Here is a 230,686-nt window from a genome sequence, read left to right on the forward strand (position 1 = left end):
GCAAGGGCCTCGGCGGTCGCCCGCTGCCAGAGCTTGCGGGGGAACTGTTCGTTCGTGTTGCAGAGTTTAAACCCTTGCGAGTGTTGAAATTCGAATGCCACTTCCCCGAGTCTCGTTGCGTGCCTCCCTGGTCGGGATCGCTGTGGTCACCTTCGGCCTGTTCGGGATCCTCGTCCTGTTGCCGATCCTCTGGCTTCTGGGCATGGGGGATGGGACCTACCATGGCCCGAACACCGACATTCTGGAACCGGGCCGGGCCGTGGTGCTGGCCGCCGAGTTTCGAGCGGCACCCTCGCGTCGGGTGATCAAGCCGACCGGCCGCACCGATTTCAAGGAAGTCATGTTTGATTGGCCCGGCACCACGCCGGAAGGCGAACTCGCCATCGCGAAAGGGACGCGGGGGGTCGTCGAGGTCGATCCGGCGTGGGACGATGATTCCTGCTCTCCCGATCGGCCCATTGCTGTCGAGATCGCTGAGGGCGAGCATCGCGGGAGCGTTGTCGCGCTTCCCCGTCGTCTCCTTCGCGGGAGATAAGCCTTGCCTCACCGCCGGATGGAGCCGCATGGGCCAGCCGACCCCTCGCCCGGGGTCCGCTGGCGCGGAACCCGGGGCACCCGGCGATCGAGGCCCTTCCTCAAGGCCTCGGGATTGAATGGGAGGGTGGCGAAGGTCGCGTCGGTCGATTCCGAGTCATCGACACAGGTCACACTCTTGAATGTGCGAAGGTTGATGCCGATGATGATGGCCAGGGTTGTGGGGCTCCTCGGTGCGGTGCCTGGGGAGTCTGTTGGCCACGTCAAGGTGATGCCCGAGGCGGCCCCACGGCTGACATGGATTCCTAAGGCGGCGGAGGGGCCGACTGTGGACGCGAAGAAGTACTTCCGGCTTACGCCTGCGGATCTTCTTGAGCATCCGATCTGGGTGCTCGCGATGGACGTCGCGACATTCAGCGACACCGAGGAGGACGATCTGGACGACGATACGGGCTTGGTCGTCCCGCTGCCGAGCGCCCCGGGCCTCGTTGAGCAACTGTTCGAGAATTGCATTTGCTACGCTCGAGCACGCTTCGTCGCCGCCAACGGCCGATCGTTCGTCGGCATGATGAAATGCTGGGGTGGTGAGGGGGTCCAGGGGACCCATCCCACTCTCGTGACAGACGGGGGCCAAGTCGATTTCTATTGGGGAATCGCCAAACCCTCTGCGGAGCAGATCGGGGCCGTGTATGAACGCCTGGGGGCATCGCCTGGGGATCTCTTCCCAATGACTTATCAGCCGGACGTCCCACTCCCCGACGGCCCATCCGGCGGCGATCTTGAAGGCTTCTATTACAGAGAATTGCGAGGTGAGGACGACGAGGTCAAGTTCGTTCGTTGAGTGGCGACAAAAGCCTCTGCATGTCGGGGCGGAACCGGGCTGATCGCTGGGTGGCCCGGACCACGCCCGGCGTGGTCTGGGTCGCGAAGAGACACGAGGTGTTCAGGGGAAGCCGGGCCTGAATGAGAGGCGAGGGTGCGTCTTCGGCCTCGTGCGGCTTCGCGGATGGGCTCGCTTGCTCGTCAACCGGGATGGCGAAGCCGCAAGAGGCTTGGGGGCGTCTCTCCGTGGCCTCTCGTCGCTCGGCGACCTCGGTTTGCGTTGGTCTGGGGACGAAGTCGATCGGGGATGAGGTTCGACATCCTGCCAGGAGGTTTTGGAGGCGTGCGAATCGCGTTGGGGAGTCGGCCCTGCGAAGGGGGCGATCGGGCTTGAGTGGTTCGCGGATCCGGGGTAAAGAGGGCGTCTTCACATTTCCTTCGCACGTCTGGGCCAGGCACCAACGGATTTGCATCGTCAGCGGAGCGGATGTCGATCGTTCGACGGACGGGGCCCGGACGGAGTCTTATGACGGATTTCCGAAGCAGGCGGAGACGACGCATCGCCGGGGTGATCGCCGCTGCGCTGCTGGCCTGGCCCGAGGGGGGGATCGGCCAGGAGCCGACGGTTGAGGAGCGTCTGCGCCGCCTGGAGGAGATGAATACGAGCCTGATGGAGCAGAATCGGCTGCTGCTGGAACGGCTCGATACGCTCTCGACGAAGTACGACGAGGTGATGCGGGTGGTCGGCCCGAGCCTGGATCCTGCCGTCGAGCCGGCGCAGGAGCCAGGGTTGCCGCCGATCCCTGGGCCGAGTCCGATCGGCCCGATGGGGGAGCCGGCGACCCCCGTCTCGCCGGAGGAGGCCCCCGAGGCAGGGGGGACGCCGGCCCTGCCGATGCCCGCGCCGGCCGGGGTCGGCGGCGGGGCGTTTCGCGCCTATCAGACCGAGATCCTTGGCCCTCGGGGGGAGCCGGCCACCCAGACCGACACCCGGGACGCGCCGATCGAGCCGCCCGAGGAGGGGGGGAAGTTCCCGCTGGAGGCGTTTTACGACGAGGGGTTCGTCCTCGGTTCGGACGACGAGAAGGTCCCTTATCTGCTGAAGACGAACATCCGGATGCAGTTTCGGCACACGGGATTCCGCCGGTCGCGGCTGTTCTGGATCGACTCGGCCGGGATTGTGCGGCCGATCCGGAATCGCCAGGACTTTGAGATCGAGCGGGGTCGGCTGTCGTTCGAGGGGTTCTTCTATGATCCGGACTTGCAGTATTACCTGAACCTCGATTTTGACACCGATGACCAGCACGTGGCGATCGCGCACGACTTCTGGATCAACTACCGGTTCAACCGAGCGCTGGATGTTTATATTGGCAAGGCGTTCGTGCCGGGGAGCCGGTCGTGGCTGGAGGGCTCGACGCGGACCCAGTTCGCTGATCGATCGATGGCCACGACCTTCTTCCGCCCTGATCGAAGCGTGGGGATCTGGGCGCTCGGCGAGCCGGTGGAGAAGGTCTTCTACCGGGTGATGCTCGCCAACGGGTTCAACACGACCGACCTGACGTTCGAGGAGATCAATGAGCAGCCGGCGTACTCCGGGTCGCTGTGGTCGGAGGTCATCGGCGACTTCGGCCGGGGCTTCTCGGACCTGGAATGGCACGAGCGGCTCGCCCTCCGGCTGGGCAACAGCCTGACGTACGCGCCCGGGTCGCAGGCCGGGATTCTGTTCGAGCCGGTCAGCGAGCAGAACTTCGTCCGCCTGTCGGACGGCACCCCCCTGTTCGAGCCCGGGGCGCTCGCGCCGGGGGTGACGGTCAACGATTTCGACATCACCCTGTACGCCATCGACGCGGCCCTGAAGTACCGTGGCCTGAGCATCAACGCCGAGTACTACCTCCGCTGGCTCGACGACATCCAGGGCAATGGCCCGCTGCCGATCACCCGGCTGTTCGATTACGGCTACTACGTGCAGGGGGGCTACTTCGTCGTTCGGGAGCGGGTGGAGCTGATCGCGCGGCACTCGCAGGTCAACGGGCGGTTCGGCAACGGAGCGGAATACGCGCTCGGCCTCAACTGGTTCATCAACCGCACGCACTACGCGAAATTTACGTTCGACGCGACCTGGCTGGATGCGATCCCCGCCCAGAACAGCGGGCCGAACTACCGGGCGGGTGATTCGGGGATCATGTTCCGCTCTCAGTTGCAACTGGCGTTCTGATCGGGCGATTGGCGCCGGCGCCTTGCCGAGCGATGCGGCTCGAGGACGCCGGCTTCATCCGTGGTTGCAGCCGGCCCATTTCGCGGGCCGCTGAATCGCTGGGTGGCCTGGACAGCGTCCGCGTGGTCCGAGTCGCGAAGCGACATGAGGTCTTCAGGGGAAGCCTGGCTTGAATGAGGGGCGAGGGTGCGATATTGGCCTCATGCGGCGTCGCCACCCAGACCGCGGCACGGATCACGACGTTGAGCGTCGGCTTCGGTAGAAAATGTATCCATAAATCGCTGTGTTGATGAGGATGACGCCGAGGCCCAGCATGACCTGGACGGTCGGGGTTAATGCGCCGGGATAGATAAGGGGGAGAAGGTAGTGCTCGATGAAACCGCCCTCGTAGCCGGCCTCGCCGCTCAGGCGTCGCAGGGATTTCTCCAGGGGAGTGAGCGGGCAGCGCCAGTCCATGAACTCGATGAGCGCTCCCCAGGTGGCGACCGGGAGGTGGATCCAGGCGACCTTGGGCCAGCGCAGGACGAGCAGGCCGCCGAAGATCACAAGAAGAATGAAGGCAAGGTGCAGGACGAGGACGGCGTCGGCAAGGATGCGGAAGATCATGATCCGGCCCTCGATCCGGGAGAAGACGGCTCAAGGATGGGCGACTTGCTTTCGGTGTGGGATGCGGATCCTGACCGGGGGAACCGGAGGGCGCGCCGAGGGGAGGGGCCCAATCATGGGAAGCGTCAGCCTTCGATGGCCTGGTCGGAGGGGACGAGGGGAAGGCGGTCGGAGAGGGCGGAGAGGGAGAGGGCGTGGATCATCTCGTCGACGGTGGTGCAGCAGTCGGGGAGGATGCGGACGTGGTACTTCTCGGCGGCCCGGGAGAGGGCGGTGTGGGTGACGCAGTTGTGGGTCATCATGCCGCAGACGAGCAGCTCGGTGATGCCGAGCTGCTGGAGGGTGTCGTCGAGGGTGGTGTCGCGGAAGCTGTCGGCCGATTGCTTGACGACGATCGGGGCGTCGGGGGCGGCGGCCTGGATGCGGGGGTGGAGGGCGGCTCCTTCGGTCCCCTCGCCGAAGAAGGGGGCCGAGGCGGCCGGGGTGACGACGTGCTGGACGAGGATGACCGGCATGCCGACGGATTTCGCCTTGGCAATGGCGTGCTCGATCGATTGGAGCGTCGCTTCCGGCTTCCAGAGGGGGAACTTGCCGCCGGAGAAGTAGTCGTTCTGGACGTCGATGACGAGTAATGCGGTCTTCATGGTGCGTACCCTTGACGGTCCTGACGGCGCCGGGTCACCCATGACAGTCCGGCCCGCCAGGACATCGACCCAGGGTATCACACGACGCAGCGTTCCGGACATGGCCATGCCCCCAATCACACGCCCCGACAAGACGGACCGCCACCGCGTGGTTGTCAGGCCTAAGAAATGGATTCGTGCATGCTTCGATTGAATGATTTATGTTGATTTGAAGCGACATTGCTTGCCGGGGCGGTGTGAGTGCCTACGACAGTGGGAACCCGGTGATCGAGGTGCTGCGAAGGCGGACGCCCGATGCACTTGGGTTCACCATTCATTACGTGCTGGTATTTTACGATCCAGAATGCTTGCATCAGGAGGTTGAGGTTTCCATGCTCGCCCGATTCGTTGCTGCGCCAGTGGTTCTTGCTGCCCTGTGTGTTCTTCCGATGGGGACCCTTGGCCCGCAGGCCGCGGCTCAGGGGCCGCCCCGGGCCTCGGAACCGACGATTGTGGACATCGCTCTGGCGGTGAACGAGGAGACGGGGGAATTCTCGACACTCATCGCCGCCCTGGTCGAGGCCGATCTGGTCGAGGTGCTGGATGGGCGTCGGCAGTTCACGGTTTTCGCTCCCACCGACGAGGCCTTTGCAACGCTGGGGCTGAATGCCGGGAACATCGGCACGCTGCCGGTTGAGGCGCTCACGAACATCTTGCTGTACCACGTGTCGCCCGGCGAACGCTTTGCCGAGGACGTGATTTCCTCGACGCGCATTCGGACGGTGAGCAAGGGCTTCACCTTCCCGAGCGTGACCGCGGATGGCGTGTTCATCAATCAGAGCAAGATTCTTGCGGTGGATATTGATGCGAGCAACGGCGTGATCCACATCATCGATACGGTCTTACTCCCCTGAGTTTCGATCACCCCAGGTTGCTGAGCGGACCGGGTCGCCCGACGATTGCGCGATCTGCCGAGAGGCTCCCGTTACATCTGGTCAACGGGGGCCTTATCGGTCTTGAGGCGAACTTACGGGTTGGTGGGCAAAGGTTGTGGCGCTGGAGTACGGGGACGGTCCATCTCGTCTTGCCAGGCGTTGAGTCGCGCGGAGAGGTGGGAGACGCGGGACGGATCGGTAGCCGAGAGGTTGTGCGATTCGGACGGGTCGGCGGCGAGGTGGAACAGGAGGGGGCGGCCGTCGACAGTCAGGAGTTTCCAGGGGCCGAGGCGGACGGCGGTTGCGGCTCCGTTGCGCCAGAACAACGGGCGCTCCGGCAGCGGTTCGCGGCGGAGGAGGAGCGGGGCGAGCGAGAGGCCGTCGAGTGGGGGGGCGTCCGCGATCGGGTCGGGCTGGGCGAGGTCGAGGACGGTGGGGAGGAGGTCCATCGTCATCACGGTTTCGGAGGTGACACCGGGGGCAATCCGCCCGGGCCACCAGGCGAGGGCCGGGACACGGTGGCCGCCTTCGAACAACTCGCCTTTCTGACCGCGCAAAGGGCCGTTGTCGGAGATCTCGCCGTGGAAGCGGTCGCCGTAGTGGCGGTAGCCGCCGTTGTCGGAAGTGAAGATCACCAGGGTGGAACGGTCGAGATCGAGTTGTTTCAATGTGTCGATGAGCTGGCCGACGCTCTGATCGATCGCCTCGACCATCTCCCGGACCACCGGCCCGACGGCGCCGGGAGGGTGAGGGCCGAGCTTGCTGAGGGTGTTGTAATCGTGCCCTTGCTGACGGTGCGCGGGCTCGTTGGGGCCTTGCCAGGGGAAGTGGATGGCCAGGTGGGAGACGAGCAGGAAAAAGGGTTGATTCCGGTGCCGTTCGATGAAATCGATGCTGTCTCGCGTGATGAGATCAACACTATAACCCGGTTCGAAGGCCAGGGTTTCGCCGACCCACCAGTCGGGGTCGCCCGATCGGCTGATGTGCGAGTGATGATCCCCGTCTCCGGTCAGCAGGCCGCGGAACTCGTCGAAGCCTTGCCGGGTGGGGAGGAACGGTGCCTGGTAGCCGAGGTGCCACTTGCCGAACAGGCCCGAGGCGTAGCCGGCGGGTTTCAGGGCCTCGGCGATGGTGATTTCGTCGAGCGGCAAGCCGATGGCGTGGTCGCGTTCGGCGTCGAGCGCCCCTTCGAAGGCGCGGCCGAACCGGTTCTGGTAGCGTCCGGTGAGCAAGGCGGCCCGGGTTGCCGAACACATCGGGCCATTGGAATGAAAGTCGGTGAAGCGAAGCCCTTCGGCGGCGAGGCGGTCGATGTGCGGTGTCTGGTTGGTTTGGTTGCCGAAACAGCCGATGTCGGCATAGCCGAGGTCGTCGATGAGGATGAGCAGGATGTTAGGAGGGCGGTGGGCGTCGGCAGCCTCCTGGGCCGAGGCGAAGGTGCCTTGCAAGAAAACGGCAGAGTAGAACGCGATTGGAATTGCAGAAAAATTCGAAATCATGATTCTTCGAATTGTGATTGAGTCGGCTTCGCCTCTTCTTCCGGGCTCGCGTCGAGAGTATCGAGCACACGAGGACCTGGAAGGGGGAAGGTGTGTCCTCGAAGGCTCGCCGTACAGCGTCGTTACGCGGACTCCACCGCAGCATAGACCTTGCCGTGCCTGGCGAGCCAGGCGAGGTCGCCGCGTTCGGCGTGTTCATGAATGTCGCGGAGGAGTCGGACGGTTTCAGGCTCGTAGCAAGGTTCACTGGGGTCGTCGGCAGGAATGACCATTTGCACATCAACGGCAAAGACGTACTTGTCTGTCTGAATGAAACGGGTCCGTATGATTCGTTCTCCCGGAATCTTCATCTCGGGCCTCGGTCGAAGAAGTGAACACTGACGAGCTTGGCAATTCCACTCGGGCGGAGGAGTGACCAAACGGCCTAGAACTCGGTGCCATCCGGCAATGCCTCGCGGACCTCGACGGTCGGGTGAGGTGTCGCGTTGGGGTGTTCGACGATCAACGAGCCGTCATCAAGGCCGGAGACGGCTTGCCACTCCAGGATACCTCGTTCTTCCAGACGTTCGGAAGCGTGGTTTCCCACGAGGTAACGGTCTTCCGCAACGAGGCGTCGAATGATTTCGAAGAGTTCCCCCTTCAATGATACCTCTCCGCGTTCTGAAGAACTCTGCTTTGCCCACCTGGGGTCAAATCAGTTCCCGGATGGGCTCGCCGTGGGGGAGGAGGGGGATGGGGCGGCCGGTGAAGTCGGGGAATTCGAGGTGGGGGGGGATGCCGAGGTGGTGGTAGATCGTGGCGAGGAGATCCTGGGGGGAGAGGGGGCGTTCGGTGGGGTATTCTCCGCGGGAGTTGGTGGAGCCGATGACCTGGCCGGTGGTCAGGCCGCCGCCGCTGACGAGGGCGGCCATGGCGTCGGGCCAGTGGTCGCGGCCGATGAGGCCGTCGGCCTGGGCGAGTCGGGGGGTGCGGCCGAACTCGCCGCAGGCGACGATGAGAATTTTGCGGTCGAGGCTGCGGGCGTAAACGTCTTCGATCAGAGCGGAGAGGGCCTGGTCCATGAAGGGGGAGCGGTAGCGGGTGGCGTCGCCGAGATCCCAGCGGGTTTGGACGTTGATGTGATCATCCCACGAGAAGTAGCGGTCGGAGAGGGTGGGGGCCAGCGCGTCGATGGTGATGACGGTGGAGCCGGCCTCGGCCAGGCGGCGGGCGAGCAGGCAGGCCTGGCCCCAGAGGTGGCGGCCGTAGCGGTCGCGGAGGCGGGGGTCTTCACGGGAGAGGTCGAAGGCGGAGGCCACACCAGGATTGGTGAGCATCTGGAGCGCGGCCTCGCGGAAGGGGTCGGCGTCGGCGTCGGGGCGGGCATCGAGGCCGCGGCGGAAGCCGTCGAACTGGGAGAGGAGGCCGCGGCGGTCGTCGAGGCGCTGGCCGTTAATCCCGCCGACGAGGGCGAGGGCAGGGGGGCGGAAGTCGGGGGCCGAGGGGTCGCCGGTGGCGAAGGCGGAGTGGGTGACGCCGAGGTAGGTCGGCCGGGTCATGAACGGCTGGCGGGGAATGCCGACGTAGCGCGGGAGGCCATCGGGGCGAAGGCCGCGGACATGGCTGGCGACCATGCCGAAGTCGGGGTGCTCGGACTTCGAGGTGGAGGTGGGGTCGGGGGGGCTGGGCGTCTTGCCGGTCAACAGCTCGATCGAGCCGTCGTTATGGGCCGACATGGTGTGGTGGAGCGACCGGACGATCGAGACCTTGTCGCCGAGCTTCGCCTGGAGCGGGAAGACCTCGCAGAAGTCCATGCCGGGGACATTGGTGGCGATGGGGTTGAAGGGGCCACGGTACTCGGCGGGGGCGTCGGGCTTTGGGTCCCAGGTTTCGAACTGGCTGGGGCCGCCCCACATCCAGAAGAGGATGACGGAGGTGTCGGGGTCAGAAGGGAGGCCGTTCGCATTGGCCCGGGCGGCGAGTAGGTCGGAGAGGCCCAGGCCGCCCAGGGCGAGCGAGCCGAGACGGAGGAACTCGCGGCGTCGGAGCGGTCCAAGACAGGCCGGGGCGGGCATCGCGATCCTCCGTTCGTTGCGCAAGGATGTTTGACAACGGTTGGAGGATCATACCGCCGAGGGGTCTGGCGGGGCAATGACCGGGTGGGGCGGTTGGGTCGGGAGCGGGGCGGAGCGTGGGGGGACGAGGATCAGGCCGCCTCGGCTTCCTCGGCTGCTTCCTGGGCCAATCGCTCGTCTTCTTCGAGGCATTCCCAGCGATAAACGGTTCGAGTGCGGAAGTAGTTGAAGTGGCCCGAAGGTTCCAGGTCGCCGGTGCGTTCGAACTCGCGGTAGCAGCGGGCCATGCGGAAACAGTCGACGAACCAGCCGGGAGACATGCCTTCCAGGTTGCAGCCCTGGCGCACCTCGCCGTCGAGCGTGTTGGGGCCTTCCATCGAGGCGATCAACTGGCCGGACGCGTCGGTGACGGTGACGAGGAGTTGGTCGGATCGGGTCGCCCGGCAGGAGACGGTCCAGCCTCCCATCTCCTGGACGAGGAAGCTCACCTGGACGTTCGACCAACGCTTCGGCCAGTAATCGCGGATCAGTTTGAAGGCTTCGAGGAGCGTTCCGAGCATCGAGTTGGCCTCCGTGCCATTCGAAGCAATCGTGGCGAGCGTGATCGCCACAGGGCGCGATCAGATCCGTGCGGTTATCGGTTGCTTGCCCCTGAGATCGATAGCGTTTCTCCGAATGTTTGGCATCCGACAGGGGTCGGCACGATCCCGGCTACCCCTGGCAGGACGAAGGCACCCGACTCCCGCTTCCATTCCAAAATGGTGGGTTTTTCCCGGGCGGCCCCGGTTGCTCGTCAACCGGGGTCGCGGAGCGATGAGCGGTCTCAGTGAGGCGTCCCGGAGCCTCTTGCGGCGACGCCGCCCCGGTTGGCGAGCAACCGGGGCCATCCAGTGCAAAGGGGCGACCCAGCATTGAAGGGTGGAAGCGGTACGACAGCAGAGGCCAATGTCTCTGACGCTACAACTCAGCGGGAGGCCCCGAGCAGGCGGGCGATGGCGTCGAGGAGGACGATCTCGACGGTGGGGGCGACCTTCGAGGCGCGGGGGCTGGCCTCGTAGCCCCCTTGGTAGTAGGCGGAGGCGGTGCCAATGTAGCCGGGGGCGTAGTCGCCGTAGGCGGCCATGCAGACGAACAGGTCGGGACGCATGGCCTGGGCGGCGAGCTGGTACTCGACGAACAGCTCGCCGGGCAGGTGGAGCAGGCGAGCCGGGCCGAGGGTGAGGCAGGAGACGGGAATCGGGTCGTCGCCGGTCGTACAGCGGCGGAGCCAGACCAGGCCAAGCGCGGCGGAGATGCGGGCTTCGGAATCGGGATCAGCCAGGCTGGCGGTCAGCGTTTCCTCGTCGAGATGAGGCGCTGCGGGAAGGACGACGGGGACGACCTCCCAGCCGATCGAGGAGGCGGAGACGGCCGATCGGCGGTCGGTTTCGGCGGCGGTGTCGAAGGCGCGGCGCATGGCGTCGGCAACGCGGTTGGCGAGGACCTGGCGGTTTTCAGGAGCGCCGTCGTTGAACTTGCCCGCGCCGATGTTGCCGCCGGCGCCGTCGAAGTGGATGTGAGGGACGCCGGTATCGGCCTCGCGGGCCTGGCGGGCGAGGCCGGGGAAGTCGCAACTGGCCAGGCCGGTCCGGTAGTAGCTCTGGGGGTGGCAGGCGTAGTAGGAGAGGCAGGCGATCGGCTCGTCGCCGTCGAAGAAGGTCAGGAGCTTGAGGTTCGGGTCGATGATCCCTTCGGGCTCGGCGCGGAGGGCCTCATCGCGGCACGCGGTGTAGCGGGTGGCCCGGACGGTGCCATCGGGGCCGAGAATGCGGCGGTTCGAGGCGACCCCTTCGACCAGGGCGTCGGCCGAGCCGATGTGGGTGACGGTTCGGGCGTCGGCCTTGGCCTGGCGGGCGGCGTCGGCGGCTCGGGCGATCACGTCGCGGGCGAAGTCGAGGTCGAAGAAGGATTCGGAGGGGTCGACGCCGTGCTCGATCAAGAGTTCGGCCGCCGAGAAGTCGCAGCGGGGGGCGTCGTGCTGGTGCAGGGCGTGGACGGCGACGCGGTCGGGCGAGGTGCCGACGGCCCCGGCGATCGCCTCCTTGAAAGCGGTTTGGCCGCCGTTGCCGATGCCGATCCAGTCAATCGCCAGCAGGACGATCGGATCCCCCTCGCCGAGCAGGACGACCCCCTTGCAGTGGAGCGGGTCCTGCACGCCGTCGGTCGGGTCGTAGGCCATCGGCACCCCGATGGGGGGAGAGGCGTCGATGTCGAACGTGCCCAGGCGGAGCGGTTCATCGGCAACCGCAGTGAGGCCGGAGGCGCCAAGCAGCAGTATCAGGGCGAGGAGGGGGCGGATCATTGAGAAGGGCTCCGGGGCTCGGGGGGGGGGAAGAACCCATTGCCGTTGCTCACAAGCACCGAACGCAGGCAAAGGCCATCGAGCCCTCTTGCTCTGGCGTCGGCACGGGATGAGAGAAGGCGATGGGTTGCGAAGCGGTTAATCGGTGGTGGGGGTCGGTGAGGGGAGCGAGCCGGCGGAAGGGCTCGACCGGGATTCGACGATCGCGTGTGTGGTCACGATCGGTTCGCTGGCGATCGCGGTTCGAGAGCCGTTGAGCGGGCTCGAAGACGGCCGGGCCGACCGGGTGGAGACGGTTGATCCCTCGTCTTCTTCGTCCTCATCATCAGAGTCGAACCGGGACGACGACAGGCCGATCGTTCCAAACCAATGGGCCTGGGCTGCGAGCGATCCGAAGAGCGCGATGAGGGCCAGCGCGGTGATGCCCAGCCGGGCCAGCAAGTAGCCCTCGCTCCGTAACGGGCCGTAGGCAATGATGACGATCCGGGGTTCCGGTCCTCGAAGGAACGACAGCGGAACCGAGCTGAGCACCGAGGCCCCGCGCAACAGGCCGGCGTGATAGACCCGGATCGTATCGGTCGGCTTGTAGTCGGCCACCTGCTGATCCTGAACCACGCGTCCTCGTTTGATCTCGTGTCCCTCGGACAGGGGGAACAGATCCAGAAGGACGGTGGTGAGCCCCTCGGACGCGTACAGCGCGCCGACCAGGGCCGACTCGACCACGACGAAGACAACGAAGGGCAAGAGCAGCGCGCCGATCATGGCCCCTCGGCGTTTCCAGGCGGTACTCAGGGCCTGTTCGATTCCGAGCCTGCCCTCCGCGTCGCGGACCACCAGGGCAAAGGCCGTGAGCGGTAAGAGCAGGGCGAAACTCAGCAAGATCACCAGCGGCCAGGGAGTGGGGAAGATGGGGGGGGAGTACTCCATCTGACGGCTACCGTCGAACAGCCAGATCGGGGTGACGAACGCGCCGACGAGCAGGACGGCCAGAGTCAGCTTAGCCAGGCCGCCCCGCCAGCTCGACGGACGAGCTTCGGCACTGTACGTCTCTTGCTCCAGTCGGCCGACCTCCTCAATCCGGCGGAGGTAGACGATCGCCGCCCAGACCAGCAAGGCCAGGCCCAGCCAGCCGCCAACGACGGGAATGGCCATCATGGCCACCACGGCCAGGGCAAGGAGAATGACACCGGCCGCCGTCTCGGCCCATGCTTCCTTCAGCGCGCCTCGCAAGCGGGCGATCGGCTGCGGACCATCGGGCGATCGGAAGCGAGGGACCTTCACCTCGGTCTTGCAGTCCCAGCACCGGACGGTCGTTCGCTCGGAACTCCGCTGGGCCCGGAGCGTGCGGCCACAGGGACATTTGACGAATACGAACATGGTGAATGGCGCTCCGGGAGGCGGTCGTCGGCTCGGCTCGTGAAGATCGGGCGCACGTTCCAGGGACGTCGAGGTCTTGACATTGAATATCGGCCCCCGGCGCTCAATTCGCAAGAGCCGATCGACGGAAGTTCTGCCATGTTGAAATGATCTGTTCCAGGTGGTCAGCAAATCGCCAGTCGGACCACGGCTGAAGCGCTTCCCGGCTTCGAAGGCAATTTGGCTCGGCGCGCGCCGAAGGCCCAGACCCCGAGTCAGCTCGGAGCCGGGCCTTCGACGGAACCGCCTCTGGCGGAAGGAGCGCAGGCCGATCAGTTATCGGCCTTTTCTTCCAGCAGATCACCCTGTTCCTGGATCACCTCGCCGGCGGCCTGAACGTCCTCGGCCTGTTCTTCGGCGATGTCTTCCGACTGCTCGGGGGTGACCACGCCGTCGGCCATGGCGCCGCCAATGGCCTCGCCGGTTTCCTGACGCTCTTCGGCGAAATCTTCCTGGGCCTCCTGAAGCTGGTCTTCGGGAGAGCAGCCGACGGTGAACAGACCCAGGCCAAGCAGAGCGACGAGAGAAGCAAGCATCTTCATCGAATCACGTCTCCAAAACGATGGTGGTGCGAATCTTCGACCCACCCTGAGAATTGCTCAAACGATTTGGCAAGGCCGGGCGGTCGTGCCGGACTCTTGGTGCAAGTTGCGCGCCAAGAATCGTCGCGTTCGTCATGGCACACCCGGTTCCGCTGCCGATCGAGGTGGCTCAGGATCGGGCCTGGTGATCGCGAGGGACGAGACCGATAACGGCCCGAGGGGCTCGGGCGTCGGGGCGGGGGGTGGCGGTGACCGGAATCACGTCGCCGCTGTCGTCGATGATCAGGAGCGGAACGGCCTTGGGGCCGAACCGATCGGTGAAGGTGGCCGTCGGCTCGTTCTCGCCGAGGTCGAGCCGCTCGACGGTCGCGCCGGCGTGAAACAGGGATTCGAGGTGTCGGAAGGTCATGCCGGCACCAAAGAGGACGCGCCCATGCAACTCCAGCGCGACCGATCGGCCGGCCTCGTGCACGTCGGCCGCCTCGATCTGAGCGGTCAGGGGGACAGCGAGGTCGGGCTCGGGGTCGGCATCGTGATTCTTCGGCGACCGGGCCGCGCCGTGGGGTTCGGGAGTGAGCTGGAAGACGTTTTGGCGGCCGAAGAGGCTGGTAAAGTGCAAGGCGGCCAGGCTGTTGACTTCCTCGTTGGGAGTCAGGGCGAGCAATCGGCCGATGCGGCCGGCGTCGATCCGCTCGCGGACAAACGGCGAGAGGATGCTGGCGTTCAGGGTCGGGATGCCTTCGTGATCGGCCGAGTTGAGGCGGTCGGTTCGGGTATCGACGAGCAAGACGGGAAGATCCTCGGCCCGGAGGGCGCGCGCGATGGCCAGCCCGAGCGGGTTCGCCCCGGCGATCAGATACCCGACCCGACCGCCGGTCAGCCCGAGCCGACGCGCCAATGGCACCGAGGCCAGGCCGTAGACGACCACCGTGCCGATGATGACCGTGAAGACGGCCGGAACGAGACGATCGGCCCCTTCAATGCCGCTTTCGCCCAGTCGCAGCGCAAAGACTGACGCCACGGCTGCGGCGACGATTCCCCGAGGGGCCATGCCCATCAAAAAGAGCCGATCGGCCCAGCCGAGGCCGGTACCCACCGTCGAGGCCAGGACCGAGAGTGGCCGGGCCACGACGATCAGGACGATCGTGAACAGCACGCTTTTCAGCCCGACCGCCGCGATCTGGTCGGACGACAACCGCGCGGCCAGAACCACGAACAGGACCGAGACGAGCAGGACGGTGAGGCTTTCCTTGAACTCGGCGATGTGCCGGATCGACACCGACCGCTGATTGGCCAGGACCACGCCCAGGACGGTGACGGTCAAGAGGCCCGACTCCTCTCGGATCATGTCGGAAAGGGTGAACGTGGCCACGACGACCATCAAGGCCACGGGATTGTGCAGGTAGTCGGGCACCCAGTAGCGCCCGAGAACCCAGGTGAGGGCCCTCGCTCCGATCAGCCCGAGCAGCAGGCCGACGAGGGCCGTGATCACCCCTCCCCAGATCAGGACCGAAAGGCCCGATCCTGGGCCTTCGGCCGTGCCGATCACCTCAAAAACAAGCACGGCCAGCACCGCGCCGATCGGGTCGATGACGATCCCTTCCCACATCAGAATCGGCCCCGAACCGCCCGACGGCCGGACATGACGGAGTAACGGGCCGATGACCGTCGGCCCGGTCACGACGAGGATTGCCCCGAGCAAGATGGCCAGGGGCCAGGGGACGCCGATCAGATACCGCCCGGCCACGGAGGCCACCAGCCAGGTGATTCCCGCTCCGAGCGTGACCAGATTGCGGATCACCGCGCCCGAGGCTCGCAGGTCGGCCAGCTTGAGCGTTAACCCCCCTTCGAAGAGGATCACCGCGACCGAAAGCGAAACGATGGGCGTGAGCGCGTCGCCCAGCAAGGCGGCAGGATCGATCAGGCGGCCGAGTTCGAGCCATTCGGCTGCGGGGCCGGCCAGCAGACCGGCGAGCAAGAGCAAGAGAATGGCCGGCAGATTGAGGCGCCAGGCCACCCACTGCGCCCCGATTCCCAGAACGACAATCGCCGCAAGCTGCAGCAAGACATCTTCGTGCATCCCGGTCGATCCTCTCGGCCGCGTCTCAGAGGGAATGGCGGAACGGAGGATCGTAGCGAGCGGCGTGCCGGATCGGAAGCCGAATTCAAGGGAGCCACGGAGGAAGGCGAGACGGATCGCGCGAATCAAAACACCGGGTGCCAGTGCCCACAACGCCGTGGGCATGGCACCAGGAAAGGAATCCAGGAGTGAGGGTTTGCTCAGGCGATCACGTCGTGGATGACCGATCCGTAGACGTCGGTCAGGCGGAAGTCGCGGCCCGAGTAGCGGTAGGTGAGCCGCTCGTGGTCGACCCCCAGCAGGTGCAGGGCGGTGGCGTGGAGGTCGTGAACATGCATGCGGCCTTCGACGGCGTGCATGCCGAATTCGTCGGTCGCGCCGTGGGTGTAACCGCCCTTCACGCCGCCACCGGCCAGGAACATGGAGAAGCCCGTGTGGTGGTGGTCGCGGCCGGGGTCCCCCTTCTTGGCCGGTTCGGAATAGGGGGTGCGGCCGAACTCGCCGCCCCAGATGACCAGGGTGTCATCGAGCAGGCCGCGGGCCTTCAGGTCGCCGAGCAGGGCGGCGGTGGCGCGGTCGGCGTCGGCACAGAGGCGGCGGTGCCCCCGATCGTTGGCCGAGTGGGTATCCCAGGGCTGCTTGTTCTGGCCATCGACGTAGTAGACCTGCACCACGCGGACGTCGCGCTCGACCAGGCGGCGGGCCAGCAGGCACGACTGGCCGAAGGTGGTGCGGCCGTAGGTCTCGCGGAGGCGATCGGGTTCTCGGGAGAGGTCGAACGCCTCGCCCGCCTCGGTCTGCATCTGGAAGGCGAGTTCGAGGGAGGAGATTTGAGCATCGAGGGCCGATTCGTGGGGGCGGCTGGCGCGGTGCAGATCGTTCATCTGCTGGATGAGGTCGAGTTGCTTGCGCTGCTCGGCCCGGTCGAGCTTCGAGTGCTTCAGGTGGGCGATCATTTTATGCACATCGAGGTCGGACGTATTGACTGACATGCCTTGATGTTCGCCCGGCAGGAAGGCGCTCGACCAGAGCTGCGGCCCGACGACCGGTAAACCGGGGCAGAGGACCACGAAGGGGGGCAGGTTGGTGTTCTCGGACCCGAGGCCATAGGAGAGCCAGGAGCCGAGGCTGGGCCGGGTTGGCTGCTGGTGGCCGGAGTGCATGAGCAACAGGCCCGGCTCGTGGTTCGGCGTGTCGGTGTGCATGCCGCGCAGGACGCAGAGGTCGTCGGCGAAGTGAGAGAGATGCGGGAACAACTCGCTCATCACCACGCCGCTCTCGCCGTGGGGGCGGAAGCGGAAGGGGGAGGGCATGAAGGTCCCCCCCTTGTTGTTCCGCTCCAGCTTGAACTTGTCGGCCGAGGGGGCCTCGCCCGCATACTTCGCCAGGGCGGGCTTGGGGTCGAACGTATCGACGTGCGACGGGGCACCATTCATGAACAGGAAAATGACCCGCTTGGCCTTCGCAGGGTGGTGCAGACCGCCGAGCCCGGTGGCGGTCGCTCCCTGAGCGGCCGAGGGGGCAAGCAGGCCGGCGGTTTCCATCGCACCGGCCAGGCCGAGCAGGCCGAACCCGGCCCCGGTGCGTCCGAGCATCTGGCGACGGGTCAAGGGCCGGCGGGGGCCGCGGGGGTCGAGGCTCATGGCGAGGCTCCTTTCCGAGTCGGGGCAGGGGGCTGGGGTGGGAACGAATCAGTCGATCAGGAGAAATTCATTCGACGCGAGCAACGCCTGAGCATAGACCGCCCAGCGCTCGGAGTCGTCGCAGGAGTCGGAGCCGAGGAAGGAGAGGGCCAGTTGCGTTTCGGCCTTGCTGGGAGGGCGGGCGTAAAGCAGGCGGTACGCCAGGTCGATCCGGGCGTCCGGGTCGTCGCCGGCCTCGCTCGCCAGGCGATCGGCCAGGCGATCGGCGTGGTGGGTGACGAACGGGCTGTTGAGGACAAAGAGCTTCTGAAGCGGAGTGGTGGTGCGGGCTCGGCCGTCGCTGTGGGCGTTCGGATCGGGGAAGTCGAACCGGGCGAGCATCGGGTGCAGCTCCAGGCGGCTGATCTTGCTGTAGAGGGTTCGGCGGCCGACTTCGGGATCGCTCGGGTCGATCGACGGGCCGCCGACGGTGCGGTCGAGAGTGCCGGAGGCGGCCAGAATCGAATCGCGCCAGCTCTCGACCACCAGGCGCTTGCGGCTGGCACGGGCGTAGAGGGTGTTCTCAGGATCGATCGCGCGGTGGGCGTCGGTAATGGTGCTTGACTGGCGATAGGTGCTGGAGGTGGCCAGCTCGCGGACGAGGGTCTTGAGCGACCAACCCCACTCGGTGACGAACCGAGCGGCCAGGTCGTCGAGCAGTTCGGGATGCGAGGCCTTTTCACCCAGGATGCCGAAGTTGCTCGGCGTGCCCACGATCGACTGGCCGAACAGTTGCCCCCAGACGCGGTTGACGAAGACGCGGGCCGTCAGGGGATTGCTCGGATCGATGATCGCCTCGGCCAGGTCGAGCCGACCGCTGGAGGAGTCGTCTCCCAGGGGGATGGGCTCGCCCTCGGAGAGGACCGAGAGGAAGTGGCGGCGGGCCACCGGCCCTTTTTGCTCGACGTTGCCGCGGATGAAAACGTTCAAGTCCTTCGGGTCGGAGTCCTTGATGATGTGCATGGCCTCTTCGGGAGCCTTGGCGCCGCCATCCTTTCCCAGCTCGCACTCGTCGGTGAGCGGCTGGTTGAACATGACGGTGCTGGCGAAGACCCCGGCCAGGGCGTAGTAGTCTTCGGTCGAAATCGGATCATACTTGTGATCGTGGCAGCGGGCGCAGGCGACCGTCAGGCCGAGCAGACCTCGGGAGACGACATCGACCCGGTCCTCCCACTCCTCGGCCATGACCTCAGGGGAGTTGCGGCGGTAGTACTTCGGGCCGAGGCCGATGAAGCCGAGCGCGGCCAGTTCGTCGGTGTTGGCCGGTTCGATCAGGTCGGCGGCGAGCTGGCGACGGATGAAGGTGTCGTAAGGCATGTCGTCGTTGAGCGCACCGATCAACCAGTCGCGATAGAGGTAGGCGTTGGGATAGGTCAGCGAGGTGTCGTTGCCGACGATATGGGCCTGGTCCTCGGCATAGCGGGCCAGATCGAGCCAGACGCGCGCCCAGCGCTCGCCGAAGTGAGGGGAAGCGAGCAGACGATCGACGTACTGGTCGACGGCGTCGGGCGAAGGGTCAGCCACGAACGCCTCGACCTCGGCCGGGTCGGGAGGTAGGCCGACCAGGTCGATCGAGAGGCGGCGAGCGAGGGTCCGGCGGTCGGCCTCGGGGTTTGGCGCCAGGCCGGCATCATCAAGGCGAGCAAGAATGAAGGCATCAATCGAAGATTGGACCCAGGCGGGGTCGGAAACCTCGGGCGGTTCGGAGCGCTTCGGGGCCTGATAGGTCCAGGAGGAGCGGGCGGCGTCCCAGTCGATTCCTTCGGCCGAAGGTTCGGAGGGGGCGGGGGTGTCGTCGTCGCGGGGGTCGGGGGCTCCCATCTCGACCCACTGTTCGAAGGCGGTGATCACCTCGGGGGCGAGTTTGTTGGAGGGGGGCATCTGGACATACGAGTCGTAGCGAATGGCCTCGATGAGCAGGCTCAGTTCCGGGTCACCCGGCTCGACGGCCGGACCGCCATCGCCTCCCTGAAGCATGGCGGCGCGGGTGTCGAGCCGCAGCCCTCCCTTGGCGGCGTCGTGCTCGGCCGAGTGGCAACTGTAGCACTGCTCGATCAGGACCGGTCGAATCTTTGCCTCGAACAAAGCGAGTCCTTCAGCCTCGTCGGCCGAAGCGCGGACCTGCGGAGCCATTCCCAGCACGATGGCCAGGGCGGCGGCCGTGGTGATTCCTCGACCGCTCCCGCGATCAACCGACTTGGGGGCAAGGCTCATCGGGGCAACCTTTCGCTGCTCAGGACGATCGAAGCCCGGGGGCGTTCCCTTCGGCGCAATGGCTCAAGTTTATCGAATGTTCAACAGAGAGTCGAGTGGATCAAGGGGCAGTTCCTTGAATCAAAGGCGCAGGTAAATCTTCTGACGGTCCAGAAAGCGGACGAAGACGAGGGTGATGGCAAAGAAAATCACCAGGCCGACCATCGTCCACCAGAGGGGGGAATCCCTGGGAACAAAGGCATAAACGGTTCGTTCCACGATACCGTGGATGATGTAAGCGGCCAGGGGGTTCATGCCGAGCAGGCGGAACAGTTCGAGCGAGGCGCCGAAGCGATCGCAAGCGATCACGAACAGGCCGTACAGCGCGAGGGCGAAGCCGGTGCTGAACCAGATGAAGGGGATGGTGACGATGCGCTTGTCCATCATCCAGTAGTTCTTGGCCGGGACTTCGGGCTCGACCAGAGGGGCGGTGGCGAGCAAGTTGGCCGGGGAGCGGTCGGCGAGGCGGTCGAGGGGGGGGATAACGGGGGAGTTGGCAATGTCGATCGGCTCGCCGTTTTCCCGAGTGCGGCGGTCGTCGGCGGTGTACAGCGTGCTGAAGCAAGAGAGGGCGTAGGCGACGATCATGATGAGCGTGCCCCAGGCAATCATCCGAGCGGCGGCCGACCCTCGGGAGCGTCCGGCGGCGTTGATGATGTCGAAGGCGAGGGTGCCGGCGAGCATGGGGACCGACCAGTGCAGGAGGCCGAAGAAGCCGCCATCCCAGGCGCGGCGGCCGGACGTGCCCCAGAGGTCATCCATCCAGTTCGGCTGGCCGGAGACAAAGTCATAATTGAAGGAGTACGACATGAGGAAGTGGGCGGCCGAGAATCCGATCATCGTGCCGAATCGGGTCCAGGCCGACCGGGCGACAACAGGCAGGATGAGGAGCTGGCAGACGCCGATGATCGCCAGAACTTCCCAGGCGTCGGCCTTGAGCAGCTCGGCCAGCGCGCGGAGAACCCCCTGGCCGGTCATCTCGTCCCACGATTTGAAGCTGAAGCCGACGCCATAAACGACCAGCGAGATCAAGACCAGGCCGAGGCTCCTCCAGAGAATTCGGCGGTACGCGAGCGACGGCCCGACCTGATCGAGGCGGCGCAGGAGGCTGAGCCGATACGAGAAGCCGCAGGCGAACAGGAAGCTCGGCATGATCGAATCGGCATAGCTGAAGTACGTGTTATTGTGCTTCAGGACCGAGTGGATGACGGCGAACGCGCCGAGGAAGTTCACCACAAACATGCCCGCGACCGTGTAGCCGCGGAACTGGTCCATCGAGGCAATTCGGCCGGTCCCTGCCATCGAACTCATCAGCGATCGTCTCCGCGTCGAGGCCCGCATGACCAGGCCGATAAGGGTGATCGGGAACAAGGTAAAACGGTGAGCATTTAAGGGTTTGCCTGCTCGAGCGAAGGAAACCCGGGGAGCGGATCGGGCGTGGGATCACCTTCGCGGAGAAGGTATCCGGTGTCGGCGTCGAGGGAGTCGAATCGCTCGACGCGACCAGAGGGCCAGCGGATTTCGACCGAATCGATCGTCTCGGCATCGCCGAGGCCGAAGTGGAGGCGGCCGTCGCTGGCCGACTGGTAGCTGCCGCCGCCGAACCGGGTGGCCACCTGACGACGATCGCCGGCCTCGACCGTGACGATCGCGCCGACGGCGTCGCGGTTGGATTCGGTTCCTTCGAGCCGCAGGACGAGAAAATGCCCGGCCCCTTCGGTCTGGTTGTGGAGGAAGAGGAGGGGCGCGTTCTGAGCCTGAAGGATGGCGTCGGGCAGGCCATCGTTGTCGAGGTCGCCCACGGCCAGGCCGCGACCGAGGTAAAGGCGGTCGAAGGGAGGGCCGGGAGCGGGGCCGGGGTCGATCAGGCGGCCGTTGGGACTGCCGAGCAAGAGTTGCGGGGGCATGGTCCAGGGGTACGACGGGCGGCCGTCGTGGACGTGTCCGTTGGCGCTCAAGAGATCAAGCCGGCCGTCGAGGTTGGCGTCGAGCAAGGTCAGGCCGAAGCCGAGCAGGTGGCGGCTGGGGGCCTTCAGGTTGATCTCGCTTGTTTGATCGGCGAAGAAGCCGCCGCCGAGGTTCCGGAAGAAGGAGGTCGATTCTTCATAGTAGTTGGTGACGAGCAGATCGAGCCGGGTATCGCCGTCGAGGTCGCCGACGGCCGTTCCCATTCCGGCCTGGTAGTTGCCGTGGGCGTTGGCGGCGATGCCGGCGACCGCGCCCACCTCCTCGAACCGAAAGTCACCACGGTTCATGAACAGGAAATCGGCCGTCATGTCGTTGGCGACGAACAGATCGACCCGGCCGTCGTCATTCACGTCGCTGGCGACGACACCCAGCCCTCGGCCGGGGGTGACGGCGAAGCCGGCCTCCTGCGTGACCTCGACGAAGCGTCCGTCGTCGTTGCGGAAGACGCGGTCGGGCAGGGCGGGGAAGTCGATCGGATTGCAGGCATATTTGGTGGGGTCGTCGGGGTCGAGACAGGTGGTGTCGCCGTGCTCATTCCAACGGAGGTAGTGGCAGACGTAGAGGTCGAGGTCTCCATCGCCGTCGAGGTCGGCGAAGGCGGCCGAGGTCGGCCAGTCGCGATCGCCTCCGAGCCCGCTTGATGCCGTGATGTCCTCAAAGGTGCCGTCGCCTCGGTTGCGGTAGAGGGCATACGAGCGCCATCGGGTGACGAACAGGTCGGGATGCCCGTCGTGGTCGATGTCGCCAACGGTGACGCCGTGACCGTATCCGCCGGGCATGGCGGCAATTCCGGAGGATTGGGACACGTCTTCAAACGTGCCATTCCCCCGGTTGCGGTAGAGGCGGTCGGCGTTGGGAGTGTCGGGAGGGGGAGGAAACGGGCCGGCCTGCACGGCGTAAAGGTCGAGCCAGCCATCGCCGTCGAAGTCGAGCAGAGCAACACCCCCCGCGCCGGTCTCGGGAAGGACGAGGCGGCCGGGGATCTGGCCGTTGTCGTGCTGAAAGTCGAGCCCGGCCGAGGCGGTGGCATCTTCGAATCGAGGGATCAGCACGTCGGGGGGTTGGGAGGTCGATCGCGGTTCGTCCGAGGTGTTCGAGGCGACGCCGGGAAGCAGTTCGGCGAGTGTTCGAGGGTCGCGAGCGTTCGACGATGCCACCGCCGCGACCTCGGCCGGACGGCCCTCGGCGAGCGATCGCCAGGCGTCGGCGTCGAAGCGACGGCCGAGGGCTGCGGCCGTTTCCGAGAGGGCAGGGGCCTGGCTCAAGGGGTCGTCGCCGAGGAGCAAGGCGACATAGGCTTTACGATGCGCTTCGAGCCGAGAACGCTCGGCGCGGTAACGGCTCGAATCGTCGGGGCGTCCTTCCTCGGCGGCAAGGGCGGCGAGGCGGTCGAGGACCTCGGTTTGGCCGGGAGTCATCTGGTCGAGCTGTTCGAGGCTCGACCGTTCGAGTGCTCGGTCGCCGTTGCGGCGGGCGAACCAGGCGCGGAGCCGAAGGACCTCGGCCTCGGAGTTGGGGGCGTAGGGCAGGTGGGTGAGGGCCTCGGCGGCGTCGGCGGGCCGGTCGGCGGCGAGGGCCCAGTCGAGCCGAGCTTGCCAGACGACCGGGTCGTTTGGTCGGCGATCGAGGCAGCGGTCGAGCCAGTCTTTGGCCTCGTCGAACCAACCGGATCGGGTGGCCAGGTGGGCCAGACCCAGCCAGACGCGGTCGTCGTCGGGTGCGAGGCGGTGGGCTTCGGTCAGGTCTCGGCGAACGGTCTCGACGGGGAAGGGGTCGACGTCGAGCCAGTAGAGGACCTTCAGCGCCTCGATCGGTTCGGGGTGCTCGTCGAACCCTTCGAGGAAGATCCGGCGGGCCTCGTCGAATCGACCCTGGGGGCGAAGCAAGAGGACGAGGGACCAGCGAGCCGTCGGGCGGTGAGCCCCGGCAATGGCGATCGAGCCGAGCAGCCGCTCCTCGGCCTCGGCAAGCCGGCCGCGCTGTTGCTCGATCTCGGCCCACTGGACGAGGGCCGGGCCAAGGTCGGGAGCGTCGGCAGGGATGCGCTGCCAGGCCTCCTCGGCGCGGGAGGGGTTGCCAAGCTGCTGTTCACAAAGGCCGAGCAGGTAGAGGGTTTCGCCGTGGGTGGGGCGGTGGTCGGCGAGTTCGGCAAGCTGACGGCGAGCGGTGGCAAGTCGGCCGTCGAGCAGGGCCTCGCGGGCCTCGCCGAGCGATTGCTCGAAGCGCCGGTTTTGCGCGTCGCGGACGAACCAGACGCTCACACCGAAGCCGACGGCCAGCACGAGAGCGGCCAGCCAGGCCCATCGCGGTCGCATGGTCTTAGGTCTCGGTGGCCAGGCAGAGAGTTGGGCGGTATGGGACTCGAGCGCACGACAATCGCCAGCCGGGCCCCGGGAAGGGCGCGGCTGGCGATGTGGCACGGAGTCCTCGTCACGACCGTGGATCAGAACTGGTCGGCGCTGAGGACTTCACCACCATTGATCGTGTGCAGCGCCTGCCAGACGCCGAGCGGGGGCAGCGGTCCGCCGGCCGCGTCGGTGTAGGGCGCGGTTCGGCCATTGTAGCGGACGTTCAGCGGGTTCCAGGAGTTGACGGTGTCCTTGATGAAGCGGACCGAGCCGTCGCAGAAGGCCGAGTTGACCCCGCCGGGGTGGAAGCTGTTGGCCGTGGCGATGAAGTTGGCGCCCACGCCCTGCTCGGGATAGTACTGAGGCAGGGTCAGGGCGGCGTCGACGCTCTTGAAGAAGTTCGGCGGGAAGATCGCGCCGTAGGTCGTGTCGCCGATCAGCCCGGAGGTCCACCAGTTCGGCCCGAACTGGTCGCCGGTCCCCTGGGCGATCCGGCCGTACGACTTGTCGCTGATCATGATGGTGTTGCTGGTGCCGTCACGAATGGCGGCGATGCCGAAGACCTTGCCACTCGGTTCGGTCGAGGCGCGGCCGGGGGGACGGCCGGCGTGCAGGAACAGACCGTTGTTCGAGCCATAGAGGCCCGGGTTACTGCCGAGACGGGGGGCGTGGTAGTAGGTGACACCGCTCTGGGCGGCGTAGCTGCTGTAGGTCATCGGGATCGGGCTGTCGTCCCAACCGTCACCGGGGTTTCCGGGGTAACGGAGACCAACAACTTCGGCGTCGCTGGGGCACCACAGCGTGTTCACGGCGATGCCGTTGGTGGTGCTGTTCGCGGCGTAGTAAATCATGATGCTGGTGTTCAGCGAGTTGAAGACGTTGCCCTGTTCATAGAACTGGGTCATCGCCACGAACGGCCCGAAGTTCTGGCGGACCCAGTTCTGGCTGGTGCCGAGCTGATACGAGTCCCCCATCGGGAAGCTGTTGTTGACGTCGTGATAGTTCTGCATCGCCAGGGCGAGCTGTTTCAGGTTGTTGGTGCACTGCGCGCGGCGAGCGGCCTCTCGGGCACTCTGAACGGCAGGCAGAAGCAAAGCGATGAGCACGCCGATGATGGCGATGACGACGAGCAATTCGATCAAGGTAAAGCCACGACGATTCGCGGCCGAATGCGTTCGGACCATTGGGGCAAGATCTCCGGACATGTGAGGTGAGGAAAACGGAGTTGGGTGGTCGGCCTCGATCGAGGCAAGAAAACGGATCGGGATGTGGGGACTGGACGATCAGTCCATCTGTCGACGCTCTCGGGGGCTCAGGTCGTCTCCGGTATCGGGCGGGTCGACGACGGGTGCCAGAGTGGTCTCAGGTTTCTCGAATTCCTGGGAGAATTCGCCATTCCCACCGCCCGTGCCGCCGCACCCGGCGAGCAAGAGGGGGAGGATGGTGAGGATGGAATGGAGGAGCGATCGAGTGCGAAGCATGGGTGAGGGTGGCTCCGAGAGTCAGCAAGGGAGAATCGTCCCGATCCGATTCGCGGCGTCGCGAGATTCGGCGGGCGTAGCTGGGAAATCGGTTCTCTCGAATCGAGAGATCTGACCCGACGATGTTCGAGATGTCCGGTGTTCCCAACGCTACCTGGGAAGAGCCGACAAGGTTTCAAGCGACAACCGGTCCCGAAATGGGCGAAATTAGATCAATGCGAAGGTGTTGAAAAAGTGTTCAATTCCCGCCAGCTTGGTTTCGAGCATGACGGCACTAATGAAGTAAAGCCCGGACGACGGCAGGTCAAGAGCATTCCGAGCGGAACGACTCGGATTCACTCGGCCTTCATGCGAAGTTGACTCAGATCAGGAGGTGGTCACGGGAACTCAGGGGCTTCGGACGCGTCGGAAACCGAGGCGCGGGGGGCCGCTCCTTCCTGGAGTTCGTAGAGGCAATTCACGCCCAGCGACGAAACGACTTGCGTCTGACCGGAGGGCCAGTGGATCTCGATCCGATCGATCGATTCCGAGGATCCGAGGCCGAACCAGAGCCTCGAATCGTTGGAGGAAAGGTAACTGGTGCCCGAGTTGAGCCATCGGGTTTGACTGCGGCCATCGGCCGTGACCACGACCCGGGTTCCGACCGGGGTCCGGCCCGACTCGACCCCGACGAGCTGGAGCCCGAGCCAGTGGCCCCCGTTGGTGACATTTCGCAACATGGCTGCCGGAGCACCACGGTGGACCACGACGAGATCGACGCGGCCGTCGCTGTCGAGGTCGCCCGCGGCTAGCCCGCGACCGACGACCGGGCGGCCGAGATAGGGAAACGTCTCGGTGGGGAGCCGGGTGAACCGGCCGCCGGATTGGCCCAGGTACAGTTGCGGCAGTTGCGGCATCGGGCTGTTGACCCAGGGTTGGTCGTCGACGTGGCCGTTGGCGACGAACAGGTCGAGGTGACCGTCGTTGTCGGCGTCGAGCGCCGCGGCTCCGAAGCCGGTGACGGCAAGGCTAGGAGTCGCCAGGCCGGCGGTCAGGCTTGCGTCGGCGAACTGCCCGGCACCAAGGTTGGTGTGCAGGGTGTTTGCCTCGTTCAAGAAGTTTGTGTGAAAGATGTCGATCAGGCCATCGCCGTTCAGATCGTCGGCGACGACCCCCATGCTGGCGGTGGCATGCCCGGAGCCGTCGAGCGCCAGTCCTGACGGCGCTCCGAATTCCTCAAAGCGCAGCCCGCCGAGATTGCGAAAGAAGAAGTCCGGTGAGGCGTCGTTGGCCACGTAGAGGTCGAGCCGGCCGTCGCCGTCGAGGTCGGCGATGGCCAGGCCAAGGCCGCGCCCGGCGGGGGCCTCGATCCCGGCCTCGGCGGAGATGTCGGTGAAGGTGCCGTCACCGTTGTTGCGGAACAGAAGGTCCTGCTGGGCCTCGTACATGCCCGGAGAACAGTGAATCGGCTTGCCGGAGTGATCGCGGCAGGGCCGGGGATTGGCGGAATCGTCCTCGACGTAGGTGACGACGTAAAGGTCCAGGTCGCCGTCCGCGTCGAGGTCGCCAAACCCTGCGGCGGTTGTCCAGCGATCCGAGCCGACTCCGGCCGCTTCGGTCACGTCCTCGAACGTTCCGTCTCCCTGGTTTCGATAGAGAACCGTGCGATCGAGACCGGTGACGAACAGGTCGTCATGACCGTCGTTGTCATAATCGGCCACCGCGCATCCCATGCCGTAGCCGAAGCCGCCGACGCCGGCCGCCTCGGAGACGTCCTCAAATCGCCAATCCCCGAGGTTCCGGTAGAGCCGATTGGGCTGCGGCGGGTCGTCGCGATCATAGGGCATCGGGCAGCCGTTGACGAAATAGAGGTCGAGCCGGCCGTCGCCGTCATAATCAATCAGGCCCACGCCGCCGCCCATCGTGTCGGCCAGATACATTTCGTCGCGGGGGCCATGATCGTATTGAAACGCGATGCCGGCCGAGGAGGCAACGTCCTTGAACTGGATCGGCGAGGAGAGGACGGGGGTTGCTTGGGGAGTGATCGCCGAGCGTTCGGCCGAAGCGACGGCCGAGGCCGTACGGCGGGGATGGGAGCGAGCGACCGGAGAGGGGGCGGATCGATCGGCGATCGCTGCCAGGGAGGATCGCGCGGGAGACGTGGAGTCGAGTGTGAGGGCCAGTTCGTACCAATGACGCGCTTCGGGAATCAAGGAGGCATCCCGACACTGATCGCCGAGGCTGGTATAGAACGACGCACTTGCCTCGAAGCCATGACTGCGCAGGTCGGTGAAGGTTCGCCGCAGATCGGCCCAGCGTTGCCGCAAGGTGTCGGCGCGGAGAGCGGTTTCTTCGGCCGAGGGATCGCCGACGGCGGCGAGGCTCTGGGAAAGCCGGTGGTGGGCCTCGGCCGACTCAGGATTCAGCGCCACGGCGTTCCGAAAACTCTCGACCGCAGCCTCGGGGCTCTCGGTTTCCTGGAGCCGTCCGAGAAAGAGCCACCAGCGGGCGGCGTCGGCCGGGGGATCGGGAATCGAGCCGAGGTCCTCGGGAAGCCTGACCGGCAAACCGAGCTGGGCGCGGCACTCGGCCAGGGAGAAGCGGCCGAGCGGGTCGTCAACCAGGGCCTCGGCGGCGGCTTCCAGATGCGGGAGAGCCTCGGTCAGCTCACCTTGCCAGAGCAGGGCAAGGCCGTGAGCGCGACGGAGAAACGGGTCGTCGGGGGATTGGCGGAGGAACTGTTCGATTTCCGGCCCGATGCCCCGGACGTCGATTTCGGCCTTGGTGGCTTCGAGGACCAGGTCGATCAGGACGCCGGGCTCGCCGGTGGCCTCGAAAATCTCCCAGAGGGCTTCGCGGGCCTCGGCGGTGCGAAGCTGGAGGCTGAGCAGGTAGATCAGGCGGCCTCGGGGGGAGACGGCGTTCGGGTCGGCCTCGGCGGCCTGGCGGAAGGCGAGTTCGGCGCGGGGGGCATCGGAGGCGGCCAGGGCCATCTCGCCGAGGAAGGTGCGGGCCTCGGCGAAGGCAGGGTCGTCTTGCCCGACGGCGGCGAGGGTGCGCGCGGCCTCGCCTTCTCGGTTCGAGGAGACGAGGAGCTGAGCGAGCATCAGGCGTGCCCGGCCGTCGTCGTCTCGGCGGTCGATCCAGTCTCGGAGCAAGGCTTCGACCCGGGGCCATTGCTGGGCTCGGGTGGCGTCGAGGATGGCGTCCCACGAGGGTTCGGCGGTGTTGGGGCGGTTTGAGGAGCTGTCGGGGCGGTTGCCTCCGAATCGCCCGTCAAGCAGGTCCGGCCCCCAGGTTCGGACTGAGCACCAGGCCAGGCCGCCGACGATCAAAAGGAAGGCCGGGCCGCTGATCCACCAATGTCCTCGCATCGTCTTGCTGCTCCGTCGCCGATCCGAATGCGTGTTGGGTGGTCGGGCGGGGCGTGCCCCCTCGACCCGAGCGAGTCTCCTTCTACAATAGTCAACCAGGAATCCAGCCGGCGACCCGGCGGAATCTCGGAACGCGAGGAGACCGGGCCGATCATGCTCCGCACCCAAGCCTTGTTTGACGCCAATACCGGCACCTGGCAGCAGCGGCTTGATCTCGTCGTGACCATGATGCGAGAGATGAGCCAGCAGAGCGACCCGGAGGCGATGGTTCGCTCGTATGGCCAGTGGCTCAACCAGATTCTCCCGACCGATGCCCGGCTGAGCCTGAGCCGGCGGGGGCTGGAGTTCCCCAGGTTCCGCATCACCCGCTATTCCGGCTGGACCGACTCGATCAACCCGTGGCAGCAGCGGGACCGGCTTCCCGAGCTGCGCGGCGGGCTGCTGGCCGAGTTGATCTACGGCGAGGAACCGAAGACGATCGGAGATCTGCAGGTGGATCCCGCCGACCCCGCGGCACCGTATCTTCAGGGGATGCGGTCGTTAATGGCCCTGCCGAACTTCGACCAGGGGGAAGCGCTGAACTGGGTGATTGCGCTGCGGGCCGAGCCCGATTCCTTCGACCCGGAAAATCTTCCCGAACGAGTCTGGATGAGCAACCTGTTCGGTCGGGCGACGGCGAACCTGGTGCTCCGGCAAGAGTTGGAACGGGCCTACAAGGTCGTCGATCGCGAGCTGAAACGGGTGGCCGAGATCCAGCGGTCCCTCTTGCCGAAGGTCTTGCCGACGATCCCGAGGATGAGCGTCGCGGCGCACTACCAGACCTCGCAATGGGCCGGCGGCGATTATTACGACTTCTTCGAGCTGCCCGGCGGCAAGTGGGGCCTGTTGGTGGCCGACGTGAGCGGGCACGGCACCCCGGCGGCGGTGATGATGGCCATTACCCACGCCGTCGCTCACGGACACCCGGGAAACCCCGAGCCGCCGTCGCTCTTGCTCGAACACGTGAATGACCGCCTCTGCCATCTTTACACGGCCGATGGATCGGCGTTCGTGACCGCCTTTTACGGCATCTTCGACCCGGATCGCCGCACGTTGACCTACGTGAATGCCGGGCATAATCCGCCTCGGATCAAGCGGTGCGCGGATGGGTCGATCGGTGCGCTGGATGCCGTCGGCGGGCTGCCACTCGGGATTTTTCCCGGCGTGAAATATGAGCAAGGAGAGGCACAGCTCGTCCCCGGCGATCAACTGGTGCTGTACACCGACGGGATCACCGACGCGACGAACCAGGACGGTCAGCCGTTCGGGCTCGATCGGCTCGACTCAGCCCTGATCACCTGCCGACAGGATGCCGACGCCCTGATTGCCTCGGTCCTCCGCGCCCTCGATCGCTTCACTGGGGGGCATCCCGCCTTCGACGATCAGACGATGCTGGTGGCGAAGGTGCTCTGAGGCGGTCGGCGGGAAGGCGGCCGGTCAAGAGTCGAGACTATATTCCCTCTCAAAGACGTCCTGCCAGGAGAGGGTTGAGATGGCGGATGAGCATTCCATCTCGGCCTCGGCCTCACGGATGGCACGGCGGAAGCAAAATTCCCAGAGCGATTCGATCACATCTCGGGAGAGGCTTGGAGTTTCTGCCTGGATCTCGATGATCTCATCGCGAGCGCTGGCAATGGTGGCGACCCAGCTCCGAGAGCGTCGCTCGGGCTGGGTTTGCCACTTGATGATGTGGGCCATCAGGCAAATGAGCTGGCTGCGGAGCGCACGCTTCTCGGAGCGGGACAAGGCGTCGATCAGCTCCTGAATGCCAGCCTCGGCCATGGCGAGATCACCGCATTGCATCGCGTGTTGAACGGCGACGGCGGTCAGGTAATGGGAGGATGCCGCAAGGTCGCGCCAGTCGATGGAGGGCTCGCTGCTCGAGGCCATCCGTCCGCATCCTCCCCGGATCGGGGCATTCGCTGAGAATCGCTCAGATCAGACCGTTCCCAAAGCAGATCACGATCAGACGCGGGAAGCCTGACGGGCCTTGCGGAGGCGCTTGAGCTGCTCGCGGCGACGGCGCTCGCTGGGCTTTTCGTAGTAGGCCTTGCGTCGCATTTCTTTCCGAAGGCCGCTGCGCTCGCAGAGTTTCCGGAAGCGGCGGACCGCATCCTGGATCGATTCGCCGGCACGCACCCGTAACTTCACCACGGTCGAGACCTCCGCATCGTGGGTTCCCGGAACGGTTTCGGGCGATTGGCCCGGATCAACGACATCGCCGATCGCGGTCAGCCCCGCTCGCCCGATGGGCGGGGACAAGGTCGGCGCCTCGCGATTCTTCGGAGGCAACCGGCAAACGATCAGTGTACCACGTTGGACGGGGACGTGCCAAGGGGGCGGATGGACAATACGAAAGGCCAAGGGATCATGGGGAGGGGATCGCGCGCAGAGACGCAGAGAAGAGGGGGAGAGGAGAGAAGAGAGAGAAGTCTCTGGGCAACGTGCGCCCACTGTGGGTCTCGGCGGCTCAGCGCGAGGTCCGCTCCAACTGTCTCCGGAGGTGTCCCCGGGAACAATCGAGCTGGGTCAGGAAGAGGTCTGGCACCTCAAAACTCAACAAAAAAACAGCCGGGCCGGGCCGAGTCCCCGAAGGGATGAAGGCACCGGCCCGGCTGGGCGTTACGGGACACAATCGCGGGGCGTCGAGCTCCGCGTCGGTGATCGGGTGAAGCTCAGGCGAGCAGGTCGTCGACCCTGGGTAAGAGCCTCGAGAAGTTCAGGCCGTTCGGGCAGGCACGGCGGGCGGCCTCAAGGTCGGCCCCTCGCCAGGAGCGCTGGGTGTCGGAAAGCTCGGCGTAGAGGCGGCGGGCTTCCGACTTGTAGCCGTGATGCTCAAGGTAGGTGAGGTAGCGGGTCAGGTCGCCGAGCGGGGCCTCGGTGCCGGCGGCCCGGCTGCAACGGCCGTCGCAGTCGGCACAGAGGGTCATGCCGTGGCCTCGGCAGGCGTCGCGAAGCTGGTGAATCTGGGAAAGCTTCAACGGGCCGGTCTTGCCGAAGTCGAGCGCGGCGGCGACGTTCTCGCGGATCTGGTCGGTGTTGCGCATCGAGACGCAGGTGGTGGTGATGCGTTCGTCGGACCAGATCGCCTGGAGCAACCCCTGGTAGGGGCTGAACCCCTTTTCCTGGAGCATCGGGACGCGCTTCTGGGCCTCGGCCAGGGGGTCTTCGTCTTCTTTATAGGCGCCGAAGGTGCCGGCAACCTGCTTCATGGAGATCAGGCCGATCCCCTTTTCGTAGCAGGCATCGAGCGCCTTGTTCAGCGGGTCGTCCTTGTCGAGCCAGGGGGTGAACTGGAGCATGATGGCGTCGACAAAGCCGCCCTCGGCGGCGTTCATGATCTGCTGGGCTCGGGTCGCGTCGTGGGTGGAGAAGCCGACGTACTTGACCTTGCCGGACTTGCGGAGCGCCTCGGCGGCCTCCTTGAATTCCTTGCTCTTGGGCCAGTCAACCTTGTTCGAACCCAGGCCGTGGACGAAGTAGAGGTCGATGTAGTCGGTCTTCAGGTCGGCCAGGCGTTCGTCAACGGTGCGAAGCAGGTCTTTGGGATCGTTCACGCCGTCCTTGGTCACAAGAAAGATGTTCTTGCGGACCTCGGGCATCTGCTGAAGCCACCGGCCGATTCCGGGTTCCGAACCGTACGACTTGGCGGTATCGACCACCCGGATGCCGCTGGAATAGGCCAGGCGGAGCAGGCGATCGAGGCCGGGAGAGCGCCAGGTGCCCGCGTTAAGGATCGTCAGCTCCTCGCCGGTCTTGCCAAGCGTGCGCTTCGGCAATTCGTCGGCGGTGCGAGGGGTCACGGCGGCGGCAGCGGGGGCCGAAGCCGATCCGGCCACGGCGATCGCCGCGGCGGAAACCGCGCCGGTCTGCAAAAAGGAGCGACGGTCGAGCGAGCTGGAGCGATGTGGTTCGGATGCCGACATGGCGGGGGGGACTCCTTTGGAAGTGAGCTCAAAAGGCGGATCGGGTCCGGATGTGTCGTTTCGCGGTGTGTGTTCAAACTCCGTTTGAAACTACGTCCGTCCGGTCCGGGTGTCGAGCAAAATCTGGTGAAAGGAGAACCGATCCCGTCGGTGAGTCATCAAGCAGCACGGTCATGGATCGGGAATTCGAGGATGCTGTGACGGCGATCCCAGGGGGATTGATCCGCCGGCCGCCCCCGGCCCGCGCGATTGGCAATGGGCGCGGGCGGGGCAAAGAGCGGCCGGAATCAGGCGTCGGTCGCGGCGCCGGCACCGATGGGAACGTCGATCTCGCGGTACTGGCGGTGTCCGCTGAGCAACTCTTCGCGGTAGACCGAGACGTCGCCGGGGGCTTCGATGCCGAGGCGAACCTGATTGCGGTCGATCTTGACCACGGTGACCACGATTCCGCCGTCGATGACGATCTTTTCGTTCAGCTTGCGGCTCAGGACCAGCATGGGAATCCTCCGTGTCGTGCGTTGCGTGAGCCGTCGGGTGAAACACCGAGGCTTCTGCCTTGAAGGGCGACGTGGGGGTCGATTCCATCGTTCGACTCTCGCCCCGTCGCACGCTAGAAAGTGTAACGCAGCGGCCATGCCAGAGCCGACAAAAAGAAATGGGTGTTTCGCCGCAAATGTCTTTCTGAAATGGATTTAAATTTTTTCTCAAGTTTTGCGCGGTTGGCGTAGCTGGGGTGCTTTTGTACAGATTTCTTTCCCGCTCGTTCCCAAACGTTCCCTTTTGTGCTCAATATTCCCAAAACCGGCAATCAAGATGAGAAGCGTTGGGCGCACCTGAGGAGAAACGGGAAGTTTCGAGCGACCCGAGGGTGGTCGACCGGAGGCCATCGGGATCAGGGTCAGTGTCTTTTGCGGCTGAGTGGGAGGGAGCCGACTACGAAGGGAGAAGGCGAGGCGCCATTCCGCCGGGAGGGCGGATCGGGCACAATGGCGCTCTCGACGGCTCTGGGGACCGGGGCCGGTGCGTTGGGCAGACATTTTTCTGGGATCGGATGGACGAGTCGACCCGTCGGCAATGGCAGCGGTGGAAGAAACCGGCAATCCGGGGGGTGAAGTTCATCCTCGGAGCGCTGATCGTCTGGATGGTCGCGCGGTCCCTGGTCGGGGCCTGGGATGATCTCCGCTCGTATGGAGAGACCCTGGAGCCGAGCGTTCCCTGGCTGATCGCCGCGGCAGGGATCTATGTGCTGGGGCTCTCCTGTTTCGGGAACTTCTTTACGCGGATCATGGCCCGGAGCGAAACGCCGGTGCGGCTCGCTCCGGCGCAGCGTGCGTATTTGATCGGGCACCTGGGAAAATATGTGCCTGGCAAGGCGCTGGTGGTGGTGCTTCGGGTTGGCCTGCTGGTGCCTTACGGGGCCAGGGCGGCGACGGCGGCCTTTGCGACGCTGTACGAAACGCTGGTGATGATGGCGAGTGGGGGCATTCTGGCCGGTTGGATCTTCGTCCTCTGGCCGGGACCGCCGATTGAAGTGCCGATGGGCGGGGGCCGATCGCTTCCGGTCCCTCTGGCGGCGCTCTCGATGGGAATCGGCATTCCATTGCTCATTTTGGCCGAGGCGCGCATCTTCCCAAAACTGGCGATGACCGCCAGCATGCCGTTTCCAGGGGTCAATCGAGACGCCTTGCCCCGGTTTTCGGTCGGGTTGCTGGCCGAGGGCATCGGCTGGTCGTTGCTCGGCTGGACCTTGCTGGGGCTGAGTCTGGTGGCGACGATCCAGGGGATCGAGCCGGGCAGCTTGCCGGTGACGGGCTGGCCGATGGCCATTGCGGCGGTGGCGCTGGCGACCGTGGCCGGGTTTTTGGTGGCAATCTTTCCGGGAGGCCTGGTGATCCGGGAAGCTGTGCTGACCGCCAGCCTCGGGCCGGTGCTCGGGGCCGAGCCGGCGATTGTCGCGGCTCTGGTGCTGCGATTGGTCTGGGTCGTGGCCGAACTGGCTTGCTCGGGAGCCTTGATGGTTCTCCGGCCGCGTCGTCCGGTGGCGGGAGTGGTTCCTCCGGTTCCCGATTCGGTGGCGGGCTCGTCGCCCGCGTCTCGTCTCTCCGGATCGTGAGTCTGATCGAGATCGAGTCTTCGCATGATCAGTTTCGTCATCCCGGTTTATAACGAACGCGAGAGCCTGGCGACCCTGCTCGACGAGCTGGCCGGGATGGCCGCGTCGGAGAACCTCGGTCCGGTCGAATTCCTGTTCATCGACGACGGCAGCCGAGACGGTTCGTGGCGGGTGATTCAGGACCTGACCACGCGTGATCCTCGGGTCCGGGCGATCCGCTTCCGACGCAACTTCGGCAAGGCCGCGGCCCTGACGGCCGGGTTCAGCCGGGCCAAAGGGGAAATCGTCTTCACGCTCGATGCCGACCTGCAAGACGATCCGGCCGAGGTCCCCCGATTTCTCGAACTATTGAACCGGGGCGAAGGGCTGGACGTCATCAGCGGCTGGAAGCGCACGAGGCACGACCCCTGGCACAAGGTCTTCCCCAGCCGGGTCTTCAACCGGATGGTCAGCCGCCTGACCGGCACCCATCTGCACGACCACAACTGCGGCTTCAAGTGCTACCGAAGCGAGGTCTTGCGCGAGGTCTTCATCTACGGAGAACTGCACCGGTTTGTCCCGGTGCTGGCGAGTGCTCGCGGGTTTCGGGTTGGCGAGATCGAGGTGAACCACCGATCCCGCCAGTTCGGCCAGTCGAAGTATGGCTTCTCGCGGTTCTTCAAAGGGTTCCTCGACCTGATGACCGTCCGCTTCCTGACCGGCTACGGGCAGCGTCCGCAGCATGTGCTGGGCGTGCTCGGCCTGATCCTGCTGGCCATCGGGGCGCTGGGCATGGGATACCTGGCGGTCTACTGGATCGTCGACCACTGGATTCTCAACCAGGACCACCCGATCGGCAGCCGACCGCTCTTGACCTACTCGACGGCCCTGCTGGTCGTCGGCACGCAACTGGTGTCGCTTGGCATTTTGGCCGAGCTGGTCACCTCGTACAACCTTCGGGCCGAAGACACCTATAGCGTGGCCGAGGAAATCGATTCCGACGCTGACTCCGAGGCCAGTGCCTCCCTCGCGAACGACAGCCCCTCTCCGTCGTCTGCGTGACGCATCGCAGACCCGACCCACCTTCCTTGCTCTCCCGCCGATCGAGAGGACCGCGATCCGATGGCGTACTCCGAGCTGCCCGACACCGTTTACATGGAGCCCGACGACCCGAAGATGAGGCCCCCGAGAAGCCCGACCCGTCGGGCAGTGGGGCAGATCCTCATTGTCGTTTCAGTCGCCTTGATGCTCGGCGCCACGCTCAAGCAGAAGGCGATGATCAGCGCCAACGACATCTCACGATGGTGTACCGTCTGGTCGCTCCTGGAACGCGGCACCTATGCGATTGACGAGTGCCCGTGGCAGCTCGGCACGCAAGACAAGGTCCTGATCCCCGAGCCGTTCCCCCCGGAAGGGGAAGAACCGGTCAAGCGGTTCTATTCGAGCAAGCCGCCGCTCTTGCCGACGCTCATTGCCGGCATGCTCTACCCGGCCCGGGCGATCACCGGCGTCCCGCTTGATGCGAAGATTGAGCAGGAACGGTCGCTCCGGATGGAAGTGCAGAGCCTCTCCGACGATCCGCCGAGCGATCCGAACCGGATTCTCGAAGTCGACGAGGAACGCGGCTACCGGGTCATCGACATCACTCCTGAGGAGCCGGTCGAGTGGCCCGTGCAGGTGCTCTACTTCAATCCGGTCGTCGTGGCGCTGAATGTCGTGCCGATGCTGGTGATGCTGATCCTCTACGCTCGTCTGCTCGACCGTTACGCCAGCAACGACTGGGCCTGGTTCCTCGCGATGGCGGCGGCGGGGTTGGGAACCAATCTCGTCATCTTCTCGACAACGCTCAATAACCACACGATCGCGGCCTGGAGCGCCTTCTTCGCGCTCTATGCGTTCCTGCGGATCTGGGACGACGGGCGGACCCACTGGGGATACTTCGTCGTGGCCGGGTTCTTCGGGGCCTTCGCCGCGTGCAACGAGTTGCCGGCGGCGTTGTTTGGGGTCTTGCTGTTCCTGTTGATGGTGGTCAAGGCGCCGGGGAAGACGTTCACGGCCTTCGTACCGGCGGCTCTGGTGCCGATTCTCGCCTTTCTGGGGACGATCTACCTTGCGACCGGTGAATGGACCCCCGTCTATGCGAAGTTCTCGGAGGAAGGCCCCGATTCCCCCTATCGCTACCCCGGCAGCTACTGGCTGACCCCCTTGGCCATGGACTGGTTCGACCAGAACCCCGAGCCCTGGTGGGTGTACCTCCTGCACCTGACGATCGGCCACCACGGGATCTTCTCGCTGACGCCGGTCGTCCTGTTCTCCTTCTGGGCGATGTTCCGCAGCATGTTCGGGATCGATGCTCGGCTACGGACCTTCTCGTGGCTGACCCTGGTGCTGACGGCGGCGATCCTGGCCTTCTATGTGTGGCAGACGCACAACTACGGCGGCTCGACCCAGGGGGCGCGCTGGCTCTTCTGGCTCTTCCCGTTCTGGCTGATCTTGCTGCCGCTGGGGCTGGAAGGGGGGCAACATCGTCCCTGGGTTCGCTGGCTGACCCTGGCGGCGCTCGGGTTCGCCGTCTTCAACACGGGATACGGCCTGCAACAGCCGTGGAGCCACCCCTGGATCGTCGACGCGATGGAGCACCTGAATCTCTACGAGCTGAAGCGATAACGCCAAACGGCCGATTCTGCCTCGCCGCCTCCCCGTTACCGTGGACGTCCCTCGCGTAACGGGTTGAAGGCGGGGCGCGGTCTTCAGTTCGGTCTGGGCCAAGATTCGGTCAAGGGTGCGGGGGGTGTTCCCACCGGAAGACCCGCGTCTTGACCGCTTCGGTCGTCGCCACATACCCGAGCACGATGCTGATGACGACTCCCAGTTGCAGGGCCGAGAGCGGCACGAACCCGAAGAGTGTGCTCGGCTCCCCGAGGAACGGAATCGTGAAGGTGGCGGCAGCGACCGTAAGCGTTGACCAGAATAATAAGCGACTGGGAATGCTTCGGAACGCGGGCTTGCGCGTTCGCAGGACGAGGACAACCGCCAGCTCGGTTAACAATGAAATCATGAACCAGGAGGTCTGGAAGGTCGCCTTGTTCGCTGAGAAGACGAGCAGCAAAACGGCAAAGGTCAGCAGATCGAAGACCGAGCTGATCAGCCCGAACACGATCATGAACCGCTGAATCTCGCGGAGACTCCAGCGCTGCGGTTGAGAGACCCGGTCGGGGTCGACATTGTCGCTTGAGATGGCAACCGAAGGGATATCGGAGAGGAAGTTGTTGAGCAGGATCTGCTTGGCGGCCAGCGGCAGGAAGGGCAGGATCGGCGTCGCCAATGCCATGCTCACCATGTTCCCGAAATTCGCGCTGGTGGTGATCGAGATGTACTTGAGCGTGTTGGCGAAGGTCCGCCTGCCGTCCTGCACGCCCGATCGCAGCACGTCCAGATCGCGGCTCAGCAGGATGATATCGGCGCTCTCTCGGGCGACGTCCACGGCCCCTTCGACCGAGATCCCGACATCGGCCGCATGCAGGGCCGGCGCATCGTTGATACCGTCCCCCAGATAACCGACCGAGTGGCCGGTTCGCTGGAGCGCGCGGACGATCCGTTCCTTCTGCTGCGGATCCAGTTCAACGAACAGATCGGTTTGGGGCGCGAGGTGCCACAATGCCTCGTCCTTGAGCTTCGCGAGCTGGGCGCCGGTGATCATCGACTTCGGGTCGAGTCCGACGGCCTCCGCCAGGTGCGCCGTCACATAGCGATTGTCTCCGCTGATCACCTTGGTGCGGATGCCGAGGGCGTTGAGGTCGTGGATCGTGCGTTGCGCATCGGCCTTGGGAGGGTCGTGGAAGACGAGGAAGCCCCGGAAGGTCATGCCGTGTTCGTCGTCGCGGTTGTAGTCGTGCTTGGCCTCGATCCTGCGCGTGGCCACGGCCAGGACACGGAAGCCTTCGGCCCCCTTGGCCCGGAACGTCTCGGCCAGTTCCGCCCTGCTCGTGTCGTCGAGCGGGACCTCAAGGCCCTCGCGGTCGAGCGTCGAGCAGATGTCGAGCACGTTGGCAAAGGCCCCCTTCGTGATGATGAGATGCTGGGCCGCGGGCTCGTCCTCCGCCAGCACGATGGTGAGCCGCCGACGCACGAAGTCGTAGGGGATCTCATCCACCTTGGTGAGGCCCCGGGTCGAGCACCCGGCGCGCTCGCCCGCGGCGACAATCGCCGCATCGAGGGGGTTCCCAATGCCGGTTTCGAAGGCGGCGTTGAGGAAGGCGAGCCGTCGAACCTCACTCGAAGGCCGGTTTGCGGCGTCGAGGGTGTTGCTCAGGAGGATGGTGCCTTCGGTCAGCGTGCCGGTCTTGTCCGTGCAAAGAACGTCCATGCTCCCCAGGTTTTCAATCGCGTCGAGGTGGCGAACGATGACGCCGCGGTTGCTCATCGCTCGCGCACCGGCAGAGAGGGTCACGCTGATAATTGCTGGGAGCAACTCGGGAGACAGGCCGATCGCCAGTGCCACGGCGAACAGGAGCGACTCGATCAGCGGCCGGTCGAGGAGCAGATTGACCGTCAGCACGAACAGGACGATGACGATCATCACCCGGATGAGCAACTCGCCGAAGCGTCGCACGCCTCTCGCGAAATCGGTCTCGGGCGGACGAGCCCTCAACCGGGCCGCGATCGTTCCGAACTCGGTTCGACGGCCCGTCTTGACGGCGAGGACCTTCGCCGTGCCGCTCTGCACCGAAGCTCCGAGGAAGACCGCGTTGGTCCGCTCCGTGATGGGAACATCCGGGCGAACTATCCCCGGTCGCTTCTCGACCGGGAACGACTCTCCCGTCATGTTCGCTTCGCTGACGAGAAAGTCGGTCGCCTCGATGATGAGGCCGTCGGCCGGGATCAGATCGCCTGCCGATAGCAGCACAAGATCACCGGGTACGAGCGCGCTGACCGGTATGTCCTGCTCCACCCCGTCCCGAACCGTGCGGCACCTCAGGGCGAGGCGGCGTTTCAGCTCCTCGACCGCCGTCGATGCCCGATACTCCTGAAAGAAACTGAGAAGCGAACTCCCGAGGACGATCGCCAGAATAATCGCGGCGTCCACCCATTGCTGGAGCATCAGGGAGATTGCGATTGCGAACGCGAGGATCAGGACAAGCGGGCTTTCGAACTGGTGCGCCAGCAACCGAATCGTGCTCGACCGGGACGAGTCTTCGACACTGTTGGGGCCGATCCGAGCAAGCTGGGTCGTGGCCTGATCGGTTGTCAGACCGTCCAGCCCCGCGCCGAGGGTCGCCGCAAGCGCGGAGGCGTCCTGACTCCAGTAGGGGGGGGCACCACCTGCCTCTCTCATGCTCGAGTCTCTGCTCCAGTCGCAGCGGCCATGAAAACGCTCAGGCGCTCGCTCATCCCCAGATCGCTCAGGACGACGGTCCCGAAAGTCCCATTTCCGGCGACGGAAGTCGGATGGGCACGTTCCGAGGCGACAAGGGGTTGCGACCCGGTTAGATGCCCGCCAGTACCTTGGCCCGGCCGACGCGCTGAATCCCGAGCACAAAGGCGGCGGTGCGGAGGCTGACCCCCTGGCGTCGGGCGAGATCGAAAACGGCGGCGAAGCTCTCGACGTGGCGGCGGTCTTGCTCGGCGCGGATCTGGTCGATCGACCAGCGGAAGTGCTGGAGGTTTTGCACCCACTCAAAGTAGCTGACGATCACCCCGCCGGCGTTGGCGACGATGTCGGGCACGACCGGAATCTCGCGGCGGTGAAAGACCTCATCGGCCTCGGGCCAGGTGGGGCTGTTGGCAGCCTCGATGATGGCTCGGGCCTGGACCTCCTCGGCCAGCTCGGCATCGAAGACGCCCCCGAGCGCGGCGGGAATGAGCACATCGACCTCCATCCCCAGTAAATGCTCGTTGGTGCACGAGTCTCCACCGGAGAAGCCGACGACCTTGCGGTGGGCGGCCACATGCTGCTGAAGGCTTGGAATGTCGAGCCCCTCGGGGTTGCAGACACCGCCGTAAGCGTCGGAGACGGCGACGATCTTCGCCCCCATGTCGTACAGCTCGCGTGACGTGAAACTGCCGACGTTGCCGAACCCCTGAACGGCCACGGTCGTTCCCTCGACCGGCCGGTTCCAGGTGTGTTGCAGGAACTCTCGGGCGATGATTGCCACGCCGTGGCCTGTGGCGCTTTCGCGGCCGAGCGAGCCGTGCAGCTCAACCGGCTTGCCCGTGACCACCGCCGGCTGATGGCCGTGATACTTGCCGTACTCGTTCATGATCCAGGCCATCACCTGCGCGTCGGTGCCGACGTCGGGCGCGGGGATGTCCTTGTCCGGCCCGATGAAGTCGTGAATCTGCTGGACGAACCGCCGGGTGATCCGCTCCAACTCGGCGCGGGAGAGCTTCGTCACGTCGCAGTTGACGCCCCCCTTGCCGCCGCCGTAGGGCAAGTCAACGACGGCCGTCTTCCAGGTCATCAGGCTGGCGAGCGATCGGGCCTCGTCTTCATCGACAGTCGGGTGATAGCGCAGGCCCCCTTTGAACGGCCCCCGGGCGTTGTCGTGCTGGACCCGGTAACCGATGAAGTTCCCGATCTGGCCCGAGTCCATTTCGATGGCCACCTCAACCCGAAGCTCACGCTCGGGAGTGGCCAGCAAGACCTTCATGTTCTCGGACAGGCCGAGAATCGACGCCGCGTGCTCAAAATAATGATTCGTGGCCTCGAAGAAGGCATGCATCGGCCAGGCCACCTGCTCGCAAGGGAAAAAACTCAAACCACCAACCACGGGGCAGTTTGCCGCGTTGAATCGTAACTTGACTCCCCAAACCTCGCAAGGAACGTGCCCTCAAGGCTTCTCCGTCCCTCCTCGCCACCCTCTGGCCGATCCCTTGCCTGGCGTTGTATAACATAGGTTGACGAGATCGTTAGCCCACAAACTATCCCGCCGACGCCTACTTCAAAGAGACGGAACCTGAGGCCCGACCGATCCCCCCGCAAGGATTGGCCCGGTGCCTGGTGCCTCCCTCCTTATCGTGTTCTCCTTGATCTCGTGGTGGTGCGTGCTTCGCTACGACTTCGAACAAAGCCTGATTTACTCGGTCTGTTCCACGTCGTTGGCGATGGAGCGGGCCCTGAACGAAGAACTGGCGCCGCACGGCATCACCTATCGCCAGTGGCAGGTGCTCGGCTGGCTGGTGCTCGAAGGGCCGCTTGCGCAAGGCGAACTGGCCGAGCGCATGCGGATCGAGCCGCCGACGCTGGTCGGAATCATCGATCGAATGGAGCGGGACGGCTGGCTCGAACGCTCCCCCTGCCGGGAAGACCGCCGTCGGAAGCTCTTGCGGCTGACCGATCGGGTCGAGCCGGTCTGGGAGCGGATCGCCCTGGCAGCGCGTCGGGTCCGGTCCCGAGCCGCCGAGGGCTTCTCCGATGAGGAGCTGCATCAGCTCTTCGCCGGCCTCGAACGCATCCGAGGGAACCTGACCCGGCCGACTCCGCCTGCCGAAGACCTCTCGCCCGCCCTTGCCGACCACGCCCCCGAATCCCCCGCCGTCGTCCCACCGACGACCACGCCCGCCCTTGCCGAGGACCCTCGCCCATGATTGCCCGAGGCCAGAACCGACTAAATCTTCGCGTTCCGCAGGCCGCAGCCGCGATGTTCATGGCCCTGACGGCCGGAGCCGTGTCGTCGGCCCAGCAAACCGGGCCGACCCCGGTGGCGGTTTCGACCGTCGTCAGCCGGTCGGTGGCCGATGGACGCAGCTTTGTCGGTTCGGTCGTGCCGGTTCGTGAGAGTACCGTCGGCAGCACGGTTGAGGAGCGGGTCGCCGAGTTCCTCGTCGATGAGGGGGAACGGGTCGAGGCCGGCCAGCCCCTGGCGAAGCTGAGAACTCGAACCCTTGAGATCGAGCTTGACGGTTCTCGGGCCGAGCTGGAGGCCATGCGGCAAGAACTGGCCGAACTGGAGAACGGCACCCGACCAGAGGAACTGGAACGAGGCCGAGCCGAGCTGGCCCGAGCCGCCGCCCTTCGCGATTTCGCCCAGGCTGCCCGACGACGCATCGAGGGGCTAATTCGGAATCGACAGGCCAGCGCCCAGGAACTCGACGAGGTCGTCTCCAACGCCGAGGCCGCCGAGCAAGCCTACAACTCGGCTCAGGCCGCGCTCGATCTGCTGATCGCCGGCCCCCGGGTCGAACAGGTGGCTCGGGCTCGGGCCAAGGTTGCGGCGCAGGAAGAAGTGATCAATCGGCTCGAAGACCGCCTGGCCGAACATACCATCGTCGCCCCCTTCACCGGCTACGTCGTGACCGAGCATACCGAGGTCGGCCAGTGGCTCGGCCGGGGAGACCCGGTGGTGGATCTCGTTGAACTGGACCGCGTGGACGTGGAAGCGAGCGTGGTCGAGGACGACATCCGCTACATCTCCGTCGGCACGTCGGCGCGCGTCGAGGTTTCATCTCTGCCCGACAAGGCCTTCACCGGAGCCGTCGCCCTGGTGGTGCCTCAGGCCGATTTGCGGTCGAGAAGCTTCCCGGTCAAGGTTCGCCTGACGAATGAAGACGTCCACGGCACTCCGATTCTCAAGGCCGGGATGATTGCCCGCGTGACCCTTCCCGTCGGCCCCGAGCATCCGGCCCTCCTGGTGCCGAAAGACGCCCTGGTCCTCGGCGGCCCCAGTCCCCGCGTTTTCGTCTTCGAGCCTGCCTCCGATGGCAACGACCCGGCGCTGGGCACGGTTCAGCCCGTTCCCGTGACCCTTGGGGTGGCCGCCGGGGCGCTCGTCGAAGTGACTGGCCCGTTGCAGGCCGATCAACGCGTGGTGGTGCAAGGCAATGAACGCCTCCGGCCCGGCCAGGAGGTTCGCGTTCTTCGGACGATCGAGGTTGAAGCCGACGCACCATCCGAACCCCCTCCTGCCGACGCGACCCCCGACGATGTCGCCGCCGTCAGCAGCGGCGGCTGACATCCCGATGACCCCTGGGATGAGGCAGCGGACCAGGATCTCAGGCCAGAATCAATCATTCGGTCGTTTTCCCTCCGAATCGCCTCGCTGCCGGATGGACACCGTTCCCGCCCCGTTTTTCTCCGCATCACGCCGACCCCCAAGCCCGCTCGATCGACCGAACTGGAGGAGCAACGTCGACCCATGAAACCCAACGAGCTGATCGAGCAGGGCGGGGCCGATCTGGTCGCCGCCTGCGTCAAGAACAAGGTGAAGGTGACGGTTGGCGTCTTGCTTGTCGCCCTCTTCGGCGGCATCGCCCTGGTCACGATGCCGACGCAGTTGACGCCCGAGGTCCAGGTTCCGACGATCAGCGTCGAAACCCGATGGCCCGGCGCGAGTCCTCAGGAAATTGAGCGGCAGATTGTCCAGGAGCAGGAAGATCAGCTCAAGAGCGTCGAGGGCGTGACGAAGATGTCCTCGGAGTCGTCCACCTCGCTGGGGACGATTACCCTGGAATTCCCGGTCGGCACGAACATGGCCGAGGCCTTGCTGAAGGTCAACACCCGCCTGCAACAGGTGCCGACGTACCCGATCGACGCCGACGAGCCGGTGGTGAGTACCGCCAGCCTCTCCGACCGGCCGATCGCCTGGTTCATTCTGGGCCAGGTGCCCCCCAGCAATGAAGAAATCCTCGCCTTTTCCGAGGAACACCCGGAACTGGCCGAGGCGCTCGCTCCGGCCCTGAAGACGGCTCACATCGGCCTGAAGCTCCGGCGCTTGCGGTTCGCGGCCGAAGAACATCCCGAGATCAAGGAACTCCTGCCGGAGGAGATCGACGTCCCGACCCTCCGCCGGTTCGCCGAAGACGTGATCGAGGCCCGGTTCGAACGGGTGCCGGGCGTTTCGAACTCCAACGTCAACGGTGGGCGAACCATCGAGATGCAGGTGGTGGTCGATCCCGAGCGGCTCGCCGCGCGCGAACTGACGATCGTGGACGTACGCGACGCCCTGCGGCGGCAGAATGTCGATACCTCCGGCGGCGACTTCTGGGAAGGCAAACGACGCTACGTCGTCCGGACCCTCGGGCAGTTCCGGAGCCCGGAGCAGGTCGAGGCGGTCATCATCGCCCGACGGGATGACCGGCCCGTTTACGTCCGAGACGTGGCCGACGTCCAGATCGGCTATCGCAAGCCCGAGGGCATGGTCCGGCGCTACGGCACCTCGGTGATCGCCATCAACGCCCAGCGTGAGACGGGTGCCAACGTACTCGACGTCATGGCGGGCCTTCGCGAAGCGACGGAAGAGCTGAACGAAGGCCCGCTCCGATCGCGTGGCCTCGAACTGATGCAGGTTTACGACGAAACTGAATACATTTATTCAGCGATTGGATTAGTTCAGTCGAATATCGTCGTCGGCGGTTTGTTGACGGTGGCCGTTCTGCTTGTGTTCCTGCGCAGTGGGCGCTCGACCCTCGTGATCGGTCTGGCAATTCCGACCTCGATCATCGGCACTTTTCTGATCCTCAATCTTCTGGGCCGCTCGCTCAACGTCATCAGTCTTGCCGGTCTGGCGTTCGCTGTCGGCATGCTGGTCGATAACGCGGTGGTGGTGCTTGAGAATATTTATCAGCACTACCAGCGAGGGGATCGGGTCTTCGTGGCTGCGGTTCGAGGGACTCGGGAGGTCTGGGGGGCGGTCTTGTCATCGACCCTGACCACGCTGGCTGTCTTCTTGCCGGTGGTCTTCGTGCAGGAAGAAGCTGGCCAGTTGTTCCGCGATATTGCCCTGGCCATTAGCGCGGCGGTCGGCCTGTCGTTGATCGTCTCGATCACGGTCATTCCCACGGCCGCGGCGGCGATCATGCGCGATCGGCCCCGCTCGAGCCTGGCGGCGAAGGTCGCGGGAACGCACCAGAACGGCGGCCCCGGCAGCAACGGTCATCCCCGACCGGCGGCTCGGCCCCAGCTCGCCGATCGGATCAAGCAGGTGGTGACCTGGCCCCTTCGCCGGCTCGTGATCGCCCCGCTCGACGCCTTTGGCAGGGCGTTCGTGGCGACGGTGGTCGGCCTGAACCTCTGGCTCCAGCGCGGGGTGATCCGACGGCTCGCCACGGTGGGGATCCTTGTGGGCGGCGCGATCATCCTGAGCTGGGTCCTGATGCCGAGGGTCGAATACCTCCCTTCGGGCAACCGGAACCTCGTCGCCGGGATCTTGCTCCCTCCGCCGGGTTACAACCTTGACCAACTGGTCGAGATGGGCGAGGAGATCCAGGAGTCGCTCCGGCCCTATTGGGATGTCGAGCCGGGCAGCCCCGAGGCCGAGGCGCTGGACTATCCCGTCATCAGCGACTTCTTCTTCGTCGCCCGAGGGCGACAGATTTTCATGGGCGTTCGCTCGGCCGATCCGCTCCGGGCCGGCGAGCTGGTCCCCTTGCTCCGAGGGGTGTCCAAGGATATCCCCGGCATCGTCCTCGTGGCCAAGCAGTCGAGCCTGTTCGAGCAAGGCCTGACCGCCGGGCGAACCATCGACATCGAAATTGTCGGGCCGGAACTGGAGAAGCTCGTTGCCCTCGGTGGTCGAGTGATTGGCCAGGTCAACCAGTTGATCCCGAATGTCCAGGCCCGGCCGGTTCCCAGCCTCGATCTGTCGAGCCCCGAGGTTCACATCATTCCCAAGTGGGAACAGGCCGCCGACCTGGGGGTCAATGCCGCCGACCTCGGCTACACCGTCGATGCCCTCGTTGATGGTGCCTATGCCACCGATTACTACGAGGAAGGCGACAAGATCGACCTGACGCTGATCGGCAAGGAACAGTTCGCGGCGCGAACCCAGGACCTGCGATCACTGGCCATTGCCACGCCGACCGGGCAGCTCGTTCCGCTGACGGCCGTGGCCGACATCAACCTGAACTCCGGCCCCGAGCAGGTGAACCGCCGCGAACGTCAGCGGGCCATCACCATCGAGGTCACTCCCCCGGCCGAGATGGCCCTGGAAGAGGCCATGTTGCTGATCCAGTCGGAGATCGTGAAGCCTCTGGAAGACTCTGGAGAGCTCGACGGCCTGACCCGGATCAACCTGTCCGGCACGGCCGACAAGCTGCAGCAGACCTGGAAATCCTTGCAGTTCAATATCTTCCTGGCGCTGGTTATCACCTATCTTCTGATGGCGGCCCTTTTCGAGTCGTGGCTCTATCCCCTGGTGATCATCCTCAGTGTTCCGCTCGGTGCGGTCGGTGGTTTGGCGGGCTTGAGCCTGCTTAATCTGTTCATTCTGCAACCGCTCGACGTGTTGACGATGCTTGGGTTCGTCATCCTCATCGGCACGGTGGTCAATAACCCGATCCTGATTGTCCACCAGGCGCTCAATCTGATCCGGGAGGAGGGGATGCCCTACTCCGAGGCGATCGCCGAGAGCGTGCGGGGCCGCATCCGGCCAATCTTCATGACCACGACGACCACGGTCCTCGGCCTGATGCCCCTGGTCCTCTTTCCGGGAGCGGGCAGCGAATTGTACCGAGGGCTCGGCAGCGTCGTGCTTGGCGGCCTGATCGCCTCGACGATGTTCACCATCATCCTCGTGCCGACGCTGTTCAGCCTGGCCTTGCAGACCCGAGACGCCCTGGCTCGTCTGTTCGGCTATCGCACGGTCGCCGAGGCCGAACGGATCGACCAGATCGAAGCCGAACCGCAACCGCACGAGAAGCCGCAGCCGGTGTCCGTCGGCTGATTGCAAGGTGATGGCCTGGAAGTCGAGGAATTCCCCACCCCACTCCCCGCACGTCGAGGGGGGCGGTGGGGGTTATCGAATGACAAGGTCATCCGGACATCGACACAGGAAACACGATCGCTTGGGAATCTGCCGGGGAGGGACGACCTTGACCTGGTGGTCCAGGCCGATCCGGTCGATGAGCCAGGAGTGGTCGTACGTCGCTTGATCGAACGGGCTGCGCGTCATGACCTCCCGGGCGATGAACCGGCTCGCAGGCTTGCCAATCCGAATCAAGGGGTAGTGCTCCCGGCCGAACACGGAATCGCACGCGGCGACGGCGTGGATGCAGTCGCTGATCAACAGGTTTGCCGGCGTGCTGATCGCCCGATACTGGGCCTCGCCGCTTTCGAGAATTTGCTTGACACGGAGCGAGCGCTCATAGACGTTCCGATTGATGAGAAACGGCCCCCAGGCGGTGATCCGCTGGTTTGACCCTCGAACTGTGGCGATGGTTTCGTACAGATCGAGGTTGATTCCGGGCTCGGGTCTTGGGTTCCAGACCTTCACATCAAGTGTGGCGGGGAGCCAACTGATGGTGTGATGTTGAATTTGCCAGCCGGCCGGGTCTGGTCCTTCCCCCTCGGCGCGGACGAAGGTCGCCCAGGTGTGCGTATACCGCAGCAGCTTGGGGCGAGACTGAGAGCCGAAGATCAGCACATAAAACTGTTCGTCGGCGTCGGCCTGGCTGGCCCCTCCGCAGAGCAGGAGAGCCAGAAGTACGCACGAACCCCGCACTCCGTTGCGCAATCGCATCGTTCCGGGCCTCCGTGCCGGTCGTTCCGCATCCTCTCGAATCCAGTAACTTATTCGGCCTGGGGGGATACGTACGCGCTGCCAAACAGCAAGCGGCTTCACGATCGCGGGCGGGAGAATCGATCGTGCGGGTTGTGATGCCGCGATGAGGCAACAGGCCGGTCACTTAGCGAGGAGGATACCCGGATCGAGTTTGACGCGAGGCCCAGCCGAGTTGCAGCGGCACCTCGCCCCCCCGCTCGGCCCGACTGCGGAAGGCCAGGCCGAAGAAGATGCCTGCCGCCGCCCCTCCCACATGCGCCGCATAGGCCACGCCGCCGCCCTGGCCTGAGGTCGAGAGGTCGCCGATGCCCAGGGCCAGTTGCATCACAATCCAGAGGCCGATGACCAGCGAGGCCGGCATCGTGGTGATGACCCGTCCCAGCAGGACTCGCACGCGATTCTGCGGAAACCAGACGAGGTACATCCCCATCACTCCCGAGATCGCCCCCGAGGCTCCGAGGCTCGGGATCATCGAATCCGGCCCGATCGCCACGTGCGAGAGGCTCGCCACCAGGCCGCACGCCAGATAGACCAGCACATACCGAACGTGGCCGAGCGATTCCTCGACGTTGTCGCCGAAGATCCAGAGATACAGCATGTTGCCGCCCAGGTGGGCCAGCCCGCCGTGCATGAAGATCGACGAGAACAGGGTCAGCCAGACCGGAAACGGCACCGCCCCTTGCGGCAAGACCTCCTCGCGCTCGACGATCCGGACGTTGCCGAAGGCGTCGGGCACCTCAACCTCGACGGCCAGCGTGACCGGCTCGGTCAGATCGACATTCCGGGTGATCTCGTACGGTGTGGCCGCGTAAGAAATGGTGAACTGCTCCGGCAGGCTCGCCTGGAGCACGAACACGAGGATGTTCGCGGCGATCAACGCATAATTGACCCAGGGAGTGATCCGGGTCGGGTGCATGTCACCCAGCGGCATGACCATCGGGCCGGTCCTTCTCGCACGATGTGCAGCAAAGGGGCGGCCTCGACCATCGACGCCAGCCACCGCGCCGATTGTGACGACCACGGGCACCGCGCACAAGTCGGCGGGGTGCCCGTGGAATTGCCGAGGGTCGGCTCTTCGAATCAGATCAGATCAGCTCGTGAATCGGCTCGGGGTCGTCGAGTACCGACACCGGGCGGTCGAGCTGATCGAGGACCTGCAAGTGGGGGTCGATTCCGAGAACGTGATAGATCGTCGCGTGCAGGTTCGACGGCGTAATCGGGCGATCGTGCGGGAACTGGCCGAGCCGGTCGGTCGAGCCGACGAGCTGCCCGCCCTTCACGCCGCCGCCGCCGAGCAGGCAAAACATGGCGTTGCCCCAGTGGTCTCGGCCCGGGGTGCCCATGCTGCCGGGAGGCCCGCCGTTGCCGCCGTCGTTCATCTTCGGCGTCCGGCTGAACTCTCCACAGAGCATGACCAGGGTCGAGTCGAGCAAGCCGCGCTGGTGTAGGTCGTCAAAGAGCGACGAGACGAGCGAGTCGACCATCGGCAGGTAGCGGTTCATCCCCGCTTCGAGATCCCAGTGGTGGTCCCAGCCGCCCAGGTGAACGGTGACGAATGTCACACCGGACTCGACCAGCCGCCGGGCGAGCAGGGTGCTCTGCCCCCAAGAGTGGCGGCCGTAGCGGTCGCGGAGCCTCGGGTCTTCCTTGCTGATGTCGAACGCCTCGCGAGCGGCCGGGCCGGTCACGAAGTCAAACGCCTGCTCGGTGAACTGATCAACCGAGGTATCGACCGGCAGGGCATCGCGCTGCCGCAGGGCGTCGTCGAGCCGCTGCCGCAGGGCGCGACGATCTTCGAGGCGATCAATGCTCATCCCGGCCTTCAAGGTCAGGTCGCCGACGGTGTAGTTCGCCGCGTTCGGGTCGCCGCCCGGCTGGTATGGGTCGTACTGCATGCCGAGCAGGTTGCCCCCGAAGTACCCCGGATTCAGGCCGACACTGCTGGCAATGGGAACCGACGCATACGCAGGCATCCCCGGCTTGCGGGGGCCGACCTCCCGCGCCACGATCGAGCCGAGCGACGGGAACTTCGGCGTCGTGTTCGCCCCCGAGACGCCCATCTCCTTGGTCGTCAGGATGCGATGCGCCCCGGCAAAGTGGTCGCCGGTGTCGTGATGGAGCGACCGAACGATTGAGAACTTATCGGTGTGCTGGGCCTGCATCGGGAACAGCTCGGTGACCTCGAACCCGGGAACGACCGTTGGGATCGGCTTCCAGATCCCCCGGTACTGCTCGGGGGCCTCCGGCTTCATGTCGTACATGTCCATGTGACCCGGCCCGCCGTCAAGCCAGATCAAGATGACCGAGGTGTCCTTCTTCAGCAGCCCTCGCTGGGCCGAAGCCTCTCTCGCCGCCAGTAAGCCCGGCAACCCGACACTGGCCATCCCGGCCACGCCCAGTTGCAGGAAGCTCCGCCGGCTCACGCGATCGCAGTACGATCCCGCCGATCCGAGGTCGATGCGCACGGTGCCGCCCTCCTTGAACCGCTCCGAGACGACTTCGACCGCCGGGGCACCTTCGACCCAGCCTTGGCGATCACTCCCGGATTCCGCGGTCCTCGAACCTTGTGTTCCGATCTCACCGGCGAGACGCGTTGCCTCGGTTCCTCCCGGCTTCGACCCTTATCTTGATCGCACCTCTCGAAAAAATTCAACACTCATCCGACCCTTCTTCAAAAAAACGACATGAGGCGAGTCGGACACGAACCATCACGCGACGGCGAGCGATCGGCGCCGCCTTGACCCTTCGACCGAGGCCGGTCAAGGTATTGCCTCAGCAAAGCGTTTGCCCGATCGAGGATGGCGAGCGTGTTTTCGCCGCGGTTGGAAGACGATTCGGGAGCGCCGTGATGCGAACCAGCAACTGCAACCGTCGGGCAAACCTTCAAGGGCCAGGGCTGCCGATGGCCCTGCTGATCGCGGTCTGGCTCGGCTCGCCATCCCAGGCGGACGACGAGAAGCATGCGGCCACCGCGCCGAGCGTTCTCGAACATGTCGTCGTTTACCGAGAGCCGGGACGCTTCGCCGGCTGGCCGGCCAATCACGGCATCTGGTCGTGGGGCGATGAGGTGCTCGTCGGCTTCAGTCGGGGATACTACAAAGACCTGGGCGATCGCCACCACATCGACCGCGAGAAGCCCGAGGACTACCTGCTCGCCCGGAGCCTCGACGGCGGCAAAACCTGGGCGGTCGAGGTTCCCCAGCCTCCCGGAGCGCTCGTCGGCACTTCCGGGATGAGGCACGGCGTCATGCCTCCCGGCGTGCCCGACGAAACATTGATCGACCTGGCTGAGCCGATCGACTTCACCCACCCCGACTTTGCCATGACGCTCCGCATGGCCGACGCCAACGGCGGCGTCTCGCGATGGTATTACTCCTACGATCGCGGCCGAACGTGGCGAGGGCCGCATCCGTTACCCCTGTTCGGTCAGCCGGGGGTGATGGCCCGTACCGATTACGTCGTCAACGGCCCCCGCGATTGCCACATCTTCGCCACCGCCTCGAAGCAGTCGAACGGCCGAGAGGGCCGCCCCTTTTGTGCCCGGACACGAGACGGCGGCCTGACCTGGGAATTCCTTTCCTTCATCGGTCCCGAGCCCGATGACGGCTACGCCATCATGCCCGGCACCGTTCGCGTCGGCCCGACCGACCTGGTGACAACCATCCGCCGGCGCGATTCGGAGCGAAGCTGGATCGACGCCTACGCCTCACACGACGACGGCCGCTCATGGACCTTCCTCGGCGAGCCCGAACCCAGTCTCGGTGCCGGGAACCCGCCGAGCCTCGTCCGATTGCCCGACGGCCGACTCGCCCTCATCACCGCCCATCGTGCCGAGCCGTACAGCATCCGAGCCCGTCTGAGCCAGGACAACGGCCGGACCTGGTCCGACCTCATCACCCTCCGCGACGACGGGGGCGGCACCGACATCGGCTATGTCCGCTCGGTCGTCCGCCCCGACGGCACGATCCTCTCGGTCTACTACTATCACGACCGAACCGGCCCCGACCGCTACCTCGCCGGCACGATCTGGGACCCGGGAAAACCGTGAGCCTCGTCTTCGATCAACGAAAGAGCCGGTCGTCGAGGAGGCATCGGCCAAGGGTGTCATAGGTCCTGACGATCGCCGAACGGTCGGGCTCGGGACCGACGGCTTCGAGGATGCGCCGGGCGAGCGGGCCGCGATCGAGGAGCAGTTCCAGCGGCTCCTCTGCTTCGGAGATCAAGCCCGTCGTGGTTCGGAGCGAAGCGAAGAGCCGTCGCCAGAGCCCTCCGGCGTCGATCGCCACGTCGAGTCCAAAGCAATCACGATACGCGGGATCGTCAATCCGGGCTCGCTCGCCGTTGCGGAGACAATCAAGGAAGATCGGTTCCAGCACCTCGACGGGAATTGATCGTTGCGTCTCGGTTGAGGACCAGCGTTCCTCGACCAGTCCCCGCACCGCTTCGACCACAAGCGACGCGATGGCCAGGTCGGCCCTTGGGCATTCCTGCACGTCGAGCAGGCGAATCTCGATTGCCGAGCGGTCGAACCGGGCGATCGCGCCTCGGGCGTTGAGCCACTCGTGGCGGAGGATGCCTTCGGGATCGAGCGGGGCAATGGCGGCGTACATCGGTTCGAAGATCAGGCGATTGTACTCGGCCCGCGAGAAGGCCGGCTCGGGAATCACACGGCAGGTCACTTCGGGAACCCGTCGGCAATTGTGCCGGTAGAATTCCAGACGCGTGTCGAGCAGGCCGCTGATGCGCCCTTCGACGATCGGCGAGCTGGCGGCCAGGGCCGGGAGGATCGGCAGGATCAGGCGGATCGCCGCGTGAAGCCGGGCGAACTCCTCATCGCCACAGAACGGCAAATTGATGTGCATGCTCTGCAAATTCGACCAGCCGTGCCCCCGGCAGTCAAAGATGCGGTCGAACGTCCGATAGATCGGGCCGAAGTCGTGCGGCCAGAGTTTCGCCTCGGTGTTCGGGTCCATCAAGGGGTGCATTGCCGTGGGCAAGAGGCAGGCACCCATCGGCGCGAGGATCGCATCCATGCGGCCGAGATGCTCCTGGAATTGCCCGGCGAGGCCCGACAGCGACGCCACCGGCTCGGTCGTCTTCAGCTCGACGACGTGCGCGGCCAGTTCGTTCGACCAGGAGATCGGGCCGAGGTCCACCTCCGATTCGGGTTCGCCCGAGGGGCTGACACTGGCCAGCAGACGATCGGCGATCGGCCGGACGGCGAGCGTTTCCCGATCGACAATCATGTATTCCAGTTCGATCCCGAATCGCTCGAACAGATGAAAGCTCATGGTCGGGAATTCCCCCCGCCGTAGCCGGCCTTGCGGCGCTCGATTCGGCGAAGGAAGACATCGGCCAGACGACGATACAGGTCGTCGCGGAGGACCGCGTCCTCGACTCCCGCCTCAATGTTCGGGTTGTCGTTGACCTCGATGACCGTGAACTGATCGCCCGATTGCTTCACGTCCACGCCGTAAAGTCCGTCGCCGATCAGCTCGGCGGCTCGGGTTGCCAGGCGAACGGCCTTGCGTGGGGCCAGTTCCACCGGCACGGTTTCAAACTTGCCGTAGGAACTCTTGCCCGAGGCATCGCGCTTGATAATCTGCCAATGCTTTCGCGCCATGAAATACTTGCACGCGAATAAGGGTTGGCCATCGAGAATGCCAATGCGCCAGTCGAACGTCGTGGGCAGATACTCCTGCGCGACCACAAGATCGGATTCTTTCCAGAACCTTGCCAGCTCGTCGCGCAGGGCTTCAGGCGTTTCGACCTTGATGACCCCTCGCGAGAACGAGCTGTCCGGCTGTTTCAGGACGCAGGGGAGGCCGATTTGTTCGAGCACCTCGTCCACGTTCTCCTCGTGGGCGACCAGCGTTTTCGGGGCCGGGATGTTGTGGTGCTTGAGCAGTTCGGCGAGATAGACTTTGTTCGAGCAGCGGACGATCGACTCGGGATCGTCGATCACCACCAGTCCTTCGCCGGCGGCGCGTCGGGCGAAGCGGTAGGTGTGGTGGTTCGGCGCGGTCGTCTCACGGATGAACAGGGCGTCGAACTCGGCGATCCTGCCGTAATCTTCGGGGCCGATGACCTCAACGGCCAGGCCCACCGCCTCGGCCGCTCGGGTCAATCGCTGCAGCGCCTTCTCATCGGAGGGGGGCTCGGCCTCTTTCGGATTCCGGAGAATCGCCAGGTCGTAGCGCGAGGCCGCCCGGCGGCGGATCGACCCCCTTCGGCCGGCGAAAAACTCGCGGGCCGCCTCGGCGACGAACGGCCAGTGCGGCTCGGGAACCTCCCGAGCCCCGATCGCCGCCACGCTCCGAAGCTGCCAGCGGTCGTCGATCTTCTTGAACTGGGCCCGCAGCATGGGGGCTCGAAAGGAATCGAACAGGTGGCGGCTCAGTGTGTCGTACCGCTTGGCCAGGTTGCGGCCGAAGTAGACGCTCAGGGTGAACGCGTCAGACTGCAACGGATGCAAGTCTTTTTGAATGCGGTCGTCAAGATCTTCCCCCAGCAACCGAACCATCGCGGGGGATTTCATATCCTGAATCGTTGTGATCGAGGGCAAGGGCCGATGCCCCCGCGCCTCGGCCAGGAGCGAGACATAATACCCGGCACTTTGATAGCGATACGATTTGCACAGATTAAACAGCCTGGCGTTACGGAGCCCGGCGAATCGATCGCCGGTCAGGTACGACCAGGCATCGACGACCTCGACCTCGGGCAGCTCGGAGGGCCAGTCCGTGGTGTTGTCGGTTACGATGAGCGTCGGCACGAGGCGGGTCCTTCCACTCGCGGAAATCAGGGCCGATCAGCGGCCGGCGCGCCGGGGCCGGACGATGAGCAGGTTGGCGTCGTATGTCACGATCCCGAGCATAATGGCCGAGAGCACCCGGTCCATCCCTTGCACGTAATAATGGTCGGCTGCCAGCGGGTTGGGCCAGAGCGGGTCGGCCAGCATGACGTCTCGCGTCTTATGGTCATATCCGCAAAGAACGACGAAGTGCCCGGCCGGTTCGCCTCGGATGTCGTCGTGGTCCGACTTCGGGCCGAACTCGCGGGGCATCCGGTACAGGTACGTCGCCGAGAGGCCGGTGAGGATCGGCACCTGGCGTTCCAGATAGTGCCGGATCAAGGCCCCGTTCAGGTCGCGCATCCGGATGCGTCCGCCAAGGCGAAGGAACTCCAGATAGGCCCCGGTGGCAATCCGCAGCTTTGCGTTCTCCTTGATCGCCGCCTGGGCCTTCAGTTTCTCGGCCAGGTGGGGAGCTTCGGGTGTGAACCAGGTGGGGTCGAAGGTGCGCAGGTCGTAGGTGTAGAGCGTCGCCTCATAACCCCGCTTCAGCGCATGATTGCCGAGCAGGACAGCCAGAGTCCCCCCGCCTTCGAGCTGCGGAATTTCCCGGATGACCTGCTCCAGGGGAATCTCGTCGCCGAAGTAGCTGTAGACGGCATCAAGGCACGTCGGCCCGCACGTTACGTCGTCGGGCTGCGGCTGGATCTCAAACGTCAGGCGCGTTTCCACCGCTCGAAGTCCTCGACCGGCAATCGGTCAGGGCGGCTCGCTCGGCCAACATCCGGGCGACTGGCGACCCTGGTCCTTCTCCCTTTCGATTGTACGGTGCCGACGCCAAAAAGAAGCGCGCTGAGTCCCGACGATTCGAGCCTCTCGGTCATTTCCTCCCTCCGGCGGCCGATCGGGGGAAGAAAACCGTGTCGAGGCAGGCGATCAGACGTCGACCGGCACTCGCAGCCGGGGTGCCATCGAGCGCCGGGCGTCGTTCGACGGCAGCACTTGGAAGGCTCCAACGGATCAAGGCCGATCCGTGCCAGGCCTTGATCCTGATGGTTCCGGCCGGGTCAGTCGGTCGCCGGCTTTCCCGGATCGGACAACGCCCTGGCTGCGCCGAGGGCCACCATCACCCCGGTCAGGGCGTGGGCGACGATTCGAGCACGCGGGTCCTCAGCGATTGGCCACGTGGTCCTGGCGTCCTGAACGAGCAGCGGGCTACCCAGTTCGTAGAGCAGCGCGGCCAGCAGGCCGCCGACCGCCCCTCCCAGGATGGTCCGACCCAGCTCGTCGGGATCCCCCTGACCAATGCCGAAGGCCAGGCCCCCGACACCTCCCAGCACTCCCCAGAGGATGGACCGGGTACTCAGCCGCGCGAGCAGTTGCGGAGCATGCGGGTCGATGTTGTTCACAACCAGGGTAAACAGGCCGAACGCTCCCAGTCCGCAAAGAACGGCTCCCACGATCCCGCCGATCCCCGCCCCGAGCCCCGCCGTCGGAATCGAGCCGCCACTGGAGGCACCGGCCAGGCCGAGCAACAGCCCGAGCAACGCTCCCTGCACGGCGTAGGTCAGGGTCGCGTCGAGCACCAAACCGCGCCGTTCCTCGACCGTTCTCCGCTCGCCGTCGTCCGGATCAAGCGAGGGGTCCGCCGCGGCCCCGGGCTTCTCGACCGGAGCGAAGAGGCCAACCAAGGCCTCGCCCGCGGTCCCGCTCAGACTGGCGGCGACAATGCCGGCCACCAGGGCGGCGAGGGTCGGCGGTACGCCCCGGCGTTTCGGTGCTGAAACAGGATTAGAGGCGAAATCGGAACCGAACTCGGCGTGGTCCATCGTGGTCGTCTCCGCGGTGCCGATCGTTCGTAAGCCGGCATCCGCATGGGTCGTGTCGTGTCGCGTCGCATCGCATCACAACTGAACTTCGAGGAACGCCGAGGCCCGACGCGATCCGATCCGGGGCAGCCCCCTCGAAACACGACTCGACACACGCTCCCCGCCTTGGCATGGCATTGGGCCGTGATCGGTTGCCAACGCTCCGATGCAACCGGGAATCCGCCGGCACCACCTTTTCCGGTGGCCGATCCGACCCGATTGGTGGCAGGCTCGCCCTCATTTCTCGGCCCAAACCACGGCATGATACCAAAACGCTCGAAACCATTCTTCATCCGAGCGGAGAGGGCCGGGGTCCACGTCACTCGCACCATGAGCCGCGACCTCCGCGACGGAGGGGCACTCCACGGAACTCATCCAGTCCCGTGAACAGTCTTTTGAGCAATAGTTCGTGATGCCATGCGTTTTATGGGCTGGGATTCTGGCGGTGATGCCTTGCTGGCCCCGAAGTCGGGATTCATGATCGAATGGAGCGCGGCCTCATGACGCGACACGCGGGGCGTCGATCACCTGTGATCGGCCCCCGGAAGGCGCTCGCCGTTCCGTTCCGTTTGGTGCGATTCCAAGGGACCTTCTTGTGGCAGAAGCGCGGAGCAACACCGATCGTCGGGCCGGCAACGTTCGGTGTTGCTCCGCGGCCTCTGCTGGGGGCTGCCGATCGTCGTGATTCTCGGCCTCGCCGGCGCCTGGTGGGCCTCGGCCCGTCGCGGCACGATCGAGCTGGACCGGGCGAATCGCGAGCTGGCCACCGGTCAATTTGAAGCGGCCCGAACTCTCGCACGCCGACGCCCGCGCCGGGCTTGATCGATCCCGAGCCCTTCCTGAGCCTGCGAACCCCGAGCCCGGCCGATCCTTGGCCAATCTGATCCTCGAAGACTCATCTGCTGATGCACCCCTCTCGGTCGCCTCATCCCTCGCGGTCAAGCCGAAGAGCGCGAGGTCCTTGACACCGAACCGGCGACGGATGTTCTCCATCTCGGATGTCAACCGATCGAGGACCGCTTGCCGGGTCATGCCGCCTGCTCCGCCCGATGGCGGGGTATTTGGGGCTCACGATGATCCTGGCATTCAATCAGAGTTGTCCTCGCCTTGCACTCCCTCGGGTTTCTCTCCGCCCCGGATTGCTCGGAGTTCGTCGAGGATGGCGTCGAGCTTCCGTTCGAGGGATTCGATGCGTTGATCCGGGGTCGGCCCTGCGGTCGGCCGCTGCTCGAAAGGATTGCGTTGATCCGGCGTCAGTTCAAAAGGACTGCGTTGATCCGGGGTCGGGATGAATGGATCAGAGCTACGGGCCTCGCCTTCTCGGGCGCGGTCCAGTTCGAAGGGAGAAGACTCAGGGCCGATGATCCGCTCCTCGACGATCTCGACTTCGGTCGGTTCGGGACCGATGATCCGCTCCTCGACCACCTCGGGCGGGTTCTTGAGGGCTGTGACGAGGCGGCGAATCTGTTCGAGCCGCGTGCGGACCTCGTCATGCACTTCCGCCGTATGGCGGATGACCATCTTGCTAGTTGAGGGAAGCGGGATGAGCACTCCATCGGGAAGCGTGTCCCCGGGGGGGACCTCCTCACCCGGAAAACGCGTGATGGTCCATGAGTCGGGCGCAACCGAAGAGGTCAGGAGTTCAATGAGTGGTTCGAAGTCGGCAGAACGTGTGATTTGTGTAAGACGTGGACCGGGTCCCTCCTGGTGGTATCCACGCACCAGATGGTTGAAGGCAATGAGGTCGGGCACCGAATAGGTTCTTGTGACCATCCTCCCCTCATCCGCAATCCCTCCCGTCACCGTGGCGGGCGAGGGCTCCGGCTTCGACTGCGCCGAAATCGACGCCCCCGCCGCGAAGACCCCCGCCGACATCAGCCCGACCACCAATACGCGATGAATCATGCTCGACTCCTTCACCAGTGTCACCGCCGCGGCGATCGCCCCGGCCGGGACCGTCCCGACCAGGCCGATCGCTCCCCCGTGCGTCGCGGACACCGCGTTCTGGACCGTCGCATGGAGCAACGACCCTCGAATCGCTTCCGAGCCGGATCGCATGAGTAACCCAGGGCCGATCAGCACGCCCGACGACGGGGCCAGCCCTCGCCGGTCGAGCCGCGATCGGAGCCGTTCCCGGCCCCTCGCCAATCGGCTCCGGATCGTCCCCACCGGCCAGCCGAGCCGATCGGCCGCCTGGTCGTGGGTGAGCCCTTCGACCAGGCAGAGCACGATCGCCAGGCGTTGCGCCTCGGGCAACCGGGCGATCTCCTCGTGCAAGGCGGCCCCAAGGTCATCGGGAACGCCCGGCTCGAAAGAGGAGGGCATCAAGGCGGCGGCCTTCGCGTCGATCCGACGGCGTCGGGCCTGATCGTTCCTCATCCGAGTGGCGACCCGGACCGTCACCGCGTGCAGCCACGGGCCGATCGAATCCCGGACCCAGAGCGACCGCGCCCGCTTCGCCAGGGTGACGAACACGGTTTGAAACGCATCGTCGGCCAGGTCGCGATCACTCACGATCGACCGCGCCACCCGCTGCACCATTGGCCCATGCCGCTCGACCAGGATTTCGAACGCCCGTTCCGCCCTCGTTCCCTCGCGGGTGACGAACCGCTCCAGCAACTGCCCGTCCGACATCCCCAGCCCCGAACCACCCCCGAACAGGGTGCCAAGATGCCGGAGACTCGCCTCGTTCATCGCTCTGGGCACGGCTCGTGATCCTTCCTTTGACTCGGAGTGTCCACGAGGTAATGCCGGGCCACGCACCGATCAATCCGATTTTTTTTCCGGATTGATCCAGGAGCCAATCAATAGCAGAACCAATCCCTCACCACTTGTCGATCGGCCCCTTTGGCGTCGGCACGCGGGGCTCGAATTGCGAGGGCAGGGGGGTGCTCGGCCCGGCGGCGCGGATCTGGGAGACGACCGTGTCGAACACGGCGACGCTCGGCAGGTTGACGAGCTGCAGATACAGCTCCTTCGGCGGTCGGATCGCGTAGCTGTACCACTTCAACACCTTGCGGAACTGGAGGCAGGCCAGGTGCTCACCTCGCGTCTCAACCAGGCGGTGGAAGTGGCGGACCATCACATCAAGACGATCCTCGAACCCCGGCTCCGGCCCGGCGGTGCCGTGCTCGGCCCAGTGCAACAACTGACGGAACAGGAACGGATTCGAGAGCGACCCCCTGCCGATCGAGATGGCCGCACAGCCGGTCTCGCGGAACATCGCCTCGGCATCCACCAGGGTGCGAATATCACCATTTCCGATGATCGGCATGCGATCGACCGCCTCGACCACCCGGGCAATCCCCTCGCGATCGACCGACCCGCTGAACCCCTGCGCCCTCGTTCTTCCATGCACGATCACCGCCGCCACGCCGATCGACTCGAACAGCCTCGCCAGCTCCGGCGCGGTCGGGTTCTGCTGGTCCCACCCCAGCCGCATCTTCACCGTCACCGGCACCGGCGAATGCTCGACCACCGCACCGACCAGCCGCTTCGCCCCCTCGCTGTCGCACATCAAGGCCGAGCCGCCGCCGCACTTCACCACCTTGCGCACGGGGCAACCCATGTTGATGTCGATGATCGACGGCCCGAGGTCGCTCACGATCTTCGTCGCCTCGATCATCTCCCACGCCGTCGCCCCATAAATCTGGATCGACGCCGGCTGGTCCTCCCCGCAGGTCGCGGCCAGGTCGAACGCCTTGGCTCGCTTCTCGATTAGCGACCGTGCGTTCACCAGGTCGGTCGTCGCCAGGCCCAGGCCCCCCAGCTCGCGGACGGTCAGGCGATACGCCAAGGCCGTGTACCCGGCCAGCGGTGAGAGAAAAAAGCGGGTTGGGACCGTCACCGAGCCGATCGTCAGCGCCTCCTTCGCCCGCGCAGGGGGGGCCGGGAGCGGTCGGGAATGATCAGGTCGGGCACTCGGAGCAATCGCGGACACGATGGCGGGCCTCCTCCATCGAGATCGAGCGGCTGGGGGTCAGATTGGCGCAAGATTCGTTATTCTAGTCGAATCGAGCCCGATGTGTCAGACCCGGTTCGTGCATCGCAGGCCGATTGCAGCATCGTAGAGGTGGCCTTTAGGGTAGTACCGCTTCCATTCGAAAAGGATGCGTTGCCCTTGCCCTGGGTGGCCCCGGTTGCTCGCCAACCGGGGCGGCGCAGCCGCGAGAGAGGCTTCGGGAGGCCGCACCGAGACCTCGTGTCGCTCCGCGACCCCGGTTGCTCGCCAACCGGGGCCACCCGGGAAACACCCACTTGTTGCAGGTGGAAGATCGAGTCAGGTGCGTCGAATCCTCGAAGACGCACCGGTCGATGCGAGGGAACTTACAATCGTCCTGCTGCGAATCAAACGCTCGCACGTATTTCTTTTTTTGGATCCTTTCATGACCCCCCTCGACGCCGAAGCCTTCCTCATCACGTCCGACGACGGCCGCACCCTGCTTGCCGAGGTTGAGGCGACCCCTCGTCCCGGCCCCTCCGCACTGGCCCGATGGCGCAAGACGGTCCCGGCCGAGATCGTCTCGGCCGCCCTCCGCCTGGCCGAGGCCCGCCGCAAAGGGCGAGCCAAGTTCGATCGCGCCGACCGCATGTGGCTCGACCCCGTCGGCGTCGAACAGGCGACCGCCGAGCCCGTCGCCCGCCACAAGGCCGAGCGGTTCCGCGGCACTCCCCTCGTCGTCGATCTCTGCTGCGGGATCGGCGGCGATGCCATCGCCCTGGCTTCCGTGACCGATCGGGTGATCGGTGTCGATCGTGATGAGGGCATGGCCCGCCGCGCGGCCTGGAATGCCACCGTCTACGAGGTCGACGACCGCCTCTCCACCGTCGTCGCCGATGCCATGCAGTTCCCGATTCCCGACGGTGCCCGCCTTCATGTCGATCCCGACCGCCGCGTCGAAGGCTCCCGACGCGCCGCCCAGATGCTCAGCGATTACCACCCCGGCCCCCACGCCCTCCTTGACCTGACCGAACGCGCCCGGGGCGGTGCCATCAAGCTCGGCCCGGCCAGCGATTTCGACGCCCACTTTTATGGCGATCGTTACGAGGTCGAACTCATCAGCCTCGGCGGCGAGGCCCGCGAGGCGACCGCCTGGTTCGGCGACCTCGTCACCTGCCGACGCCGCGCCACCCGGCTCCCCGAAGGATGCACCTGGACCGACCGCGACGGCCCTCCCGGCGGTTTCGCCCCCGCCCGCTCGCTCGACGCATGGGCCTTCGACCCCGATCCCGCCCTCCTGCGCTCCGGCCTCGTTGAGTCGTTCGCCGAGGCCCACAACCTCGGCCGCATCAACGACGCCACCGACTTCCTCACCGGCCCCGATCGTGTCGATTCCCCGTTTCTCGCGGCCTTTGAGGTCCTCGACGAGTTCCCGATTGACGTCAAGGTCCTCCGTCGCGCCCTGCTCGAACGCAACGTCGGCACCCTCGAAATCAAGGTCCGCGGCCTGGAGATTCGACCCGAAACCCTCCGCGCCCAGCTTCGCCCCAAGGGGACCGAATTGGCCACGATCCTGCTCGTCGGAGGGGGCCGCGACGCCCCCTCCCGCGCGGTCCTTGCCCGACGAGCGCCGGCGATCGCCCGACCCGAGTGACGACTCGCCGCCGGTTACTCTGCCGGTGTGTTGCCGCCAGGAAAGTCGGGCTTGGTTGCTCGAAGAATTGCCAGAATCTCGCGGCGCAGCTCAGGCGTCAGGTGGTCGAACTCCGCATCCCGTTCCCGACCCGAGAGGATCGTGTCGAGCCGGTCGTACACGGTCTGTTTGGCGATCGTCGGCAGGGCGTCGAACGCCTCGGAGTAAATCAGGTAACTCAGTGGGTAACGAAACAGGCGGGTCTTCAGGTCGAAGTCACGCAGCGATCGTCCCTGGTCGTCCTTCGGGCCGAGACCGGCGAAGTGTTCGGTAAAGCCGGAGGTGCCGCCGATCGGTTCCGACAGCGGGGCCTCGTCCACAAACAGGAGGTAACGCACCAGGTCCTCGGCCGCCGACTCCACCCGGCGGACCGAACTGGGCGATCGGTGGTCGCTCGACCGGCCAAGCGCCTTGTTCATCGTCTGGTCGTAATGCGCGGCCATGCGCGTCTGGTAGCTGAGCGCGGTGATATGGTTCTGCGTCTGGGTCTGATGCTCCATCACCATTAACGCAACGACATCACTTGTTTCCGCCAGATAAGGCGAGGTGTTGAAACGGTCGGACAGCTCGGTCAGATTCGTCGCGTCGCGGCGGTCAAGCTCTTCCGGACGGTCCCGATCACGGACAAAGGCGTTCCCCATGTGCTCCTGATCGCCGAGGGTTCCGGTCACGTACCAGCCTCCCCAGCGCTCGGCGATCGGGCTGGTGTGGTCAGTCAGGAACGTCCCGGCGTTGTAAACCGGCTGGCCGTCGGGGCTCGGAAAAACCGATCGCACGAGATGCCCCGGCACTCCCTGGGTTCGAGGGGTCGCGTGGCAACTAAGGCAATCGTGCGTCCTCCGCTCGAATTCCGGCTGGCGCGTGCGGACCTGATCAAGCTGATAAAAAACCGCCCCTTGCTCCGGATCGACCGCCGTGATCTCCAGGATGTCACTTCCCGGAATCCAACCAATGTACACGTCATCGGAAAAGTAAATCGCTCGGGGTGTTCTCGGCGAGATCCGGCTCTGCTGAAAGCTCGTCTTGCTGAACACCAGGGTTTGCGAGGTCGGCGAAACCCCTAGCGCCTCCAGCACCGCCGGCAAGTACCCCCGCCTCGCATCGTACGACAACCGTGCCTCCCCCTCCTCCAGTTTCGCCTGCAACCGGGCAATCGGATCGTCCACCTTGGCCGTCAGATAATCAATCGGTGCCCGCTCGAAACCCATGTCCTGCGCCTCGGCCGTCCCCATCAGCAGGACCACGACCAAACCCCACGCACGCGACACCCACCCCGAAGTCATCCCATTGCCCGTTCCCATCGTCAGACCTCCACCGATCAATTCTTCCCAGTTCCACGACCTTCACTCTGATCGAGCATACCCAATCTGAAATGGGACTTCAATATCCGATTTTGTCGGAATTGCGTCTTGTGCTTGTCGCGGAGGGGTGGGGGTGGTCAAACTGGTCCCTTGGCCCGGTCGGAGCGTCCGGCACGCGAGGCGTCCGGCGGCCGGGGAGTGAAAGACCGTCTCGGGTGAACGAAAAACCGCCTGGAGACGGGACAACGGAGACGACCCGATGCCGCCGCGATCTCGAGTGTTGTTGCGATGGGTTCCGATGGTCTGCCTGCTGCTGACCGTCCCGGCGGGAGCCGCGGAAACCCTGCGCTGGAAGTTCGCCGAAGGGGACACGCACCATTACGAACTGAACCAGACGACCGTCACCACGGCGATGGTCCAGAATCAGGAAGTGAAGACAACGATTAACCAGACGGTGGACATGGCCTGGGAGGTGGACTCGGTCAATTCCGACGGGTCGGCGCGGGTGGCGCAGACGATTGAGCGGGTACGGGTGTCGCTCGATTCTCAGTTCGCCAGTTTCGAATACGACTCGCAAGACGAGGCGGCCGGCGAAGGTCCGGCGGCGATGCTCAAGCCGGTGATCGACGCCCTGGTCGGCTCTCGGGTCGTCCTGGTGATGACTCCTCGCGGCGAGGTCAACGACGTTGAAGTGCCCGACGAGATGATCGAGCGGCTCCGCAATGCCGGACCCGGTGCCCAGGCGCTGCAAAATCTCGCCTCGGCCGAGGGCATGAAGGGCCTGATTGGCCAGTCCACCTTGATCCTGCCCGAGGAGGGGGTCGAGCCCGGCACGACCTGGACCCGAGCGGTCGAGCTGCCCACCCCTCAGGGCACTCTCGCCCTGACCAATACCTACACCCTGGAGGCCGAGGATGATTCGGCCGCGACGATCGCCCTGTCCATGAACATCGATGAGTTCAAGGTGGCCCCCGATGCTCCCTTCGAAATGAAGGTCGAGGAGCAGAGTGGCACCGGCGCGTACACCTTCGACACCGCCGCCGGCCGTCTCAGCTCATCCGAGATCAAGCAAGGGCTTCGGGCGGTCATCAGCGTTCAGGACCAGGAGATCACCTCGATCACCGACTCCACCGCCACCTTCACCCGTACCGGCGACTGATCCGACCCAGCCGGCCTGGAAGATGACTTTCCGGGGTGGCTGGGCTCCGCACGGCAGCGGACCCCAGTCGCTCCGGAAAAGGTTCCCCGCCCAACGCTCCCCGAACGCGTCGAACCGGCTACAATCGTCGGCATGAACCCCTCCGACGCCGTCCTTCAGCTCACTCGATCCGGCCTGTATTGCCCTGCCGGCGACTTCTTCATCGACCCGTGGTCGCCCGTCGATCGAGCCGTGATCACCCATGCGCACGCCGATCATGCGCGCTGGGGATCGCAACGCTACCTCTCCTCTCGCGAAGGGGCCGGGGTGCTTCGCGTTCGGGTCGGCGATGAGCCGATCATCGACTCATTGGACTACGGGCAATCGACCGAGCTGAACGGCGTGCGCGTCTCACTCCACCCGGCGGGGCACATTCTCGGATCGAGCCAGGTGAGGGTCGAGCACAAGGGGCAGGTCTGGGTCGTCTCCGGCGACTACAAGGTCGGCCCCGATACGACGTGCTCGACGTTCGATCCTGTGCGCTGTCATGTCTTCATCACCGAATCAACGTTCGGGTTGCCCATCTACCGCTGGCCCGAACAGGCCGAGGTCTTTGAATCCATCAACGCCTGGTGGCGCAAAAACGCCGATGAGGGGAAAATCTCCCTGCTTTATGCCTATGCACTGGGGAAAGCCCAGCGGCTGCTCTCGGGCCTTGATCCCTCCATCGGCCCCATTTTCTGCCACGGCGCTGTCGAGAAGCTGAACGCCGCCTACCGGGCGGGGGATGTCCCTCTGCCGCCCACCCAGTACGCCGGCACCGCAACCAACCGTTCTGCCTGGGCTCGGGGGATCGTCGTCGCGCCCCCCTCGGCGCACGGGACTCCCTGGTCACGCAAGTTCAGCCCCTCGTCCTCGGCTTTCGCCTCCGGCTGGATGACCATCCGGGGGACGAGACGCCGACGCGCCGTCGATCGCGGCTTCGTCCTCTCCGACCACGCCGACTGGCCCGGCCTGCTCAGCGCCATCGACGCCACTGGCGCCGACACCGTCTGGGCCACTCACGGCTATTCCGCCGTCCTCGTCCGCTGGCTCCGTGAGCACGGCAAAGACGCCGAGATCGTCGCCACGCGGTTCGTCGGGGAAGGGGACATTGATGGGGATGATGAGGAAGGACCGGGTCGAGAATCGGTCGAACGCTCGTGAAAGCAACTCATCAAGACGGGCCAGGTGATCCGGACAGCGGTCGGTTCTCCTCGGATCGAGAATGAATCGATCTCGTGAGGGTGATCAGTCCGACCGCCGAGGCGAGGACGACCCCGATCACTCCGTGGCCGACTCGGAGAAATTGCTCGCGGTGTTTCGTGCGGTACACCGTCTCACACGCAGCGCAGGAGCAGTATTCAAAGCGAAGCGTTTGCGAGGCCAGGAAGGCGTCGTCATACGTTGCGTCGTGAAGTCTCGTCAACCATCGGCTCGTCAGGAGGTCGGGGGTGAGCGAGGCGTGGGGGCCTTCGAGTCCGGCACCGAGGCCCAGGCCAAGGTAGCCCCAGCCGGAAATCGCGGCCGCCGTCATGAACCGGCGTGCACTCTTGCGAAGCACAAACGCCCCGAGGATGGCCGCCGCGTAGAGCCCGAGCAGGAGCGTGAAGATCGGATCGAGCCAGCCCCCGGCCCCGGGACGCAACAACGCGACGACAATCCCGGTGAGCAGCACGAGCATCAGGAGCCTGGAGATGATGGAAGAACGCATCGTCATCGTCTCCGGGCGCCGCGCGAGGTCGGGTCGCTAGATATCAATATCCCGCGCCGAGTACGCTTCTTCCATGATGAACTTGAACCGGGCCTCCGGCTCCTTGCCCATCAGGTCGGAGACGGTGTGATCGGTGTACGGCCGGTCTTCATCAGGAATGGAGACGCGGAGCAAGCGGCGGCGGGCCGGGTCGAGGGTGGTCTCAAACAGAAGCTTGGCGGGCATCTCGCCCAGCCCCTTGAAGCGGGTGATCGTGGGCTTGGCGTTCTTCGGCAGCTTCTTCAGGATCGCGTCGCGCTCGCGGTCGTCGGCGGCCCAGTAGTTCTCCTTGCCGTAGGTCACCTTGTAGAGCGGAGGGCAGGCGAGATAAACCCGCCCGGAATCCATTAATCCCGGCAGGTGCCGATAAAAGAACGTGAGCAACAAGGTGGCGATGTGGTGGCCGTCGCTGTCGGCATCGGTCAGGAGGATGACCTTGCCGTATCGCAGGCGAGCGGGGTCGAAGTGCTCGTCGATCCCACAGCCGAGCGCACTGACGAGGTCACCCAGCTCCTTGTTTTCCAGCAGTTTTCCCTTCGTCGCCTGCTCGGCGTTCAGGACCTTGCCGCGCAGCGGGAGAATGGCCTGGATGTGCCGGTCGCGCCCCTGCTTGGCCGAACCGCCGGCCGAGTCCCCCTCGACGATGAACAACTCGGAACGCTCGGGATCGGTGCTGTCACAATCGTGCAGCTTGCCCGGCAGGTTCAACCGATTGCTGATCGCCGTCTTCCGCCGCACCTGACTGGCGGCGGCCCGGCTCGCCTCGCGGGCCTTGGCCGACTGGATCACGCGATGGACAATCGCATCGGCGACGCTTTTATTCTTGATCAAAAAGTCTTCGAGCCGCGGACGGACCATCGAATCGACGAGTGCCCGGACTTCTGGGTTGTTCAAGCGTCCCTTGGTTTGCCCCTGAAACTGCGGCTCGCGGACACAGACCGAGAGGACTGCCGTCAGTCCCTCCCGAATATCCTCGGCCTTGATCTCCGGCCCTTTCTTCGCCAGTTCATGATCCTTGATGAACTTCTGCACGGCCGCCCGCACCGCTTCCCGAAGCCCCGACTCGTGCGTGCCGCCGTCTCGGGTCGGAATTGTGTTCACAAACGAGCGGATGTCTTCGTCCGTTGCCTCGGTCCAGGCCAGAGCGACTTCAAGCCGCAGGTCGTCTTCCTCTCGCTCCAGCACGAAGGGAGAGGCGGCCACCCGCACATCTTCGCGGCTTGTGTTTACGGCGTCGAGGAAGTCGGTCACGCCGCCGTCGTGGCGATACTCAACCGAGGTGCCGGCCCGCTCATCCACGAACTGGATCGACAGCCCCTTGTTCAAATACGTTTTGACTTCCAGGCGCTCGGCGATCAGGTTCGGGTCATAGATCGCATCGACGAAGATCTCCGGATCGGGCGTGAAGCTGACCGTCGTGCCCGACCCCCGAGCCGGTTCCCCCTTTTCGACGTTCCCCAGCGACTTGCCCCGCGTGTAGCGCTGGGTCCAGACGTGCCCATCGCGCTTGACCTGCACCTCCAGGCGTTCGCTCAATGCGTTGACCACGCTCGCCCCCACGCCGTGCAAGCCGCCGGCCACCTTGTAGGCGTCGTTGTCGAACTTGCCACCGGCGTGCAGGGTGGTGAAGATCACCTCCAGCGCACTTTTTCCGGTCTTCGCATGAACATCAATCGGAATGCCGCGCCCATTGTCCGACACCGAACAGGTCTTCCCGTTCTTCGACAGGGTGACGACGATCCGCGTGGCGTGGCCGTTCATCACCTCGTCGATCGCGTTATCGACGATCTCCCAGAGCAGGTGATGCAGCCCCGCCTTGTCCACCCCGCCGATGTACATGCCCGGCCGCCTCCGGACGGCTTCGAGCCCCTCCAGGACGGTGATCGATTCGGCATTATAGGTTCCAACGGCCATCGGCTTCGATCCTTCTCGGGTCGGGTCAGCGGTCGATTTCGGGGTCGAGGGGGTGGAACATCGCAGCCCGACGTTCCTGCAGGGTCGGTTCTCCCAACCATCGCCGCGGGTTGCCGCACATCCAGCACGAACAGGAGGCGAGGTGGTCGTGATCCTTCCGGGCGAAACGATCGCGATCCTTGGTGTCCATGTCCATGAACATCGAGGAGCGTCGAGCCCAAGCGATCATCCGCGTTCGGTGATGCCTTCGGACGGCTCGCTTTGGTGGCACCGTCCCTGGTTCTGTCGGGTTCGAATCCTCGCTCATCGGTCAACGGCTCCGATTGGCTTCACGAACGCTCCTGATCCACCTGATCCATCGGCGGCACGGGGGTCGCTTCGGGCAAGACGACCTCGGCGATCGACCCCCGCTGCATGATCGCGTACCCCTTACCGCCTCGACTGGTGACGGGATACTTCGACGCCCGCAGCGATTGCACCGCCCCTCGGCTGGTGCGGACCTCCAGGCCGTCTCCCTTCGCCCCGGCCAGGGTGAAGCCAAGCACGCGGTCCTTGGCATCAAGCCGAATCGCACTCACCCCCTTGGCCACCCCGGAAACCACGTTTGCCTCATCGACCGGGAAGACCAAAATGCGGGCCGATCGTGTGACCAGGCACACCTTTTCCGATCCGTCCGACGCCTCGACCCCGATCACCGCATCATCAGGATAGCTCGCGTCGAGCCGGACAATTCCGCGCCCCTTCTTGGTCGACACGGGAGCCACATAACTGAGCGAGAACCGCAACGTCTTCCCCCCGGCCGTCACCGCCACGCCATACGGCGGCGGGGAGGACTTGCCGTCGCCGTTGGTCGAGCCGTGGCCGTCGCCGTTGCTGCTGCCGGGCTGCAAGTCGGCGTCGAGATACCCCTGGCGGGCCTTGCCGTTCTTCGACGTTGGGGCCTTGGGCGAGGGCAGGCACCTCGGGTCGTGACACACGACGCCGACGATCGCCTCCTGGTCCTCGAAGGCGAATTGCCGCTGGATGGGCTCGCCGTGGCCGGTGGTCATGGCGATGTCGTTGACGCGGAGCGTGTAGGCCACCCCTCGGGTTGTGAAGAGCGTGAGCGTTTGTCGGGCCCGGCAACGGAAGACCCAGCCTACGCGGTCCTCATCCCTCACCCGGATGCTCGCCACGTCGGTAAACGACTTCTGCCGCTTCACCCAGCCGTCTCGGGTGACGATCACCCAGGCGTCCTCGTCGACGATGTAGTCTTCCTCGCGGAATTCGACCGTCTCGACCGGCCCTTCGATCATCGTCCGGCGCGGGTCGCCGTATTTCTTGGCAATCGCCTTCAATTCCTCCCGGATCAATCCCCAGCGGGCCGACTCGTCGGCCAGCAACGCTTGCAGCTCGGCGGCCCGGGCGCGCCGCTCCTCCAGCTCGTCAAGAATGTCCTGAATTTCCAGCTTGCCCAGACGGTAAAGCTTCGTCTCCAGCACGGCGTCGGCCTGAAGCTCCGAGAGGTCGAACCGCTCGATCAACTTCGGCGCGGCGTCTGCCTTGCCGTCGCTCGCCCGGATGATGGCGATCGCCTCATCCAGGTTGTTGAAGACGATCGCAAAGCCTTCCAGGATGTGAATGCGTCGCAAGACCGCGTCCAGCTCGTGCTGGAGCCGACGGGTCACCACCTGCATCCGGAAGTCGAGGAAGTGGACCAGGATCGACTTCAAATCGAGCCGGGCCGGCACCGCCACCTCGGCCTCGGCGGCCGGCTGCAGGCAGGTCAGGTTGACGTTGAAGTTGTTCTGCAGCGGCGTGTTCTTGAACAGGTACGCGAGGGCCGCGTCGGCGTTCGCCCCGGGCTTCAGGTCGAGGACGATCCGGATGTCATCCGTGCTCAGGTCCTTCACGTTCGTCAGTTGCGGCACCTGGCCCCGGCCGATCAGGTCGCCGATCCGCAGGACGAGCGGGTCCTTCTCGACCCCGTACGGAATCGACGTGATGACGATCCGGTTCGGGTTCTTTGGATCGGTTTCGTACGTCCCGCGCAGCTTGATCGTTCCCTGACCGGTGGCGTAGATCTGCCGGATCTCGTCGCCGCTGTTCAAGATCACGCCGCCGGTCGGGAAGTCCGGCCCCTGGATATGCTTGAGCAGCTTCTCGACCGGCACGTCGCGATTATTGTCGAGCAGGGCGACAAGCGCGTTGCAGACTTCCTTCAGGTTGTGCGGCGGGATGTTCGTCGCCATGCCCACGGCAATGCCCGACGCCCCGTTGACCAGTAGGTTCGGGATCTGCGCGGGCAGGACGATCGGCTCATCGGCCGTCGAGGCGTAATTCGGCCGGAAATCGACCGTCCCGTCGCGCAGCTCGCTGAGCAGTTCGGTGGCAATCGGCATCAAACGGCATTCGGTGTACCGCATCGCGGCCGGCGGGTCGCCGTCGATCGAGCCGAAGTTGCCGTAGCCTTCAATCAAGGGATACCGCAGGCTGAACGACTGCGCCATCCGCACCTGGGCGTCGTAGATCGACTGGTCGCCGTGCGGGTGATAGCTTTTCATCACCTCGCCCACGACCGCCGCGCTCTTGACGTACCGGCTGTCGCTCGACACCCGCAGATCGGCCCACATCGCGTACAAAATGCGCCGCTGGACCGGCTTCAGGCCGTCGCGCACGTCGGGCAAGGCCCTCGATGTGATCACGCTCAGGGCGTAATTCAGGTACCGTTCCCTGGTCGCCTCGGCCAGGGGAACCACCTCGATCACCTCGTTGCGCCCGGCTCCGTCGCCCTGGGCTCCTCGATTCAATTGCCGTTTTCGGGCCATATCCGCCTCGTGCTCAGACGATCGGGCACGCCCGGCCCGCTCAGTCCCTCCGTCAATGCCGTACTCTACGATAATACGATCGGCCGACCAGTGCAATCGGCTTGAGTGTACAAAATCATCGTAATGCTCGGCGCGCTCCCCTGAACACGAGCCCGACGAGCAGCACCGCCATCGGGGAGCGCGTCGCCATCGACCTCCCCGACGACGCGTTCGGGAGGTTCACCCCTCCCTGCGACACGGCCGTTCCACTCCCGCGTCCGCCGGTGGCTTGATCCGATCGGAATGGCCTTTTCTTAACGTGCAACCTGTTGTGACGGAACGGGTTATCGCCCGTGGCGAAGCCAGGCTCGCAACGCCAGCCCGAGGGATCGGGGGTCCGCAGGGAGGGGCGTCTGCCCCGATCGTGCGATCCAATCGCTCCACGCCGGACGGGCCCGCGTCGGGCGCTGGGACGCTTGCAGCAGGGCCGATCGCATGGTCGGCGAGGCGTCTGCCGGGGTCGCCCGACGCGCGAGCCAGGCCGCCAGGGCCGGGCTCGGTCGCGGCGGGGAGGGGGCGTTCGCCCGCAGGGTCGGCAGGGTCCTCTGGAAACGCGGCAGCGGGACCATCCGGCCCGAGCGGTTCGCCCCGGCGAGGATCTCCCGCCCGAACGCGACGACATGATCCCCCCCGCCTTGCCCGTCGCCGTCGCCGTCGAGTAGGTTGCCGGTCGTGTCCCGGACTCCCGCCGGACCTCCGTCGACGACCAGCACATGCCGGGCATGCAGGGGCAGGAGGGTCATCGTCTGCAGGGTGACGGTCCGGTTCGCCGGGTCGTAGCGGGCGTCTCGGATCGGGATGACGCGATCATCGGCCGTCTGCGCCTGGCCGTCGCGTCCGGGGTGAATCAGGCGATAGGCCGATCGATTCTCAGCGCTAGCCGCGTCGAGCGCCTGGTCGAAGCTCAGCACCAGGAGGGTCGGCTGAGCGTGGAACCCATAACGCTGTAGGTTGACCACCGTTGCTGTCGGCGTACCGTCTCCGTCGACGCGGACCATCAGCCCGCCCTCCGGGCCGATCTCGACCGAGGCCGCCTGGCCGGGCGCAAGCCCTTCGACGCTCACCTCGCGGAACGCGCCCTGGATCCCTTCGCTGACCAGGAAAGTGAAGCTCTCCCCGTCCTGGGGCACATAACCGTCGAGGAAGACAAGCCGCAACGTCCCGTCGATCACGGCGTTGCCGGTCACGACGAGCTGGTCGTACTGCGTCCCGGCCCCCGGCCCAGCAACCTCGATTTCCAGCGTCCCCTCGGGCCCCTGAGTGTAGTTCCCCTGGATCGTGAGCACGCCGGGGGAGTTGCCGGGCGAGACGGTGCCGGCGAAGTTGTTGACGCCGCTTCCTTCGACGGTTGGGTCGGGGCCGATCAGCGTGCCGTCTCCCTTCAGATTCCCCTGGCTGGTGATCCTCAGGCGGCCCAGGGTAAGTTCCTGCCCCTGGCCGACGATCACGGCGCCGCCTCGGAAGTCGAGTACGCCGTTGTCGCTGACATCCAGGAGTGACAGGCCAGGCTGGAAATTGGGGGGCTGCACCGCGAGGATCCCGCCGTTCCGCAGCACGATCCGCCCGGTCCCCTCCCCTTCGAGGCCGAAAAAGTTCAGCTTGCCCACGTACACGGTCGGCGCGACGACCTGAGTATTCTGCTCGCTCGGCCCGATCCGGTCGATCACCAGAAGGGGCGTCGCCGGCTCCCCCTCGCGGCCGGTCACGTTCACGGTCTCCGAGAAAACCGAGCCTCCGCGCTGGACCCGCAACTCGCCGCCGTCCTGCACCTCGATGAACGAGAACTCGTCGGGGTCGTCCATCTCGATTTCGGAGGAAACGAAGGTGGACCCGATCTGGCGGCCACCTTGCACGATCACCCGGCCCATGTTGGCCCCCTCGGTCAGGTCGCCGATGATGAGCCTGAACGCCCCGTCGAGGCTCCCGCCGTTCTCGATCAGGATCTCGCCATTGCCCTCCTCGCCCACCTGGATCTCATGAGGCCCCGAGAAGAGGCCGCCGCCATTGACGTGGATCCGGCCGCCGAAGCTGCCCCGGGCGGCAGGTGCCCCGACCTTGAGGATCTCCTTCAAGATGTCCGCGTCGTCATCCAGAGCGCTCGCGTCGGCGTCACCCAGCCGGAGGATCGAAAGTTCCTCGATCGTGATAGTCGTCCCCACCACCCCGCCGACGCTCAGCTCCTCCTCGACCTCCCACTCGCCGCCCGACCGAAGCACCGCCGTGGCGACCTGGCCGCCCTCGGCGCCGACTTGACTCCTCAGGGAGCTGACATGGCCGAAATCCTCGACCAGCAGGCTCGCCGGGCCCCCGCCCGCGCCGAAGTTCAGGCGGCCCTCGCCGAGGCCGAAGGGTCCAAGGTCGTTGACCTCCAGCGTGGAGCGCAGTTCGTCGTCGAAGATCGCCGGATCAGGGTCATAAAGGCCGCGAACGACGATCGCCCCCGTGCCTGCGCCGACCCCCACGCCCAGCAGCTCGGTCAGGACCACGCTCCCACCGTCCTCGATCCGCAGCTCGCCCCGCGCCGCGGGGTTGTTGCTCACCCCGATCCCGCCGATGCCGCCCCCGACCCACGTCAGCGTCGAGGGGGTGCGGGTCGCGACATCGACGCCGCGGACGATGACGACCCCGCGCGAGCCCTCCTCGCCGATCGCGAACCGGGTGCTCAGGAAGTCGTTCGCGTCGAGGTCGGGGAAATGGGATGCATCGATCTCGACCCGCGCCCCGTCCTCGATGGTCAGCGTACCGTCGCTGGTCCGCCCGACAGTGAGGAAAGCCAGCTCGACCACGGTCTCGGGCCCCTTGACGTTCATCGTGCCGGGGGCGCCGTTGGTGGCATTGCCGATCAGGATCTGCTTGGCGTTGACGAAGGCCTTTTCCTCGACGTTCAACTCGGCCTCCCCCCCGCCGCCGACGACGAGCAGGCCATCGACCTGGAAGATCGACGTCTCGCCCGTGAGGGTCGCCTCCGACGCCGCGCCGAGGCCGATCGTGGCGAAGTTGCTCGACACCGAGCCGTCCTGCAGCACGAACCAGCCGTTGTCGACCACGACGCCGGGCTTTGTCTCGTCGGTCGACTGGGCGCGCAGCAACGACTCGACGAACGTCACGATTCCCGTTGGCACGGGTGACGACGGCTCGCCGCCGAGGACGACCCGCTCCACCAGCCGATCGCCGACCTGGACGGTGTACGCGGCGGGGACCTGGAAATAGGCCACATCGAGGATGCCCGGCACCGCGTTGCGGTCCCAGTTGGCCGGCTCGTCGAAGCTCCCCCCGGCGTCGTTGGTCCAGTGGAAGGCCCTCGGGTCGTCGACAGTGATCGTGATCGTCTCCGAGTCGGTCAGGCCCTCGTTGTCGGTCACGACGACCGTGACGGGGAATGTCCCCGCGACGCTCGGCGACCACTGGAACAGCCCGGTGTTCGGGTCGATCGCCATGCCGGCGACGGCGTCGGTGCCCAGGCTGTAGGTGAGGGTCGATCCCGGCGCGCCGGTCGCCGTAGCGAAGAATTCGAGCGTCTCGTCCACGTCGACGGCTTGCCCACCGATCGGGTCGAGTTCCGGAGCCTGTGTCGGGTTGATCGTGAGCGTTACCCGGGACGTGGCAGATTGCGGGAGCGAGAATCGCACATCGGTTTGCACTTGCAGGGTGAGCTGGTAGATTCCGGGCTCGTCGAGGACCAACGTCTCGTCCCGGTCGGGAACCCTGGCAATACTCGAAGCTGTGAAGAAGACGGGAGGCAAGCCGTCGAGGCCGTCGGGAGGATAGGGGCCGCCGAAGGTGATGATGCCCCGGTTGTAGGACGAACCGAGCGGGGCATCGATGTCGGTCACAATCCGCACCTCGACGCTCTCGGAAACGTCGAGCACAACCCCAAAGGAGCCGTTCGCCACCGACTCGACGATCCCGGGAGCATCCAGGCCCGCGCCGGAAACTCCGAGCGTGAGGTCGAGCTCCGCGAGGCCCCCACCGGGGTCGAAGGTCGTGGTGCCCATCAACATCCCCCTGGCGTCGCCGGTGGGAAAGATGGTCCGGTCAACGTCGAAGGCGTGGTCGACCTCGATCGGAAAGGACTGATCGGTCAGCGAGATCTGGTCGCGATCGACCGTCCGAATTCCTTCCCGCGCCCGGAATTCGAGATCATCGAACGTCCCCCCCACCGTGACCAGGCTGACGGCCAGCAGTTCCCGGGCTTCCAGGAATTCCAGCGTGCCCGCGATCGGCTTCCGTCGTGGCCGGTCCTGCCGTCTGCGCTGAGCGAGGGGAGCCCATGTGCCCGGGAATTGACGAATGCTGGTCATGGTCGCTCCTTTGAGAATGTCGCCCTCCTGGCACGAAGCGAGCGGTCTTGAGAGGTGTGCCGTCATGAACAACCGCGAGGTGGCCCGAGGCGCGGGATGGAGTGGAGCCTCCCGAACGACCTCTGAGGTCCACGACCGGCGTACGGGCTCTCGGCCGAAGACGCGACGCCGTGGCGGACGATGGACAGGTGAACGAAGACCTCGTTCTCGGCCGCCGGATTCAGAAACCGGAGGTTCCCCGTCTCGCGTGAGCAAATCCTCGATGCAAGCGGGCCACCCGGTCTCATCTCCGGGCCGTTCCGATTCCTCGGCCGACTCACCCCAGACCGACTCCTCTCAATGCGAAGCCTTCTTCACGCGGACGCAGGCCCGCTCAGTCCGGAGTGGGTTCCACACATTCAGTTCATGAGCATGCCATCGTTTTCGGACGCTTGCCAATCAAAAAACCAGATTTCCTCGAAAGAAATTGCTGGATGAACACATCATGGACGGACCTTGAGCAAAGCATGATCCTGCCTTACCGAGCGGTCGTGCCAGAGCGCCGGGCGGCCTCCGTGGATCGCTCATTCCGAAAAACCTCGGTAAATCGGCCCGATCAGACGATTCCAAGCCAGTTCGCCAGCATTTGAACGTGTCAGAGAAGGCGTTTTCCGGATTCCGCGATGCCCGCGTCAACCACTCTTGGGCCGTCCGGCCCCTTGATGAACGGATGAAACACAAGAGTCCTGAACGCGATGCCCTGACCATTGACTACAATGACTCCGCCCAGGCTGGCCTCGGCCCTTCGACGATCACGGACGGGATCCCTCCATGAAAGCCTTCGCCGACCTCTACTCGGCGCTCGACGAGACGACCAAAACCACCGCCAAGGTCGAGGCCCTCGTCGCCTATTTCGCCCAGGCCGACCCGCGCGATGCGGCCTGGGCCGTCTCGTTCCTCATCGGCCGCAAGCCTCGCCAGGCGGTTCCGGCAAAGAAGATGCGCGAATGGGCGGCGATCGAGGCGGGCATTCCCGACTGGCTGCTCGGCGAGTGCTACGACGCCGTCGGCGATGCCGCCGAGACGATCGCCCTCTTGCTCCCGCCTCCCGATCGCTCCAGCGACCGACCCCTGGCCGACTGGGTCGAATCGGTCCTGCTGCCGCTCCGAAACCACGACGAGGAGACCCAGCGGCAGATTCTCCTCGACACCTGGCGAGCAATGGACCATTCCCAGCGATTCGTCTGGAACAAGCTCATCAGCGGAGCCTTTCGGGTCGGCGTCTCCGCGCAACTGGTCACGAGAGCCCTGGCGAAGCTCGGCAAACTTGAACCGGGGACCGTCGCCCACCGCCTGATGGGCGACTGGACCCCCTCGGCCGACTTCTTCCAATCCCTCCTCGATCCCGACTCCTCCGACACCGACCTCAGCCGCCCGTACCCCTTTTGCCTCGCCCACCCGATCGACGACTCAGGGCAGGGGGGGCCGGCCGGTCTCGGTGACCCTGCCGCCTGGCAAGCCGAGTGGAAGTGGGACGGCATTCGCTGCCAGCTCATCCAGCGATCGGGCGAGACGTTCCTCTGGACCCGGGGCGAGGAGCTCGTGACCGACCGCTACCCCGAGCTGGCCGGCCTGGGGCCGATGCTCCCCGACGGCTCGGTCATCGACGGCGAGATCCTCGTCTACCGCGACGGCGCCGTGCAGCCCTTCGCCCAGCTCCAGCGGCGGATCGGCCGCAAGACGGTCGGCAAGACGCTGTTGAAGGACGTTCCGGTTGCCCTCTTTGCCTTCGACCTGCTTGAAGACGCCGGCGAGGATCTCCGAGCGCTGCCCCTCCGCAACCGCCGCGCCCGGCTCGCCGAAATCGTCGCCGCGACGAACATCCCGACCCGCCTGATCCTCTCTCCCACCGTTCCCGGAGCCTCCTGGGCCGAGCTGGCCGAGGTCCGCGCCGGCAGTCGCGATCGCCTGGCCGAGGGGCTCATGCTCAAGCGGCTCGACTCGATTTACCACGTCGGCCGCGTTCGGGGCGACTGGTGGAAGTGGAAGATCGCGCCGATGACCGTCGATGCCGTGCTCACGTCCGCCCGTCGCGGGTCGGGCAAGCGGGCGAGCCTCTACACCGATTACACTTTCAGCCTCTGGGATGACTCCGACCGCCTCGTGCCGATTGCCCAGGCGTACTCCGGCCTGACCGACGAGGAGATCCGCCGCGTCGATGCCTGGATTCGCCGCCACATGGTCGAGTCGTTCGGCCCGGTCCGCACCGTGACGCCCGAGCTGGTCTTTGAACTCGCCTTCGAAGGCATCCAGCGATCGACGCGGCACAAGTCCGGCATCGCCGTCCGCTTCCCCCGCATCCTCCGCTGGCGCACCGACAAGCGCGCCACCGACGCCGATCGCCTGGAAACCCTCCGCGCCCGGCTTTCCGGTCCCGATGGCCCGTCCCAGCCTTGACTTGATCGCCCCTCGGCCGGAGCTATGATGCCCTTACAGTTCCAGGGCGATCTCCGAACCCGATCCCGTCCCATTGGGTTCGAGACCTCCATCAGAGGAGCGGGCCGGTTCCGAAGGCCCGCAAGTTGCATCGCGATTGCCCCTTCAGTGGCCTTTCGATCGGCTGGGTGACCGGCCCAACGTCCTGTCGAGGCGAACCCGACGGCCCGGAGCGTTGTCGATCTCCCGGCCTCGGCCGCGTTTGGCGTCATTCCGGCACCAAGAACCGTGCTTGCTCTCCGCGAGAGGGAATCTCCCATGCCCCCGCGCAAGAAACCATCATCGGGAAGCCGTCGAGGTGGCCGGCGTCCGTCGGATGGACTGGTCGATCCCCGAGACGTCTTCGCTCCCGGCTCCGGCCGATCCGGACCACGAAACAGCCGAAAGGCGATGCAGCTTTGCTCACAGGTTCAGCGAACCGTCGAGCAGGTCATCCTCGGCGACCTTGATGACGAGGTCCTCCGCAACCTCTGCGTCCTGGCCGTCGAGCCGGCCCCCGACGAATCCCGATTGCTCGTCACCGTCGGCCCGTTCGCCTCGAACGTCGAGATCAACCCGATTCAGGTCATGGAGCACCTCGGCGCCGCCTCGGCCCACATCCGAACGGAGGTCGCCGCCGCCATCACCCGACGCAAGGTGCCGACCCTCGTCTATCAGGTCGCCCAGCCCCCCGGCCCGGCCGACGCCCCACCCCCCGGTTAACGCTCCCGACCGTCCGACCACGACGACGATCTCGGGTGATGGCGGTCGTTCGCGTGATCGGGGCGGTCCAGCGAGAGTTCCTTTGCGTCAATGCCGGGCATCCTCGGCCGATCGCCCGACGAGGTCGTTCGGCATGGCGGTGCGTTCGTGGGCCGGGGTGGCCATCGACTCGCGCCGGAACCTCGCATGGAGCGATTCCCAGTCGATCACCAGTTGCCCGCCTCCGCTCTGGTGCTGGCTCGCCCACGAGGCCAGCAGGTCGAGGCACGCGTGGTCGATGTACGACAGGTTTGTCATGTCGATGTGCAGCTCGGCATTGCGGGGAACCCGTTCCAACTCGGCGGCCAGTTTCGGCAGCCGGATGAACGTCGCGGCCCCATCCAGTGCCAGCACGGCCTTCTTGCCCCCTTCGGAGATGTCGAGCGTCGTGTTCAGCGACGAGAACGTGTACAAGAGCTTCACGCCAGACAGCACGATCCCGACGATCACCCCCGTCAGCAGGTCCTCCAGCACGATCGTCAAGACCGTTGCCGCATAGATGGCCACTTCGCTGATCCCGTACTGTCGAAGGCTTCGAATCGCCCCCAGGTCAACCAGCCGGTAGCCGATGTAGACAAGCATCGCCGCCAGGCTGGCCGTCGGAATCAGCCGAAGCAACCCCGCCAGGCCGACCACAAATACCAGCAACCAGAACCCGTGCAGAATCGCCGACAGCCGTGTCTTGCCCCCGGCCTGAATGTTGGCCGAGCTTCGGACGATCACTCCCGTCATCGGCAACGCCCCGAACAGGCCGCACAGCATGTTGCCCACCCCCTGTGCCGTCAGCTCGCGGTCGTAACGGGTCCGAGGTCCCTGATGCATCTGATCGACCGCCGTGGCGCACAGCAACGTCTCGGCACTGGCAATCGCGGCAATCACCAGCCCGGTCGAAAGCAGGGCCGACCAGGGGGCATCGCTCAGAATGCTCCAGGTCGGCAGCGTCACGCCGTCGAGCAGATTCGTCGGCACTTCCACATACAGCACCGGAAGCTTCAGGATCGTCGTCAACGCCGTCACCACGATGATCGCCAGCAGCGTGGCCGGAACCACCTTCCAGCGCTTCGGTGCGAGCCCGTCCCAGACGACGATGATCAGGATTGTCAACAGGCCGACCCCCGCCGCCAGGTTGTGGCTCTTGAGGCTGACGAGCAGGTCTTCGATCGCGTCCACCGCGGCGTTCTGACTGGCCAGGGCGTCGTACTCGTTCCCCAGACGCAGATCGTCGGCCGCCGCGTTCGCCCGATCGGCGGCCTTGGCCGCGGCCCGCTCGACAGCGTCCATCTGGTCGCGGTCGCCGTCCAGTGTTTCCAGACGATGCAAGACCGGAGGCAGCGCTTCCAGTTCCTCGACGATCGTTTCCTGATCGCCGAGCAGCTCGCGCAGGGCGGCAATCTCGGCGGCATGTCGTTCGGGCGATTCCGCCTTCCACTGGTCAATCGTCGCGTGGTCGGGAAGGCGTTCCGCGGTCAGCTCCCAAAGGCGTTCTTGCCGCCGGTGCAGCTCGCCGATCTGCCGCAATTGCTCGGTCTTGAACGCCCGTTCCTCCTCCGAACCCAGGTTGGGCCAGGCCATCCCTTTCTCAATCGCCTCGGGAATGGTCAACAGGTTCGCAATGCCGCTGCTCTTGGGCGAGTCATCCACCATCACGTGAAACTGGCTGGCGAAGATCAGGATGCCGATTCCGGCCAGCATCCCCTTGATCACCGCCGGCGACACTGCCCGGAACCACTGGCCGAAGCGCAGCATCCCGGCCACCAACTGCGCCGCCCCGGCAATCAACACCAGCAGGCCGAGCATCTCCAGGCCATGCTGCTGAATTGCTTCGTAAACGATCACCGTGAGCCCGGCCGCCGGCCCGCTCACCTGCAACGGCGACCCGGCCAGGACGCCCACCACCAGCCCCCCCACAATCCCCGTAATCAGGCCCGACGCCACCGGAGCCCCCGACGCAATCGCAATCCCCATGCACAGCGGCAACGCCACCAGGAACACCACGACCGAGGCCAGAAGATCGCTCCCCAGCGTATCCCAGCGCTTCGGGGTCGAAGGTGATGGCGAAGATGAAGATTGGCTCATCTGTTGTTATGCTCGATTTGGCGTGATGAACGGGACAACCAGACGTTTTCATGCACGCACATTTCTTCTCTGGCTACCGAGCCCAGCCTGCGCTGGGCGAAGCCAAGGGAAGCAAGGTCACGTTCGATGATGCCCCTGGGTCTGGAAAGGTTAAGGGTTGATCCTCGCAAGAACCTTCGATGCAAACAAGGCATACTTTGAGGCTCCCTCCACGTCCCCCCACCCCGACCACAAGCGCCATCCCCAGCCGCGCCGATTGAAATTTCCCTTCGAAAAATGGGCTGGCCCGTGTGAGAAATTCGTATTATCTCTCCTTTGGATACGTTTCGATCACCCGCGATCCGCCTCGCTGAAGCTCGACTTCCCTCGGCTCCCCAGGCTCGGCATCGCCTGTCGGGGCAAGCCCCGCCCTGCAACACCTCCCGACGCTCGACGAGACCTTCCAGTCTCAAATGATGCGTCGCCCGGTTGCCCTGGGTGTCCCCGGTGGCTCGCTGTGCAATGCAGGGACACCCAGGAACAACCCACCATTGTTGAGTGGAAGGTCTACGACCCACCACCGGCGCCGCTCCGCTCGGCCCCGGCCCATCGACTTTCTCGCTTCGTCTCCTTTACAATAATTCCGTTGAGATCGGAGCGCCTTGATTCCAGTCGTTCGCCCCCCCGGCTCGCCTCATCTCGCCTCACGCTTCGTTCTGAGCGGCGATTGTGCCGCATCTCGGCCCGACCGGAGGATTGACCCATGCGTCGGCTCCTTGTTTTGCCGTTCTGTCTGCTGATGGTCGGTTCCGCCTCGGCACAGAGCTTCGCCCCGGCGCAGTCGCGGGCAGCCGAGCCTCCCCCGCAACAGGCCCGCGTCGCTCCCCTCGGAACGCAACTCGGCGGTCCGATGGAACTCAACACCAATCTGCTCAACAGCGGCATGCCCGTTCCCGCACCTCTCGGAGCGATGGCCGACGCTGCCGAACTTCCCGGCCTGATCTCGGCGCGCGTTCCGACTGCCGGCGCGCTGGTCACGGTCCCTCCTGCCGCCGTCGCCTCCGGCGTCCGGCTCTACACCTACACCAATCCCCAGGGCGGTCTGGAATCGGTCGCCTACGACCCCTCGACCGGCGCGACCATCGTCTACGACCAGACCATCTCTTACAGCCTCCAGAACCAGCGGCTCCGGGCCGGGCAGGGGGCCACCCCTCGCGTCGGCTCCAGCGCCGCGGACGGCATCGTCAATAACCCGAGCTTCAGCCTCCAGCCCGGCCGAGCGGACCCTCAGAGCGGCATTCCTCTGCTGAACCAGGCGTTCCCCTCGTACAACTCCCGAACCAACCTCGGCCTCGGTGCCTCGCCAAGCTACGGCACCCCTTCGCCCTTCTCCGGCAGCCCCATGAACACCCTGGGACTCGGCTCCGGCTCGACTCCCTCTCCCTTTGCCGGGACTCCCATGGGCACCTTTGGTGCCGGCAGCGGCGGCGCGATCTCCTCGCCCTTCTCCGGGACACCGATGGGAACCCTCGGCGGCACCTCCTTCGGCGGCTCCACCGGCGGCGGCAACTCCCTCGGTGGCGGCACGTCGCTCGGCGGCGGTGGTGCGCTCGGTGGCGGTACCTCACTCGGAGGTGGTGGTTCGCTCGGCGGCAACCCGTGAGTTCCGGTCAGCCATTGACGATACCGTGTCCCCCAGGCCACCACCGCGAGGTCTGTCGACGCGGGCGATTCACGGACGCGCGCACCTCCTATCGACCGCTTCCACCCTCAAATGATGCATTGCCCTTGCCTGGGTGCCCTTGCCTGGGTGGCCCCGGTTGGCGAGCCACCGGGGCCACCCAGGAAAAACCCACCATTATAGAGTGGAAGGCCTACTCCTGTCGGCTGTCGGCTGTCGGCTGTCGGTGGCCAAATCGCTTGCCTTCGAAGCCAAAGACGCAAGGATCCAAAAACCACGGCTCCCATGTTCTCGTCGAATGGATCGTGGAGGCGCAGGCTCCGTCCGCTCGATCCTGTCGCGATCGCACGAGGCCTCACTCGTTTCGATCGCAAAACCAAGGGAGCCTGCCCCGAACCTTGAGCGCGTCCCCCTGCGTCCTGATCTCAAAGACCTTGCCCCACCACGATCAACGCTCGCTGTCCGAGGCACCACCCGATCGACTCCCGCCCGAGCCGCCGGGCACGCAAACTGCACACCCTTTCTTTCCCAGGCCGGTGAGATTATCTGACTGGCCTGAAGCAAAAAACCCCCGAGAGTCCCGCAACCACGATTTGGAACCCGTTCCGGCCAAACTTCCGGGGCGGATCGATCTTGCGAGACCGGACAATTTGACCGATTTTCCGGAACTTTAGCAAAATCACTGGATCACCCAAACTCTAGAAGTTATATACTGGAGCAGACCTCGGCTCCGGGTCGTGGTGGTTTGGCTCCGGGTCGAAGGTAATCGAGTCAGGTTTAGAACAACCCGAGGAGCGCGCAGCAAATGTCCTTCCGAATGATTCTGGGTGCCGCCGCGGCGGCCGCCCTTGTTGCTTCGTCGGCCAACGCCCAGTCGAAGCAGATGCCAACCCCGCAGGCCCCCGGCAAGGCGGCCCCGGCCGCTCAGGCTCCGGTGGCTCCCTCCAAGGTCGCCCCCGCTCCGGCTCCTCAGGCTCCTGCCAAGGCTGCTCCGGCCCCGGCCCCTCAGGCTCCTGCCAAGGCTGCCCCGGCCCCGGCTCCTCAGGCTCCGGCCAAGGCTGCCCCGGCTCCGGCTCCTCAGGCTCCTGCGAAGGCTGCCCCGGCTCCTGCCCCGCAGGCTCCTGCGAAGGCTGCCCCGGCCCCGGCTCCTCAGGCTCCTGCCAAGGCTGCTCCGGCCCCGGCCCCTCAGGCTCCTGCCAAGGCTGCCCCGGCCCCGGCTCCTCAGGCTCCTGCCAAGGCTGCCCCGGCCCCGGCTCCTCAGGCTCCGGCCAAGGCTGCCCCGGCTCCGGCTCCTCAGGCTCCTGCCAAGGTTGCCCCGGCCCCGGCTCCTGCCCCCCAGGCTCCGGCCAAGGCGACCGGCCAGTACTGAGTTCCTCGCCGGAACATCCCGGCGACCATCCGCTCCATCGTCTCGATGCGCCCAGTTCCGGGAGATTCGTTCTCCGGGGCCTGGGCGTTTCTCGTTGCGCCGCGTCCATCGGGTGACGGGTCGAGTCGATCGTCTGTATCATGGCGAGCCGTCGGGCCGATCAACCCGCGCGTGCCGTCGAAATCACCAGATGGTCATCAATGAATGAGGGAGCAACGGATGATGCGATGGTTCTTGCCGGTGCTCGGTTTGCTCGTCCTGCCCGCGCCGATTCAGGCCGCTCCGCCAGACCCTTCTCGGCCGCACATCGTCCTGATTCTGCTCGATGATCTCGGCTTCGGCGATCTCGGCTGCAACAATCCCGACGCGAAAACCGTCACCCCCCGCATCGACTCCTTTGCCTCCGAAGGGCTTCGCTTCACCGATGCCCACGCCCCCGGCTCCGTCTGCGTTCCCTCGCGCTATGGCCTGCTCACCGGCCGAGACCCCTGGCGCGCCTCGCTCGACTGGCAACGCGAGGCGATCATCGACGCCGACCGACTGACCCTCCCGTCCCTGCTCCAAGACGCCGGTTACACGACCGCCATGGTCGGCAAGTGGCACCAGGGGTTCGACGGCGGCATCGACTTCGCGTACGACCAGCCCTTGACCGGCGGGCCCGTCGATCGCGGCTTCGACACGTTTTTCGGCATGCACGCCTCGCTCGACATCCCCCCGTACTTTTACATCAACGGCTCCTCCGTCGTCGCGGCCCCGACCCTCACCATCGACGACCACTTCAGCCCCGCCCCCTGGTCCCGCATTCAGGGGGCCTTCTGGCGAGCCGGTCCCATCGCCCCCGGCTTCGTCATGGAGCAGGTCCTCCCCCGCTTCACCGACGAGGCGATCGCCTCGCTCGACCGCTTCGCCACCGACCACCCCGATGACCCGAGCTTCCTCTATCTCGCCCTGACCGCTCCTCACACCCCCTGGCTCCCCGACGATCGCTTCCTCGACCTTGGCGAGGCCGAACTCTACGGAGCCTTCGTGGCTCACGTCGATCTCGAGGTCGGCCGCGTCCTCGATGCCCTCGACCGCCTCGGCCGCCGCGACGAGACCCTCGTCATCCTCGCCAGCGACAACGGCCCGGTCTGGGACCCGAAGGACATCGACCGCACCGGCCACCGCGCCACCGGCCCCTTCCGCGGCATGAAGGGGGATGCCTGGGAAGGCGGCCACCGCGTCCCCTTTCTCGTGCGATGGCCCGGCCAGACTCCTGAAGGGACCATCACCGACGCCCTGCTCAGCTTCACCGACCTGCTCGCCACCTTCGCCGCCATCGTCGGGCGCGACCTGCCCGACGACGCCGGAGAAGACAGCTTCAACCTCCTCCCCATCTGGCGCGGCCAGCCCCTCGACCGCCCCATCCGCGAGACGCTCGTCACCCAATCCTCCTCCGGCGTCCTCGCCGTCCGCCGCGGCCCCTGGAAGCTCATCCCTACGCTCGGCAGCGCCGGCTTCTCCCTCCCCCGCCGCCTCGACCCCGCGCCCGACGGCCCCACCGGCCAGCTCTACCACCTCGCCACCGACCCCTCCGAGCAGCACAACCGCTTCGCCGATCACCCCGAGATCGTCGCCGAGCTCACCTCCTTGCTCGACCACCTCCGCGCTTCCGGCCGCTCCCGGCCCCGCTCCGCCGAGTGACCCCCCATCCTCCCGCGTTTCCTCCCTCGCGACCCGTTGCCCGTCCGGCCGCTGCCGGGCGGGACGGATCGCCTCGGATCGATCAGGAACCGGCCGGAACCACGTCCCTCCGACGCCGGGCCACGATCGCCCGGCCCGCCGCCAGCCCGATCAGGCCGACGCCCAGGGCGACCAGGCTCGGCGGCTCCGGGATCACCCCCGCCCGGATCGCCGCCGTGAACGTCGCCGAATCGGCAAAGGAGGAGAAGCTCAAGGTCCCGAGGGTCGTCCCGAAGACCCGGTTCGAGTTGCCGAACGGCGAGCCGGCACTCGCAATCGGGCCGATCGCCGATTGTAGGTCGTAATCGATCAATTCCGGGGCAAAGAGGCCGAGTAAACCAACAAGCTGGGTCGAGCTGCCGAAGGAGATCGCTCCCGACCCGCCGAGATTCGGCAATTGCGTATCGGATTGCACGAACATGACCTCGGTGAATTGAGCGGTGCCGATTCCCCCGATCGAGACGAAGGCCGGATCGGCGGAGACAAGGTATCGACCTTGGCTGGACGGTCCTCCCACGTCGGCCGTCTCGACCGTTGCGAACAGGGTCAGCTCGGCGTCGGTGAATGTCTCACTGCCGATGCGTCCTGAGGCGATGGTTGAGAAGGTGAAGGTGATCGGTTCGGCCCTCGCCTCCAGGGGGTGCCAGCCAGCCGACCCTGCCAGCACGGCCAGCGCGACGACAATCGGAAATCGGTGCAAGATACGATGGTGCATCATCTCGAAAACTCCTTATAAACAGAGTACAGACACAACGAACCTCATCGCCCATCACTTCCCGACGGAACAGCCCGCCGGCGCTGGGGATGGATCACAACAATGGGGGAAGCAGAATGGATGCTCAGCAAGGCACACGGGCGGCCTCTCACGCCGGCCCCCGCACCGAACTTATCGCCAGTTGAGAATGGCATGATACCGGTACGGATCGCTCGTCGGTGTCAGCGAGACAATCCCGTTCTTGCGCGAGATCCCCGCCGCCGGGAATCGGACCACTGAATACCGGTTCTGCAGGTTCGTGTTCAAACCCCGGTAGAACTGCACCCCCACCATCAGCGAGCCGTCGGGCGACCACACCGGCTGGCTCACATAGTTCGACGACTTCCCCTTCGTGGCGATCGCCCGGATCATCCCGGACACCGGATGAACGGCATAGGTCCCCACGGCCTGTTCGTTCCCGACGAAGTTCCCGTTGAAAAACGCGATCTCCGACCCGTTCGGCGCCCACCTCGGGTACGTCGCGCTGAGGCCCGTGACCAGGCGATCGACGAGCACGCGGTCGATACCGGTCGCAACCTCATAAGTCCGCAAGGCCCGCTGCGAGGAACCATCGGGGTAGGACTGACTGCCGATATACGCGACCGTCCCGCCGTCGGGGCTCCAGGAGTGCTGATAGGTAGAGAGAGAGGACACGTTGAACCGCTCGGGGATGACGGGCTCGAAGTCGGCGAGGGTCACCGAGTCCTCAAGCCGCTCGAAGGGGGAAGAAAGCACGACCAGCTCGGTAGACGAGATCCTCGTCGTGCTCTCCTCGAACGTTGGGCCGTCAAAATACATCCGGCTGACGATCAAGGAGGCGAACGAATCGTCCGGGCTCGTCGGCAGCGTCATCCTGCCGAGGCTCACGAGGACCCCCGGCTCCGCCTCATACGGCTGCGCCGAGAGCCGCCTCCAGACCACGCCCCCCTGGCCGTCGGGCGCGAAGGCGAACAGGTGAGAGAGGAACTCGTCCCCCACCTGAGCCTTGAGGTTCGTCAGGAACCATTGCACGCGGGGCGAGGCCGGGTCGAACGGGTCGAGCGGGTAGGTCCCGACGCTCGGCCCGGCGATCTCACCGATCTCCGAGTAGGGCGCAGACGCCGTGAATCCGCCCGGCACGAGGCTCACCCGGTTCGAGCCGTCGGGGTTCATCGACCAGAGTTCCTTCACCTGATACGGCTGGTCCACCACCCAGGTGATGCGGGCCTGCCCCCACGCCGGGGCCGCCGTCGCGATCAGGCCGATCAGAGCCATCGGCAGCGCCAGGGCGCGTCGCCGCGTTGTCCATCGAGTCATCAATCGTCCTCCGTTTCTGGTTCAAGAGGGGGGTCGAGAAGCAGTCTCGGCGTTCTGGCCGCCGACTCCGCCCGCTTCGCAACAACGCGCGAGCGGTCGGCCACGAACGCCAGGCCATAGAGAACGGTCAGGGTGAGGAAGATGACGGTGAAGAAGGTGTGATAAGCAACGCTCAGTGCCTGGTCGTCCCAGGTGTACGCTCCGCCGGCATCGATCCTGAAGAAACCGATCTGGAAGCCGACGAAAAACAGGAATAGACTCAGCCCCAGACCGATTCCGAGCGGGATCACCCGTCGGTAGCCCCAGAGCGTGGCCCAGCCGACCACCGCCGTCGGGCCGTAGGCGAGGCCGATCCACTTCAGCAGGAACCATGCAAAGCCCTCGGGCCGGGGGGCCGGGATCTTGCCCAGGGCCAGCAAGAGCAGGCCGGACGCGGCGTAGAGCGTCAGCATCAGGCCGATCCCCAGCGCGTACCGGCCGGCGTCGCGGACGCGGTCGGGCCGCCGGGCCCACAGGGAAAAGCGGTGGCCAAGACTCGCAGGCCGCGCGACGATCGGCTCGCCCCGGAGCCAGCGGTCGAGGTCGTCGGCCAGTTCGGCGGCCGACTCGTACCGGTCGCGCGGGTCCTTCTCCAGGCACTTCAGGCAGACGGTCCGCAAGTCCCGGTCGACCGGCCCGTCGGGGCTGCTCGGAGGATCGGGCGGGCGATTGCGAACCTGTTCGAGCGTTTCCAGCGGCGTCGCGCCACGAAAGGGCGGCCGGCCGGTGAGCAGGGCATACAGCACCGCCCCCAGGCCATAGATGTCGGTGGCGATCGTCACGTCGCCCCGGTCCGACGCCGCCTGCTCGGGGGCCATGTACGGGGGAGAGCCGATCAGGTCGCCGGTCCTCGTCAACGACTGCTCGGCGTCGAGGTCGCGGGCCAGGCCGAAGTCGGCGACCATCGGCTCCCCCTCGGCGTCGAGCAGGATGTTCGAGGGCTTCAAATCCCGATGCAGGATGCCCCGCCGGTGAGCGTGGTGCACGGCTCGCGCCACCTTCGCCACCGCCCGAGCCGCGGCCTGAGGGTTGCCCCGGAACCGTTCGAAATGATCGTCGAGCCCGCCGCCGGGGCAGTACTTCATCGAGAAGTATGGCAGCCCGCGCTCCTCTCCCACCTCATAGACCGGCACGATGTTCGGGTGATCGAGCCGAGAGACCGCCTCGGCCTCGGCCCGGAACCGCCGCAGCTCGGCGTCCGCGGCGAACTCTCCGGCCAGGATCATTTTGATCGCCACCGGCCGGCTCACCTGCGCCTGCGAAGCCTCGTAGACGACCCCCATCCCCCCCCGGCCCAGCTCCCGCAGTAGCCGGAACCGCCCGAACTGTTCCCCCTCCTCCAGCCGGATCGCCGGACGGTCGCGGCCTAGGGTGCCACTGACCACCGAACAGCCCAGGTCGGCCAGCAGCACCAGCGCCGGCAGCAGCCTGCGGAGCGTCTCGGCATGCTCGGGGTGGGCGGCCAGCACGGCCGCCTCGTCGATCCGCCCCCCTTGTTCCAGTTGCCGGGTCAATGCGTCGATCAGCCGGCCGACCTCCGGGTCGGGCGTCCGGTCCGAGACGCTGGGAGGGTCGTCGTCTCCATCTTCCGAAAGGGTCAGTCGAAGGGGGGTATTCATGCGGGTCACTCCAGGACACCGGGAGCAAGCCGGTGCCTCAGGTGCTCGATGGCCCGGACGTGCCGCGTCCGGACCGCCTCGGGGCTGATGCCAAGCAGCGCGGCGATCTCGACCGTGTCGAGGCCCTCCAGGTGTCGCAGCACCAGGACCTCGCGATCCGTCGGCGAGAGCCGGTCGATCGCCTCGCGGACCAACCGCCGCACCTCGTTGCGCGAGGCCCGACGGCTCGGGCTGGAGCCGGCTGCCACGAGCCGATCCGCCAAAGCCAGGACCGAGCCCTCGGGCAGCCCCGGGCCGGCCTCCTCCTCGCGACGGACGCTCCGCGCCTCGGCGCTGATGTGCCGCCGATGCACCGCGATCAGGCGATCCCAGGCGATCTGACGGAGCCACGGATACAACGGCAAGGGCCGCAGCCGGGCGTAGTCGGCCAGGCCCGCCGCGGCCTCGGCCAGCGTCTCCTGCACGATGTCCGACGGATCGACCCGCGCGGCCACCCGGCGATCGAGCCGCACCGCCACCATCCGCCACAGCCGGTCGCGGTGCAACTCCAGCAACCGACTTCGCGCCTCCTCGTCCCCCGAGGCCGCCCGGCCCAGGAGCCGATCGGCTTCGGTCCCGTCTCCCATGGCATTCGTCTCATCCCTCACACCCGGACCCTCCTCTCCCCCAGACTCCGCCGGGCCGGTCCCCCGCGTGACGACCTTTTCTTCCAAAAATGTGTCAGATCAATCTCCATCCCGCTTGTGCAACCATCCGCCTCGGTGGCACATTCCCCGCCTCGCCTGGCAGAGACGGTCTGGGGGGACCCCTGACGCGGCTCGAGCGTCGCGAGCGTTCATGCCCCCGATTGAGTGACTGGACCTCGCCCAAATCCCGATCCTATTGGATGAGGCGACTTACGCTCTGTCCGCGTCCCCAAGCCCTCCAGGATCAGGAACGCAGGAATCGGACTGCGCCGGGCCCCTCCATCCTCCACCCGCGTGATCGGATTTCCGTCCTCGACCTGCCGCAGACCGATCTCAATGGCCCACGACCATTCACCCTTGAAATTCCCGAAACGAATTGCCTGACGATGACGCAACTTCATCCACAGAAAGCACGAACAGGCAATCCGCCTCGGCACACCCGGGCGCACCGGGCCGCGCACTCCCGGCGCACCGGCTCGTCCGACAGGCCATTCTCGATCATCCGGGGTGGGCTGACGTCAGCGGCGGCCTCGGTACGATCGCTGATCCCTGGAAATCCCGAAACGAACGCACTCTTGATGACGCAACTCCTTGTTTCGCAAGCACAAACGTGCGATTTCTTCCGGCGCACCGGGGCGCACCAAGCTGCCCACTCGCGGCGCACCGAGTGCGCGGACGAGCCCCGGCGGTTGGATCATCCACGGCGGCCCGGCCCGCGTCGAGGGGCCTGGTTCCACTCGATGCCGATTTCCCGAAACGAATCGGCCCGAAATGACGTAACCTTCTCTGGAGAAGGCACAAATCGCTTTCTCTCGCTGGCGTACCGGGGCGCACCGGTCCGCGCATCCGAGGCGCACCGGGCCGCACGAGACGCCCTCGCTCGCGAGACTCGGGCCCGCCCGGCCGACTCCGGAGGCAACGAGTTCGCCCGTCGCCGATCCCCGCGCCCCGGGCCGATCCTCCCGGATTCTGGTTGTCCCCGACGTCTCATCCGATATGATGAGATGACTGACCAGAGACTCGAACCCGCACCCCTCCCGACGCCACGAACGCCCATGATCGCTTGGATGGCTCTGGCCCTGATCGCTGTCGCTCCTCCCGTCGCCCCCGACGAGGCGACCGAGGCGCGGAACGAGACCTTCACCGGAACCGTTCTCCGTCTGACCGACGCCATCGAGCCGCTCGGCGTGACCTCGCCGCAGGGGCCGATTGCCGATCAGGTGGTCCTTCGAGGTGAGGACGGCTCCATCCTGCCCTTGCTCTACAACGTCGGCAGCCGCGCCTTCTTCGAGGACGACCGGCTCCGCGATCGGCCGGCCGAGCTGGTCGTCCGCCGGATCGAGGGCCTCCCGTACCTTCAGGTCCTTTCGGCCAAGATCGCCGACGACTCGGGCGTATTGCGAACGCCCGAGTATTACTGTGACATTTGCACCATCAGCGTCCGCTTCGATCAGCCTTGCCCCTGCTGTCAGGCGCCGATGGAGCTTCGCTTCAAGCCCGAAGACTGAACCGAGCTGCACTGCCGCTCGGTTGGTCCGGTCCGGCCCGAGCCTTGCCCCGCGGCGATGGTCGCCGCAACCGGATTCCGAGTGAGGATCACGTCCCGATTCGTTTTGGAGTTCCTCCCCACCGTTGGCGACAATCGCCAAGGATCGTCCGATGATGAGCGGTGGTAGCCTGGTCTTGATCGCGGCGGCGAGCGTGGCGGTGTTCACCACCCTGGCCTCGTGGCTGTTCCTCGTCCTGATGACCCGCCAGAGCCGTCGTCGGCACCTGCCCGACCACACCCCGCCGGTCTCGATCTACAAGCCGCTGAAGGGGCTCGACGAGGGGCTCGAAGAGAACCTCCGCAGCTTCTTTCAGCTTGATTACCCGACCTATCAACTCCTCTTCTGCGTGGCCGATCCCGAAGACCCGGCCATCGAGGTCGTCCGCCGCCTGCTGGCCGAGTACCCCGACCACGACGCCGAGCTGATCATCGGCTGCTCCGTCTTCGGCCTCAATCCGAAGGTCGAGAGCCTGGCCATGATGGACCGGGTCCGCCGCCACGATGTCATCCTCATCAGCGATTCGAACGTCCGCGTCCGACCCGAGTACCTCCGCGAAACCGCCTGCTATCTGGCCGAGCCCGGCGTCGGCCTGGTCACGAACCTGTTCACCGGCGTCGGCGAGCGCTCCTTCGGCGCCGCCCTGGAGAACCTTCAGCTCAACGGCTTCGTCGCCGGCAATGTCGCCTGGGGCAACGGCATGGGCATGACCTGTGTCGTTGGCAAGTCGATGCTCATTCCCGCCCACGTCCTTGCGGCGATCGGCGGTTTCGCCGGGGTCCGCAACCTCCTGGCCGAAGACCAGGCCATCGGCATGCGGGTCCGACGGGCCGGCTACACGATCCGCCTGAGCCACCACGTCATCGAGAACGTCAACCGCTCCCGGAGCCTCCGCTGGTTCCTGAACCGCCACTCCCGATGGTTCAAGATCCGCCGCCAGATGGCCGGACCGCTGTTCGTGATCGAGCCCCTGGGCAACCTCTCGACCGTTGCCCTGGCCTGGGCCTTCTCCGACGTCTCCGGCATCGCCTGGGGCGGCCTGCTCGCATTGATCAGCCTCGGGATCGTTCGAGACGCCGCGCAGTCGAAGCTCCTCCGCGGCCATACCCCGAGCCTCAAGACTCTGGCCCTGAGCCCGATCAAAGACCTGTTCCTGATGCCGATCTGGTTCGATGCCCTGATCAACCCTCGGGTCATCTGGCGTGGCAACCGTCTGATCGTCGGCCGCTACACCCGGCTCCGCCTGGCCCGCGTCCCCCGACACGTCCACGTCCGCGTTCGGAACATCCGCCGGCTCCGCGCCCGCGGCTGACCCGCACGCCCCCGACCTTCCCGGGCGTCCCCCCCCGATTCCCCTTTGTCCCCCCACCAAAGGAGACACCCCCGACCATGAGTGGCCCGATCGTTCGCAAGTACGGCTTCCCGAACTTCGACAAGATCTTCGGCGCCAAGCCGATCCTCCACGGGGTCGACGACGATCCCAAACCGGAAGCCTCCTCGGAGCAGCCCCCGGCCGACTCCGCCGCCAAGACCGACACCCCCGCCGAGCCGCCGACCGAAGAACGCCGAGCCTCCTCCTGAGCCGCTTCCTTGATTGCCCGTGCAATCCGGTCAACCGGCTCAACTCGGCCGTGCTTGCCTGCCGAAAACGGAATGAGGCAACGGGTCCCTTGATCGTTCAACGTCCGGACCCGAGCCTCATTTCCCTTCCGCCTCGGAAGGCTTGATCGGCAGGAGGCACGGATGAACCGGGAGACCGGCTCGGACTTGACCTGGGACGAGGTTCGCACGCCCCTGCTGGCGATGGCGAAGCCCGACAACCGGACAAACCTCGCCTGCATCGCCCGCGAGTACGCCCTGCTTGTCCTCGCCCTGACCTCCGGATCCGTCGCCTTCTCGGCCTGGTCCGATGGGCGGTTGCCCACGATCGCCTTCCTTCCCATCGCCTCGGCCGTGACTGTCGTCGTCGCCATCGGCCAGCACCGACTCTCGGGCCTGGCACACGAGGCCAGCCACTTCGTCCTCTTTCGCAACCGATTGGCCAACGAACTGGTTTCCGATCTGTTCCTGCTCTTTCCCCTCGTTGCCCTCACCCAGCGCTACCGGGCCGCCCACTGGGGCCACCACCTGTACGTCAACGATCCCGACCGCGATACCGACCTCATCCGTCTGAACCACCCCGAGCCGCACCGCTTCCCCATCGCTCCTTCGGCCTTCTGGAAACGCTACGTGCTGCGGGCCCTCTGGCCCCCCGCGATCCTGCGCTACCTGTTCGGAAGGGCCAGGGCTGCGAACCTCGCCGCCCCGGAAGGATCAGCAGTTCCCTCGGCCGTCTACCGTGCAAGCGTGGCAAGGCGACTCCGCGGTGCATACTGGTTGCTTGTTTTCTCAGGTGTTCATCTTTCTGGAAATTGGCCGACGTTCTTCCTGTTCTGGGTGGTTCCATTGTTGACCGTTTATCCGATGGTGATGCAGCTCCGCGAGATCGCTCACCATGCCAACGCCCCCGACGCCGGAGATCTGACGAACTCCCGTATTTTTCAGGTCCATCCGCTCTTGCGCTTCTGCGTGTTCCCTTACGGACAGGATTTTCACCTGACGCATCATCTGTTCATGAGTGTCCCTCACTTCCAGATTGCGGAGGCCCATGCGTTGCTTCGTCGCTGGCCGCCGTACCGGGATCGGGTCGTGGTGTGCCAGGGGTACTTCTTCCGGCGGAGGGGGACCGAGGGACCATCGCTGCTGGAACTGCTCGCGCAACCGGCTCCGCACCTCACCGGCCCGGCTCAGAACGGGCGATGGCAGCCGACGGAACCCTCCCCGTCCCAGACGACCGCGGAGCCCTGGAGCGAAGCCGCCTGAATCCCAATCAATGCCTGGGGAGGCTGAGGCCATGACCACGATCCGGGCCGCCGTCGTGCAGGCCGCGCCGGTGAGCTTCGACCGCGATCGCTCGATCGATCGAGTCCGTACTCTGGCGGTCGAGGCGGCTGCGAGTGGCGCCTCCCTGATCGTCTTCCCCGAGGCGTTCGTGCCGGGTTACCCCCGAGGGCTCGACTTCGGCGCCCGGATCGGCTGGCGGACCTCCGAGGGCCGCGAGTGGTTCCGCCGCTACTGGGAGGCTTCGGTCGAGATTCCCAGCCCCGCCGCCACGGCCATCGGCGAGGCAGCCCGGCTCGCCTCGGCTCATCTGGTCGTCGGGGTCGTTGAACGCGAGGGCGGCACCCTTTACTGCACCGTCCTGTTTTTCGGGCCGGATGGCCGGCTGCTGGGGAAGCACCGCAAGCTGATGCCGACCGGCTCTGAGCGGCTCGTCTGGGGCTTTGGTGACGGCTCGACCCTGCCGGTCATCGACACCCCCCTCGGCCGTCTGGGCGCGGCGATCTGCTGGGAAAATTACATGCCACTTTTGCGCATGCATCTCTATGCGCAAGGGGTCCAGCTTTACATCGCCCCCACGGCCGACGGCCGCGACACCTGGCTACCGACCATGCAGCATGTCGCCCTCGAAGGGCGATGCTTCGTCCTTTCGTGCAACCAGTTCGCCCGCCGGATCGACTATCCGCAGGACTACCCGATCGAGGGGTTCGAGGAGCCCGAGGCGGTCGTTTCCCGAGGCGGTTCCTGCATTCTTGATCCCCTGGGCCAGGTGCTGGCCGGGCCGGATTTCGATGGTCCCTGCATCCTCGCGGCCGACCTCGATCTGACCCTCATCCCCCGCGCCAGGTACGATTTCGACGTGGTGGGGCACTACGCTCGCCCCGATGTCTTCCGCCTGCTCGTCGATACGAGGCCCAAGCCCCCCGTGGCCCCGGCCGAGCTGGGTGAGTTCACTCCCTCCCCTCCGCTCGACGCCGATCCGGACGATGCGACGGGATGACTGATCGAAGCCTACCTCCCTTTTCACCCTCCAGGACCCATCGTAAACTGGAGTCATCGGGCCTGCTTCCACGACCCAAGGACCGCCACCATGCCCGGCATCTTTCCCGGCGTCGACCCGTATATTGAAGCTCAGGGCCAATGGCCTGATTTTCATGCAAGCTTCATTACGTACTGTCGCGATGCGTTGTTTGACCGGCTTCCGAACAACTATGAGGCCGTGATCGAGGAACAATTTCGGCTTTACGAGTCTGATGACGAACCGCCGTTGCTTGCCAAGCCCGATGTCGCGTTGCTTCGGACAGGAAAACCCCGCGGGGAGGAAGGCGGGGTCGCCGTGGCGGAGCTGATCGAGCCCGTCACGGTGCCGATCGCATCGGTGGAGCGCGAGGATTACCGGCACACCTGGATTGAGATCAGAACCCTTCCGGAACGGTCCCTGGTGGCGGTGGTCGAGTTGCTCTCGCCAACGAATAAGTACGGTCAGGGACGGAATGATTACCTGCGCAAGCGAAGGTCGTATCTTGCTCAGCCTGTTCATCTGATCGAACTGGATTTCCTGCTCGCCGGGCACCGGATGCCGATGGCGGCACCGATGCCGCCGGGCGATTGCTTCGCGGTGGTCGCTCGCTCGGAGCGGAGGCCCGATGCCGAAGTCTATGCCTGGTCGATCCGACGGGCATTGCCGCCAATCCCGATTCCCCTGCGAGCCCCCGATCCCGATGTTCGGCTCGATCTGGCCCCGGTGTACGCCACTGCGTACGATCGGGGACGTTATGCTCGTCGCCTCGACTACACCGCAGCGATTTCGCTTCCCGTGTCCGAACCCGACCGGCAATGGGCAGCCGAACTGACCCGAACCGCCACACAATGATGGGTTTGTTATGAAAATCGTTTTCAATCAAGTTGTAATTGCAATTTCATGCTTTGCGTTGATGGGTTCACCCTCGCCCGCCGTCGATGAGCGGCCGTTTGCGGTCGAGGTCGTGGATGCCGAGACGGGCAGGGGGGTGCCGCTGGTTGAGTTGAAGACGGTCCATCAGATGCGGTTCTTGACTGATAGCGCCGGGATCGCGGTGATCGATGCACCGGAACTGATCGGAATCGAGACGTATTTTTTTGTGTCGAGTCACGGGTATGAATATCCGAGTGACGGCTTCGGCTATCGAGGGGTGCGATTGCAGGTCGAGCCGGGGGCGGTGGCTCGGGTCGAATTGCCGAGGGTGAACATCGCCGAGCGGCTCTACCGGGTGACCGGGGGCGGCATCTACGGCGAGAGCATCCGGATCGGCCGGAAGCCACCGATTGAGGAACCGCTGGTCAACGGGCTGGTCTTCGGACAGGACAGCGTGTTTACCATTCCCTACCGGGGGCGGCTCTGGTGGTTCTGGGGCGATACGAGTCGACCCGGCTACCCCCTTGGGAATTTTCATATGTCGGGTGCGACCACCGACCTGCCGGGAGGCGGGGGAATTGATCCGAATGTTGGGATTAACCTGAAGTATTTTGTCGATGAAAACGGCTTTTCGAGGCCCATGGCGCGGATGCCGGGCGACGGGCCGACCTGGCTTTCCGGTTTCGCCGTGCTGCCCGATGAGGACGGCCGGGAACGGCTCTACGCCGGTTATGCCAAGATCAAACCTCCGCTAACGACCTATGAGCGCGGGATCTGCCGGTTCGACGACGAGACCGAACAGTTTGAACGGGTCGCCGTGTTCTCCGACCCCGAGGGGCTGGCTCCCAATGGCCACGCCGTTCCGATCGACGATCAAACCGGCACCACCTTCCTCCACTTTGCGACCCCCTATCCCCTGGTGCGGGTCGAGGCCCGCCCCGAAGCCATGACCGACGCTTCACGTTATGAAGCGTTCACCTGCCTGGAAGAACGCAACCCGCCTCGCGTGGAACGCGATGAGCAGGGGCGGCCCGTGTATCGCTGGCGGGCCGGCGCGGCCGTGCTGGGACCGAAGGAGCAGGCGGAGTTGATCGAGGCGGGAAGGATGGCCGAAGGTGAGGGGTTGCTCAACCTTCGAGACATCGAGACGGGAGATCCCGTCTTTGCCCATGCGGGGACCGTCTCCCCGAATGCTCATCGAGGTCGTTGGGTGATGATCACCACCCAGCTCTTTGGGCGATCGGTGCTGGGAGAGGTCTGGTATGCCGAGGCCGACTCACCGATCGGCCCCTGGGCGTACGCCCGACGCATTGTGACGCACGACCAGTACAGTTTTTACAACCCCTTGCATCATCGAGCCTTCGACGAGGATGGGGGACGGGTTCTCTTCTTCGAAGGAACGTATACGGAACTGTTTTCCGGAGCGGGGGTAACCACGCCGCGATATGACTACAACCAGATCATGTATCGACTCGATCTGGACGACCCTCGGTTGAATCTTCCCGTCGCCTGGTATCGGGTTCGAGACGCCGAGGGCAGGGAGCGATTCCGGCCGATTGGATCTCTCGGCGAGCGGCCAGGTGAGGGTAGGGTGGCCTTCTTCGCCCTCGACCGTCCGGGGGACGGGACGGTCCCCGTTGTCGAGGTGGACGGCGAGAACGGGATCACCTTGGAAGTCGATGGAGAAGCCGAAGAAACGTTATGCTTTCATGCCTTGCCTGCCGACGCGACCGACCCACCCCCCGGAACGGTCCCGCTGGTTGCGGTGCGGGACGATCAGGGCCGCATCGACGTTCGTGTCGGCGATGAGCCGTTGCCTGACGGTTGGGAACGCCTGGGCGAGCCGATCTGCCGTGTCTGGCTGCGTCCGGGGCCGGAACGGCAACCGCTTTACCCATAACAAAATACCCCTCGGCAGGGGCGAGAACCGACCTGCCGAGGGGCCAAGACATTGAGCCTGGGGAACGTCTTCGCCGCGTTAGTTCTCCGTTGCCAGGAAGGCCGGGGGAAGGAGGTCGCGCACGGCGTCGATGATGATCCCCTCGACACCTGGGGCGAAGCGGGTCGGCTGGCCGTAGAAAATCATCGAGCCGTCAACCTCGTAGCCCCCTTCGTCGAGAAGGCGGTCGGAAGCGATGTAGCACGGGGCATCATTGCTGTACGCGTTGATCCAGAGGCGCTCGGGGTCGGCCACGCGGCGGAGATGCAGGGCATAATCCACCACGACCTCACCGGCGAGGAAGACCATCGCCAGCTCGTCGCCGAAGGCCCAGACCTGCACCGGATAGCCTTCGAGAGCCTCGGGAAGCGATTCGCCCTTGTCGAGCCGCGCGAGCATGGTCCGGGCGTGGAGCCCTTGCTGGTTGGTCTGACCAGCGCGGGCTTGCCAGTCCTCGCGCGAGGGCAGGGGGGCGAAGGGCAGATTCACACGACTCAGTTGAGCATGTGAGACTCCACCGAGAGGAGTCATCTGCGCGTTCAGGACCTTGGAAACGGCCTGGGCAATCGCTTCGCCGTGTGCTCGGGCCTGAGCCCGTTCGCCTCGGGGTTCGGGGTTGGCGTCGGCTCCGCAGCCGATGGCGATCAGAGCGATCGCGCCGGGAAGGTCGCGCTCGATGGCTTCCTGAGCGTCGCCGGCCCAGTCGCCGCAAATCTGGTTGAACTCGCCGGTCAGGGTGGTGCAGTGGCAGGCGTACGAGGCGAGGACGGCGCGGGTCGAGCCGTCGAGGTCGGTCACGCGGATGACGGGCAGCGAATGGTCGGTCGGGCCGTCGGGGTTCACGCCGAAGCCGACCCATTGGCCATCGCGCAGCACGCGGCGATTGGCGGCGAAGTCGGCCGATCCGACTCCCCAGGCGAGTTTGCCCGGCCGGCGATCGGCCAGGGCTTCGAGGGCGACGTTGGTCAGGTGGTCGGTCAGCGTCTCGGTGTACTGGTCGATATGGGCCTGCTCGGTCCGGTTCGGGAATTCGGGAAAGAGAAACGGCGCGACGTTGGTCAGGGCCGGAGCGGTGTGCGTGTGCGAGGCGGAGATGGCCAGGCGATCACGGGCGAGCCCCGAGCGATCAGCCAGGCGCCGCGCGACCTCCGTGGTCATGCGGTCGGGGATGCCGAGATTATCGACCGTGATCAGGACGGCCGGGCCGTCGCCGTCGTCGCCGCCGATGGCCAGCGCCTTGGCCCAGAGGCGTTGATCGACCCCTTCGGATTCGGTCGAGCGGTTGCCGTAGCCGGTCAGGCGAACCGGGCCTTCGGGAGTCACGTCAACCCGGGCGACACCGACCGGGATTTCAGGAGCATCGTCAGGGGAAACTGCGGGGAGCGAGAGTGCCAGAGCCGCAATCAGGGGGGAGAGGATCATGGGCGGGTTCCTCGGTTCCGTCATCAGGGTTGGGACAATGCGCAGGTCTGCACGATACCCGGAACGAGGGAGGGAAGGCTACGAGGTGGGCGCGGAAATCGGTCGGTTGGTCGGTCGGGATCGCTCCGGCTCGGCCGCCGCATTGAAAAGAATGCGTCAATAAAATCGAAAATTCATCAGTTGAATTTCCGGTCAGTCGTCTTGCTCCCTCTCCCCCGAGTCGGGGAGAGGGAGCCGGGAAGATACTTCACGAGATGAATGTGTGGAAAACTTGATCGCAAGAACAAGTTTATGGAAGTTCTTGTGAGTTGTGCGAGTCCTTCAGCTCGGCTCTCTCCGGGATCGTTTGACAGAGGGCCGAGCCGCAACCGAACACGAGGCGTGGTTCTCAGAGGTCCGAGAGTGTGGTGAACGCATCGCGTTCGAAGGGGTCGAGGTCGTCGACGGTGAGGCCGAGTTCCAGGGCCTTGGCGAACGATTCGCGGGCCGCGTCGGGGTCGCCGGCCTGGTCGAGAACGCGGGCGAGGTGGAAGCGGTAGAGGCCGCTGTTGGGCCGCTCACGGACCACCTCGTCGAGGGTCGTTCGGGCCTCGTCGAGCCGATCGAGCCGGAGGAGGATGACGGCTCGGGTGTCGAGCAGTTCGGGGGCCCGAACGTCGAGGGCCGCAAGAGCGCGGTCGATCAGCTCAAGGGCTTCGCCGGGCTGCTCGGCATATTCGCTAAGCGCCCAGGCGAGGTTGTTCAGGTAAACGACGTTGTCCGGCTCGCTCTGGAGCAGTTCGCGGTAGATGCGGATCTCGTCGTCAAACCGGGTCGGGTCGATGCGGCCCTGGAAGTGGCGGAGCATGGCCAGCACCGCCTTGATGGCGGGCAGGTCGTGGCGCGCGGCGGCCTGTTCGATCAGGTCCGAGGCGCGGGCCATCAGCTCCGGCTCGGCCTTCGAGCGATCGACGACGGTCAAGACCCCTCGAACGGCCTGCAAGGCGGCGACCGCGTCGTCGGACTGGATGGCCGGTTCGGCCAGTGCGAGGGCCTCGGGAAAGATGTCTCGGGCGGCAAACCACTGCGAGGGCATCCAGGCAAGGGTCGGGAACCGCTCGGCCAGGTCCCGGCCGACCCGTTCGGTCGGTTCCAGGGTCGAGTCTCCCAGTTGCACGAGACGGCGGAAGGTGGCGGCGGCCGATTCGATCGCGTTGTCGGTCTCGACGGCCTCGAAGTAGGCTCGTTCCAGTTCCTCGGCGACCGACCCGGCCTCGGCTCGCGCTTCGACGAGCCGGAGGTCCAGGTCGGTCAGCTCGTCCGGTGCGGCCGAGAGATTCCGCAGGCGGTCGAGTTGTCGGCCGGCCTCGTCGAGCTGACCGGCGTCGATCAAGGCTCGGGTGTACAGGGCCACGGCGGTGGGGTTGGTGCCGCTGATGGCCGTGACGGCGGCCACCTCGGCGGCGCGATCGGGGCGGTCCATCTGAAGCAAGAGCCGGGCGAGGGTCTCGCGGGCGGCGGCGGTCATCGGGTCGCCGGCCGGCTGGTCGGCGATCAGGGCTTCGAGCCGGCCGACGGCTTCCTCGCGCCGGGAGGCTTCAGGATGCCTCGCCAGCACGATGGCGCGGGCCATCCGATCTTGCGGGGCCTGTGGGTCCGAGGCCGAAGGCTCGGGACCGAGGGCGTCCCACGCGGCCTGCCAGGAATCGGCGTCGGTACTTTGATCGGCCAGGATCAGGGCCTTGAAGCGGGCCGCGGGCCGCGAGTCGGGTTCGAGGCTCAACAGGTGCTCAACCCGTTCCAGGGCCTCTTCGGATCGACCGACCGAGCGATCGAAGCGAGCGGCCAGCAAGAGGGCCAGGGGATCGTCGGGGCGGGCCTCCAGCGCGGCCTGATAGGAGGCATCGGCGGCGTCGAGCTTGCCGATGGCTTCCTGAGCCTGGGCTTCGAGCAGTTCGGGAAAGTCGCTGATGACCAGGCGTTTCATGGAGGCGATCGCCTCCTGGGCCGCCTCGGGCTGACCGCGAGCGGCCAGGTAGCGGATCAAGGCGATCCAGGAGGGGGCGTCGCGGCGGTCGTTGGCCTGGGCGCGGAGCATCTGCTCGACCTGAGCGGTGCGGCCGAGGCGGTCGTACATAGCCATCCGCCAGGCGGCGAACTGAGGGGTGCTGGCCGACGGGCTCTGACCGGCGCGCTCGACGTACTCGGCGGCGAGGTCGAGCCGACCGTTCCGCAGGCAAGCCTCGGCGGCCAGGCGGTCGATCTGAGCGTCAAAGCCGGTCGTGGAGGAGAGTCGAGGTAGGCGGTCAATTTCGTCGAGCCGGTCGAGCCGGACCAGCAGGTCGATCATCGGGGCGAGGGCTCGGCCTTCCCCCTTTTCCCAGGCCGATCGCAGGTCGGCCAGAGCCAGGTCGAAGGAGGCCTCGACCGGATTCGGGTTCGTGTCCAGCTCGCCAAGCTGCCGGTAGGCCAGGCCGCGGAGGTGCAGGGCCGTGGCCAGCTCGGGAGCGAGGCCGGGGTTTTTGTCCGTGCCGTCACCGAGGATCGGGGCGAGGGTGTCGAGCGCCTTGCGGGTCCGGCCGAGCTTGTCAGCTCCGGGAACGCGGAGCAGGAACTCCGCCAGGCCGAGTCGGTAGGGCAGGCCCGGCTGTTCCTGGGGGCCTCGAAGCGCTTGCAGGGCGGCCTCGGCGCCGGGAATGTCGCCGGTGTCAATCGCCAGTTCGAGCTGAGCCAGGAGCGGGATGGCCGAGCCGGGCTGAAGCGTTTGCCAGGCGGCAAAGGCGGCTCGGGCCTCGTCGAACTGGCCTCGGGCGATGTGCATGCGGCCGAGGGCCTGGAGGATCTCGGGCCGCTGGTTGGTCGGCAGGGTGCTGGCGGCCTCGCTCAGCAAGTCGATGGCGTCGCGCCCTCGGCCAAGTTGCGACAGGAGTCGGGCCTGGGTGAGTGTCAAGGCCGGGAGAGTCCCCACCGCTTCGGGGCTTGAGGCACGTTCGAGGACCGCCAGCGCCTCCTCGAATCGGTTCTGCCGAACGAGCAGATCGCTCCAAGTCGTCCAGAAAACGACCTCCTTCGGATGCTCCGCAACGGCCGATTCAAGGCGGGCGAGGGCCTCGTCGGTCTGGCCGTCGATCTGAAGGCGCTGAATCTCAAGCAGGGCGAGGGCAGGATCATCCTTGAGGGCCTCGATCGTCCGGGCGTCGTTCAGGGCAGTTTCGAAGCGGGACCAGGAGCGTCGGCTTGCCGGCAGGGCGGCTTGCTGGGCAAGCAGCGAGCGGAGCAAGGCAACGCGCAGGTCGATCGACTCGGGACTCTCGGCAATGGCATCGCGCAGCTCGGCCAGAGCGCGGTCGGCCCCCTCGGGAACCAGGGCCTGAACGAGGGCAAGCCGCACCTCGGGATTCTCGGGGGCCAGCTCGACGGCGGCGCGCAGGTCGTCGAGGGCGGCGGCCCGCTGGCCGAGCTTCAGCTTGCTGTCGGCCCGCAGCAGCAAGAGGCTGGGCTTCTGCGACGCCATCAGCCCTGGCTCGGCCCGGTTGAACGAGGCGATCGCCTGGTCGTGCTGCCCGGCGGCATGCTGCCACTTGCCGCGGAGCATCTCGTAGCTTGACACCCGCGATTCGCTCACGACCTCGCCGAAGCGCTGAACGAATACGCCGGCCCCGGTCAGGTCGCCGGAGCCGATCAGCACGTTGGCCAGTTGCCAGATCAGGTCCTCGTCCTGCGTTTTCAGGACCGCGTCGCGGAGCCGTTCGATGGCCTGATCGGTGCGTCCCCGGCGCTGGTCGATGCTGGCGCGAATCAACGCGACCTGAGGGAGAGCCTGGTGCAATTCGGAGAGCCGATCGAGGAACGAGCCGGCCTGGTCCAGCTCGTTGCGGGCCAGGGCGTCGCCGGAGGCGGCAAGCATCACCCGCCGAAAGTTCGTGGAATCGTCGTCAGCCTCGGGAATCAGATCGGCGGCGCGGGTCAGGGCCGCCGAGGCAAGTTCGGGCTGATCGGACCCGAGAAAGACGTTGTATCGGACCAGCCACGTGTCGACGGAGTCCGGCGCCTCGCGAACAAGATCGTCCAGCACCTCCTCGGCCTTCTCCGGATTGTTGAGCCTGTCTCGGTAAAGGAGGGCCAGCCGTTCGGCGCTGATCGCGTCGGTCGGGTCCCGTTCGAGGGCGTTGCGATAGGCTTCGATCGCCGGTTCGATCGGCCGGTTCGTGCCCCCGAGACCTTCCCGGGCCAGGCCGAGCAGTCGGTAGGTTTCGGCGTCGTCGGCCCCGCGTCGAATCAGGTCTTCAATCACGGTTTCGGCGTTCGAGGAGAAGTCGTTGGCGACGCTCTCCTCGGCGGTGGCGGCTGGACCGCCGGAGCCGCGAATGTAGAGTTCGGCCAGCCACTTGCGGTTTTGCTGGCGGTCGGAGCCTTCCAGGTTCCCATCCGGATCGAGCCGAAGCAGGCGCTCGTTCTGGCGAATGGCCGCGCGGGAGCGGCTGGTGTCCCCTTGCTCCAGCACGGCCTCCGACAGCAGCCGGGTAAAGCGATCGAGCATCTCGACGTCGTTGGGGTGTTTCTCCAGGAAGCGTTCAAGGTGGCGCATGGCCATCCGAGGCTGGTCCTTCTCTACCAGCGTCTCCGTCTGGCGGATCAACTCGGTTCGGACCCGCTCCCGGAAGATGCCGGCGGCAAAGACCCCGCCAATGACGAGCACCAGCACGATCACGGTCGTGCCGATCACCGCCCTGAGATTGACCCGCTGCGTTGTCCGCGATCGTCCCACCTCGATCTCCTTCATCTCGTGGCGTTGTCAATGCTTGGGGCTGGGCGTCGGGTGCCACCTGGGGCCAAACACCACCGAATCGACTGGACTCATGCCGTCCTCGCTTCGTCGGCGAGAACCACAGGCACCGAGGCACGATTACCGGGCTCGAATCGTCCGTCGGCCCGAACCGATCACGTCCGAGGCGATGGAACGTCACCCCTGCCGTCCGCATCGGCCCAGGATTCGCGGGTGGTTCGCGCTACTCTGTTACGATCGTAGAGCATTCCCGGGACATTGTCTTTTCCCAAATTTCTCAGACAGGGCAGATTCCTCCCCCTCGATCGACGCGATCGGGCCACTCTTCAAGATCCCAGAGCGTTCTCACAGCGATGGAAGAATGGAATGATTGGGGGGATTGGGGTGATTTTTTGAATTCTCGGGGGTTGCGGGGTAGAGTGGAATTGTCGGTCGGAGCGAACGATCGACTCCCGATCGGGACGAACGGAACGACCTCGACCGAGGAGCAAGCATCGTGATGATGACATCCTTGACGTGTGTGGCAGCCTTGACGGTCCAGGTGGCCCTCGGAGGGCTGGGATTGTTCGACTGCCTCAAGAAAGACCGACACGAGTTCGGCGGGACTGACTGCTGCCTGCGTTGCGAATCGGAGGTGATCAGGGTTCACAACCTGCTGGAAGTCTTGCAGCATCACGTCAGCGTCTCCGAGCGCGTCAAGGCAGCTCGGGCGCTCCGAAGCTACGACTGGCAATGCCACCCGGAAGTGGTTCCGGTGCTGGCCGACGTCTTGCTGATCGACTGCGAGAAGAAGGTGCGCAAGGCGGTTGCCGAAACCCTGGCGAAGCTCCACCCCTGTGACCCGACCGCCCAGGTGGCGCTGGAGCAGTCGGCCATCAGCGACCCGGACTTCTGGACCAGAAAACGCTCCCGAAAGGCGCTGGATCGGATCGAGCGAGGCTGTGGGGCCGACTGTTCGGTCTGCGGGCCGACCTCGGTCGTCGGCACTCCGCTGCCGGTCGAGTACGAGATCGAGCCGGAGCTGCTCCCACCGTTGCGGGCTCCTCGGGTCTACGGCGAGGTGCCGTATGATCGGGTCGCGCCGCTCGATGGGCGACGGGTGCCCAGCCTGCCGCCGCTCGGCGAGTCGGTCCCGGACCGATCCGACCTCCCCGTCCTTCCCGATCCGAACGCGCAGCCCGAACTCTTGCCCCGGCCGATCGAACCGTTCGGCGACGAGCCGCCGGTCGAGGTCGTCCCTCCGGCAGCCTTGCCGGTCCCCAGCCCGCCGTCGGTGTCGCCGTTTGGCGCATCGCGCAACGACGAAAAGCCCTCTCGACGTCCGGCCCGTTCGGCTGGGCCGATCCGGATCTTCACGATCGGCCGACCGAGGTAATCTCCGCCGCCTGGGGTCGCGACGACCCCAGGCACCTCCGCACCCTCAAATGATCGCGGTCGCGCAAGCGGCCTCGCGTCAGCAGTGCGACCCTCCCCCCTTCGACCGCCGCAAGTGGTCGCGGAAGGCGTGGATCAGGCGGCTTTGAAAGCGGTAGGGGTTCCAGACGACCGCGACGGTGCGCGTCGGCTTTTGCCCCGAGAACGACCGATAAACGCGCCGATCACTCTGGTCACACTCGCGCGCCATGGCCGGAATGAGCGAGACGCCATGCGACAGCGAGACCAGCTCTTGCACCATCGCCAGTTGGCTGGTGCGTTCGACGGCGACGGGCTGGAAGGATCGCTGACGACAGAACGACACGATTGTGTCGGACAGGCAGTGGGCCTCGTCGAGCAAGACAAACGGAAACGCTTCCACATCCTTGATGCGAATCTTCTCCTTCTCGACCAGGGGATGATCGGGGGGAAGGACCAGCAGCAATTCTTCCTCAAACAGTTCTTCAAATTCGAGATACCTGGCGGGAACGGGCAAGGCAAGGATGGCCAGATCAATCTCCCCCTGGGTGCAGCTCTTGAGCAAGGCGTCCGTCGTGTGTTCCTGCACGATCAGCGTGGCCTTCGGAAACGCCTGAGAGAACTGCCGGAGGACCCCCGGAAGGAAGTAGGGGGCGATGGTCGGGATCGCGCCCACCCGGACGCGACCGCTTTGGCCGTCGTCCGTAATTTCCGCCTTGGTGTCTTCAAGAATCGTGAGCACCTGTTGCGCTCGGGCTTGCAACAAGGTGCCCGCGTCGGTCAGGCCCACGGACCGGGTCTTTCGTTCGAAGACCGGCTGGCCGAGTTCTTCCTCCAGTTTCTGAATCGACCGGCTCAACGCCGATTGCGAAATCGACAGGTCTTCCGCGGCTCTCGTGAAGTTCTGCCGTTCCGCAACCCGGAGGAAATACCGCAACTGATCGAGGTCCATCATTCACCTGAGCGGGCCATGCGTCTGGTGCATCGGAGCGAGAAGGAAAATGCATTGGGATTATGGGCCTCGCCTTGCCATACTTCAATGGTCGAGGTATGCGGGCCGATGAGGGCAACCTCGAACACCTCGTTGCAGCACTCGATTCGATGGTCGTGCGAATCGTCGACCGAAAGGAGATCGCTGATGACCTTGCGGACCCTTTACCTCTGTGGAGCCGGGGCGTTGCTCGTCACGTCCGTTGGCTTTGTTCAGATCCCCGCCGTACCGACAAAAAGTGTCGATCAGCCTGCCGAAGCCAACCCCAATGCGCCGGTCGCCACGGTGTCTCAGGTCGATGATGCCCAGGGGATTGCCGCCTGCCCGGTGATGGGCAACGTCAATCCTCCGCAGGCCCGGAACACTGCCGCCGGGGCGATGTCGAATGGCGACTGGTGGCCGAACCAGTTGAACCTGGCGATCCTTCATCAGAACTCCCAGAAAAGCAATCCGATGGGAGCGGACTTCAATTACGCCGAGGAATTCCAGAAGCTCGATCTGGAAGCCGTGAAAAACGACCTCCGTGAATTGATGACCACCTCTCAGGACTGGTGGCCGGCCGACTATGGGCACTACGGCCCGTTGTTCATCCGGATGGCCTGGCACAGCGCCGGCACCTACCGCGTCTCCGACGGCCGAGGCGGGGCCGGTTACGGCACCCAGCGGTTTGCCCCATTGAATAGCTGGCCCGACAACGCCAACCTCGACAAGGCTCGCCGGCTTCTTTGGCCGATCAAGCAGAAGTACGGCAACAAGATTTCATGGGCCGACCTAATGGTTCTGACCGGCAACGTCGCGCTCGAATCGATGGGATTCGAAACCTTCGGCTTCGCCGGTGGCCGCGAAGACGTCTGGGAGCCTCAGGAAGACATCTACTGGGGCCCCGAAAGCGAGTGGCTCGGCGACAAGCGATACAGCGGTGACCGTGAGCTGGAAAACCCGCTGGCCGCCGTCCAGATGGGCCTGATCTACGTCAACCCCGAAGGCCCGAACGGCAAGCCCGACCCGATCGCCGCCGCCCGGGACATCCGCGAAACCTTCGGCCGCATGGCCATGAACGACGAGGAAACCGTCGCCCTGATCGCCGGCGGCCACACCTTCGGCAAGGCCCACGGCGCCGCCAGTGCCGACAACGTCGGTCCCGCTCCGGAAGGAGCTAGCCTTCAGGAGCAAGGGCTCGGCTGGAAGAACAAGTACGGAACCGGCAAGGGAGCCGACACCATCACTAGCGGCCTCGAAGGGGCCTGGACCTCCACCCCGACCGAGTGGTCGAACGGCTACTTCGACAACCTGTTCGGTTACGACTGGGAACTGACCAAGAGCCCCGCCGGTGCCTGGCAGTGGACTCCGAAGGAAGAATCGGCCAAGGACACCGTGCCCGACGCCCACGACCCGACGAAGTCGCACGCCCCGATGATGTTCACCACCGACCTGGCCCTGAAGATGGACCCGGCCTACGGTGAAATCTCGAAGCGATTCCACGAGAATCCCGAGGAGTTCCAGCTCGCCTTCGCCAAGGCCTGGTACAAGCTCACCCACCGCGACATGGGACCCGTCTCTCGCCTGCTCGGGCCTGAAGTGGCCGAGCCGCAGATCTGGCAAGACCCGGTCCCGCCCGTCGATCACACCTTGATCAACGACGAGGACATCGCCGAACTCAAGAGCAAGCTGCTTGCCTCCGGTCTGTCGATCTCTGATCTGGCGTCGACCGCCTGGGCTTCTGCCTCCACCTTCCGCGGCAGCGACAAGCGCGGCGGCGCCAACGGCGCCCGCATTCGCCTCGCCCCTCAGAAGGACTGGGCGGTCAACGAGCCGGCCAAGCTTGCCAAGGTCCTGGCGACCCTGGAAACCATCCAGAAGGAATTCAACGACGCCCAGACCGACGACACCAAGGTTTCCCTTGCCGACCTGATCGTGCTCGGTGGCTCCGCCGCCATCGAGGAAGCCGCCAGGAAGGCCGGCCATGACATTCAGGTGCCCTTCGTCCCCGGCCGCACCGACGCCACCCAGGAAATGACCGAGGTCGAGTCGATCGCCTACCTTGAGCCGAAGTCCGACGGCTTCCGCAACTTCTTCGCCAGGGACATCGACCGGCCCGCCGAGGAACTCCTCGTCGATCGCGCCCAGCTTTTGACGCTGACCGCCCCCGAAATGACCGTCCTCATCGGCGGCATGCGAGCCCTCGCGACCAATTCCGGCAGCGGCCCGCTGGCCGATCTCGGCATTCTCACCGACCGTCCCGGCACCCTGACGAACGACTTCTTCGTCAACCTGCTCGACATGGGGACCGAGTGGGAGGTTTCTCCTATGTGTGAACACTTCTTCGAAGGTCGTGACAGCGCGACCGGCGACGTGAAGTGGACGGCCACCGCGGTCGACCTCGTCTTCGGCTCCAACTCGCAACTGCGAGCCATCGCCGAGGTGTACGCGAGCGAAGGTGGTCAGGAGAAGTTCGTCAACGACTTCGTCGCCGCCTGGACCAAGGTCATGAACCTCGATCGATTCGACCTCGATCCGAGCCAGCGATCGAAGCCGCAGGTCGTTGCCTTGCAGCAGCAGTGATCCTCGCATCGCATTAGAAGCAATTGCTATTCGCACGCTTTCAGGGCGATGCGACGTCCTGGAAGTGTCTTTGTTTGGAGTAGATCTTCCATCCTCAAATGATGCGTCACCGCGTAGTCCTGGGTGGCCCCGGTTGCTCGTCAACCGGGGTCGCGGAGCGACGAGCGGTCAGGGGGTGGCCTCCCGTCGCCTCTCGCGGTTGCGTCGCCCCGGTTGGCAAGCAACCGGGGCCACCCAAAGCAATGGGACAACGCATCTCTTGAGGGTGGAAGCGGTCCTACGCGAGAACGATTGGCGGTGGCGTTTGAGGCCCAGTTTGCCTTACCTCCCGTTCAGGACGCCGGTGGAAATCAGCCCCGGGTCTCGTGAAATCTTCTCGGCGAACGAGCCAAACGTGCGCAGGACCGATCGGGCGTCGTTGGCGGCGGCGTCGGCCGATCGGAGGACGAGGCGAACATCCTCGTAAAGCTGGGGATCGGAGACGAGGCGCTGAAGGGTTCCCTTCGTGTTCAATCGTCCCTGTCCGTCGTGCAGATAGGCGGTCAGCACGCTGATGTCGTAGGCAATTTTGTTGGCGCGGAAGAGGACCTGGCCGAGGTTCGTGCGGGGGCTGTCCCCGGGCCCGGCCTTCAGTTCGGCGGCGATCGGTTGCAGGTCGGCCAGCAGCACGTCGAGGCGCTGGGAGGCCGAGGCCACGCGGTTGAGCGTCATTTTCACCTGATCTTTCGTGGCGTCGTCGAAGGCCGAGTCGAGCTTCTCGGCAACGCTCCGAATCGTGGCGACCGTCGGCTTGATCTCAGCCTCGTTCTCCTCCAGCACCCGGCCGAGGTCGTTGGCCACCATCTCGATACTGCGGCCGGTGTTCCCCCAGGTCGTCAGAAACTCGTCAAGCGATTCGGCCTTGCCGACGATCTCCGAAAGGTTCGTGGCGGCGGCCTCGATGGCGACCATCGTGCTATCGGCCCGCTCGAAAATTTTCGAAGCGTCGGTCAGCAGCAGGAACGGATCGGTGGCGACCAGGCCGGTGATCCATCGATCTTCGCGGACGGCTTCGTCGGGCGAGTCGAAGGTCTTCAACGGCTCCGATCCGGTGCCGGAGATCAGGTCGATCGCTACGTCGCCAATCAGGGCCCGGCCGAGCCGGGGGGTAGTCCCTTCTCGGATCATGTAGTTCGGGTCGAGCGAAAGGGTGACGAGGACTCCTTCGGGCTGGTTCGGCTCGGTGAAGGTAAACGCGAAGACCTCGCCCACCCGAACGCCGCTCTTGCGCACGGGGATGCCCCGATCGACGCCCGGGGCTTCGGGAAAGAAAACGGTGACGAAATGCCGTTCCTGAATCAGGGCCGGGGCCTCGAACCAGACGATCAGCATGGTCAGCACCATGCCGGCGACAATGACGAACATGCCGATCCGAAATTGCATCACGCGTTCGTTCATGGTCGGCTCTCTCGCGAGGGGTGGTGATCGTGCTGCGTTGGTCCAAGTATGCCTGGTGCGCGGCTCGGGGGGAGGGGTTTGTGGCGCCGATCCGGAATTCCTGGCCTCCGCGCGGCGGATCGATCAGCCCCGGGCGCTGTTCAGCTCGCTCAGGCGTTCGCCCGCTTCGCCCCGAACAAACTGGCGAACGCGGGGGTCGGGGTGATCCTCGATCGCGTCGGGGGGGCCATCGTAAAGGATCTGGGGCTCGTCGGGTTTCAACCGGGCGAGGGGGTAGAGCATGATCACCCGGTCGGCCACCTTGGTGACGGTCTTCATGTCGTGCGTCACCACCACGCCGGTCGTGTGCTTCGTGCGTTGGGTTTGCAGGATCAGCTCGTTGATCACGTCGCTCATGATCGGATCAAGCCCCGTGGTCGGCTCGTCGTAAAGCATCACCTGCGGATCGAGCGCCAACGCCCGGGCCAGGCCGACGCGCTTGCGCTGGCCTCCCGACAACTCGGCGGGCTTTTTCGGTTCGATCCCGATCGGCAGGCCGACTTCTCGGAGCCGTTCGTGGACGATCCGGCGGAGCATCCGTTCGTCGTACAGCCCGTGCTCTCGGGGGCCGAAGGCCACGTTGTCATAGATCGTCAGGCTGTCGAACAGGGCGGCCATCTGAAAGAGGAAGCCGAACCGGAGGCGGACCTGATTCAATTCGTACGAACTCAGGCGGTTCAGGTCCATCCCTTCAAACAACACCGTCCCCTCGGTCGGTCGCATGAGACCGATCATGAGCTTGAGCAGGACCGTCTTGCCGCAACCGCTCTCGCCGATGATGCACAGCGTCTGCCCCTTGGGCACCCGGATCGTCACGTCTCGCAAAACTTGCTGATGCCGGAAGGTCATGCCGATGCCTTCCAGCGCGATGACCGGCTCGGCCCCTTCGGTCGATCCGGCAACGGAGGCCGTGGACGGGCTGGGCGAGGTGTTGCTCATCGGCGTGCGAATCCCCTCGGGTTGCCTCAGACCAGGGTGTCGGCCTCGGGCCAGATCGCGATGTAGAACTTGTTCCAGGTCAGACCCAGGCAGAAATCGAGAAAGAGGATGGCCACGAACGACGTCACAAACGCCTCGGTCGCCGCCTTGCCCACCCCCTCGGCCCCGGCCGAGCAGTTGAAGCCGCGATGGCAACTGATCAGGGCGATCGCCGCGCCGAAGAAGTAGCTCTTGAAGACCCCGGCGAAAATGTCGATCCCGCCGACATACGACCTTGAATGCGCCCAGTAATGGTACGAATCGACCCCGAGCATCTGCGTGGCCACGACCGCCCCGCCGATGATCCCCATGAAGTCGGCCATCAAGGTCAGCAGCGGGATCAACAAGACGCAGGCGAGCAACCGGGGAACGGCCAGATAGGCGATCGGGTTCGCGCCGAGCACGTCGAGCGCGTCGATCTGCTCGGTCACGCGCATTGTGCCCAGCTCGGCGGCCATGGCCGACCCGACCCGACCGGCGAGCATCGTCGCGGCCAGGACCGGCCCCAACTCCTTGACCAGCGAGATATTGATGACCGACCCCAGCCGCGTCTCCATCCCCATTGCCGCAAACTGCCGGTGCGCCTGCACGGCCAGCACCATCCCAATGAACATCCCCGTAATCGCCACCACCGGCATGCTCTTGACGCCGATCAGGTAGAAATTCGGCACCAGGGTCGCCCACCTCGGCCGACGGCGGAGCAGCCACATCAGGGTCAACGCCGAGAAGACGGCCACATTGCCGACCTCGGCCACCACGTCGAAGAATTGCTCGCCGAGTTTTTGGACCGGCGAGTCCTCGGGCGGGCGAGCCGGCGCGGGGCGGGGTGCTGAAGGGGGTGAACTCGACGCAGTCGTTGACGACGACGACGACGAAGGAGAGGGGGCGTCGGCGGTCCTGGCTTCCATGACGAGGGCTCCTGGCCCCTGGCCCGATCGCTCGGCGATGGCGGTCGGTCGGTCGTTCGGGGTCGGCCGTGGCGGGTGTCCGGGCGAGGGGCATGCCTCCGTGCGGGGGATGACCGGTCCGATCGACGACGGCTCAGGCTCAGGCTCAGGCTCAGGCTCGGATCATCCCACACCCATTCTCTGCGATCCTGCGCCGTTGGCAAGCCGAAGATCTGCGAATGGCAGCACTCGGCAAACCTCCGAGCGGTTGCTGCCCGGGGCCAGTCGCCCTTGTGCGATGAGCCGAAGTTCGGAATGATCGCGTCTCAAGAGGCATCGCGCTTGCAACGCTCATCGGACGCCTCGCAGGCCGCCGATCGTCTGGAAATGGCCGTCAGCGGTTTTCCCCTCAAGATCCGCCTCCCGACACCGAACATCTCAGTATCAGGATCGGATGCGCGTTGCCTGGGTGGGCGGAAGGATGAGACTGCGATGGGAATGGACGTTATCCTCGGCGCGATGGTGGTGATCGCTGCCCTTCGAGGCTGGTTCCGAGGGTTTTTCGCGCAGGCCATCCGCATCGGGGGCCTGGTCGGAGGAATCTACCTCGCCGCCCCCCTGCGCGACCTGGCCCGGCCGATCGTCGCCGCTCGCCTGACCTCGATGACGCCCGAATTACTCGATCGCCTCCTCTGGTGGGTGGCGTTGGTCGTGGCGTTCGTCGTCCTGACCGGCGTGGCCACGGGCATCCTCATGGCCTCTCGACGCCGGATCACCCGCGATCGAATCGCCTCCGGAGTGGCCGGCCCGTCGCACCGCGGCGACCAGTCGGCCGGCGCCCTGCTGGGGGCCGCCAAGGGGGCCATTGTCGTGGCCTTCCTCCTCTCGGCCATCCAGCCGTACATGCCCGAGTACGTCGCGTCGGGCGGCTGGGTCGGCGAACAGGTCGAAACGTCGTATGTCCTTGCCTGGTCAGCTCGTTACGAGCCGGCTCGCCGCCTCTGGGAAGCCGAGCCGGTCCAGGCCCTCGTCACCCACGTCCGCCAGATGGGGCTCGGAGGCACCGACTCCGACGCCGACGCCGACCCCGAATCGACAGGCTCGGAGGACGACTCCCGCGGCATCTTCGCCATCGAGGCGTCCCAGCCCGAAACCCAGGCCCGCGCCCCGGCCCGTCGTCCGGCCCCCCTCGCGGTCGAATCGAAGCCCTCGGAGCCGCCGAAGGATCTCCAATCCGCCCTGGAGGAGGTCCGCCGCGACCTGGAAAAGCTCGACGCCTTGCGCAACCTCATGCCTCGCTGAGCTTGACCCCCTCGGCAATCGTCGGCACACTCCCCTGGCCGGGCATCGCGCAGGAGGAATGCCCGGGGGAGTCTTTTTGCCATGCGCGACGGATCGCCCGAACTCGACCAGCCTCGAACCGCCCCGACCTGGATGGCCTACGCCCTGCTGTTCGGCCTCTCGCTCACTCTGGGCGGATATCGTTCGCTCGACGGCGACCAGGCGTATCGGCTCCCCTTGCTCCTTCATCAGCAAGATCCCGCCGTCTTTGCCGATGACCCCTTCATCCGCGCCTTCGACGCCTTCAACCCCCACCGGGGTTATCTCACCTTGCTCGACGGCCCAAGCCGCCTGATCGGCTTACCCGCCGCCTTGTTCCTGCTTTACGCGATGACCTACGGGGTGACCTGCCTCGGCGTCCGATCGCTCGCCAGGTCAATCTGGCCCAAATCGGGCGAATGGGTCGGCGTGCTGGCCGTCGCGCTCCTCTTGCTGGCCGATGCGGGGAACATCGGCACCAACCACCTGTTCGAGCCGATGCTCCTCGACCGCCTCATCGCCTTCGGCCTGGGATGGGTGGCTCTTGCCCTGTTCGTCCGCGGCTTCGAGCGGTGTTCGATTTCCCCCTCACCCGACCTTCGGGCCCCCCCTCGCTCGATTTGGGGGCGAGGGATGGGAGTCCTGGCCATCGCCGGGCTGATCGGTCTGGCCGGTCTGGTGCATCCGGCGCTCGGGATGCAACTGGGCATGCTCCTCGCCGCCGGCTGGCTGCTGGGGCTGATCGTGCCGGGGCGATTGGCGATGGATCGGCGATCGGCGGCCCTCGGCCTCGTTGCCCTGGCCGTGGCCCTGCTGCCGACGGCCTTGATGCAGGCCCCTCAAAAGGCGGCCCTGTTTGAGGGGCTCGACCCGGAAACGTTCCGCGTGCTCAGCTTCACCGTTCAGGGTCCGCAGCACATGCTGCCGCACCTCTGGCGGCCGATGCAGTGGCTCGCCTGGTTCGCCTACGTGAGCCTGGCGGGCGTGACCCTCTGCGATCTCGGGCGGCCGTGGTCGGTGGCTCGATCCCGCTGCGTCGCCTTGCTCGGTATCCTGCTCGCGGCGTTGGCGCTGGCCTGGGTGGCGATCGAGGTGCTTGGCGATCCTCGCGTGACCATCTTCCAGCCCTTCCGCATGGCAACCGTCGTGCGAGGGCTTTGCCTGGTCGTCATCGCCGATCGCATTCGATCGCTCGCCATTCGGGGGGATTTCGGTGGGATTCTCCGAGCCGCGTTGCTCGTTTCGGGACTCGGAAGTGACGGGGCAATGGTGGTCGCCGTCGCCACCGAGCTAACCTGGACCCTCGGCGATCGCCTGCGACTCCCCCGCATCGCTGCGTCCTGTGGGTTGGCGGTACTGGCCGGAGGGATCGCGTATCTGTTCCGGCACGATCCCGAAGCGGGATACGTCCCGTTGCTGCTTGGCCTGGGTGGGGCGATGCTCGTGGGAGCCTGGCGTTTTCGAATCAGACACGTGCCCGCCTGGACCCCCGGCCGGGCGATCCGCTTAACATGCATCTCCTTTGCCGTGCCGGTGCTGGCCGCCCTCGCCGCGATCGCGCCCGCCGACGGTCCTGCCTGGCTCCAAACCACCCGCGAGGCCCTCATCAGTCGTTGCCGGTTTGCCGAGTCCCCCACCGACGACGTGGAACGCCTGGCCCTCTGGGCTCGATCGCACACTCCGCCCGATGCCCGATTCATCGGCCCGCCCGGTCCGAAGACCTTCCGCCTCTGGTCGCGCCGCGAGGTCGCCTTCAACCGCGCCGCCAGCCCGTACGACGGCCACGGCCTGGCCGACTGGGCCGCCCGATTCGCCGATCACGTCGGCTTCGAGGGGGATGTCGCCTCCTTCGCCCGCGCCTACCTGACCGATCGCCACGCCCTCGAACGCCGCTACCAGGAGATGCCCGACGCCGATCGCGCCGCCCTCGCCCGACGCCAGGGGGCCGATTACGTCCTGGCCGCCGCTCCCGGCGATCAAGCCGAATCGGACGACGACTCCCCGCTCGAACTGCTCCGCATCGACGGTCGTTACGCCATCTACCGGCTCCGGGAGACCCCTGCCCACGATTCGCCCTTGCGACTGGCCGATCGACGATCCGCGAAACCGGACCGCGCGCAGAGACGCAAGGATGCAGAGGAGCGGACCCTCCCGATCCCTTGATCGGTCCCTCACCTCGTTCCTTGCTCCTCCCGTCTCCTCCTCTCTGCGCCTCCGCGTCTCTGCGCGCGATCTTCCCCCCTCCTGTCCTCCTGCCCCCCGACTGACTAGAATAGCGTCTTGTTCGGCCAACGCCTCCGCCTTGCCCGTAGCCGCCCTGAGTCCTTCCCCCATGTCCAATCCTTCCCCCGGCGACCTGGCCATCCGCGTTCAGAACCTCCGCAAGGTCTACCCCGCCCGCACCGGCCCGGTTGTGGCGGTGGATGGGCTCGACCTTGAGGTCGTCTCCGGAGAGTGCTTCGGCCTCCTCGGACCCAACGGCGCGGGCAAGACGACGACGGTCGAGATCCTCGAAGGCCTGAACGACGCCACAAGTGGCGAGGTCGAGGTCCTCGGCCGCCGCTGGGAGACCGAAGCCGACGCCATCCGCGAGCGCATCGGCGTCACCCTCCAGGAAACCCGTTTCCCCGAGAAAATCACCGTCCGCGAGCTGCTCCAACTGTTTCAGAGCTTCTACCGCTCCGGTCCCGACCCCGATTCCCTCATGCCTCTCGTCTCGCTGGAGGCCAAGGCCGACGCCTACGTCGAGACCCTCTCCGGCGGCCAGCAGCGCCGGCTGGCCGTGGCCCTGGCCCTGGTCGGCGATCCCGAACTCCTCTTCTTCGACGAGCCGACGACCGGCCTCGACCCCCAGGCCCGCCGCCAGCTTTGGGACGTGATCCGCAACCTCCGCCACCGCGGCCGAACCATCGTCCTGACCACCCACTACATGGACGAGGCCGAACGCCTCTGCGACCGAATCGCCATCGTCGACCACGGCAAGGTCATCGCCCTCGGCACGCCCGACGAGTTGATTTCGCGGCTCGGCGGCGAGCACATCATCGAGTTCAGCCTCGGCGGCGACGGCCCCGCCTTGCTTCCCGAAGCCTTCGCCGACCTGCCCAGTGTCGCCTCCTCCCGCACCGAAGGTGACGCCTTCGCCCTCGCCGTCCACGAGCCCCACGCCGCCATCCCGGCCCTGCTCGACCGCCTCGAAGACCAGGGCCGCCCCTTGCTCCGCCTCACCACCCGCCGCGTCAGCCTCGAAGACGTCTTCGTCGCCCTCACCGGCCGCCACCTCCGCGAAGACGGCATCGACCCCACGAACGGCGAGGCCCCCTCACCCGGTCGCGGCCGCCGACGACGGTCGAGGGCGGGGTGATGTGCGATCCTCTGAACATGCCTGGTACCGCTTCCAATGAAATAGGGTGGGTTTCTCCCGGGTGGCCCCGGTTGCTCGTCAACCGGGGTCGCGGAGCGACGAGCGGTTTCGGTGCGGCCCCCCGTCCCCTCGTGCGGCTGCGCCGCCCCGGTTGGCGAGCCACCGGGGCCACCCACAACGCATCATTCGAGGGTGGAAGCTGGACTGGCACGATTGCCGCACTGATCCTGGGCCTGTCCTTTCCAGCCGAGTGCCAACCTGGCGACGACTTTCCCGAGGACCTGCGCCGGTGGATCGCCACCGAGCCTCCCCAACTCGAATCCGAGCGATGGTGGGCGGCTCAAGAGAACTTCGAGTATGAATGGGTCGTCTCACTGCGCGACGGTGTGCCTCGGGTCGATCGGCGCGACGTGAGGAGCGAGGAGATGGAGCCGCTCCCCTTCGTCATCGAACCGGGCTCCTCTCGTGATGGGCTCGCGGGTCGGAGGTATGCGATCCGGGTGATCGACGGCTGGCTGGTCGGTTTCAACGGCGGGGAATTCGGCGCGGGGCTCTGGTGGTTCTCGCCCGACGGGAGCCAGCGCGTGAAGCTCGGGGAAGCCTGGATCAACGGCTTCCTCCGGACCGAAACCGGCATCTGGGCCATCGAGGGCCTGGCCCACGGAGCCGATGACTCGGGTCAGCTTCTCCGGATGGTGCAAGCCCCCGGCGGCCGTTGGCAGGCCGAACGATTCCTTGACCTGGGGCAAACCCCCGCAGTCTTCGCAGAGGACGCCGACGGCGGTTTCGTCGTCGCGACACGCGAGCGGCTGATCCGGGTCGATCCCGCCGCCAAGACCATCACAACCTTGATCGAAGAGGTTTTCTGGCAAGGGCTTGATCCCAATTCCATGGTCGTCACCCCAGCCGGGACGATCCTCATCGGGATGCGGCATGGCGTGGCCAGAATCGAGCCGGGGAACGACGGTCATTCCCGGGTCCATTGGCTCTTGCCGAATCAATCATTCGTGGACTTGAAGCCAGTGGAAGGGTTCAAGTAAGGATCGCCCCGACCTCTTCTCAGTCCTGCCTCTCAGACCGCACAAACACCCTGGACAAATACCTCTGCCATGCCCCGCTCCTCCTCCCTCTGGCAACTGTACCTGGCCCGGCTCCGCGAGTTTTACCGCCAGCCGGCGCGGATCTTCTGGGTCTACGGCTTCCCGATCGTCCTGGCCGTGGTGCTGGGCCTGGCGTTCAACTCCGGGGCGCCCGAGGTGGTGGTGGTCGATCTGGTCGAGACCGGCGAGTCCCGGACGATCTTCGGTCTCGTCGCCTCGGCGGTCGATCCGGAAGACGGCCGAGTCGGCGTGGCCCTGAATCTGGTCGGGCCGGAGGAGGCGGCGATTCGGCTCCAGCGCGGGCAGACCCCCCTGGTCGTCGAGCCGACCGGCCCCAACGAGGTCCGCTACCGCTACGATCCGACCCGTCCCGAGGCCCTGGCCGCCCGAGCCGCGTTCGATGACGCCTACCAGCGGGCGCTCGGCCGGGAAGATGTGGCCGATACCACCAACGCCATCATCGACGAACCCGGATCACGTTATATCGATTTCCTGATCCCCGGTTTGATCGGCGTCAACGCAATGGGGGGCGGCCTCTGGGGAATCGGCTTCCTGCTCGTCAACTTCCGCATCGGCAAGCTTCTCAAGCGGTTCCAGGCCACGCCGATGCCCCGCCGCAATTTCCTCCTGGCGATCCTCGGCGCCCGGATCACCTTCCTCATCCCGGATCTTGCCATCCTCCTGACGCTCGGCGTCGTCGGCTTCGGCATGCCGATCCGGGGGAACCTCGGCCTGGTCATTCTGATGGACGTGGTCGGCGCGCTCGCCTTCGCCGGCATCGGCTTATTGGTCGCCAGCCGGGCGCAGACGACCGAAACCGTCAGCGGCCTGATGAACCTGGTGATGATCCCGATGTGGCTCTTCTCGGGGGTCTTCTTCTCCTACGAGCGCTTCCCCGAGGCCATGCTCCCGTTCATCAAGGCCCTGCCGCTCACGCAACTGGTCGATGGCCTACGGCGCGTGATCCTCGAAGGGGCGGCCTTGATGGACGTCGGCTCGAACCTGCTCATCCTCGCCGCCTGGGCGGTCGTTACCTTCGCCATCGCCCTGCGCATCTTCCGCTGGAGCTGAATCGAGCGCGGGCTCCTGTTCTGGCTCTGATTCCGATTCCGATTCCGGTACGGGTTCCGGTTCGTGCCGGATGACCGGGTGGAGAAAGACCTCCAGAAAATCTCCCCAGAACCCGCGAGGGCCGGGCGAGTCGGGCAGGGGGGGAACGTCTTCCTCATCCACCAGCTGCACAAAGAACGACGCCTTGGCCAGCAGCTCGACATCGAGAAACCGCGACGACGACTGCGGCGGCAGTTTCTCCAGCGCCTCTCGGCGGTACAGGCGACAGGGGGAATGCACGTCTCGCAACGGAACCGCAAACAAGAACGCCCACGGTCGGCAGGCGAGCCAACGCGCCACCCGCCCCACGAACGACCGCCGCCGCCGACCGATCACATGATCGGCGTGGTCGATCGCTTTGAGCAACGGGTTCAGATGGGCCTCGGTCCACGGCTCCATCGCCGTGGTCACCAGCACGAGGGGCAGATCCGCCCCCTCCAGGGCTCGCTTCAGGCGATCGGCCCGTGATTCGTACTTGTACGGCTCGATGACGATCCGCAAGGGGCGTCCCCTGCCACCGAGCAACTGGCGCAAGCGCTCCGCGACCGCCTCGGCCTTTGTCTCGTCCTCGGTCAGCACGATGGCCCAGATCCCGGCCGTTTTCGGCACCGGATCCCGGACGGCGTGGGCGTCGAGCGGGTGGAGCGGCTCCTCAAGGCTCGTGCCCGAGGCCGAGGTGACCTCCGTCTCGATCGGATTCGGCGGTGGCTCAGGCGTCTGTGCTGTCGAGGCCAACGGGTCAGGCTCCCGCGCTGGAGGCACCGACCGGCGATCCGGTCGGGATCGGTTCGAGCCCGTCCCGGAAGCGTCGGACCGCCTCGGTAAAGCCGGAGACGAGGCGACGGGCGATCGGCCCCGGCTGGCCGTCGCCGATCGGCGTCTCGTCGATCCGGGTTACGGGAACGATCTCCAGGGTCGTGCCGCTGAGCATCACCTCGTCGGCCCGGTTCAGGTCGTCGAGGCTGATCGTCGCCTCAGCGAACGGGATGCCGAGCGACTCGGCCAGCTTGAGGATGAACCCCCGGCTCGTCCCCGGCAAAATCCCCGGCCCTTCCGGCGTTCCTTCGAGCCGGCCGTCGCGCACCCAGAGTAACGACGAATGCGTCGCCTCGGTCACGATTCCGTCCCGATCGACCAAGACCGCCTCGATGCACCCCCCTTGGTGCGCCGCTTCGTTGGCCAGGACGTTGCCGAGCAGGTTGACCGACTTCACGTCGCACCGCTTCCACCGCAGGTCGGGATGGCTGACCACGGGCACGCCGGTCTGGCGACGCTCGGCGGTGCTTGTGTCGTCGTACGGACCGACGATGATCAGCTCCGTCGGCGGAGTCTCCGGCTCGGGGAAGCGATGACGACGCGGAGCAACGCCCCGGCTGATCTGAATGTAAACCGTCCCTTCCTCGATCCCGCTCGCGGCGATGGTCCGGTGGATGCGGTCGGTCAGCGCCTTGAAATCGACCCCTTCAATCCGCATTTCGTTCAGGCTGCGCGTCAGGCGGGCCAGGTGCTCGGCCTCCAGCCACATCCGGCCGCTGTAGAGCCGCATCACTTCATAAATGGCGTCGCCGAACAGGAAGCCGCGGTCCCAGACCGGGATCTTGGCCTCGGAGGCCGGCATCTGTTCGCCGTTGAGGCAAGCCAGAGGCTCGATGGACGACATTGGCAGACTCTCGGTCAACAGGCCCAGAAACGAGGTTCGATTGCGACCACGATACCCCGGCGCAGGGGGGCGAGACAAGCAGACCCCCCGAGCCGGGGCACCCGTTCTTCCTCTCCGTCATCGGCCGGGGAGTTCACCCTCGGGCGCTCCCGCCAAGGGCCGGTTGGCACTCCATCGAGTTCTGCCAGGCTCGTTTCAGTTTGCGGAGGGCGGTCGCCTCAAGTTTTCGGACCCGATCTCGGGTCAGGCCAAGGGTCTCGCTAATCTCGTTCAAGGGTTTCGGCGGCCCCTCGTCGAGGCCGAGGTGCAGGGTCAACACGTCCCGTTCCATCGGATCGAGCAGGCTCAGACCGTGCCGGAGGGTTTGCTGGCACTCCAGAAGGTCGAGCCGGGCCTCAGGCTGTTCCACCTCGGCGACGGCCTCGGCAAAGGAGGTGTTCTCCTCCGAGGGAGAACCGACATGGCACCGATGCGCCCGCAGGGCCTGCTCGACGTTCTGTTTCTGGGCAAGACTGAGCCCGAGTCTCGCGGCGATCTCGTCGTGGCTTGGCGGGCTGCCGGTTTGTTGCGACAACTCGCGCTCGACCCGATGCCATTTCGTCAGCAGGTTCACCAGATAGACCGGCAGCCGGATCGGGGCCGTCGTGGTCTTCAAGGCGCGTTGGATCGACTCCTTGATCCAGTAACTCGCATAGGTGCTGAACCGAACCCCGAAGCCGGGGTCATAATCCTGCACGGCCCGCAACAACCCCAGGTTTCCTTCCCCCACCAGGTCCTCCATCGGCAGACCTCGCCCGAGGAAATCTCTGGCAATCGCCACGACCAGGCGCAAATTGGCCAGCGCAAGGCGTTCCCGGGCCTGTTGATCCCCCCGCAGGCTCGCCTCGCCCAGCGAGCGTTCCTCGGCCGCGCTCAGAAGCGAGTACGGGTGGATCTGTTCCGAGTACGTGTCGAGCGGCCGGTCGGAAACGCCCGAGTCGTCCCGCAGGCGAACGACCCGAACCGGCCGAGCCGTCCGAGGTGGCCGCACGCTCGTCCGAGCGGTTCCGCGTTCGGGCTGCCTCGCCCGTCCCGTCGTGGTCCGACCCGATCTGTGGGGAGCAATACTGGTATACGACATGGGAGTTCACCTTCGAACACGACGGCCCTCGGGCCGCATCCCATCGTCCACTTCGGTCAAGATTCCCCGACGCCTCCCATGCTCGGAGACAGCGAGGCTCCGTTCTCCTACACGCAACGCAACACACCGAGAAGGACCGCCTTGGTCCGCGTCCACGTCCCGACTCGTCCGAACACAAAAACCCCGATGACCGAGGACCAAATCCTCTGTCACCGGGGCCATCACGACCGGACAGACTCAGGCACTCGCCGCCTTGGCGAATGTTCGATTAAGCTTATTTTCTCGAAAACGATCCGCCAGGTCAACAAAATAAGGCGGCAATTTTTGCAAAAAAATGATCCGGTGTCCTCCCTTGATCGAGTGGAGGACACTGGACCCTCTCGCCCTTATTCCTTCTTCGCCAGGGCCTCGTCGAGCTGGCCCTCGGCCTCGGTGGCGGAGCGGACCTCGCGGTCGACGACGGTGCCGGAGGGGTCTACCAGGATCATCGTTGGCAGGGAGATGATGCCGAACTCGTCGGCCAGGCGGCTCTCCATGCCCCCTTCCTCGACGATCGTCTGCCAGGGGCCTTGCTCGGCGAACGACCGGGCCGATTCGGGGTCGCCGTCAAGGCTCACGGCGACGATCGCCAGCGCGTCTTTCCGCCGCTCGGCCAGGCGGGCCAGTTCCGGAAGCTCGCGCTGGGTCGGGGGAGACGAACCGGCGCCGAAGACGATCAACACGTGCTTCCCGTTCAGGCTCGCCACGTCGATCGTCTGGCCATCGAGGCCCGGCCCGGCCAGGCTGATCGGTTTGCCGACCAGATCGAGCCGATTCAGGGCCCCGGCCCCCTTGCGGCCCGACGGCGTGTCCGGGAACTCCTTGGCCAGCCGTTCGTAGACCGTTCGGGCTTCGTCCTCAGCCCCGTTAAACTCCTTGATGCTGGCCAGTTGGAACAGGGCCTCGGGCACCTCGTCGGCCTTCGGATAGTCCTTGAGGAACCCTTCCAGCCCTTCGATCCAGGCTTTCTGGGCTTCGACGAGCTTCTCCGGGTCTTTCGAGGCTTGCAGGCTGTACTCGGCCGGAATCAGGCGGAAGGCGGCATAAGAGCCGAGCGCCCCGCCCCCCTTCACGAAGTCGTCCAGCACCCGCTTCGTGGCCGGGCCGATCTGCGGGTCGCCGGTCTGATAGGCGGCGGCGAGGCTGTTGATCGCTTCCTTCTCGTATTCGAGCCGGTCGGCGTCGGAGGCCGCGGCAATCACGTCGCGCAGCTTCCGGACCCGCTCGTAATGGTAGGTGGCGATCTCCTTTGCGTTCCCCTTGGCGAAGACCTCGACGGCTCCTGCGTCGTAATCGGCCAGTGCCCGCAGGGCCTTCTCCAGCTCGGGGCTCACCTGCGAGGCCACCGCGCCCCCGGCTCCTCCTTCTCGATAGAGCCAGGCCCGAATCCCTTCGTAGGCCGTGATCATCTCGGCCTGAGACGGATCGGGGTTGAAGGCTCGGGGCAGGCCGACGAACTTCCAGACCTCGCCGACCTTCACCAGCTCGGGAACCTGCAAGTAGGCCACCTTGCCCAGGTCGGTCATGCCGTCGGCCGATCCGGCGAAGATCACCGAGTTCTCGAACAGCAGCACGTCATCCTTCAGCGCCGCCGAGGCGTCGGCCGGAATCAGGTGGGGCATGTCGGCATCGAACCGAAGCCAGGAGGTCGTCTTGGTCCAGCCCCAGCCCCCAAGGGCCTTCGACAACGCCTCGACCGCGGCCGGACGTTCGCCGGTTTCCTTGCGAATTTGCTCAACGAGCCCCCTGGGCAAGCCGAGATTGGCCAGCTCGTCGGCCGAGGCCATCACGGTGTTCAACAGTGCCTGGTCGCCGGCCACGAGCGCATCGACCAGCACCTTGCTGGCTTCCTGGGCCGACAGGCGGCGCCACGAGACGATCTTGCCCCCCTCGACGGCGGCAATCCGGGTGCCGGCGGTGTTGAGCCAGCGCGACTCGTCGATCTTGCGATCGTCGTTGTAGTCGATGTCTCGGTAGACCTCGAAGCCGTCTCGGTAGTAGCACCACTGGTCGATGTTGCGGTCGCCGCTCACGTCGATGAACCGGCGAAGGGTGCGGCCCTGGGCGTCTCGAATGACGACCGTGACCCCCTTAACCCCGCCTCCCACTCGGGAGGCCGGCAGCACCTCGGCGGTGCTTGAGGCAATGTCGGCCGGGTCGGTGGGCGTGTCGTATTCGACCCCGCGCTGAACCGGCCGGTTCTCCTTCAAGATGCTGGCCACGTCGAGCTGCTGCGCCATCGAGGCTCGGCCGGTCGACAGGCCAAGCACCACGGCGGCAGCAATTGCCGCAGACCGGAAGCGGGCGGCACGCATCGGCTCCTCCTTCACCTAGTGACTCCCGAGCGGTGATCCGAACCGCACGATTTCAAAACGCCTCTCCCCAGATGCTTCGGCACGCGACCGAGTCGGGGTCAAGCCTCCCGAACCGGCTGCGAGGACGGCCGTCCGGGTCGTGCTGAATGTGCCTGTTCCTCGGGTGGCCCGACCGGGCAGTCCCGCGTTCACCCATCCGATAATGCGTTGCCCCTTTGCCTTGGGTGGCCCCGGTTGCTCGCCAACCGGGGCGGCGCAGCCGCACGAGGGGACGGGGGGCCGCACCGAGACCGCTCGTCGCTCCGCGACCCCGGTTGACGAGCAACCGGGGCCACCCAGAAAAAATTCTCTCGCGTTGAGAAAGATTGACCGTAAGCCGTTTTCAATTCAGGACTTCTGTTGATATTAAGAAAGGCTCCGCCCCCCCGGCGATCCCTGCAACCGGAAAATGCTTGAACAACCGGAACGCAATCGCTGTTCCGGGGGCCGTTTTGCACAATCGCCGAACGATCGAAACCAATGGCCGTTGCGGTTCGAAGGCCAAGGCTCGCTTGCGCTTGAGACGTACCATTCCCCGAGACATCGGCTCGGAAGTCGGTGCCCAAAACGTTCGCACCCAGAGCGTTCCGATTTGCAAAAAGTTCCAACACGATCGCGGAACGACGCACACAAACGACCCGGCCTGGCAGTTTGGTTTGGTCGTGCCGAGTGGATCGATTGTGGGTGGGTGATTCCTGCCATTCTGAACCGGTTCGAGATCAAGCCCCGAGGTGGTCCCCTCCGATATGAGGGGGGATGGTTGACCGGGCACCGTTGATCGGCCCGCGTTCCGGATCGCGATCGATCCGATTCAAAGGGTCGTGAGCCGATCGCTCCATGCCGGTCCGCCGGCCCAGCCCAGGATCAGGAGAGTGGCGGCGATGGACCGACGATTCGACTCCGACCGAGACGCGAAGGATCGCGATCGGGCCGGCCAGGGGATTGAGTCTTCCGTGCTTCCCAGCCGGATCGACGCCCGATCGGCCTGCTTCAAGGGGCTCCAGCAAGGCCGAGGCCTCGTGCTCTTGACCGGCGAGGCCGGCTCGGGCAAAACCTGGCTGTGCAAGCACCTGGCCGGATCGTGCCCGCAGCTTGGCCGCTGGCTGGTGCTCGACGCCGCCCCCTCGGATTCCGGGTTGGATCTGCTCCGGCGCATCTTGCGAGGGCTCGGCCGTCGCGACGCCGCCTCGGTGCTCGACCCCCGCTCCGAACTGACCGATGAGCTGATCGAGCAAGCCGAAGAGGGCCGCCGCTGGGTCCTGGTGCTCGACGAGGCGCAGAATGCCTCCGACACCGTGCTTGAGGAGTTCCGCCTCCTCTCGAACCGGCTCGGACAGCCCGACGGCGTCGCCGGCCTCGTTCTGGTGGGCCGAACCAGCCTGGTGCTCCGGCTGCGGAGCCGGTCCTGGGAATCGCTCCAGGCCCGACTGGCGGTCCACGCCCAGCTCGGCCCGATCGACGCCGAGGAAGCGCGAATGCTCCTGGAACGCTCCTTGGCCGATCGCTCCTGGACCCGAGAGACGATCGAAACGCTGCACGCCCGAGCCGTCGGAAACCCAGGCCGGTTGCTCCGCCTGGCCGATCGCCTGGCCCCCGCCGTGCGATCCGAGCCCAACGCGGTCGCCGCTCGCCCGGCCTCCAGCGTGCCGACTCCGTCGATCCCCGCCCTCGATCGCGAGTCTCCCCGCCACTGGTCTCTCGCTCCTCGAATCACCTCCTTCGACCGCTCGCCCGAGCCCATCACCGAGCCTGAGGCCGAATCCGAGCCCGACACTCCCTGCTGCAATCCCCCCCGGCTGGGCGAGGCTCGGCCCCCGCTTCGGTTCGAAGACGGGGTGATCGAGGTCGGCTGGGCCGATGCCGACGATTCCCCGGCCAACGATTTCCCGGCCGAGACCGCCGTCGCCGACGCGCTCGCCTCGTCACCCGGCCGTGCCGAGTCGTTGCTCGACGCTTACGACGCGATCGAACTTGGCCTGTCGTCGTTGTCGGAGGTGGTCGAATCGCCCCCCCCGCCCATCGAGCCCTCGACCGTGGCGATTGACGATCGCTACGCCGCCATCCAGGCTCAATCGCAATGGGTTCGCGCCCTGGAAGCGGCCCGAGCCCCCGTCCCGCCCTCGACCGGCGATGCCGCCGGTCAGGACGACTCCTCCGACCACTCCCGAGCCTCGTGCCTTTGCGAGGGCGACGGTGAGATCGGTGCAGACGACCGGCAAGAGCAACGGGATTGGTCCTCCGTTCGCCCCTCGGGCCAGGTCCGCGCGGAATCGGGTCAGGAGTTCGCCCCCTATAGCCGACTCTTTTCCCAGTTGAATTCCGCCAACGAGCCGGAGTAACTGGCCCCGGCCCCAAGCAGGAATGTCGGGCGATTCTCGGGAAATGGCTCAAACGTGCCTGGACCGATCGCCGATTGAGGATTACCAATGAGACGCGAATTCCCGCCCCTCACCGGGCGGGATCGCCGGGAGGGCAGGTGCCGTCGCGCGTTGCCAACGATTGATGCTCCCGTGCCCCCCACTTCCCGAGGGGGGACCTCGCGCACGGTGGTCCTGGCGAGCGGTTCGGATTCAACTCCGGATGCGCGGCCTGGGCCTGCAAAGGCGGCACCTGCCCGTTCCCGAACTGTGTCTCCATTTCAACCGGGCGGTTCGCCCGGGCATTCCGGATAGCCTTGGATGTTCCGAGCCGTGAAAAGGTCCCGGTCCCTCTCGTAAGGTGCCGTCGCGTCTTCGAAGACGCACCGATCCTTTGCCAGGATGTTGCGGTTTGTCTTCGGAGGTGCTGTCGTCCCCCTGGGATTCGGACAGAGTGGACTGAAATTCCGGTTCGGTTCTGCTAGGCTAGTCCGATGGTAGGGGATGCGTGCTGATGCCCGTGACCGCCCCGTTGCGACCTTCGTTCCGATCGGCCCTGAGCAGGCGCCGGTCGGTTTCGCCCCGTCCCGGATGTGTCGTGAGCGACGCCCTTGATCTCGCCACCGAACCCTCGACCTCGCCCCCTCGGCTGGCCGTTTCGCTGGCCACCTACAACGAGGCCGACAATCTCGTCCCCCTCGTCCGGGCGATCCGCAAGTACGCGCCCCACGCCTCGATCCTCATCATCGACGACAATTCTCCCGACGGCACCGGCCGCGTCGCCGATCAGCTTTGCCAGCAGTTGCCCGACATTCACGTTCTGCACCGAACCGGCAAGCTCGGCCTGGGCACGGCAATTCTCGAAGCCATGCGCTTTGCCATCCGGGGCCACTACGACCAGCTCTTGAACCTCGACGCCGACTTCAGCCATCCGCCCCGGTTCATTCCCGACCTGCTCGCCGGCATGGATCGCCACGACGTGATGATCGGCTCGCGCTACGTCCCCGGCGGCGGGGTCGAAAGCTCGCTGTTCAACACCAAGCGCAAGCTGATGAGCTGGGCGATCAACACCTACGCCCGCGTCTTGCTTGGCCTCTCCTCCCGCGATAACAGCGGTTCCTATCGCTGCTACCGCGTCTCGAAGCTCGCGGAGATGGACCTCGACCAGGTCAAATCACGCGGCTATTCGTTCATGGAAGAGATCCTCTACTGGTGCCGGCTCGTCGGCTGCACCATCGGCGAGACCCCCATCATCTTCGAGGACCGCCGCGCCGGCAAATCGAAGATCAACACCCTCGAAGTCCTCCGCGCCCTCGACGTCATCCTCCGCCTCGGCCTCACCCGCCCCTTCCGCCGCCGACCCTCGAAGGCTCGTCCTCCCGCCGTCAGGGCCTGAGATTCCCTCTCGTCCCCCTTGCGTCCGAGCCCTCTCAACCCTCAACCCTCGCCCCCGTTCACGGGGGAGAGGGTGGCCGCAGGCAATAGTGTTCGGCACGGGATTTTCCGCGGGACGTGAGTTGCTATGATGGAGGTTCTCCGCGGGTGGCCCGGACAACTCGTTGTCCGGGCGGCGAAGCCGCAAGAGGCGTCAGTCGAGCCAGCCGACCGGCACGCCGACGCTATGCCCTTGCTTATAGTACCGGGCCGAACTCCAGGGCCAATCGCACGGGCGAGCGACCAGGCCGGCACGCACCGGGTTCTGGTGCATGTAGGCGAGCTTCTCCTCGAACTTGTGCTCTGAGTAGAGGTTGAAGCCGTAGTAACGGGGTTGCCAGATCGGCTCCGACAGGTCAAAAGCCTGGGCGTACGCAGTCATCCCGATGCGCAGGAAGCGCTTGATCTGCACGGAACTACGTTGCTTCCACTGCTTCATGAAGTGGGATAGCTGGTCGACATCCGGGAACCAGAGGATCGCATGCACGTGGTCGGGCATGACGACAAAGCCGACACAACGGCCGTGCTGCAATGACAGTTGCGAGGCGAGGACCCCGAGGACGATCCGCTTGGGCCGGTCTTGGTCGAGAAACCGACGGCGTCGATAGCACGAGAAGGTCACGAAGTGGGCGTGCCTGTCTCGGTCGTAGATACGCCTTGTGGCCATGCGATGAGCCTACGATTGGCCCGCCCGGACCTCAAGCCTCTCGTCGCTGCGCGACCCGGACAACACGTTGTCCGGGCCACCCAATGGATGAAGACCATTGACGGAAGCCCTTGCCAGTTGTGGGATACCCCAACTGGCGTTTCGATCACCTCGTCGGCGCGCAGGGATAACATCTCCAGCGAGGCTCGGACCGGGGCCGGGGCGGTTGCCTTCCGGCAGGCTTAGCCTGCGTCGCGCTCTCGGACGGTCAGATAAACTTCCTGGCACGTCTCGGCAATCCGCTCGCCCAGGCTCTGATACTTCACCTCAAGCTGACCCGAGTACATGCTCAACACTTTACACAGAAACGCCGAGTGCGAGGCATCGGCCTCCTCGGCGAACTGCTGCAGCGATTCCTCGATCTGATCGGCGAGGTAGAGCAGGAACTGGGCCTGCCCTTTGACCTCGGCCAGAGAGCGGTGCAGCTCGGGCGATCCGCCCGGATCGAACGGGCGATCGGAGGTGGTCGCCAGTTCCGAGGTGGCCTCGGTGGCCGGGTCCTCACGGGGGTCGAGGGCGGTTGCCGAGGGGTTTGATTCCGTGGGTCGGCCGTTCATGCGGCGTCCTCCGTGCCGAAGCTGGGTTCGCTGTTCACCAGCGATTCGAGCGAGCCGCACAGCTCGCCGACGAGCCGCATGTTCTCGCACTCGACCGCGAGGTTCGAGGCGTGCATCTCGATCAACTGCCGCAGGAAGATCCGCGTGCCGGGGTCGGCCTCCCCCTCGAAGCGTTCAACATCGGCCACGGCGGCCCGCACGAGGTAGTCCATGAACTGGAGCTTCCCTCGAATCGAGGTGCAGAGCCGATCAAGCTGGCCGAGTTCGACATCAGCCGAGGGTGGCAGGGCGGTCGAAGCAGGGTGCGACATCCGTATCTCCCCGACCCTGCGGGTCGGTTGCTCGACGAGGAGGAACCCGCCCCACGGGCCGGACCCGAACGGGCCGAGTTCCGAGGGGCCGCCGGCACTCGCAATGCACTCGCAAGCCGCCGGCGTTCCACGATGGAGCGTTGGAGCTTAACCGGGTCGGTCCTGCTCGACAAGCGATTTTCTCGACGCACCCTCTGGCGACCCGGCGCCCTCGGGGTATCATGCGCCCGAAGCGGGGCGGGCAGGGGCAGGTCGTTGCGACCGCCGATCCCGGCCCGTCGGCGATCCGATCGCGATTCGAACCGAACCACCGGGAGCAACGATCCATGATCCTCAACCGACGCCGCATGCTCTTGGCCTCCGGGGCCGCCGCCCTGGGAGCCTCCGCCTTCGCCCGCACTCTCTCCGCCGCGCAGCAGGGCGACCGCAAGAAGGTCCTCTACTTCACCAAGAGCTCCGGCTTCCAGCACTCGGTCATCGCTCGCGACGGCGACGAACTTGCCCACTCCGAGAAGATCCTCATCGACCTCGGCGCCGAGCACGGCTTCGACGTGACCGCCTCGAAGGACGGCCGTCTGTTCGATCCCGACCGCATCGACGAGTGGGACGCCTTCGTCTTCTACACCACCGGCGACCTGACCCAGCCCGGCACCGACGGCCAGCCCCCCATGTCTCCCGAAGGGCTCAAGGCCTTCCTCGACGCCATTCAGTCCGGCCGCAAGGGATTCGTCGGCATCCACTGCGCCACCGACACCTTCCACAGCGGACCCGACGACCGCACCCCCTACATCGAGATGATCGGCGGCGAGTTCATCTCGCACGGTCCGCAACAGGTCTCGAAGATCAAGGTCGTCGATTCCGAATTCCCCGGCGCCGACGCCTTCGGCTCCGAGTTCGAGATCAACGACGAGTGGTATGCCTTCCGCAACATGTCCGACCAGATCCACGGCATCATGGTCCAGCTCACCGACGGCATGACCTCCGGCCGCTCCCGCGACTACGAGCGGCCCGATTACCCCATGACCTGGGTGAAGAAATACGGCGACGGCCGCGTCTTCTACACCTCGATGGGCCACCGCGAAGACGTCTGGACCAACCCCAAGTACCAGGGGCTCCTCATCGGCGGCCTCAACGTCGTCACCGGCCGCGCCGACGCCGACTTCACCCCCAACGTCTCCGAGATCACCCCCGGCTACCAGACCCTCCCGGGCTGATCGAGTTCCCGGGCAAGGAGTCTGAAGCCAGATCATCGAGGGGGCTGAGGATCGCACACGCGACCCCCAGCCCCTTGCGTTTCCCATCACCGGATCTTCCCGCCCCTCACTCCTCCCGGCCCGCCGTCAGTGACGGCTCCGGCCGCGCTCCTGAGAACGGCTCGATCTTCCGGATCAACGCCCCGTCAGCCCCCTTCCAGAGGAAGATGGCCCCGGTGTCGTCTCCCGCGGCGACGATCGAGCCATCGCCCGAGGTCGCAACGCTGTAGACGTAATCGGTCGGGCCGTTAAACCCGCGCTGAATGCGGCCGTTGTCGACGTTGAACAGGCGGACGGTCTTGTCGCCCGAGGCTCCAATTGCCTCCTTCTTGCCCGGCACCCAGCGGACCGACGTGACCTGGCTGCCCACGGCCTGCGAGGTTCGCAACTGCTCGCCGTTTTCATAGTCCCAGAACTTCAACACGTTGTCGGCCCCGCCGCTCACAAGCTGCGTGCCTTCGGTGTTCCAGTCGACGCTCATCACGTGGTGCGTGTGCCCTTCAAACGCCTTGAGCCGCTCTCCCGAAGGAATGGCCACCACCCGCACGAACTTGTCGGCCGCGCCGGTGGCCAGGCTCGTCCCGTCGGGGCGGAACTTCACGCCGAAGACCGTGTCGCTGTGCAGCTCGGGCAGGTCGAGCAGCAAGTTGCCCGTCTCCGCGTCCCAAAGCTTCACCTCGCCCGACCCCGCCGGCTCGCCGCCTCCGGTGGCAATGAGCTTGCCATCGGGGCTGAAGTCGATCGCCAGCACCCGGAACACATGCGGTTCGAGCGTCGTATGCAACGACCACTGCCCCTCGAACGTCCAGACCTTCATGCCTTGATCTTCGGCTCCCGAGACCACCCGGCCGTCTCCGGCAAACGCCAGGGCGCTGACGGCCGCCACCTTGGTCGGGTCCTCGGCGTTGACGTGACCGAAGGCCACCACGCCCACGCCCGTCTCCGCCTCCCAGACCTTCAACCCGTTGGCCCCCGCCGTGGCGATCCGATCGCCCGACGGCGAAACGGCCACCGCTCGCACGCCGCCCTCATGGGCGTTCACGACCACCCCAGCGGCTCCATCGGCCAGCGACCAGAGGCGTGCCGTGCCGTCCGCTCCACCGCTGACGACCGTTCCGCCATCCGGCGAGCAGGCCAGCGCCTGCACCGCCCCCTCGTGCGCGGCGATCGTCCGCGGTTCCCCGTCCCCTTCGATCGACCAGATCCGGACCGTTCCGTCCTGGCCTCCCGAGATCACCGCCGACCCGTCCGGCGTCACCGCCAGCGCCCGCACGGGTCCCTCATGCCCGGTCCGCTCGACCGGCTCGGCCCCCTCCGGGAATCCAGCCCCCGGCCCCTCGGGCAAGGACCAGATCCGTACCACGCCATCCTCGCCCGCCGTGGCCAGACGCTTGGCATCCGGGCCGACAAATGCCAATGCGTGAATCGCCCCCTCGTGTGCCTTGTGATTCCCGATCGCCGCGCCGTCCTCCAACTTCCAGAGGCGGATCACCCCGTCGGCCCCGCCGGTGGCAATCACCCCGGCCTCACTCGGCAGCGTCACGGCGTGCAACGCTCCTCCTTCGGCCGGGCCAATCGTGCGGATCTCCGCATCGCTCGTCGCGTCGGCCACGCGGATCGAACCGTCTTCCAGCACCGCGACCACCGTCGCGCCATCGTTCGACGCCGCAATCGCGTTCACCTTTGCACCCAGGCCGTCGAAGCTCCTCGCCTGCGCTCCCTTCGGCGCATTCCAGACGGTCACGATCCGATAGCTTCCCGCCGCCAGCCGCGAGCCATCGGGGCTAAACCGGATCGACTGGATGAGATCCTGATGCCCTCCGAGCGTAATCACTTCCTGACCTGTTTTCGCGTCGAAAACCTGCACCACGTTCGCCCGACCAACGGCCAGCTCGTTGCCGTCTCCGGTCAGATCGACCGCCAGGACCGGGTTCACCCCCGGCGGCAAGGCCCCCAGCTCGATCGCTGCGTCCGCCGCCTCCAGCTCGGCCATCATCTCCTCGGTGTCGTCCTTGGCTCCCTGGTCGATCCAGAGCTTCAGCAGGCCCAGCTCATCGGGCGTCATCGGCTCCAGGTTTTTCTCGACCGGCGGCATGAACGGCTCGACCGTGTGCGCGGCCATCTGAAAGAGCAGGCTTTCCTCCGCCTTCCCCGGCACGATCGACGGCCCGCTCGTGCCCCCCTTCAGCATCCCGGCCACTTCTTCCATGTTCAGATCATTCTCGGCCAATGCCGAGTTGTGGCATCCTGCGCATCGGACATCAAGAATATCAATCAATTCCGTGATGTAACTCACCGGCTCGTCCCGCTCCGGCACGTTCACCTCAAGCTGTCGGGCCTGAGTCACGGTCGCCACGCCAACGGTCAAGAGCAGGCAGAGCAGGGGGGGGAACGTCGATCGCATTCGCATGGGTGCGGGTCCTGTTCGGAGGGAGAGATCAGGCGGGAAAGCGGAGGATTGACGAGAATTCTGAGGTGAGACTCAGACACTTATGGAGATCCCAAACCAATGTCCGAGTTTCGAGAGCGGCCCCTGGGTGGCCCCGGTTGCTCGCCAACCGGGGCGGCGCAGCCGCAAGAGGCTGCGGGAGGCCACACCGCGACCGCTCGTCGCTCCGCGACCCCGGTTGGCGAGCAACCGGGGCCACCCCAAACCTTGGGAGTCACGTGGTGTCGGAAGGCCCCTCGTGCAGCCTTGATCCTCATTGCTCCTTCGGTCGGACGGTCAAGATGATCGGGTTCGACGGCTCACTCAGGTTCGCCTCCATCGTCGCTTCGGGATTGCGCGGGTCGGCCACGGTCGCCTTCCCCCCGGCGCGGAGGAAAATCGTATAAACGCCCGGCTGCACGTTTTCGGCCACCGTCACGGGCACCGCAACTGTGTCCTTTTCGGCCTCGATCTTCGCGTTGGCGATCGCCAGGTTGTTCGGCAAGGCGTCGGGAGTAATCTGAAACTCTCCTTGCACCCCCTCGCTTCGGGTGATGCGGGCCGTCAGCTCGAACGATCCGCCCTGCGCCACCGTCACCGCGTTCGGAACCACCGAGAGCCGGGTTGCCGCCTCCGGACGCAACGCCATCACCAGCCCTCGGGTCACCCGAGCCGGGGTCGGGGCATTCCCCCCCGGTGGAGGTCGGGTGATCGTCCCCGCCACCGCCACGCGAGGCGGTTCGTCCACCGGCTCGCCGTCTTCACCGAGCCGACGCCCCACCAATCGCACCGTTCCCAGCTTCGGCGGCGCTCCGGCCGACGCATTGAAGATCATCGGCGCTTGCACCTGATCGCTCGCAATCACCACCGGATCGCTCGACACCCCCGCCGGCAACCCCTCCGCCTCGACCCGAATCGGACCGGCCAGCCCATCAAATCGATGCGCCAGCACATACGCCACCGATCGCCCCCCGCTCAAGAGCGTCAGTCCTTCCGGATTCCCCGGATCGTTCGGCGCGGCGAACAGGCGGAACTCGGGCTGCTGCGGACGCACCACCAGCCGATACACGGCCGTCGGGTCCACCTCTCGGGCGTTGTACAGGTCGCCGACGGTGACTTGATACGTCCCGTCGTCCGGCGCCTCGAACCGCACCACCGGGTCCACCGTCCCCGTGCCGAAGCGGTTGCCGGTGCCGGGGTCTCCCTGGTCGTCGGCCTCAATGATGTCCCGGAGCGAGCCGTCCTCCATCACCCGCTGCACCAGCACGGTGGCATCGACGGGCGAGCCGATCCGATCGGCCAGCACCTCGATCATCCAGACTTGCCCCTTGGTCGCCTCGAACCGAAACACGTCCTCGTCGTCCACCTCCCGGAAATCTCCCGAGAGGTCGCACGGCGGCACGATCGTCATGGGTTCGTCTCGATCGCTCGGCCCCTCCTCAACCACCACCGGCCCCAGCGCCTTGGCCAGAAAGAGCGGGTTGGCGGCCCCTCGATCCGTTTCCGGCACGAACCAGAACCCCGGAATTCCCCCTCCCGGACTGGTCGTCAGACCCACGCCGGGACGATCCGGGTCGATCTGCAACTCCGGGGGCGCGGTGATCGTCACGGTCAACCGCTCCAGCGCCTGCCCGTCGGGCAAGATCGTTCCCGACGGCTCCCCCCCCAGGTTCCGGCCGAGCAACGTCACCTCGACCGTCGATCCCGCTTCCACCGCCCTCGGCACCACGGCATCGACGTGAGGGCCGTCATGCACCGTCAGTCGATACACATGCTGCGGTGATCCCGCGTAGATCACATCCCGGACCTCGACCCGGTACGTCCCATCCCCCGGCAAGACCGTGTCAATCAAGGGGTCGTGCTTGACCGTGCCGTGCCCATACGCCAGCTCCCGGCCGTCGAGGTCGTACAGGCGGATTTCCCCATCCAGCCGGCTGTCGATCCGCACCGCGGCCAGGTCGATCAGAATGCGTTGATCCGCCTTCCCCTCGAAGCTGAACCAATCCACATCGGTCGCGCCGTCGATCTGACCGTTGACCACCTGACCGACACTCATCGTTCCCGTCTCGGCCGGTCCGTTGTTCGGCTCCTGCTCGATCCCCTCCGGCCGCTGCCCGACCACAAACGCCTTCGGGTTGCTCACCCCCAGCGGACCGACCACCCGCACATCGTGCAGGCCCAGCGGCACCTCAGGCCCGATCGTCACCCGGAACCTCGGCGGCGAGGCATCCCCCTCAACCCGCTCGGTCGTGATCCCCGGATGATCGAACCAGAGCCCCGAGGCCGACTCCATCTCCGCCCCCACGAGCCTGACCTCGACCGCCTCTCCCCGCTGACCTCCCGGCGGGAACAGCACATCGAGCCGATGTTTCGGCATCTGCGCCTCGACCACCGAGGCCGCGATCCCTCCGCCCACCCATGCCACCGCCATCATCGGCGCAAGCCACCGAAATCGTCTGGCCCGTCGCTCGGCGGGCCCCTTCGGGCGGGATCGGCTCATCGGGTCGGCTCCGGCGTGAGGAACGCAAGGCGGGCTCGTTGTCTTCAATCAACCAACGGAGGGCGATCAACCCGGCGGCCGCGCCCTTCGACGCCCAACCCCCCGGCCGATTCGATCCCTCCATCATAAATCCAACACCCTCCCAATGGCACCCCCCCTCACTCGCCGCGTTCCCCCACCGCCTCCGTCCCGAGAGTCGGGAGGCAGGGGATCTGTGTGGTGTGCAAAAATTCAATGCTCGCGATCCTTGATCTCTCCCCCTCCGTGTTTCATCCGTGTTCCATCCGTGGCTCCAAACCTCCCTTTCCCAAAAAAACGCAATTTAGCCTCCCCGATTTCCTGATTGTTTCAGAGAGAGCCCGTTTCTTCGCCTCGCACCCCGTCCTCGCGGGACCGGCACCCTTGCTCCTCTTTTGTGAACAACCAGGACGCGCACCCTCATGGCCGCCACCACCTTGAAGCAAACGCTCGCCAACCGCCTCAACGCCCTCCTGTCCACAGGCCCGAAGTCGAGCGAGGGCAAGGCCCGATCGAGCCGCAACGCCCAATCGCACGGCCTCTCGAAACTGGGCACCCACCGGCCCGCCGACATGGCCGAGGCGATCGAAACGCGCAAAGTCCAGTGGCACAACGACTACCGCCCCGAAGGTCCCACCCAGACGTGGCTGTTTGACCGCCTCGTGGCCGAATCCGTCCGCCTCGACTCCTGCGAGGCCCGCATCGTCGCCGCCCGCGCTGAACAGGCCGAGCGGGCCTCCGAATCGTGGGACGACGACCGTGCCGCCGACATCGCCTCCCTCGCCGCTCGCTTGCCTCAGCAGCCTGAACGTATTCAGGCAATCATGCTCCAAAGCAAGCACGGTGTCCTCTGGCTCCTCGACCGTTGGGCCGAGGTGCTCGACTCCCTGACTCGTCACGAAGGCTGGACCCGCGACACCTGGAACCTCGCCCTCGACCTGCTCGGCGTCTCCCCCTTTGCCCGAGACGGCTCCGGCCCCTGGGATCTCGACCCCGACGACAAAACCGAAGCCCCCGGCCTTGCCCTCGTGACCCAGGCCACCGAGGCCCTCCGCGCCCGGCTCGATGCCTTCCTCAACGCCCGAGACGACCGCGCCCGGCGCGACGCCGAGGCCGGTCTGGCGACCGAAGACCCCCGGCCGATCCGCCTCCTGGAACGCTATGCCGCCGATGCGCGTCGCCAGTTCTTCCGCCACCTCAACGAGTTGCGTCGGTTGCAATCCGGATCGCCCCGCGCTGCCACCGCCCAGGGCTCCTCAACCCCCGACCAACCCCCCGGCCCCCGTCCCGACCGCTCCCGTCCTCATCCTCAGCCCGCCGCCGAGACCGAGGCCCATCCCGCTCCACCCCCTTCAGAGCCTCCCGCCACCGTTCCGACCGCGCCACCCACCCCGGCGCGAAACGAACCCATCGGCCGCCCTTCGATCGGCCGTCCTTCGCTCCGCCCGGCCCTTCCCGGTGCCTCCGTCCCCCTGAACCGTCGCGCCCGACGCGCCCAGGCCGCCGCCGCTCGACGCTCCTGAACCCCCCTCAACCCGGCATCACCCGGCAATCGACGCCCCCCGTGCGCGCCGAGCAAGCCTGCAAGGTGAAGGAGAACGTGAGCCACGGATGAAACACGGATCGGAACGAAACCCGACGACGATGGTGTCGTGTGTGGCCAAGTGCCGAATGCGGGATGTCGAATCGGAACGAGCGAACGAACCCGGTGTTCCCCTGACCTTCCTGTTCCCGTTCCCTTTCCCATCCGTGTTTCATCCGTGTTTCATCCGTGGCTCCAAACCCCTCCCTTCCCAGACTCCCCGTTTGACCGAAGATTGGGAGCCTCATTACGATGGGCTGCGGCCAATTCTGGTTGGAATCTCTCGGGAGCTTGGGCACATCATGCGACATCGGGCAGGGGAACGTCTGGTCATCGGCCTCCTGGCCGTCGGCATGATCGTCTCGACGGGCTGCAATCGGGGGGGCTCCGATCCGGCCGAGCTGATCGAGCCCTTCCGCGGCATCGGGCTTCGGGTCGCCGTGCTGGGCGAGCCGCTCCTCGCCGAGATGCTCGACGACCGCCGAGGCGAATGGGAACGCAGTCGAGGCGGCACCGTCACCATCGAGGCCGCCCCTGACCTTCAGGCCACCGAGGGAGCCGACGTCATCGTCTTTCCCGGCGATCAGCTCGGCAGCTTGATCGACGCCGATCGCCTCCGCGTCCTGCCCGAATCCCTCGTCTCCCCCCCCGATCGCTCGGCCGACCCCGACGAAGAGCCCCCCGTCGATGCCCCGGTCGGATCGGAGCTCGCCTTCGCTCAGGTCTTCGACGTGTACCGGGAGCAGGTGTCGAAGTACGGTGACGATCGGGTCGCCCTTCCCCTGGGCGGCTCGGCCCTGGTCCTGGTCTACCGGGTCGAGGCGCTGCAAGGAGACGACCTCGCCGCCGAGGCCGAGGCCGCCGGCGTCAGCCTCGAACCGCCGACCACCTGGGAGCAGCTCGACGACCTCGCCCGCTTCCTCCACGGCCGCGACTGGAACGCCGACGGCCAGCCCGACGCCGGGATCAGCCTCGCCTTCGGCCCCGATGAGGCCGAGCACCTCGGCGCCGAAACCTTCCTGGCCCGATCCGCCGCCCTCGGCCTGCACCGCGACTACTTCTCCCTGCTGTTCGACCCCGACTCGATGGCCGCCCGCCTCACCGAGCCCCCCTTCGTCGAGGCCCTCGACACCCTCCTGGCCCTTCAAGACGCCGGGCCGGAAGGGGTGGCCTCGTTCGACGCCGAGGCCGCCCGCTCGGCCTTCCGCACCGGCTCGGTCGCCTTGCTGATCGACCGCGCCGAACGGTACGCGTCGTGGCTGGAGGAAGGGGACGAGGCCGAGCTGGGCGTGGCCCGCCTGCCCGGCTCCGCTCGCATGTTCGAGGCGAACCGGTCGGCCTACGATCCGGCCGACCCCCCGAACCGCCCCGGCTTCCTGCCCGGCGGCGGCGGCTGGCTCGTGGGGGTGTCCTCCGCAACCGCCCACGCCGAGGCCGCCGAGGACTTCGCCCGCTACCTGATCGAGCCCGACACCGCCGCCCGGCTTCGGGTCGATCTGCGGGTGCCGATGCTCCCGGTCCGCTCCCCCCTGGTCGGCCAGGGGCCTCCGCTCGATCGAGACCTGCCCGGCCTGAGCCGTCGCGACTGGTCCGACGCCGTCTCGCGGACCCTGCTGGCCGATCGTGTCCTGATTGGCCCGCGCATTCCCGGCGCCTCGGGCTACCTCGACGACCTCTCCCGGGCGATCGCCTCGGCCGCGACCGGCGACGTTTCCCCCGCCGACGCCCTGCAATCGGCCGCCGACGCCTGGGACGCCCGCTCCCGAGACCTTGGCCTCGACCGCCAGAAGTGGCACTATCGCCGCAGTCTCAATGCCTTCGCCACTTCCGACCAGCCTCCTCCCCGCTGAGTTCCGATCACGATTCGATTCGAACCGAGCGACTCTCATGCACGTTCCCGAGCCCCAGTTGGGATTCCCGAATCCGCTCGCCGCCCAGGGGGATGGCGAGCTGACCCTCGAGCAACTGTGCAACCTGGACAGCGCCCCGGCGTTCGTCCGACGGGGCCAGGACGTCGAAGACTCGCTCAACCGCCTGCATCGCCAGTGTCGGCGCGTTCGAACGGACATGCTGGAGATGGTTCACCTTCGGCTCCGCCAGTGGGCCGCCGTGGCCACCGGACCGGATGACTGGTCCGATCGGTTCGATCAGCCGGTCGCGCCCCTCTGGAGCCTGGCCCAAGCCCCGGCCGATCCCGTCTGGGCCGATCGCCCCGGCGCTCCTCGACGCCGAAGGGCCGTCGCCCGCGACCTGATCGCCAGCATGGCCCGGTTCAACCGCCGCTGGTCCCGTCATGTCGAGGAGCTGAATCTCGACTCCATCAATGCCCTGATCGACGGGTACAATCGCTACTATCTCATCGAGAAGGAGCTGCTCATCGGGTCGGCTCGGTTGGCGTCTCGCCTCTTTCGCGTCTATCCCTCGCTCACGGTCGAGTCCGTCTTCGAACGCCACCCGCCTTTGCCCGTGCTCCATGCCCGGGAATAGCACCGAAACCCCACCCCGCTCTGGCCCGCCAGACGGAGTGTTCTGGAGGGCTCGCTCAGGAGTTGCTTCGGGTTCCCAGCTGGTCCAGCGTGTTGAGTGAGGCCGTGGCCTGCTCCACGTTGTTGCGGATGATGTCGAGCATCTCCTCGCCAAGCTCTTTCTCAAAATGGGATTTCCGGATTGCGGTCGCGGCCGACGCAATGGCACTGAGCCGATTGCGAAGCTCATGCACCACCTCTCGGACAGAATCGGAATCGCTCATCGAAGCCTCTCGGACTGACGGAAGGCCACCAGCGGCATCGCCGGGCCGGAACTCGGCTCACGCTGCGGATTGGTGAGCACGTCGATCCAGTCTACCCGTGCAAATGGTGCGCCGGCAGATCCAGGGGGTACGAGCGTTGCCGGATGCCGGTCCGATCGCGTACCCTGGTCCTCTGACGGTTCTGGGAATCGAGCGGACGAGGCCAGGCCCTCGCGAGCGGAGGAGTCGCCAACGGTCATGGACCGGATGATCCTCGGTGCGGCCCTCCTTCACGCCCTGCTCCTGGTGGCCGCCTTTGCGGCGGTCCTCCTCGGAGGGGCAGGGGAGGGGCTCGGACGAGGGCTCCACGATCGGCTCGGACCCTCAGCAACGATGACCGGCGTGCTGGTCAACCTGCTCGTCCTTGCCTGCGTGGTTGCTCGCGAAGCCTGGATCCGACGGGTCGAGCGCCTCGCGGGACTTCCTGGGCGGTTCCACTCCCGAGCCGTCCGGAACCGCCGACGGGTCACTCCCGTCGCGGTCGGTGGCCTGGGCCTTCTCGCGGTGGCCTCCTGGTCCTGGTGCGACGATCCGACCGGATCGAGCGATCCGGGGCCGGCCCAGAGCCTCGCTCACCTGGCCCTGGCCTCGGTGGCGATCGGCTACCAGGGGGCCGCGCTGGCCGTCTTCGCCGTGACGATCCTCGGTCAGCGGGCGCTGGCCCTGGCGCTCAAGGCCGAAGTGGATCGCCTTCGACCTCCGTCCTCAAGTGCTGCCGACCCCGACCCGACCGCCCCCCGCTCGCTCGCTCAGCCCCCCGATCGCCTCCCTCCGTGACCTGATTCCAGACCTCTGCAGAGGATCTTCCCCGCCGATGTCGCCGCTGCTGGTCGTCGTCTCCATCGTGCTTGTGGACCTGCTCGGATTCTCGCTGGTCATGCCGCTCTTGCCTCGGTACGCCGAGCAGTACGGCTTCGACGAGCGGATGATCGGCGCATTGTTCGCGGCCTTCCCGCTCTGCCAGCTCATCGCCGGGCCGATCCTCGGACGGCTCAGCGATCGCTACGGCCGCCGCCCGATCTTGCTCATCAGCCAGGTGGGGACCACGCTCTCGTTCCTGATGATCGGCCTGACGGATGTCTTCGTCATCATGCTGCTCGGCCGGATGCTCGACGGCTTCTCCGGCGGCAACATTCTGGTCGCCCAGGCGTATATTGCCGACGTGACGAAGCCCGAGGAGCGGGCCAAGGGGCTCGGCCTCATCGGCGCGGCCTTCGGCGTGGGATTCGTCCTCGGCCCGTTGCTGGGGGGCCTGCTCGTCTCGCTGCCGATCGGGCCGGTCTGGAGCCTTCGCCTGCCCTTCCTGGTCGCCGCCGGGTTCTCGACGATTGCCTGGATCTTGACCTGGCGATGGCTGCCCGAATCGCGCCCGCCAGGGATCGAAACCGTGCCGAGGGCCGCCGTTCGAGCCCCCGGTTGGCAAGGGCTCGTCCGGGCCATCGGCGATCGGAACGCCCGGCCGCTCGTGCTGCTCGGGGCGCTCGTCGTCTTCGCCTTCGCCAGCCTGGAGGGAACGTTCAGCCTCTACCTGCAACGCCGGATGGGACGCGGAGCCGACCGGGCCGCCTACTGGTTCGCCGCGCTCGGCCTGGTCAGCGCAATCATGCAAGGCGGGCTGATCCGCCGCCTCGTGCCGAGGTTCGGCGAGCCTCGCCTGATTCCCGTCGGCCTCGCCCTGCTGGCCGCGGGACTGGCCTCGCTGGCCGTTGTGCAAACGACGGCAGGGCTCGCCCTGGCGGTGGTGCTGGTCGGTCTGGGGCAAGGGCTGGCCGCGCCGACCGTCTCGGGCTTGCTCTCGCGGTCGGTCGCGCCGAGCCGACAGGGGGCCATCTTTGGGGCCTTGCTCTCAGCTCAAACGTTTGCTCGATTGGTGAATTATCAAACCGCGAATGAGTTGCTCGGTCGCTACGGCCCCTCGGCCCCGTACTGGGAAGGCGCGGCGATCGCCCTCTTGGCCTTGCTCTTGTCTGGCTGGGCGATCCGCGCGGCCCGCTCCTCGGGCCATCCTGCCGGTGAAGCCCATCTGGCAGGCGTGGCCTCCGACAGCGACGATCGTGAAGTCTGAACCCCCCTCGACCGCGCGATCCCTTGCCTTTATGCCGACTGATCCGACCGACGGAACCGCGGCGGTTGATTCGAACGGGGCTCCGCGGTAGCCTCAAGAGCCGATTGGCCCGAGTTTCCCGAACCAACCCGCAGCACCGAGGATTACCCGATCATGGGCGCCGACGCTCGCATCGAAGAACTGAAGCTGGAACTGCCCAAGGCCCCGAAACCGGTGGCAACCTACGTGACGGCGAACCGTCACGGTGACCTGCTCTATGTCTCGGGCCACGGCCCGCTGAAGCCCGACGGGTCCATGTATACCGGCAAGCTCGGGGCCGAGCTTGACCTGGAAGCCGGCAAGGTCGCCGCGCGTCAGGTCGGCCTGGCGATTCTGGCCACCTTGCGAGCCCACCTGGGGACCCTCGACAAGGTCGAGCGGCTCATCAAGACCCTCGCCCTGGTCAACTGCACGAGTGAATTCGCCCAGCAACCTCAGGTGATTAACGGCTACTCCGACCTGATGCGCGACGTGTTCGGCGACGCAGGCGTCGGGGCCCGAAGCGCCCTGGGAACGAACTCGTTGCCTGGCAACATCGCTGTCGAGATCGAAGCGATCTTCCAGGTCAAGGACTGATGTCGCAGACCCGCCCATCCCGTTTTCGAGTGATCCGAAAACGGGATGGATTCCCAATCAATAATCATGCCGCCCTTGGATTTTGAGGAATGGAAATTCATTGAAAAACAAAACGTCAGAATATCGCTATGTCATCCTTGACTACAACGGCAATTGCTGGTTGGTTCAGGACAACGCCACACAGAAGACCTCCGGCCTGCCGTCGATGCTGGACGAGGGTTGGGTTCCCGTCCGGGAAACGCCCTTTCATACGGAAGGAACAGTGACTCCTTACGTCTTGATTCTTCTCGAACGAGATGGCGCAGGGGCAGGCAATGACTTCGGTTTCGCCTGACCCACGCGGGGGGACCAACCGGGAGACGGCACCGTGACCCGACCAGGAGGACGACTCGACGGCCGATCCTGCCTGATCGTGGGCGGAACCGGTGGCATTGGCCTGGCAACAGCCGAACGCTTCCTGGCTGAAGGGGCACGCGTTGTCGTTTCGGGCAAGACCGCGGGGGAGGCGGGCGAGGCGTTGACCAGGCTAGGCCCGCTGGGCCCGGCCCAAAGCATCCAGGCGGATGCTGCTGTCGAATCCTCGGTCATTGCCTTGTTCGATCAGGCGATGGGGTGGCTCGGCGGTCGGCTCGATGTGCTGGTGCATGTGGCCGGGATCAGTGGCCGGCGCTTCGGCGATGGCCCACTCGACGCCTGCTCGCTCGACGGTTGGGAAACGGTCATGGGAGTCAACGCGCGAGGAGTTTTCCTGACGAATCGAGAAGCGGTCAAGCGTATGCTGATGAAAGAACCGGAAACGATTCCCGAATCGGTGGTAGGTGCGCGGGGGGCTATCGTCAATGTTGGCTCGGTGCTCGCCAGGTCTCCTGCTCCCGTGCATTTCGGCACCATTGCCTACGCGGCGAGCAAGGGAGCGGTCGAAGCAATGACGCGAGCCGCAGCGGCGCGCTACGCAAGCGATGGGATCCGGATCAATCTGGTCGCCCCCGGTCTGATCGAAACGCCGATGGCCGCCCGAGCCGTCACCGACCCGGCCATCCGCCACTACCTGCGGACGAAGCAACCGATGGTCGGTGGCCCTGGATCGGCCGGCGACGTGGCCGAGGCCGCCCTCTTTCTGGCCGAACCGGCCAATCGATTCGTGACGGGAGTCGTGCTGGAGGTCGATGGCGGTTGGTCGCTTTCCGATGGTCAACATTTGGGTGAGTGAAAAAATGTCAGCCATTGAAGATGAGAACGTGTTTTCCCAATATCTGGGCGCGGCCCGATCGGCGCTCGACGCGATCGAGGCGACGCAGCTCGACCCCATTCGGGAGGTTTCCCGACGGTTTACGGAGGCGATTCTGGCGGATCGCCTGGTTCATGTCTTTGGCACCGGACACTCGCGAATGGCGGTGGAGGAGATGTTCCCTCGGTACGGCTCGTTTCCCGGATTCCATCCGATTGTCGAGCTATCCATGACTTTTCATAACCCGGTCGTGGGAGCCAACGGTCAGCGGCAGGCGATGTTTCTGGAGAATGTGCAGGGGTTTGGCCCCGTTCTTTGGCGGAACTTTGTCACCGACCCGAGCGACTGCTTGCTTGCCATCTCCACCAGCGGCTGTAACGCCGTGACGATCGACGTGGCGATCGAGGCGAAACGCCTGGGGATGACGGTCGTTGCTCTGACATCGCTGGCGCATAGTGCCGCCTCCACCTCGCGGCATGAGTCGGGCAAGAAGCTGCATGAGGTGGCGGATCTGGTGCTCGACCAGAAGGCTCCGGCTGGGGATTCGAGTGTCTGGATTTCGGGGCTGGAAACACCGGTCGCGCCGATTTCATCGGTCACGGGTTGCACCATCATCAACCTCGTGAAGGCCGAGGTGGCCCGACTGCTCACCGAGGCCGGTCGGCCGCCAAAAGTGTTGACCGCCGCGTGTCACGTCGGGGCGGAGCGGGCGAAGGCTCTGTTTGAGGAAACGTACGACGACTATCGAAGACGAGTCGGCGTCCTCTATCGCTGAGGGAAGGGGAAAGGAGTTGTTTAAAATTTAAGTGTAAATTTTTGTTAGTGCGTTGTCATTGGGCCACCTGACCTCCGCAGCTGGAGCCGGAGCCGGCTGTGCAGCCGTAGCAGTGCAGGCCGGTCACGATGGGCTCGGCGATGAGGTGGTCGAGGTCGAAGTCGGCAATGTGCCGCGGGGAGGTGGGAAGGTCAAGCTGTTGGTTGAAGTCGCAGTCGTACAGGGTGCCGTCCCAGGAGACGGACAGCAACGAGCGGCACATCACCCCTTCCGCGGCGGTCGGGTTGTAGGAAGCAATCAATCGAGTCATATAGGATTCATACTGATTTGTTCGAATCAAAAATTCGAGAAATCGGTTGATCGGCATGTTTGTGATCACGTAGAGGTGGTTGAATGTAATCTCATAGCGGTTTTTGAGCTCACGGCGAAAGTCAGCTTCGATTGACGATTGTTTCGGAGGAAGAAACGCACCGGTGGGGTTGTAGACGAGATTGAGCAGCAATCCGGAGTCGGGGAGTCCGTAGCCGAGCCTGTTGAGCCGACGGAGAGCGGTGATCGAGTCCTCGAAGACACCGTCGCCGCGCTGGGCGTTGGTCGAGCGCGGGAGGTAGGAGGGGAGGCTGGCGACGATCTCGACTCGGTGCCGGGCGAGAAATTCGGGAAGCGCTTTGAAACGAGGGACAGTGAGGATGGTGAGGTTGCAGCGGTCGATCAAATGGCGGCCGAGCGTGCGGATTTGTTCAACGAACCAGGAAAAATGAGGATTCAGTTCGGGAGCGCCGCCGGTGAGATCAACCCTGGGGATGCCGGTGGTTTCGAGGACTCGCAGACAGTGCGTCATGGTCTCCCGAGTCATGATCTCGGTGCGGTCGGGGCCAGCATCAACGTGGCAATGTTTGCACGTTTGATTACACATCTTGCCGAGGTTGATCTGCAAGGTGTCGATCTTGGTGCGCGTCAGGGGGTGGAGTCCGTGCGAGGCGAGAGATTCCTCGAATGGACGAAAGTTGCCTGATGGTCGAAGGATCCGGAGTTGCTCGTCGATGGTCGCCAGGGGGTGTCCCTGGCCGAGGAGACTTCGGGGCATGGCAGGCTCGCGAGTCGGGTCGAGGGACGATCGAGGGTCGTCTTGATCGTACCAAGAGCCTCGCGGAAATGGGACCTCTCGCACGATCGGGGTGTTCAGCGGAGCAGGTAGGATCAGCAGACACCGTGCGGGCGGCTGTCGGAAGCAGGGGGCAGATGCACGGCGCGAAGGCGATCGACCTTGGCCAGTGCTGCTTTGAGGTCGCTAACGAACAGTTCGGCAAGGTCTCGGCTGAAGTTTTCTCGGACGACGGCACGCAGCACGCGAATTTCCTGCGCATTGGGAGGAAGAGGATAGGCGGGAACGATCCAACCCCGTTCGCGGAGCGTCTCGGAAAGAAGGTCGAGCGTTTCGGAAGGCTCGGAAGGGTCGGCGAGGGTCAGGGCGACGACAGGAATGGCTCGGGTGTCGCCGAGGCGTCGAAAGCGGCCGAGGGAATCGATTCGCTCCTGAAGATACGTGGCGTTCTCCATGATGTTGCCGATGATTCGGGAATATCCGGCAACACCGAGGCGGAGGAAGTTGAAATACTGAAGCAAGACGGGAGCACTGGCCCGAGAGAAGTTGAGGCTGTAGTTTGACATCTCGCCGCCGAGGTAGCTGATCTTGAACACAAGCTCGTCGGGGAGGTCGGTCGTGTCTCGGAAGACGACGGTGCCGATGCCAGGGTAGACAAGGCCAAACTTGTGATTCGAAACGTTGATGGACCGGACGCGTTCGAGGCGGAAGTCCCAGGCAAGTTCCGGATTGACGAAGGGGACGACAAACCCACCGCTTGCTGCGTCGACATGAATGGGAATGTTCCATCCCTTTTCGGCCTGGAGCTGGTCGAGCAGGGTGGCGATCTCAGCGATCGGGTCAATCTGGCCGGTAAAGGTTGTGCCGAGGACGCAGCCGACGGCGATCGTGTTTTCGTCGACTCGGTCGGCCACGCCTTGTGGCGTGAGGATGTGGCAGTCGGGTGAGAGCGGGGCGATTCGGGCTTCGACGTCGAAATACCTCGTGAACTTTTCCCAGCAGGTATGAACATCTGCGCCGAAGACAACGTTGGGGCGATCGGTGGGTGCCCCTTGAGATTCGCGTCGCTTCCGCCAGGCCCATTTGTGGGCCAGGAGCCCGAGCATGATCGCCTCGGACGATCCGACCGTGCAGGTGCCGACGGGTGTGGCGTCGTCGGGAGCGTGAAAGAGGCGACCGATCATGCTGACGACGCGGCGGTGGATCTCGTCCGTCTGGGGGTATTCGTCCTGATCGATCAGATTTTTGTTCAGAACATCTCCCACCAACCGATCGGCTTCGGGCTCCATCCAGGTGGTGACGAAACTGGCGAGATTTAACGCGGGGTTTCCGTCGAGCTGCAACTCATCGCGGACGAGCTGGGCCGCGACCTCGGCGGGCATGCCGTCGTGGGGGATGCGGTCACGGGGAATGGACCGAGCGAAGTCTCGGGAGGCGTAGGTCGGTGCCAGTTCGGCATCGGTGTGGCGAATCCGTTTCATCAGCCTCGGAACCTCGCTCGGAAGATGGGGTGACTACATCGAGAGGGAGTCGTGGATGTCTTTCATCTGCACGCCGTGAACCAAGGCAACCCCGGCCCGCAAGGCGGCGGCGACCTGAACGGCTTCGGTCATCTGTTCGAGGTTTGAACCATTTTCCAGACAACTGCGTGTGTAGGCGTCGATGCAATACGGGCAGCGTTCGTTGTGGGCAACGGCCAGGGCAATGAGGGCTTTCTCACGAGCCGAGAGGGCTCCGTCCTCGAAGACGGCGCCATACCACTGCTGAAACTTTTCCCAAAGGGCGGGGGCGCCTTCGGCGATTTCCGGGAATCGGGGGAGGTCCTCGGGGTTGTAATAGGACGAGGGCATGGGGCTGTCAACTCCTTTTTCTTCGAGGACGGGGAATCATGATGATGCCGTAACTCGTCGATCGAATGTCACGAGGGGAGCGGCGTGAGTCGGACCCGGGCAAAAAGGGCCGAGAGGACGTAGAAGCCGACGGCAACCCAGATGAGATTGTTGAATCCGAGGGCCAGTGACAGGTTCTCACTGAGGCCGCCCACCACCACCCCGGCCACGTTGGCGCCCAACGCAAGGTCGGGGCGGGCTCGGTCGCGGAAGGCGGACGCGAAGATGATGCCGGCAAAGAAGACTGGCAGGAAGACCACCGTGCAGGAGACCACCACCCGGAGGACGTCGGGCAGGGCGAGGTAGGTTTCCAGAGGGACCACCACATTTGCCAGCAAGGCGAGTACCAAGGCCACGTAAAAGGGCCACTGGCGTGTTGGCTTCATCCGGATGACCCAGAGATTGGCCAGGAGGACCATGACCAGGATCGCGCCGAAGACGATCGAGTTGACGGCCCAGGTTGATCCGAAAAGAAGTGCCATATGAACGACCCCCTTGGTTTCAAGGAGCATGAAACCGGCTCCAAGAAAGAACATCTGGATGTCGGGTCGTCCGCGTTTGATCGGGGCGAAGCCAAGGAGCAGGGCGATCGAGAGGATGCCGACGATCGCCATTCCCCGGAGGTTGAGGTTGGGGATCGAAGGGTCTTTCAGGTACAGGAAGGGCCAGGAATCCGTGGGAACGCGGGAGATGCCTTCGGTGATGACGCTGGCGGGTCGAAGGGCATCATTGGGCGCACGGGTTCGAGGGGCAAAAACTCCGTCGGCGACGCCCGTTTCAGGGTCGAGGGATGTGTCGAGAACCTGATCGTTCGCAAAGCGTTCACGGGCCTGTTCGATTGCAGGTGTCGTCCCATTGCCGGCCATGAGAAAGGTGATGTGATTGCTTTGTGAGGCGTCGGGGCGGATTTCGTCTTGAGGGGGCAGCGAGAAGACGACCGGTGGCGCGCCGAAGGCGGCATCGATCATCAGGTCGATCCGTCCCACGACCCAACCTTGACGATAGTAATTGTAGGCCGCGAAGACTCCACCGGGTTTGAGGCGGGCCTGGATGTCTCGCATCGCCTGATCGGTGAACAGAAAACTTTCCAGCCGGAGGCTCGAATAGCCGGAATGAAGGACAAGTGAATCAACAAGCGCGTAAATGATGAGATCGTATTTTTTGTCGGTGGTGCGTAGGAATCCCCGGCCGTCGGTGAGGTGGACGGTGACGCGGGGGTCTTGATAGGGGCGATTCGGGTGGTGCTGCTGCCCGAGTCGCTGAAGGGTGGGATCGATCTCGACCGCGTCGATTTGTTCGGCGCCGAATTGCAAGGCCGAGGCCACGTCGTTACCCGACCCGGCCCCGATGATCAGGACATCCTTGAAGGCGTCGCCACCACCGGCCCGATTCAAGAGGTGTGGGAGCCAGTAGGCTCGGCCGGTCGTCTCGACATCGACCATTTGCTGATGGCCAATATTGTTGGTTTCGATGAGTCGAGCATCGCTTGAGTACTCGACCTTGTAGTAGGGCGACCAGAAGGTGCGGGCTTCGTTGCCCGGCCCGAAGGCGGAAATGGCGGCGATGTAGAGCAAGCCGATCAGGCTTCCGATCTGGAGGATTGATCGCTTGCACAAAAGCGCGATGAAAACTCCAGATGCCACGGCGAACCACAGGAGCGGTGTCGTTTCAAAACGCGAGGCGAGCGCGAAGCCTGCAATTCCGACCAGACTACCGGCGATGTCGGTGGAATAGGCCGCGACTCGTTGGGGAATGGCGTTGAAGCGACGGCCCATCACCTGGCCGATACCGATGAACATGATGGCGATCAGGACGAAAAAGCCCCCAGCCAGGACCTCGATGGGGATGACCCAGGCAAACGGATCGCGCGCGAGGTATTCCGTTCCAAAATAGATTTGTTGCGGCGATCCCCGCCCTCCCACCTCGACCATGATCCCACTGCCGGTTCGGTGGGCAGAGAGGAGCCATTGCGCCAGCAGGGCGGCGACTAGTCCGACCGGAAGGGTCAGGCGGGAATAGTCTCTGGGAGATGATGCCGCCAGCAGCCCGACCGACAGCCCGAGAAAGCAGGCCATCAGCACCAGGTTTGTGAAGAACGTCAGGAATGCGACCGTCGCCCCGAACCATCGAATGCAGGCCAACTCCAGGAACAGGGCGACGAAGCTGATGAGGAACAGCTCAACATAGGCCCGTCTCGTGGTGATGGTCGGGTCAGAGAGTGTTGGAGATTCCATGCGTTCTGATCTTCCAGCCGAGAAATCGAGGGACGAGTTGGTCAGGACGGGGTCTCTGATTCGGTGGTGTTCGAGGGGGTGGGGGCACGGGCTGATTCCTCGGTGGGTTCGGGGTGGATCGGCTCGACCCGGACCCGTCTGACCCGGTTGGGTTCGGCATGGAGGACGATCAGGCGGTGCTGACCGACGACCACGGTGTCGCCTTCGGTCGCCAGGCGTCCGAGTAACTCGACGACGAGCCCGCCGGTGGTTCGGGAGTCGATTTCCTCGGGCACGGCCACGCCGTTCGCCTCTCGAAGTTCGTCGACCGGATAAACGCCATCGACTTCAAAGGCGCCTCCATCCTTGGATTCGACGCGAGGAGGCTCGCGGTCGAATTCGTCCTGGATCTGACCCACGAGCTTTTCCAGCACCGTTTCAAGTGTGACCATGCCGACGACATCACCATGTTCGTTGAGGAGCATTGCGAGGTGGATTTGATTGCGCTGAAATTCGAGCAGGAGGAGGTCGAGCTGCATCGTCTCGGGCAGGAAGGGAACCGTTCGAGCGAGGCGCCGCAGGTCGGGACGCCCGTCATCCGAACCGCTCGAACGGAAAAGGTCCTTCACATGAATGAATCCAACGACCGTGGTGAGATCGTCTTCGCAGAGAGGGAATCGGGTGTGACCGGCCCGGCGGGCGATGCGCAGATTTTCCTCAACGGAGCGAGCGAGGCTGAGGTAGACGATGTCGATTCGAGGGACCATCGCATCTTCAGCGGTTTTTTCTTCGAGATTGAGCACATTCTCAATCATGACGCGTTCGAATCGGGAGAGGTGGCCCCCCTGGTTGCTCTCGGAGAGAATGTGCCTGAGTTCTTCCTCGGTGTGGGCGAGTGCTTCGTGGTCGAGGGTGCCGATGCCGGCCAACCGAAGCACGAGATCGCTGAAGCCGTTGAGTAACCAGATGACCGGGAAGAACAGGTAGTAAAATGCCATCAAGGGCGGAGCGGTGATCAGGGCCATTGGCTTCGCCGCTCGGATGGCCAGGCTTTTCGGAACAAGTTCTCCAATGCTGATATGGAGGAACGTGACAAAGACGAAGGCGAATGCGGGGATGATGGGGATGCGCTGCCCTTGAATTTCCAGGGCGTGTTCCGGCAGTCCGATCGAGTGGAGCAGCGCCTCAATGCCCGGCTCGACCGACCGTTCGATGACAAAGCCCAGCCCGAGGCTTGCCAGGGTGATCCCGAATTGGGAGGCGGACAGGTAGGCGTCGAGGTGGTCAAGCAGCCGGCCCGTGACCTTCGCCGCCCAGTCTCCCTGGCCGGCCAGTTCGTCAATCTGACTGACGCGAACCTTGACCAGCGCGAACTCGGCTGCGACGAAAAAGGCGTTGGCCAGCAGCAACCCGGCCACAACCAGAAATTCGACCATGCCCATCCTCGGGCCTGTGCGATGATGGCGGACTCCGGGGTGATCTCCGCGCGAAGGGGAGCCCGGATGCGTCCCCACCGCCGATCGACCCAGAGGCCCTGTCTTGACCTCTCGATCTTACTCGAACCGGATGGCCCTCGCACGTTGCTTCTGCCCCAGCTCGGCCGATTCACCCATCCCGCCCGGCGTCATGACCCGTTCCGCCTTCTCCCCCACCTTCGATCGAGCCGAGCGTTCATCATGAAGTCCATTGGAGTTCCGCCCTTGCGGTGACCTTGTGGCTTTCCAGCGGTGTTCTGGCGCTCCTTCCTGCTCGCCGGCCGTCCGACACCTTTCATCCTCGTCACTCATCGATCTTCCTGAGTTACTCGCTTTCCCCGCTCGTTTGCCTCGTTCCCGTCACACCGGGAAATTTTCACCTTGAACCTGGCCACCCCGCCCGGTAAGTTGATTGAGTTCTCACTGCATTTGACGGGCGGCTAGCTCAGTTGGTTAGAGCGCCATCTTCACACGGTGGAAGTCACTGGTTCGAGTCCAGTGCCGCCCATTTGCTCTAAGTGTGACCGATAGCCGAACTTAGGCTAACCCGATGTTTGACGTCGGGGCGGTTCCGAAAGTCCCAAACCGGAATGTCTTCCGGTTTACGGAGTTTGGACCATGCCCCGTCTCGTCCATGCCCTGCCCAAATACTCCCGACACAAGCAAAGCGGTCGGGCCATTGTGAGGTTTGCCCACCGGGACGTGTTGCTCCCCGGACCCTACGGGTCTCCGGAGTCCCGAGCGGCCTATGATGCCACCGTTGCCCAATGGTTGGCGAACGGACGGAAGCTCCCCGACGCTCCGAGCCCGAGCGGATCGGGCCCCGGGGCTCCGAGCCCGACCGGGGCCAGCGTCCCGGCGGACTTGACGATCGCGGAGTTGATCGTCCGTTACATTGCGTTCGCGGATGTTCACTACCCGAAGCGGATCGGGACAACGGAAGTCCAGAATCTCCGGGACACGCTCCGACCCTTGAACGAGATGTTCGGGACGGTCCCCGTTCGCCAGTTTGGACCCAAGAGTCTCCGGGCCCTCCAAGACCGCTTGATCCGGGACGGGTTGGCTCGGGGGACGATCAACTCCCGAATCGGTCGGATCAAGCGGATGTTCAAATGGGCGACGGCGGACGAGTTGATCGGGCCCGAGATTCCGTCCGCCCTGGCAACGGTCCCGGGCTTGCGCCGGGGCTATTCCGGAGCGAAAGAGACCGAGCCCGTGGGGCCCGTCCCGGACGAACACGTGGACGCGGTCCGGTCCTACGTCTCCAAGCAAGTTTGGGCCATGATCGAACTCCAACGATGGACCGGGGCTCGTCCCGGGGAGATCGTGGCCATGAGGACCCGGGACTTGGAGATGACGGGCCCGGTTTGGACCTATCGGCCCGAGCGTCATAAGACGTGGGCTCGGGGAAAGGCCCGGGTGATCTATCTGGGGCCCCGAGCCCAAGAGATCGTCAAACCGTGGCTCCGGGCCCGACGGGACGAACCGCTCTTTCAACCCCGGGAAGCGGACGAGTCCCGGAAAGCGGAGATGAGACGGGCCCGTCGGTCTCGGGTCCAACCCTCGCAAGCGGACCGCTCCCGACCCGACGCGGTTCGCAAGCCCAGAGAATGCTACACGGTGGCGTCCTACGGGAAAGCGGTTCGTCGGGCGTGTGAAGCGGCGGGGGTCCCCGTTTGGAGCCCGAACCGACTCCGACACGCGACGGGGACCCGGGTCCGGAAGCTCTTTGGCGTGGAAGGGGCCCAAGTGATCTTGGGCCATGCTCGGGCCGACGTGACCCAAGTCTACGCGGAGCGGAATGAGACCCTTGCAATGGAGATCGCCCAACGGGTCGGATAGGCGTAAGACCGGACAGGGCGTCCGATATGTCCGGCGAGAAAAAGAAAGGGGCGACCAACGGGTCGGATAGGCGTGTGGCCGGACGGAGAGACGGGGCCCGAGTGGACACCTAAAAAGGGCCCCGGTAGGGTGCGACTGCACACCTAAAAAGCGGTTTAGGTCGTCCACAAAATCGCGACACCCTACACCTAAAAAAGAGCATGCCCGACGGGTCACAAGTGGTCACAAAGGGGCGGTCCCTTTCCGTGAAAAATGGATAGGAAATGGAAACGTCAAGTCGGTCCGGCTCGGTCCGCTCTAGGTAGGTAACAAGATGACCCATGCCCCATGTCCTTCGTGCGGAAATCGGGTTTGGAAGTTCGCGACGAAATGCGTCCATTGCGACCGCGATCTCTGGGGACCGCCCGTTCACTTCATTGTTGACCGCGATCCACCCAGGGGAGATAGCGGGGTCCATCGGTCCCCTTCGGGAGCCGGGTGGCTACTCGATCCGTGGACAGGTGCCGACATCGACGCGGGAGATTGGTTGAAGCTCCGAGACTCGGACATCGGAAACGAGTCCGATTCCCGTGTTCAAGCCGATGACGTGGTCGGCGAAGCGTTCACGGGCGACCCGAACGCGTTGTCCGTGGACGGGGACCGGGTCACGTTCCGGGGAGAGACCCACGTCGTGGACGATGACATTGCGGGGTTCGTCGGGGGACTCGTCCGGGCCGGACGCGGGGTTTGGGTCTCGGGCCCGGAACTCTCCCCGTTAATCCAAACCCGACCCGACCGGACGTTCAGAAAGCTCCGGGGCCGACTCCCCGAGCTTTGGGCGGAGATCGAATCCAAGACCGGGGCGGGCTATCGGCTCCGACCCTTGGCGTAACGTGGGATAGCTACATCAAAAAGACCCTTGCAATCGAGATCGCCCAAGTGATCTTGGGCCATACCCGGTCTCACTTGCTCGGGTCCTTTTCGGGCTCGGACGATCGGGCTTGCTCGGGGAACCGTCCCCGAACGGGTTTGAATTTCCCCGGGCCGTACGTACTTTCCGGAGTGTAGAGTCTCCGGGTCCTTCCGGGGCCCGTCGTCCGGGACTGGATCGGGAACGACCGGGGTGATCCGTACACTAGATAGATCGAGTCGGGTCCTTTCGGGGCGGTTTTGCTCCGAGCGGTGGGGAGAACCGTCCCGGAAGCGGTTTGAATCGTCCCGGGCCCGCTCCGACACGGGGCGTAGGTTCTCTGGGGACGTTTCGGTTCGGGCCCGAACACGGAAGCGTCCCGGGCCCGGGGAGTCTTACTAACAACTGGCGTCGGGTCCTTCCGGGGCGGTTTTCTTCGGGCTTGGGAGGGGAACCGTTCCGGAACCCATCTAAGTTTCTTTCATGGAGCGTAGGTTCTCCCGAACCGCTCGGGCTCGGGTTGGAAGGGGGGACCGCCCCGGGATTAGGTTGGCTGTATTGTGGACCGACCCGGACGGTCCGCCGACGGGCCGGGCTCCGAGAGCGGAGCGGTCCCGTGGTAACATGTCGAAACGGTGGGGAGTCATGACCCCACCAAGAGTCGGACCGGCCCGTGGGCTTTCCGTCGGCCCCGGGTCGGTCCGGCCGACTCCGACGGGGACAACACGATGGACGATACCGGCCCAAATTTGGCCTATGGGTTGGCTCTGTGCGTCAATGCTGGGGCCTATGCGTCGGTTTTGAGCAATCTCGCGTTCTACGTGACGTGTCCGGAGCCAGACTGGCATCCGGACCCGGACGCATTCGAGAACGCAACGCGGGGAGACGTCCATCGGGAATATCGGCTCTTGTCCAAACTGGCCCGAGACCCGGGGCTTGTTCCGTGGTTGCGGCGGGCCGGACGTGATCCGGTCGAATTCTCGGAGCGGTTGGAATCGGGGAAAACCGAAGCGTTGAGTCTTATCTCCGCGTTGGTATTCGGCGGGGTCTTGGGCCAGAACCTCCAAGCGTTGGGGGAGCATCCGGTCCGGGCCAACGTCGTCCATGTCGATCAACATGGGCGATGGTTCCGGGACTTGGCAAACGCGTTGAGCGGAGAGATTGATCGGGTGAAAGCCGAACGCGGGGCCGATCCCGAGTGGACACGTCCCGAAGCTCCGAATGGATTGGCCGGTCTCTCGGCTCCGTCTCCGAGCATTCCCGAGCCCGACCCGAATGTATTGTCCGTGGACGGGAACCGGATCACGCTCCGGGGAGAGACCTACGTTGTGGACGATGACGAAGCGGCGTTCGTCCAAACGTTCGTCCGGGCCGGACCGGGGAAAACGGTTCGGCCGAGAGACTATCCCGAGCTAGTGGGAGACCGTCCCGATCGGACGTTCAAGAAACTGAAAAGGCGGTTCCCGGAGATCGCGGAGTTGATCGACAGTGACACGACGGGACGGTGGCTCAAAGGGTGACATAGGTACGCCATATTTTGTCCGTAGCTACGCCATAGGCATATTTCTAAATTTGCTCCCGAGCATTGCGAGCAATTGGGCCCGCTTGCTCGGGAGTTCGCGTAAGTGTCTATCACACTTTCTGAAAACGTGATCGCATTGGCCGACGTCCCGGGAATCCTGCCCAAGCGTCGGGGCGGTCGGAAAGTCCACACGTCCACGGTCTGGCGTTGGGCGATGAAAGGCTATCGGGGGACCCGATTGGAGACGCTCCGGGTCGGGGGGACGCTGTGTACGTCCCGGGAAGCGTTGGAGCGGTTTTTTGGGCGGATCGACACGGACCCGGGCTCGGAGCCGACGTCCGGGGGCTCGGGTCGGGCTCGGGAGATTCGGGACGCGGTGGCTCGGGCGGAGACGATGCTCCGACCCGGCTCCAAGCGTCGGGCTCCAGTGGCGGACGTGGACGCGGTCGGGGCGGTCTCCGTCTCGTCCCGAGCCAAGAGGGGGGCCCGGTCATGATCGACGTCTGCCCGGAGTTCAAACTCGAATCGGCCCCGGCTCGGTTGGTCCCCGCGTCGGAGTTCGCGGACGCGTTGGGGGTCTCCCCGAGCGGTCTCCGCTATCTCGTCCAACGGGGGACCATCAACCCGCCGATCCGGGTTGGCAAGCGGCGGGGTTGGGCCCCGTCGATTGTCGCGTTCCACGTCCAGCAACGGGCCCGACGTATGGGCAAGTCCTGAAACGGAAACGGACCGGACCCGGTGACGCGGGTCGGTCCGCCAACCTCGAAAGGTTTGGTGATCTTCGTGGCAACGAAAAATCACAATGATGATTCTCCCCGGAAACCGCTTCCGGGACAACAATCCTTCCCGGGGATCGGGGACGCTCCCGACTCCCCACGTCCCGAGCCGGACCCGACTCCGAGCCCGGAACCAAGCCCAAGCCCGAGTCCGGGGACCGACGCTCCCGACCCGTTCGACCCGAACCGCTTTCGGCTTGGGACGAATTACGCGGCGATGCTCGGCTCCGAGTCTCACCTTTTGGAGATTCCGGTCCGCAAGCCCGGGAAAGAGGCATGGTTCCGGGTCCATCCGGAATTCAAGATGGAATCGGCCCTCTTGGAGATCGGGGACGAGACCGGGGACCGGGAGACGTTCCTTGTCGATCCGCCGTTGTGGCCCCGTCTGGCGTCGGAGACGACGTTCGGGCCCCGGCTCTTGGTTGTCACCATGACCAAGTCCGGGGTTGTCGGGCTCTGGCCGATCAAGCTCCCGAGAGACGGGGAGAAGATCAACCCGTGGACGCGGTCCGCATTGACGGCGGTTTCCATCGCGGAATCCCGTTGGGTCCGGCTCCAATCGGATCGGGCGTTGGGAGCGTATCGGGCGGAGACCGCGTCCGGGTTCACGGATGATCCGGTCTGGCCTGAATACTCGTTCGGGGAGATTCTCAAGATCGCGTTCCGAGATCGTTTAATCACGTCTTGGGATCATCCGATCTTGAAGCAACTCCGGGGAGACGCGTAACGCTATGCTCTCCGGACCCGACGCGTTCGGGTCGATCTGGGTTCTCGATTTCGAGTTCGTGGCCCGACCGGGCGATCGGCCCGAGCCGGTTTGCTTGGTCGGTCACGAACTCCGAACGGGCCAGACGGTCCGACTCTGGCAAGATCAACTCCGGGCCCGTCGGGACGCTCCGTTCCCGGTCGGGCCCGACGCGTTACACGTGACGTTCTTCGGATCGGCGGAATGGACGTGTTACTTGGCTCTGGGTTGGGAACTCCCCGTCCGAGTCGTGGACTTGTTCGCGGAGCATCGACTCCAGACGAATTACGCGGTCCCCAAAGCGGTGCGACGGGGCTTGGTCCCGATGGGAGACGGGTTGGTCGGGGCGTGCCGATCCCGAGGCGTCCCCGTGATCGACCCGGGGACCAAGCTAACGGAACGGGAATTGATCATGCGAGGGGGCCCGTGGACTCCGGACGAACGGGCCCGGATCGTGGCCTATTGTGAGTCGGACGTCCAAGCAACGGCGGACTTGTTCCGAGCGATGGCTCCGGGCTTGGACTGGCCCCGAGCCTTGATCCGGGGACGCTACACGTCGGCCGTTGCGAGGATGGAACACGTCGGGGTCCCGATCGACGTCCCCACGTTCGAACGGCTCCGGGACCGTTGGGACGAGATCAAGCTCCGGATCGTGACCGGGGAAGATCGGCTCGGGTTGTTCGACGGGGTCTCATTCCGGGAAGAGACGTTCGACGCGTGGCTCCGGGCCCGGGGCTATGTCTGGCCCCGGTTCCCGTCGGGCCGACTCCGCTTGGACGATGACGTGTTCAAGGCGATGACGTCCCGATACCCGGAACTCGGCTCGGTCCGCAAGGTTCGCCAACTGCTCTCCGAGACCCGGCTCTTTCGAGCGTTGGCGGTCGGAGCGGACGGACGGAATCGGACGCTCTTGGGCCCGTTCGCCACGTCCACGGGTCGGAACGCTCCGTCAAACTCGAAATTCATTTTCGGCCCGAGCGGTTGGGCCCGGGGCTTGATCCAACCCGAGCCCGGGACCGCGTTGGCCTATGTCGATTTCACGTCCCAAGAGTTCGGGATCGGGGCCTATCTCTCCGGGGACCGGGCGATGATCGCGGCCTACGAATCGGACCAAGACGTCTATATCACGTTCGGGGTCCGAGCCGGGTTGATCCCGTCCGACGCGTTGACGATGGACGCGGAGACCGCGAAAGCTCGATTCGGGGCCGAACGAAAGCTCTTGAAAGCGGCGGTTCTCGGGTCTCAATACGGGCTCGGGGCCGATGGACTGGCCCAACGGATCGGGACGTCTCGGACGGAAGCGTCGGGGCTCTTGGACGCGGTCCGCCAAGCAAGCCCGAGCTATTGGGCGTGGATCGACGGGGCGGTCCGATACGCCAATTGGACCGGGACGCTTCACACGTGTCTCGGTTGGCAAACGATCCTCCGACCCGAGACCAAGCCAACGTCCCTCTTGAATTGGCCGATCCAAGCCCACGGGGCGGAGATTCTCCGCTTGGCGTGTTCCATGCTGACGGAACGCGGGGTCCGGGTTTGCTGTCCCGTCCACGACGCGGTCTTGATCGAAGCGGACGCGGACCGGATCGGGGACGCGGTGGCGGAGACCCAAGCGGTCTTGGCGGACGCATCGGGAATCGTCCTAGGCGGGCCCGTGTTGCGTTCCGACTCCAAGACCGTCCATTCTCCCGATCGGCTCTTGGAAGGCGATTCTGGGGCGTTCTGGGGCCGCTTAATGGGCTATCTCGGGGAGTGATCCGGGCCCCGAGTCCGGAGACGGAGACCCGTCTCGGGGGACGCGTCCGGGCTCCGTCGGGGGACCCGAGAGACCGAGAATGAACAAAACGCGTCCGGGACTCCGGGGGAGAATGAACAAAACGCGACCCCCTGCCTACTATTCTTCTCTTCTTACTATCTCTTCATAACAAGAGGGTAAGGGAATATGGGAGCGTCCATCTTGCACACGTTCGATATGGAGCGGTTCCGACTCCCATGTCACCACGTCGGGGACTTGGGCGGAAAAGAGTATGTCGTCCGGCCCGACGTCTATTGGTCGAACATCCGGGGCCCGATCCCTTGGGCTTGGGTGATCCGAGCAAGCGGACTCCCCGGGCCCGGGTTGGTTGTGGCTCTGGGGTCTTGGTATCTCGTCCGACGCTTTCGGGGACACTATCGGGCCAGTGGGGAACGGTTGGCGGACGTCTGGGGACTCGGACCGACGTCCGTCAAGCTCGGGCTCCGCTTGGCGGAATCGGCGGGTCTCGTCCACGTCCAACGCTCCCCGGGACAGAAGCTCGAATTGACGCTCCGGGAAGTCCCCGAGCCCGGACGAACGCGGAAACCGCTCCGGGGCCCGATCCCGTGGGCATGGTGGGAGACCGCGTCCAAGTTGGGTCCCGGTCCGGCTCGGGTCGGGATCGTGTGTTGGGCGGTCTCGGGTTGGGAGCATTCCCGGACGTTCGTCTTGGACCGGACCGCTTGGGCCGACGTGGGCTTGTCCCCGTGGACCGTGACTCGGGGCTTGGTTGAACTCGCATCGGCCGGACTGGTCACGTTGGACCGTTCTCGGGGACGCTCCCCGGTCGTCCGGCTCCAAGAGCGTAAACCGGAATTCCGGTTTCCTATGCAATGACATGCAACGGTAGGCACTAGACGATAAGCGTCGGACCTAGTAAATTCCGCGATAGAACGCGGATTTTCCCGGTTTGATTCGTGTTCGCGGAGCCGTTTTCACACGGTGGAAGTCACTGGTTCGAGTCCAGTGCCGCCCATTCACCTTAAGTTCGACGCCGAACACGATTTGCGTGGATCTTCTGTCTGGTGGGTTTGTCGGAACGTGGGAAAACGACGAGCGAGGATCATCGCGGAGTCGTGTTTCGGTTCTCCCCATCGTGTCGGGTCTCGGGAAGGGGAATCGAGGTGATCGGTTCCTGCGGCATTCGGCGTGGCCGACGGCCGAGGCATCGAATCGTTTGCGGGGAGATGGAGGTCGGTGGAGGCGGTCGTGCCGTGATCACCACCTCGAAATCGCCGGCCAAGGGCGGCGACCGATGAAATGGGTTGCTTCGCTCGGGCAGTCGAGAGGTGACCGACGCCGGTTATTGGTGTGACCTCGATTGCCGCGATGGCCGGGAGGGCGAGCGTTCGGGGCGAGAAGGGCCATGCGTCGCGGCGGCCAGTCGGGTAGGCTGGAGGTCGACGGATGGGTTCTGATCGACCGAGCAGGGCGATGAGGCGAGCATGAGGAACACTCGGTGGCTGGTGCGAGCCAGTTGTTCTGGGTTCGTGCCGGCGTTGATGGTCGCGGTGGGAATCATCCTCTGCCCAACCGCCGCCACCAAAGGTCAAGACGAAGCATCCTTGGCGCGGGGTGACGAGCCGTCGAAGGAACTCCCGATGCCTGGGGAGGTGTTCCGAGTCGAGGGCCAGACCGCCTTCCTCATCCTGCCGGAGGGGCCAAAGGCAACCGACGCGATGCCGTGGGTCTGGTATGCCCCGACCCTGCCGGGCTTGCCGGGGACCGAAGAGCGCTGGATGTTTGAGCGGTTCCTCAAGGCCGGAATTGCCGTCGCGGGGATCGACGTGGGAGAGTCGTTCGGGAGCCCGGAGGGTCGGGCTCGGTACACCTCCTTTTATGAAACACTTGTTCAGAAGCGGGGGCTTTCCCCGCGGCCCTGTCTGGTGGCGAGGAGCCGCGGTGGCTTGATGCTCTACAACTGGGCGGTCGAGCATCCCGAGTCGGTGGCGTGCATTGCCGGCATCTACCCGGTCTGCGACCTCCGCAGCTATCCCGGGCTCGACAGGGCGGCTATCGCGTATGGCATGACTCCGGAAGAACTGGCCGAACGCCTCCCGATGCACAATCCCGTGGACCGGGTCGAGGCGCTGGCGAAGGCGGGGGTGCCGATCTTCCACCTTCATGGAGACGCCGACACGGTCGTGCCGATCGAGGCGAATTCCGCCGCACTGGCTCAGCGCTACCGCGAATTTGGCGGTGAGATGACGCTGCGAGTGGTTGAGGGAGGCGGGCATACCATGTGGCACGGCTGGTTTCAGAGCCCGGAGCTTGTTGAGTTCGTGATTGCTCATGCTCCCGCAACATCAGAATGAGGCGTGGTGATCGGGCTCAGAGTGGGGATCCTGACGAGACCGAGAGGACGGGGGCGATGAGGGGGACGCTCGGGCCGACCGATCGGCTCCCGGGGTGAAGGAGGGGGTTGCCTGGGTCCAGATCATGGTAGAGTGGTCGCAGGACCGTCTCGCAGGGTGGACGCCCAAGTTCTCAGGAGCATGATGATGCGACGATGGAAGACGCTGCTGGCCGCCTGTGCCGCCGTGGTTGTGGGCGGATCGTCGGGCGTGTCCGGGGCCGAGACCCCTCAGGTCGGACAGCGGTATCCGGATTTCGTGCTGCCGAGCATCGAAGGGGGCGCTCCGGTTTCGCTCTCGCAGTTTCGGGGCAAGAAGGTGTTGTTGATCCAGTTCGCGTCGTGGTGAGCGGGCTGCCGCAAGCACGTGCCGGTCTGGCACGACTCGACCCGAAGGTGGGTGGACGACGGACGCCTGGTCCTGCTCGGCGTGACCCAGGAACAGCATGCCGACCGGTGCCGCCTGTTCGCTCGTTGGCAGAAGTTCGAGTTCCCGATCCTTCACGACCCGATCAACGTTCTCCGGTCGCAGGCCGTGCCCATCCTTACCGCCATCGACGAGCACGGCATCGTGCGAAACCTTCAGCCTCGTCTGGAGACGTTCGAGGCGGAATTCCTTGATCGCTCCTTCCCGGCCGAGACGGCCGAGGCCGAGAGTTCTCCTCCCCAACCGCCCGACCTTGACGCGTTGAAGGATCAAGTCCGACGAACCCGGACGGCCGACGCCTGGCGAAGCCTGGGTGATGCCCTTGTCCTGTGGGGGGGAATCGATCGGATCGACGAGGCCATTGACGCCTATGAGCATGTCCTCGGACTTCGACCGGACGACGCCGACAGCCACTTCCGGCTTGGTGTTTGCTTCCGATTGCGGTTCGAATCGTCCCATCGACGACCCGGCGACTTCCAGGCGGCCGTCGATGCCTGGGGCGAGGCGCTCGATCGGGAACCGAACCAGTACATCTGGCGACGCCGGATCGAGCAGTACGGCCCTCGCCTGGCGAAACCGTATCCGTTTTACGACTGGGTCGACCAGGCCACTGCGGATCTTGCCACGCGAGGCGAGCCGCCGGTCCACCTGGCCGTCATGCCCACGGGAGCCGAGATTGCCCAGCCTTCACGCGAGTTCGAGGCGCTCGATCCGGTCCAACAGTCGCCCGATCCTCAGGGGCGAATCCATCGCGATCGGCTTGGACTCGTCGAGGCTGAGGTCGCCGTCGTCCCGGCGAAGGTCGGCGCTGGGGAAACCGCTCGGGTCCACGTGACCTTCCTGCCCAACGCAATACGCAAGGCTCACTGGAATAACGAGTCCACGCCCTTGCGAATCTGGATTGATCCCCCCGAGGGCTGGCGCGTCTCTAATCGGTTGCTCTCCGCCCCTCAGGGGGACCGGCCCGAAACCAATGAGGTGCGCCGCCTCGACTTCGAGGTCGAGGTTCCCTCGACGGCAAGCGGCGTGACCCGGATCCCCGCTTTTGCGCTCTACAATGTTTGCGAGGATCTGGGGGGCGTCTGCCTCTTTCTCCGGCAGGATCTCGTCATCGAGGTCGAGGTGATGCAGGACGCGCCTTGAGCCGGCCTCCCTGGAAATTGCGAGAATGTCGATGCGATTCAAGCGGCCTGGGATGAGCGTGGTGGTCCTCCTCGTCAGTGCCGAGAACGCGTGGGCAGGGATGCCCTCGATCACCCTGACCGACCTGGCCAGGATGCGGATTCAGACGCTCTCATTCTTTCTGCTCGGAATCCTCATCTGCTCCTGGATTGTGCAGCGCATCTGGAACGGGCTGAGCAAGGAGTTCTCGTGGCTCCCTCGCCTGACGTTTGGCAAGGCGCTCGGCCTCATCACGCTTTGGGGGTTTCTGTTCGTCCTCATCCTCACCATGATCTCCGGCGCCCGGGAATTGATGACTCCAGGCGCCTGGGAAAAGCAGGGGTTGACGTATACGATTGCCGATGAGTCTGCCTCGGAGGTTCCTCCCGATCCGCTCATGGAGGAACGCCGCCGGGTGCTCGATCGGCTTCGGATCGCCCTCTGGAGCTATGCCCGCAGCCACGACGGTCGCTTCCCGTCCCAGGAGGATCAGACCGCCATCCCGGACGAGGCGTGGCAGGTGCCCGACCCCTGCGGGATGCGGTATCGCTACGTGCCCGGACAGTTCGCCGACGAGGGGCACGAGCCGCTTGTCTATGAACCTGGGCTTTTTGGCCTCGATTGCCTGGTGCTGCTGACCGATGGTCGGATCGTCGTGATGAGCCTCGACGCAATTGAGCAAACGCTCGACGAGGAGCAAACCCCATGAGACGCTCGATCATCGTGGGCTCGATCATGCTCCTGCTCTTCGTTGCCCTTGCCGTCATCGGCCTGGTTGTGCCGCTTGACGTGATGATCGCCCTGAGCTTGGGCTGGGTCTTCTTCCTCGGCCGGGTGCTGCCGGAGGTCACCATTGCCTGGGATGGGGTGGTTACGGCAGTGGTTTGCCTGGTTGTTTTCGTGGTTGGTGCCCATGCCTTTCTTCGCTGGATTGCGCAGCAGCGGATCGCGGAAGGCTCAGCAAACGCTCGACCCTGGCCGTTCCGATGGACTGTGTCGATGATGGGGGTGATTGTCGTCATGTTCCTCGCCGGGATCGCGGCGACCGGGGTCGTCCATCAGGTCGGCTGGCTGTTGACCTCGCGCGAGCCGATCGTGGGCTTCGTCAGTGTGGCCGCGCAGCGTGCTCAGTCCTCGAACAATCTCAAGGTGATCGGCATTGGTTTGTACAACTACCACGACTCGCACGGCACCTTCCCGCCCGGCGGGACGTTTGATGATCGCGGCCGACCGCTCCACGGTTGGCAGGCGATGCTCTTGCCTTATGTCGATCATCAGGCGATTTACGACCAAATAACCTTCGAACTGCCCTGGAATGATCCCGCCAATCGCGACCCGTTTCAGACCGAGGTGTTGATGTTTCTCAACCCCGGAAACCCCGATCGGAGTGATGCGACCGGGTATGCCCTCAGCCATTATGCCGGGAACGCTCGCATTCTCGGTGGGGACATGCCCCGAAGTCTGACCGACCTGACGGATGGGGCCTCCACCACGATTCTGGCCGGCGAGGTGGTGAGCGATTTCCTTGCCTGGGGCCATCCGACCCAGTGGCGGGACCCGGCGCTCGGCATCAACCGCTCTCCCCGAGGCTTTGGAAGCTCGTTTCCCCCTGGAGGGGCGAATTTTGTGTTCGCCGATGGCTCGGTCCGGTTCGTGAAGGACTCGGTCGCTCCTCAGGTTCTCAAGGCGTTGAGTACTCCAGCCGGAAACGAAGCGATTTCCAATGGAATGTACTGACGACGATGTGTTCGTCGCAGCTGACCTTGCCCAGTCTCACTCGACGAGCAGCACGTCCGAGACGAACAATAAACGAAAATGTGGTCTTCGCTCATGTTTGGATATTTCGAAACCAAGCGGCAACGCCGGAACCGGATTCGTTCCCAGCCCTTTCCCAATGATTGGGATGCGATCCTGCACAGGCAGGTTCCGCTTTATCAACACCTCTCCGACCAGGATCGTCAGGAACTTCAAGGGCTCATCCAGATCTTTGTCGATGAGAAACACTTCGAGGGATGCGGCGGCTTGACGTTGAACGACGCCATCCGCGTGACGATCGCTGCGCAGGCATGCATCCTCCTCTTGCATCGCGAGACGGACCTCTACCCTCGACTGATTTCCATTCTCGTCTATCCGAGTACCTACGTGGCCCAGGCACGCCAGCCGATCGGCGGAGGGATGGTTCTCGAAGGCGAAATTGCCCGCCTCGGCGAGGCATGGAAGGACGGGGTGGTGGTGCTGTCCTGGGACGATGTCCTCGCCGGAGCCTCAGACATTCACGACGGCCACAACGTCGTGCTGCACGAGTTCGCCCACCAGCTTGACCAGGAGAATGGTCCCGCGGACGGGGCGCCGGTCCTTGAACAGCGCAGTCAGTACGTCTCCTGGGCTCGCGTGCTCGGCAACGAATACGAGCAACTTCGCCAAGATGCCTCGCTGGGGAGACCGAGTGTGCTGGATCGGTATGGCGCGACCAATCCGGCGGAGTTCTTCGCGGTGGCGACCGAGTGTTACTTCGAAAAGCCCAAGGAACTTCAACGCTCGCATCCCGAGTTGTTCGAAGAACTCAGGGCGTACTACCACTTTGACCCGACGGAGATTCGGGAGTTGGGTTAAGGGCGGCTTGCGTCTTCAATGCCCGTGGCCAGCATCGCCAAGGTCTGCAAGGTCACGTGCAGGAGACCCTTGCGTGACCCACGAGCAGGGAATTCTCAGGATTCTGATGACACCTGCCAGGATTCTGCGGTCGGTCATACCGCAATTGACCGATTTGAGGCTCATCACGCCCGGTACGATCGTTTCGAAACGGTTTGGCACGCCCCTTGCGAATGAGTCACTCAAGAAATGAGGGACTCATCATGAATGACAGAACCTATTTCGAGCGATTGATGGCCTCTGCCGAGCGGGTTGCACACCACGCCTGGCATCCGGGGAAGGACCAGGCGATTGTGCAGTGCATCGAGGAGATCGAGATGATTGCACTCGACGGACTTATCAGCGACGAGCAATGTGAGGTGCTCCGGACCATCCTTCAAAGCGGTTGCTCGATCGCCGCCTGAAGAGAGGGGATTCGCCCGGCTCAAGGAATGGGTTGATCGAGCTGCCGTAGAATTCGCTCGGCTCGGTAGACGATCTCAAGGTCCTGATGATCCAGAGCCGTCTTCAGCGCGGGGATGGCGACCGGGCCGAGGGTCAGCAGTTCACGCTCGGCCGCCTCTCGGACACTCGGGGAAGGATCGCCAAGCTGGGGCACCAGCAGCGCTGCCTGATCGGAAAGGCTTGGGTCGATTCCGGAGATGATCACGGTCGCCACACGGACGGTTCGATCGACCGGAGGAAACACGTCCAGCGGCACGAGTTCGTCGATCGCTGCTCGGTCGAGGTGGGCCAGCACGATGAGACGATCGGGTCGGAACAAATGGTCGCCCAGTTCGTCGAGGGTGGTCCTCGCCCGATCCTCACGAATCCCTTGGCTCACGAGACGTCGCAACAATTCACGGGCCGAAACCTCGGCATAGGCTGGGTCCGAGTCGGTGAACACGTCTGAAAGGGTCAGCGTGACGGGAGGGCCCTTCACCTGCGCCGGGGAAGCGTCGGAGGCCGCTTCCAACCGCTCAGAGGTACTGAGGAAGAGCGAACCGTCCTCGGTGATCCGGTAACTCAGCCCTGACTTGCCGAGCATGTCGGCCAGCACGTCACGCGCCGGTCGGATTCCGGCGGTGAGGTCTGCCGGAGTCGTATCGAGGTCGATCTCGGCGTCGGCAAGTGTTCGATCGTCCCGCACCGTTTGCAAGCCGGTTTGATTGCGGATGAGTTGGAGCACGTCGGCCACCGGCCTGGCGGAGCCGTTGAGCGTGACGCTCTGGTTCAGACGTTGCTCGATACGTGCTCGAACGGCCGCATCGGCCTCGGCGGGCACCGGCGAAGGCGGCGGAGTGGCTCGGGATTCGGGATCATCCCCGTTCTCGTCGTCGAAGACATCGAGCGCGGGGTCTCGGTTCGAATCGTCCTGAGCATTGGACTCCGAGTCCGAATCGTTATCCTCCTTGATCGGCTCCTCCGAGGACTGGGGCTGTTCTGCGGGCAGCTCGTCGAGCCAGCCGATCCGGTAACCGCCATCCGTCGGAACGATCACGGCGAGATCATGCAACGAATGGAAAGACAGGTTTTGAAGCGTGTAATCATCGGGGCCGTCCTGGAGTGTTAGCGGAATGGGGAGGGCCAGTTCTGCGTCGTATGCGAGAAATCGTTCCGCCCGGCCTTCGACCTCGATGACCAACGAGTCGTCCAGTTCGCGGAGGGCTCGAAACGGGTGAGATTCCGAGAGGAAGACCAGCGGGTGGTCAGCGGGAGGGTTTTGAGAGAGGTTCGCCCCGAACCATCGAAGGCTGTCCACCCGTTCCCGAGCCGGAGGCCAGTGAGACAGGAACGTGCCCGACGAGAGCCGGATCTCGAGATCGAAGTCTTCGATCGGTTTACCCAAAAAGCGAACCACCGAAACCGGCGCGATGGGTAAGCCCCACGGTCCAGGGTTCTCCTGCTTCGGACGGGCTGTGCCGACCACGCTCGGCATTGCATTCCCGGCCGCGTTTCGATCGTTGATCCGTTCCTGAGCCGGAGAGCCGACCCAGATCGACCATTCCTCGACAGTGACCGGCAGAACCTCCTGCGCGACGCTGGAAGGCAAGACCTCAGGAACGGACACAAGCGCAAGGATCACCAGGATCATGAGCGGCGCGATCCGAGTTGAAGGACGATTCATACCAGGTGCTCGGCAAAAGAAACGAATCGTTTTGTGCGAGTGTGTTGTGGCCGAAGGGGCTCGTTATTCGTCTAGAGGATCGCGGATCAGGCGAGCATTGGCCCAGATCAGGCGGTCGCCGGTATCCTGATCGGAGCCGTAGTCAACCACGAGCCGAAGCGTCTGTGCACCCGCAATGGGCAGGCGAAGCGGCGTGGCCGGGGCATCGGCTCGAAGGTCGGTCGCGGCGAAGATCTCCTCCTCGTCGGCAAACACCCGGCAATCCACCCGCCCGAGGTCGCTCGCCTCGTCGTCGAAGCCGACCAGGGCCTCGAACGTCTCGAAGCGTCCGTTCAGGTCGTAGGTCAGCGCGCAGTAGGAGTGAACGGCGATCCCTCGTTCGAAGGTTTGGCCATCGATTCGCAGCGGTCCCCCGCTGAGCGAGGTGTCTCGGCTCCAGGGAACCAGACGCCCAAAATAGGAGACTTGCTCGACCTGAGAGGGTTCGAGGTCGGAGAGGTACGTCATCCGAGTCCCTCGGAACCGGACCGATTGCACGTCCGAGGCGGGGACCTTGAGTGTCGCTCCCCAGACCGTTTCGAGCGTCCAGGTCGTCTCGTCGATCGCTCGGCAGAAGCCGGAGATGGTCTGGTTGTCGGTCAGTGACACGCGCGCGATCGGCTCGTCAAGCTCGGGTTCGCCTGGCGACGGGCCTTCGGCAAACACGATGCCCTCCACCAACCGGAGGGGAACGGTGCGGTGTTGCTCCTGGTAGAGCATCCGAAGGCGGTCTCCCTCCATTCCTTCCAGAATCCCGGCCACGGGCACGAGTTCACCGGCTCGGGTGCGGGCGAGCAGCACGTCTTCGGCGCCTCGGGCTTCGAGGCGATCCGAAAACTCGTCCGCCGCCTCGATCCGGTCGAACGTCTCGACGCGAACCCCTCGGAGCCGGGCAAACGGGATCAAGATCGCCTCGTGGTCGGTCCAAACCGGTAAAAGGGTCAGTGATTCCTCATTCATTGCGTCGAGTGTACCGGAAAGTTCCTGGCCATCGTCAAGGAAGAGTCGCACCTCGAACCCCGACGAGGAGGCTGGCTGATCGGCTTCGAAGGCCCGCTCCGGGGCGGTGCTTTGATCAGCTTGCACTGACAGGGACGCAGCGTTCTGATCCGCATAGGTGAGGTTGATCTGGAACGTCTTTTCCTTGCAGTCACCGGCCGGAGGTTCGAGGAACAGATCGGCGCGAGGACGATCGCCCGAGCGTCGCAGGACAAGCGGCCAGTCGGTGGATCCGCTGGTGTCGAGGCGCCAACGGGTCTCGCCCTCGTCGGTTTGGCACGAGACGACGACCTGGGTGAGCTTGGCGGTTCGAAGACCGGAAAGATTGATGCGAAGATCACGGATGCCGTTCGGTTCCGGTTCCGCCCGAGGCGTCTGGGAAGCCCTTGCGGACGAGGCCGTTCGTGTGGTCGTCGGAACCACCGTTCCCGGCGGGGGTGGCGGTTGATCGGCCTCCGGAGCTCCTTCTTCGGTAGCGTCCTCCGGACGGTTCGGTTCGTCTTCCCTTGCCTTCGACGGATGCGGGCCGGTCACATCCACATTCGGTTGACCAAGAAAATGACCCGACAACGAGACAGTACGCTCGAATCGAATGACGTCGATCTCATTGAGGGGGATGATTGCCTTCGGCTCGGGAGGCGCAGCATCGTCGTTCGCGGGTTCATGCGATGTGGCAGGGGAGTCTTCAGGGGCTGGCACGGCAGAATCGGCATGGTCAGCCGGCGCCGCGGCGATCGTCCCATTGAGCACTCCCTCTACCACGATGGGAGCGTCCCCGCCAATGACCACGTTCTCCTGCACGATCACCCGTGCTCTTTGAACCAGACGCTCCCCCTCGATGGTTTGCATCTCGGCGGTTGGCGACGATGATTTCGATGCGTCAGCAACCTGCGAAGGGTGTGCGGGGCCGACCAGCAGTGAGCCATCCTTCAGCCCGATCGGCTCACCGTAGACGACCTGGCCGTCGATGGTCCGCACGGCCGTGCCGAGTCCTCGAAGCTGGTCGGCATGAAGCGTGACGGATTTGATCATCACATCGACATCTTCGGCGCCGTTGCGGTTCAGGGCAAACACCTTCACGCCGATCAGATCGCTGGTGCCGAAGGTCATCTGTCCGAGGTCGCGAGGCGTGTCGGACGCGGCATCGAGCACTCGATAGCGCAGGGTCGATCCGTCGCGCTGAAGCATCAAGGAGAAGGTCTTACCCTCGGCCGGGTAGGTGGGGCGGGGGGGCTTTGCGTCGCGGGCGGCCGGATTGATGCCAGGGGCAACCATCCGCATCTGGCTTGGCCGTTGCGGGAGGTTCCTGGGCTGATTGACCAGGCGATACCGGGCCGAACCATCGGGCTCGGTCACGCGGACCAGGGTGGCGTCGGGCTGATCAAGGCTCTGCGAGGCGACGGAAATCCCGACCGCCACGCCGTCCTCCTGCTCGGGGGTCGGCAGCGATTGCACCACAATTTCGACACGGATGGTGACATTGCCACCGATTCGAAGGGTTGTGGGCGACTTCCAGCCGGTTTCCTCGGTTCCCGGTTTGAGACGAAGTCGAAGGCCCTCGGGCTCAATTGTCACGGCCTCTTCCAGGCCGTAACGTTCCGGGGCGAGCGTCTCCGGGGCGATCGCATCGCCTTCGAACGATCGAGAGTAGTCGTCGAAGGGACCGGCAATCAGACCGGCCCCCGTTACGAGAATCGCCGTGAGCCACATGAGTAGAACATCCTCGGTCGTCAGCCCCGACGTTTCAGGGATCGAGGTTCAATCATTCCAAAACAAACGTGTGTGGACGAGCAAAAGCTCGTTTATGGTGTGTTGGGTGATCCCTCGGTTGGCGCGGTTGTGGGGGTGGATTCCGTGGTGGTTTCTTCGGCAAGACGCCGGTAGTAGCGTTCCAGCACGGTGCGGTATTCGGGGGGGAACCCCTCGGACATTGACTGGAGGATGCGATCACGCTCTCGGGCGGAGAGATTCGCCCAGTCTTTCTGGCTGGCGTTCGGGTCGGTCTGGTCACCGATGCCGCCAGTCCCCTTGCCGATTGTCGAATCGGCCAGGGGGTTGGTCGGGTTGTTCCTTCGCATGCCGTTCTGACAGGCGGCACACTCTTTTTCCAGTTCAGCAATGAGTTTATCCAGATCTTGGAGAATGCCTTGCTGTCGATTCTGAACCGGCTCGCCGGTCTGAGTCTCCTCCAGGTCTCGAACGACCCGGCCCATCTTGACGGCAATCCCGGTAATCGGAGCCTGAGCGTTGGAATCGTTGCCGGCCAGGCCGACCACACAGGCCACGCTGAGCAGACGAGTGACGAGTCGCATCATTGAAGACCTCGAAACGAAGGAAATCGCGGATTCAGCCTCGGCACGACAACCGATTGTTCCGATCGATCAGAGATCGACCTGGCCGCCAAGACCGGGAGGTTCCAGTTGTCGACCGATCTTGGAGAGGGATTCGCGGATCTCGTCCTGATTGTTGCGAAGGGCGTCAATCTCGCGGCGAAGTTCGGCCGAAAGGGGAGAATCTTCGGGCCGCGTTTCATCCACGATTACGGTTTCATCATTCAATCGTGTTTGAAGCATGCGGATCATTTTGAGCTCCGCCACCAGGCGATTCAGCTCGCGTTCCCGATCACGAGGCTCGCTGGGCAATGGAGTGCCGGGGGGAGGCGGGGTCGAAGGTGGCAGGCGTCGCATGGCCTGGATGAGGCCGAGCAGGTCTTCCTCGATTCTGCGTTCCAGGTCGATCGTGGATTGAGTGGCGTCACCCGCCTTGAGCAACGCCTCGACCGCCAGCATCTCGCGTCCCAGAACCCGCAGCGAGGTCGGCAAGGCAATGCCGAACTCGGTGATCTCAACCAGGTCTGTCAATTGCTCGATACGGGCTGCCAGTTCGGATTCGCTTTTGGCCAGCCCGGCCAGAGCAATGAGCGCTGTGCGTGACTGCTCTGCGGCCCTGGGAGCCTGGGCCTCGGTCGATTCCCGAATGGCGACCTGGGCTTCGTACATTTCAGTCAAATCGGCAATGATTTGCGCCTGCAATTCGGTGCGCAATTCGACGAGCAATTCTTCCAGGGCTCCGGCCAATGTCTCGCGCGATTCCAGCAACTTTTTCAGGGCATCGAGCTGATCGGTGGCCGCAGGTTCGGGCTCGGTCTGGGCGAGGTTCCCCTCGGCGTCTCGCATCGAGCCGCTGGCGTCGATCAGATTTTTCTGAAGCGCGATCCCGGCGTCTCCCAGCCGAGATGAAACGCGGGAAAGGGCGTCAGTCGCATCTCGGTTGCGGTTCTGATCGCGTTCAAACTGGCGGAACTGATCCTCGGAGATGGCGGCCTCCGCCTCGGCGATTCGCTCATCGAGCCGATCGCGTTCCTTGAGAAACAGGTCGAGCGCCTGCTGGCCAGCGTCGAGGGCCGGATCGAGTTTGCCGGTTTCCAGATGGGTGGTCGTATCGTCCACGTGAGGGATCGCTTGCTTGATCCAGGCAGGCTCACGATCGGCAACGAGGGGATCGGCTGCCAGGGCACCCGCCGCCTCTCGGACACCGGCCTCTCCCGCGATGGCGCTGGCGACCGCCTTGCCTCGATCCTCGGGAGTGGAGGCTTCCTTGCCCGAGTTGGTTGTCTCAATGACGTCTTGTTGATTGCGGATGATCGATTCCAGGTCGTCCCGGAGCGAGCGGAGACGACTGGCCTCGGCCTGGGTTTCGATCGCCTCGCGCGACCAGGCCAGCTCGCGCTGCTCTTCCTTGATGATCCGCTCCAGCTGCGCGAGGGTCTCACGGAGCTGGCGAAGCCGGGCGAGCTTCAGTTCAAAATCGAGATCCTCGGCGAGCAAGACATTGCGAAGATGTTCGAGTTTTGCCAGAAGCTGACGGACTTCCGTCTCCGCCTTGCTGAGCTGGGCCTCCTCAAGCAACGCCTGCGTATCGCGCATTTGCTGGAGAATCAGCTCCTCGCGTGAGAACTTGAGCGCCAACCGCAGACGCGAGGCGTTCTCGGGTTCGAGGTTCAGCAGCGCCTCGGAGAGCCGGAACATGCGCTCCTCCAGTTCGGCCATCTGCGCGGCCACATTCTCCTGGGTAAAGCCGATCCGGCCGCGATCACGAGCCAGGGGGCTGGGGTCCACGGTGCTCGAAGGGGACGAGGTCGGGGTGGAAGCGTCCGGCTTGGCTTGGGTCGAGGGTTTCGACGCGGGAGGGTCGAAGATGTCGTCGATGCCGTCCTGAGCGACGGCAGCACGCGAAGGCGCCATCGAGGCCAGGAGGACGAGGAGCATCAGCGGCAACCGCCAGAGGCACTGGCTAGGGAAGCTCATCAAAAACCTCCTCGGTCCGGGAATCCCGGACTTGCTCGGTGGCTTCGAGAATGGATTGTTGCATCTTAATCACTTCGGCCACCTGATTCACGACATCGACAAAACTTTCCCACTGAGACATCTGTTCGAGAATGGTGTTCATCTGTGCGACAATCGTCTCGTGCAAGGCTCGGGCGGTGTCCGCATCGGCTCCCTCGCGGGGAGTGCCACCGCCGAGCGTTTGCAACACGTCGCGCAGGTCGGTCATCGGTCCCGCGCTGAGCGAGCGAATGGGGGTGATGACCCCGTCCTGAAGTAATCGGTGCGACTTGACCGAACCGATCTGGTTCAGTTGCATTTCTACGAGCGTATCGGCAATGCGTCCGCCGATCTGTTCGAGCTGCCTCGTCTGGGTCACGATCACCCGAAGGGCTCCAAGATACGCGTCACGATCCGGGGTTTCCGCCAGGGATTCACGTTGACTGGTCACCGCCTCCAGGGCTGTCACGAACTTCGCCCGTTCGGCTCGCTGACGGATCAGAATTTCGTAAAACAATTCCTCGTGCGAGACGACCTGGAACCGGAGCGCTCCCGACTGCCCGCGCTGGGCGCCTCGGGTTGAGGTATCCTCGGCCTCTGCGATCATCACGAAGGTTGTTCCCAGGGCCGGCGGCTGGGCGAGCAGATCCACATCGTGCCTTGCCTGATGGTCGAGGACGGCGCGATCATCGCCGGAAGGAATCGCGATCGGAACGGTCTGCCGATCGGGACGATCTGCCTCGGGTGCCTCCTGCTCGCCCGCCTGAGCCGGGGCGATCCGATCGATCTGAAGCCGTACCGATGCCAGTCCCAGGTCGTCGGTGGCTGCCAGGCTGAGGGGAATCGTTGCCACTGGGGTGACTCGCGATCCCACGCCCAGGGCTCTCAACGTCACTCGAGGTTCTCGGTCGCGGAGCAGGGCGATCGAGAGAAACGCTGGTCGGGATTCGAGGCCCGTCGGCTCGGAGGTGAGTCGGAGTTCCAGCGTCGTCGCCTCCTCCAGTGTCCAACGGGTTGCGAAGGACCGCTTGTCAATCCGATCGGGGGAAGGAACCGCGCCGGGCTGGGCGTCGAGCCTCAGGTCGGCGAGGGGTTCCGACCCGGTCAGGGTCAACTCGATCTCGGTGTCGGGGAGAAAGGTCAAGAGCTGCCGCGGATTTTCAATGGTGCGGAAGGTGTTGCTCGGTGTGCCCGGCTCTCGCACCCGCAGGCGAATGGACGCGAGGTTGGGACGATCGACCCGCTCAATGGCGATCGGTCCCAGCCAGTCGTCCCCGCCTCGCAGGTCGAAGCGAGACGATTCATCCGATGCGGGGATCTCGAAGCGAAACCGCGATGGTTCCACCGCGGTCATCACACCGTCGCGTCGGCCCCTTCCATTGGTCCACTCGCGAATGCTCACGCGATCGGGTGATTGGGGCGATTGCGGAACCGATCGAAGAAGCAAGGGCTCTCCACGCCCCGAAACGTGCCATCGGTCCCCGACCTCGACCATCTCGGGCAGGTCCGATCGGACCTCGATCACAAACGGCTCGTCTCTCGGAGCGATCAGCCGGTTCCCATCACCGAGGCCGACGACACTCAGGTACGTCTGCTGGGGCCATCGCTCCGACGACCCGAACAGCCAGCGATCAACGCTCAACCGTGCCGCGCTGGGAGCAACCAGTGCAAAGGCGAGGGGCACCAGCACACAGCCCACCAGTCCGGCAAGGCGCGAGGCGGTTCGCCTGCGATTCCAGAGCAAATGCCAGTCGGAATCGCTCAGTGCTTCGCAGGCTCGCCGCACCGCCAGGCGGACCATTGCCGGCGAGGCCGACTCGGAAGGATCGCCCAGCAAGCCGGGAAGTTGAAGCACGTCGGCCACGCGCTGCCCGGTTCCGGGGCGGAAGCGATCGACGGTCATCGCCAGGGCCAGGTCGTCGAGCCGGCTGGCCTGCCAACGATGCCAGATTCGCCAACCGATCGCGAGCAGCACCAGCGGGCCGATGATCCCCAGGAGAACGAGCCGGGTGCTTGTGCCGATTCGCCATTGCCAGTCGAGCAGGACGAGCAAGGTCGCCACGCCCGTCAGGATCAGGGCTGCCTCGACGAGCGATTCCAGTGCAGACTGCAAGGTCAGCCGCCGTCGAAGCCGGGCCAGCCGATCGCGGAGCCGCTGCTGCTCCTGGCCCAGCGATTCGAGATCGGGAAGCTCTTCAGTCGCGATCGTCACGATGAGGCGTCCTTCGGGGGCAGAGGGAAGATCGGGAGAATCCCATTAGACCATGCGAACCAGTTTGCGAATGATCCATTCGCTCGTCAGGGCGATCATGAGCAGCGCGGCCAGCAGCGGGGCGTTCCAGAGTTCCTGGCGAGCTTCGAGAGTCCGCGTCACCTCTCGCATTGAAATAAGCTCATCCAGGCGTTCGATGTCGGTGAGTTCGAGTACCTGACCGCCGGTCAGGCGGGCCAGATCGTCGAGCAAGGGGCGGTTGAGGCTCGGTTCATCGACTTCTCGACGCGGGGGATCGACCCGAAAGGTCGTGGTCGAAACCCGAACGCCGGCCCCCGGATCCCCCGTCGTTGCCGGGACGATCCGAAGCGTGTAAGCCCCGGCCGGATCGGCCGGGAAGGAGGCGGCCAGGGCGGCCGGATCGCTCGGGTCGCGTTCGAAGCGAATCGGCTCAGAAGGTTCACCGGCCCGCTCCAGTTCGGCGATCAGGTCGGACCCCTCGGCAATCGCCGATTCATCGGTGAACCGGACTTGCACGGCCACCGTTTCGCCCACGCGGTAGCTCTCCTTGCCCAGGACCACCTGAAACGGGAAGCGGCCCCCAAGGGCCTTGTTCCGTCCGACCCGGTCGATCAATCGGGCCCAGAACCCATCGAAATAATCTTCCGAGAGATAACGCCACCGATAGGTGCTGTCGAATCCGAGGAACACCGTCCTTCCCGGCCCATACAGTTGCGAGGCGAGCAGGACATGCCGACCGTACTGGTTCTGCATCCTCGGGTCGCCGTGCCGCGCGAGAACGGTTGCTCCGGGGCGGGCTCGGGTGACAGGGAAGCTCCAGTACATCCCCGGCAGACTGCTGAGAATGGCTCGGTTGCGGATCGGGTCAGGGTGGAAGGCAAAGATCGGATCGGCTCGTCCTTCATTGGTGAGATCGAGGACATACGTCCTCGCCGAGCTGAGCCGAACCTCGGCTTCGGTCCGATACAAGCCCGGATCACGAACAACCGGCAGAATGCGCGTCCACGACTCGCCGGGCACCACGCCTGCGTCCTCGTCGAACAGTTGCTGGGAATACAATTCACCCGCCACGAAGATGAGGCCGCCGGCATCGTTGCCCACGAAGTCGACGATCATCTGCTCCCACTCGGGGCCGAGCGCTTTCATATCAGGATCGACAAGCACCAGGGCGTCATACTTCGACAACTCCTCCCGCGAATTCGGGAGGCGAAGGATTGGCCGGTCACCGACCTGGCGATAGCCCGGATCGGCGTGCTGAAGCCAGGCTACGAACTCAACCTGAGCGTCGCGTTGCATCGCATTGCGCAGGAACTGGATCTCCGGCGACGGCCCGCCGGCAATCAGCAAGACGCGAATCTGTTGCCGGACCACTCGAACGGCCGCGGCCGCGGTGTTGTCGTCGAGGGTCAGCTCCGGCCCGGCGTCCTTGATGCGAGCGCGAAACTCATACGAGCCGACTACATTTGGAGTAATCTGGAAGAGTTCCCGTGTCAACTGGCCGTCCTCGCCGAGCGCAACCCGACGTTCCTCAACCGCCTCCCACTCCCCTTGATTCATCCGGCGTTCGAGCGTGAGCGTGGCCTCGGCATCCTGCAATCCGCTGGCATCCACCACGGCGGCCAGGGTCATCGGGTCTCGGACGAAGGCGACGGGGCTGACCTCCAGGTCGGCCAGGCGAACGTTCCTCGGGCCTTCCTCCGATCCGGCTGCCACGGCAAAAATGGGAATCCCTTGATTCGCTGCCGCCTCGGCCACGCGAACGGGGTCTTCGCCCGCATTGGATCGGCCATCGCTGATGAGGACCACCCCCGCAACCGGCCGTCCCCGGTAGCGTGTCAGGACGCCCCGCAACGCATCACCAAGCGGAGAAATTGCACGATCGGCCTCGATCGCATCCAGCGAGTCCGGCCGATCCGGTGACGAGGCCGCCGCCTGGCCGGCCGACTCCAGGGTGTCGAGCGATACCGAACGACCCTCGCCCAGCCGATCCAGATGAGGAGCCAACGCCCTGCGCACGAGGTCGATACGAGGCGTTTCCCGAAGTCGATCGGCCGGCGCCTTGCCTCCTTCCGAGGTGATCCCGAGCAACGTTGCGACCGACGATGCCCGTGCCTCATCCGAGTACGGATCAGAAAAGCGCATGCTTTCTGAATGATCCACAATCATCAAGAGATGCGAGGGAATGGTCTCGCGGCGGCTGGTGATCAGAACCGGTTCGGTGAGCATGGCCACGACCGCCAGCAAGGCCACCGTGCGCAGGCCAACGATCACGGCTCGCCGGGATCGGCTCAGATCGCTGCGTTCCCGTCGGGCCAGGAACCAGATTGCCACCATGATTCCCGGCAGCACCAGCGCCAGGAACAGGAGGCTCCCGCCTCCCGGCAGGGCCGAAAGCTCCAGCCGAGCCTCGCCGACCATCTCGGCCCCCGGCGACGGTTCGATGCCCAGCATGTGCTGCCAGAGACTGCGGTTCATGACGGATTCGTGTCGAGAGGAATGGTTTTGACTCAAACGCGTGTTAGCGCGATCGGCCGATCCAGGCGGTCAGCATCGGCTCGGCAATCATCAAGGCCAGCAATCCCCAGGCGAGGGCTCGCCAGAGTTCCCGTCCCGTCGGAGCCAGGAGAGCGTCGGTTCCACTTCGAGCCGAGGCAAGCTCCACCTCCAGCGGGCTGAGCAGTTGCGTCAGTTCGTCGCGGCCGATCCGGTCGAGTTCGCTCTCGATCGGGTCGGGGTTTGCGGCCGAGAGATCACTCTGAGCACCAAGTGGCCCCTCGCTCCAGGTGATGCGGTACAGGCCGGCGCGGCGGGTGTCGAGAACATCAATGGCAAGGGATGTGCTGGGGCTCTCGTCCGCCGATGCGTTGATCGGGACGGCGTTCAGTACCCGGGGCTCGGCATCATTGGGTGGGAACAGGCGAATGTCGCTGAGCGACTGGCTCGACTCGACCACGTTCCGGATCGGTTCGCCGGCCGTGACGATCTTCGCCAGCGGGGTGGCCCGCGCGGTTCCTCGGACGGCTTCTCGAATCGCAAGGACAAAGCTCGGCTCGACCGGCCAGTCGTTACCGTCGCGGTCGGCCGTGGTGGTCCAGAGCAAGACCCGCCCCTCGCCAACGATCCGCTCGATCACCGCCGGCGATCGCTCGGGATCGTTCCAACGAGCGAGAACTCGAACGTCACCCTCGGAATCCTCCGCCGATTCCTCGACCGTCATGATTTGCCGCGCTGCCACCCGCTCCAGGGCCGAGGGCCGAAGCTCCAGCAATGCTTCCAGCGGAGACGGTCGCACGGGCTCGATGATGACCCCGCGAATCTCCTGATCGACCATGGCCCGCATCCGAGCGGGTAGCAGGCGGGCCTCGTCGCGATCGAGCAGATCATGATACGAGCCAACGTCCATCCGAGCGCCCGCAAAGATCATCAGGCCCATGCCGTCCCGCACCAAGCGGATCAGCCGGTCGGCCTGCTCGGGAGTCGGTGCGGCGACATTGGCAAGAATGAGGACATCAGGAAGTTCTAGCCGGTTCGACAGAAAATCGTCCTCCTGTACCACCTCAACCCGCCAGGCGTCCGCGTCTCCCACGCCGATCGAAAGCGGAGCGGCCAGGTAATCGACCTCGCCTCCAAACGGTTCCGAGGACGGCTCGCCGTCGACCAGACGGATGCGAAGCGCTTCCTTCACCTCCACCGCGGCCCAGCGGCGGTTGTCGCCGGGCATGGAGTCCTCGGGCAGCTCGATGGCCAGGTCGTGCGGGCCGGGGCCGGGGAATCGGACGGTGATCGGCACGCGGGCGACCGAATTCGGGGCGATCTCCGGCAAGGGGAACTCGGTCGGGGCGTCATCGACGCGGAGGATCGCCGAGACTCCCGCGATGGTTCGCGGTGAATCGTTCCGGATCGTCGCCTCCCATCGGCTCTCGGCATCGGCCAGGATCGTCCGGTCCATCGGTTCCAGGGCCTCCACCGCGAGGTTCCCCGCACGATCGCCGTCGTCTCCGACGTCCACGATCCGGACAACGAGCCCGCGCTCCTGCCACGCTCGGGCGATCGGCCCGACCCCCTCGTCCCAGCCCGATCGACGTAAATCCGTAATGATCGTCAGTTGCTGCGTCGGGAACGTGCACGATTCCAGGACTCCGTTCAGACCTTCGAACACGGCGGGCCAGGCCGTGTGCGTCTCGGTCGGGCTGAGGCCCAGGGCGGCGTTCGCCAGTTCGTCCTGACGACTGCCTTCCACTTCGAGCAGGACCGGAACCCCCGGCATCGAGGTCGTCACCAGCGAGCAGCGGTCCTGCGGCCTTGCCTGGGAGAGCAGGGCCGCGGCGACCTCTCGGGCCTGTTGAAACGCCGGAGGGCCTTCGCCGACGTATCCCATGCTCAAGGAATCATCCACCAGCACGATCCGGCTCGTCCGGCTTCCCGGCCCGGCCCAGCCTTCCAGGCCGGTCGGGTCGAGGATCGGCCGCGCGAGCATGAGAAAAAGAAGAATTGGCAACGCTATGCGCAAAAGCAAAAGCAGCCACTGTTCGATCTGGAGCCGACGCCGGTTGCGGCGTACCGTCAGCTTCAGCAGGCGCATCGGTGCCCAATCCACACGGCGGAACCGGCGGCGGTTCAAGAGGTGGATGATGAGCGGGACCGCGCCCAGCAAGGTTCCCCAAAGGAGCAGGGGGGTGAGGAAGGTCATCATGGGTCAGGACCGCCCCGCCTGTCGGGCCGCTCGATCGGCGTCCAATCGCGAATGCAGGAAGATGCTCAAAGCGTCGGCCAGTGGCTCGTCGGTGACGAACCGTACATGGTCATAGCCCCGCTGGCCGCATTCACGACGCACGTTCTCCAGAAACTCCTCCATCGCCTTGCGGTACTCGCGGCGAAAGCCCCACGGCTCGGCGAACAGTTCCTCGTCCCCCTCGATGTCCTTGAAAATGGTCGGCCCATCGAAGGGTAAGTCCAGCTCGTCACGGTCGAGGATCTGAAGGATCAGGGCCTCGTGCCCCTGAAATCGTAGACGATTGAGGCTGTCGTACAATCCTTCGGGATCGGTGAATAGATCGGAAACCACCACGACGACGCTCCGCCGCTTGAGCTGCCCGGCGAGCGATCGCAGCAAGCCGCCCAGGTCGGTTGTGCGGCTCGGGGCGCAGCGTTCGAGTTGCGCCGTCATCGCCACGATCTGCGCCTGGGTGGCGTTCGGCGGCAGGGTTTCGGTGGCCTTCTCATCGAACAGGACCAGGCCGACCGGGTCTTGTTGCTTGACCAGGAGCAAGGCGAGCGAGACGACCAGGGTGGCTGCGTAGTCGAACTTGGAGAGCGCCGCCCGAGTCCCTTTGTACGCCATCGATGCGCTCGCATCGACGACAAAGGTCACGCGTACATTGCTTTCCTGTTCGTATTGCTTGATGTAGTGTCGATCGGATCGAGCGAAGACGCGCCAGTCGAGCCGCCGGAGGTCCTCGCCGGGCGAGTATTCGCGGTACGAGGCGAACTCGATGTTGAAGCCGAGGAACGGGCTGCGGTGCTGACCGCTGATCGCTCCTTCGGCCAGGCGTCGGGAGCGGAGCGTCAGGTCGGCGATCCGGGCGATCGCGTCAGGATCGGAATACGTCCGCGACGGCGTCATCGGCGGCCCCCTTGCGGATCGGGATGTCGTCCAGAAGGCGCTGGATGATCGAGTCGCTCGACTCTCCGGCCGCCTGGGCGTTGTAGTTGATGACGACGCGGTGACGGAGGACCGGCCGGGCGACCTCCTTGATGTCCTCGGCGGTCACGCTCGGTCGGCCCGACAGGGCGGCGCGGGCCTTGGCGGCCAGAATTAAGGCCTGACCCGCCCGAGGCCCGGCCCCCCAGGCGACCCAGTCGCCAATGTACGACGGCCCGCCGTGCTCGGGGCCTCGGGTCGCCCGCACCAGGTCCATTGCGTAGTCGATGCAGTGGTCCGACACCGGGACGCGGCGCACAAGCTTCTGCAACGCGGCGATCCGTTCCCCGGCGATGATCGGCACGATCTCCTGGCGGTCGGCCCCGGTGGTCACGCGGTAAATCCTGCGTTCTTCATCGGGAGTCGGATATTTGATGAAGATCTTGAACAGGAATCGGTCGAGCTGTGCTTCGGGAAGGGGGTAGGTTCCTTCCTGCTCGATCGGGTTCTGCGTGGCGAGGACGAAGAAGGGGTCCGGCAAGCCGTGGCGATGTCCCCCCGCGGTAACCTGTCGCTCCTGCATCGCTTCGAGCAGGGCGGCCTGGGTTTTGGGAGGAGTTCGGTTGATCTCGTCGGCGAGGATCAGGTTGGCGAAGATCGGGCCGGGGACGAACCGCAGTTCTCGGGCTCCGCTGCTGCGGTCCTCGTAGAGCACCTCGGTGCCGGTGATGTCCGAGGGCATCAGGTCGGGTGTGAACTGGATGCGGTTGAAGTCGAGCGAGAGGGATTGCGCCAGGCTCTGCACCATCAGGGTTTTGGCCAGGCCGGGCACTCCTTCGAGGATGCAATGCCCCCGGGCGAAGACGGCGATCAAGAGCTGATCGACGACCTCATCCTGCCCGACGATCTGCCGGGCCATCTGCTCGCGGATCTGCCGGTGGGCGGTTTGCAGCTCCTCCAGCCCGGCAAGGTCGAGGTCTTCGGTCGAGGTGCTCACGAGGCCGTCCCTTTCGTCGGAAATCCCATCCGTTCAACGCTGGAAGACGGGAAGATATTTGAACGGAAGTTGCAGGATGATGGTGGCGATCGACGTCCCGTAGACCTCGCCGATCCCGTCGCCGTTCCACGAGCCGTCGTCGCCTTGCAGGCCCATCAGGTGGTCGCGCGTCTCGGGAAAATAGTCATCCCAGTAGTCATCACCAGCCATGTAGAACGCCTGGGCGGCGTAGAGGTGGGCGTAATACGTGTGCCCGCCCCCCTTATGCCAGGCGTCAGTCGCCTGGAAGGCGTCCCAAACATACTTGAGACAATCGGTGGCGATCGGGCTGTCGAACTGCCCCGAGTTGTACAGGGTGGCCACTGCCGCGGCCGAGATGGGCAGGCGGGGACCTCCCCCCGAGCCGAGCGAGTAGGCAATGCCCCCCTCCGGCGTCCGGCACTTTTCCAGGTAGTTCCCTGCTTCCTCGATGACCGCAGGCGGTACGACGAACCCGGCGTTATGGGCCGCCCGAAGGGCCTGAACCTGGGTGACGGTCACCGAACCTTCGTCGCCGGTGCCGGGCACGTAGGTCCAGCCGCCGTGGATGCTCTGCCCTCGGGCGGTCAGGATCACCGCCTTGCGGATCGCCTCGCGGACCTCGCGCCGGAGCGATTCCTTGGTGATCATGCCGTACACCGACGCCAGAAACATCAAGGCAAAGCCGTGCCCGTGCATCGGCTGGCCGTTGTCCTGGCTCGGTCCGGTGAGGAGGCCCGAGGGGGTCGAGCAGCGCACCAGGAACTCGACCGCTCCTTGCACGTGCTTCGCGTACGGGCCTCGCGTGGGCGAATCGCCATGAGCCAGAAACGCCGTGCCCGCCAGGCCGGTCATGGCCACCGGATACGCCTGGCCGCCGCCGATGATCCACGAGCCGTCGTCGGCCTGGGTGCTGGCCAGGTAATCGGTTCCTCGTTCCACGGCACGGAGGGTTTCGGGCGTCAGGTGTTTGGGCAAGACCTGCCCACTGTCCTGGCCCCTGGCGATCCGCCCTGCGAGCCCTCCGGCGATCAGCCCTCCCAGGCATTGACCAAGGAACGCACGACGATCGGCGGGTGGTTGTAGGTGCATGTCATGATTCGCCGATCGCTTGCTCATGGCGTGTCGGCTCCCTCGTCCTCGGCGGGGCGAAGTTGGAACCGCACGAGCAATTCGACCCGTACAGGAACGTCTTGCAACCGGTTCGATTCGAGCCGCCCCTCGCGTGGGGGCTCCTCGTTCGGGAGCACGACCCGGGTGACGTTGGCGATTGGATCGCCCGGCCTTGAGAGTTCCTGGATCGCGACGATCGGGCCTAGCTCGGTCTCGCTCAGACGGGCGATCCGCTCGGCGCGGGCCCTGGCGTCGGCGATAGCTGCCTCATAGGCCTGTTCCTGCACCGCGTCGAAATCCTCGACGACGAACCGGACGAGGCTCAGGTCGATCCCCCGGGAGCTGTACTGATACGGATTGACCCCCGGAGGAGGGCCGACGATCCCCCCGGCATCCTGCGCCACGTCGAGCAGGCGGGCGACGAGCTGCAACAACTCCTCCTCGTCGCGTCCTTCAATCGCGGAGCAGCGCACGACGAGCTTCCGGGAAAGCTGTACCTCGGGCTTGGCGCTCAGGGTCGCTCGGGGGTCGATGCCGCCGTACTGGTTTGGGGACGGCCCTTTCTGATCAACGAGCAATCCGAGTTCCGCGACCTCAACCTGATCGAGCTTCAGGTTCTCGAACGCCTCCTCGATCCGCGCCTTGGCGTCTCGGTACTTGACGATCGCGTCGGCTGTCAGCTCCGAGGCCGAGGCGACCTGGAGGTCGATCTCCATCAGGTCCGGCCGGGCATAGGCGGTCGCCTTGCCCGAGACGGTGATCCCCTCGATGTTCTCGGTTGTTTGGGTGCGCCGAGTCTGGGCCACCTGGCCGAGGACGTCGCGGGCCTCCAGGCCCAGGCCGATCATCATGATGAGGACCGCGGCCGTCACGACCGATCGCGTTGTTCGCATCTCACTGCTCTCCTTCGTCGGTCGTTTGCGCAGAGGCATCGTCGAGGTTCAAGTCGAGATCCTTCTCACGGGGGCGACGCTCGTAGGCCGCAATCGTTCGGTTCGACACTGCGATGAGCAAGCGATCGGTCAGCAGCAGATCGCCGCCGATCGATCCAGTGTCGTCTCCCCGGACGATCCGCCGCACGCGGCCGGTCTGCGGGTCCAGCTCGAAGATGCCCCGAGGGGTCAGGTGCCAGATGCCGTCGTCTCGAATGATCGGGCGGCCGTCGTAGCTGCCGCCGGGCAATCGGATCGACCACTGCAACCTCTCGGAATCGACATCAAGCGCATCGACTTCCGGCCCTCCGAGGATCACCGAGCGTCCGACCGCTCCCAGCAATCGGGCCGATTGGGACATCGGCCGGTCCCACCGCAGGGTCATCCGGTCCGGGTCGATGGCGGCGATCCGGCCCGACTTGGCCCCTTTCACCACGAGCGCTCCGTCGACCTCGATCGGACGACCCGCGACCGTCACCGGGTCCGGCACGCGGTTCGAGGAAAAGAAGACTCGCCCGCCGGTTCCCGACACCGGCTCGGTCTCATAGGCATAGCCCCAGGCCAGATCCCCCGTCTCGGCGTCCAGCCGAACGAGCACTCCCGCGTGGGTGTCGAGAAAGACCGCCCCCCCTCGGTGCACGAGCTGCGGCTGAGCCTCCTGAAACGGCATTCCGTAATAAATCCGCTGCTGGCCTTGCCGAAGCGTGCCGACCTCGGCCTTCCAGAGGACCGTGCCGTCGCTCGGCTCGATCGCCAGCACGAACAGGCCCGGCCCCTGCTGGGGTTGCTGGTTCGTCGCCGACCTGGCGACGATGAAGACCCGATCGCCGACGGGCAGGGGGGGGCCGATCGGGTCGAGGTTGGCCATCTCCGTCAGGTCGGTCGATTGCCAGACCACGTCTCCCGAGTCCGCTCGACGGCACACCAGGCGATACGGCGCATTGTAACTCTGGTCACGGACGTCCCGTTCGAGACTCAGCACCCGCTCACCCACGGCGACAATCAGATAGCGGGTGGGGTCGATGACTCTCCCTTGATTCTGTGAGACCGCCGCATTCAGGTCGTGAAACGGGGCCGATCGCCAGAGCATCTTGCCGGTGTCCAGATCCACCGCGAAGAGGTGGCTCAGGTAATTCACAAACAGCCGAGATCCGTCCGTTGCCGTTCCCGGCACCGCCAGGCTGAACGGGTTGGCCTTCCACTGTTGCAGCTCTTGCTCCGACATCCCGGCGACGACCGAATCGCCGAACCGCACCTGCCAGGCCGCCTCTTGCAATTCGCCGAGAACCGGCGCGGCCTCCTCGGCATTGGCCGAAGGGGAGCGCTCTGCCGCTTCCTCCGTCATGACCTGATCGAGGAACACGTTGGGATCGACCCTCGACCCGGCAATGAGCACCTGCTCGCCGGCGTATCGATCCCGGATCTCCTGGCGAAGCTCCTCTGCCTCCGAGGCTCGCCCCGCCCGGTGCAGCGCCAGGGCCGCTTTCACGGCGATCTGGGCCGGAGGGAGGTCGGAATCGGGATACTCCCGGAGGATCGCCAGCCAGCACCCGGCCGCCCGATCGAACCGCCCGTCTTCAAAATACAGGTCACCCAGCCGATCAGCCGCGTCATCTCCGGCCGAGGTGAGGAACGAGGCGGCAAAGAGCCGTTCGAGCGTCTCCTGCTCGGCGTCGCCGACGGCCTGATCGAGCAGACGTTGCGCCTCGGCATCGGCGAACAGACGGTAGGCTTCGCGTCCTTCGGGGGGAAGGGTCGCCAGCAAGGCGCGCCGACGCTCGGAGACTCGGATGATGAAGCCATCGTCCCGATCGACGAACCGTTTGTTCTGCTCGTCGGGAATGCCGTCGAGCGCTTTGAAGGCCCGTTCCCAGGCCGATCGACGGGCAAACCGTTCGAAGTCGTCGATCGCTTCCTTCACCTCGGTCGAGGCCGGTGGAAGCTGGATCGGCCGCCCCGGCTCCTCGTTCGAGAGCGGCGGGGCCACCATCTCCATCATGACCTGGCCGAGTGCCGAGCTCGCCCCGAACCCGAGTCCAGTCCCGAGGGCGCCCACCACGCACCCCAGGGCAAGCCAGCCTTTCCGCTTCGGCGTCGTTCGGAAGCAATCGACCGACCGGGACCAACCATACCGGAATCGTCGAATCACGAGGCTTCCCCGAATGGATACACACTCATGAAGGCTCAAGACAGCACTGTTGTATCGAGGTTGTCCCCGAGTGAGCAAGCGAATTCTTTCGGATTTCCTTGCAGTCATGGTCGCCCTGATTCGCGCCTGCGTCCTTTCACGCCAGACGGGCTCACCGCTCGACCGATTCGATCTCACCTCGTATGATCGCGCCGACGTGGCTCGGCCTTGCCTCCGGCCCCTTGGGTCTCGAAATCCGGCACTCGAACGTTGGTCGCAGAGTTTTTAAGGAATTCGTCCGATGAAAATCGCCCGCGTCGATTCGTTCGCTGTCGAGGTGCCGCAAAAACCCCCGATCGCCCCCTATCACAGCCGGTATCGCGGTGCCTCGTCCACCTTCTCCATTCTCATCCGCCTGGAAACCGAGACCGGCCTCGAAGGCTGGGGAGAAACCCCCCAGGTTTACCTCGGCACCCAACTCACCGGACGAGAGGCCGAAGGGCTTCGCTCGATGCTCCTGGGAATCGATCCCACGAACATCATGGCCGTGTATGAAGACTTGAAGTTCGATCACATCTACATTCAGAGCGCCGTCGAGATGGCCCTCTGGGATCTGACCGGAAAGATCTACGCCTTGCCTCTGTTCCGCCTGCTCGGCGGCCCTTACCGGCGCGAGATTGAGCTGGCCGCCTGCATGGGCATCCAATCGTATGAACGCGCCGGTGAAATCGCGAAGCTTTACGTCGAGATGGGCTTCTCGACCCTCAAGACCAAGGCCGGGCGTGATCCCGAGGAAGATCTGGCGATGGTTCGCGGCGTTCGAGACGCCGTCGGCGACCGCCTGGAGCTGCGCATCGACCCCAACACCGGCTATTCCCCCGAGGTCTGCGAGCAACTCGCCAAGGATCTCGAACCGTACCGGCTTCAATATTTCGAACAGCCGATGCCCGAGGATCTGATCGACGACTCGGCCCGCATCCGGACCCTCACCTCGACCCCGCTGGCGCTGAACGAGTCGGTCACGACCCTGGCCCGCGTCCGTACGATCCTTGAAAAACAGGCGGCCGACGTGCTCTTGCCCGACACCTACCAGTGCGGCGGCATCTGGGCCACGAAGCTGGTGGCCGAGGTCGCCGCGTCGGCCGGGGTCCCTTGCGTCGTCCACTGCTCGCACGACCTGGGGCCGAAGACCGCCGCCATGCTGCACCTGGCCGCCAGTACGCCGAATTTTCCCCTGGCCAACGATTGTACGTATTACGGACTGGTTGATGATGTGATTACCCATCCCTTTTCGATCGAGTCGGGCCGCATGGCGGTTCCCGAAGCTCCGGGCCTCGGCATCGAGGTCGATCTGGAAAAGGTTCGCAAGTATCAACTCGACGCTTCGTCATCCTGACCGGCTTGTGGCCGGGCAGGGCGCGGTTGTCGCCGGGCGGCCGGCTTCGCTAGAATCGCCCCAACCCCGGCACGGCCGCGTCGAGCTGAGATCCTAATGAAACAACAATTCCACCGGCCGTGACCCGTTCGCGTGCTGATTCCTGATGCTGAGGTTCTGCTTCCGATGTCCACCGTCGAACTCCTGAAAACCCCCCTCTACGACTGGCACAAGGCCCACCGCGGCCGGCTGGTTGAGTTCGGCGGCTGGGCGATGCCGGTCCAGTATTCGAGCATCGTCGAGGAACACCAGGCCGTCCGTCAGCGTGTCGGCCTGTTCGACATCAGCCACATGGGCCGCCTCAGCTTCAATGGTCCCGACGCCCTGGCCTGGCTCCAGCGTGTGACGACCAACGACGTCGCCCGCCTCGCCCCCGGCCGCATTCAATACAGCCTGATTTGCGATGACGAGGGGGGAATCCTCGACGACGTCCTTGTCTACCACCTGACCGAAGGCGACGCCTACGGCCTTGTCTGCAACGCCTCGAACCGCCTTCGCGTGGTCGAGCAGTTCGAGCAGAACCGCGGCTCCTTCAACGCGACGATGGCCGATTCGACCCTCGACACCGCCATGATCGCCATTCAAGGGCCGGCCGCGCTGCTGACCCTTCAGGAACTGTTCGAAGGGCCTCCCCTCGCCGAACAAGGCTACTACAGCCACACCTCCGGCCAGGTGCTCGGCACCCGAGCCTCGGCCAGCCGAACCGGATACACCGGCGAAGACGGCTTCGAGCTGATCGTCCACCGCGACGTGGTCGAGGCCGCCTGGCTCGAACTGCTCGAATGCGGCCTCAATCGCGGCATCCGCCCCTGCGGCCTCGGCGCCCGAGACACGCTCCGCTTCGAGGCCGCCATGCCCCTCTACGGCCACGAGCTGAGCGAATCGGTCAACCCCTTCGCCGCCGGCCTCGCCCCGTTCGTGAAGCTCGACAAGGGTGACTTCGTCGGCCGAGACGCCCTGGCTCGCCTGAAGGATGCCCCCGGCGCCGCCCGGATCGGCCTGAAGCTTCCGGGCCGCAAGATCGCTCGCCAGGGCTGCGGCGTCCTTCAGCAAGGCACCCTGATCGGTACCGTCACCTCCGGTACCTTCGCCCCGACCCTCCAACAGAGCCTCGCCATGGCCCTCGTCACCCCCGAGGCTCCTCCGATCGGCACCGAGCTTGTGGTCGAGATCCGCGGCCACCGCGAACCGGCCGAGGTTGTGGAATTGCCCTTCTACCGCCGCCCCCGATCCTGATTCACACGTCCCCGACGGATTGATTGCCTCAATCTCCCCCAACCCGACCGCCTTCCGTTCCAAGGAGCCCCGACGATCATGGACCCCAAGGATCTCAAGTACGCCCCCACTCACGAATGGGTCTCGATCGACGGTGACGTGGCGACCGTCGGCCTCTCGACCTTCGCCGTCGAGCAGCTCACCGACCTCATCATGATCGACCTCTCCCACGCCACTCCTGGCACCACCCTTTCCGCTGGCGACTCCTTCGGCGAGGTCGAGAGCGTCAAGTCCGTCAACGACCTCTACTCCCCCCTCTCCGGCGAGGTCATCGAGGTCAACGCCTCCGTCGCCGACGACGTCAACCAGATCGCCCAGGACCCCCTCGGCTCCGGCTGGATCCTCAAGCTTCGCCCCTCCAATCCCGACGCCGAGCTCCCCAAGCTCCTCGACTACGACGCCTATCAGAAGAAGGTCGCCGAGGATTCGCACTGATCGGGAACTTCAAGAATGCTTCGAGCATTCTCAGGACTGCTGATCCCCTCTCCGCGATCAAGCGGTAAAATGGTGCCATGAAGCCCAGGGTTTACCTTGAGACCACTCTGCCCAGCTATCTGACCGCATGGCCGAGCCGCGATCTGGTGCGGGCGGCCCATCAGCAGATCACCCGAGAATGGTGGACGGGGCGGGACGCGTTCGACTTGTACACGTCCCGGCTCGTCTTGCTGGAGTGTCAAGCCGGTGATCCCCAGGCTGCGGCGGCTCGCGTCTCTTCGCTCGATGGAATCCCTCTGCTGGAGCAGACGCCCGAGGTTGCGACGTTGGCGCAATCTTTAATCAGTGAGGTGCCCCTTCCCGAACGGGCGGCGGCTGATGCGATCCACATCGCCCTTGCGGCATTCCACGGCCTGGACTACCTCCTAACCTGGAATTGCAAACACATTGCGAATGTGACATTGCGACCACAAATCGAAGCAGTTTGCCGCGCTTCCGGGTACGAACCTCCGCTGATCTGCACACCCGAAGAATTACCCACCGGAGGCCAAGACGATGAAGGAAGATAGTGTGTTGGAGGAGGTCTGGGCGGCCCGGGACGCCTATGCCAAGGTCTTCGGTTACGACGTTCATGCCATGGTGGCAGACCTTCGGGCGCGAGACGAGCGTGATCCCCGGACGATCGTAAGCCTTTCTCCTCGCAAGCCGTGCGATCGGCGCGTTCCCGAAGTGTCCGGTACGACCCGCAACAGTACCGAGGGCTGATCATGTCCGAGTGTGTCCAGGCAGCCCACCGAAACGTTCCAAAGGGAGACGAGGTGTTTTCTCGATGGCGTTAGTGACCTCGCTGGAGCAAAACCAAAAGGTACGTCATTCGGTCCACCGCCCAACCCGCTGTCTCTACGCAATCGTCGATGGCAGCGCAGGCGAACGCTATCTTCAGCTTGATACGGTTGGATCAGCAGATCGTGAGATTCCGGATAAAGTCAGTCAGTCCATTCAATTCGACCGACAAGCTGCGGGTCAGCTCTTGGGGCTCCTGCTCAAGGCGTTTCCGGATTTGGCCTCCTCAATCGACGAGATCTCGGACACTGAGGAACCCAGCAGCGATGACAGTGAGGAGGAAGGATTCGAAGGCCGGACACAGCTCATACTGCATCGCTCCAAAGAGCGAAACCCACGATTAATCCGTCGAAAGAAACGGCGAATTCTTACTGAAACAGGTAAGCTTCTCTGCGAAGTATGTGGGTTCGACTTTACTCTTGTATACGGGCATCTTGGGTCTGGGTTTGCGGAGTGTCATCACCGCGTTCCCATCGCGACTCTCAATGGTGAAACTCCGACTCGCTTAAGTGATTTGGCGATTGTTTGCGCGAATTGTCACCGCATGCTCCATCGTCCTCCTGGTCACACGATCGAGCAATTACGAGCGATTGTTCGGGAGTGTCGGAACAAGATTTCGTAAGTCACCACCCGGCGAGCCTCTGAACAGCAGATTCCATGAATCTGCCCTCCTTGGATGATCTTTCTCATACCTTAAAGAGTTGCCCCGGAAGTCGCCTCGTCGCTCGATCCCCCGTCTCGTAGAATAAGCGCCTACAATCATCCTGTGGGCCGGGCGATCGCGCGCCGGCCCTTGCGCCGCCCGATCCTCCGAACCCCTTGGCTGGCAATGGCCTACATTCTGAACACGGACGAACAAACGCGGGAGATGCTTGAGACGATCGGCCTGGAGTCGCTCGATCAGCTGTTTGAGATGGTCCCGCCCGGGGTTCGGCTCGATCGGCCGCTCGACCTGCCGCCGGCCCTGACGGAGATCGAGCTAACACGCCATGTCGGGGCACTGGCAGCAAAAAACGCGAGCATCGACGAGCGCCCCTGTTTCCTCGGCGGCGGCGCGTACGATCACTTCATCCCCGCCGTGGTCGATATGCTCGCCAGTCGGGGGGAATTCTACACCGCCTACACCCCCTATCAGGCCGAGGCCAGCCAGGGGACGCTCCAGGCGATCTTCGAGTACCAGACCCTCGTCGCGCAGCTCACCGGGCTCGACGTCTCGAACGCCAGCCTCTACGACGGCGGCTCGGCCGTGGCCGAGGGAGTGCTCATGGCCATTGCCTCCGGCAATCGGCACGGCCGGATCGTCGCCAGCGAGGCGGTCCACCCCGAATACCGGGACGTGACCCGGACCTACCTCGAAAACCTCGAGCCGGAACTCGTCACCGTCCCGACCCGCAACGGCCAGACCTCCATCGACGACCTCATCGCCGCGCTCACCGACGACACCGCCGCCGTCATCCTCCAGCAGCCGAATTTCTTCGGCCAGCTCGAAGACATCGAGCCGCTCGTCGCTGCTGCGAAGGAGCGGGGCACCACGGCCATCGTTAGCGTCGATCCGATCGGCCTCGGCTTGCTCAAGCAGCCTGGAGCCTACGGCGCCGACATCGTGACGGCCGAGGGTCAGCCGCTCGGGAATGCCCTCGTCTACGGCGGGCCGTACCTGGGGATGCTCGCCTGCCGCGAGTCGTACCTCCGCAAGATCCCCGGCCGCCTCGTCGGCCAGACGCTCGACCGCGACGGCCGCCGCTGCTTCGTCCTCACCCTGCAGACCCGCGAGCAGCACATCCGCCGCGAGAAGGCGACCTCGAACATCTGCACCAATCAAGGATTGATGGCCCTCCGCGCCAGCATTTACCTGGCCGTGATGGGCCCGACCGGCCTCCGCGACGCCGCCGAGCAATCGGCCCGCAAGGCCCACTACGCCGCCGATCGCCTGAGTGAGATCCCCGGCCTTTCGCTCGCCTTCGACGGCCCCTTCTTCAAGGAATTCGTCATCCGCTGCGAAGGGAAAGACCCGGCCCGTGTGCTGGCCGAGGTTGGCCGACGCGGCTTCCACGGCGGCATCGCGCTCGGCCGCTGGTATCCCGAGCTGGCCGACGCCATCCTCATCGCCGTCACCGAGAAACGCACCCGATCCGAGATCGACGCCCTCGCCGACGCCTACCGCGAGGCCCTGGCCGCGGTCTAGTCGATTGCTGCGTGCGAGTCGAAGGCGTCGGACCCCCTCTCCGCACACGCGAGCGAGGGTTGATTTCCAACTCCCTCTCCCCCGTTCGCGGGGGTGAGGGCCGGGGTGAGGGGGGGCTCCTCGCCCTCAATCGCCGCTCGAACCACCGGCGACGAGGGAACAAAGAACACGAACCCCTTGCCTCAGCTCACGCCCTGGCGCCCGACCGTCCCGGCCCCTTCATCCTCCCGGAGCCGAATCCCATGTCCACCCGCACCCGCCCGATGACGAGCGACGAGCTGCTCCGGTTCGACGACCCGTCGGTGCGGGTCGAGCTGGACCGCGGAGCGTTGATCACCATGCCCTTACCCGGTGGCGGTGATGCTTTGCCCGGTGTCCGCGCCCGTGTGGCCGATCTGTTCGACGGAGGAGGCTGAGCGATGCAGAAACGCGACGCGGCCCGACGCCATCGGCGAGCGGTCGTCATCATCGCGGCGATGGCCGGCGCCCTGCTCGTCCTGCTGGCCTCGGTCGTCCCCTGGGCCAGAACACAGTACGACGCGAAAGGGATCGAACCGTCTCCCGCGGTCGAGGTGATTTTCCGCATCAGTGAGATGGTGACCGATCGTCTGATGCTCGTTCTCTTGCTCGTTGCGGTCCTCATCGGCCTGCTCTGGACCTCCTTCGGCCTGCTCGATCGCGCCTCGCGGTCGCGGGCCTGATCACAGAAACGTTCACTTGCACCTGCCATTGCTCCCCTCTGTTGGAACCCAGGACCGACCGCCCCGCACGGACCTTTTTTCCCCTTGGAATCGGCGACGACTCATGTTGAAGAAAGACCAACCCCCGCTTCTGTTCGAATCGTCTCGCCCCGGTCGTCGCGTGCGGATCGTCCCCCCCTCGGACGTGCCCGACCGGCCGATCGACGACCTTATCCCGGCCGAACACCGCGCCGACGCTCCCCCTCCGTTGCCCGAGCTGGGCGAGCTGGACGTCGTCCGCCACTACACGAACCTCTCGACGTTCAACATGGCGATCGACGCCAATTTCTACCCCCTCGGGTCGTGTACGATGAAGTACAACCCGAAGCGCAACGAGCGGCTCGCCTCGCTGCCCGGCATGGCGGGCCTGCATCCGTATCAGGACGAATCCACGATTCAGGGGATGTTGCAGCTCTTGTTCGAGGTCCAGCACGATCTCGGCGAGATTGCCGGCCTGCCCGCCGTCAGCCTTCAACCGGCCGCCGGTGCGCAAGGCGAGCTGACCGCCCTGATGGTTGCCGCCGCGGCCTTCCGCGACCGCGGCGAGCACCGCACGACCGTCCTCGTCCCCGACAGCGCACACGGCACCAATCCCGCCTCGGCCCAGCTGGCCGGGTTCAAGGCCGTGACGGTCAAGAGCGACCCGCGCGGCCTCGTCGACCTCGACGACTTCAAGGCGAAGCTCAACGACGAGGTCGGCGTGTTCATGATCACCAACCCGAACACCGTCGGCCTGTTCGACGAGCAGATCACCCAGATCGCCGAGTTACTTCACGAGCGCGGGGCTTTGCTCTACCTCGACGGGGCCAACATGAACGCCATCCTCGGCGTCGTCCGGCCCGGTGACATGGGGGTCGACCTCATGCACTACAACCCGCACAAGACCTTCTCCGGCCCTCACGGTGGCGGCGGTCCCGGCGCTGGGCCGATCGCTGTGCGCGACCACCTCGCCCCCTATCTTCCCGCTCCCACCGTCGGCCGACGCGACGACGGCACCTACTTCCTCGACCACGACCGCCCGAAGGCGATCGGCCGGGTCCGGTCCTTCTTCGGCAACGTCGGCGTGCTCGTCCGCGCGTATTGCTACATCCGATCGCAAGGCCCCGAGGGGCTCAAGGCGGTCGCCCAGTACGCGGTCTTGAATGCGAACTATTTGCTCGCCCTGGTCAAGCATGCCTACCCCGTGCCGATGGGCGAGCGCTGCATGCACGAGTTCGTCGCCTCGGCCCGCTCGATGGCACGCGATCGCGGCGTCCGTGCGATGGACATTGGCAAGCGGCTGATTGACTACGGCTTCCATGCCCCGACGGTCTATTTCCCTCTGATCGTCTCCGAGGCGTTGATGATCGAGCCGACCGAAACCGAGAGCAAGGAAACCCTCGACGCCTTCGCCCGCGCCCTGCTTGCCATCGCCGAGGAAGCCCCCGACCTGCTCCACGCCGCTCCCGTCACCACCCCCATCAGCCGTCCCGACGAGGTCGCCGCCGCCAAGCGTCCGATCCTCCGCTGGACCCCCGACGCCTCAACCATTCCCCCGTCCTCAACCCCTCCCGTTCCCTCGGCCGACCGGGGGACGCTCGTGACCCCTGCCTAACCCCCGCGCCTCCTGTCCTGGGGCCGCCAATGGCCCCAGGCCCCTTCGCCGACTGCCGCTTCCCTCTGCCCGCTGCCTACCGCCTCCTGCCCCCAGGGAGTCCTGCTCCATGCAATGCCGCGTCCTTCCTCACGAGTCGGGGGATGGGCCGTGGAACATGGCCGTCGATCAATGGATGCTTGATTCGGTCGTCGCCGACCCGAGCACGGCCATGCTTCGCACCTATGAATGGTCGGTCCCGACCCTGAGCCTTGGTTACTTTCAGCATCGGGCCGAGGCCGAGGCCGACCCCCGATGGCGCGGGGCGGCTCTGGTGCGTCGGGCCACCGGCGGCGGGGCAATCTGGCACGATCGGGAACTGACCTACGCCCTGGTTCTCCCCGCCGATCACCCCTTGACCCGACGCTCGAAGGACCTCTATCACGCGGTCCATCTTGCTATTGTTGGCTTGCTGGCCGAGCGGGGGATCGTGGCCCGCCGTCGTGGCGAGGCCGAGGCCCGCGTCGGGCGCGATCGCCCCTTGCTCTGCTTCCTCGATCGCGACGCCGAAGACCTTGTCGTGGCCGGTTCCAAGGTGCTGGGCAGTGCCCAGCGGCGTCGAGCCGGGGCCTTGTTGCAACACGGATCGCTCTTGCTCGAAACCTCCGAGCGCACGCCCGAACTCCCCGGCCTCACCTCCCTCGCGCCCGAGGCTCCCATCGATCCCCCAGATGCCTGGGCCGCTCCGGTTCAGAAGGCGCTTTTCAAGGCGATCGGACTTGAGCCCACCGATCATGTGTTCATGGATGCTGAGCGGGCCGCCGCCGCTCGCGTTGCCGAGGAGATTTACCGGTCTCCAAGCTGGACCGATCGCCGTTGATTCCGTACGGTTGCCGCTTGAAACTCTTGCAAAGGACTCACGGGCTGGTAAGCTCAACGTCGATAATGGACGTGATCTGTTCTCACATCCGTGGACCTGAACCGGCCTTGAATCCTTGCCTTACGGCAGGACGGGTTACAATTCCTCCTGGAATGGTCTTCCGGACGGAGCCACGTCGGGTGGGAGCCGGTTGGCCCCATCGAGCGGTGTTTCGATTCATGTCCCACCTTCCGCTCTCGTTGCTGTTTCTTCCGTCTGCTTCCATTTCTTGGGACCGTCCGGGACGGCCGACGCGCACGCTTGGGGGCGTCTTCGTATGAGCGCGAAAGTCTCGCTGATCGTCGTTCAAGGCAAGCCCGAGGGGAAGGTCATCCCCTTGGCCACTCCTCTGTTCCGGATCGGACGGGGAGAGGGTTGCCATCTGCGCCCAAACAACGAACAGGTCAGCCGTAACCACGCCGAGATTGAACAGACCGACCAGGGAGTTGTCCTCCGCGACCTGGGCAGTCGCAACGGCACCTACCTGAATCACCAGCGGCTCGAAGCCAACACCGATCAGGTTCTCAAAAACAAGGACCTGGTGCAGGTCGGCCCCTTGACCTTCGCCATCTCGATCCAGGGAGCCGTCGCCGCCGCTCCCACCACCTCGCCCGACAAGTCGGAACGTGCGATGGCCAAGGCCGCCTCGCTCGACGAGTTGAGCAACGATGACATTGATTCCTGGCTCGTCACCGATAAGGACAGCGCCGCTCCTCCCGAACGCCCCTCCGGCGTTTACACCGGCGATACCATGACCTTCTCCTCCTTCCAGGAGGCCAGCAAGTCCGATCATCAGGTTCCCGCCGCACCGGCCGAGCCCGAGGCCGCGGCCGAACCCGAACTCGCTCCCGAACCCGAGGCGGAGCCCGAAGCCGAGCCCTCCCCGGTCGACGAGGACGATATCTACGACAAGCTCGACGATGAATACGACCCCGACGCCCCCGCCGAGGCCGAGGAGTTCATCGACGAGTCGAACCCCTTCTTCGCCGCCAAGAAAGAGGCAGACGACGCCCCCGCCGCGGCCAAGAAGAAGGAAGAGGTCGATTCCAGCCGGGCCGCCGAGGACATCCTGCGGAAGATGATGGAACGCCGGCGCGCCCCCCGCTAATCGGACGGAAGGTCGATCCGTCGGTCCGTGTCCCTCGGCCTTCGATCGATCGTCCCCTCCACCTCGAATCTTCTCGGGGCGAGCCACCGGAGCGAGGCCAATCCTCCTCGCTCGTTTCTCGGTGCTCGCCCCTGATCGTTGGCCCGCTGACCCTCGCCGACGAGCCGACGCCATGGCTTGCCACTGCAGATCGATCGGCCCGGATCTCCCTGGCGACCACCCAGGTGTCCCAGGCCATCGGCCCACCCCCCGAGCGCTCTGCCCGTGACCCTCGATCCGCCGTCGCTGCCCAACCTCGCACCCTTGTTTGATCGCCTGGAAACGCGGGTCGTCGGTCAACGTCCCTTGCTCGATCGGATGGTCATTGCCCTCCTGGCCGGCGGCCATGTGCTCATCGAAGGGGTTCCCGGTCTGGCCAAGACCCGCGCCGTTCGGGCCCTGGCCCATGCGCTCGACTTGCCCTTCCGACGCATCCAGTTCACGCCCGACCTCCTCCCGGCCGACCTGACCGGCACGCAGGTCTACCACCCCCAGACCGGCCGCTTCGACATCAAGCACGGTCCGATCGTCACCAGTGTCCTCCTGGCCGACGAGATCAACCGCGCCCCGGCCAAGGTCCAGAGCGCCCTGCTCGAAGCCATGCAGGAGGGGCAGGTCACCATCGGCGACGAGACGATCCGCCTGCCCGACCCCTTCTTCGTCCTCGCCACCCAGAACCCGATCGAGCAGGAAGGGACCTATCCCTTGCCCGAGGCCCAGCTCGACCGCTTCCTCATGAAGCTCGTGGCCGGCTATCCCGACCGAGACGCCGAGCTGGCCATGCTCGACCTGCCCGGCATCACCGACACCCAGACCCCCCTCGACCCCGATCCTCCCATGCTCGGCCCGGCCGAGGTCCGCGCCCTCCGTGCCGCCACCGGCGCGATCCGGGTCGCCCCGGCCCTGAAGTCGTACATTGTCGACCTGATCCGGGCCACCCGCGATCCCCACGAGTACGGCCTCGACCTCGGCCCGCTCATCGAGCTTGGGGCCAGCCCTCGGGCCACCCTCGCCCTGGTCCGCGCCTCCCAGGGGCACGCCCTCATCTCAGGACGCGACTACGTCACCCCCTTCGACGTCAAGGCCGTCGCTCCCGACGTCCTCCGCCACCGCCTGCTCGTCTCCTACGAGGCCGATGCCGAGGGCCTTTCCCCCGACGCCATCCTCCGCCGCGTTCTCGACTCGATTCGCGTCCCCTGATCGAATCGCCTGGCCGGTTCCGACCTCTCCCAACCCGCTCTGCCGCTCGCAGGGGAGTAGCACCGCTTCCATCCTCAACTGACGCGTTGCCCGTGCCGTGGGTGGCCCCGGTTGCTCGCCAACCGGGGCGGCGCAGCCGCAAGAGGCGACCTCAGGCGACCCAGAAACCGCGTGTCGCTCCGCGTCCCCGGTTGGCGAGCAACCGGGGCCACCCAAGAAAAACCCGCCATGATTGAGTGGAAGGTCTCGTAGGGTGGTCGAAGGCCGGGTGAGGGGGGCGATGCGTCCTCGAACCCGGACAGGCATTCAGGAAGTCCCCTTAACCGTTGGTCGGCAAGCGCAACCGAAACGTCGCCCCGCCTCCCGGCGTTTCCTCGACCTCAATCGTCCCGCCGTGGCCGGTGATGATGCTGTGGCTGATCGCCAGCCCCAGGCCCGTTCCCTCACCCACCGGCTTGGTCGTGAAAAACGGGTCAAACAGCCGAGGCAGATGCTCGGGGGCGATTCCGCCGCCGTTGTCCGCGATCTCGATGACCTGCGAGGAGCCCTCGGCTCGCAGCCGAATCACGATCCGACCGCCTTCGGGACGGCCCAGATCCTGGATCGACTGGCTCGCGTTGATCAGCAGGTTGAGAATCACCTGCGCAATCTGATTGGCCACGCAGGGCACGCGGGCCAGGTCTGTCGGCGCATCCACCTCGACCGTGATTTTCGCCTTGCGCAACTGGCCCTGCGCCATCTCCAGGGCCGAGGCCACCAGCTCGCCCAGCGGCACCATCTCCTTCGACGGCGGAGCCGTTCGGGCCATGCTCCGCAGGTTCGAGACAATGCTCGCCACCCGCTGCACCCCCTCTCGGGTCCGGGTGATCAGCCGATCGGTGTTCTTCCGGACGTAGTCCCAGTCCAGATCGGCCTCGACCTCCTCGATCTGGCGGATGGCCTCGGCCTCCATCGCGGAACGGGCCGCCTCGTAGGTTTCGATCAGGCTGAACACCCCGCGCAGGTCGCGCTCCAGCACCGCCAGGTTGTTGGCCACATACGCCAGGGGGTTATTGATCTCGTGCGCCACCCCCGCGCTGAGCAGGCCGATCGACGCCAGCTTCTCGCTCTGGATCAGCATGTCTCGCATCCGCTGGCGTTCGGTCAGATCGCGGATCGAGCCGATATACTGCAACTCTTCCCCCTGACCGAACGCATTGAGCGACAGCTCCAGCGGGAACAGTTGCCCCCCCTTGCGCCGCCCTTGCATCTCGACCGTCCGGCCAACCAGCCGCTCCGCAGGGGCCACGCACGGCTCGCTCTCGCCGCAGTCTCCGGCTTCCGGCAATTCGCCGGGATTAAGCAAGATCAGCGACAGGGGACGCCCCAGCACCTCCGACGCCTCGAAGCCGAAGGTCCGCTCGGCCGCCGGGTTGAACAGGCTGATTCTCCCGAGACGATCGGCCACAATCACGGCGTCGAGCGTCGCCTCGGTCAGTTGCCGATAGCGAGCCTCCGATTCGAGCAGCATCCGGTTCTTCTGCGAGAGGATCTCGGCGTTCGTCGCTTGCGCCTCGGCAAACTTCCGCCGCGTTTCCTCCAGGGTTTTTCGCTCGGTGATGTCGCGGACCACCACCAGCACCGCCGTCTGATCGCCGAGCTGAATCGTCGAGCTGGTGATCTCGACCGGAATCTCCTGGCCGCTCTTGGCTCGGTGGCGGCCTTCGAACCGCATGTGACCGTCGCGAAGCTGCTGCTCCAGCCGCTCGGAGAACCCCTCGGCAAACCCCTCGGCGTCGATGTCGAAGGTCGTCAACCGCAACAGCTCGTCTCGGCTGTAGCCGAGCAACCGGCTGGCCGCCGGGTTGGCTTCGAGCAGCCTTCCCTCGGTGTCGTGCACGAACACCGCGTCTTCAATTCCGTCGAACAACACCTGCGTTCGTTGCCGAGAGGCGACCAGCGCCGCCTCCATCTGCTTCTGCTCGGTGATGTCCTGCACGGTCGTTCGAATGCCCTGCACCCGACCGTCCGAATCAATCCGCAAGCGTTCGCGGATCATCACGATCAAGGTCCGGCCATCCCGCCGCTGATAAATCCGCTCGAACGGCACCAGGAGCCGTCGCCCCGCGATCTTCTCGGCCACGGATTGCCGCGCCAGGTCGCGCTGCGACGGATCGACCAGATCGAAGATCGGCCGACCCACCAGCTCCTCGCAGTCGTAGCCGAGCATCTCGCACTCGGCCCGGTTGATGGCCACAATCTGGCCGTCGCAATCAATCTCGTGGTAGCCGAACGGGGCCTCGTCGAACAGGTGCCGGAACCGGGATTCCGACTCCCTGAGCGCTCGCTCGGCCTCTTTCTGCTCGCTCAGATCGGTGATGAACGAGAAAAACGCCATCGGCCGGTCCTCTTCGTCGTAGAGGACATCGGCCACCAGATCGACCGGCACCAGGCGACCGTCGCGCGCCCGGTATTCCTTCTCGTAGCGGAGCGGACGCCCTTCGGACAGCAAGCGGTTCCGCGCCGCGATCGTCGTCTCGTGCCACCGATCCGAGGTCAGGCCGACGATGGTTCGGCCGATCAGATCCTCCGGCTCGTAGCCGAGCAGGTCGCAGAACGCCCGGTTGGCCCGCAGCAACGTGCCGGCCAGCTCGATGATGATGAACGGCTGCGCCGACCGTTCCAGCAAGGCCAGCGCGAACGGACCAAGGCACCGTGACAGGGCTGCCTCCACCTGTTCACGAGATGGCCAGAGGACCGATTCCGCCGTCACCAGCTCTGAACCGTCGTGCGGCTGCGGGGTTCCCGTCTGCCCGGCAGACTCCACGGCTCGATCCTCCCTCCGAACCTCCGGCCCTTTGCGCTTCGCTTCGCCCGGCGCGATCTTGACCGGATCCGCCTCGAAGGACCACCATTGAAGTATACGGACCGCGCCGGTTCATCCTCCATGAAAAACCCGATCCGCGGGCCGATTGTTCCGCCCCCGAATCCCGCCGTGGGCGTCTGCTTTCCACAGGCGGCTCCGTGAACGGATCGTTGCCCAACGTTTCAGCAGAGTCTCCGCCCGATTCATTGGACAAAACGGTACTGCCCTACGCTCCCCGCTCGCTCCCGGAGAGAGGGCCGGGGTGGAGGGGGCCGCGAATCGGGCAGAGGCTCCACCACAATGCAACGCCCCGTGTTCTTCTTCCGTCCCCCGGTCGAACGCCCCGAGGTCCAACTCCTTCCATGGCCGCGTACTCGCACCATCTGTTCATTTGCGCAAATGTTCGTGATCCCGGTCATCGCCGTGGCAGTTGCGATCCGACCGGCGACGACGACCTGCGCTCCGCCTTCAAAAAGGCCCTGAAGCGCGCCGGACTCGCCCAGTCGGCCCGCGCCAACTTTGCCGGTTGCCTCGACCAGTGCGAGCACGGCCCGGTCGTCGTCATCTATCCTCAGGGGATTTGGTACGGTTCCGTGACCGAGGAGGATGTCCCCCGGATCGTCTCCGAAACGCTGGTCAACGGTCGCATTCTCGACGACCTCGTGATCAGCGACGAGTGCCTGAACAACCCCGACTGCCCCCACCGCTCCTGACCCCGACCCCTCGGGACGAGCCCACCAGACCCCCTCCATGAACACCGCCTCCCCCCCCGTCGTCGTTGCCACCATCGCCGAGTGCCGCCGCCTCGTGGCCGAGGCTCGCGCCTCGGGCAAGTCGATCGGCTTCGTCCCCACGATGGGAGCCCTGCACGACGGCCACCTTCGCCTCATCGACGCCTGCCGAGCTCATTGCGATTTCCTCGTGACCTCGATCTTCGTCAACCCCACCCAGTTCGGCCCGAACGAAGACTATCAGCGCTACCCCCGCACCCCCGACGACGACCACCGCCGCTGCGCCGAGGGGGGCGTTGACCTGATCTTCGAGCCTCCGGTCGCCGAGATGTACCCGAACGGCCCGTCCGCCACCTTCGTCGAGGTGCCGGGCCTCTCGTCGGTCCTCGAAGGCAAGAGCCGACCGACCCACTTCCGCGGCGTGACGACCGTCGTGGCCAAGCTCTTCGGCATCGTCCAGCCCGACCTGGCCGCCTTCGGTCGCAAGGACTTCCAGCAACTGGCCGTCATCGCCCGGATGGTCGAGGACCTCAACATGCCCGTCCGCCTGCTGCCGGTCGCCACGCACCGCGAGGCCGACGGCCTGGCCATGAGCAGCCGCAACCGCTACCTCTCGGCCGACCAGCGCCGGGCCGCCGTCGTCCTCTCCCGAGCCCTTCAGGCCGCCGCCGAGGCCGTTGCCTCGGGCGAGCGCTCGGCCGATCGGGTTCGACAGGATCTTGCCCAGGCGATAGAATTGGAGCCGTTGGCCCAACTGGACTACGCCGAAGTCGCCGACGCCGAGACGCTCGAACCGCTCGACGACCTCGCGGCCGGTCGCCCGGCCGTCGCCCTGGTCGCTGTTCGGTTTGGCGACACCCGGCTCATCGACAACACCCTCTTGCCGACCGTAACGTCGGAATCTTCATGCAATTGAAGCTGCTCAAGAGCAAGCTGCACCAGGCCGCCGTCACCGGCTGCGCCTTGCATTATCACGGCAGCCTGACCCTCGATCCCGAACTGATGGACGCCGTTGGCATCTTGCCGTACGAGTCGATTCTCGTCAGCAACATGGCCACCGGCGATCGGGCCGAGACATACGCCATTCCCGGCACTCCCGGTGCCCGGCAGGTCGAGCTGAACGGCTCGATGGCTCGCCTCGGCGCTCCGGGTGACCGTGTGATTGTCATGGCGTTTGCCCAGCTCGACGCCGACGAGGTCGAGGGCCACCAACCCCGCGTCGTCGCGCTCGACCGCGAGAACCGGATCATCGAGCGGCTCGACGCCCTCTACGTCCCGCTTGGCCTTCGAGCGGCCGTGGCTCCCTGATCTGATCGTCCGACGCCGGGCGGTGACGATCTTGATTGGTCGCGTCCACCGTTCGGCCAGGTCTTCCCCTCCCCTCCTCCCCTCAGGACGCCGCCGACCATGTGGCAGGTCCTTTTCGAAATCCCCGGCACCGGATTCCGCGTCCACGGCTTCGGCCTGATGCTGTTTCTGGCCTTCATCGTGGGGATGAACCTGGCCTCCTGGTTGGCCAAACGCTCCCGGATCGACCCCAACGACGTCTTCGACCTGGCCATCTGGGTCATCGTCGGCGGCCTGCTCGGTGCCCGAGGCTTCTACGTCGTTCAGCACCGCGAGACGATCAGCACGTTCTGGGATATTTTCAAAATCTGGGAAGGCGGGATCGTCCTCTACGGCAGTCTGATTGGCGCGGGGATCGGTTTCACGCTGTTCTGGCGATGGCGGCGCTTTCCGTTCTTGCCGATGCTCGACGTGGTGGCCCCGGCCATTGCCGTCGGCGTGGCGCTGGGGCGGGTCGGGTGTTTCCTCAACGGTTGCTGTTATGGAGATACGTGTGATCTGCCCTGGGCCGTCCAGTTCCCTGCCGGAACCCTTCCCTGGCTCGACCAGGTCAGCGGCGGCCTGATCGCCTCCGATGCCCCCCGATCCCTTCCCGTTCACCCGACGCAGTTGTATTCGACCCTCGACGGCCTGATTCTAATGGCCTTGCTCCTGGCCTACTTCCCGCTCCGCCGTCGAGACGGCGAGGTCATGGCCCTGCTGCTCGTGACCTACCCGATCACCCGCTTCTTGATCGAGCGACTTCGGAACGACGAGGGGGCCATCTTCGCCGGCATGACCATCTCGCAGAACATGAGCATCGTCATCCTGATTGGTGGGCTTGCCTTCTGGGCCTATCTGCTCGGCCGGCCTCCCGGACGCCTGGTCGATCAGCCCGAACCGACGGCTCCCGCGACCTCGACAACACGCCACTCGCACCGTTCCCGATCCTGACTCGTGCCGATCCGGCTTCATCGAGCCCGCTGCGCATCCGATACCAAGAAGTGCCCCGTTCATTCCCCTTATCAGCTCGGGGGCAGGGCAGGGCAGAGGATGCCGAATCGATCGGTGCTCGGGGGCTGACGGCGCAGCGGAGACGCGAGCGAACTCATGGATCACACGGCGATCAGAGAATCGGCCCTTGAAGCGCTCGACGCGATCGCTCAGTCGATGGGCCTCGATCTCGATCTGACCGACGCCATGCGCGCTCTGGCCGAGGCCGAGCGGGCCATTCCCGGCCCCTGGCAAGACACCTGGGCCGACCGGCTCGAACGGGCCGGGGCCGCGATCGGCCTGCGCATTCAGCGCTCGGACCAGCCGGCCCAGGAGATCCTGACCCGCAGCTACCCCCTGACCCCGCTTCTCGCCTACCTCGAACGCGACGACGCCCCGCGCTGGGTCCTGGTCACGGCCTCCGAGGCCGGGCAGGTCCGCTACGCCGTCTTCAACGATCCAGAGCAGCGCGAACGCCCTCCCAACCGCTGGGCCTCGGCCGAGGAGATCGAGCAGCAGCTCGGACCCGACGCCGATCGCGTTCGGTGGGCCATGGTGCAGCCGCTCACCCCCCTGGAAGGCATGCGCGGCGGTCGCTTCGAGCGGGAGGTGGCGGTGCCGCTCAAGCCGCTCTCCCGGTTGATTGCCCTGCTCAAGCCCGAGCGGCAAGATCTGGTCACGATCGTCGTCTTTACCATCGTCATCGCCTTGCTCTCGCTGGCGACTCCGGTGACGGTCGAACGCCTGGTCGTCACCGTTTCGCTGGGAACAACCTATCAACAGGTTGTCTCGCTCGCGGTGATGCTCTTTCTCGCCTTGCTCGTGTCGATGATCTTCCGGGTCATCGCCTACTACGTCATGGAGATCATCCAGCGCCGGATTTACGTCCGGATCGTCTCCGACGTCTCCTATCGCCTTCCCCTGGCTCGGCTCGAAGCCTTCGACCGCCGCGACGGGCCCGAGCTGGTCAATCGGTTCTTCGAGTTCGTCCAGATCCAGAAGCTCACGTCGGTCCTCTTTCTCGACCTGCTCTCACTGATCATCCAGGCGCTGGTCGGCATGATCGTGCTGGCCTTCTACCATCCGTTTCTGTTGATCTTCGATGTGGTGCTGATCATCCTCAGCCTCTGGGTCGTGTTCGTCTCGGGCCGAGGGGCGATCGCCACGGTGCTGGAGGAGTCGCACGAAAAGTACGCCTCGGCGGATTGGCTGGAAGAACTCGCCCGCAACCCGCTGGCCTTTCGCAATCGCGGCGGTCCCGAACTGGCCCGAGAGCGGGCCGACTCGGTCGCCCGCCACTGGCTCCGGGCGCGTCGCTTCCATTTTCAGATCGTCTTCAATCAGGTCATCAACGCTCACCTGCTGGCTGTGGCCGCAATCACCGGCATGCTCGCCCTGGGTGGCTGGCTCGTCATGATCGGCGAGATGACGCTCGGCCAGCTCGTGGCCGCCGAGCTGATCGTCGCCGTCGGCACCAGCTCGTTGATCTCCCTCGCCAAGCACTTCGAGGGCTTCTACGACCTGATGGCGGCGATGCACAAACTCGGATTTCTCACCGACTTGCCGCTGCATCACGAACAGGGCGAACAGCACCGCGTCGACCCCGCCCGGGGGGCCTCGCTCGTCTTGCACGACGTTTCCTACGACTACCACGACCACCACGACCACCACCACGATTCCCACGGCCTCGCCGACCAGGTCCACAACGGCCACCATCACGCCCTCGACGCGATGAACCTGGAGATCGCCTCCGGCGCTCGCCTTGCCCTGATCGGTCCCGATGCCTCCGGGCGCTCGACCCTCGTCGAGCTGCTGGCCGGCTTGCGCGATCCCTCGACCGGCCGCATCCTCTACGACGGGGCCGACTACCACGACATCCACCCCCGCCAGCGCCGCGACGAGGTCCAGCTTGTCCGGGAGGTCGAGGTCTTTCACGGATCGCTCGTCGAGAACGTCCGCATGGGACGCGAGACCCTCTCGTTCGATGACGTGCAGGAAATCCTCGATCGCGTCGGCCTGCTCCGCGAGCTGGAAGCCTTCCCCCAGGGCATGCAGATTGAGCTAACCACCGGCGGGGCTCCCCTTTCCGACGGACAGGCCCGCCGCCTGACCCTCGCTCGGGCCCTCGCCGGGTCCCCTCGCTTGCTGATCATCGACCAGACGCTCGACGCCCTCGATCCCGGTGTCCGCGCTCGGGTGCTCGAGACCGTCTTCGATCCCCAGGCCCCCTGGACCCTCGTCGTCGTCACCCACAGCGCCGACATCGCCGATCGCTGCGACCGCACCGTCACCCTGAACGCTCCCCCGACGACGGTCGCGGTGGAAGCCCCCCTCGTTCGCCCCGTTCCCCCGGCTCGGCCCGACGGCGAGGACGACCACGCCCAGGCCCATCATCCCTGGTACATGGACCAGACGACCACGCCGCCCGAGGTTCCGCCCCGGTCGCACGTTCTGCCCGCGCTTCGGCTCGTGCAGTCGATGGGGCCGCTTCGCCGCCTGAGCAAGGTGCTGGTCGTCTTGCTGACCCTCTCGCCGATCGCCCTGGCCTTCGTCCCGTGGCGGCAAAGTATCCCCGGCCAGGGCAGGGTGGTTGCCTTCAACCCCCTCGACCGCCGCCAGCCGATCCGAGCCACCATCGACGGCCGAGTGATGCGCTGGTGGGTCGTCGAGGGCTCGCAGGTCAAACGCGGCGATCGCATCGTCGAGCTGGAAGACAACGACCCCGAATACCTCGAACGCCTGGAACTGCTTCTCGAAGCCGCCCGCGAACAGGTCCGCGCCACCGACGCCCGCCGACGTGCCTACGAGGAAGTCGTGCTCGCCCTGACCGAAACCCGAACCCGAGCCATCGAGGCCGCCCGCAAACAGCTCGACATCGCCATCCAGAACGTCGAGGTCGCCCGCCAGAACCTCCAGGCCGCCGAGGCCCGCGTCCGGGCCACCGCCCCCGACTACGAACGCAAGCGCCGCGCGGCCGCCGAAGGATTAGTGTCAATCCAGGACTTCCAGTTTGCCGAAAAAGCCTATGGCGAGGCTCGTGCCGCTCTTGCCGCCAATGAGGCCGAGGTCGTTGCGGCCAACGAACAGGTGGCTGCCCGAAGCGCCGAACTCGACCGCGTTCGCGCCGAGATGCAAAGCCGGATCGACTCGGCCCGCGCCGACCTGGAAACGGCCCAGAACGCCCTGGCCGAGGCCCAGCAAGGCGTCACCAACGCCGAGGTCAACCTCGCCCGCCAGAGCCGTCGCCTGGTGCTTGCCCCCCGCGACGGAACGATCTTTCGCATTCTGACCGGACAGGATACCGACCTCGTGAAGATGGGCGACCCGGTCGCCCTGCTCGTGCCCGATTACCCCGATCCCATGAGTCGGACGGTCGAGCTGTACGTCAACGGCCGCGACATGCCGCTGATCGAGCCCGGCCGCGAGGTCCGCTTGCAGTTCGAGGGCTGGCCTGCCGTGCAATTCATCGGCTGGCCGTCGGTGGCCGTCGGCACCTTCCCCGGCCAGGTGATCCTGGTCGATCCGACCGACGACGGCTCCGGCCACTTCCGGCTGCTCGTCGGGCCTCCTCCCGGCCGTCCGGAGGCCTGGCCCTCCGAGCGGTTCCTGCGTCAGGGGGTCCAGGTTCAGGGCTGGGTCCTGTTGCGCCACGTCACGCTCGGCTACGAAATCTGGCGGCTCATCAACGGCTTCCCGCCCTACGTCGCCCTGGAGGAACCCGTCTCGGCGTCCTAGGACCACGTCCACCCTGAAATGCTGCGTCGTCCCTTTACCCTGGGTGGCCCCGGTTGCTCGCCAACCGGGGTCGCGGAGCGACGAGAGGCTCTGGTGCGGCCCCCTGCGGCCTCATGCGGCTTCGCCGCCCCGATTGGCAAGCAATCGGGGCCACCCGAGGCAAGGGACGACGCAGCATTGGAAGGACGAAGCGTTACTCCTGCCTCCTGCCTACCTTCCGCGGGGCAGGGGGGCCGCTGGCCGGGTGAGGAAGTCTGTGCCTGGTCCAACCGTGTGAGATCACGAGCGTTCCGGTGATAACCTCGTTTCCTCCCCGGCGGGAATCCTGATCCCGCCTCGGGGCTCGTTGAGGGCATGATGAATACGCGGATCTGGCTCGTCTTGCTCTCGATCTCCGCCTGGACGCTGGGCATGGCGTCCCAGCCGGGCGAGACGCATCTGGCCATGCAAGATCGGCAGGAAGCGCCGTTCCGCCCCTTCCCCTTCTCCATTCCCCCCGAGCGCCAGACCGGACCCCCGCGCGCCGAAGGGGAATTACCCTCCGAGCGTGGCCTGCCCCCCACCGACATGCCCGGCCAGCGCGAAGGACCGCCCCGAGCCCAGGGGGTCGCGCCTCCCCTCTCGCAACCCGACCAGCTCCGACCCGAGCCGTTGCCGGGCTCGCCACCGCTGGGCCCGGTCCTCGGCGTGGGAGAAGACAGCGCACTTCCTCCCATCTTTTCCCAGACCAAACCCCTCGATCTTCCCGGCCTGAAGGACGACTCCCCCGGCGCCTCCAGCTTCGGCGGCGCGCGGCCGATCGCCCCGGGCGACGGCTTCGGACCTCCCCCCCAGCTTGGCCCGAGGCCCGGCTCCGACGTCGATCTGTTCGCCTCTCCCGGCCCCTTGCCGCCGATCGCCCCCGGAGAGCAGCCCGACCCCGACGCCATCCGCCGCCTCGTCGAGCCGATCGACCTGATCCCCTCCGAGGGCCTCTTTGCCGAGTTCTCCCCCTTGCTCCCGCAGCCTCCTCCCGTCGATGATCCCGAGCCACCCGTCCCCCTGAGCCTCTCCGAGATCCTCACCGCTGCCGAAAATTCTTACCCGCCGTTCCTCGAAATCCTCCAGCAACCTCGAATCGCCACGGCCGACCTCCAGCGCGTGCTCGGCCCCTTCGATCTCCGCCTCGACGCCGAAGGGCGCAACTGGGCTCTCGGCTACTACCAACGCTGGCTCTACGACATCTTCGCCTCCCAGCGCTCCACCAACTGGGGCACACGCTACTTCGCCGGCTACCGCCTCGGCCTCGGGGTCTGGCCGATTTATTACCAGTACCTCGACACGCTCAACGGCGGTGCCTACGTCGCCGGCATGGAAGTTCCGTTGCTCAAGAACGGCCCCATTGACGCCGAACGCGCCAAGGTGATGCAGGCCGAACTGGCCCGCCGTCAGGTCACTCCCGCCGTCTCCCGACGCCGGATCGACCTGATCCGAGACGTCACCAAGGTCTACTGGAACTGGGTCGCCATCGGCCAGAACTACTGGATCAAGGCCGAGCTGCTCCGGATCGCCGAGGACCGCAACCGCGCCATCGCCCGACAGATCGAGCTGGGCCTCGTCTCTCCCCTCGAACTGGTCGATAACCAGCGGATCATCGTTCAGCGCCAGGCGATGGTGCTCGACGCCAAGCGACGCTTCCAGCAAGCCGCGCTCGAACTCTCGCTCTACAACCGAGATGCCCGAGGCTTCCCCGACATCCCGGCCCCCGATCGCGTTCCCCCGGCCTTCCCTCAGATGCTCAAGCCCGACGTGGATCGGTTAGGCGACGACATCGAGGCCGCGCTCTTGCTCCGGCCCGAACTGCTCGACCTGAACCTCGAATCCCAGGTCCTCGACATCGACCGCCGCCTGGCCGAGAACTCCCTCCTGCCCGAGCTGAACTTCTACCTCTACGCCGAGCAGAACACCGGCCCCCCCAAGACCACCAACCGCAACGACATCGCCGCCCAGGTCGAGCAGCGGATCGAACGCAACAAGGCCCCGTTCATCATGGAAGCCTCGTTGCTCTTTTCCGTCCCCCTCCAGCGTCGCGAGCCTCGCGGCCGACTCCGCGTGGCCGACGCGAAGATCACCCAGCTTCGCCTCCGCCAGCAATTCCTCCGCGATCAGATCGTCGTGCAGGTCAAGGACGCCGTGGCCGCGCTCCAGGCCACGTATGGACAGATGATCGCGCTCGAACAGGCCTACGAGGCCGCTCGCCGTCTCGAACTGGCCGAGCGCCGCCGCTTCGAGCTGGGCCTCAGCAGCGTTCTTCTCGTCTACATCCGCGAACAGGCCACCGCCGACGCCCTCTCCCAGACCATCGACGCCGGCTACCGCTTCTTCACCGCCCTTGCCGACTACCGCGCCGCCCTCGGCCTCGACGCCCTCCCTCCCGACTCCGTCACCATCCCCCTCCCTCCCGACCACTTCAGCACGCTCGAATATCACAAAACCGGCCGCTATTGATCCCGACGTCACCCACACGCCCGATGGCTGCCACTCCTCCCGCGTTCACGAGCCAAGACTGATCCTCTGTCCCCCTCTCCCCGCTCGAGGGGAGAGGGCCGGGGTGAGGGGTCCGAGGCTCAATCGCAACGCTCCGGGTTCTTCCCACTGGCTCCCTCACCCGGCCTGGCGGCTGTTCGAGGGCGAGGGTTGAATCGAACCGGGCCTGGCGGCCAGCCAATGAACCACACGCGGGGATCAACGGGAACCGGAGGGAACGGATTGAGTTCAATGGAAGAACATTATGTAGGATCGTTGATGCTTTCGCTCTTAAGGTCCAGTTGCAGGAAAAGAAGAGAAGGTGGGTTGGGAGATATGGTGTGTCTGGGGATTTTGGTAAAAGAGGCGGATTTCAGGAAAAACAGAGAAAAATTGGGCCACTGGCAGGCGATTCCACGATCGTTCCAGAAAAGTTCGACGTACACTTGAAGTAATCTCTGAGTAGACTTCGCTTGCCTGGATCGCAATGGCCGGAACGGGAGGGGACAGGCATCTGGAAGGTTCGGAGCCAGTCCCTGATCCTGGGCACGCCGGACTCAAGCGGGAACTGCTTGGGGGATACCGTCGCCCGAGGCGATGACGCCGAACCCTCCGCGCAGGTTATGGCAACCTGCCTCGCACGGACGACACCTTGTGAGTGACCACGACGATGGAAGACCCTGCCGGTGTCTCTGGGCAGTCGCAGACGTTTCTTCTTCAGGTGCTCGACACACTGCCGGCGGCGGCCTACACGTGCGATGTGACGGGGCTGATCACCTACTGCAACCGGAATGCGGTGGACGTGTGGGGACGGACGCCCCGGATTAACGATCCAGCCGACCGCTTTTGCGGCTCGTACCGTCTGTATTACTCGGACGGCCGGGTGATGCCGCACGACGAGTGCTGGATGGCGAGGACGCTGAAGGATCAGGCGTCGTATAACGGGCAGGAAGTGGTGATCGAGCAGCCGAACGGGGCGATCCGGTGGGCCTTGGCGCATGCGAACCCGATGCTCGACGCGGAGGGGCGGTTGCTGGGGGCGTCGAACGTTCTGGTGGACATCACGGAGCGGAAGCGGTTCGAGGAGCAACTGGCGTATCAGGCTTCGCACGACTCGCTGACGGGGCTGGCGAACCGATCGAAGCTGCTCGAGTCGCTCGACCAGGCGTTGGCCGATGCCGAGCGGCGAGGGGAGCCGTTTGCGCTCATGATCCTGGACCTCGACGGCTTCAAGCGGATCAACGACACGTTCGGGCACGAGGCGGGGGACGCGGTCTTGATGCAGATGCGTCCTCGGTTGCAGAAGGTGGTTTCCAGGCACGATCTGGTGGCGAGGCTGGGGGGAGATGAGTTCGGAATCGTGCTGCGAGGGGCCGACGAGGCCCGCGCGAGGCGCGTGGCCGCGGCGATTCTGGCCTCGATCGCCCTGCCGATGACGGTCGGTGACCGGCGGTTGACGGTCGGGGCGAGCCTGGGGATTGCGACCTGGCCGAACGAGGGGCGGAATGCCTCAGACTTGCTCAGGCATGCCGATATGGCGATGTATTCGGCCAAGCGGTCGAGAACGGGCTTGGAGGTTTATGCCGACTCGCAGCCGACGACGATTCCGCATGAGCATTCGCTGGCCTGTGAGTTGAGCCGGGCGCTCGAACAGGGCGCGATGGAGCTGCACTATCAGCCGATCGTCGATCTGGCGTCGTGGGACGTGGTCGGCGTGGAGGCGTTGGTACGCTGGCCGCATCCGGAGCGGTCGTTGATTCATCCGATTGATTTGATGCCGCTGGTCGAATCGCACGGATTATCGACGCAACTGGATCAATGGGTGTTTGTCGAGGCGATGCGGCAGCAACGGGCCTGGCGGGATCGGGGGTTGTTGCTGGAATTGAGCGTGAACCTGTCGATCGAAAGCTTGCTGGACGATCGGTTCCTGAACACGATGCTGGAACTCATCGAGGAGTCTCCCCCGTACCGGATGACGGTCGAGCTGAGCGAGCGGTCGGTGGTGAGCGATCCGGGCCGAGCCCAGCAGTCACTCGATCGCTTCCGAACGCTGGGAGTTCGGGTGGCCCTCGATGATTACGGTACCGGATATTCCGGGCTTGATCATGTGAAGCTGTTGACGGTCGATGAGGTGAAGCTGGACCGGTCGTTCGTGCGCGGGTTGCCCGGTTCGACCACCGACGCGAGAATCGCCGAGGCGGTGCTCTCGCTCAGCCACGCGCTGGGCCTGGTCGTCACCGCCGAAGGGGCCGAGGACGACGAGGCCCTCGACTGGCTGGTGGCGCACGGGTGCGATCGTGTCCAGGGTTTCTGCCTATCGGAACCCTTGCCGCCGGATCGGCTGGTCGCGTGGCTGGAGTCGACGGACAGGACCACGCGGCGGTCGGTCGCCGAATTCCTGTTGGAGGGGTGATCGGTCAGGAACGTGGGCCGGCCGATGCACCGAGTGATCGAGCCGGGTGATCGCATCGGGTGGCACTCGACGCTGTCAAATTTGGATAAGAGAACGCGATAATTTTTTTGATCCGGCAACGGTTTGCGATCACCCTTTCTGTTACGACCTGGGTGGCCCGGGTTCCGCGCCAGCGGACCCCGGGTAGAGCCGCATCGGCCAGCCGACCCCTCGCCCGGGGTCCGCTGGCGCGGAACCCGGGCCACCCGGCGCAGCCGCAAGAGACTGCGGGATGCCGCCTCATTACCTCTCGTCGCTCTGCGAACCCGGTTGGCAAGTCTGCGATGCAGGGACACCCGCGGCAGAGCGGGTCATCACCGTTTCCTCTTGGCCTTCTCGCCGACCGACGAAGGAATCCGCAAGAACGTTAGCACCAAGAACGAGACAATCCAGATGGGAGTGCCGAACATGAGGAACCAGATCGCGGTGACGAACAGGAGAAAGCCGCTCGCGGTGACATTGCCGAGCCACTTCTGGGGGGCAGGATAAACATGCACCGTTATATAATAAGGAATCAAGACGACGAAAACGATTGCCACGGAGTAGAACGACCGAACCACCAACGCCCCGATCACGACGATTCCTCGAAGGTTTTCGGACTTAACGTCCGCAATCATCGGGCCGCGAGGAGTGATTGTCCATGTGAGCACGCCCGGCTTCGCGGCTCCGGTGCATCGCATGGATATGTGGTGCGGCGGGTTGAGGCCCAAACAGGCGCTCTGTGCCCGTGCACTATTCGCTGTGGTCGGTCCAATCGACTGGAAAACTCGAACGCGATGAGCTAACTAACAGCTCATCGATGCGACAGTAGCCCATTTCCATTGCAACTCCCATCCCAGTCGCCAGGGCCTCATCGCGTGCCTTTGTTGACGCATACTCGATCAACGTGGTGACCGTCGTTCCCAGGTTCGTTTCCTGAAAAGTGATGGTAATGACCGTTTCTTGGCTTGTGCCATCGGCTGAATTGCCTATCAGGTGCTTTTCGTCTTGAACGATCTTGCTATGCGTTTCGATTTCACGAAAGTTGCCGACAATTGCAATCTTCGATCCGTTTGCTTCATTTCGAAACACGTTCTCATACTTGCCTTCGACTCGAAAATCCATCTCGCAGATGGGCATCGACCAGCCCGGCGGTCCGAGCATCCAGTGACGAACCAAGTCGGCGTCGGTGAAAGGTTTCCAAACCGAGCTAACAGGCGCATCGAAGCTTCTCACGACCTCAACCTGGGTGTCAGACGGGGTGTTTACGACTGCTGGTTTCATTTTCTTCTCCTCCTTTGTATTGGCGAATTTTGGCGGACACGCGAGTTTCAACAGCTTTCATCGAGATTCGTTCGCGGACAAACAGTGGTAAGAGGTTATCTTAGCCACATAACGACCAAGCTCAGCGGACCGCCGAGAACAAGCCCCATATTACAAGAAACCTCCGCAGCGGGCCGGGTCCGCTGCAGCGCCAGGTTAGGCGTCGGCCGCGCCGGCCAGGCGCCTCCAGTACCGCTTTTCGACAGCCCGCATATTCTCGACGGTGCGCAGGCGGTCGAGAAACGGCAGCATGTCCCGCAACTCGGTGTCTGCTGGTTGGCCCTCGAAGAGGTGCACCCTCAGGTGGTTGCCGTAGTTCCGCTCCAGCTTCGCTGGCGTGTCATCGATCATCAGAACCCGCTCCAGGGCGAAGCCGACCCGCTTGACCTTCTTCAGGTCCTTGACCCAGTAGTACTCCTGGGTCTCGGGATGGAGCCGCCGGGTACAGCGTTCACACGACCAGACGAACCGGAGCGACGAGGGATCGGGGAACAGGCCGCCGACCAGTGCAAGGACGTAAGGGCCGCTGGCGGACGACCAGACGGAGAGATCATACCAGCCGGCGACGGTACGAAGGAACTCGGCGAGGTGGGGCCGCCGGTAGACGGCGAAGGAGGCGACGCGGAAGTCGGGTTCTCCGAGGTCGGGCCGATGCTCGGTGGTGGCAGAGGCCAGCGTCTCGTCAAGGTCGAGGATCAGGAGGGGCTTGCTCACGGGGACCTCTGGAGCCGCCTAACGCCCAAGCTCAGCGGACCGGCCCGCCGAGGGAGAGCCACGACTGACCAAGAAGCGCCGCGGCGGGCCGGGTCCGCTGCAGCGCGAGGTTAGGCGTCGGGTTCAAGCCCGGTCTCCGTGACATCACCCAGGGCGTTGACTTTAGCACAATAAAGCTCGTTAGAGTGAGCGTAAATATAATTCAGTCCTCTTACATACTCTGAAAACGCCGGTGGCTTTCGCTTTCCGCGCCAGTGAATTTCGAAGTTCGTCGAGTCCTTGAGCTCTACCCCCCAGAGGTAGGGGCAACCTCGAATCATTCCCCCGGGGCTGTTCCAATCGAAATAGTAAAGCAAGCAACCGAGTGTAGAATACTCCCTTAGTTCGACAGTCAGCGGGGCACATTCCTCCGAACGATCGCACAATTGCTTGGCTCTTTGCCGAGCACACTTTGATAGATAGGGTTTCCAAAAACTGACGCATTGATCATAGGACTCGTATACGCCTTTTTTGTTTTCTTTGACCCAGTAGTCGTAGCTCTTCTCGGTAGGGATGAAAATCCAGAGGCATTCCAGATCGGGTCCGAACGGCTCGCCCGCGCAGGCCAGCTCTTCGTCAATCCCCTCTGGACGAGCTGAATCCCGCCCGTGCGCCGATGTCCACCGATAGTCACGGAACACGCCACCATTTATGTGAATCAAAGCAATATTTCGGGAAGTCCCCCAGCGAGGACTTAGGTGATCAACGTCCGACCATGCATAAGAGCTAAGCTGAAAGCTGTTTTTCCACTGCGATTTCAGTGCAGACCGGTCCCAGTGTGTGTCGGCTTCGTCCATCTTAAACAATTGGCGAACTTCAATCTCGTCGCCATGCTTGACGGTAACGCTAACCGGGTCGCCAAACGAGAAGGGGCTCGGGGCTGATGGCTCTCGCTTTCCGAAATGGTATTCGAGAGCCGACTTTGACCACAGGACGCCGTCGTCGTTCGCCGAGTCCATGACTCGCTGGGCATCGTTGATAGCGTGTCCGCACAGATTAGGGTTGCCGTTGATGTCGCGAGTGACTTCCACGTCGCCGGAATTCAATCCGATTCGTAGATGCACCTGCCTACTCTTTGCCCAGCCCTTTGCCTTATCAATCAACTCGAGCAACCATTCCACCTCTGATTTTCCGGTATCGTCGCAGTTGAGAAAGCCGAGGGCCATCCCATCACCTGTCGGTAGCGCAACCAGCCTCAACTCGCCTTCGGAAGATAGGAGTGGACGCAGAAGATCCCTCACGGTAGTGGTTAGTTCGCCCACAAGAGCCTTTTGCTCGACAGGCGGAAGCTTGGAGAAAGAGACCATATCCATGAATACGATGGTTGCATTTTTAGCCATGATCGCGACCCAGTGAGTTCGATTTGAGCCGCCTAACGACCAAGCTCAGCGGACCACCCCGCCCGAGCGACCTTCGATTGTACCGGCGAGCGTCGCGGCGGGGTGGGTCCGCTGCAGCGCGAGGTTAGGCGGTCGAAGTCCTCCATCCGAGCGATCTGGGAGGGCGGGGCGAGACTCGCGATGAGTGCGGGGTCGCCGCGATCGGGTCTGTCGCTGGTACACGGCCGTGGTGGCCGCCGAGTCGGTTTCCCTTGGGGGGCTCACCCCCCGGATATCACCGGCCTCGCCCCGCTGTGCTCTCTGTCCGCCCCCCGCCGCCTAACCTTGTTTCGGCGCACGATTCGTCGCCATTGCAACAAACCGGCACCGAAAATTCGTGAGAAAACACGACTGAACGCCCGTTTCACCCCGAGCATTGCATCAGTAATGTGTCTGCAATTGCAGGAGATTGCAAGGAGATTCTCGGGCTTCGAAGGAACGGACAGAGGCGGATGGCTTCGGTTCGAGGTCGCCGGTTCGGAGACGGTGCGAAGCGTCGTTGAAAAGGGGCCCCTATTGTTCAGAAAAACTGATCATGTGTGCGTAAATTAGTGGATAGCTAGCCCCTGCGCGGGAGGGGATCAGGACGGGTCGAGGGGGGAGGCGAGGGTCAGGGGAGGAGGGAGAGCAGCCGCTCGGCGGTCTGATCGGGGGGGGCGGGGTCGGAGAGGGGAAGGAACTGGACCTCGGAGAGGGAGCGGAACCAGGTGAGCTGGCGCTTGGCGAACTGGCGGGTGCGGGTCTGGATGAGGTCGATGGCGGCGGCCTCGGAGGGGAGCCGGCCGGAGAGGAGGTCGAGGACCTCGCGGTAGCCGACGCCTTGCATGGGGACGGTGTGGGGCGGGTGCGGCTGGGCGAGCAGGCGGCGGACCTCGTCGATCAGGCCATCGGCGAACATGGATGCGACACGGCGGTTGATGCGGTCGTACAGCTCGGCGCGGGGGCGATCGAGGCAGACAACGGGGACGGAGGCGGGAGCGGGCTGGTCGTGCTCGTGCTGGAGAGTGCTGAGGGGTCGGCCGGTGAGGGTGAATACTTCGAGAGCGCGGATGATCCGTCGGCGGTCGTTCGGGTGCAGGCGAGAGGCGGAGGCCGGATCGACGGCGGCGAGCCGGGCGTGCAGGGCGGCGTTGCCAAGCCGGTCGGCCTCGTCTTCGAGCGTCTGGCGGAGTTCGGGGTCGGCGGCGGGGCCGTCGAACAGGCCGCGGAGCAAGGCTTTCAGATACATCGGTGTGCCGCCGACGAACAGGGCGGTTCGGTTGCGCGAGGCGATGTCGGCCAGGGCCTCGGCGGCCCAGGAGCGGTAGTCGGCGACGGAGGCCGATTGCCAGGGGTCAAGCACGTCGATCAGGTGGTGCGGGACGCCTCGGCGCTCGGCTTCGGTGGGCTTGGCGGTGCCGATGTCCATGCCTCGGTACAGGGTCATCGAGTCGAGCGCGAGGATCTCGGCGTTGAGCCGCTCGGCCAGGGCGATGCCGACGCTCGTCTTGCCCGAGGCGGTCGGGCCGGTCAGGTAGATCGCCTGATGAAAGGGGTTGGTCGTGGGCATGGGCAGTAGGCAGTAGGCAGTAGGCAGAGGATGGAAGGGAGTCGACCGGATCGCGATGAGGACCGGAGAACAGCGGAATTGATCGGAAGGACCAGGGGCCGGAAGGTTGAGGGCTCATCGCCGCCTACTGCCTACCGCCTACTGCCTCATCAGAGTTCCCAGACCCGTCGGCCGCCGAGGAACATGGACATGACGCCGTCCTGGCTGACCTTGAGGACGGGTCCGTGGTAGCTGGCCGCCAGGGCGGCGACGGTGCGGGCCCCTTCGGAGGCTCGGGCGGCGAGGATCGCCTCGGGGGTGATGCGGAGAATCGCACCGAAGGCGAGGAGATGGGCGCGGCGATCAACGACGACCGCGCCGTCGATCCCGGCGACGGCTTCGAGGACCGAGGCGTCGAGGTCGCCGATCCGACGGCTGAAGATCAGGTGGTGCAAGGCCCGTTTGGCCATCCGAGGGGGGAGGTGGTCGGGGTCGGCGGGGGCGTCGGGATCGAGGGGGAGCATGTCCTCAATCCGGTCGCCGGGGGCGACGAGGTGGGGGAGCGATTCCTCGGGGTCGCGCAGGAGGACGATCAGGGCGCCGACGCGGTCTTCCGAGAGGTTCAAGGCGGCCTGAAACAGCCGGGCCGCGAGGCCGGGGGGAGCCTGATCGCCGACGGCCTTGGTCCAGGAGGCGAACTTGCTGGGCACGTCGAGCAACCGCCATCGGGCGTTGGAGAAGGTGAAGACGGGCACGCCCCCGGCGAAAACCTTGATCTCTTGAGAGGGAGAAAGGACCAGGCCGACGTGATCGCCGGTCCGGGTGGCTCGGGCGTGGTGCTCGAAGCGTCGGGGGCACGGGGCGGGCAACGGGGCATGCCCCTGCACGCGCTCGGTCCAGCGCTCGATATCAACGGCCCAGGCGAGGTCGCCGCGACGATCGACCACGAAGACGGTCCGCAGTCCGTCGCAAAGGCGGTGGATGATCTTGATCGAGGTCAGCCGGACGTTGTACCGGGGGGCGTCGGGGGCGTTCGTCCGATCGGGAAAGGCGGGGTCGGTTTCGGTGCCGAGCAGCAGCGCGCCGGAGGAAACGCGACGGTCCTCGTAGGTCGAGAGGGCGGCCATGCGCATGGCTTCCATCGCCACCGGCAGGCGCATGGGAGCGGGAGGGTCGAGGTACTCGGTGACGATCACGTCTTCGAGGGCGTAGTCGAACAGCTCGGTCCGATCAACGGCGTCGACGTCAATCAGGGTCCGAAAGCGGAGGTCGAGAACACGGACGATCGTCTCGACCAGCTTGCGCTCGGAGCTGAGCAAGGGAACCGGGCTGACCGGCTGAAAGATGTAGCGCGAGCCGAACCAGTCGATAATCAGATCGAGCCCGTCGGGGTCGCTCAGCAGGTGGTAGTTCGGCTCGTCGGGCTGGGCGTTCCAGTGGATCGGGCTGTGGTCGCCTTCGAGGCGGAGGCGAGAGTCGGGGAAGAAGTGGTCGAGCTGTTGCCGTAAGAGCGCGTGGTAGAGGCCGACGAGCCGGGAGTTGGATCGGAAGGAACGCTCCGGGATCGGGACCGTCGGCTCGGGCATCGGCAATCGTCCCCCATCGCTCGAACTTGGGCACGGGAAGGGGCGGAGTTGGGATTGGGACCGGGCGACGTAGTGTAGCGATTTGGCCAGGGCGTGTCGTGGCCGATTCCCGAGCAACGCAAGGGAACAGAAGCGTTCGGCCCCCGAAGCCGCAGCGTCAGGCAGCGCGATCAGTGAACGTCGTCGGTGTCGTGAAGGTCGGAGTCAGGGTCGAGGTCGGGCTCGGGCTCGGGATCGACCGGGGCGTGGCGGCAGACGAGGACCAGGCGGTTGTCGTGGCGCTCGGTTGCGACGAGATCGGCGGGGACGTTTTGGAGGGATTCGGAGGTCGCGGCGAGGGGGTCGTCAAGCAGCCAACCCTCGCTGCGGTCTTCGATGGAACAGACCAGCCGATCGGATTCGAGGCGGTAGTGAACCGACGCGATCGGTCGGCCGTTGCCTTCGTGATGGCGCCCCCAGGAGGAGGCGGAATCCCAGAGGTCGCGCAGGGCGGCGATGACGGCACAGAGGGAGTCGTTGGGCAAGGGAGTCCAGGCCCGCAGCAGGCTGCGGAGGCGAGACAGCTCGCGGAGCGGTTCGAGCGGGTCGCGCAGGTCGAAGGAGAAACAGCCTTCGGCGGGGCGTCGGCCGACATCCTTCCGCCAGGCGTCGGCAGCCGAGAGGGCGCGGAAGATCTGGTCGGGGGTGTAGGGTTTGGGCACGAAGTCGTTGGCCCCGGCGGCGTAACAGCGGGCCTCGTTTTCCTCGACACGGGCGGCCGAGACGACGACGACGGGAATCAAGGTGGTTTCGCGGGCCGACTTGATGGCCCGGCAGACCTCGTATCCGCTGAGGTCGGGCAACATCAGGTCGAGCAGGACGACGTCGGGGCGATGCCGGTGCAACAGGTCGAGGGCCTCGATGCCGCCGAGGGCCGACTGGGGCCGATAGCCGCGCATCTGGACGAGCATCGAGAGCAGCGTGTTGGCGTCGGGTTCGTCTTCAACAATCAGAGCGGTCGGCATGAGGCCCCCTGAGGGGGAGAGACGGCGGGTTGGTCAAGGCAGCCGAGGGGCCATCCGGCAGGCACCCGACCAGCGACGGCGGAAGTACGGGCCCAGATTATTCTACCCCTCCGAGCCGGTTTGGGACAGCGGCGTTTGATTCTCGGGGTCGGGGTGTCTTGGTAAGACCACGGAGACGGTGGTTCCCTGCCCTGGCGTGCTGTGAGCGGACACCTGGCCGCCATGCAGTTCCACGAACTTCTTGACCAGCGTCAAACCCAGTCCCAGCCCACGCTTCTGAAAGCCGAAGTTGCCCGAAGAATGGCTGCCGGGGTCGAACTCGGTGAAAAACGGCTCGAACATGCGCGCCACGGCGCGGGCCTCGATCCCAACCCCATGATCGATCACGTGGATCACGACCCGGTCGGGCCCTTCCGGGCCGGCGTCGAGCTGAATCAGGCCGCCGTCGGGGGTGAACTTGATGGCGTTGGTCAGCAGGTTGACCAGGGCATCTCGAATCTTGTCGGCATCGACCAGGGCCTGGCCGAGGCCGGGATCGTAGCGGCGTTCGAGCCGCTGACTCCGGGCATGGAGAAACGGCTGAATCTGATCAGCCACGTCGTCGAGCAGGTGGGCCAGATCGACGGGAGCGAGGCGAACCGAGAGGCGGAAGTCCTGGGCCTTCATCAGTTTCAGGGTATCGGCGACAAGCCGGGCAAGGCGTCGGGAACCTTCGGAAAGCTTCTCCAGCAGCTCGGCCTCGGCCTCGTCGCGATCGGGCTTAATCAGACGAAGCAGCTCGCTCATGCCGTGGACGAGGGTGATCGGCGTGTTGAATTCGTGGCTGGCGACTTCGAGAAAGGCGCTTTTGACCTCGTTCAGTTCGGTCAGCTCGCGGTTCGCGGTGGTCAGACGGTCGTTGGCGGCGCGCAGCTCCTCGACCAGCCGGCGGCGATCGGCGACCAGCTCATACTGGGCGACGGCCTGGGAGAGCACGGCGTCCAGCTCCTCCGGCTCCCAGGGTTTGAGGAGGAAGCGGAAGATCTCGCCGCGATTGACGGCGTTGATCACCGCGCTGATCTCGGCGTAGCCGGTAAAGAGGATGCGGATGGCCTCGGGAGCCAGGCGGCGCACTCGGGCCAGCAAGGCATCGCCGGTCATGCCGGGCATGCGCTGATCGGACAGGATGATATGGACGGTTTCTCCGGCATCGAGCAGGGCGAGGGCTTCCTCTCCACTGGAGGCCGTGAGAACCCGAAAGCGACGGCGGAGCAGGCCGGAAAGGCTTTCCAGCAGGCTCGGCTCATCATCGACGATCAGCAGGGTGTGGAAACGATCCATGAGACTGGCTGCACGGGTTGCTTCCGGGTCGGGTCGGAAGGGAGCGAGCAAGAGCGTGCCGGCCTGCGTGCGGGACGCTCGAAACCGACGGAGAGTCCAATTGGTTCCGACCGGCAAGGCATGGCTCGGCCGGGCCGGTTCAGCGGGGTTCAGGTCGTGGAGTCATCGGGTTTCTGAGGGGTGGCCGGGGTCGAGGCGGCGGCCTCCGAACGCGGAGCGGGCGCAGGGGGCAAGGTGCCTCCGAGGCGCTCGATCTGCGATTCCAGGCACGACACGCGGTGATTGAGCGTTTCCAGCTCGTGCTTGAGGCGCTGGCGGTCTTCCTCGACAGCGACAAGACGATCGTACTCGGCCGCGGCCGATCGAACGGCGTCGAGCAGTTCCTCGGGCTGCCAGGGCTTGCGGAGGAACTGGTAGATATGGCCGTGATTGATGGCCGCGATAATCGATTCCAGGTCGGCAAATCCGGTATAGAGCATCCGGATGGCCTGCGGCATGCGGGCCTGAGCGCGGGTCAGAAAGTCGACGCCGGTGACGCTCGGCATCCGCTGGTCGGTCATGATGATGTGCACGTCCTGCTCTCGGAGCAACCGCAAGCCTTCCTCGGCCCCGTGGGCCTTCAGCACGCGGAACTCCCGGCGGAGGAGGTCGTGAACCGAGTCGCAAACATCCGGTTCATCGTCGACGACGAGCAAGCAGTGCTTCATCGTGAAGACTCAAGGGGCAAGGAGAACGGTCTGGTCGGCCGAGGGAGGAAGCCCGGTCCCAACGGACTCGGCCAGCCGATCGACTCAGCATACCAAACCAATCGCGGTTCGTCGAACCGTCGCCCGAGCAACCGGCCGGTCCATCGCCACATCTGTCGTCTCGCGTGGGGGGCAATCGTCTTGATCCCTCCAGCAATCGGCTAAAAACCACAAAAGCATGGCCAAGAAATTACTGTCTGGCGCTCTTGACAATCAGAGGCGAGCTAGCCATGCTAAACATGGTTAACCACTGCTGTAGGAACTGCAACGGATGTCAGTCGTCTGTTGAGCCGCCCACCGGAACAATCCTCCAGAGTGATGAGCTTGCGTGCCGATCTCAGGTTCGCTCGCTTTGGCTTGCCCTGTTTTGCTCCAGGCTCCGATCTGAACCCCCTTCGCTCGGAACGTGGACGCAACATCCCTCAACCTCACTCTCCGAGGACGTGATAGAGGTTTAGTCTTCACTCACGTCCCTTTTCAGGATCACGCCAGCAGAACCTCGATGAGCAGCACTTTTACGAATCTCCACCACGCCGCATCGACGGCTCGTGATCGTTTCGTTCCCGTGATTGCCGGCCTGGTCGCAGCGTTCTTGCTGGTGGCCTCGGGCTGTGGTGAAGGAGCTGAGGGACGCAAGGCCGTCTCCGGCACCGTAACGATGAACGGCGGCCCCCTGAACGATGCGATGATCGAATTCTCGCCCATGAGCAACGAGGCCGGGTCGTTCTCCGGCGCGGCGATCGTTGACGGCGAGTATTCCATTCCGGCCAACAAAGGCCTTCTGCCGGGCCAGTACAAGGTCATGATCACCATGGCCGGTTCGGCCCCCGAACCCGAGCTGGAAGAAATTCCCGGCGACTCGTCGGTGGTTCCGGTCGCTCCGGAACTGATTCCGGCGAAGTACAACTCGGAGAGCACCTTGACCGCCGAGGTCAAGTCCAGCGGCGAGAACACGTTCGACTTCGAACTGACCCGATAATCGCTGCCTGGCTCTCGTTTCCCAGGGAACATCCCTTTCCCTCGGGGAACGTTTATTGGTTTGTCCCGTCTTCTTGCCGGGTCGTTCGCTCCCCGTCTCTTCCGGCCTTGTGTTTCCTTCATTCGTTCCGATCTGTTCACGAAAGGACGGACTCATGAATCTGAATCGTCGTCGCGGATTTACCCTGATCGAGCTGCTGGTGGTGATCGCCATCATCGGCGTCTTGATCGCTCTGTTGCTGCCGGCCGTGCAGAGTGCTCGCGAGGCCGCTCGTCGGGCTCAGTGCACCAACAACATGAAGCAGCTCGGCCTGGCTGCCCACAACTACGAAAGCACCCACGGCTCGTTGCCTCCCGGCCGGCTCGACTGCTGCTGGGGCACCTGGGTGGGCTTCGTGCTGCCGTACCTGGAACAGGATGCGATCTACGCCTCCTACAACACCCAGGGCGGTGCCACGTCGGAAGCCCTCGGCTGGGCCGGCCTTCGCTACGGTGGCGCCTCGAACGTCACCGCCACCTCGACCCGCCTGAACGCCCTGTCGTGCCCGAGCGATTCGCCGAACGCGCCGATCGCGGTCACCATCAACGGCGTTCGCTACGGGATTCAGTCGTACAACTACGCCGGCAACTACGGCAACACCGGCTACGGCCAGCAGGCGACCCTCAACGGCGTGGCCTTCGGCGGCGCTCCGTACGGCTTCCTGACCTCGCGGACCGTGGGCGACCCGGCCCGTCCGGCCAACCCCGGCACGACCACCAAGTTCGGCGACATCCGCGACGGCCTGAGCAACACCATGCTCCACGGTGAGGTCATCGTGGCCCAGGGCCAGGACCTCCGCGGCTTCGTCTGGTGGGGTGACGGCTCGTCGTTCACCACCTACCTGGCGCCGAACTCGCAGTTGCCCGACCGGATTTACACGGCCAGCTACTGCCGGTACCCGATGATGGACAACCCGCCCTGCGCCGTGTCCGACGCCACCAACCCGAACATGTTCGCCTCGCGCAGCCGGCACCCCGGCGGCGTGAACGTGACCATGGCCGACGGCTCGGTCCGGTTCGTCAAGAACACGATCGACATCTTCACCTGGCGGGCCCTGAGCACGACCCGCGGCGGTGAGGTCATCAGCGCCGACCAGTTCTGAGTCGGTTGCGGCCCAGGCCATCACGCTTCGATCTGCAAGGTTCTCATGTGCCTTGCAGATCCCGATCGGCTTGAGACAACCTGAGATTCGTCCAGGGGGGCGAGGCTCCTTTGCTTCACTCGAGTCATCGAGTGGACCAGGGAGCCCCGCCCCCCTCGTTCGTTTCGTGGTCGCCTGGCCAGGCTCCCTCACCCCGGCCCTCTCCCCGCTCGCGGGGCGAGGGAGCCAGAGACTCAACCCTCGCCCCCGCGTGCGGGGCAGAGGATGGCCGCAGGCCGGGTGAGGGCGCTCCCCACCGCATCAATCCGCGGCAGGTCCGCGGCAATCCTCCTCGCCCGGTGTGCGGCGTTCGGTTCCCCCGCCCAGAACGCGATCCCCTTCCTCGCCTGGATTTTTTCGCGTCGAGCCTGGTTTTTGTGACTGGCGCTCCCGATCGCCACGATGATTTCAGTATCCGGCCTTCCGTCGGCCGCGGCGACGCTGCCGCGCGCCGGGCCGATCGGTCGCCCAAGCCTCTCGACTCGACGGCCTCCCCGTGGCGAACCCTCTCAATCCAGGTGACACCCCATGAGCGCCCCCCAGAACCCGAACGACCCTCAACCCGCCCCCCGACGCTCCCGAGGCCCCCGATCCCTCGACGCCCTGGCGAAGACCCGGCGCAACGCCCTGCGACACGGCCTGACCGCCACCTTGCCCGACGGCGAGGCCGAACTCCGCGCCATGAACGACTTCGCCGAAACCTGGACCCGACAGCTCGGTTGCGACAACGACGCCGAGGAGGCCCTCATCCGCTCCTCGGCCCTCGCCTACGCCCGCCTCGAACGCTGCCGCAAGGCCGAGGAAGCCGCCCTGACCGACTCGGCCCGCAAGGCCGTCGAGCGCTGGCAGAAGGTCCGACGCCACGCCGTCCGCAAGCTCGGCCAGAGCCTTCCCCACGATCCCGCCAACACCGTCGCCGATCTGGAAGCCTCCTCCTTCGGCTGCGAGTGGCTCCTCCGCCACTGGCTCCGGCTCGATGCGAAGCTCGAACAGGGGATCGCCTGGGACCGCGACGACCAGGTTCGCGCCATGCACTTGCTCGGCTTCTACCCCCAGGCTCCCGGACCCGACGCCCCCTTCGACATCCGCCGCGCCTGGCACCTCATCCGCTGCTGCTCCCGATGCCCGTTCGACCCGGTCGCCGGCCTGCCGACCGAACTGATCCCCGCCCGCGCCGAGCTTCGCCGCCTCATCACCGAGGAACTCGACCGCCTCGACACCCTCCGCGACCAGTGCTGGCACGACCTCGACGGCCCCGAGGCCGACGCCGTCGCCCAGCTCGGCCTCATCGACACCACCAGGGACGGCCAGCTTCGCCAGCGCTACCGCCGCGAAGCCTTCTCCGAAATGATTCGAGGGATCAACCAGGTTATGCGGATTCGCGTCGAACGCTCGAAGGACCAGGACCGCCAGTGGCACCAGGCCCATCCTCACGGTTCCTCCCGCCGATCGTCGAGCCCCCCGGCCTCCTTCATCCCCGAGACGCCGCCGCCGATGCCCCAGCCCGCCGCCGACCCCGGCCGCCCCCCCGCGCCCGATCCGTCGTCGGTCCGATCCCGAAACGAATCCCCCGAACCGGCCTCCGAGGCCGCTTCTGATCGCCTCAACCCGTCTTCGGATCAGGAAATACGTCGCGAGCCCGCGCTCTCCGAGCCGCGGCGCGATGAGCGCACCGAGCCGCGATCGACCGCCTTTTCAGACCCCTCGGCCGACCCGGATTCTCCCCTTCGTCCCCCGGTCGAGGCCCTCCATCGGCCCTCCGACAGGGACGATCGCCGCTGACCCCCTTCGATTCGACCGCACTCTGACCCGCCGGCCCCCCTCGATCGGGCTCAATCCCCGATCCTCCCGCCCTCGGTCCGCGCCGACCTTCGACCGCTCGGCTCAGCCCCGTCGCTCCTTGGCAATTCGATCGTCGGTTACGCGGTCAGCTCGTCGATCAACGAGGCCAGGTGCTTGCGGATTGCCTCGGCCGTGGCCTGATAGGTGGGCAGGTCCGAGCCGACCGGGTCGTCGATGTCGAACCCTTCCGGGTCGAGCAGGGTGGCGCGGTCGGCGGCCTCGGGAGCGTGATCGAGCAAGGCTCGCAGGTGCGACCGGGTCATGACCAGAATCCGATCGGCCGCCCGGACCAGCTCGGGCACGAGCATCCGGCTGGCGTGGGCCTCCAGCGATCCGCCGAACCCCCGCACCACCTCGACCGCGTTGGCCGCCGCGGGGGCCCCCTGCATGGCCGAGAGCCCGGCCGAGAGGATCAGCCAGCCGTGCGCCTCCAGCTCCTCGGGATGGCACCCGAGCCGCTCGGCCAGCATGGCCTTGAACAGGGCCTCGGCCATCGGGCTCCGACAGGTATTGCCGGTGCAGACGAACAGCACGATGGTGCTGGCCAGCCGTCCCAGCGTTCGATCGTCGAGCAGGCCGTGCCGAATCACGCTCATCCGCCCCGCCTCGAACGCCAGAATCGAGAGGCCGTCCGGGTCCTCGATCACCCCGTCGTCGATGAGCAGGTCGGGGCCCTCGGGCTCCAGCAACGTCGCCACGGCCCGGACGGTCGCCCCCCGAGGCCCGATCGGTTGGCCCAGCACGAGGGGGCCGGCCAGCAATCGTGTCAGATGCTCGACAAACGCATGCTCGGGACAGCAGAGATGAATCGATTCTCCCGAGCCGACCAGGGCGGTTCGGGATGCCTCGGGCAGCCGATCGGCCAGGCCCCCCCGCACGCCGTCGGCCAGGCGGAGCACGACCGGCCCCGGCCAGGCCCGCGACGCGACCCGTCGGGCCTCGACCGGCGCAAGGGTAGCCCAGTCGGTCAGCTCGCCGGGGCCTCGAACGCAGAGCCGGACCTCGCCGTTGCCCTCAGGTTCTTGCTCGGCGTGCCGTCGCATGGCCGAGGCGATCCGTCCGACCGCCTCCGGCTTCAGGGCCGAGGCGCCCAGGGCGTACCCTGTCTCGGTCGGCAAGGCGATCACCCCGCCTCGGGCCAGGCACGCCACGGCACGATGGACGACATCTCTCGGATCATCAGCCCGGAACAGCTCGATGAGTTCAGGCGTCGGGTTCGGATCGCTCATATGCCTTGGGTCTGGCCTTGGCTTTCGGAGCCCCCGGATCGCCACCAGACTGAACCGAGGAATCGCCACTCACATGAGCCATTGAGCTTACGGTCTGCCACCGATCCCGGTCAATCGGCGGGTCGGTTCCCCACTCGGGCACAGGGCATTCTGCCCCGGCCCGCGTTGAGCCGATCCGAGCCGATCAGAACAGGAGCCTGAGGCCCGAAACCGCATGCAGCCTGGCGTAGATTGCCCGCACCTGATCGGCCGACTGCACGGTGATGTCCAGCGTCACCGAGACATGGCGGCCCCCCTTGGTAAACCGGACCGAGTGGTCCAGCTCTCCGGGGCCGGCCAGTTCTTCCTGCACGGCCGCCACCACTCGGGCCGGGAAATCCTCGTCAGACGAGCCGATCGCCCGAATCTGATAGCTGCCCGGGAACGGATGAACCGACTCCAGCAGGTCCGCAGACGGAATATTGTTCGGAGACATTACAGATCCTTGATGCAAAGGGAGGCGTCGGTCAGTCCATCGTTATTGTTTCCCGACGCCCCTCTGACGGCAAGCCTTGGCCCGGTGTCCGGTGGGAAGGTCGGCCGGGCCAAGGGGCGTCGATCAGGCTCCCGGAGTGCGGGTCGGGTCGTCGGGTGAGGCATGCACCGGTTCTCTGGCCGGAGCCGCCCCCGATCGTTGCGACGGCGTGTGGTGGGCCCCGTCCAGGTCCACCGACAGGGGGATCTCGTCCTCCAGGTGGTGGTCCTCGCTGACCGAATGGCCGAACCGGTCCAGCACGTCCGCATAGACCGCGTACAGGCAGGGGACCAGCATCAAGACCACCAGCGTGCCGAACGTCAGACCGAACGCCAGGCTGGTCGCCATGGGAATCAACACTTGAACTTGCAAGCTTTTCTCGGTCAGGAGGGGCAACAGGGCAACCACCGTCGTCAGGCTGGTCAGCAAGACCGGCCGGAACCGGGCCTTGCCCGCCTCTCGCAGGGCCACCCGGACACTCTGACCCGAGGCCACGTTGGAGTTGATGAAGTCGATCAGAACGATCGAGTCGTTGATGATCACGCCCGAGAGCGCCACCAGCCCGAAGAAGCTGAACAAGGTCAGCGGCAGGCCCATCAGCAGGTGGCCCCAGATCGCCCCGACCAGGCCGAAGGGGACGATCATCAGAATGAACAACGGTTGCAGATACGATCGGAATTGCGAGGTCAAGAGCACGAACATGGCGAACAGGGCGATCACGAAGCCCACCACCAGGCTCCCGAACGACTCCTGCGTTTCCTGCTCCTGCCCTTCCCAACGGACCGAAACCTCGGGGTACAGTTCCAGAAGCTCCGGGAGGAAGTTTTGTTGCAAGTCCACGGTGATCTGTCGGGCGTTGGCCACGGCCGAGTCGAGGTCGGCGGTGACGGTGATCGACCGTTGCTGGTCGATCCGGTTGATGGCCGAGTAGCCCCGCTCGATTGTCACCGAGGCCAGTTCGTCCAGGGGCACCTCACCCGCTTCGGGGGTCCGAATCCGGATCTCTCGCAGGTTGGCCAGGCTCTCGCGCTGATCCGGAGGATTCCGGACCATCAGCTTCACCTCGTGCCGACCGCGTTGGAGCCGCATCACCTCCTCGCCGTAGAAGGCCGATCGAACCGTCTGGGCCAGGGCGTTGGTGTCGATCCCCAGCGCCTCGGCCGAAGGCTTCACGCGAAGCTGGATCTCCGGCTTGCCCGGCTTGCTGTTGTCGGCAATGTCAAAAACGCCTTCATACGTTCCCAGGCGTTCCTTGCAGCGTTCGGCCAGGGTTTCGAGCGAGTCCATGTCCTTGCCCACGAGCTGGAACTCGATCGGCTTGCCACCGGGGCCGGCATTGCCCGCGCCGAACTTCGCCTCGTCAAAGCCGTGCACCCGCTTCAGCGAGGCGTTTCGCCAGAGGTTCACCAGCTCGAAGCTGCTGATCGGCCGGTCCGCTCCACCGACCATCTCGGCGAAGACCATGCCGATATTCGAGCCGCTGGTGGACATCGACGCCCCGGGGCCTCCGCCGCCGGTTTCCATGTAGCCGATCGACCGGCTGATGGCGCGGATGGGGGGCTGGCCCGATTCCTCGGCAATCTCGGTATGCAGCCGTTCGATCTCCTCGGCCATTCGCCGGGTGGCCTCGTCCACCACGCTCGCGGGAGTGCCGGCCGGGAACGTGACCGTGCCCGTGATGTAGTTCGAGTCGAAATCCGGGAAGACCACGAACGGCACCTTGCCGCTCGCCACCAGGCCGAACGAGCCGATCAGAATGGCCAGCATCGCCGAGAGGAACACCACCGGAATCTTCAGGAAGAACCGCAGCGAGGGCTCATACGCCCGCTCGATCACAAACCTCAGGCCGCGATCCACGCCCGACCGGACCCCG

Annotated in this window: 171 protein-coding genes, 1 tRNA gene and 1 pseudogene (1 of these 173 only partly in view); 82 read left to right on the forward strand and 91 right to left on the reverse strand. The window is 65.2% G+C overall.

The genetic code is table 11. The annotated features are described in order from the left end of the window. Nucleotides 1–94 precede the first annotated feature (94 nt). The 3 genes from GA615_RS00905 to GA615_RS00915 all read left to right on the forward strand — a co-directional run bounded on the left by GA615_RS00905 (nt 95) and on the right by GA615_RS00915 (nt 3,571). Entirely contained in the window at nt 95–535 is a 441-nt protein-coding gene (locus tag GA615_RS00905; RefSeq protein WP_161602091.1) for a hypothetical protein, read from the forward strand. A 270-nt stretch (nt 536–805) separates the two neighbouring features. Further along, nucleotides 806–1,375, forward strand: coding sequence for a hypothetical protein (locus GA615_RS00910; RefSeq protein WP_152049379.1), 570 nt, complete (start codon nt 806–808; stop codon nt 1,373–1,375). A gap of 507 nt (nt 1,376–1,882) precedes the next feature. Continuing rightward, a complete protein-coding gene (locus GA615_RS00915) occupies nt 1,883–3,571 on the forward strand; it encodes a porin (protein WP_161602092.1) in 1,689 nt (562 codons plus the stop codon). Between the two features lie 234 nt (nt 3,572–3,805). On the opposite strand, the gene GA615_RS00920 is transcribed toward GA615_RS00915, so the two are convergent. Then, a complete protein-coding gene (locus GA615_RS00920; protein ID WP_152049381.1) occupies nt 3,806–4,177 on the reverse strand; it encodes a DUF2784 domain-containing protein in 372 nt (123 codons plus the stop codon). Between the two features lie 125 nt (nt 4,178–4,302). Further along, a complete protein-coding gene (locus tag GA615_RS00925; RefSeq protein WP_152049382.1) occupies nt 4,303–4,821 on the reverse strand; it encodes a cysteine hydrolase family protein in 519 nt (172 codons plus the stop codon). A gap of 236 nt (nt 4,822–5,057) precedes the next feature. Here GA615_RS00925 and GA615_RS00930 point away from each other — a divergent pair, with 236 nt between their 5' ends. Beyond that, complete coding sequence (locus GA615_RS00930; RefSeq protein ID WP_201750068.1) at nt 5,058–5,714, forward strand: fasciclin domain-containing protein; 657 nt, start codon at nt 5,058–5,060, stop codon at nt 5,712–5,714. A gap of 113 nt (nt 5,715–5,827) precedes the next feature. Here the strand turns inward: GA615_RS00930 and GA615_RS00935 are convergent, their stop codons facing one another. The 17 genes from GA615_RS00935 to GA615_RS01010 form a co-directional block, all read right to left on the reverse strand. Continuing rightward, nucleotides 5,828–7,234 carry a sulfatase-like hydrolase/transferase gene (locus tag GA615_RS00935; protein WP_152049383.1) on the reverse strand — a complete coding sequence of 469 codons (1,407 nt, stop codon included), beginning with the start codon at nt 7,232–7,234 and terminating at the stop codon, nt 5,828–5,830. A 122-nt stretch (nt 7,235–7,356) separates the two neighbouring features. Further along, nucleotides 7,357–7,584: a hypothetical protein gene (locus tag GA615_RS00940; protein ID WP_152049384.1), complete on the reverse strand. Its 228-nt coding sequence runs from the start codon at nt 7,582–7,584 to the stop codon at nt 7,357–7,359. Between the two features lie 74 nt (nt 7,585–7,658). Next, nucleotides 7,659–7,877 carry a DUF4258 domain-containing protein gene (locus GA615_RS00945; protein ID WP_152049385.1) on the reverse strand — a complete coding sequence of 73 codons (219 nt, stop codon included), beginning with the start codon at nt 7,875–7,877 and terminating at the stop codon, nt 7,659–7,661. 46 nt (nt 7,878–7,923) lie between these two features. Further along, a complete protein-coding gene (locus GA615_RS00950; RefSeq protein WP_152049386.1) occupies nt 7,924–9,288 on the reverse strand; it encodes a DUF1501 domain-containing protein in 1,365 nt (454 codons plus the stop codon). 131 nt (nt 9,289–9,419) lie between these two features. Then, nucleotides 9,420–9,848 carry a hypothetical protein gene (locus GA615_RS00955; RefSeq protein ID WP_152049387.1) on the reverse strand — a complete coding sequence of 143 codons (429 nt, stop codon included), beginning with the start codon at nt 9,846–9,848 and terminating at the stop codon, nt 9,420–9,422. Between the two features lie 404 nt (nt 9,849–10,252). After that, nucleotides 10,253–11,629: a hypothetical protein gene (locus GA615_RS00960; protein WP_152049388.1), complete on the reverse strand. Its 1,377-nt coding sequence runs from the start codon at nt 11,627–11,629 to the stop codon at nt 10,253–10,255. Between the two features lie 138 nt (nt 11,630–11,767). After that, on the reverse strand, nt 11,768–13,006 hold the full coding sequence (locus GA615_RS00965; RefSeq protein ID WP_152049389.1) for a hypothetical protein: 1,239 nt from the start codon (nt 13,004–13,006) through the stop codon (nt 11,768–11,770). 311 nt (nt 13,007–13,317) lie between these two features. After that, on the reverse strand, nt 13,318–13,587 hold the full coding sequence (locus GA615_RS00970; RefSeq protein WP_152049390.1) for a hypothetical protein: 270 nt from the start codon (nt 13,585–13,587) through the stop codon (nt 13,318–13,320). A 169-nt stretch (nt 13,588–13,756) separates the two neighbouring features. Continuing rightward, nucleotides 13,757–15,667, reverse strand: coding sequence for a cation:proton antiporter (locus GA615_RS00975; protein ID WP_161602093.1), 1,911 nt, complete (start codon nt 15,665–15,667; stop codon nt 13,757–13,759). A 200-nt stretch (nt 15,668–15,867) separates the two neighbouring features. Continuing rightward, nucleotides 15,868–17,310 (reverse strand): DUF1501 domain-containing protein, encoded by a 1,443-nt coding sequence (locus tag GA615_RS00980; protein ID WP_201750069.1) that lies wholly within the window; start codon nt 17,308–17,310, stop codon nt 15,868–15,870. A 48-nt stretch (nt 17,311–17,358) separates the two neighbouring features. After that, the gene (locus GA615_RS00985) at nt 17,359–19,563 is read right to left on the reverse strand and encodes a PSD1 and planctomycete cytochrome C domain-containing protein (protein ID WP_152049392.1); all 2,205 of its coding nucleotides are present in this window, start codon (nt 19,561–19,563) and stop codon (nt 17,359–17,361) included. Nucleotides 19,564–19,683: 120 nt separating this feature from the next. Continuing rightward, complete coding sequence (locus tag GA615_RS00990) at nt 19,684–20,913, reverse strand: heparan-alpha-glucosaminide N-acetyltransferase domain-containing protein (RefSeq protein WP_152049393.1); 1,230 nt, start codon at nt 20,911–20,913, stop codon at nt 19,684–19,686. Between the two features lie 77 nt (nt 20,914–20,990). Further along, nucleotides 20,991–23,885, reverse strand: coding sequence for an FG-GAP-like repeat-containing protein (locus GA615_RS00995; protein WP_152049394.1), 2,895 nt, complete (start codon nt 23,883–23,885; stop codon nt 20,991–20,993). Between the two features lie 128 nt (nt 23,886–24,013). After that, the gene (locus GA615_RS01000; RefSeq protein ID WP_152049395.1) at nt 24,014–25,102 is read right to left on the reverse strand and encodes a DUF1559 domain-containing protein; all 1,089 of its coding nucleotides are present in this window, start codon (nt 25,100–25,102) and stop codon (nt 24,014–24,016) included. Nucleotides 25,103–25,201: 99 nt separating this feature from the next. Continuing rightward, entirely contained in the window at nt 25,202–25,399 is a 198-nt protein-coding gene (locus GA615_RS01005) for a hypothetical protein (protein ID WP_152049396.1), read from the reverse strand. A gap of 207 nt (nt 25,400–25,606) precedes the next feature. After that, nucleotides 25,607–25,738, reverse strand: coding sequence for a hypothetical protein (locus GA615_RS28400; RefSeq protein ID WP_261343907.1), 132 nt, complete (start codon nt 25,736–25,738; stop codon nt 25,607–25,609). Between the two features lie 38 nt (nt 25,739–25,776). After that, the gene (locus tag GA615_RS01010; protein WP_152049397.1) at nt 25,777–28,752 is read right to left on the reverse strand and encodes an FG-GAP-like repeat-containing protein; all 2,976 of its coding nucleotides are present in this window, start codon (nt 28,750–28,752) and stop codon (nt 25,777–25,779) included. 153 nt (nt 28,753–28,905) lie between these two features. Between GA615_RS01010 and GA615_RS01015 the strand changes: the two genes are divergently transcribed. Continuing rightward, entirely contained in the window at nt 28,906–30,204 is a 1,299-nt protein-coding gene (locus GA615_RS01015) for a PP2C family protein-serine/threonine phosphatase (protein ID WP_152049398.1), read from the forward strand. A gap of 24 nt (nt 30,205–30,228) precedes the next feature. Here GA615_RS01015 and GA615_RS01020 read toward each other — a convergent pair whose 3' ends face one another. The 4 genes from GA615_RS01020 to csrA all read right to left on the reverse strand — a co-directional run bounded on the left by GA615_RS01020 (nt 30,229) and on the right by csrA (nt 33,214). Then, nucleotides 30,229–30,681 (reverse strand): DUF29 domain-containing protein, encoded by a 453-nt coding sequence (locus tag GA615_RS01020; protein ID WP_152049399.1) that lies wholly within the window; start codon nt 30,679–30,681, stop codon nt 30,229–30,231. 75 nt (nt 30,682–30,756) lie between these two features. Continuing rightward, entirely contained in the window at nt 30,757–30,945 is a 189-nt protein-coding gene (gene rpsU / locus GA615_RS28615) for a 30S ribosomal protein S21 (protein ID WP_126723855.1), read from the reverse strand. A gap of 521 nt (nt 30,946–31,466) precedes the next feature. Further along, nucleotides 31,467–32,717 (reverse strand): aldo/keto reductase, encoded by a 1,251-nt coding sequence (locus tag GA615_RS01030; protein ID WP_152049400.1) that lies wholly within the window; start codon nt 32,715–32,717, stop codon nt 31,467–31,469. A 287-nt stretch (nt 32,718–33,004) separates the two neighbouring features. Next, nucleotides 33,005–33,214, reverse strand: coding sequence for a carbon storage regulator CsrA (gene csrA, locus GA615_RS01035; protein WP_152049401.1), 210 nt, complete (start codon nt 33,212–33,214; stop codon nt 33,005–33,007). A 404-nt stretch (nt 33,215–33,618) separates the two neighbouring features. Here csrA and GA615_RS01040 point away from each other — a divergent pair, with 404 nt between their 5' ends. The 3 genes from GA615_RS01040 to GA615_RS01050 are packed head-to-tail and all read left to right on the forward strand — an operon-like array spanning nt 33,619 to nt 37,476. After that, nucleotides 33,619–34,830, forward strand: a complete 1,212-nt coding sequence (locus tag GA615_RS01040) for a hypothetical protein (RefSeq protein ID WP_161602094.1) — start codon at nt 33,619–33,621, stop codon at nt 34,828–34,830. A 24-nt stretch (nt 34,831–34,854) separates the two neighbouring features. Further along, nucleotides 34,855–35,871, forward strand: coding sequence for a glycosyltransferase family 2 protein (locus GA615_RS01045; protein ID WP_152049403.1), 1,017 nt, complete (start codon nt 34,855–34,857; stop codon nt 35,869–35,871). 60 nt (nt 35,872–35,931) lie between these two features. Next, nucleotides 35,932–37,476, forward strand: coding sequence for a hypothetical protein (locus GA615_RS01050; protein WP_235904964.1), 1,545 nt, complete (start codon nt 35,932–35,934; stop codon nt 37,474–37,476). Between the two features lie 109 nt (nt 37,477–37,585). Here the strand turns inward: GA615_RS01050 and mgtA are convergent, their stop codons facing one another. Next, nucleotides 37,586–40,144, reverse strand: a complete 2,559-nt coding sequence (gene mgtA / locus GA615_RS01055; protein WP_152049404.1) for a magnesium-translocating P-type ATPase — start codon at nt 40,142–40,144, stop codon at nt 37,586–37,588. Nucleotides 40,145–40,295: 151 nt separating this feature from the next. Continuing rightward, on the reverse strand, nt 40,296–41,531 hold the full coding sequence (locus tag GA615_RS01060) for a Glu/Leu/Phe/Val family dehydrogenase (protein ID WP_152049405.1): 1,236 nt from the start codon (nt 41,529–41,531) through the stop codon (nt 40,296–40,298). 271 nt (nt 41,532–41,802) lie between these two features. Between GA615_RS01060 and GA615_RS01065 the strand changes: the two genes are divergently transcribed. From GA615_RS01065 to GA615_RS01075, 3 genes are all read left to right on the forward strand, one after another. Then, nucleotides 41,803–42,396, forward strand: coding sequence for a MarR family winged helix-turn-helix transcriptional regulator (locus GA615_RS01065; RefSeq protein ID WP_201750070.1), 594 nt, complete (start codon nt 41,803–41,805; stop codon nt 42,394–42,396). After that, nucleotides 42,393–43,760 (forward strand): efflux RND transporter periplasmic adaptor subunit, encoded by a 1,368-nt coding sequence (locus GA615_RS01070; RefSeq protein WP_152049406.1) that lies wholly within the window; start codon nt 42,393–42,395, stop codon nt 43,758–43,760. The genes GA615_RS01065 and GA615_RS01070 overlap by 4 nt, the downstream gene beginning before the upstream one ends. A 183-nt stretch (nt 43,761–43,943) precedes the next feature. Next, entirely contained in the window at nt 43,944–47,468 is a 3,525-nt protein-coding gene (locus GA615_RS01075; protein ID WP_152049407.1) for an efflux RND transporter permease subunit, read from the forward strand. Between the two features lie 72 nt (nt 47,469–47,540). Here the strand turns inward: GA615_RS01075 and GA615_RS01080 are convergent, their stop codons facing one another. The 3 genes from GA615_RS01080 to GA615_RS01090 form a co-directional block, all read right to left on the reverse strand. Then, nucleotides 47,541–48,263 carry a hypothetical protein gene (locus tag GA615_RS01080; protein WP_152049408.1) on the reverse strand — a complete coding sequence of 241 codons (723 nt, stop codon included), beginning with the start codon at nt 48,261–48,263 and terminating at the stop codon, nt 47,541–47,543. Nucleotides 48,264–48,429: 166 nt separating this feature from the next. Further along, nucleotides 48,430–49,242, reverse strand: a complete 813-nt coding sequence (locus GA615_RS01085) for a rhomboid family intramembrane serine protease (RefSeq protein WP_152049409.1) — start codon at nt 49,240–49,242, stop codon at nt 48,430–48,432. Between the two features lie 148 nt (nt 49,243–49,390). Continuing rightward, nucleotides 49,391–50,770: a DUF1501 domain-containing protein gene (locus GA615_RS01090; protein WP_201750071.1), complete on the reverse strand. Its 1,380-nt coding sequence runs from the start codon at nt 50,768–50,770 to the stop codon at nt 49,391–49,393. Nucleotides 50,771–51,153: 383 nt separating this feature from the next. Between GA615_RS01090 and GA615_RS01095 the strand changes: the two genes are divergently transcribed. Further along, nucleotides 51,154–52,353, forward strand: a complete 1,200-nt coding sequence (locus tag GA615_RS01095) for a sialidase family protein (RefSeq protein WP_152049410.1) — start codon at nt 51,154–51,156, stop codon at nt 52,351–52,353. Between the two features lie 13 nt (nt 52,354–52,366). Here GA615_RS01095 and GA615_RS01100 read toward each other — a convergent pair whose 3' ends face one another. From GA615_RS01100 to GA615_RS01115, 4 genes are all read right to left on the reverse strand, one after another. Further along, nucleotides 52,367–53,596 carry a carboxylate-amine ligase gene (locus tag GA615_RS01100; protein WP_152049411.1) on the reverse strand — a complete coding sequence of 410 codons (1,230 nt, stop codon included), beginning with the start codon at nt 53,594–53,596 and terminating at the stop codon, nt 52,367–52,369. Continuing rightward, complete coding sequence (locus GA615_RS01105; protein WP_152049412.1) at nt 53,593–55,077, reverse strand: RimK family protein; 1,485 nt, start codon at nt 55,075–55,077, stop codon at nt 53,593–53,595. Before GA615_RS01105 ends, GA615_RS01100 begins: the two co-directional genes overlap by 4 nt. 36 nt (nt 55,078–55,113) lie before the next feature. Then, nucleotides 55,114–55,827 carry a C39 family peptidase gene (locus tag GA615_RS01110; protein WP_152049413.1) on the reverse strand — a complete coding sequence of 238 codons (714 nt, stop codon included), beginning with the start codon at nt 55,825–55,827 and terminating at the stop codon, nt 55,114–55,116. Nucleotides 55,828–56,162: 335 nt separating this feature from the next. Continuing rightward, on the reverse strand, nt 56,163–56,924 hold the full coding sequence (locus GA615_RS01115; protein WP_152049414.1) for a hypothetical protein: 762 nt from the start codon (nt 56,922–56,924) through the stop codon (nt 56,163–56,165). A gap of 681 nt (nt 56,925–57,605) precedes the next feature. Between GA615_RS01115 and GA615_RS01120 the strand changes: the two genes are divergently transcribed. Beyond that, the gene (locus GA615_RS01120) at nt 57,606–57,785 is read left to right on the forward strand and encodes a hypothetical protein (protein WP_152049415.1); all 180 of its coding nucleotides are present in this window, start codon (nt 57,606–57,608) and stop codon (nt 57,783–57,785) included. A gap of 264 nt (nt 57,786–58,049) precedes the next feature. Here GA615_RS01120 and GA615_RS01125 read toward each other — a convergent pair whose 3' ends face one another. After that, on the reverse strand, nt 58,050–59,669 hold the full coding sequence (locus GA615_RS01125) for an RNA polymerase sigma factor (RefSeq protein WP_152049416.1): 1,620 nt from the start codon (nt 59,667–59,669) through the stop codon (nt 58,050–58,052). Between the two features lie 118 nt (nt 59,670–59,787). Next, nucleotides 59,788–60,903, reverse strand: coding sequence for a tRNA dihydrouridine synthase DusB (gene dusB, locus GA615_RS01130; RefSeq protein WP_235904966.1), 1,116 nt, complete (start codon nt 60,901–60,903; stop codon nt 59,788–59,790). Between the two features lie 445 nt (nt 60,904–61,348). Between dusB and GA615_RS01135 the strand changes: the two genes are divergently transcribed. Next, complete coding sequence (locus GA615_RS01135; RefSeq protein ID WP_152049417.1) at nt 61,349–62,557, forward strand: class I SAM-dependent methyltransferase; 1,209 nt, start codon at nt 61,349–61,351, stop codon at nt 62,555–62,557. A gap of 14 nt (nt 62,558–62,571) precedes the next feature. Here the strand turns inward: GA615_RS01135 and GA615_RS01140 are convergent, their stop codons facing one another. Next, the gene (locus GA615_RS01140; RefSeq protein WP_201750072.1) at nt 62,572–63,864 is read right to left on the reverse strand and encodes a hypothetical protein; all 1,293 of its coding nucleotides are present in this window, start codon (nt 63,862–63,864) and stop codon (nt 62,572–62,574) included. Between the two features lie 292 nt (nt 63,865–64,156). On the opposite strand from GA615_RS01140, the gene GA615_RS01145 reads away from it, so the two are divergent. Both GA615_RS01145 and GA615_RS01150 read left to right on the forward strand, forming a co-directional pair. Further along, nucleotides 64,157–65,056 (forward strand): DUF6263 family protein, encoded by a 900-nt coding sequence (locus GA615_RS01145; protein ID WP_152049418.1) that lies wholly within the window; start codon nt 64,157–64,159, stop codon nt 65,054–65,056. A gap of 132 nt (nt 65,057–65,188) precedes the next feature. Continuing rightward, nucleotides 65,189–66,241 (forward strand): ligase-associated DNA damage response exonuclease, encoded by a 1,053-nt coding sequence (locus GA615_RS01150; RefSeq protein ID WP_152049419.1) that lies wholly within the window; start codon nt 65,189–65,191, stop codon nt 66,239–66,241. A gap of 10 nt (nt 66,242–66,251) precedes the next feature. On the opposite strand, the gene GA615_RS01155 is transcribed toward GA615_RS01150, so the two are convergent. From GA615_RS01155 to GA615_RS01175, 5 genes are all read right to left on the reverse strand, one after another. Further along, on the reverse strand, nt 66,252–66,788 hold the full coding sequence (locus GA615_RS01155) for a hypothetical protein (RefSeq protein ID WP_152049420.1): 537 nt from the start codon (nt 66,786–66,788) through the stop codon (nt 66,252–66,254). A 36-nt stretch (nt 66,789–66,824) separates the two neighbouring features. Next, nucleotides 66,825–68,741, reverse strand: a complete 1,917-nt coding sequence (locus tag GA615_RS01160; RefSeq protein ID WP_152049421.1) for a DNA gyrase/topoisomerase IV subunit B — start codon at nt 68,739–68,741, stop codon at nt 66,825–66,827. A gap of 25 nt (nt 68,742–68,766) precedes the next feature. Beyond that, nucleotides 68,767–69,048, reverse strand: a complete 282-nt coding sequence (locus GA615_RS01165; RefSeq protein ID WP_161602095.1) for a hypothetical protein — start codon at nt 69,046–69,048, stop codon at nt 68,767–68,769. Between the two features lie 22 nt (nt 69,049–69,070). Next, a complete protein-coding gene (locus GA615_RS01170; RefSeq protein ID WP_152049423.1) occupies nt 69,071–71,548 on the reverse strand; it encodes a DNA gyrase/topoisomerase IV subunit A in 2,478 nt (825 codons plus the stop codon). A 323-nt stretch (nt 71,549–71,871) separates the two neighbouring features. Further along, nucleotides 71,872–75,888, reverse strand: a complete 4,017-nt coding sequence (locus GA615_RS01175; protein ID WP_161602096.1) for a putative Ig domain-containing protein — start codon at nt 75,886–75,888, stop codon at nt 71,872–71,874. An 810-nt stretch (nt 75,889–76,698) separates the two neighbouring features. Between GA615_RS01175 and GA615_RS01180 the strand changes: the two genes are divergently transcribed. After that, a complete protein-coding gene (locus GA615_RS01180; protein ID WP_152049425.1) occupies nt 76,699–78,324 on the forward strand; it encodes an ATP-dependent DNA ligase in 1,626 nt (541 codons plus the stop codon). A gap of 297 nt (nt 78,325–78,621) precedes the next feature. Beyond that, nucleotides 78,622–79,065: a ribosome-binding factor A gene (locus tag GA615_RS01185; protein ID WP_152049426.1), complete on the forward strand. Its 444-nt coding sequence runs from the start codon at nt 78,622–78,624 to the stop codon at nt 79,063–79,065. A gap of 87 nt (nt 79,066–79,152) precedes the next feature. On the opposite strand, the gene GA615_RS01190 is transcribed toward GA615_RS01185, so the two are convergent. Then, nucleotides 79,153–81,180: a SulP family inorganic anion transporter gene (locus GA615_RS01190; protein ID WP_152049427.1), complete on the reverse strand. Its 2,028-nt coding sequence runs from the start codon at nt 81,178–81,180 to the stop codon at nt 79,153–79,155. A 742-nt stretch (nt 81,181–81,922) separates the two neighbouring features. Here GA615_RS01190 and GA615_RS27305 point away from each other — a divergent pair. The 3 genes from GA615_RS27305 (at nt 81,923) to GA615_RS01205 (ending at nt 85,892) form a co-directional block, all read left to right on the forward strand. Further along, nucleotides 81,923–82,822 (forward strand): hypothetical protein, encoded by a 900-nt coding sequence (locus GA615_RS27305; RefSeq protein ID WP_161602097.1) that lies wholly within the window; start codon nt 81,923–81,925, stop codon nt 82,820–82,822. Nucleotides 82,823–83,645: 823 nt separating this feature from the next. Continuing rightward, nucleotides 83,646–84,209 carry a hypothetical protein gene (locus GA615_RS01200; protein ID WP_152049429.1) on the forward strand — a complete coding sequence of 188 codons (564 nt, stop codon included), beginning with the start codon at nt 83,646–83,648 and terminating at the stop codon, nt 84,207–84,209. Nucleotides 84,210–84,428: 219 nt separating this feature from the next. After that, complete coding sequence (locus GA615_RS01205) at nt 84,429–85,892, forward strand: sulfatase family protein (RefSeq protein ID WP_201750073.1); 1,464 nt, start codon at nt 84,429–84,431, stop codon at nt 85,890–85,892. Between the two features lie 82 nt (nt 85,893–85,974). On the opposite strand, the gene GA615_RS01210 is transcribed toward GA615_RS01205, so the two are convergent. From GA615_RS01210 to GA615_RS01225, 4 genes are all read right to left on the reverse strand, one after another. After that, on the reverse strand, nt 85,975–86,649 hold the full coding sequence (locus GA615_RS01210) for a hypothetical protein (protein WP_152049430.1): 675 nt from the start codon (nt 86,647–86,649) through the stop codon (nt 85,975–85,977). Between the two features lie 168 nt (nt 86,650–86,817). Next, the gene (locus GA615_RS01215) at nt 86,818–87,981 is read right to left on the reverse strand and encodes a TolB family protein (protein ID WP_152049431.1); all 1,164 of its coding nucleotides are present in this window, start codon (nt 87,979–87,981) and stop codon (nt 86,818–86,820) included. Then, nucleotides 87,981–89,639 carry a serine/threonine-protein kinase gene (locus tag GA615_RS01220; RefSeq protein ID WP_152049432.1) on the reverse strand — a complete coding sequence of 553 codons (1,659 nt, stop codon included), beginning with the start codon at nt 89,637–89,639 and terminating at the stop codon, nt 87,981–87,983. The genes GA615_RS01215 and GA615_RS01220 overlap by 1 nt, the downstream gene beginning before the upstream one ends. 5 nt (nt 89,640–89,644) lie before the next feature. Continuing rightward, nucleotides 89,645–90,265: a sigma-70 family RNA polymerase sigma factor gene (locus tag GA615_RS01225; protein ID WP_152049433.1), complete on the reverse strand. Its 621-nt coding sequence runs from the start codon at nt 90,263–90,265 to the stop codon at nt 89,645–89,647. Between the two features lie 1,115 nt (nt 90,266–91,380). Here GA615_RS01225 and GA615_RS01230 point away from each other — a divergent pair. The 7 genes from GA615_RS01230 to GA615_RS01260 all read left to right on the forward strand — a co-directional run bounded on the left by GA615_RS01230 (nt 91,381) and on the right by GA615_RS01260 (nt 98,546). Continuing rightward, complete coding sequence (locus tag GA615_RS01230) at nt 91,381–91,833, forward strand: hypothetical protein (protein ID WP_152049434.1); 453 nt, start codon at nt 91,381–91,383, stop codon at nt 91,831–91,833. A 124-nt stretch (nt 91,834–91,957) separates the two neighbouring features. Further along, nucleotides 91,958–93,184 carry a glycosyltransferase gene (locus tag GA615_RS01235; protein WP_235904968.1) on the forward strand — a complete coding sequence of 409 codons (1,227 nt, stop codon included), beginning with the start codon at nt 91,958–91,960 and terminating at the stop codon, nt 93,182–93,184. A 77-nt stretch (nt 93,185–93,261) separates the two neighbouring features. Then, on the forward strand, nt 93,262–93,453 hold the full coding sequence (locus GA615_RS01240; RefSeq protein ID WP_152049435.1) for a hypothetical protein: 192 nt from the start codon (nt 93,262–93,264) through the stop codon (nt 93,451–93,453). A gap of 162 nt (nt 93,454–93,615) precedes the next feature. Continuing rightward, nucleotides 93,616–94,734 carry a fatty acid desaturase family protein gene (locus tag GA615_RS01245; RefSeq protein ID WP_152049436.1) on the forward strand — a complete coding sequence of 373 codons (1,119 nt, stop codon included), beginning with the start codon at nt 93,616–93,618 and terminating at the stop codon, nt 94,732–94,734. Between the two features lie 31 nt (nt 94,735–94,765). Continuing rightward, a complete protein-coding gene (locus tag GA615_RS01250) occupies nt 94,766–95,752 on the forward strand; it encodes a carbon-nitrogen hydrolase family protein (RefSeq protein WP_152049437.1) in 987 nt (328 codons plus the stop codon). A gap of 90 nt (nt 95,753–95,842) precedes the next feature. Next, nucleotides 95,843–96,625: a DUF4058 family protein gene (locus GA615_RS01255; RefSeq protein WP_152049438.1), complete on the forward strand. Its 783-nt coding sequence runs from the start codon at nt 95,843–95,845 to the stop codon at nt 96,623–96,625. A gap of 61 nt (nt 96,626–96,686) precedes the next feature. Continuing rightward, nucleotides 96,687–98,546, forward strand: coding sequence for a hypothetical protein (locus tag GA615_RS01260; protein ID WP_152049439.1), 1,860 nt, complete (start codon nt 96,687–96,689; stop codon nt 98,544–98,546). 78 nt (nt 98,547–98,624) lie between these two features. On the opposite strand, the gene GA615_RS01265 is transcribed toward GA615_RS01260, so the two are convergent. Beyond that, complete coding sequence (locus GA615_RS01265) at nt 98,625–100,007, reverse strand: neutral/alkaline non-lysosomal ceramidase N-terminal domain-containing protein (RefSeq protein WP_161602098.1); 1,383 nt, start codon at nt 100,005–100,007, stop codon at nt 98,625–98,627. Nucleotides 100,008–100,395: 388 nt separating this feature from the next. After that, nucleotides 100,396–104,754, reverse strand: coding sequence for a tetratricopeptide repeat protein (locus GA615_RS01270; protein ID WP_161602099.1), 4,359 nt, complete (start codon nt 104,752–104,754; stop codon nt 100,396–100,398). A gap of 517 nt (nt 104,755–105,271) precedes the next feature. Between GA615_RS01270 and GA615_RS01275 the strand changes: the two genes are divergently transcribed. Next, nucleotides 105,272–106,147, forward strand: coding sequence for a HEAT repeat domain-containing protein (locus GA615_RS01275; protein WP_152049442.1), 876 nt, complete (start codon nt 105,272–105,274; stop codon nt 106,145–106,147). 78 nt (nt 106,148–106,225) lie between these two features. Here GA615_RS01275 and GA615_RS01280 read toward each other — a convergent pair whose 3' ends face one another. Then, entirely contained in the window at nt 106,226–107,116 is an 891-nt protein-coding gene (locus GA615_RS01280; protein ID WP_152049695.1) for a LysR family transcriptional regulator, read from the reverse strand. 18 nt (nt 107,117–107,134) lie between these two features. On the opposite strand from GA615_RS01280, the gene katG reads away from it, so the two are divergent. Beyond that, nucleotides 107,135–109,717, forward strand: a complete 2,583-nt coding sequence (katG, locus tag GA615_RS01285; RefSeq protein WP_390622209.1) for a catalase/peroxidase HPI — start codon at nt 107,135–107,137, stop codon at nt 109,715–109,717. Nucleotides 109,718–110,038: 321 nt separating this feature from the next. Here the strand turns inward: katG and GA615_RS01290 are convergent, their stop codons facing one another. The 3 genes from GA615_RS01290 to GA615_RS01300 form a co-directional block, all read right to left on the reverse strand. Further along, entirely contained in the window at nt 110,039–111,154 is a 1,116-nt protein-coding gene (locus tag GA615_RS01290; RefSeq protein ID WP_152049443.1) for an MlaD family protein, read from the reverse strand. Nucleotides 111,155–111,277: 123 nt separating this feature from the next. Continuing rightward, nucleotides 111,278–112,132, reverse strand: a complete 855-nt coding sequence (locus GA615_RS01295; protein ID WP_152049444.1) for an ABC transporter ATP-binding protein — start codon at nt 112,130–112,132, stop codon at nt 111,278–111,280. A gap of 26 nt (nt 112,133–112,158) precedes the next feature. Then, nucleotides 112,159–113,079 carry an MlaE family ABC transporter permease gene (locus GA615_RS01300; RefSeq protein ID WP_152049445.1) on the reverse strand — a complete coding sequence of 307 codons (921 nt, stop codon included), beginning with the start codon at nt 113,077–113,079 and terminating at the stop codon, nt 112,159–112,161. Between the two features lie 471 nt (nt 113,080–113,550). Here GA615_RS01300 and GA615_RS01305 point away from each other — a divergent pair, with 471 nt between their 5' ends. The 5 genes from GA615_RS01305 to GA615_RS01325 all read left to right on the forward strand — a co-directional run bounded on the left by GA615_RS01305 (nt 113,551) and on the right by GA615_RS01325 (nt 119,910). Continuing rightward, on the forward strand, nt 113,551–114,360 hold the full coding sequence (locus tag GA615_RS01305) for a CvpA family protein (protein WP_161602100.1): 810 nt from the start codon (nt 113,551–113,553) through the stop codon (nt 114,358–114,360). A gap of 81 nt (nt 114,361–114,441) precedes the next feature. Beyond that, nucleotides 114,442–116,541 (forward strand): DUF6798 domain-containing protein, encoded by a 2,100-nt coding sequence (locus GA615_RS01310; RefSeq protein ID WP_152049447.1) that lies wholly within the window; start codon nt 114,442–114,444, stop codon nt 116,539–116,541. A 169-nt stretch (nt 116,542–116,710) separates the two neighbouring features. Next, nucleotides 116,711–117,739 (forward strand): ABC transporter ATP-binding protein, encoded by a 1,029-nt coding sequence (locus tag GA615_RS01315; RefSeq protein ID WP_152049448.1) that lies wholly within the window; start codon nt 116,711–116,713, stop codon nt 117,737–117,739. 17 nt (nt 117,740–117,756) lie between these two features. After that, nucleotides 117,757–118,779 carry a hypothetical protein gene (locus GA615_RS01320; protein ID WP_152049449.1) on the forward strand — a complete coding sequence of 341 codons (1,023 nt, stop codon included), beginning with the start codon at nt 117,757–117,759 and terminating at the stop codon, nt 118,777–118,779. Between the two features lie 69 nt (nt 118,780–118,848). Beyond that, entirely contained in the window at nt 118,849–119,910 is a 1,062-nt protein-coding gene (locus tag GA615_RS01325) for an ABC transporter permease (RefSeq protein WP_152049450.1), read from the forward strand. Here the strand turns inward: GA615_RS01325 and GA615_RS01330 are convergent. The 4 genes from GA615_RS01330 to GA615_RS01345 all read right to left on the reverse strand — a co-directional run bounded on the left by GA615_RS01330 (nt 119,791) and on the right by GA615_RS01345 (nt 125,083). Next, on the reverse strand, nt 119,791–120,684 hold the full coding sequence (locus GA615_RS01330) for a hypothetical protein (RefSeq protein ID WP_152049451.1): 894 nt from the start codon (nt 120,682–120,684) through the stop codon (nt 119,791–119,793). The two genes, GA615_RS01325 and GA615_RS01330, sit on opposite strands and share 120 nt — an antisense overlap. 4 nt (nt 120,685–120,688) lie before the next feature. Continuing rightward, nucleotides 120,689–121,609, reverse strand: coding sequence for an aminotransferase class IV (locus GA615_RS01335; protein WP_235904971.1), 921 nt, complete (start codon nt 121,607–121,609; stop codon nt 120,689–120,691). A 133-nt stretch (nt 121,610–121,742) separates the two neighbouring features. Then, nucleotides 121,743–122,729, reverse strand: a complete 987-nt coding sequence (locus GA615_RS01340; protein ID WP_152049452.1) for a sigma-70 family RNA polymerase sigma factor — start codon at nt 122,727–122,729, stop codon at nt 121,743–121,745. Between the two features lie 386 nt (nt 122,730–123,115). After that, complete coding sequence (locus GA615_RS01345) at nt 123,116–125,083, reverse strand: thioredoxin-like domain-containing protein (RefSeq protein ID WP_152049453.1); 1,968 nt, start codon at nt 125,081–125,083, stop codon at nt 123,116–123,118. A gap of 920 nt (nt 125,084–126,003) precedes the next feature. On the opposite strand from GA615_RS01345, the gene GA615_RS01350 reads away from it, so the two are divergent. Then, the gene (locus GA615_RS01350; RefSeq protein WP_152049454.1) at nt 126,004–127,461 is read left to right on the forward strand and encodes an ExeA family protein; all 1,458 of its coding nucleotides are present in this window, start codon (nt 126,004–126,006) and stop codon (nt 127,459–127,461) included. A gap of 616 nt (nt 127,462–128,077) precedes the next feature. After that, entirely contained in the window at nt 128,078–128,875 is a 798-nt protein-coding gene (locus tag GA615_RS01355) for a polyprenol monophosphomannose synthase (protein ID WP_235904973.1), read from the forward strand. Nucleotides 128,876–129,067: 192 nt separating this feature from the next. On the opposite strand, the gene GA615_RS01360 is transcribed toward GA615_RS01355, so the two are convergent. The 3 genes from GA615_RS01360 to GA615_RS01370 form a co-directional block, all read right to left on the reverse strand. Next, complete coding sequence (locus tag GA615_RS01360; RefSeq protein ID WP_152049456.1) at nt 129,068–129,580, reverse strand: REP-associated tyrosine transposase; 513 nt, start codon at nt 129,578–129,580, stop codon at nt 129,068–129,070. A gap of 221 nt (nt 129,581–129,801) precedes the next feature. Then, a complete protein-coding gene (locus GA615_RS01365; protein ID WP_235904976.1) occupies nt 129,802–130,176 on the reverse strand; it encodes a hypothetical protein in 375 nt (124 codons plus the stop codon). Next, on the reverse strand, nt 130,173–130,487 hold the full coding sequence (locus GA615_RS01370) for a hypothetical protein (protein ID WP_235904978.1): 315 nt from the start codon (nt 130,485–130,487) through the stop codon (nt 130,173–130,175). The genes GA615_RS01365 and GA615_RS01370 overlap by 4 nt, the downstream gene beginning before the upstream one ends. A 326-nt stretch (nt 130,488–130,813) precedes the next feature. Here GA615_RS01370 and GA615_RS01375 point away from each other — a divergent pair, with 326 nt between their 5' ends. Beyond that, nucleotides 130,814–131,701 (forward strand): ThuA domain-containing protein, encoded by an 888-nt coding sequence (locus GA615_RS01375; protein ID WP_152049457.1) that lies wholly within the window; start codon nt 130,814–130,816, stop codon nt 131,699–131,701. A 106-nt stretch (nt 131,702–131,807) separates the two neighbouring features. On the opposite strand, the gene GA615_RS01380 is transcribed toward GA615_RS01375, so the two are convergent. Together GA615_RS01380 and GA615_RS01385 are read right to left on the reverse strand one after the other, a co-directional pair. After that, the gene (locus GA615_RS01380) at nt 131,808–134,150 is read right to left on the reverse strand and encodes a c-type cytochrome domain-containing protein (RefSeq protein ID WP_152049458.1); all 2,343 of its coding nucleotides are present in this window, start codon (nt 134,148–134,150) and stop codon (nt 131,808–131,810) included. Nucleotides 134,151–134,442: 292 nt separating this feature from the next. After that, nucleotides 134,443–136,668: a PPC domain-containing protein gene (locus tag GA615_RS01385; protein WP_152049459.1), complete on the reverse strand. Its 2,226-nt coding sequence runs from the start codon at nt 136,666–136,668 to the stop codon at nt 134,443–134,445. A 440-nt stretch (nt 136,669–137,108) separates the two neighbouring features. Between GA615_RS01385 and GA615_RS01390 the strand changes: the two genes are divergently transcribed. The 3 genes from GA615_RS01390 to GA615_RS01400 all read left to right on the forward strand — a co-directional run bounded on the left by GA615_RS01390 (nt 137,109) and on the right by GA615_RS01400 (nt 140,755). After that, nucleotides 137,109–138,209 carry a hypothetical protein gene (locus GA615_RS01390; protein ID WP_152049460.1) on the forward strand — a complete coding sequence of 367 codons (1,101 nt, stop codon included), beginning with the start codon at nt 137,109–137,111 and terminating at the stop codon, nt 138,207–138,209. 361 nt (nt 138,210–138,570) lie between these two features. Then, a complete protein-coding gene (locus tag GA615_RS01395; RefSeq protein ID WP_161602101.1) occupies nt 138,571–140,118 on the forward strand; it encodes an extracellular solute-binding protein in 1,548 nt (515 codons plus the stop codon). Nucleotides 140,119–140,155: 37 nt separating this feature from the next. Beyond that, nucleotides 140,156–140,755 (forward strand): hypothetical protein, encoded by a 600-nt coding sequence (locus GA615_RS01400; protein WP_152049462.1) that lies wholly within the window; start codon nt 140,156–140,158, stop codon nt 140,753–140,755. A gap of 55 nt (nt 140,756–140,810) precedes the next feature. Here GA615_RS01400 and GA615_RS01405 read toward each other — a convergent pair whose 3' ends face one another. Further along, complete coding sequence (locus GA615_RS01405) at nt 140,811–141,017, reverse strand: histidine kinase dimerization/phospho-acceptor domain-containing protein (RefSeq protein WP_152049463.1); 207 nt, start codon at nt 141,015–141,017, stop codon at nt 140,811–140,813. 237 nt (nt 141,018–141,254) lie between these two features. Here GA615_RS01405 and GA615_RS01410 point away from each other — a divergent pair, with 237 nt between their 5' ends. The 6 genes from GA615_RS01410 to GA615_RS01435 all read left to right on the forward strand — a co-directional run bounded on the left by GA615_RS01410 (nt 141,255) and on the right by GA615_RS01435 (nt 145,739). Continuing rightward, on the forward strand, nt 141,255–141,833 hold the full coding sequence (locus GA615_RS01410; RefSeq protein WP_152049464.1) for a hypothetical protein: 579 nt from the start codon (nt 141,255–141,257) through the stop codon (nt 141,831–141,833). Between the two features lie 37 nt (nt 141,834–141,870). Continuing rightward, complete coding sequence (locus GA615_RS01415) at nt 141,871–143,121, forward strand: MFS transporter (protein ID WP_152049465.1); 1,251 nt, start codon at nt 141,871–141,873, stop codon at nt 143,119–143,121. A 153-nt stretch (nt 143,122–143,274) separates the two neighbouring features. Further along, nucleotides 143,275–143,736 carry a RidA family protein gene (locus GA615_RS01420; protein WP_152049466.1) on the forward strand — a complete coding sequence of 154 codons (462 nt, stop codon included), beginning with the start codon at nt 143,275–143,277 and terminating at the stop codon, nt 143,734–143,736. 100 nt (nt 143,737–143,836) lie between these two features. Continuing rightward, complete coding sequence (locus tag GA615_RS01425; RefSeq protein ID WP_152049467.1) at nt 143,837–144,070, forward strand: hypothetical protein; 234 nt, start codon at nt 143,837–143,839, stop codon at nt 144,068–144,070. 33 nt (nt 144,071–144,103) lie between these two features. Next, complete coding sequence (locus tag GA615_RS01430; protein WP_152049468.1) at nt 144,104–144,946, forward strand: SDR family NAD(P)-dependent oxidoreductase; 843 nt, start codon at nt 144,104–144,106, stop codon at nt 144,944–144,946. Nucleotides 144,947–144,950: 4 nt separating this feature from the next. After that, on the forward strand, nt 144,951–145,739 hold the full coding sequence (locus GA615_RS01435; protein WP_152049469.1) for a sugar isomerase domain-containing protein: 789 nt from the start codon (nt 144,951–144,953) through the stop codon (nt 145,737–145,739). Between the two features lie 55 nt (nt 145,740–145,794). Here the strand turns inward: GA615_RS01435 and arsS are convergent, their stop codons facing one another. The 5 genes from arsS to GA615_RS01460 form a co-directional block, all read right to left on the reverse strand. Next, a complete protein-coding gene (gene arsS, locus GA615_RS01440; RefSeq protein WP_152049470.1) occupies nt 145,795–146,826 on the reverse strand; it encodes an arsenosugar biosynthesis radical SAM (seleno)protein ArsS in 1,032 nt (343 codons plus the stop codon). Between the two features lie 113 nt (nt 146,827–146,939). Further along, nucleotides 146,940–148,325 carry a glutamate decarboxylase gene (locus GA615_RS01445; RefSeq protein ID WP_152049471.1) on the reverse strand — a complete coding sequence of 462 codons (1,386 nt, stop codon included), beginning with the start codon at nt 148,323–148,325 and terminating at the stop codon, nt 146,940–146,942. A 33-nt stretch (nt 148,326–148,358) separates the two neighbouring features. Further along, nucleotides 148,359–148,694: an arsenosugar biosynthesis-associated peroxidase-like protein gene (locus GA615_RS01450; RefSeq protein ID WP_152049472.1), complete on the reverse strand. Its 336-nt coding sequence runs from the start codon at nt 148,692–148,694 to the stop codon at nt 148,359–148,361. Between the two features lie 68 nt (nt 148,695–148,762). Further along, nucleotides 148,763–150,967, reverse strand: a complete 2,205-nt coding sequence (locus GA615_RS01455) for a spermine/spermidine synthase domain-containing protein (RefSeq protein ID WP_152049473.1) — start codon at nt 150,965–150,967, stop codon at nt 148,763–148,765. A 41-nt stretch (nt 150,968–151,008) separates the two neighbouring features. Next, on the reverse strand, nt 151,009–152,382 hold the full coding sequence (locus GA615_RS01460) for a hemolysin family protein (RefSeq protein ID WP_235904980.1): 1,374 nt from the start codon (nt 152,380–152,382) through the stop codon (nt 151,009–151,011). Between the two features lie 473 nt (nt 152,383–152,855). Between GA615_RS01460 and GA615_RS01465 the strand changes: the two genes are divergently transcribed. From GA615_RS01465 to GA615_RS01530, 13 genes and pseudogenes are all read left to right on the forward strand, one after another. Next, nucleotides 152,856–152,929, forward strand: a tRNA-Val gene (locus tag GA615_RS01465). A gap of 110 nt (nt 152,930–153,039) precedes the next feature. Continuing rightward, on the forward strand, nt 153,040–154,263 hold the full coding sequence (locus GA615_RS01470) for a tyrosine-type recombinase/integrase (RefSeq protein WP_152049475.1): 1,224 nt from the start codon (nt 153,040–153,042) through the stop codon (nt 154,261–154,263). 1,617 nt (nt 154,264–155,880) lie between these two features. Beyond that, nucleotides 155,881–156,672: a hypothetical protein gene (locus GA615_RS01475; RefSeq protein WP_152049476.1), complete on the forward strand. Its 792-nt coding sequence runs from the start codon at nt 155,881–155,883 to the stop codon at nt 156,670–156,672. 129 nt (nt 156,673–156,801) lie between these two features. Beyond that, nucleotides 156,802–157,170, forward strand: coding sequence for a DUF1580 domain-containing protein (locus GA615_RS28620; RefSeq protein WP_390622211.1), 369 nt, complete (start codon nt 156,802–156,804; stop codon nt 157,168–157,170). Next, nucleotides 157,167–157,391, forward strand: coding sequence for a helix-turn-helix transcriptional regulator (locus GA615_RS01485; protein ID WP_152049478.1), 225 nt, complete (start codon nt 157,167–157,169; stop codon nt 157,389–157,391). Before GA615_RS28620 ends, GA615_RS01485 begins: the two co-directional genes overlap by 4 nt. A 790-nt stretch (nt 157,392–158,181) precedes the next feature. Next, complete coding sequence (locus GA615_RS01495) at nt 158,182–159,948, forward strand: DNA polymerase (protein ID WP_152049479.1); 1,767 nt, start codon at nt 158,182–158,184, stop codon at nt 159,946–159,948. Nucleotides 159,949–161,432: 1,484 nt separating this feature from the next. After that, the gene (locus GA615_RS01500) at nt 161,433–162,302 is read left to right on the forward strand and encodes an alpha/beta hydrolase family protein (protein ID WP_152049480.1); all 870 of its coding nucleotides are present in this window, start codon (nt 161,433–161,435) and stop codon (nt 162,300–162,302) included. Between the two features lie 288 nt (nt 162,303–162,590). Continuing rightward, nucleotides 162,591–162,686: pseudogene (locus GA615_RS28625) on the forward strand (peroxiredoxin family protein); the annotation flags it as partial. Between the two features lie 54 nt (nt 162,687–162,740). After that, nucleotides 162,741–163,910: a tetratricopeptide repeat protein gene (locus GA615_RS01510; RefSeq protein ID WP_152049481.1), complete on the forward strand. Its 1,170-nt coding sequence runs from the start codon at nt 162,741–162,743 to the stop codon at nt 163,908–163,910. 25 nt (nt 163,911–163,935) lie between these two features. Continuing rightward, entirely contained in the window at nt 163,936–164,637 is a 702-nt protein-coding gene (locus tag GA615_RS01515; RefSeq protein ID WP_235904981.1) for a hypothetical protein, read from the forward strand. Then, entirely contained in the window at nt 164,634–165,665 is a 1,032-nt protein-coding gene (locus GA615_RS01520) for a DUF1559 family PulG-like putative transporter (protein WP_152049482.1), read from the forward strand. Before GA615_RS01515 ends, GA615_RS01520 begins: the two co-directional genes overlap by 4 nt. A gap of 93 nt (nt 165,666–165,758) precedes the next feature. Beyond that, nucleotides 165,759–166,541, forward strand: coding sequence for a M90 family metallopeptidase (locus GA615_RS01525; protein ID WP_152049483.1), 783 nt, complete (start codon nt 165,759–165,761; stop codon nt 166,539–166,541). 242 nt (nt 166,542–166,783) lie between these two features. Then, entirely contained in the window at nt 166,784–166,984 is a 201-nt protein-coding gene (locus tag GA615_RS01530; protein ID WP_152049484.1) for a hypothetical protein, read from the forward strand. 20 nt (nt 166,985–167,004) lie between these two features. Here the strand turns inward: GA615_RS01530 and GA615_RS01535 are convergent, their stop codons facing one another. The 12 genes from GA615_RS01535 to GA615_RS01590 all read right to left on the reverse strand — a co-directional run bounded on the left by GA615_RS01535 (nt 167,005) and on the right by GA615_RS01590 (nt 187,133). After that, nucleotides 167,005–168,654, reverse strand: coding sequence for a HEAT repeat domain-containing protein (locus GA615_RS01535; protein ID WP_152049485.1), 1,650 nt, complete (start codon nt 168,652–168,654; stop codon nt 167,005–167,007). Between the two features lie 96 nt (nt 168,655–168,750). Next, nucleotides 168,751–171,435, reverse strand: coding sequence for an NPCBM/NEW2 domain-containing protein (locus tag GA615_RS01540; protein ID WP_152049486.1), 2,685 nt, complete (start codon nt 171,433–171,435; stop codon nt 168,751–168,753). Between the two features lie 92 nt (nt 171,436–171,527). After that, nucleotides 171,528–172,040 carry a hypothetical protein gene (locus tag GA615_RS01545; RefSeq protein WP_152049487.1) on the reverse strand — a complete coding sequence of 171 codons (513 nt, stop codon included), beginning with the start codon at nt 172,038–172,040 and terminating at the stop codon, nt 171,528–171,530. 66 nt (nt 172,041–172,106) lie between these two features. After that, nucleotides 172,107–174,032 carry a DUF4175 family protein gene (locus GA615_RS01550; RefSeq protein ID WP_152049488.1) on the reverse strand — a complete coding sequence of 642 codons (1,926 nt, stop codon included), beginning with the start codon at nt 174,030–174,032 and terminating at the stop codon, nt 172,107–172,109. Continuing rightward, a complete protein-coding gene (locus GA615_RS27740) occupies nt 174,019–176,262 on the reverse strand; it encodes a hypothetical protein (RefSeq protein ID WP_201750076.1) in 2,244 nt (747 codons plus the stop codon). The genes GA615_RS01550 and GA615_RS27740 overlap by 14 nt, the downstream gene beginning before the upstream one ends. 45 nt (nt 176,263–176,307) lie before the next feature. Then, a complete protein-coding gene (locus GA615_RS01560) occupies nt 176,308–178,758 on the reverse strand; it encodes a VWA domain-containing protein (protein ID WP_152049489.1) in 2,451 nt (816 codons plus the stop codon). Nucleotides 178,759–178,801: 43 nt separating this feature from the next. Beyond that, on the reverse strand, nt 178,802–180,976 hold the full coding sequence (locus GA615_RS01565) for a BatA domain-containing protein (RefSeq protein ID WP_152049490.1): 2,175 nt from the start codon (nt 180,974–180,976) through the stop codon (nt 178,802–178,804). A gap of 3 nt (nt 180,977–180,979) precedes the next feature. Further along, nucleotides 180,980–181,906 carry a DUF58 domain-containing protein gene (locus tag GA615_RS01570; protein ID WP_152049491.1) on the reverse strand — a complete coding sequence of 309 codons (927 nt, stop codon included), beginning with the start codon at nt 181,904–181,906 and terminating at the stop codon, nt 180,980–180,982. Then, nucleotides 181,875–182,921 carry an AAA family ATPase gene (locus GA615_RS01575; protein ID WP_152049492.1) on the reverse strand — a complete coding sequence of 349 codons (1,047 nt, stop codon included), beginning with the start codon at nt 182,919–182,921 and terminating at the stop codon, nt 181,875–181,877. The genes GA615_RS01570 and GA615_RS01575 overlap by 32 nt, the downstream gene beginning before the upstream one ends. Nucleotides 182,922–182,954: 33 nt before the next feature. Next, the gene (locus GA615_RS01580; RefSeq protein WP_152049493.1) at nt 182,955–184,058 is read right to left on the reverse strand and encodes a prenyltransferase/squalene oxidase repeat-containing protein; all 1,104 of its coding nucleotides are present in this window, start codon (nt 184,056–184,058) and stop codon (nt 182,955–182,957) included. Continuing rightward, the gene (locus GA615_RS01585) at nt 184,055–184,945 is read right to left on the reverse strand and encodes an SIMPL domain-containing protein (RefSeq protein WP_161602102.1); all 891 of its coding nucleotides are present in this window, start codon (nt 184,943–184,945) and stop codon (nt 184,055–184,057) included. The genes GA615_RS01580 and GA615_RS01585 overlap by 4 nt, the downstream gene beginning before the upstream one ends. Nucleotide 184,946: 1 nt before the next feature. Beyond that, the gene (locus GA615_RS01590; protein WP_161602103.1) at nt 184,947–187,133 is read right to left on the reverse strand and encodes an outer membrane protein assembly factor BamB family protein; all 2,187 of its coding nucleotides are present in this window, start codon (nt 187,131–187,133) and stop codon (nt 184,947–184,949) included. A gap of 280 nt (nt 187,134–187,413) precedes the next feature. Between GA615_RS01590 and GA615_RS01595 the strand changes: the two genes are divergently transcribed. The 12 genes from GA615_RS01595 to GA615_RS01650 all read left to right on the forward strand — a co-directional run bounded on the left by GA615_RS01595 (nt 187,414) and on the right by GA615_RS01650 (nt 198,864). Beyond that, nucleotides 187,414–188,508 (forward strand): mandelate racemase/muconate lactonizing enzyme family protein, encoded by a 1,095-nt coding sequence (locus GA615_RS01595; protein ID WP_152049496.1) that lies wholly within the window; start codon nt 187,414–187,416, stop codon nt 188,506–188,508. Nucleotides 188,509–188,673: 165 nt separating this feature from the next. Beyond that, a complete protein-coding gene (gcvT, locus tag GA615_RS01600) occupies nt 188,674–189,783 on the forward strand; it encodes a glycine cleavage system aminomethyltransferase GcvT (protein ID WP_152049497.1) in 1,110 nt (369 codons plus the stop codon). 78 nt (nt 189,784–189,861) lie between these two features. Continuing rightward, nucleotides 189,862–190,257, forward strand: coding sequence for a glycine cleavage system protein GcvH (gcvH, locus tag GA615_RS01605; protein ID WP_152049498.1), 396 nt, complete (start codon nt 189,862–189,864; stop codon nt 190,255–190,257). 555 nt (nt 190,258–190,812) lie between these two features. Then, entirely contained in the window at nt 190,813–191,022 is a 210-nt protein-coding gene (locus tag GA615_RS01615) for a hypothetical protein (RefSeq protein ID WP_152049500.1), read from the forward strand. 64 nt (nt 191,023–191,086) lie between these two features. Further along, nucleotides 191,087–191,722 (forward strand): HNH endonuclease, encoded by a 636-nt coding sequence (locus GA615_RS01620; RefSeq protein ID WP_152049501.1) that lies wholly within the window; start codon nt 191,087–191,089, stop codon nt 191,720–191,722. Between the two features lie 207 nt (nt 191,723–191,929). After that, nucleotides 191,930–193,285, forward strand: a complete 1,356-nt coding sequence (gene gcvPA / locus GA615_RS01625) for an aminomethyl-transferring glycine dehydrogenase subunit GcvPA (protein WP_152049699.1) — start codon at nt 191,930–191,932, stop codon at nt 193,283–193,285. Between the two features lie 242 nt (nt 193,286–193,527). Then, nucleotides 193,528–193,701 (forward strand): hypothetical protein, encoded by a 174-nt coding sequence (locus GA615_RS27310; RefSeq protein ID WP_161602104.1) that lies wholly within the window; start codon nt 193,528–193,530, stop codon nt 193,699–193,701. Nucleotides 193,702–193,704: 3 nt separating this feature from the next. Beyond that, nucleotides 193,705–193,986, forward strand: coding sequence for a hypothetical protein (locus GA615_RS01630; RefSeq protein ID WP_152049502.1), 282 nt, complete (start codon nt 193,705–193,707; stop codon nt 193,984–193,986). 103 nt (nt 193,987–194,089) lie between these two features. After that, the gene (gene gcvPB / locus GA615_RS01635) at nt 194,090–195,619 is read left to right on the forward strand and encodes an aminomethyl-transferring glycine dehydrogenase subunit GcvPB (protein WP_152049503.1); all 1,530 of its coding nucleotides are present in this window, start codon (nt 194,090–194,092) and stop codon (nt 195,617–195,619) included. Nucleotides 195,620–195,728: 109 nt separating this feature from the next. Then, the gene (locus tag GA615_RS01640; protein ID WP_235904983.1) at nt 195,729–196,478 is read left to right on the forward strand and encodes a lipoate--protein ligase family protein; all 750 of its coding nucleotides are present in this window, start codon (nt 195,729–195,731) and stop codon (nt 196,476–196,478) included. Between the two features lie 316 nt (nt 196,479–196,794). Then, nucleotides 196,795–197,625, forward strand: a complete 831-nt coding sequence (locus tag GA615_RS01645; protein ID WP_152049504.1) for an FHA domain-containing protein — start codon at nt 196,795–196,797, stop codon at nt 197,623–197,625. A 258-nt stretch (nt 197,626–197,883) separates the two neighbouring features. After that, the gene (locus GA615_RS01650) at nt 197,884–198,864 is read left to right on the forward strand and encodes an AAA family ATPase (RefSeq protein ID WP_152049701.1); all 981 of its coding nucleotides are present in this window, start codon (nt 197,884–197,886) and stop codon (nt 198,862–198,864) included. Nucleotides 198,865–199,183: 319 nt separating this feature from the next. On the opposite strand, the gene GA615_RS01655 is transcribed toward GA615_RS01650, so the two are convergent. Next, nucleotides 199,184–201,670: a PAS domain-containing sensor histidine kinase gene (locus GA615_RS01655; protein WP_152049505.1), complete on the reverse strand. Its 2,487-nt coding sequence runs from the start codon at nt 201,668–201,670 to the stop codon at nt 199,184–199,186. 401 nt (nt 201,671–202,071) lie between these two features. On the opposite strand from GA615_RS01655, the gene GA615_RS01660 reads away from it, so the two are divergent. The 7 genes from GA615_RS01660 (at nt 202,072) to GA615_RS01690 (ending at nt 213,412) form a co-directional block, all read left to right on the forward strand. Continuing rightward, a complete protein-coding gene (locus tag GA615_RS01660) occupies nt 202,072–202,422 on the forward strand; it encodes a (2Fe-2S) ferredoxin domain-containing protein (RefSeq protein ID WP_152049506.1) in 351 nt (116 codons plus the stop codon). Between the two features lie 37 nt (nt 202,423–202,459). Continuing rightward, nucleotides 202,460–203,356 (forward strand): pantoate--beta-alanine ligase, encoded by an 897-nt coding sequence (panC, locus tag GA615_RS01665; protein ID WP_152049507.1) that lies wholly within the window; start codon nt 202,460–202,462, stop codon nt 203,354–203,356. Further along, the gene (gene panD, locus GA615_RS01670) at nt 203,347–203,748 is read left to right on the forward strand and encodes an aspartate 1-decarboxylase (protein WP_152049508.1); all 402 of its coding nucleotides are present in this window, start codon (nt 203,347–203,349) and stop codon (nt 203,746–203,748) included. Before panC ends, panD begins: the two co-directional genes overlap by 10 nt. A 99-nt stretch (nt 203,749–203,847) precedes the next feature. Further along, entirely contained in the window at nt 203,848–204,720 is an 873-nt protein-coding gene (gene lgt / locus GA615_RS01675; RefSeq protein ID WP_152049509.1) for a prolipoprotein diacylglyceryl transferase, read from the forward strand. A gap of 156 nt (nt 204,721–204,876) precedes the next feature. Further along, nucleotides 204,877–208,494 carry an ATP-binding cassette domain-containing protein gene (locus GA615_RS01680; RefSeq protein ID WP_152049510.1) on the forward strand — a complete coding sequence of 1,206 codons (3,618 nt, stop codon included), beginning with the start codon at nt 204,877–204,879 and terminating at the stop codon, nt 208,492–208,494. Nucleotides 208,495–208,851: 357 nt separating this feature from the next. Further along, complete coding sequence (locus GA615_RS01685) at nt 208,852–210,981, forward strand: TolC family protein (RefSeq protein WP_161602105.1); 2,130 nt, start codon at nt 208,852–208,854, stop codon at nt 210,979–210,981. Between the two features lie 676 nt (nt 210,982–211,657). Further along, a complete protein-coding gene (locus GA615_RS01690) occupies nt 211,658–213,412 on the forward strand; it encodes a putative bifunctional diguanylate cyclase/phosphodiesterase (RefSeq protein ID WP_152049512.1) in 1,755 nt (584 codons plus the stop codon). Between the two features lie 353 nt (nt 213,413–213,765). Here GA615_RS01690 and GA615_RS01695 read toward each other — a convergent pair whose 3' ends face one another. The 9 genes from GA615_RS01695 to GA615_RS01735 all read right to left on the reverse strand — a co-directional run bounded on the left by GA615_RS01695 (nt 213,766) and on the right by GA615_RS01735 (nt 223,030). Then, nucleotides 213,766–214,026 (reverse strand): hypothetical protein, encoded by a 261-nt coding sequence (locus GA615_RS01695; protein WP_161602106.1) that lies wholly within the window; start codon nt 214,024–214,026, stop codon nt 213,766–213,768. Nucleotides 214,027–214,183: 157 nt separating this feature from the next. Further along, complete coding sequence (locus GA615_RS01700) at nt 214,184–214,714, reverse strand: SRPBCC domain-containing protein (RefSeq protein WP_152049514.1); 531 nt, start codon at nt 214,712–214,714, stop codon at nt 214,184–214,186. A 195-nt stretch (nt 214,715–214,909) separates the two neighbouring features. Beyond that, on the reverse strand, nt 214,910–215,467 hold the full coding sequence (locus GA615_RS01705; RefSeq protein ID WP_152049515.1) for an HAD family hydrolase: 558 nt from the start codon (nt 215,465–215,467) through the stop codon (nt 214,910–214,912). Nucleotides 215,468–215,577: 110 nt separating this feature from the next. Then, on the reverse strand, nt 215,578–216,846 hold the full coding sequence (locus GA615_RS01710; protein WP_152049516.1) for a hypothetical protein: 1,269 nt from the start codon (nt 216,844–216,846) through the stop codon (nt 215,578–215,580). 649 nt (nt 216,847–217,495) lie between these two features. Next, nucleotides 217,496–218,434 carry a tRNA (adenosine(37)-N6)-dimethylallyltransferase MiaA gene (gene miaA, locus GA615_RS01715; RefSeq protein WP_152049517.1) on the reverse strand — a complete coding sequence of 313 codons (939 nt, stop codon included), beginning with the start codon at nt 218,432–218,434 and terminating at the stop codon, nt 217,496–217,498. A 149-nt stretch (nt 218,435–218,583) separates the two neighbouring features. After that, the gene (locus tag GA615_RS01720; RefSeq protein ID WP_152049518.1) at nt 218,584–219,999 is read right to left on the reverse strand and encodes a diadenylate cyclase; all 1,416 of its coding nucleotides are present in this window, start codon (nt 219,997–219,999) and stop codon (nt 218,584–218,586) included. Nucleotides 220,000–220,169: 170 nt separating this feature from the next. Next, nucleotides 220,170–221,003, reverse strand: coding sequence for a response regulator (locus tag GA615_RS01725; protein WP_152049519.1), 834 nt, complete (start codon nt 221,001–221,003; stop codon nt 220,170–220,172). A 102-nt stretch (nt 221,004–221,105) separates the two neighbouring features. Beyond that, a complete protein-coding gene (locus GA615_RS01730; protein ID WP_152049520.1) occupies nt 221,106–222,323 on the reverse strand; it encodes a hybrid sensor histidine kinase/response regulator in 1,218 nt (405 codons plus the stop codon). 149 nt (nt 222,324–222,472) lie between these two features. Continuing rightward, nucleotides 222,473–223,030 (reverse strand): response regulator, encoded by a 558-nt coding sequence (locus GA615_RS01735; RefSeq protein ID WP_152049521.1) that lies wholly within the window; start codon nt 223,028–223,030, stop codon nt 222,473–222,475. A gap of 541 nt (nt 223,031–223,571) precedes the next feature. Here GA615_RS01735 and GA615_RS01740 point away from each other — a divergent pair. The 3 genes from GA615_RS01740 to GA615_RS01750 all read left to right on the forward strand — a co-directional run bounded on the left by GA615_RS01740 (nt 223,572) and on the right by GA615_RS01750 (nt 227,010). Next, entirely contained in the window at nt 223,572–224,048 is a 477-nt protein-coding gene (locus GA615_RS01740) for a hypothetical protein (protein ID WP_152049522.1), read from the forward strand. A gap of 154 nt (nt 224,049–224,202) precedes the next feature. After that, nucleotides 224,203–225,189, forward strand: coding sequence for a DUF1559 domain-containing protein (locus GA615_RS01745; protein WP_152049523.1), 987 nt, complete (start codon nt 224,203–224,205; stop codon nt 225,187–225,189). 567 nt (nt 225,190–225,756) lie between these two features. Further along, the gene (locus tag GA615_RS01750) at nt 225,757–227,010 is read left to right on the forward strand and encodes a hypothetical protein (RefSeq protein WP_152049524.1); all 1,254 of its coding nucleotides are present in this window, start codon (nt 225,757–225,759) and stop codon (nt 227,008–227,010) included. 137 nt (nt 227,011–227,147) lie between these two features. Here the strand turns inward: GA615_RS01750 and GA615_RS28555 are convergent, their stop codons facing one another. From GA615_RS28555 to GA615_RS01765, 3 genes are all read right to left on the reverse strand, one after another. Further along, nucleotides 227,148–228,299 carry an arsenate reductase/protein-tyrosine-phosphatase family protein gene (locus GA615_RS28555; RefSeq protein ID WP_152049525.1) on the reverse strand — a complete coding sequence of 384 codons (1,152 nt, stop codon included), beginning with the start codon at nt 228,297–228,299 and terminating at the stop codon, nt 227,148–227,150. Nucleotides 228,300–228,483: 184 nt separating this feature from the next. Continuing rightward, nucleotides 228,484–228,774, reverse strand: a complete 291-nt coding sequence (locus GA615_RS01760) for a YbeD family protein (protein WP_152049526.1) — start codon at nt 228,772–228,774, stop codon at nt 228,484–228,486. A gap of 123 nt (nt 228,775–228,897) precedes the next feature. Continuing rightward, nucleotides 228,898–230,686, reverse strand: partial view of an efflux RND transporter permease subunit gene (locus tag GA615_RS01765; RefSeq protein WP_201750077.1) — the 3' portion only. It continues 1,700 nt past the right edge of the window; the window shows 1,789 of its 3,489 coding nt (coding positions 1,701–3,489); the start codon falls outside the window, past its right edge — the gene reads right to left on this strand; the stop codon is at nt 228,898–228,900.

Origin of the sequence: Tautonia marina, from assembly GCF_009177065.1 — a bacterium.
GTDB classification, from domain to species: Bacteria; Planctomycetota; Planctomycetia; order Isosphaerales; family Isosphaeraceae; genus Tautonia; species Tautonia marina.

Excerpts from the sequence above, each read along its gene's own strand:
- GA615_RS01265 (WP_161602098.1), bottom strand. The coding sequence starts at position 100,007 with ATGATCCTCTCCCCCCTGATTGCGGCTCTGGCACTCTCGCTCCCCGCA.
- GA615_RS00955 (WP_152049387.1), bottom strand. The coding sequence starts at position 9,848 with ATGCTCGGAACGCTCCTCGAAGCCTTCAAACTGATCCGCGATTACTGG.
- GA615_RS01185 (WP_152049426.1), top strand. The coding sequence starts at position 78,622 with ATGCCCCCGCGCAAGAAACCATCATCGGGAAGCCGTCGAGGTGGCCGG.
- GA615_RS01560 (WP_152049489.1), bottom strand. The coding sequence starts at position 178,758 with ATGAACCGCAGTCTCTGGCAGCACATGCTGGGCATCGAACCGTCGCCG.
- GA615_RS01275 (WP_152049442.1), top strand. The coding sequence starts at position 105,272 with ATGATGACATCCTTGACGTGTGTGGCAGCCTTGACGGTCCAGGTGGCC.
- GA615_RS01240 (WP_152049435.1), top strand. The coding sequence starts at position 93,262 with ATGAGTGGCCCGATCGTTCGCAAGTACGGCTTCCCGAACTTCGACAAG.
- GA615_RS01760 (WP_152049526.1), bottom strand. The coding sequence starts at position 228,774 with ATGTCTCCGAACAATATTCCGTCTGCGGACCTGCTGGAGTCGGTTCAT.
- GA615_RS01395 (WP_161602101.1), top strand. The coding sequence starts at position 138,571 with ATGCGACATCGGGCAGGGGAACGTCTGGTCATCGGCCTCCTGGCCGTC.
- GA615_RS01295 (WP_152049444.1), bottom strand. The coding sequence starts at position 112,132 with ATGAGCAACACCTCGCCCAGCCCGTCCACGGCCTCCGTTGCCGGATCG.
- GA615_RS01495 (WP_152049479.1), top strand. The coding sequence starts at position 158,182 with ATGCTCTCCGGACCCGACGCGTTCGGGTCGATCTGGGTTCTCGATTTC.
- mgtA (WP_152049404.1), bottom strand. The coding sequence starts at position 40,144 with ATGAGAGAGGCAGGTGGTGCCCCCCCCTACTGGAGTCAGGACGCCTCC.
- GA615_RS01415 (WP_152049465.1), top strand. The coding sequence starts at position 141,871 with ATGTCGCCGCTGCTGGTCGTCGTCTCCATCGTGCTTGTGGACCTGCTC.
- GA615_RS28555 (WP_152049525.1), bottom strand. The coding sequence starts at position 228,299 with ATGAGCGATCCGAACCCGACGCCTGAACTCATCGAGCTGTTCCGGGCT.
- GA615_RS01525 (WP_152049483.1), top strand. The coding sequence starts at position 165,759 with ATGTTTGGATATTTCGAAACCAAGCGGCAACGCCGGAACCGGATTCGT.
- GA615_RS01250 (WP_152049437.1), top strand. The coding sequence starts at position 94,766 with ATGACCACGATCCGGGCCGCCGTCGTGCAGGCCGCGCCGGTGAGCTTC.
- GA615_RS01335 (WP_235904971.1), bottom strand. The coding sequence starts at position 121,609 with ATGTCGTCCATCGAGCCTCTGGCTTGCCTCAACGGCGAACAGATGCCG.
- GA615_RS01010 (WP_152049397.1), bottom strand. The coding sequence starts at position 28,752 with ATGCGAGGACATTGGTGGATCAGCGGCCCGGCCTTCCTTTTGATCGTC.
- GA615_RS01630 (WP_152049502.1), top strand. The coding sequence starts at position 193,705 with ATGCAGAAACGCGACGCGGCCCGACGCCATCGGCGAGCGGTCGTCATC.
- GA615_RS01475 (WP_152049476.1), top strand. The coding sequence starts at position 155,881 with ATGGACGATACCGGCCCAAATTTGGCCTATGGGTTGGCTCTGTGCGTC.
- GA615_RS01225 (WP_152049433.1), bottom strand. The coding sequence starts at position 90,265 with ATGGGAGACGGGACCGAAGCCGATCGGCTCCTGGGCCGGGCGGCCTCG.
- GA615_RS00975 (WP_161602093.1), bottom strand. The coding sequence starts at position 15,667 with ATGCACGAAGATGTCTTGCTGCAGCTTGCGGCGATTGTCGTTCTGGGA.
- GA615_RS01375 (WP_152049457.1), top strand. The coding sequence starts at position 130,814 with ATGATCCTCAACCGACGCCGCATGCTCTTGGCCTCCGGGGCCGCCGCC.
- GA615_RS00980 (WP_201750069.1), bottom strand. The coding sequence starts at position 17,310 with ATGAGCCTCGACCCCCGCGGCCCCCGCCGGCCCTTGACCCGTCGCCAG.
- GA615_RS01725 (WP_152049519.1), bottom strand. The coding sequence starts at position 221,003 with ATGCCGACCGCTCTGATTGTTGAAGACGAACCCGACGCCAACACGCTG.
- GA615_RS01260 (WP_152049439.1), top strand. The coding sequence starts at position 96,687 with ATGGGTTCACCCTCGCCCGCCGTCGATGAGCGGCCGTTTGCGGTCGAG.
- GA615_RS01190 (WP_152049427.1), bottom strand. The coding sequence starts at position 81,180 with ATGAGCCAATCTTCATCTTCGCCATCACCTTCGACCCCGAAGCGCTGG.
- GA615_RS01540 (WP_152049486.1), bottom strand. The coding sequence starts at position 171,435 with ATGTGGCTCACGGCGATTCTCGTAACGGGGGCCGGTCTGATTGCCGGT.
- GA615_RS01255 (WP_152049438.1), top strand. The coding sequence starts at position 95,843 with ATGCCCGGCATCTTTCCCGGCGTCGACCCGTATATTGAAGCTCAGGGC.
- GA615_RS01135 (WP_152049417.1), top strand. The coding sequence starts at position 61,349 with ATGACCCCCCTCGACGCCGAAGCCTTCCTCATCACGTCCGACGACGGC.
- GA615_RS00935 (WP_152049383.1), bottom strand. The coding sequence starts at position 7,234 with ATGATTTCGAATTTTTCTGCAATTCCAATCGCGTTCTACTCTGCCGTT.
- GA615_RS01445 (WP_152049471.1), bottom strand. The coding sequence starts at position 148,325 with ATGAAACGGATTCGCCACACCGATGCCGAACTGGCACCGACCTACGCC.
- GA615_RS01420 (WP_152049466.1), top strand. The coding sequence starts at position 143,275 with ATGGGCGCCGACGCTCGCATCGAAGAACTGAAGCTGGAACTGCCCAAG.
- GA615_RS01565 (WP_152049490.1), bottom strand. The coding sequence starts at position 180,976 with ATGATGACCTTCCTCACCCCCCTGCTCCTTTGGGGAACCTTGCTGGGC.
- GA615_RS00920 (WP_152049381.1), bottom strand. The coding sequence starts at position 4,177 with ATGATCTTCCGCATCCTTGCCGACGCCGTCCTCGTCCTGCACCTTGCC.
- GA615_RS01320 (WP_152049449.1), top strand. The coding sequence starts at position 117,757 with ATGCCTGGTACCGCTTCCAATGAAATAGGGTGGGTTTCTCCCGGGTGG.
- GA615_RS01005 (WP_152049396.1), bottom strand. The coding sequence starts at position 25,399 with ATGCTTCGCACTCGATCGCTCCTCCATTCCATCCTCACCATCCTCCCC.
- gcvT (WP_152049497.1), top strand. The coding sequence starts at position 188,674 with ATGTCCACCGTCGAACTCCTGAAAACCCCCCTCTACGACTGGCACAAG.
- GA615_RS01160 (WP_152049421.1), bottom strand. The coding sequence starts at position 68,741 with ATGGCCGTTGGAACCTATAATGCCGAATCGATCACCGTCCTGGAGGGG.
- GA615_RS01640 (WP_235904983.1), top strand. The coding sequence starts at position 195,729 with ATGCAATGCCGCGTCCTTCCTCACGAGTCGGGGGATGGGCCGTGGAAC.
- GA615_RS27310 (WP_161602104.1), top strand. The coding sequence starts at position 193,528 with ATGTCCACCCGCACCCGCCCGATGACGAGCGACGAGCTGCTCCGGTTC.
- GA615_RS01165 (WP_161602095.1), bottom strand. The coding sequence starts at position 69,048 with ATGAGCGAGGATTCGAACCCGACAGAACCAGGGACGGTGCCACCAAAG.
- GA615_RS01200 (WP_152049429.1), top strand. The coding sequence starts at position 83,646 with ATGTCCTTCCGAATGATTCTGGGTGCCGCCGCGGCGGCCGCCCTTGTT.
- GA615_RS01115 (WP_152049414.1), bottom strand. The coding sequence starts at position 56,924 with ATGGACCACGCCGAGTTCGGTTCCGATTTCGCCTCTAATCCTGTTTCA.
- GA615_RS01740 (WP_152049522.1), top strand. The coding sequence starts at position 223,572 with ATGAGCAGCACTTTTACGAATCTCCACCACGCCGCATCGACGGCTCGT.
- GA615_RS01730 (WP_152049520.1), bottom strand. The coding sequence starts at position 222,323 with ATGGATCGTTTCCACACCCTGCTGATCGTCGATGATGAGCCGAGCCTG.
- gcvH (WP_152049498.1), top strand. The coding sequence starts at position 189,862 with ATGGACCCCAAGGATCTCAAGTACGCCCCCACTCACGAATGGGTCTCG.
- GA615_RS01045 (WP_152049403.1), top strand. The coding sequence starts at position 34,855 with ATGATCAGTTTCGTCATCCCGGTTTATAACGAACGCGAGAGCCTGGCG.
- GA615_RS01015 (WP_152049398.1), top strand. The coding sequence starts at position 28,906 with ATGCTCCGCACCCAAGCCTTGTTTGACGCCAATACCGGCACCTGGCAG.
- GA615_RS01305 (WP_161602100.1), top strand. The coding sequence starts at position 113,551 with ATGGGAATGGACGTTATCCTCGGCGCGATGGTGGTGATCGCTGCCCTT.
- GA615_RS01735 (WP_152049521.1), bottom strand. The coding sequence starts at position 223,030 with ATGAAGCACTGCTTGCTCGTCGTCGACGATGAACCGGATGTTTGCGAC.
- GA615_RS01280 (WP_152049695.1), bottom strand. The coding sequence starts at position 107,116 with ATGGACCTCGATCAGTTGCGGTATTTCCTCCGGGTTGCGGAACGGCAG.
- miaA (WP_152049517.1), bottom strand. The coding sequence starts at position 218,434 with ATGCCCACGACCAACCCCTTTCATCAGGCGATCTACCTGACCGGCCCG.
- GA615_RS01645 (WP_152049504.1), top strand. The coding sequence starts at position 196,795 with ATGAGCGCGAAAGTCTCGCTGATCGTCGTTCAAGGCAAGCCCGAGGGG.
- GA615_RS01595 (WP_152049496.1), top strand. The coding sequence starts at position 187,414 with ATGAAAATCGCCCGCGTCGATTCGTTCGCTGTCGAGGTGCCGCAAAAA.
- GA615_RS01095 (WP_152049410.1), top strand. The coding sequence starts at position 51,154 with ATGCGAACCAGCAACTGCAACCGTCGGGCAAACCTTCAAGGGCCAGGG.
- GA615_RS01205 (WP_201750073.1), top strand. The coding sequence starts at position 84,429 with ATGATGCGATGGTTCTTGCCGGTGCTCGGTTTGCTCGTCCTGCCCGCG.
- GA615_RS01000 (WP_152049395.1), bottom strand. The coding sequence starts at position 25,102 with ATGGTCCGAACGCATTCGGCCGCGAATCGTCGTGGCTTTACCTTGATC.
- GA615_RS01515 (WP_235904981.1), top strand. The coding sequence starts at position 163,936 with ATGTCGATGCGATTCAAGCGGCCTGGGATGAGCGTGGTGGTCCTCCTC.
- GA615_RS01410 (WP_152049464.1), top strand. The coding sequence starts at position 141,255 with ATGGACCGGATGATCCTCGGTGCGGCCCTCCTTCACGCCCTGCTCCTG.
- GA615_RS01405 (WP_152049463.1), bottom strand. The coding sequence starts at position 141,017 with ATGAGCGATTCCGATTCTGTCCGAGAGGTGGTGCATGAGCTTCGCAAT.
- GA615_RS01145 (WP_152049418.1), top strand. The coding sequence starts at position 64,157 with ATGCCGCCGCGATCTCGAGTGTTGTTGCGATGGGTTCCGATGGTCTGC.
- lgt (WP_152049509.1), top strand. The coding sequence starts at position 203,848 with ATGTGGCAGGTCCTTTTCGAAATCCCCGGCACCGGATTCCGCGTCCAC.
- GA615_RS01620 (WP_152049501.1), top strand. The coding sequence starts at position 191,087 with ATGGCGTTAGTGACCTCGCTGGAGCAAAACCAAAAGGTACGTCATTCG.
- GA615_RS01060 (WP_152049405.1), bottom strand. The coding sequence starts at position 41,531 with ATGCATGCCTTCTTCGAGGCCACGAATCATTATTTTGAGCACGCGGCG.
- GA615_RS00950 (WP_152049386.1), bottom strand. The coding sequence starts at position 9,288 with ATGCCCGCCCCGGCCTGTCTTGGACCGCTCCGACGCCGCGAGTTCCTC.
- GA615_RS00970 (WP_152049390.1), bottom strand. The coding sequence starts at position 13,587 with ATGAAGATGCTTGCTTCTCTCGTCGCTCTGCTTGGCCTGGGTCTGTTC.
- GA615_RS01080 (WP_152049408.1), bottom strand. The coding sequence starts at position 48,263 with ATGCGATTGCGCAACGGAGTGCGGGGTTCGTGCGTACTTCTGGCTCTC.
- GA615_RS01580 (WP_152049493.1), bottom strand. The coding sequence starts at position 184,058 with ATGAGCAAGCGATCGGCGAATCATGACATGCACCTACAACCACCCGCC.
- GA615_RS01460 (WP_235904980.1), bottom strand. The coding sequence starts at position 152,382 with ATGGTCGAATTTCTGGTTGTGGCCGGGTTGCTGCTGGCCAACGCCTTT.
- GA615_RS01380 (WP_152049458.1), bottom strand. The coding sequence starts at position 134,150 with ATGCGAATGCGATCGACGTTCCCCCCCCTGCTCTGCCTGCTCTTGACC.
- GA615_RS01210 (WP_152049430.1), bottom strand. The coding sequence starts at position 86,649 with ATGATGCACCATCGTATCTTGCACCGATTTCCGATTGTCGTCGCGCTG.
- GA615_RS00925 (WP_152049382.1), bottom strand. The coding sequence starts at position 4,821 with ATGAAGACCGCATTACTCGTCATCGACGTCCAGAACGACTACTTCTCC.
- GA615_RS01700 (WP_152049514.1), bottom strand. The coding sequence starts at position 214,714 with ATGAAACCAGCAGTCGTAAACACCCCGTCTGACACCCAGGTTGAGGTC.
- GA615_RS01530 (WP_152049484.1), top strand. The coding sequence starts at position 166,784 with ATGAATGACAGAACCTATTTCGAGCGATTGATGGCCTCTGCCGAGCGG.
- gcvPB (WP_152049503.1), top strand. The coding sequence starts at position 194,090 with ATGTTGAAGAAAGACCAACCCCCGCTTCTGTTCGAATCGTCTCGCCCC.
- GA615_RS00910 (WP_152049379.1), top strand. The coding sequence starts at position 806 with ATGCCCGAGGCGGCCCCACGGCTGACATGGATTCCTAAGGCGGCGGAG.
- GA615_RS01315 (WP_152049448.1), top strand. The coding sequence starts at position 116,711 with ATGTCCAATCCTTCCCCCGGCGACCTGGCCATCCGCGTTCAGAACCTC.
- GA615_RS01220 (WP_152049432.1), bottom strand. The coding sequence starts at position 89,639 with ATGAATACCCCCCTTCGACTGACCCTTTCGGAAGATGGAGACGACGAC.
- GA615_RS01470 (WP_152049475.1), top strand. The coding sequence starts at position 153,040 with ATGCCCCGTCTCGTCCATGCCCTGCCCAAATACTCCCGACACAAGCAA.
- GA615_RS01300 (WP_152049445.1), bottom strand. The coding sequence starts at position 113,079 with ATGGAAGCCAGGACCGCCGACGCCCCCTCTCCTTCGTCGTCGTCGTCG.
- GA615_RS01365 (WP_235904976.1), bottom strand. The coding sequence starts at position 130,176 with ATGAACGGCCGACCCACGGAATCAAACCCCTCGGCAACCGCCCTCGAC.
- GA615_RS01340 (WP_152049452.1), bottom strand. The coding sequence starts at position 122,729 with ATGTCGTATACCAGTATTGCTCCCCACAGATCGGGTCGGACCACGACG.
- GA615_RS01175 (WP_161602096.1), bottom strand. The coding sequence starts at position 75,888 with ATGACCAGCATTCGTCAATTCCCGGGCACATGGGCTCCCCTCGCTCAG.
- GA615_RS01485 (WP_152049478.1), top strand. The coding sequence starts at position 157,167 with ATGATCGACGTCTGCCCGGAGTTCAAACTCGAATCGGCCCCGGCTCGG.
- GA615_RS01370 (WP_235904978.1), bottom strand. The coding sequence starts at position 130,487 with ATGTCGCACCCTGCTTCGACCGCCCTGCCACCCTCGGCTGATGTCGAA.
- GA615_RS01385 (WP_152049459.1), bottom strand. The coding sequence starts at position 136,668 with ATGAGCCGATCCCGCCCGAAGGGGCCCGCCGAGCGACGGGCCAGACGA.
- GA615_RS01155 (WP_152049420.1), bottom strand. The coding sequence starts at position 66,788 with ATGCGTTCTTCCATCATCTCCAGGCTCCTGATGCTCGTGCTGCTCACC.
- GA615_RS01585 (WP_161602102.1), bottom strand. The coding sequence starts at position 184,945 with ATGCGAACAACGCGATCGGTCGTGACGGCCGCGGTCCTCATCATGATG.
- GA615_RS01290 (WP_152049443.1), bottom strand. The coding sequence starts at position 111,154 with ATGAACGAACGCGTGATGCAATTTCGGATCGGCATGTTCGTCATTGTC.
- GA615_RS01180 (WP_152049425.1), top strand. The coding sequence starts at position 76,699 with ATGAAAGCCTTCGCCGACCTCTACTCGGCGCTCGACGAGACGACCAAA.
- GA615_RS01535 (WP_152049485.1), bottom strand. The coding sequence starts at position 168,654 with ATGATCCTGGTGATCCTTGCGCTTGTGTCCGTTCCTGAGGTCTTGCCT.
- GA615_RS01360 (WP_152049456.1), bottom strand. The coding sequence starts at position 129,580 with ATGGCCACAAGGCGTATCTACGACCGAGACAGGCACGCCCACTTCGTG.
- GA615_RS01245 (WP_152049436.1), top strand. The coding sequence starts at position 93,616 with ATGAACCGGGAGACCGGCTCGGACTTGACCTGGGACGAGGTTCGCACG.
- panD (WP_152049508.1), top strand. The coding sequence starts at position 203,347 with ATGCAATTGAAGCTGCTCAAGAGCAAGCTGCACCAGGCCGCCGTCACC.
- GA615_RS01150 (WP_152049419.1), top strand. The coding sequence starts at position 65,189 with ATGAACCCCTCCGACGCCGTCCTTCAGCTCACTCGATCCGGCCTGTAT.
- GA615_RS00965 (WP_152049389.1), bottom strand. The coding sequence starts at position 13,006 with ATGTTCGTATTCGTCAAATGTCCCTGTGGCCGCACGCTCCGGGCCCAG.
- GA615_RS01685 (WP_161602105.1), top strand. The coding sequence starts at position 208,852 with ATGAATACGCGGATCTGGCTCGTCTTGCTCTCGATCTCCGCCTGGACG.
- panC (WP_152049507.1), top strand. The coding sequence starts at position 202,460 with ATGAACACCGCCTCCCCCCCCGTCGTCGTTGCCACCATCGCCGAGTGC.
- GA615_RS00905 (WP_161602091.1), top strand. The coding sequence starts at position 95 with ATGCCACTTCCCCGAGTCTCGTTGCGTGCCTCCCTGGTCGGGATCGCT.
- GA615_RS01710 (WP_152049516.1), bottom strand. The coding sequence starts at position 216,846 with ATGGCTAAAAATGCAACCATCGTATTCATGGATATGGTCTCTTTCTCC.
- GA615_RS01520 (WP_152049482.1), top strand. The coding sequence starts at position 164,634 with ATGAGACGCTCGATCATCGTGGGCTCGATCATGCTCCTGCTCTTCGTT.
- GA615_RS01030 (WP_152049400.1), bottom strand. The coding sequence starts at position 32,717 with ATGTCGGCATCCGAACCACATCGCTCCAGCTCGCTCGACCGTCGCTCC.
- GA615_RS01170 (WP_152049423.1), bottom strand. The coding sequence starts at position 71,548 with ATGGCCCGAAAACGGCAATTGAATCGAGGAGCCCAGGGCGACGGAGCC.
- GA615_RS01680 (WP_152049510.1), top strand. The coding sequence starts at position 204,877 with ATGGATCACACGGCGATCAGAGAATCGGCCCTTGAAGCGCTCGACGCG.
- GA615_RS01570 (WP_152049491.1), bottom strand. The coding sequence starts at position 181,906 with ATGACGCCGTCGCGGACGTATTCCGATCCTGACGCGATCGCCCGGATC.
- GA615_RS01745 (WP_152049523.1), top strand. The coding sequence starts at position 224,203 with ATGAATCTGAATCGTCGTCGCGGATTTACCCTGATCGAGCTGCTGGTG.
- GA615_RS01215 (WP_152049431.1), bottom strand. The coding sequence starts at position 87,981 with ATGACTCGATGGACAACGCGGCGACGCGCCCTGGCGCTGCCGATGGCT.
- GA615_RS00990 (WP_152049393.1), bottom strand. The coding sequence starts at position 20,913 with ATGAGTTCGATGGCAGGGACCGGCCGAATTGCCTCGATGGACCAGTTC.
- GA615_RS01750 (WP_152049524.1), top strand. The coding sequence starts at position 225,757 with ATGAGCGCCCCCCAGAACCCGAACGACCCTCAACCCGCCCCCCGACGC.
- GA615_RS00985 (WP_152049392.1), bottom strand. The coding sequence starts at position 19,563 with ATGAGCCTTGCCCCCAAGTCGGTTGATCGCGGGAGCGGTCGAGGAATC.
- GA615_RS01500 (WP_152049480.1), top strand. The coding sequence starts at position 161,433 with ATGAGGAACACTCGGTGGCTGGTGCGAGCCAGTTGTTCTGGGTTCGTG.
- katG (WP_390622209.1), top strand. The coding sequence starts at position 107,135 with ATGCGTCTGGTGCATCGGAGCGAGAAGGAAAATGCATTGGGATTATGG.
- GA615_RS00940 (WP_152049384.1), bottom strand. The coding sequence starts at position 7,584 with ATGAAGATTCCGGGAGAACGAATCATACGGACCCGTTTCATTCAGACA.
- GA615_RS01390 (WP_152049460.1), top strand. The coding sequence starts at position 137,109 with ATGGCCGCCACCACCTTGAAGCAAACGCTCGCCAACCGCCTCAACGCC.
- GA615_RS01050 (WP_235904964.1), top strand. The coding sequence starts at position 35,932 with ATGGCGTACTCCGAGCTGCCCGACACCGTTTACATGGAGCCCGACGAC.
- GA615_RS01660 (WP_152049506.1), top strand. The coding sequence starts at position 202,072 with ATGGCCGCGTACTCGCACCATCTGTTCATTTGCGCAAATGTTCGTGAT.
- GA615_RS01310 (WP_152049447.1), top strand. The coding sequence starts at position 114,442 with ATGCGCGACGGATCGCCCGAACTCGACCAGCCTCGAACCGCCCCGACC.
- GA615_RS01720 (WP_152049518.1), bottom strand. The coding sequence starts at position 219,999 with ATGCCCGAGCCGACGGTCCCGATCCCGGAGCGTTCCTTCCGATCCAAC.
- GA615_RS01345 (WP_152049453.1), bottom strand. The coding sequence starts at position 125,083 with ATGCGTGCCGCCCGCTTCCGGTCTGCGGCAATTGCTGCCGCCGTGGTG.
- GA615_RS01230 (WP_152049434.1), top strand. The coding sequence starts at position 91,381 with ATGATCGCTTGGATGGCTCTGGCCCTGATCGCTGTCGCTCCTCCCGTC.
- GA615_RS00995 (WP_152049394.1), bottom strand. The coding sequence starts at position 23,885 with ATGCGACCGCGATGGGCCTGGCTGGCCGCTCTCGTGCTGGCCGTCGGC.
- GA615_RS27305 (WP_161602097.1), top strand. The coding sequence starts at position 81,923 with ATGCGTCGGCTCCTTGTTTTGCCGTTCTGTCTGCTGATGGTCGGTTCC.
- GA615_RS01450 (WP_152049472.1), bottom strand. The coding sequence starts at position 148,694 with ATGCCCTCGTCCTATTACAACCCCGAGGACCTCCCCCGATTCCCGGAA.
- csrA (WP_152049401.1), bottom strand. The coding sequence starts at position 33,214 with ATGCTGGTCCTGAGCCGCAAGCTGAACGAAAAGATCGTCATCGACGGC.
- GA615_RS01545 (WP_152049487.1), bottom strand. The coding sequence starts at position 172,040 with ATGATGCGACTCGTCACTCGTCTGCTCAGCGTGGCCTGTGTGGTCGGC.
- GA615_RS01615 (WP_152049500.1), top strand. The coding sequence starts at position 190,813 with ATGAAGGAAGATAGTGTGTTGGAGGAGGTCTGGGCGGCCCGGGACGCC.
- GA615_RS01455 (WP_152049473.1), bottom strand. The coding sequence starts at position 150,967 with ATGGAATCTCCAACACTCTCTGACCCGACCATCACCACGAGACGGGCC.
- GA615_RS01070 (WP_152049406.1), top strand. The coding sequence starts at position 42,393 with ATGATTGCCCGAGGCCAGAACCGACTAAATCTTCGCGTTCCGCAGGCC.
- GA615_RS01350 (WP_152049454.1), top strand. The coding sequence starts at position 126,004 with ATGGACCGACGATTCGACTCCGACCGAGACGCGAAGGATCGCGATCGG.
- gcvPA (WP_152049699.1), top strand. The coding sequence starts at position 191,930 with ATGGCCTACATTCTGAACACGGACGAACAAACGCGGGAGATGCTTGAG.
- GA615_RS01400 (WP_152049462.1), top strand. The coding sequence starts at position 140,156 with ATGCACGTTCCCGAGCCCCAGTTGGGATTCCCGAATCCGCTCGCCGCC.
- arsS (WP_152049470.1), bottom strand. The coding sequence starts at position 146,826 with ATGCCCCGAAGTCTCCTCGGCCAGGGACACCCCCTGGCGACCATCGAC.
- GA615_RS00960 (WP_152049388.1), bottom strand. The coding sequence starts at position 11,629 with ATGATCCGCCCCCTCCTCGCCCTGATACTGCTGCTTGGCGCCTCCGGC.
- GA615_RS01100 (WP_152049411.1), bottom strand. The coding sequence starts at position 53,596 with ATGAGCTTTCATCTGTTCGAGCGATTCGGGATCGAACTGGAATACATG.
- GA615_RS01085 (WP_152049409.1), bottom strand. The coding sequence starts at position 49,242 with ATGGTCATGCCGCTGGGTGACATGCACCCGACCCGGATCACTCCCTGG.
- GA615_RS01435 (WP_152049469.1), top strand. The coding sequence starts at position 144,951 with ATGTCAGCCATTGAAGATGAGAACGTGTTTTCCCAATATCTGGGCGCG.
- GA615_RS01075 (WP_152049407.1), top strand. The coding sequence starts at position 43,944 with ATGAAACCCAACGAGCTGATCGAGCAGGGCGGGGCCGATCTGGTCGCC.
- GA615_RS01325 (WP_152049450.1), top strand. The coding sequence starts at position 118,849 with ATGCCCCGCTCCTCCTCCCTCTGGCAACTGTACCTGGCCCGGCTCCGC.
- GA615_RS01550 (WP_152049488.1), bottom strand. The coding sequence starts at position 174,032 with ATGAGCTTCCCTAGCCAGTGCCTCTGGCGGTTGCCGCTGATGCTCCTC.
- GA615_RS00915 (WP_161602092.1), top strand. The coding sequence starts at position 1,883 with ATGACGGATTTCCGAAGCAGGCGGAGACGACGCATCGCCGGGGTGATC.
- GA615_RS01020 (WP_152049399.1), bottom strand. The coding sequence starts at position 30,681 with ATGGCCTCGAGCAGCGAGCCCTCCATCGACTGGCGCGACCTTGCGGCA.